Below are 225,642 nucleotides of genomic sequence, written 5' to 3' on the forward strand. Positions count from 1 at the left end.
AGAACTTTCGGACCGCTACGCCCTCGACGTGCGTCCGGACGCCATCATCGAAGACCTTTCGGTCGGCGAGCAGCAGAGAGTGGAAATCCTGAAAGTCCTGTTCCACGGCATCGACCTGCTCATCCTCGACGAGCCGACAGCCGTGCTCACCCCACAGGAGACCGACCGCCTGCTCTCGCTGATGGGAGACCTCGCCAAAGACGGCAAGACGGTCGTCTTCATCTCGCACAAGCTCGACGAGGTGATGCGCGTCAGCAATCGCATCAGCGTCATGCGCGACGGGCGCGTCGTGCACACGGTCAATGTTGGCGAGACGAATGCACGCGAGCTTGCCCGCATGATGGTCGGCCGCGACGTGCGCATGGAGCTGCCGCGCAGCCCTGAACCGCCCGGCCACATCGTGCTGTCGGTCGACAACCTCACCTGCCGCGCCGAGACCGGCCTGCCGGCCGTGCGCGGCGTGAGCCTCAACGTGCGCGCCGGCGAGATCGTCGGTATTGCCGGCGTGTCCGGCAACGGTCAGACGGAACTGTCGCTGGCACTTTCCGGTCTGCTGCCGATCGACAGCGGCCGCGTGATTTTGAATGGCAAGGACATTACCGGCCTCGACCCGGCCCGCATCAATGCCAGCAGCCTCTCACACATCCCGGAGGACCGGCACAAACACGGCATCGTGGCTTCGATGTCGCTGAGCGAAAACACAATCCTCCAGCGCTACGATCAGAAGCCTTTCGCCTGCCGCGGTATGTTGAACCGGGGGGTCATCGGCGAGCACACACGCGATCTCATCAAGCGGTTTCGCATAAAAAGCCGCGACGAGGATCAGCCGATCGGCGCGCTCTCCGGCGGCAACCAGCAGAAGCTGGTGGTCGCGCGTGAACTTGCGCGCAACCCGGATTTCATCCTCGTCAACCAGCTCGCCCGGGGCATCGATATCGGCGCCATGGAGTTCGTGATGGAGGAGATGCTTAAACAGCGCGACAACGGCCGCGCCATTCTGCTCATCTCCACCGAACTCGAAGAACTCTTCGCGATCTGCGACCGTATCCTGGTTATGTTCCACGGCGAAATCCTAGGTGAACTGCCGCCTGACCGAACTCGCCTCGACGAACTTGGTCTGCTGATGGCCGGCCAGACCAACCAGCCTGCCCTGGCAAGCTAGGCCGCGCTGGAATCCAGCAAAACCAAGACCAAGGTTCGGGTGCTGCCGTGAGCATGCTGCTGGAGGTGTTTTATCTCGCCGACCGCCACGGTTATCTAGATTGAACTCAAACCGGTCGGGCCGGGTGTGGTATCAGACTGTATCCGGTCCGACGAAGCAGTGTTGCCAATGGCAGGCGAGACCGAACAGCCGGTGCTGCAGGCTGGACAGGCATAGGGACGGCAGGATTTGATGACATTGGAGAACAGGAGGGCCGCGCATCCATGAACATCACCCTGCGGCAACTCAGGGCCTTCATTGCCGTGGCCGACCTTGGCCAGTTCAATCTCGCGGCCCGGAACCTTCACCTCACGCAATCGGCCGTCAGCATAGTCATTCGAGATCTGGAATCGGAGATCGGCGTACGCCTGTTTGACCGCCACACCCGCATGGTTTCGCTCACTCTCGTGGGCCAGGAGTTCCTGCCACAAGCCCGTAAGATACTGAAAGACCTGGAACTCGCAGTTGGCGATATGCGCGACAACGCATCGTTGAAACGCGGCCAGGTGACGATCGCCGCTGCAATCGTGCTCGCAGCGACGATTGTGCCGCCTATCATTGCGGCGTTCGTGAGCATGCATCCCGAAATTCTGGTCAGCATCCGCGACATGCCCGAAGAGGCGATCAGTCCGGCGCTCAAGCGCAATGAGGTCGATATCGCCATCGGCACGCTCTCGGAAGACGATCCCGAAATCACCGCTACGCCTCTCATGCGCGACAAGCTCATGCTTGTCTGCCGGGAAGACCATCGCTTCGCCAGGCAAAAATCCGTTCGCTGGGCCGAGTTGAAGGGCGAGACACTTATCACGCTCGCAGCCACGAATCCGCTTCGCAGCATTGTCGAGCATAACCTCATCCGTGTTGTGCCCAACTTCCAGCCAAAATACGAAGTGCGCTTCTCGACCACCGCCATCAGCATGATCTCCGCCGGCATGGGCGTTGCCGTCTTGCCGGAGAACTCCAGCCAACTGGCGTCAGCAGTTCGTGTAACTACCGTGGATCTCGTCGACCCGACCGTAATGCGCAATGTCTCGCTCTTGCAAAGGCGCCAGCATAGCTTGTCACCGGCAGCTGAACGTTTGAAAGCGGCCTTCGTGGCGGCGATGCGACCTGAAAACGCTGGCGCAAGCGCCCTCGGTCGCACTTAGGTGGTGCGATCTAGTCGTCGGCACCTGGTTTTCGGTGAGCCTAAGGCTAGCCTGGACCTGTCAGGACGCTCCGAACATTACGATTTCGCGACTTTCCAGTGCACAGACAGTCTCTTTGGTGACACCTTCGGGCGGTTGACCAAACCATCGCGCCTCATCCAATTGGCCAGAGGCTGTCACACGCGGTTCACCCGAGAGTATGGAAACCGCATAAGTGATCGAAAGTGTGTGGAGGCCACCAATGTCGTCAAACTGGTCATTTATGAAAACGGCCGAGACTGGCCATGTGAGGATTCCCAGATCGTCGTGAAGGCATCGAACAATCGACATCGCGCAGCTTTCTCCACGCCCGATTTGGCGACCTGGCATCTGCCACAGACAGTTGGCTGAATTCTTGGATCTGACCAACAGGATGCTGCCACGCTCATTTTTGATCAGCGCGCGAGATGTCAGTTCGATGCGATTTGAGAAGGGCGGCTCCGCCCTTTGCGGACAGGTACCTTGAATACTGCCGTTTGCTCGTAGCGTGGAAACGCTCTTCATCGGTTCGCCCTTCAAACGATTGGCTGGCACTGCAGGCAGGGCAGGATAAGGAGCCGGCGACGCGAGGGGGCGTTGTGGGAGCCCCCGAATGCGTCGCCGGCCCACGCCGGACTTTGGGAACACACTGGACAAGCTGGGAGGCCTGCGGCCAGCGAAAAGCCCGGACGTATCGCTAGTTGCCCCCCGCGTTTGTGATGAGTTCACTTGCGTTCATGGGGGCGAAGCACTTGTCGATCGTGTTGAGAGCAAGCGTCCGGGGGACCGTCGGGTCGGCCTTGCCCTTCATGTGGAGCAATCTTGCCTGCGCGACGTCGGCGACCACCGAAAGGGCAAGCGAGTTTGCGTCTGTCGCCTTGTCGAATATGCCGATAGGCGCCTTGATCCTGGCAAGCGTGGTCTCGCTGTGACCGCGTTTGCGCAAGACCTCACAGCGTTTCGCGTGAGTACGGCGGCTTCCCAGAGCGCCAATATAGAAGGCGGATGAGGCGAGCGCAGCCTCGAGCAGCGGCAATTCACGGTTGATGTCATGGAAGAGGAGCACGACCGCCGTGTCAGCGTCCAGCTGTTTCGGCGATGGAGCTTGGCCCCGCTCGATCTTCACGACTTCATAGCCGGATACTTCCGCCAGACGCGTCACCACGCCAGCCTCCAGGGACGTGCCGGCAAGAAGCATGCGCTGCTTCGGGTGGTAGACGCGCACAAATTCCTCTCCCTCCCAGCCACTCACGCCTTCGCCTGGTTCGAAGAAAAGAGCCTGCCTGCCGGGGTTGTACCGGAGGCGCCCGGGAGCACGGCGGTGCAGCGCGGCAAGTATGTGGCGGAGTGCTGTGGCATTTCGCAGGACGTGGATAGCCAGCGTGATGCCGCCGCCACAGGGCAGCACGATGTCGAAGAACGGCGAACCTTCGCCGAGGCGAAGCTTGCGATCGATGCCATTCTGGAGGGCGACCACGGCGTCAGCGGCCACCGCCGCTTCGGTGCAGCCGCCGGAGACGAAACCGCAATAAAGGCCGTCATCGCGCACCGCCATCTGCGCGCCGATGGCGCGGGCAGCGCCGCCGCGGATTTCAACGAGGGTGACGAGGGCGGCGGCCAGGCCCTGTTTGAGCGCTTCGGCGGCGAATGCCAGGATGGCGATCGCATCGTCCGAGAGGAAGGCAGCGCGGGGTTCTGGCGTGAGCGTTTTCGGCTCGCTGGCAATGCAGGCGCCCATATCATTCCCCTCCCTGCGTTCCCGGCCAGCGGCGTACGATGCCGGGGTCGAGATCGAAGAGGTCGAGCACCCGGCCAACGGTGTGGTCGACCATTTCTTCAAGGCTTTGCGGCTTGGCGTAAAAGGCCGGAACGGGCGGATAGATGATGCCGCCCATTTCGGTGACCTGCGCCATGTTGCGGATATGGCCAAGATGGAGCGGCGTCTCGCGCAGCATCAAAACGAGGCGGCGGCGCTCCTTCAGCACCACGTCGGCGGCGCGGGAAAGCAGATTGTCGGTCGTACCAGTCGCAATTTCCGCCATGGTCTTCACCGAACAGGGCGCGACGATCATGCCGAGCGTCTTGTAGGAGCCTGAAGAGCAGACGGCACCGATATCCTTGTTTGAATGGGTGACTGTCGCCAGTGCCTCAAGATCCTGCTTGGTAAAATCCGCCTCGGCCGCGAGCGTGATGCAGGCTGCGCGTGACATGATCAAATGAGTCTCGATCTCGAGGTCGCGCAGCACTTCGAGGATGCGCTTGCCATAGACCATGCCGGAAGCGCCCGAAATGCCGACGATCATGCGACTTGGCCGCGTCGTCATCGCCTATCCCACGCTTTTGAGGAGTGCGGCAGCGCGAGCCGAGGCCTCGTCGCTTATGCGGGCGCGAACGCCGTGGAAATTCGGGCCGCGCGTCGCATCGAGCCCCATACGCGAGGTCGTGCCGATGCCGCTCGCCGACGGGTCGAGCGCATTGCCAGGCAGGCCCTCGATGATGACGACGTCCTTGTGCGGCTGGAAATGGGTGGCAAGCGCCCAGAGCACCTCGCTGTCGCGGGTGATATCCACGTCCGCATCCACCACCACGACGGTCTTGAGGTACTGGTCCCAGCCGAGCAGGCCGAGCATGACCTGCCGTGCCTCGCCCTCGCGCGTCTGGTTCATCGCGATGTAGGCGTGGAAATGGGTGCCGGAGGACGGATAGTGCACTGATGTAATGGAGGGGAAACGAGCTTTCAGCTTCTCCACCACTTCCGCCTCGCGGGGCACGCGGCCGAGGTTGAGGTGTTCGGCCGAATTGCCGCCGGCGACGGAGACGAGGATCGGATCACGGCGCCGCATGATGGTTTCGACGGTGAAAAGATTGTTGGTCGAGCGGTCGGAGGAATAGCCGGTGAACTCACCAAACGGCCCCTCCTCCACATGGGCCTCGGGATCCAGCACGCCCTCCAGCACGACCTCGGCATGTGCAGGCACACGGATGCCGTATTTTGGAGTGCGCACCACCTGAAGGGGTTCGCCCATCAGGCCGCCGGCAACATCGCGCTCGTCCTCGCCGAAGGCAAGGCGGGCGGAGGCGGCGATCATGAACAGCGGATGCCCGCCGATCACCATGGCGACCGGCATCGGCTCGCCCTTCTCCTTCGCCATGTTCATCAGGCGCCAGAGATGGCCGCGCGAATGCAGCGAGGTCGCGAGCGAAGTCTTCGAATGGATCATGGCGCGGTGATAGCTGAGATTGCCGGCCCCGGTTTCAGGGTGCTCACCGATGATGATGCCTGACGTGATGTATTTCGCGCGGTCAGTGTCGAAGTGCTTCAGCATCGGCAACGCGTGCAGGTCGACGGCGTCACCAGAAATGATTTCTTCGGTGATCGGGCCGCTTTCAAACACCTCCGGCGTGAAGGGTTTGTTGGAACGGGACTGGTAGGCCTCGTGCAGCTTGTCGGCAGTCGAGCCGAGCAGGCGGGCGATGCGGTCACGCGAGGCAAAGATGTTGCAGACGACCTCACTGCCTATGCCGCTAACATTCTTGAGATGCAGCATCGGATGCTGGCCCTTGTCCGCCAGGTTCCAGATCAACGCGGTTGCGTCCTGGTCGTCCGAGACCGGCCCATCGATCGTGATGACATCCTCGGGATGTTCCGCCTTATAATCGGCCAGGAAACGGCGGACGTCTTGCTTGTGGTACTGGCTCATGTCTCGGCCTCGGGTCGCTGCGGGTGGCTGGCGACGCCCCGAAAGGCGCCGCCCTTGTCAAATCAGGCGAATTCCAGATGCTTGCCGGTGGCGCGGTCGACGCCGGCGTAGGAATCCCTGAGGCGTGCCTGGGCATCCTCTACGTCGCGCGGCGGCGGGGACGGGTCGATGCCGACAAGCTTGGCGATGTTGTTGCCGAGATAGCCTTCCAGATCGTCCTCGGAGAGGTTGATGCCGTGCGGCGGGTCCTTGCAGAGCACTTCCAGCTCGCGCAGCCACATGCCCGGATCGTTCGGTGGGCTGTCCGTGCCGAAGACGATCTTGTTCTTCGGCAGCTGCTGGGCGAACTCCACGATGCGCGACTGGAAGCACCAGCCGGATTCGCAGTAGACGTTCGGCGTATCCATCGCCATCCAGAAGGATTCGAACGAGTAGTTGCCGCCCGTCTGAATGCCGAAATGGCCGATGATGAAGTTGACCATCGGGAATTCGCGGATGATCGGGTAGAACATCGTCGGGATCGTGTACGGGCCGTCGCCGGTGTGGATCAGCACGACCACGCCAAGCTCGGCGCACTTCTTCATCGCCGGACGCAGCCAGTCGAGCGCGCGGTCGGGACGATAGCCGTGCATGTTGGCGTGCAATTTCAGCATCTTGAAGCCGTATTCCTTGACGTGGAATTCCAGCTCCGCCGCGCCGTTCTCAGGTCCCCAGCGCGGATTGTAGTTGAAGTTGCCGATGAAGCGGTCCGGGTACGTCTGGCAAAGCTCGGCGCAATAGGCCATGTAGTCGCGAATGCCGTCGCGGCCCTTGCGGTTGCCGTCCCGGTAGCCGGTGTTGCCTGGTGGCGGCTGGATGAAGCCCATGTCGATCCGGCGTGGCTTGCCGTTGATCATGTAGGGGCCGTCCATCAGTTTCAGCATGCGCTCACCCGTGAAGGGCGAACCGGTATGACGCCACGCCTCGTCCACGAGGTTCGTCGGGTGAAGATGGGTATCGATGATCATTGCTCACTCCGTTCAGTTTTACGCGGCAAGCGCGACGCCGTGCTGGCGCAGATACGCTTCGGCTTCCTCGACGGTCGCCGGCGGCCTGGTAGGCTCGAGACCGATCATGCGGGCGGTGTTGTTGCCGAGGTAATCCTCCAGCGTATCCTCATCGAGGTTGAGGCCCTGCGGCGGCTCGTGGCAGAGGACTTCCAGAAGGTTGATCCACATGCCTGGTTCGTTCGGCGGCGTATCGGAGCCGAACAGGATCTTGTGCTTGGGTAGGACCTTGGCGAACTCGACGATGCGCGACTGCAGACACCAGCCGGATTCGACGTAGACGCTCGGCGTGTCGAGCGCCATTTGCATCGGCTCGAACACGTAGACACCGCCGGTCTGCACGCCGAAATGCGCGAGGATGAAATTCACTTCCGGGAACTCGCGAATGATCGGATAGAACTCGGTGGGGATTGAGTACGGACCGTCGCCGGTATGCACCTTCACCATGAGGCCGAGCTCGGCGCATTTCTTCATGGCCGGACGCAGCCAGTCGAGCGCGCGGTCAGGGCGGTAGGCATGCATGTTCGCCTGCAACTGCACCATCTTGAAATCGAACTCCTTGGCATAGCGTTCGATTTCTTCGGCGCCGTTCTGCGTGCCATAGCGCGGGTTGTAGACGAAGCAGCCAAGGAAACGGTCCGGGTGCTTCGTCACCATCTTTTCCGTATAGGCCATGTACTGGCGGATGGCGGCCTTGCCTTCCAGGTCCATGACTTCATGGGTGTAGATGGTGTTGCCTTGCGGCGGCTGGATGAAGGCTTTGTCGATCCGGCGCGGCTTGCCGTTCACATAGTACGGGCCGTCCATCATCTTCAAAAGCTTGTCGCCGGTGAACGGCGGTCCGTCGTGGCGCCAAGCCAGGTCCACCAGATCGGTGGGGTAGCAGCTTAGATCAATGATCATCCTTGTTCTCCTGTCGTAGAGGATCCGGTCGATGCGGGGCCGCGCGATGGACCCCAGGCCGGCCAAAAGCCGGCATGGATGCGCGATCTCAGGAAATGCCGATGATGGGGAAGGGTAGTCGGTGCGGACGCCGCAGGGCGGCTGCAACCGACAGGTGTTCCTTTCGCAGTGAGCATCGACATCGCGGCCTCATCGTCCAACAGACGGTGAGCAATTGTCGGCGCTTCTACTCAACGGTGAAGAAACCATGGGGCCGACTTTCTGTCAACGGGGAAAAATCGACTAACCTATTCTTTTTAAACGCTATTTCATGGCGATCGGCAGCGACCTCCCGCGCGGGAAATTGCGCGGGCGTCTTGGATACAGGAATTGAGCAGGCGTATTAGGACGGGAGAAGCGCCGCTAGGCCGCCAGGCATGCACGCAGGTTCCTGTCGATGCCGTCACGGTCGAGATTGCGGCCAATGAAGACGAACTTCGACTTCCTGACATCCTCGCCCCAGCTGTGATCCGGACGGAAATCGACCAGCTTGTGCACCGCCTGGAGCACGAAGAAGCGCTCGTCATTGGCCACCGAAACAATGCCCTTGGTACGGAAGATGTCGTCGCCGCGCTCGCCGAGATAATCCTTCAGGAAGGTGGCGAGCTTCTCGCCGTCGAAGGAGTTGGGATAAACGAAAGAGTGGGATTTCACCGTCGCATCGTGGCTGTGCGGGCGCAGGACCGATGCTCGGCCGTGGCCGTGGTCATGATGGTGCCCATGGTCATGGTCCGGATGGTCGCAGGCCGTATCGTGGCATTCGTGATGGCCATGCGCATCGTGGTCGTCGTCCATGTCGATGTCGAGGATTTCCGCCCGCTCGCGCACATAGGACGGGCGAAAGCCGTTGACACCGAGAATATCGGCCAGGTCCACCTTGCCATAGGTCGAACGCAGGATCGGCGCCGTCTGGTTGAGCTTGCGCAGCGACGCCTCGAGCGAACCGAGGGCGTCCTCTGAGGCAAGATCAACCTTGTTGATGAGGATGCGGTCGGCCGCGACGACCTGGTTGACCGCCTGGTTGTCGCTGCCGTCAAGAACCGGATCATAGAGATGCTGGTCGATATGCATTGCATCCACCAGCGTGACGACGGCATCCAGCTCGACCTCTTCAGCAACGCTGCGATCGACGAAGAAGGCGGTGGCGACAGGCGTCGGATCGGCAAGACCAGAAGTCTCGACGATGATGTGGTCGAACTTGTCCTTGTGGCTCAACAGCTTCTTCATCACGTCGATGAGGTCGTTGCGCACATCGACGAAGCAGCAGATGCAGCCGTTCTGCATCTGAAAGATCTCTTCGTCGGAGGCCAGCACCAGGTCGCTGTCGACGTCGACTTCGCCGAACTCGTTTTCGATCACCGCGATCCGGTGGCCATGGCGTTCGGTGAGGATGTAGTTGAGCAACGTCGTCTTTCCCGATCCAAGGAACCCGGTGAGGATCGTTATCGGGAGCTTCCGGCTCTCAGGTTCGATGTGCATGTTCATGCGGCCTTCTCCCTCAAGGCTTTCAGTACGTCTTCCGGAGTGATCGGATAGTGGCGGAAGCGAACGCCGATGGCGTCGTGGATGGCGTTGGCAATGGCTGGGCCGATGGCAATGATCGGGTCCTCGCCGACGCCCTTGGCGCCCCAGGGGCCACCTGGATCGGGTGCCGCTTCGAGGATGATCGTCTCGATGTCAGGCATGTCCATCGAGAGCGGCATCTTGTAGTCGACGAGGCCGGCGTTGAGCGACCGGCCGGTCTTCTTGTCGATGACGTAGTCCTCGGTCAGCGTGTGACCGATGCCCTGCTGGATGCCGCCCTCGATCTGCCCCTGCGCGGCAATCGGATGGATGACCCGGCCGACGTCGTGCACAGGTATGACGCGCTTGACCTCCACGATGCCGGTTTCCGTATCGACATGCACCTCAGCGAAATGTGCGGCGAAGGAATAGGATTTCGTCGGCTCGTAGGTGCCGTTCGCAACGATGTTGGCGGCGGGAATGCCACGGGAAGGACCCATCGCCTGAGCGACCGTCATGCAGCGTCCTGGATCGGTGATGACGAAGACCTTGCCTTCGGAAAGATCGATCTCGGCCGGCGAGACCTGCAGCTTCATCGCTGCACGTTCGAGAACCGCAGTGCGGACCTTACCGGCTGCCATCTTGGCAGCCGTGCCGACGAGATAAGTAGTGTGGCTGGCAAACGCGCCGATGTCCCAAGGTACTACGTCCGTATCGCCATGGATCGTGCCAACATCCTCGAAGCGCACTCCGAGTTCTTCCGCAACGATCTGTGCAAGTGCTGTGTGCGCGCCGGTGCCCAGGCCGGCGGCACCCGTGAGCAAAGTCACCGTACCGTCCTCGTTGACCTTCACCGTGGCGTTGCCCTGTTCCTTGATGCCGGGATAGGCGGAAGAACCGTGCATTTCGCAGCCGATGCCCCAGCCAGTGCGAATGTGGGGTCGCTTGGGATCCGGCGTGCGGTCGCGGTTGCGCAGCTTCTTCCAATCCAGCACGTCGATGCCGTGCTGGAGGCAGATTTCGAGGCCATGACCAAGGATCGGGTGGCCCGACGGTGCGATGTCGCCGGCGCGAACGACGTTCTTCAGCTTCAGCTCCGCCGGATCCATGCCTAGCCGTTCGGCCGCCTCGTCCATCTGGATATCGAGCGCATAATAGCTTTGCACCACGCCATAGCCGCGGAAGGCACCGTTGATCGGCGTATTGGTGTAGACGCAGCGTCCTTCCAGCCGCACGTTCTCGCAGCGATAAAGCGAGGTGGCAGCCGTCGTGCCGACAATGGTGACACCTGGGCCGTGCGAACCGTAGGCGCCGGAATCGTAGGCCAGCTTCATGTCGCGCGCGACGAGCGTGCCGTCGTTCTTGAAACCCTGTTTCAGCCAGATCTTGCAGGGGTGGCGCGAGCGGCCGGCGACGAAAGTCTCGTGGCGGCTGAATTCCATCTTCACTGGCCGGCGCGTCTGTTTGGCAAGAAGCGCGCATAGGAATTCGTGCTGGAACAGGTCCTGCTTAGCTCCAAAACCGCCACCCATGTGGTCGACGAGCACGCGGACCTTGGTAAGCGGCAGACCGAGCACTTCGGCAAGGATGCCGCGCACCATGAAAGAAGTCTGGGTGGAGGTCCAGAAGGTAAGCTTGTTGGAACCGTCCCAGTCGGCGATGCAGACATTCGGCTCCATGTAAGCCGGATGCGGCCGCCCACCGGAAAAAACACCTTCGAGCACGAAATCCGCCTGGGCGAAGCCGGCGTCCACATCGCCGCGATTGATGCGCACCGGATCGAGCACGAGGTTGCCGCCAGGGCCGACATCGTGAATGAGCGGCGCACCCGGCTGGGCCGCATCCTCCGGTTCGAAGACGGCCGGCAAGGGCTCGTACTCGACCTCGATCAGGTCGAGAGCCTCGTCGGCAATCTCCTCGCTGATGGCCGCGACGGCGGCAACGCCCTCGCCCCAGAACCGTACCTTGTCATCGAGTATATACTGGTCCTTGGTGCAGGAAGCCGAGCGCGGGTGCGGTGAGCCGTAATGCAGCACGCGTGGCACGTTCTCATGCGTCAGCACCGCCTTGACGCCCGGATAGGCGAGCGCCTTGCTGACATCGATGCTCTTGATGCGGGCATGCGCGATCGCCGCGCGCTTGATCTTGCCGTGTAGCATGCCCGACAGTTTGACGTCGCCGGTATACTCGGCCTCGCCCGTCACCTTTTCGAGCACGTCGTCGCGGCGAACACTCTTGCCGACGATCTTGAAATCGCGCTGTTCGATAGGGGTCGTCATGTTCATGATCTTGCAGCCTCCATCTCGATCGCGGCTGCTTTGATCGCGTCGAAAATCTTGGTGTAGCCGGTGCAGCGGCAGATATTGCCGCTGAGGCCGAAGCGGATGTCCTCGTCCGTCGGGCGCGGATTGTCGTCGAGCAGCTTCTTGGCCATCATCAGGATACCCGGGGTGCAGAAGCCGCATTGCGAAGCGCCGTAGCGCATGAAGGCATCCTGCAGCGGATGCAGCACATCGACGCCTGGCTGAAGTCCCTCGATCGTCTCGACCGAGCGGCCTTCGGCTTCCACTGCAAGCATCAGACAGGCATTGACCGGCTCGCCATCAACGATGACGGTGCAGGCGCCGCAATCGCCGACGTCGCAGCCCTTCTTGGTGCCGGTGAGGCCGAGATCGTCGCGCAGCGCATCGAGCAGCGAGCGGCAGCTATCCACCACCATGTCGCGCGGCTCGCCATTGATGGTGAGTTCAACGATCCGTTTCATGCGAAAGCCTCCAATGCCTGTTTGATGGCGCGGCCGGTCAGCACACCCACCATATCGCGGCGGTAATCGGCGCTGGCGCGCACGTTGCTGATCGGCGTGCACTCTTCCATCGCCTTGTTGGCGGCGTTTTTGACGGTTGCCGCGTCGAGCGACGTGCCGCGCAGCATGGCCTCGGCTTGGGGTGCGCGCAGCACGGTTGCTCCGACCGCGCCGAGCGTGATGCGGATGTCATCGCAGAGACCACCTTCCATGGTGAGGCTGACGGCGACGCCGACGGTGGAGAGTTCCATTGCCTTACGGCGGCCGTGCTTGAGATAGGCCTTGCCGGAGTTGTCGCCGGCTGGCGGCACGGTGATACCGGTAACAATCTCGCCCTTGGCAAGCACAGTCTTGCCGGGGCCGGTGAAGAATTCGGCAAGTGGCACGACGCGCATGTTGGTGCGGCTGTAGATGTGGATGAACGCGCCATCGGCAATCAGCGGTGGGATCGTATCGGCTGACGGCGAGGCACGACAGACATTGCCTGCCACCGTCGCACGATTGCGCACCTGGATGGAGCCTAGCGAGGCGAAGGCCGCATACAGGTTCGGGTAACGCTGGCGCACCAATGCCAGGCGCTCCAGGCCGCCCACGGTCACCAGCGCGCCGAAAGTCAGGCCGCGCGTTTCGTCATAGATGATGTCGGACAATCCGGGGATCTGCTTGATGTCGACGACGTTGCGAACCCGGCGCAGCCTTTCACGGATTTCGACGAGAAGGTCCGTACCACCGTTGAACACGAAGGTGTCTTCGCCGAGGTCGGTGAGAAGGCGGGAGGCCTGTTCCAGCGTGTCCGCCCGGTGGTATTCAAAGCGCCTCATGGCATTCCTCTTGGATCTGGCCACTTGGCCTCTTGGGCTACGCGGCTCGGGCACCGGCGGCGCGAAGGCCGCCGGACTAAACGGTTGTTGCTGTTCAGGCGAGGTCGGCCGCCGGCGTACGGTTCTGCAGTTCGCTGTCCTCAGGCTCTTTCGCGGGCACGCCGTTGAAGAGGATGTTGAGCAGAGCTGCCGCGAAGGTGCCGACGAGCACGCCGCTGTGCAGGAATTTTTCGACTGCTGACGGCAGTTGGGCGAAGATGTTGTCGGCCACGACCGGCACCATGGCGAGGCCGACGCTGACTGCGACGATGTAGAGGTTGCGGCGGTTGGCGACGAAATCCACTCTCGACAGGATCTTCACACCCGTCGCCGAGACCATGCCGAACATGACGATGGCGGCACCGCCGACGACGTAGCTCGGGATCGAGGCGCTGATAAAGGCTACCTTCGGCAGCGAACCGAGCAGGACCAGGATGACGCCGCCCGTCGCGACCACAAAGCGGCTCAGGACGCCGGTGATCTGGAGCAGACCGACATTCTGCGCATAGGTCGTGTAGGTGAAAGTGTTGAGCAGGCCACCGATGATGTTGCCGACGCCGTCGGTTCTGAGGCCGCGGGTAAGCTCAGCCTGGGTGATCTTGCGCCCGGCCATGTCGCCGACCGCCAGGAATTGCCCGGTCGATTCGATCATCATGACCGTCATGACCGCGCAGAGAGAAAGGATCGACCAGAACTCAAAAACGGGCCAACCGAAGGCGAGCGGGTGGATGATGCGCACCCAGCCGGCGTCGGCGACGCCATGGAAATCAACCTTGCCGGATGCGATCGCGATGGCAAAGCCGATGCCGATGCCCATCAGCACCGCAAGGTTGGAAAGAAAGCCTTTGAGAACCCGTGTGAGCAGCAGGATCGACAGCAGCACGATGGCTGCGACGGCGAGCGCGAAGGGTGCGCCATAGGCGGAGTTCGGGATCATGCCTTCCGGTCCCCGGATCATCGGCTGGCCGCCAGCGGCCCAGTTCACGCCGACGCGCATCAACGAAAGGCCGATGACCAGCATGACAGTGCCGGTGACGACCGGCGGGAAAAACCGCACCCACCGTCCGAAGAAAGGCGCGGCGATGACGGTGAAGACACCGGAGGCGATGACCGCCCCAATGACGCCGGGCATGCCGAGGTCCGGATTGTTGCCCGTCGCGATGATCGAGGGAACGGCAGTAAACGAAATGCCCATCATGATCGGCAGCCGGATGCCGACGTGGCGGCCGACACCAAGTGCCTGGATGAGGGTGACGATGCCGCAGCAAAACAGATCCGCGCTGACCAGCATGGCGATCTGGTCCTTGGGCAACTGCAGCGCGCTGCCGACGATGAGCGGGACGGCGACTGCGCCGGCATACATGACGAGAACGTGTTGCAGGCCGAGAGCGAAAAGGCTTGGAATCGGGTACTTCTTCTCGACGGGATCCGTCGTATCAAGTTTGGACATTCGCTATCCTCCCAGCGAATAGTGCTCCGGCGCGGTGGGGGGCATCTTGGCCTCATGTTTTTACACCGCACGCCGTACAAGGGGGATCATGCGGCTGGCCAAATCAGCAAACAATCGGCACAATCATATTTATTCATCTGGTAACTGAATGAATGGGTCGGCATGGACGTCACGCTGAAACAGCTCCGCGCCTTCGTCACCGTGGCCAACCTCGGACAGTTCACGCTGGCCGCCGACAAGCTCGGATCGTCACAATCGGCCGTCAGCACTCTGGTGCGGCAGCTGGAGCAAAATCTCAATCTTCGTCTCTTCGATCGGCACACCCGCCTGCTGCGCCTCACCCAGGCGGGCATCGACATCCTTCCGATCGCAACCCGTGCCGTTGCCGATATCGAGGGCATGGTGGAGAGCTCGCGGGAACTGAATGCGCTGCGTCGCGGCAAGGTCACGATGGCCGCCGGAACGGTTCAGGCCGCCCTGATGCTGCCGCAACTCGTCAACGCCTTCACCAAGCTCTACAACGAGATCACGGTCGAATTGCACGATGTCGCGGAGAAGACCGTCCTGGAGCAGGTCGCCAGTGGCTTGGTTGACCTTGGACTTGGCACGGTGCCGGAAGACGATCCGGAACTCGTCGGCACACGGCTCTCCACCGATGAGTTTTTGGTTGTGCTCCATGCCGAGGACCCGCTGGTGAAACGTCCCGAACTGCGCTGGACCGACCTTGCCGACTGCAAGCTGATCGGCCCGCAGCGCGGCAACCCGATCCGTGACCGGCTCGAAAACGAACTGGCGCGCAACGGCATCGTTCTGCCGCTCGACAAGTCGATGCAAGAGGTGGCGTTGCCGCTGACGATCATCGGCATGGTTGAAGGCGGCTTAGGCGTCGCGATTATGACCTCGGCGGTCACGCGCCTTGCGACCTCCATGGGCCTCGTCGTTCGCACACCGACCGAGCCGCACATCAAGCGCGAGGTCAGCCTGATTCAGAAGCGGACGCGTTCTCTTTCGCCTGCGGCGCGGTGCTTCCGCGATTTTCTGCTGAAGTCAGTTCATTGATCGCGCGACCAGCTGGCATCCGCTTGGATACGCAGGCGAGTGGCCAACGTTGTTCGCAGGTTCCGGCTAAGCTGCGGTGGAACCGGTTGCTGGACCTGGCCGGGCGCTAGCGCCTTACCACTCAGCCATGACCAGTGAGCTGTTGAAGCTCACGCAAAAGGGTTTGCGCCGGTCTGCGGGACATTCCAGGTCGCAAGCTCTTCGTAAATGTGGGCGATGATTTCTGAGCGCTGCTGGCGGTGTCGCCCGTATGTCTGAACACCTCCCATGGAGGCCAGCATCATCTGCATCGGCTACCGGTGCCGACCCCACTTGCGGACACCGCATCCTCAAATAGGTGGCCGACGCTTGCGGTGTTATTGCTGCTTAGCGTCTGGATGGTGGGTTTAGTGCGTCGTCAGCAGTCGCTGGACCAATTCAGTTCTGTTGTGGGCGTGAAGTCGCTGGCAAAGTTTGCCGACATGATCCTTGACCGTATATGCGGAAATCCCCAGCGCCCGCGCGATCTGTTTGTTGGACTGGCCGCGGCAGAGCAAAAGCGCCACTTCGCGCGATCGCGCCGGCAACTGGTTCAAGGCATATGCCCCGCCGATCGTCCGCTCATGGCGTGACGCAACGCTGGACTGCGCTATCCAGCCGATCGGCGCACCGCCGAGCCGGCCAGTCTCCACCATGGTGGCGAGTGCGAGTGAACCGGCCCGGCAAAGAATATCCATGCTGTCGACTGCCTCAGCGCGATAGGGTCCCCTCTCACCGCCATTGGCGGTGTAGACGACGCCAACCACGCGACCCTCTACCAGAAGCGGCCCGGCCATGCAGTGCTTGAAGCCCCAGCGCCTCAACAACTGGAAATTGTTGCAGTGCTGCCAGCCAGACGTACCGACCACCGTCGACCCGTCGACAGGCCGGCCTTTCTCGAAAATATAGGCGAGCAGCGGATCGTATTTGTCGAATTCATCGCTGTACTCCCGGATGAAGCCCTCAGGCGCCTGTTTGCTGTAGACAAGGCTCGGCTTGTGATCATCCAACAGGTAAAGCCCGACCGTGGGCGATCCCATCAGCTTGCCCATTTCGCGGTGGCATGACTCGCCAAGAGCTTCGAGAGAGCGGCTTTCAGCAACGGCCAGCGCGGCATGGCCGACCTCTCCCGTCGAATAGTTCGATCGTCCAGCCGATGTCCCCGACATCATTTTTCCCTCCTCAGCCCTGCTGCTCATTGTTCGAGCTTGTCAGGAACATGTGGCAAAGGCTCGCCAGTGCGTGAGCGCTTCTGCCGAGGCGGGATTTTCAAGCAACCTCGGCAAAAATCAAGCTGACTGCGGCGGCGAAGACAGCCGTTTGCGCGACTATCTAGCCATCCACACCAAAGACTCCCCATTTTGCGTCGGCTTTGACCGCGCCGAGATAGACGCGGCCGCATTCCTGTACGATTTCGTCAGCCATCAGGATGTGCTGGGTACCCGAATGGATATCGCGATAGAAACGCTGCATGGTTCCGTTGTGAAGTGACGCGCCGCGCGCCGCGCGGTGGGCGAAGGTGCCGACATCGGAGATGACGTCATGGACATGACGCATCGCAAGCTTCACATCGGCGATCTGCTCGACAGAAGCGTTGCGGCCGGCATCGAAGGTTTCGGCCATGCTCGCCCAGGCCTGATAGGCAAAGGCACGTGCCGAACGGAAGCGCGCCTCAGCCCGGGCGAACTCATATTTGAAGGTCGCGCTCTCATTCATCTTGCCAAACGCGTCGACGCGAACCTTAGCCAGTTTGGCAAGTTCGTCGAGCATGCGCCGCCCGACGCCAAGCGCCCATGTCGTGTGACCCCAGGCCGTGTAGCCCACCAGCCCGAGACTACCCTGCGGGCCGCCACGCTTGGCATCACCGTCGTTGAAGCCATAACACAGATGCTTGGGCACAAAGAGCTCGTCGGCATCCTTGAGCGTGTAATCAAAACTGCCTGTGGCGCGCAGACCGAGCACATCCCAATTGCCTTTCAACTCTATGGTCTCGCGCGGGTGATGGGTGATGACGATTTCCGGCTGACCATTGGCTTGCTTGACCATGGTCTTGCCGTCCGCCTCGGTAACGAAACAGCCAGAATGGATCCAGGCGGCGTGATGAATGCCGCTGCCATAGGCCCAGTTGCCGCGGATCATGTAGCCGCCGTCGACCGGCCGCGCATAGCCTCGCGGCACACCGTTTCCGGCAACCATGACATCGGGACCCTCGGCGAAAATATCGGCGGCGCCCTTCTCCGAGACAAACAGCGACATCACACCGCCGACAGCGTTGTTCACGATCACGCACCAGCCGGCAGAACCATGCGCCCATGCCACGCGTTCGCCGAGCCGCATCGCGTCGACGTGAGAAAGTTCAGCTCCGCCAACCTCCTTCGGCATCATCATGCTGAAGAGACCGGCATCACGCAAAAGCATGTATGTCGCATCGGACAGCCTGTTCAGCTGTTCGCTCTCTTCCGCAGCCGACTCGATCGCCGGCAGGATGTTTTCGACATGGGCGGCCATCTCGGCCAGCGACGGATTTCCGGTTTTCTTGAACTCGACGACTGACATGTTCACAGGCTCCACCCTTGTTGGTCTGCGCCTTGCCGATCGTGCCAGGCGCTTTCTCCCGGCACTGTTCCAACCGGGCGTTGCGACAGCAACCCCCTCAACTGGGGGGCTTGCCCAAGCAGCTTACCGTTCTGAAACTGAGCGCTTATGGGAGTTGGCGAACCGCCGAACAGGTCGATGAATACCTGGTGGTTCCATACGGGAGTGAGATCTGGATGACCGGTGTCAAAGTCATCGGCTTCTGCGGCAACGCGCAGAGGCCGTCGAAAACACGTGCGCTTGTCGAAGCCGTTTCCGAAAAGATCCGCCAGCGCCATGGCTTTTCCGTCGAGATATTCGACTTGGTGGACGCCGGAGAAGGGTTGGCCGCCTGTTCACCGGCCGGATTGAACGATCAGGCCCGATCGATTGTGGAGGCGATCGAAAACGCCGACGCGCTGATCGTCGGCAGCCCGGTCTACAAGGGTTCTTATGCCGGGATGTTCAAGCACGTGTTTGACCTTGTCCACCCGTCAGCGCTGATCAACCGACCTGTGCTTCTGACTGCGACGGGCGGCGGCATGCGCCACTCCCTCGTCGTTGAACATCAGCTTCGACCGCTTTTCGGGTTTTTTGAAGCCTGCACCATCCCAACGGCGATCTATGCCAGCGAAACCGACTTCACCGATGGCGTTCCAAGCAATCCCATGGTGCTCAAGCGCATTATCGACGCGGTCGACCAGTTTGCCGGCCTCGCCGGGCGGCCGTGCTGTGTCGCCGCCGAATAAACAGGGAGTTTTCAGATCATGACACTGCAACCCGGACCCTTTCCGGCCTTGGAAGGTTTTGAGCGCGCCGAGTACGAGATCCGCGGCATTCGCACAATCGTGCACAGTATCGGCGAGGGCTTTCCTCTGGTCTTCCTGCATGGCGCAGGAACGTTTACCGGCTTCGAATTCGCCCGCACGTTGGCTACGGGCGCGAAAGTCATTATTCCCTATCATCCAGGGTTCGGCGACTCGGCAGACGACGATCGCATCACCTCAATCGACGACTATGTGCTGCATTATGCCGATCTGTTTGACCGGCTCGGGCTTGAAGCGTTCGACCTTGCCGGCTTCTCGCTTGGAGGTTGGATCGCTGCCGAGTACGCGGCTCGGCAAAGCAGCCGTCTGCGTCGGCTGGCACTGATTTCACCGGCGGGTCTGGTCGTGCGCGAACACCCCGCGCCCGACCTGTCCACCGTCAGCCCGCCAGAACTTCCCGGCTATTTGACCCATGACCCGCGCGTCGCGCTGGGATATTTTCCAACGACCCAAGACCCTACATTCGGCGCGTCGCTTGGGCGCGAGATGGCGGCGCTCGGTCGCCTGCTTGCCATCGAACCGCAAGGCAATCCGAAACTGGGCGCCTGGCTTCATCGCATTGCTGCTCCCACCTTGCTGCTTTGGGGCAGCGAGGACCGAATGCGGCCGGCTGCGCAGGCACACGCCTGGCTGAAGTGCATCCCCGTTTCTCGCCTCGAGCTGGTCCCAGGCGCCGGGCATCTCCTGTTCGAGGAAGCGCCCCAGGCGACCACCCTGCTCCGCGATTTTCTCGCCGCCTGACGGCACCCTTAACGACGAACACCAACTCACAAGGACAACCACATCATGATTGTAATGCAGGCCGGCGTGACAAAAAGCGACGAAGCCTATGACGGAACCGTCTGGAGTATTCTTGGCCAGACATACACTCTGAAGCAACAATCGGATGCCTCCATGGCGTGGCACGCGATCTTGCCCCCCGGCACCTTCGTTCCGCCTCACACGCACCCGACCCAGGACGAGTTTGTCTCGGTCTTCGAGGGCCGCCTCGACCTCTGGCTCGACGGCAAGGAAGTGAATGCAACCGCAGGCGACCTGATCCGCATGCCGATGGGAGAGCCGCACGGCATCTTCAACAAGTCTTCCGGCACTGTGCGCTGCCTGTTCTGGGTCTCGCCGACGCGGGTCCTGCGCGGACTGTTCGACCGCATCCACAATGTTGGCGATCCGGCTGAAGTCGTGCGTATCGCAGCCGAACACGAGGTCAATTTCCTGCCGCCGCAGTCCTGACGGCGACACATCCTTCCGCCTGTGTCAGTCGCCGCAGGCGGAATACCCGCGGAAAGTGGGCCGCAGCTCAAACGAAGCTGCAAAAATAGGCGACCACACTCACGCAAAAACCAGGTTTTCCAACGGGGGACGGACGATGAACTGGGACACAATTACCGAAAACGACCGGTCGCGCATCCGGCGATGGCAAATCGGCATGCTTGCACTCGCCTTGGTGTGCGAGGTCTTTCTTGCGGCGGATTGGTATGCCTTTGCAGCTGTCATTCCATTCATCTCCGAAACCCTGCAACTCGACCCGGCTCAGGCCGGCTTCGCGCAGGGTATCTTCGCGCTGACCTACGGCATCGGCATGGTCGTGTGGTCGCATTTCAGCCGGCACATGACGGCGCGCATGATGCTTTTGATCGGACTTGCAGGCACCGGCCTGGGCATGGTCCTGCAGATCTATGTGCAGAGTTATGGTCAGCTGGTCGCGTTGCGTCTCTTGATTGGTTTCTTCGACGCGGCGATCTTTCTCGGCAACATGAAGCTGGTCATCGGCTGGTTTCCGCAGTCTCGGCGCGGCAGCATCATCGGCCTCATCCTGGCGGCATACAGCCTGGCGATCACGCTTGATTTCGCGCTTGGAATTCCGCTGACCATGGCCTTTGGCTGGCGTACATTCTTCGCTGTTCTGGCCGGCGGGACGTTGATCGTCGCTCTCATCAACTGCCTCTTCGCCCGCAATGGGCCGGCCGAGATAGGTATCAACGGCTTTGCCTGGGAGCCGCCGCTGCCGCGTGGTGCATCGATCCCGATCAGCGTAATCTTCCGCTCGAAGTGGATCATCGTTGGGGGTCTGAGCATCGCGGCCTGCACTTTCGCCATTGCCGGAACGGCGACCTGGGTCGTACCGGCCTTCATCGCAGTGCAGAACATGCCGGTCGAAAGCGCGGCTGTTGTCGGCACGCTGATGGGTCTGTCGCAGGTGTTGTTCCTGGTCGTCGGTGGCTACGCGGCCGACCGCGTAGGCAAGGCCTTCATGATCAAGTTCGGCACTGCAATGGCGCTGATGATCGCCTTCGTCTTCACCGCTGCGGCAATCTATCCGATGCCGTTTGGCTGGCTGCTGGTCCTTGCTGGCCTGAGCGGCATCGCGGTACTTGGTGGCGGCGCCATCTTCGCCCTGCTCACCGAGAAATACGCCGACGAACTGGCGACCGTCGCAGTTGGCTATGCGGAAGTCCTCGGCGTGGCGGCGAGTTTCGTTTCTCCGTGGATGATGGGCCTGGTAATCAGGGCTTCGGGCGGCTCGTTTTCTGAAGCCTTCATGGCCTTCGCTGTGGTCGAAGCGGTCTTCCTGGTGATCCTGCTTGTCTTGGCTCGGGAGAATGTTGCTCGCCCACGCGTGATGGCGGTCACGATCAACTAGCAGGATCGGGAGGTTCGCTATCCTGCCGGACCTCCCCCGGCGCACAGCACCGCATCATCTTGCAAAACTGCTGTCCCTCTGTGTTCAGGCCGCCGAACCCTCGGTCATCCTTGCCAGAGTTTTGTTCCTATGGCGCTGATGCGTTCCAGCTGAGCTTTCGTCTGTTCCACGGGTCCTGCTAAGATGACCCGCCGTGCGAGCCCCACGAGATCTATCTCAGCGCGTTCCGCGCATGGCATCAACTACTCAGGGCTGCTGACCTCGACTTGGTGGTACGCTGTCATCCGGCGGAATTTGAAACGGCCGACGAGGTTTTAGCAGACCGGCTCGACCGAAATCGCGTATCCGTCCGAACAGCCGACTTCTCCGCGTTCAAACACAAAGGTGACCGCACCGGAATTGGGAGTTCAGTTGACGACCGGCCCAAGGTTTACGGGGTTTGCAGGCGCTTCACAGCGCCTATCTGCGGCCTGCCTGCGTCGCGCTGAAGCATCATCTGCGCAACTCAGACCGCGGGACGTTCTTCAGCGGATGCTCTGACGAGGCATATCAACACGCTTGGTCGCCCGCTTCACGGAAACGGTCGCGGCACTTCAGCTGTCCGGCAGGGCTGCTCAACGCCACCGTGACGGCTGGCTGTTCCCAGGCCAACACGCAATGAAGCAGATCAGCACGCGGCAGCTCTACCGCATCGTCGTCGAGGCGGCGCAGGCCGCCGACATTACCAAGCGGGTCGGGCCGCACACGCTGCGTCACAGCTTCGCCACTCACCTGCTGGAAGACGGCGTCGACATCCGGATCATCCAGGTCCTGCTCGGGCATGCCAAGCTGAACAGCACCGCCCTCTACACCAAGGTCGCGACCCGGACGGTGCGCACGGTCACGAGCCCGCTCGACAAGCTCGGCCTGTTCAGGCCAGCAGAGATCTCGCCCGACGGCTGACCTCGTGACGAACGACCGTCCTCATGCGCGAGGCATTTTTCGATCCAGTCGCTGTTGAAACCCAGTTCATTGAGCAGCGTCGAACCAGTCCGCCTCAGATCGTGCACGGTGAAAGGCTCAAGGGGCAGACCGTCCTTCTTCGCCTGCTCGACGACCAGGTACGTAACCCACTCTAAAATTTTTCTCGTCATAAGGAATTGATTTTCCTACAGAAAATTTCCTTATGAGAACCCAGCGCCGGGACCAGACCCGTCAAAAAGTTAGCCTCTTGATTTTGCTAGGGTTTTTGGAATTTTTGTACAGGAAAAATTCTGTGAACTGTCGACATCTATCGGACATTTCGCGGGTGTCGTAAACGGCGACAATCGAAGCTAGCTATTCTAATAAAGTACCGTCAGCGTCTACGAAATCAATACGCTGATTGCGCCTCCTGTCATTCGAGGGGCGAGACAGCTACGGGGGGCTTCAGGAGCCAACCGGCAAGGGATCGGTCCCCTCGCTGAGGATTGCAAGATAGCGACGGTAGCTGAACACCCTTCCCCGCTTGCGACCGGTAATCTCTTCTAGGATGCCCATCTTCTCTAGGTCAGCCAAGGCCGCATTCACCGTCGGTGCCGACAAGCCCGTGTGCCGCACAAGCTGATTGGAGCTCAGGAACGGGTTCTGCTGGAAGAGATCGTGGATGCGGAGCGCGGATCCGGCACGATCACTTTCGGTCGTGATCCGCTCGCGGTCCTCTTTGAATAGGTCGACAATTCGGGAGGCGGCTTCAAATGCTTGGTTCGCCGTTTCGGCCACCCCGATGAGGAAGAAGTCGAGCCAGGCCTCCCAGCTGCCGTTTTCCCACATCTCTTGGAGCAAACGATAATAGTCGGCACGATGCATCTTCAGATAGAGGCTGAGATAGAGCAGCGGCTTGCGCAGCACTCCATTGACGCAAAGAGACAGCGTCACCAGCAGCCGACCGATGCGGCCGTTGCCGTCGAGGAACGGGTGGATGGTTTCGAACTGGACATGCAGCAGGCCAGCCTTGATCAATGCCGGAAGACGCGAAGTATCCTCATGCATAAAGCGCTCCAGCGCATCGAGGCTAGCGTCGAGTTCGGTGACGGGCGGCGGCACGTAGAGCGCATTGCCGAGCCGCGAACCACCGATCCAGTTCTGTGTGCGGCGAAACTCGCCCGGGCTTTTCGTGCCGCCGCGGCCGCTTTGCAGGAGCCGCGCGTGCATCTCGCGGATCAGGCGCAATGACAGCGGCAGCTCTTCCAGCCGCTCCAGCCCATCCATCATGGGCGCAATGGCCAGTCTATGTTCTTGATATTCCATCATTTTTTTAGTAGTCTCAATTAGTTAGGTCGCACCGAGTGCACACGAATTTACGCCACATTGCGACGCTTTTCGCCACCATTCGACGGCTGAGTGCACACGGAGCGCACACGAAAAATGGCCAGTTTCACAAAACTCCATTCCGGCTCCTGGCGCGTTCAAGTTCGTCGCAAGGGCCGTTACGTCAGCGAGACCTTCTTGCGGCGAGACGATGCCCGACGCTGGGCCCTTGAGGCGGAGCGCCAGATTGATCGTGGCGAAACGCCAAATCAGTCGCGCATCGCCCGCCTCAAAACCTTCGGCGATCTCATCGACCTTCATATCGACGACATGTGTGACGTCGGCAAGCCCCCTCGACGCTCGAAAGCTGCGACTCTGGATATGCTGAAGCGTCAGCTTGGAAAGTGCAACATGGCGGCGCTCGATCGCGAGCGGCTCATTCGGTTCGGCCGCGATCGAGCGACAAAAGGTGCAGGCCCTGCTACCCTCGGCATCGACATTGGCACTATCAAGCTCATTCTGTCTCACGCGGCCGCAGTTCACGGCCTACCCGTTACAATCGAGGCCGTAGACCTCGCCCGCATCGCTTTGAAACAGCTAGGTCTGGTTGGCAAAGGGCAGGAGCGCGACCGTCGTCCGACCCAAGATGAACTCGACCGGTTGATCTCGCATTTCGACGCAAACCCGCGTCAGATCGCCCCAATTGGCCGGATCATCCGCTTCGCTGTTGCTACCGCAATGCGCCAAGAGGAAATCTGCACAGTGCGTTGGTCGGACCTGGAATGTCGCACCCGGATGCTTCTCATCCGTGACCGGAAGGATCCCCGAAACAAGCAGGGAAACAACCAGCGCATTCCTCTTTTCGCTGCATGCGGATACGACGCATGGGCCATCGTGGAGGAGCAGCGCGCCTGCCGAAGTAACAACGATGATCGGATTTTCCCATACAATGGCAGATCAGTCGGCACAGCTTTTCGTCGCGGATGCGCCGACCTGAGTATCCACGACCTACACTTCCACGACTTGCGACACGAAGGCACAAGCCGACTTTTCGAGGCCGGATTCACAATCGAGCAAGTTGCACTCGTTACCGGGCACAAGGACTGGAAGATGCTCAAGCGGTATACGCACCTAAAGCCAGAAGCCCTCCACGCTCTACTTGCAGCCCGCGCCGCATGAGTTTCGGATCCGTTCAGGCGTGGGTGTGCGGTAGTTTCGCTCATCCGAGGGTCGATGACACAGCAGCAAGTCCAGGCAATTCGCGTGCGGGGCTTGGAGAAGTCGTACGAACTGCATGTGTTGCGCGGCGTGGACTTCGAAGTGGCACGCGACAGTATCTTTGCACTGCTCGGTTCGAACGGGGCGGGCAAGACAACGGCGGAGAAAATCCTGTCCACTCGGCTCAGGGCGGACGATGGCGCGGCCAGTATCGACGGCTTCGATGTCGCCCCGCAACCGCCGAACGTGCGAGAGGCCATCAGTACGGTGCTGCTTTCGACGATCCCGATCTCGTCGTCGCCTGCGTCATAGGCGACTGCGAGGCAGAAGCCGGCAAGCTCGCTGCCTCCTGGCATTCGAACAAGTTCATGCACCCGGCAGATGACGGCGTCGTGCTGGCAACCGCAGAAACGGGACAGCCGGCCGTGATCGCGCCTGGTCGGTCCTGAAGCGGAGCTACAGGGTGGGGAACGTCCACTTTTTGTTCCTGCACGGGGCAAAAGACCTGATCAGTTCAAGGCTGCTTGCCCGCATCGATCCGGTTGGGTATTGCCAAGGAACCAGCAGCGATCGTAGCCGAGGCAGTCGCTGCGCTCGGCCCGTAGCTTGTAGCTCGCTCCGAAGCCTTACCATCTTAGGGCGTCGCTAGTATTCCCCTAGGCCGTCCACCCGAAAGCGTCTTCGACTTCGTGCAGAGCATCACTGTCGTCGCGCGTGACAAAACCCACTCGATTGCTTATCAAACCCATTTAGGTCATTGATCTAGCTTGATTTTTTCTTGTCCGCAGCGCCGAATGCCGACCTATGGGTGACTTCCGGGACCTGGCGGCGCGGGCAGCGGTTAACCAAGTCCTTTCTCGTCTGGTGAGAAACGGTAGACTCCGCAACCTGGCGCGTGATCTGTATGATTTCCCTAAGGTCCATCCCAAGCTCGGCCCACTTCAGCCGCTGATCGGACCGCTCTCTTTGGCGAGACGGGCGCGGGCCGTGGGTCGCCAACGCGATCATCGAAAACGACTTCTGGGTCTGCTGGACCTTGAGGCGGCTTTTTCGGCCTGCAGGGGAACGACGCTGACATTGGACTTCAAGGGTGGCACGTCCCTTTCTAAAGACATTCGGCGCAATCCGGCGGTCGTTGCGGACTTGTGAAACATGCGGCCAGCCCCGCCAACTGCGTGGAACGCGCTGGCTGTACGTGGCCTGCGACGCTCATCCTGGAGGCGAACCTCCCCTGCCAACAGAATGCTCGTGTTTACAGTGGCGGGTTCGCGGTACTTTACGACTAAGAAGCCGACGATTTGCTCCGCACTTTCATCAGCTAAGGCAAGCGAAATCCGTTTGCTTTCCGAGGACTAGCCGACAGGCCTAATCGCAGCAGGGCTGGCCAACTATTTTTTGCCGGGCCGCAGTAGGAAACTGTGGCGTTAGCCTGCTCGACCACCAAAGGTATCGCTGCTTGCAACTCGCCGCCTGGGCAAAGGGGGCAAAACGCACTTCACTGACCTAAATGAGGCGCACCAATACGTTGTCGTCATAGCTGAAAATCAACGGCTTCTCCATGTGCTCGCTAGGCGCCGGAAACGTCAACGAGGAAATCCTGACGCGCCAGGGCGATGTCTGCTAGCGTGTAGCGATCGAGCGTGCACTGGAACGATGAGAGTGCGTCGCGCAGCATGCCGGAAAGCTTGCAGCACCGCGTGATCGTGCATTGGTTGCCCGTAGTAAAGCACTCGACTAGAGCAAAGTCCGGCTCGGTCAGCCGGATCACGTCGCCGATGCGGATATCTTCCGGTCGGCGACCGAGTGTCAGTCCCCCCGACCTGCCGCGGACCGCAACAAGATAGCCGGCCCGGGTGAGCGTATTAGCCACCTTGTTGAGGTGCGTCTTCGACACACCGAAGGCGCGCGCCGTCTCTTCGATCGTGAACAACTGATCACCGGCGGACGCCGCGAACATCAGCATGCGCAGCGTATAGTCGGAAAAATTCGTCAGCCTCATTTTTCGCTCCAAACTTCGCCGCATGCCCGCCCTGCCGACCGCCTCGGCACATCACAGGCTGTCGGGCGTGATCGGTTCAACCGTCAACGTGTTTTCACCGCGGTTATAGGCGAGCGCAAGCCGGAAGGAATGCGCGATGCGCAATGCCCGTTCCATGAATAGCGCCGCAATCTCCGGCGGGCAGAGCTTGTCGACGGTGGCGCGAAACAAACCCAGCCATCGCCGGAAATGCTGCTCGCCCAGACCCGGAATCGCAAGATGCGGCGGCAGCGGGCGACCCTCATAGCTCGCGGTTCGCAGCATGAGCGACGACCAGAAGTCGCACATCTTCGCAAGATGCCGTGGCCAGTCTTGCGGAGCAATGGCGCCGTTGAACACTGGTCCGAGCAGGGTATCCTTGCGGATTTCGTCGTAGAACCCATGAACCACGGCGTGGATCATCTGCTCGTCCAATTGCCCGGGCAGCACTCGGCCGTCGATGACGATGGTCGGTTTTTCCTTTGTGCCTGCACTCATATCCATGTGTCACCCCTGCCGGGTTGATGCGGCTTTCTGTCGTCCGAATTTGATGTGATGCGAATATGCTGCAACATGCGAAATAAAACATATATCATAGATCTATCTTTATGCTAGACACTGGCGGCGCGCGGCGATGAGGAAGACCACATGAAGCTCGATCTTGACCAGACCGGTTCCAACATCTTGGAACCCCAGAGGCATTCGGTGGAAGCGAACGAACTGCGCCGCCGCATGCGCCTCGGCCTCGTGACCAGCATGGTCGAGCACGGCGTCGACGGCGACGAAAGTCGCATTCGCCTGACTGTACGCAATGGCGACTCGGTTTGCTGCGGCATTGTCGACGCAGACAACCGCCTTGTCAGCGAAGTGTCCCTCGACCTCAGGTATTCTTCATTCCGGCAGGCTAGCCAGGCTCGGAAATTGCGGCAGTGCGCACTTGGCAGTGCCTGATCAAAATCAGTTCAGGAAGAACCCCGCCAACAGGGAATGGCACCATGAACGATAATCACTCGGGAAGTACCCTCGTGCCGATGCTAGTCGGTGGCTTAGTGCTTGTGACCGTAGGTTACATGGTGATCATGATGTTCGTGTGAGCAGAGTCACTCGACGATGCGGAGTTCCGCATAGCTCGAGCGATTAGCACCTCGCCTGCAAGCAGCCCCAGCCGCGTGCGGCGGATCCATGCTCCTCAGGCGTCATGAATCAATCGACGTGGCTAATCGCGGCGCTGCTTGCCTACGCGACTACACAGCCTCGATCGACATCGAATATCTCGTAGGCCTCCGCGGTACAAATCTGCGCTCGACCAAAAGTGCCTTGGCCCGGCACGCCAAATCATCCAACTTCAGCAATGCACCGTCTCCCATTGCGCCTCTATGAGGTTGGCTTCGGAAGCCACGTCTTTCCAACGTCTGTAACGTGCCATGTTGCCTCGGAAGTTGATTTAGAAAGCTCGCTAAAGCGCCAGGAAGGAATCCAACAAGAAGATGTCTTCGAACCTTCTGAGGCACCTGACCTCCTCGTGTTCAGTAAGCCGGCAGATATGAGAGCTAGGGCATTGGCTAGATGATTTCGCGTCAGGCTGAGCCGTGTGCGAAAGCGCTGTAAGATGCCGGATCGCCACGTCGCATGATCGTCGCGCGTCGCGCGAGTCAGAAGACGACGCACCCAGACCTACCCGACCGATCCAAGCTGTGCGGTCCACTGCAAAATGGAGAACTCTACAGCTTGGACTGTTAGTCGCCGAATTCTCAACCTATCAACGATCACTGCTTTTCTAACCGAAGCGCGACGGCTTCACGGGATAGTATGAATTTTACAACCAATGCCGTTGGCATCGCACGCGTTGGTATAAGTGCCGCGTGACTCCAACTGGGTCATGCCAAACTCGGTAATCGAGAAGCAGGCACTCTTCCCTCTAGCTGATCGGACAACCAGTCCGGCCGTCAATGCCAATGTCAGAACGCGGGCAAGGTTGGCATGTTCAAGTCGCAATCTAGATCCGATAGATTTCCTGTCCAAACGTCCACCATGCACACTCTTTAGAATCTGGAGCAGCTCCTTGACGTGCTTCTTGTTCAGCACGTTTGATACCGGGAATGGCGTTGCAACCGCGATAGACTCGTACACAAGGTCCCGAAGAACCCCTAGCTTCTCGGAAGCGGTCGTCCCACGGAAATGAGAAACGAGCTGGCGAAGCAGGTTGTGCCACTGCTTCAATTCGTCATCGCGCCGTCTGGCATCCAACGCTTTCCAAGCCCAAGATCTGAACACATCAACGACGTCGCCACAATCCGCCTCGGACCAATTGGGAGCGCACCTTTCCACGATCGCACAAGCCTCAGCGGCACTCAGGAGTCCCGTCGCAATTTCCTCGAACTGGCTGGTCTCCGCAGTCACTGCATCACTCCGAACGTTCACATTGTTTTCTAGCGTGTGGCCTGGGCACGGAACTGCCTTTGATGGCGCGTGTTTGACGGCGCGATCAAAGACCAATCGCGACTTTACCCACGGCGTTCACAGCGAAGACATCAGCGCATGCGTCTGGGTAGGTCGTCAGCGGCAGAAATATCCAGATCTTCATTGTGCGCCTCCTTGAGACATCACGCGGCAGTTCCACGGTTGATCCATCTTAGCTGAGACGGCCCAGGGCTAACTTGATCTGGAACAAATCCCTCACGTGTTCTCGCAATCCTCGCGTGACGACTCCATGCCAACTCCCCAATGATTGGGGCTTCGGCACAGGAGCTGAGCGGCTGGCAGCGGCGTCAGCAGCTCCTTCGAATACTCTTGAGCACTGTCGGGCAGCCTGCATTTCGAAGACCATCCGGCCCCATCGGGCAGCGCGCTCCATCGGTCCAAACATCTTCCTTGGCGGAACTGCTTGATATCTGACAGAAATACCTGAAACTGAGCCACGTCGAATCCGCGGAGGAGGAAAGACGATGATCCGGCAACTTACGTCTTCGGAACGTCAGAACGCCGCCGTGATAGCGATTGCGGTGGCGATCGTTGGATTGGCGATGGCTGCCGTGGGTCGCACAGATGTGCTCGGCGTCCATGGCGTCATGGTCATGCTGTTCGCAGGCGCCGTCCTGTTTTATGTGCTGTCTGGCCTGTACCAGCCCGAACCGACGGAAGACCGGGAAACATCCTATTACGACGACCCAATCAAGGTCGGCATTGTCCTATCGATGGCTTGGGCAGTGTTCGGGATGTTCATGGGCGTCTGGGTCGCCGCGCAGCTTGCATGGCCCAACCTTGCCTTCGACGCTGGCTGGTCGAGTTTCGGCCGTCTCCGCCCGACCCACACCACCGGAGTGATCTTTGGTTTTGGCGGCAATGCCTTGATCGCGACTTCGTTTCATGTGGTGCAGCGGACTTCGCGCGCGCGGCTCGCCGGACAACTCAGCCCTTGGTTTGTGCTCCTCGGCTACAACCTATTCTGCTTGCTTGCCGTGTCGGGCTATCTGATTGGGGTGACGCAATCCAAGGAATACGCCGAGGCTGAGTGGTACGCCGATATCTGGCTGGTGATTGTCTGGGTGACCTACTTCATCCTCTATCTGAGGACGATCGCCAGGCGGAAGGAACCGCACATCTACGTGGCCAACTGGTACTTCATGGCGTTCATTCTGGTCGTCGCAATTCTCCACATCGTCAACAACCTGGCACTCCCCATTTCGTGGGGGCATGCGAAGAGCTACACGGTCTGGCCTGGCGTCCAGGATGCGATGGTGCAGTGGTGGTACGGACACAACGCGGTCGCCTTCTTCCTTACGGCCGGCTTCCTTGGCATGCTGTATTATTACCTTCCAGTAAGGGCTCAGCGGCCAATCTTCTCCTACCGCCTTTCGATCCTGAGCTTCTGGGGCATCACCTTCTTTTACATGTGGGCGGGTTCGCACCACCTCCACTATACCGCGCTGCCGCATTGGGTTCAGACGCTTGGCATGACCTTCTCGGTGATGTTGCTGGTTCCGTCCTGGGCTTCCGCGGGAAATGCGTTGCTTACCCTGAACGGCGCGTGGCACCGGGTGCGGGACGATGCGACTTTGCGGTTCATGATGGCTGCCGCCGTGTTTTACGGCATATCGACTTTCGAAGGCTCGTTCCTTGCTATCCGGCCTGTGAATTCGCTGTCCCACTATACAGATTGGACCGTCGGGCATGTCCACGCTGGCGCGCTGGGCTGGGTGGCGCTGATCACTTTTGGATCGCTCTACACGCTGGTGCCAAGCCTCTGGAAACGCGAGCGGATGTACTCAGCAGCCCTCGTGGAAGTGCATTTCTGGCTCGCGATTGCCGGGACGCTGATCTACGTCTTCGCGATGTGGAATTCGGGCATCATCCAGGGACTGATGTGGCGGACTTATACGGAAGAAGGCGCCCTCGCTTATTCCTTCGTCGATTCACTGGTGGCGATGTACCCGTATTACATCGCGCGGGCCTTTGGAGGGCTGCTTTTCTTGATTGGTGCAGTAGTCGGCTGCTACAACATCTGGATGACGGTTCGGTCTGCGCCGTTGGCGGCCCCGCTCAATGCGGACGTCCCGATCGCTCCTGCCGTGGCGGGAGAATGATGAATGCCTGAGATCTTTCACCGCAAACTCGAGCGTTCAGCGATTGGCTTGGTGATCGCAATCATCGCAGCCGCGAGCGTGGGCGGCATCGTCGAAATCGCCCCACTCTTCACAATCGACGAGACTGTCGAAGAAGCCCCGGACATGCGGATGTACACGCCGCTTGAGCTTGCCGGGCGCAACATCTACGTCCGCGAGGGCTGCTATGCCTGCCACAGCCAGATGATCCGTACGCTGCGCGACGAGGTGGAACGCTACGGCCCATATTCGCTTGCCGTCGAGTCAAAGTACGATCGCCCGATGCTCTGGGGCTCCAAGCGGACTGGGCCCGATCTTGCTCGCGTCGGCGGCAAGTATTCCGACTTCTGGCATGTCGCCCACCTGACAAACCCACGCGACGTCGTTCCAGAATCCAACATGCCTGCTTATCGCTGGCTCGCGCGCACCTCTCTCAAAATGGAGGACCTCCCGCTTCACCTCGCGGCGCAGAAGGCGCTGGGCGTTCCTTATACTGACGAAATGGTGGAGAACGCGGCGCGCGATGCTTACGGTCAAGCGACGCCGGACACCGACTTCGCTGCCGGGGTTGCCACACGATATGGCGACGAAACTCAAGTCAGTGCTTTTGATGGCGTGAAGACCGACGTCACCGAGATGGACGCGCTCGTGGCGTATCTGCAGATCCTAGGAAGACTGACCGGAGCCGCATACGAAAACACCGCGGCTCCAGAGGGAAAACCTAACCCGGAAGGGTAAGCGGAGGGTTTCGGAATGGACCTGGATCACAACTCGGTTGTCGCCTTTTCCAAGAGCTGGGGCCTCTTCTACCTGATTGCGCTGGCCGTCGGCGTGGTGGTCTACACATTCTGGCCGTCAAACCGGAAGCGTTTCAATCAGGCCAAGAACAGCATCCTCGGCGAGGACGACAAGCCATGGAAGTGAACGAACGCGATCCCGTCAGCGGCCGTGAGACCACAGGCCACGAATGGAACGGCATCAAGGAACTGGACACCCCGGTCCCGCGGGGGGTGCTGCTGTTCCTGATCGTGACGCACCTGTGGGCGATCGCCTGGTGGTTCCTGGTGCCGGCCTGGCCACTCGGGACGACCTATACACGAGGCCTCTTAGGGGTCGACCAGAGGCAGACTGTCGAAGCGCGTGTCGTCGACGGCCAGCGCGAACGCGCTGCCTGGATGGCACGCCTCGAAAAGGAGCCGTACGACGCCATCCAGGCGGACGAGGCGCTGATGCAGACGGTCCGCAACACGGGGCGGCAGTTGTTCGGGGATAACTGCGCCGCATGCCACGGTCGGGACGGCAAAGGCCGGGCAAACTACCCGGACCTCACCGATGACGACTGGCTATGGGGTGGTGGACCCCAGCTTATCGAGCAGACAATGCGTGTCGGCATCAATACCCGGCATCCGGAAAGCCGCGTCGGGCAGATGCCAGCCTTTGGGCGGGACGAGGTGCTCGACCGGGATCAGGTGCGGAGCGTGGCCGCCTACGTCTATTCACTTTCCCATCCGGACTACTCGACCGCGGACAATCTCAAACGGATAGAAGCGGGGCGAGAAGTCTTTTTGACAACGTGCGCTGCCTGCCACGGAGAAGACGGGAAGGGAAACAGGGATGTCGGCGCGCCAAACCTAACGGATACGCACTGGATCTACGGAAGCGACCTCGACACCATCATTGCGTCGGTGCACGGCGGACGCCAAGGCCATATGCCCACCTGGGATGAAAGGCTGACGACGGCTGAGATCCGCACGATTGCGCTCTACGTGCATGACCTGGGGACGCAACAGCCATGACCGTACAGTCGAAAAGACGGTACCACAGCATCATGCTCTGGATGCTGGTCCCGGCAGGGCTGCTGCTTTTCGCCGGAGCCAATGCTCACCTGATCTATGTTGCAGTCGATTCTCAGCCGGACTGCGTCAAGCACTTTAAGGCCGCGGGCGAAGGTGGCTATCGCGCTGCCAAGTCGGCATGTTGAGGAGGCGAAGAGATGAGCGACACCGAAAAGTCGTACTGGCTGCTCAGCGAAACCTCTGGCATCGGCGAGACGCGCGACCCGCGGCTCAACCGCGGTCTGTCGCCCTTCATCGGCCTCAGGTGGCTGTCAGCGGGCTGGCGGGATTTCTGGACACGCCCGGCGTCTAGCTTGGGATACGGAATTGGTGTTTTCGTCCTGTCGGCCTGCTTCGTTTGGACGCTCGTTGCTTTCGGCCGGGACTACATTCTCTTTCCGGCGCTGGCGGGATTCATGATCGTGGCTCCTTTTCTGGCGGTCGGCCTCTATGAAAAAAGTCGGGCCATCGAGGAAGGACGCGAGATCAGCTTCGGATCCATGCTCCTCGTGCGTCCAAGGGCAGGCGCGCAGGTCTTCTTTGCCGGGCTGTTGCTGTGCTGCCTCCTTCTGCTCTGGATGCGTGCCGCGGTTCTGCTCTACGCGCTCTTTTTTGGAGTTACGGCGTTTCCGGGGCTAGACCACATCGTCGGCCTGCTGTTTGGGACTGCGTACGGGTGGACAATGATCGTCGTCGGGACAGCGATCGGCGGCCTTTTTGCTGCCTTTGCCTATGCCATCAGCGTCTTTGCAGTGCCCCTACTCCTTGATCGGCGCGTCGATGCGCTGACCGCGATGGGCACAAGCATGAAACTCGTCTGGAACAATCTGCCTGCAATGCTGGGCTGGGCTGCAATCCTGCTGGTTCTTTTCGCCGTCTGTGTCGTCACGGGGCTCGTGGGGATGATCTTGATCTTTCCCCTGCTCGGCCATGCCACCTGGCACGCCTATAGGGCCGTGGCGCTCCCGGAGACCTGACGGTGAGCTGCTGCGCCCACGGAGCGGAGGCAGCGCTGCAACTGGCGCGTTGCGGCAGCGCGACCGCTGGCGAAATCTTGCTGGCGCGACGCGATCTGGGAGATGGCATCTTTCAGACTGACCTTTCGGTACCCCAAGCCAGGTGTGGCACCTGCATCACCTCAATCGAAGGGGCCCTGCAAAACCTTGAGGGAGTTCTCGCCGCCCGCGTGAACCTTACGTCCCGCCGCGTATCCGTAAGGTGGCGTGGCGACCATGCCCCTCCTGTAACTGAGGCACTGGCTGCCATCGGATACGACTCCAGCCTCGCGGAAGCGGGAGATGATCTTCGTGACCCCGAGATGTCGAGATTGCTGCGCGCCACCGCAGTGGCGGGCTTTGCGGCAATGAACATCATGCTGTTGTCAGTGTCGGTGTGGTCGGGTGCAGACGCGCAGACTCGAAGTGCTTTTCACCTGGTTTCCGGCCTGCTGGCAGTACCTGCGGTCGCCTATTCCGGAAGAATATTCTTCATTTCGGCATGGAGGTCGGTATGGCGTCGCACAAGCAGCATGGATCTTCCTATTTCGGTTGGGGTCCTGCTGACGTTGGCGCTGAGCCTGTACGATACATTTGCCGGAGGGCCGCACGCATATTTCGACGCCGTAACTTCCCTTATCTTTTTCCTGCTTGCCGGACGCACGCTTGACTATGCAATGAGGCGCAAGGCGCGGAAGGCGGTCTCCGGCCTCAGCCGCTTGATACCGCGAGGCGTCACGGTGATACGCGCTGACGGGAGCCGCGAGTTTTGCGATCTCATGGAAGTTGAGCCGGGCGACATCATCCCGGTCGGCCCAGGCGACCGGGTTCCGGTAGACGGCACGATAGTGGCCGGGCGCGGCAGTCTCGACCAGTCGGTAGTCAGCGGAGAAGCGACGCCAACGCGTGCCCAGCCTGGGACCGCCGTTTTGTCTGGCGCGCTCAGCCTCGATGGCGCGCTGACGGTTCGTGCCGATAGACGTGCCAAGGATTCCTTCCTCGCTGACATGGCGAAATTGATGGATGCGGCGGAGGACGGGCGGGCACAGTATCGCCGCATCGCGGATCGAGCCGCGGCGTTGTATTCCCCCGTCGTCCATTTGTTGGCCCTCGCCACCTGCGCGGCCTGGATCGCAATCACGGGCGATTGGCATGCATCGGTCACGGCCGCCGTTTCGGTGCTAATAATCACCTGCCCATGTGCATTGGGTTTGGCTGTGCCCATGGTTCAGGTTGTGGCCGCACGAAGGCTGTTTGACCTCGGTATCACGCTCAAGGACGGCGGCGCCCTGGAACGGCTCGCCGAAGCTGACACGGTCGTGTTCGACAAGACCGGAACTCTGACGACGGGTGTCACGCGTGTAGAACGTCACACGGCTGCCCTGCACGACGTGCCCGCCGCTGCCGCTCTCGCAGCCCTGTCCAGACACCCGGCTTCATGCGCGGTCGCCGCTCTCGCCTCGACCGGGCCCGAAGTCGCGGATTTTCGCGAGGTGTCTGGGTACGGAATTGAAGGCCGGATCGATGGGAATGTCTTTCGGCTCGGCAGGCGGGAATGGGTTTCAGGCCTGCCAGGCAATGCAAGCCGCGAATCCATGGCTTGGCTGTCGAAGAACGGCACGCTCGCTGGTTCGTTCACGATCGCCCACAATCTTCGTCCCGATGCAGCGGAAGCCGTTGGAACGCTGGAAAGTTGGGGATTGGCAACAGAGGTCCTATCGGGCGACTCTGCGATCGCAGTCAGGAAGGTCGCGGATGCGCTTGGAATTTCTGAGGGCCGCCACGGCGTTTTGCCTGAGGGCAAGGTCAACCGACTCAGAGATCTGGTCGCCTCCGGCCGCCGCGTACTGATGGTTGGCGACGGCCTGAATGACGCTCCGGCACTGGCAGCGGCACATGTTTCCATGGCGCCCTCTTCGGCGGCGGATATCGGACGCACCGCTGCCGATCTCGTCTTTCTGCGGAACAGCCTCGAAGGTGTCCCGCAGGCAATCGGCATCGCCCGCAATGCCGCCCGGCTGGTGCGGCAGAACTTCGCGCTCGCTGTGGCCTACAACGTCTTGGCCTTGCCCCTCGCAATGTCGGGTCAAATAACTCCGCTCATTGCAGCCGTGGCCATGTCGACGTCGTCAATCCTGGTCGTTGGCAACGCCTTGCGGCTCCCGCGCGAAACGGCTTCGTCCACGCGGTCTGCAGGCTTTCGCCGCCTAGTCCCAGCGGAGGCTGCATGAGCTATCTCTCTTTGTTGATTCCAATTGCCTTAGGCATGGGCTTGGTTGGTTTGGCGGCTTTCCTATGGTCGTTGCGGAGTGGCCAGTACGAGGATCTGGATGGGGCTGCGGCGCGGGTCTTGCCTTCAGGTGCCGACGCTCCTCTTAGTCTGCAGGCACGCAAAAATGATGCAGCGGCCCTTCCCACTCGGGGGAACGCCACGGCTGCCAACGGCGTTTGTTCAAGAACTGAAACGGAAGGCTTCGAAGATGTCTCGAGCAAGTGACAGGCCGTTCGGCTGGGTGGCGGCGCTAGCCGTAGCTTCAGGAGCTGCAGTGCTGGTTCCAAGCCTTGCAGTGCTGGCTATCAGCCTTCTCGCGGTTGCTGCGTTGGTGTTCTGATACGACCTGGAAACGGTCGACGGAGGAAGCGATGACCATGACACGCGAAGATGTCGTCTCGGTCCTCGGCCGCGTGGACGACGAAATGATTGCGGAACTCATTTTGACAGAAGCTTCGCTGACAGAGTTGAAAGAGGCTTGGGCGTGGGTCTTCGGGGACGACGCGTTGATGGGCGAAGGCCGGCCGCTGCCAGGAAGCCGGGTGGCAGCCTTGATCGATCTGATTGCACCCGACGAGGACGACGTCGGTCCAGCTCAGGACACCCCCTAGTCTATTCGACTTGCTTATTTCCAGGCGAACTTGCGAGGCGCCATGGTCAGCTCCTCGCTGAGGACTTGGCCGTCATCGGCAACGATAAGAAGCAGTTCGCGATCGCGATATCTGAAGGACAGGCGGTGCCGCCCTTCATCGTCGCCAACTCCCCGTTCGACCAGGCACTTGATGTGCCCTTGCTGGATCTTCCTTAGGAAGTACTCGACAGCCAGTTTCATTCCGCGGGCAGCCACGGTCGCATCGATCTCGGGACCGTCGGGGGCCCAGCGAACCATCGCCATAGTCGTTCTCCGTCTCGTTCAGCGAATGGCAGCCTAGTCACGCGTCAGCCGATGTCGTTGCGAAGGCGCAAAGATGCACGAATCGTCACCCGCTTTTCCGACGCCGAACTTCCGCGTTGATTGACGGAGCGCAACGAAAGGATGGCCGGATCGGCGATGCTAAGACGAAATGCATGGGAAAAATGAGATGGCTTCAAGCAAGCGCTTTGACCCGGACCTTGCGGTCGACGACGTGATGAAACTCTGGCCCAACACAATCCGGGTGTTTCTCGCAAATCGGATGCTGTGTGTAGGTTGCCCTATCGGGTCGTTTCATACCGTATCCGACGCTTGTCGAGAACACGAGTTGGATGAAACTTCTTTTCTGAATCAGCTGGCGGCTGCAATTGATCGACAGGGAAACGCAGGCTAGCTCCGTTCGCTCCGACCATTGGCAACCAACATCAGCTTATGCGGGTCGACCACTGTGACCTTCTGACGTCCGCTCCGTATCAGCCCTTTGTCTTCCCACGCGCTCAGCAGCCGGCTCACGGTATGCAGCGTCGTGCCCGTCATCTCTGCTATGTCCTGCCGCGAGATCGGAAAGTCGATAAGGATTCCTTCGTCTGTCTTCTTCCCTGTCTGCTCCAGGAGCCTCAGCAGGGCATGAGCCACGCGCTGTTCGACTTGTTCCGTGGCCATTTCCACGACGCGCGTGTGCGTGTCCTGAAGTCGGGTGCCAACTGTCTTGTACGTATTTGCGCCAAAGCTCGGAAACTGAGCGGACAGCTCTGACCACATAGAGGTGGGCCACGAAAGCGCGACACAGTCCACTACTGCGAACGCAGTGGCCGGGTAAGTCGTGCGTCCGAGCGCCGACGCTATTCCGAATATCTCGCCAGCACTGATGTATCTAACTATGACCTGCTGTCCCTCAGGAGTGCTTCGCACAACTCGGATATGCCCATCCAGCAGAAGGAAGAACGCGTGGGCCTCTTCTTCTTGTTCGAAGATGGCCGAATCCTTCGCATATCGCGTGGATCGCGCTCCCGCCAGTATTCTGTCGAGTCCTTCTGGCGCAATTCCTGCGAACAGCGGGAGCCCGGCAATCAGCGAACGGTCGACTCGGCCCAAGACATTCCCTCAGTTACTCGCAGATTTTTTCACAGTCGGCGTCGCGTCGCAACCGCGCTGCAGTGAGCGATATTGCCGCGTGAGCGGTCCGAGGCAGGGCGCAACCGTCGACCGGGCACGGCTCAAACTCCAACATCGTGTTTGCGCCAGCGCAAACGGAAAAGTGCGGCCCAAGTGTAGATATCAATCGCCCGGGCACAATTCGTTGCTCGGTTGCCGATTTACGACGCATAGCGATCGAAGGAGCAGAGATGACTGCCTGGGTTCAGAAGCTCACCCTGGGAAGCGGCATCAGCGCTGCTATTCTCTTGGCGGCAGCAGTCGGCTTGCCGACCGCCGGGACTATGGGACAGCCCGCAAAACACCATGCCGTGGAAATTCCCCGCACTGTGGAAGAAGCAAGCGCCATGATGCGGAGGGCACTGTCTAAGGTCGAGCAGGCTCTGGCGACGGACGACTACGCGAGCATTCACAAAGCAAGCTACGAGTTGGAGGCTGCGGCCAGCCGAATTGCAGGTCGCCCCAACGATCAGTCTGAAACCCTGGTTCATACTGTCGAGATTCTCCACCGTGCTTCAGAGGCGACCGACCGGGAGGTCCTTCAGGCGACCTTTCCCCAATTGAAGGAAGCGGTGGCGCGGGCTGCTTTGCTTCCGCGCCCAGCTCCGGTCGGCAAAGGCGGCAGATAGAACTCCAACGAACATGCGAAGGTAGCTGACAAATGAGTTACAACGCACTCGGTGGCGTCGATCGCCATGCAGATGGCTCGGTGGTGCGCCGCATAAAGACTGTCATTGCTGGCGTAGACTTGGACTGCGAATGTCGTGCCCGGCTCGATGATGCTTTGACGCGCTTTACCGCGCTCGAGCAAAGGCGCGTCCAGCGCGAACACCTCGTACGGGCGAGGCAGCACCGAGAGCGGATAGAGGCCATCGTAGATCTGCTCCGCGAAGTCGATGAACTGGCTGCGGCAGAGCCCGACCGCAGCGTCTATACGGAGCTGGCGCTGCTCTTCGACGAAGTGGCTGCCACATCGGGAGAAGGCGCGCTGTGCATGAGGAGCCTGGCGATCCTGCCTGCTGACGGAGCGGAGCCTTCGCAGTCGTGACACTTCATCGTATCCGCCAGCTGATTTGGCTGGCGGCTGGCACTTCCGCCCTCTTCGCGGGATTGATAGGCGCCATTCTTCCGCTGATTCCGACTACTCCTTTCCTGGTTCTCGCCGCGTTCTGTTACTCAAGGAGTTCTCGGCAACTCCACTCGCGGCTTTTGGCACATCCGCAAGTTGGCCGAGCTATCAGGGATTGGCGGGCTTACGGCGCGATCTCACGCCGCGCGAAGAGACTTGCTCTGTTTTCCATGGTGCTGGCGCTGTCTCTATCGGTGCTGGCTGGCGTGCCTCTGGTGGCGATCACCATGCAGGCCACGGCTATGTTGGCCGCGGCTGCGTTCATCTTGACGAGGCCAGTTCCGCCTGCACGGCAGGTTGAAGAACGGGTACGCTAAGGCCGGCGCGTATCAACAGCCCCCTGGCAGTTTCAGATGTCCAGTTCGCGTGAAGGCAGCCGACCTTGTGGCAGGTCGCTCCATCGGGTCATCGCGCTGCCTGGATCAACGCCCACCCAGTTCAGCAGCCGCGCTGCGATCTCCCTGAGCATCTCGTCGATGCTGTGCATGCCCACGTAGAACGGTGGCATCGGAGGCGCAATCGTCGCTCCCAGCCTTGCCAGCGTCAGCATCGACCGCAAGTGACCTTCGTGCAGGGGCGCCTCACGCGGAACGACCACCAGTCGGCGTTTTTCCTTGAGGGCGACGTCGGCTGCCCTGGTCAGCAGGTTATCGCCTAATCCATGCGCTATCGCGGACAACGTGCGCATGGAGCAGGGAACGACGATCATGCCGTCGTTTGGGAAAGACCCGCTGGCGATCGGAGCTGTCATGTCGTGAGGCGAGTGAACTCGGCTTGCCAGTTCGGTGATGCGGGCAAGGCCCTCATCACCGAGTTCATGCTGGATGGTTGCTCTGGCGCCCATCGAAACCACCAGGTGCGTTTCAGCTCCAGCCTTGGCCAACTGCCGGAGGGTTTCGAGGGCCAGGCCAGAACCCGAGGCCCCCGCTATTCCCAAAATGATGCGCTTGGTCATGGCGTTATCCGAACTCCGGGAAGATTTCATTCCATCGCTGCGACACTTGCCGATCGATCTCTGGACACATGCGCAATTCGCTTCCCCAGTCCCGTATGGTCTCTGATCCGACTTTTCGCGTTGCGTCGATGCCGAGTTTCCCTCCCAACCCTTCAAGCGGAGACACGAAATCGAGGTGATCGATCGGAGTGCGGTCCACGGTCATCAGGTCACGGGAGGGGTCCATGCGCGTTCCGATTGCCCACATCACGTCCGGCCACGAACGTATGTCGATGTCGTCGTCGACCACGATGAGCATTTTCGTCATGGAAAACTGCGGCAGCAGAGACCAGAAGCCCATCATCACACGACGCGCCTGCCCCGGGTACTTCTTGGCGATGGACAGAACGGCGATCCTGTAGGAGCTGGCTTCCGGCGGAAGCCAGACGTCACGGATTTCTGGGATCTGTTGCCGAAGAAGTGGCTTGAACACGTCAGTAAGAGCGTCGCCCAATACCGAGGGCTCGTCAGGAGCCCTTCCGGTGTAGGTGGTCAGATAACAGGCCTGGTCACGGACCCGGATTCTGTTGAGGCGAAACACCGGATATTGCTCAGCGCCATTGTAGTATCCGGTATGGTCGCCAAACGGGCCCTCCAGAGCAGTTTCCTTGGCGGATACGGTGCCTTCCAGCACAATCTCGGCTGTTGCAGGAACGTGTAGCGGGATACTGCCGCACGCGGTCAGCCGTGGTCGCTTGTTTCCGATCATGCCGGACAACGCAAGTTCGGTCACGCCCTCGGGCACCGGCATTACGGCAGCGAGCAGCGTTGCTGGATCGGCGCCGATAACCACTGCGACAGGCATGTCGATGCAGCGGGCCGCCCACATACGGTGGTGCGCCGCACCGCCGCGCATCGGCAACCAACGGACTATTGCGCGATCCTTATCGATCACCTGCATTCGGTAAATGCCCAGGTTGTACGTTCCTGGATCGTCAGCTCCAGGTGCGCGGGTCACGACTACGGGCCAGGTAATCAGCGGGCCCGCGTCACCTGGCCAGCATGTCTGGACTGGAAGGAGGGACAGGTCGGGCGGGATTTCGCTCCAACTGGGAGGCGCTTTTACGATCCTTGGCCGTGCCAGGAGCGCGCTGCGAGCCGCCGGGAGTAAGTCTCGCGCTTCGCCCAGTGTCCTTGGCGCCTGCGGGGACCTCATCCAGGCGAGAAGCTTCCCGAACGAGTCCAGGCCATTGAGGTCGGTGCCCAACCCGGCGGCGACGCGCGCTCGCGTCCCAAACAAGTTCGTCACGACAGGAAAGGTCGATACCCTTCCCTGCGCATCGATCGGCTTCTCCAACCTCAGCACTGGCCCGCCCTTGGCGATCGTGCGCCGATGCACCTCGGTTGCTTCGAGGTGCATCGAAACAGGTGCCTGGACATGCCGTACGTCTCCTCGCTCGTCCAGGTGCGACAGGAACGAGGAGAGGTCATTGAAAAGCGGCAGCGATCTATGATGCATAAGTACAAATCCCGTCGCGCGACGCGGGCGACGGCGCACGTTTGCCACGGTGACTGGCTCCCGTCTTTGACCTTTCACAAACATCCGGCGACGCTCTTTGCGTTGGCACAAAGCGCGCGCGGTCGAGGGGCGGTATCCATGCCTTCCTGCAACGGAGCATGGGTGGCGAATGCACATTGGAGCGCACTGCGCACGACTGTTGGAAGCGGCAATCGTCTCCCTGCGGTCGACTTGCTTTCAAGGAAGCATTCAGCGAGGACGACTGCCGTTCGAGAAGCCGCGGCTTGATCGGGCGGGCGAGAGGGATTTTGCACGGGCCGAACTGCTTTGTGCCTTGCAGCACCCTTTGGCGGCCTCCGACCTCCTTCCGGCGGCGATTGCGGGAACTGGTTTCGATCTTCAGTTCATTCCGAGAGACGAGGCGGATGTCCGCAGCCTAGCTCCAGACTGCATCGAAGACGGCTTCCTTGCGCGTCCTCGCTTGGGAGACTTCTAAGCTCGATCGCGCGGACCAAGGAGGAATCTGTTTGTTCTTTGAGATTCGACAAACAGCGCCGTGGCTTTCGTCCCTAAGACCGCCAGCAAAGCGGATTCACCGAGGGAGACAGCATGGCCGACGAACAAAGGGACGGCTCCTTGCCGCTCGCCCGAATCCTGTTTCCCAAAATCGGCGCTCTGCCGCTCGGAACCCTTCTAACGAAGGCCCTCCGCGACCTTGCCAAAAGGCAGCCAAACCTCTTCGATCGACTAGGCGAGCATAAGTCCGCGTGCTTCTTCGTCGATCCAACCGATCTTTCCTTTGCCTTTCTTGTCGTGCCGGACGGGGAGCGCTCTCTTGTCCGTGTCGTCGGCAAGTCGGAGACATCGTCCGCAGCCGTCTTTATCAGTGGCCCCATCTTGATGCTGTTGGGGTTGCTCGATGGCAGTCTTGATGGCGACGCTCTTTTCTTCAGGCGCATCGTCTCAATCGGCGGCCGTACGGAAGCTGTGCTGGCGCTTAGAAATGCCATTGACGATGCCGAGTTGCGGCCAGCGGACCTGCTGGGTCTCCACGGTGCCCTGGGGCGCCTCGCGGACAACGCCATACTCGGCAGCCTTCGTGCCGCCAGGCGGCTTGCGTGTCGGGGATTGGACCAAGGGGAGCGTTCCTGACCATGAGCAATCAGCCAATGGAATTGATCTGTCCAGCCGGCACGCCAGCCACCTTGCGTGCAGCAGTCGTCGCAGGCGCCGATGCCGTGTACTGCGGGTTCCGCAACGAGACCAATGCCCGGAATTTTCCCGGCTTGAACTTCTCGACCGCCGAGTTGGCAGAAGGCGTGCGATTTGCCCACGATCACGGGAAAAAGGTACTCGTCGCGATAAACACATTCGCTCAGCCTGGCCGCGTGGACCTATGGCACAAGGCCGTGGACGAGGCCGCTCAATGCGGAGCGGACGCAGTCATCGCGGCGGATTTGGCTGTCCTGGACCATGCCGCGAATTGCCATCCAGGGCTACGCCTTCACCTGTCCGTGCAGGCGGCCGCATCGACCCCAGAGGCCGTCAAGTTCTATGTCGACGCGTTCCGTGTCAGGCGCGTTGTCCTTCCGCGAGTGCTTTCAGTCCAGGAGATAGCCGCGCTCAATCGCATGATCGACGTGGAGACCGAGGCGTTCGTGTTCGGAGGCCTTTGCGTCATGGTCGAAGGCCGCTGCTACCTGTCTTCCTACGCCACCGGAAAGTCCCCCAATCTGAGCGGCGTCTGTTCGCCGCCGGAACACGTCACCTATGAGGATGACGCCGAGGGGACTGCGGCGCGGCTCGCCGGCTTTACTATCGATCGCTATGCCCAGAGTCAGCCGACCGGATATCCAACCCTGTGCAAGGGCCGCTTCACGGCCGGCGGCAAGACATCCTACCTGTTCGAAGACCCAGTCAGCCTGAACGCTGGCGGAGTGCTTGCGGGACTGAAAGCGGCCGGAGTCACAGCCTTGAAGATCGAGGGTCGCCAGCGCGGCAAAGCATACGTCACCGAGGTGGTCCGTGCTTTCCGGAGGGCCGTCGACGCGGTCGAGGCAGGGGGCGATGCGGCCGAGATCGACCGGATCCTGGCTGGCATGTCCGAGGGAGGACGGCAGACCGAAGGCGCCTACAAGAAGACGTGGAGATGAGCGTAATGCCAAGAATTGCATTGACCCTTGGCCCGGTCTTTTTCCACTGGCCAGCCGATCGGTTGGCGGATTTCTACAGGCGGATCGCGGATCAGGCTGCCGTCGACAGGGTGCATGTCGGCGAAGTCGTCTGCGGAAAGAGAATGCCGTTCTCCGATTCGATTTGGCCCGAAGTAATCGAGCGGCTCGAGCGCGGCGGCAAGGAAGTCGTGCTCTCCACGCTTGCCGCACCTGCCACGGTTCGGGAGCGCAGGGCCGTAAACGATTGGTGCAGCGAGGGGCGGCTAGTCGAAATCAACGACGTGACGGCCATCCCAGCCCGTTCCGGACAGGCCTTCGTGATTGGGCCGTTCGTGAATGTCTACAACGAATCCACTGCCCGGTTTTTCGCTGCGCGTGGCGCACGCACCATTTGCCCCCCGGTCGAACTTTCGTTGGATGCCATCGGCAGCATTGCCCGCAACTGTTCCGACGTCGATTTTGAGATCTTCGCATTCGGGAGACTGCCGCTGGCCCTTTCTGGTCGCTGCTATCACGCGAGGCTGAACAATCTTCACAAGGATTCCTGCCAGTTTACGTGTGAACAGGACCCTGACGGCCTTGCGGTCGATACGATCGGCGGACAGGAATTTCTTGCCGTCAACGGCGTTCAGACACTCTCCAACCAGGTGCAGGCTTTCTGTCCTACACCTGAGGACTTGCGCGCGCAGGGCATCCGGCGCTTGCGCCTATCTCCCCATACTGCCGACATGGTGGCGGTCGCCGAAGCCTATCGCGGCCTGCTTGACGGCGCCCAATCGCCGGCCTCGACGAGATTTGCCTTGTCGTGCCTCGATCTTCCGGGAGGGATGGTAGACGGGTACCTCAGCGGCAAGCCGGGTTTTCACAGTGAAGGCCAAAGCACCTGATGACGTTGAATTCAGAAAACGCCCTTGCGCGGATCGCGATCGTCACTGTCTCCGACCGGGCAAGCCGCGGCGAGTACGAAGATTTGAGCGGTCCGGCCGTGGAGCAATGGCTGTGGCGTTCGATGGCACGTCCATGTGAGTTCGTCCGAAGGATCGTTCCGGATGGGGTCGAAAGTGTCAGAAATGTGCTTCTCGAACTATGCGACACAGACGGCGTCGACCTCGTCCTGACTACTGGCGGCACGGGCCCTGCCCCGCGCGACCTGACAGTGGAAGCTACTCAGCAGGTCTTGACGAAAGAGTTGCCCGGCTTCGGCGAATTGATGCGACGGGTAAGTCTGGAGCAAGTGCCGACCGCCATCTTGTCGCGTCAAACGGCGGGCGTTCGAGGGCGTTCCCTGATCATAAATCTGCCGGGCAAGCCTGCCTCGATCAGCATCTGCCTTGCCGCCGTATTTCCGGCGGTTCCCTACTGTCTTGAACTGATCGGGGCCAAGAAGATAGCGGAAACTCTGCCAGATTCGGGCGCTTGAGCGGCCGCCTCCGGATCAAGCAGCAGCCGACAAGCCACCTCCATGGATAAAGGTTCGGCATTAGGTAATCCGCGGCCCTAGTCAATGAATCTGGATTTTTGACACGTGTGAGTGCATTGTGACGCGATTTCTGTTCGAGCCTCAAAACTGCAGGTGCAGTGCCAAACCCGCATAGTCCGCATAACAAACCTGGGCCAGGGATAGGCGTTGGCCCAAATCACCGGAAAAGAAGCCAGGAGTGCACCGATGCAAAGCATCTGAAGCTTGGGAAGGGCGACGAGGGGCTGCCCGAGGCCGCCGATCCGGCGCTCGGGGCGCATCTCTGAATCTTCTCGAAGCAGATATTCAAGCGCACCCGGAGCGGCTGAAGGCGTTCGACGGGGCGCTGCATGATCGGATGCAAGCACTGGTCGGGGATGTCGATGTTGATCTTGAGGCAACCCTGGCTGCCGACGACGAATGAGACGAGACGAGACGAGCGATCTAAGGCTCCTCTCGCTATCAACGGATAGTCGAATTACGCGCAGCCCCATTTGCTCGACCAGTTCCAAGCTCTGATCGAGGAAGTTGAGGCCCGCAAGGTGCTCGATCCGCAAACTTGGTGGTTTTTGCTACCGAATGCCGCAAAGCTCCAGAGCTTTTCGGAACGTCAGCTCGTCGACAAAATGAGGGCGGCCTCCCTGCTCGTGGAGCTTCCTCGCCTCGATGATTTTCGTTCCTTGGTGGCTGTGAAGCCAGTCACGCGAAGCGACAGCAGCGACGATCAAATAGTCAGTGCTGCGGGAGATGCTCTTGGTGACGACTCCTCCCCTGCTGGCGATCCAACTCTCGATGACCTTGCGTGGGGCCATGCTGAACGCCCCGGTCACCACGAATGCTGCGTTCTCGAACACAACCGTGGCCGGGTCCCTGAGAACTCCGTCAATCGATGGACTGTTTCCATAGGTTGGCAGCCCCGTGTCGGCGCAACTGTCGCCGACCAGCCGGGCAATCCATTCGCTGATGTCTTCTTCTTCCTCCGCCGACAGCTGCCTGTCGGAGATTGCTTCGGCAGCAACTTTCCGCAAACCCGCTATCCTGGCGTCGTCCAAGAACTCGGTGTCCTGGTCAATCATGCCAATCAGCTTCTCGACCTCGTTGACCTTGAGGCGGCCGTCGCAGGCAATACCCGCGCAGAAGCCAAAGAAGCGGTTACAGTGGTCCTTAGGCTCTGGTGCTTGGTCGAAAGGCCTCGAGCGATAGTCGACAATGCCGGAGATCACGCCGTAGATTTCGCCGTGGTAGTCGTTGTAGGCGGTGTCCAGATCCTGAATGAGATCAGCGGCATCTTCGTCACCGAACAGGCAGAGCAGTTGCGCCGCTTCGGCTCGAATGGAGTCGATTTCCAGGTTCTCGATCGACTCGCTTGCCAAGACACCTTCTAAGAAGCCTAGCCAATAGGCCTCGGCCTTGCGGTGATTGCGTTTCGCGTTGATACGGCCCAGCGAAAATCCACCGTACTTTAGCTCCGTCATTGTCCCCTCCCCTGACAGCAGTATCTGAGTTTTAGTTGCGCTCCTCTCGAGGCGCAATTTCTGATGAACTTGAAATGAGATGTCGTTGGGAGATGCCTGATGGATACTGAACGCCAGCAAGTCACGCATTGTTCCGATTTGGTCCGGCACGCTCGGCCAACATTGTAGGTGTCGATAGGCTCCGACTTTGCCAATCCGCGAGGCAGATCCGCGCATCGTCTGGGCGCATCTCGTAAAGGCGTTCGGCATATCCGCTCCGGATGGGCGCCATGCGGCGCCGCTCTATCATGATGGCAGCTTGGCGGAACTGGCCCCGCGCCAATAGATCCACCATCTTGCAGTTTTGCTCCGCCTGCACTCGGTAATCGGCATCAGGGCGAGCCAAGGATCTGACAATCTCCATCCGGCGAAAAAGCCGGGCGTGAATGGATCGAGCGACCTCATTTCCCGTCCATTCAATGAGCAGCGAATGAAAATCCTGGTCACATGACGGCTCACTCGTGCCCGGTTCCTCGGGTCGCCGAGCTTCGGCAACCCGGCGCTTGATCTCGGACCATTCGGCCTCGCCCAGATGCCTGACAAGATAGGCTGCTGCCGCCTGTTCGATCATGACCAAGGACTCGCAGACTTCCAACGCCTCGTTGAAGTCGGGCTTGGAAACGAACGCGCCTCGGTAACGTTCAATCACGACGAGTCCTTCGGTCCCGAGCAGAATGATGGCCTGGCGGACGACCGTTCGGCTGACACCGAATACTTCCGCCAGCGCTTGTTCGCAGAGCTTGGTGCCTGGCTTCAGAGAATGGTCCAGGATGGCATTGGTGACGGCCAAGGCTACTTCGCGCGCGAGACTGCCTGGCTTTTGACAGGGGCCATTGGCCGATATCCGAGACATCGACACAGATCGATCGCCTCGAACCGCTTGTGTCACTGATCCGTCCTGGGATGTCTGCATGGGCGCCGCGGTTGTTTCCAAGGCAACACGAGGCCACAGAACCCGGCCAATTACTTTGCGCTATATCAACTCCCTAGGAGAGATCGCGCCTCTCATTCCCCGTCGGTGCTGTTTGCGCCAGCACAACGAACCGTTCCCGCCAACGTGATTTGCCTGCTTCGATGGGCGATACCGTGCCTCCGGTTCTGGGAAACGGTGAAAATCAACAGAGCCCGGGTACGAAGCGATGGATGAAGGAGCCGAACCGCACAAGCTCTACGAAGATGCGCTGGCGATGATCCTGGGCACGCTCTTTGTCGCATTGGGCATGATGATCTACGGCAAGACCATGCTGCTTGTCGGTGGAATGGCAGGCATGGCGCTGCTTTTGCAGTACGTCACCAACACGGGCTTTTGGCTCATTTTCTTCCTCATCAACGTACCGTTCTATGCGCTCGCGCTCAGGCGCATGGGCTGGCGATTCACGCTACGAACTTTCGTTGCTGTGCTGCTTGTTTCCGTGTTTTCACGCTTTACGACGTCATGGGTCGACTTCTCCCTCCTCGATCCGGTGTATGCAACGGTTATCGGAAGCGCGCTTTCCGGCACCGGACTTCTCATGCTGTTTCGTCACAAAACTGGACTTGGCGGGGTCAACATCCTGGCGATCTTTCTTCAGGAGACTTGGGGCGTGAGGGCTGGCTATGTCCAACTAGCCATCGATCTGGCGATTCTGACGGCAGCATGCTTTGTCCTAACGACAACCCATCTTGCGCTCTCGGTTCTCGGCGCCACGATCGTCAACATGATCTTGGCTATCAATCACAAGCCTGGCCGATACCGCGGCGTGTCCGCTGCCTGAGCACCCGTGTGCAGCTCAATTCGCTCACCAATTTGACCGGGGACAAACATCGCGAACGGGAGACGGGCTATATCAGCCGCATGTTCGATCGATGGCCACGAGCCACTCGAAGATCCTGAAGGAAACAGCGTGAAGCATCGGGGCAGAAAAACGAGCTGCAGGGTCGCGATAGCAGCGGCCTGCGTGCTCATTCTGCAGTCGATAGGCAGCGCGTTCGCGATCGGCTCCGCTGGGCCGCATCCTCAGCTCGACGCATTCGGAAACTCGATTTGCGTCACAAGCGATGGCGGAATTCATTCGGGCGGCTCAGACGGAGAGAATTCGCAGCGGCCGGAATGCTGCACGATCAGCTGCAACATGTCGGTGCAGCCAACGGGTGTGCCGACGGACAGCGGTTGGATTTTCTTCGAGCCACATGTCAGCGTTTCCACAGGTACCCGACCTTGGCTGTACCGCCCGGCGCGGCTGTCGGCTGACGGAGCCGTTCATCCACGCGCGCCCCCGCTGCGGACCTGATCGCCGCGGACAATCCTCTCGATTTGCGATGTCGCCTCCACGCCTGACAACCTTGGCGTGGCCATGGATCCGCGTGTTCGTGTCCGAGGAGACGCCCATGAACAAGCCATTCCGTTCCATCAAGAGTTCGCCGGTCAACCTCCCTCGAGCCTCACGACTCCGTAGCCTGGAAGAGCGGATCGGCATCATCGGCTTTGCAGCCGCGCTGATTTTCGCGATGGCGCATTCGCTTTGCGTGTCGGAGGGCCGAGGGATCGGTACCAACCGTTGGGAAGCGGCAATCATTACCGCAAAGAGCGTCGGCAACGACAACGGCACGCCGTTGCAGGCAAGTCTACGAAACAAGCAATCTTTCGTAGAGGCGATGGCCAAAGGGGTTGGCGAGCACCGCAACTGACGCGGCAACGGAGCCTACGTCCCTGTCAATCCTTCGTGCGGCCGACGCACGCAGACCGAGGCGGATAGCTCCTCCGAGGTCAGCCCGCTCGCACGACCCCCATACGTCACAACACAACACCTTTACTGAAACTCGGCCGGAAACCCGGCAATCTGGAGAAAACCGATGTTGAAACAAATTCTGGTCGCCGCTGCGGTGGCATCGATTGGTGCATGCAATGCTCTTGCTCACGTGAGCCTCGAAACCAAGGAGGCCGCTGTCGGCTCGACGTACAAGGCCGTGCTTCGCGTACCCCACGGCTGCGAAGGAAAGCCAACGAATGTCGTACGGGTGAAGATCCCCGAGGGGGTCATTGCGGTCAAGCCGATGCCGAAGGCCGGCTGGACGCTGGAGAAAGTGAAAAGTTCCTACGCAAAGTCGTATGACCTTCACGGGACAGCGACCAGCGAAGGAATCACGGAAGTCGTCTGGACAGACGGCAGCCTGGCTGACGACGAGTACGATGAATTCACGTTGCGGGCCTTCCTCACGACGGACCTCGCGGCCGGCGAGCCACTCTATTTCCCTGTCGTCCAAGAGTGCCCTGAGGGCGCCGCTGAACGCTGGATCGAGATTCCTGCGGCAGGGCAGAAAGCCGACGACCTCGAGCGGCCGGCTCCCGCCATTAAGCTGCTGCACGAAGTCGGCGGACATTGATGACGCAAAGCGAGGCGCGCTCGGCGCGCCTCGCTTCGTCGGGAAACCGATCATGACCCGACACACACTCAGCGCTTGGAAGGCCATATCAAGCGGCCGGCTTCGTTCTCTGACGCTGGCCGTCCTGATCGGGTTCATGTCCGCAGTCCCTGCATTCGCTCACGCGTCCCTGGTAGGGACGAATCCGTCCGACGGCGCCGTGATCGAGCGGCCGCCCGAGCTCCTGACGTTGAGGTTCAGCGAACCAGTCTCGCCGCTCTTGCTCAACCTCATCAAGCCAGATCGCACTTCGCTCAACCTTGCGGATTTCGAGGTTACTGACCGAAGCTTGAGAATCTTCTTTCCTTCATCGCCTATTGACGGCACCTACGTCTTGTCGTGGCGTGTCGTCTCCTCCGACGGGCACCCGATAGGAGGCTCGGTTGTCTTTTCGGTAGGCATTCCAAGCACTGCCTCAATGCCCAATTTCGAAGACAGTGGCCGTTCCGTCCGTATATCCATCTGGATTGGGAAGGTGGTGATGTACCTAGCCCTGTTTCTCGGGGCTGGAGGTGCGTTCGCAATATCGTGGATCACGAGAGGCGATCCGTCAGGCCGCATTCCTGTCGTTATGCTGGCGGCCTTCGGCATCGCGGGGTGCGGGCTATCCGCTGGCTCACAGGGGCTCGATGCCCTCGGCGCCCCGATGTTTCGCGTGCTGGAGGCGGACACGTGGCATGCTGCGATGAACACGGCTTTTGGACCGACAATCATCATCGCGGTCATTGTTTTGGCTATGGCCCTCGGCAGCGTACTGTCAATTGGACTGCAGGCGCGGGTGCTTTCACTCGCTGCGTTAATTAGCGTGGGAATTGCGCTTTCGCAAAGCGGCCACGCCGCATCGGCGGAGCCCCGATGGCTCATGCGGTCGATGGTGTTCACGCACGGCGTCGGCATCGCGTATTGGACGGGCGCGCTCATGCCGCTCGGGCTTGTGCTGGCCCGTCGCCGCCCGGAGGCAGCCAATGCGCTCCTGCGGTTCTCAAGGACAATTCCGTACCTGGTTGCGGCCATTCTCGTGTCTGGCATCGTCATGGCCAGCGTGCAGCTGGAGCAACTTGCAGCACTGGTCAACACGGCCTATGGGCGCGTGCTCTTGGTCAAATTGTCGTTGCTTACGGCCCTCTTCGGCCTTGCCATCCTAAATCGCTGGAAACTGACTGTCCCGCCAGCCACGCGCCAACTGGTACGGTCCATTGCGGCAGAGACGCTTGTTGTCGTTCTGATCTTTGCCGTGGCCGCCGTCTGGCGCTTTACGCCGCCACCGCGAACACTGTCGATGGCCGCGGCGGACATCGCGATGGTGCACGTCCACACAGGGACGGCCATGGCCGATGTCACCGTTTCGCCCGGCCACGCGGGTCAGGTCAGCGTATCGATCGCTCTTGCGGCAGGTCCGGTTGAACCGCGGCAAGTCGAGCTCGTAGCCACACATTCGGAAGCCGGAATCGGACCTATGCGCCGCCGGGCGAGAAGGTGCCAGGACCAGTGGTGCGTAGACGGGCTGGTCTTGCCCGTTCCTGGAATCTGGGTCGTGCAGGTCGAAGTGCTGATCTCGGACTTCGAGCTCGAGAAGCTCGAAGGGAGCATCGAGATTACGCCTTAGGTACTGCGGTCGTTAGCCTGCAATGCCGAGCCGACTCATTGTGCCGGCGGTCATCATCGACGGACTCCACTCCGGTTCGTATGTCAGAGACACTTCGACCGACCCAATGCCGGGGACGCTTTTGGCGCTGTCTCGAGCCCCGTTCTTGAGGTAGGCGGCCGCCGGACATCCGCGCGTGGTGGTCGTCATCACGATGTAAGCCGCACCTCCTTCGTGAACCGCCACGTAATAGACAAGCCCCAGATCGACGATATTGTCACCGAGCTCCGGATCTATCACCAAACGAAGCGCCTGCTTCACCCGGCCGGCAAGCGCGTCGGTCGCTTCGACCGTCATCCAACCCGCTCCTTCGCATTGATCCAAACCAGGAGACGATAGGTAGTACCGCCGGAATCGAAGCCTCCCTTCCAACGATGCCCCCGCTTCTCCAACTCGGGAAACAGGAAGACTGGCTCACGTCCGAGCAGGGCCGACATGACCTCTCCTGGCGCCATTTGCTCAACCTCGGCCAGGATGCGCACCATCGGCTCTGGCGGCTCCAGATCGCGATTGTCCAAGTGACGAACTGGCTCCGGCCACCTTTCCGACGACACCTCCTCGGCGGAACCGACAGGCCCGTGTTCGCCAGACGGCCTGAACAGGACCTCCCAGTCCCCGTCGCCGATCTCTCTTGCTTCGTAGTCGAACCCTCTTGAAGCAAGCACCTGTAACAGCGGAATGGGCTTGAAGGGCGCGACAAGCCTGAGGCCAACGTCGGGCCCGAGCGATGCCACCGTCTCCATTATCTTGCCGAATGGTTCGTCGCCCGCCGCAAGCAGCGGCCGTACATCGAGGTCTACGAATGTCGTGGTCATAAATGTCAACCTTCTCTCATTGTGCCGCGGACCACAGCATGGGCGGCCTGCGAACACCTGATGGCATTCCAGCTTTGGGCACGTCGGCCAAATACCTGACGCGCACGAGCTCGCCTACAATGCCAAGGGTCGCGACGAGCATGGCCGCCGCAGCCGCTTGAAATGCCCCAGGGTACCCAAATACAAGCGCCGCAGCGCCCAACCATACCGCAATAAAGTACAGCAGAAACCACTTCCCGGCCCGTGGTTCAACGACGAGATCCTGCACACGAGGCGTCGGCATCTTGCCTAGAACGGGGCCGTAGCATTCGAGCCACGTCAGAAATGCTACGATCTTGTAAAGCTTGGCCAGCCCCAGCCCCGAAAGCCAGCCGAATGCGAAAAGAAAAGCGATCGGGGCGGAATACCTCTGCATCTCCGACAGGAGCGTGGCGATCACAGCGAGCAGGACTGCGGCCGCCAAGGAAACGAAGGCAAGGGTGGCCATGCGAGCGTTCAATTCGATTGTTCGACGCTTGCGCGCACGATAGACGTGGAGAATATCCCGGCCGTAGAACGCCATGGCACCCAGGCCTGGGGCACCGGCTGCGAGTAGCACCAGATCGCGACTCCCGCCAAACCAGACGGCAACGACAGCTCCAGGCATGCCAATCAGGAGGGCGCATGTCCCGAGATAAAGCGCCGCGCGGCTGCCGCGCCTGTCGAGCTCGGGCGCCAGCATGAACATGGCCAGCAACTTGTAGCTCACGCCCATCGCGCAGAATCCAAGCCAGCCTCCAAGTCCGGTTATAGCGTGAATGGGAATGCCTGCCGAAGCGAGTTCGACGAGATGCTCCTCGTCCGCAATGCCTCCCCGCACGAGGGCGAACGTAACGCCTAAGGCCGCAGTCAGAGCGAGGCTTGCCAGTCCGACAACCACGAAGCGTGCTGGGATGGGTAGTGGGCGACCTTTCAACAGCGTGACAAGCAGGTTCCCAAGCACCAGCCCAAATCCCATCACCAGAAGCAGGCTCGCAGCAGCCAAAAACGATGGCGTCGCGGCTATTCTTCCCTCCAGCGCCAGAAAGCCGAGCAAGAGCGCCACCAAGCCTGACACCAAGCAAACGAGAGCCGACAAGGGTGCAGCATCGCTGTAAAGAGGACGAGCTATCAGCACGGGCACGAACTGAAAAAGCGCGCCGCACATCAGAAGGCTCAACCACCCGAGCACGGCCAGATGCACGACCACAAGCGTCTGCGGCGATTCGACTGGAACGTGAGGGAAACCGTAACCGACAGCCATCAGCGCCAGCGCCAGAAGCAATGCCAACAAGGCGGCGGCGAAGTACGACACTGTCCATCGCGACAGGGATGCGCCGATCATTGAACTCCCCTCAGGACCGGGCTGCGATCCGACGCGGCCACGCCATAACCGTCCTCACGATCCCCGAAATTTCCGCGCGACCTCCGCAACAGCGGTTGACCTTCAGCGATGTCGCTGCAAGTTCCGATACGCATCTCGGGCACTGGGCGGGCCCATGCTCGAATATCCGCTCCGTCATGTTTGCATCACCAGTTCGGGACCGCCGACTTGCGCGATGCGGACGTCGATCCTTCCAATCTTCTTGGCAGCCGCAGCGATGGAGGCTGTGTCCATCAGGCTGAAAGCCGTTGACAGGGCATCTGCGTCGGCGGCTTCCACGGCGACCACCGTCAGGCTCCTGTAGCGATGAGCCGGCAGGCCAGTTCGCGGGTCCAGGAGATGGTTGAAGCGGCCATTGCTGTCGAAATGGAACCCAGAGGGACTCGTCGTCGCTACCGCTCGGTCGACGACATCCAAGACCGCGAGTTGGCGGCCCGCGTCATCCGGGTCGGCGATCGCGACCTGCCAGCCGTTGCCATCCGGGCGCATGCCGACGGCACGGCACTCGCCCATGTCCACGAGGCAGGAACCTATGCCTCCAGCCCGCAGTAGCGTCACGATGCGGTCTGTGATGTAGCCTTGGGCAACGCCATTGAGGGTGAGCGCCATGCCAGCGGCGAGTTCAATGCGGTCGCGGCTGAAAACGACTCGGTCAAACCCGACCTTGCTCCGCGCCTCTCGGAGAACGCGGTCCGATGGGCCTGTCGCATCGGCATCGGGAACTGAGAAGTGTCTTTGGTAGGCTGACCAGAGCGGCTGGATCGTCGGATCGAAAGCGCCCTCGCTCAACGTCCAATAACCGCGGCATTTGGCAAGCAGGTCGACCAGTTCCTCAGGCGGAGCTACCAGCGAGTGCTGCCGATTCAGCGAAACCAGGATCGAGTCCTCGCGATAGAGGCTGAAGATTCGTTCGAGGCGCCGGACCTCTGCAGCGACCTGTTCTACCAACGCCTGCGCATGCGCGCGGTCGTGGTGGTGAATTCTCAATTCAGCGGGCGCACCCAGCGCCTGCCCGCGCCAATCCACGGCGTGGGCCGGGACTGCGACAGCGGAACCGAACGGCACTAGACTCAAGCCCGAGGCGGCAGCCAATATCCCGATTGCGCGACGACGGTTCACGAACGAGGCCATGTCAGCCACCCGCCTGGCTTTTGCCAAGCACGTATTCGGGTGGAATCCTGGCGAAATCTACGATCTCACCGCCGTGCATCGACACGAAAACCCGGGCTGCGGTTTCAGACGAAAAAGGAATCGTTTCTTCGGCACCCATGCCGCCCCGTTTGGAGCTGCGGATAACAAAGAATGCCTTCCTGGCGTCAATCCAGTTCTCTGGGCCCGGCTCTTCCCAGGTCGGAGCTGCTGCCATGTCAGAGACGAAGATAGCAGCGACGTTCTTTGGCTCTTCTGGCAGCATGGTGAACGCAACGGCATCGCGCGCAGACGAGAACCAGATCGGTTCAGCTATGCGACCCAGCACGATCTGTCCCTTGGGTCCTGGGTGCTCCAGGACGTTCATGCCGCAATAGTGGCCGATGGCGCTTTCCGTCAGGGCAAAAGGCTGCGGCGTCTCCGCCTGTTCTTCGGCACCGCAGCCTGCCAGAAAAAGGACCGCAGCGAACGTGCAGGCAACAGCGGCGAGTCTCATAGTTCTCTCCTCGAAAACACGACCGTGGCCATCGCCAAGGGGATGATCGTCCATCCGGCAAGGGCCGCGACCAAAATGGCGGGCGTGAGTGCGCTGCTCTGTGCAATGCCACCCATCCCAGACAGCAATCCTGCGCTGCCGGATCCGAGATTCAGCAGGCGGTAGACATCGGTTGGATTGAGCAGGAGCAGCGTATCCAACAGACCGCCACTCAGGTTGCGGCCTTGATCCACCACCAGCACCCCCAGCAGCCCCATGTCGTAGATGAGGACGAAAAGCAGCCAGGCGCCGATCGCTATTCCTCCGGCTGTCCCGCGCTCCCGCACCAGCGCGCTCACCAGGTAGCCGATCGCGATGAACCCAGCGCCAAGCATTACCGAGGCGCCGATCATGGACAGGAACGCCCACCAGCTTGCTGCGTCGATGGCCGCACCAGTTGCCGCCAGCGCCGCGGCGGCCGCGCCATAGCCGAGAAGGGTAGCGAACGACAGTATCGCCACATGCCCGACAAACTTCCCGATAATCACCTGCCAGCGGCCAACCGGATAGCTCAACAGCAGCAGCATGGTGCCCCGTTCCATCTCGCCGACGATGGCATCGTGGGAGATCAGGAGAGCGATTAGCGGCACGAGGAAGATGGTCAGGCTGGAAAGGCTGACGATGACCACGTCAAGTGCGCCGACGGCGACAATGCCCGTCGGTGCGCTGCCAAGGAACGTCAATGTCAGCGCAAGCGCGGCCAGCAACAGCGTTGTCGCCAGGACCCATCGGTTGCGAAGGGCCTCCTGCACCTCTTTCCGGGCGAGGATCAGTATGTTTTTCATGGCAGTGCGTCCTGCGTGCTCAAGAAATGCGCGTAGAGCTCGTCAAGGGTCGGCGGGATCAGGTCGAGATCGGCAACGGGCGCGCCTTCTGCGGCAGCTCTGCGCAGGAGCTGGATCTTGTCTTCCGGGGCCGCGTCGATTTCCAGCATGTGGCCGTTGACCCGTTGCCACCTGCCCGTGTCGCTGATCCAGCGCTCGACCGTGCCGGGTTCGCGGTCTGCGAGCTTCAGGCGGATGCGCGTGGGCAGCCGCGCGATATGGCGCAGTTCGTCTATCGTGCCGTCCGCGATCTTGATGCCGCGGTTGACGATGATTACGCGGTCGGCCTTTCCCTCGAGTTCCGTGAGGGCGTGCGACGACAGCAGGACGGTGGTTCCTTGGGATTTCAGCTCATCGATGATTGCGTAGAAACTGCGCCGCAGCGACGGATCGAGCCCCGTCGTCGGCTCGTCGAGCAGCAGAACTTGCGGACTTCCGAGAAGCGCCTGCGCCAACCCCAGCCGCTGGCGCATGCCCTTGGAGTAGGTCCCTACCCGTCGGTCCATCGCCGCGCTCAGCCCCACCCGATCCAGCAGTTCCGGGACCTGGCAGAGGGCCGCGCGCTTGAGCCGAGCGTAAAACGCCAGCGTCTCGCGCCCTGTCAGCGCCATGTTGAACGAAACGTTCTCCGGCAGGTAACCCAAGCTCTTGCGCGCGGCAAATTCGCCTGCCGCCGGGTTTTCCCCCAACACGCGGACATTGCCGGCGCTCGGCCGGATAAGGCCCAGCATGAGCTTGATAAGGGTGGTTTTGCCGGCGCCGTTGTGCCCCACCAGCGCTATGGTCTCGCCTGCGTTCAACGCGAGCGATACAGATTTCACGGCCTCATGGCGGCCATAGGACTTTGCCACGCGTTCTACACTTACGGTTTCGCTGCTCATCGCGCTGCTCCCCGCAGTTCTGGAGGCGCCATCAGCGGTCGGCTGTCCACCACGCCGCCCGGAAGCAGCGCCGGAAACTGCGCCTGAGCCCATCGGATAACTTGAATCGCCGGGCTGTTGACGAGAACTTTCGCCTGGGGAGCCGTCCACAGGACCTTGTCGATCAAATCGTTGGGACGATAGAGAGCGTCGCCGATGCCGTCGGAGTCGAGGTCGAAGGCCGGATTGTCGCTCCAATAGTTGCCGCGTCCGTCAACCTGCCAGTCGAGATCCCGGGTCCCGACATACTTGACCTGATTGCGGTTCCTGACGAAGGCGTTGCCGGACATGGTGTTGCCTTCGGACCCGGCCGTGAAATGGATGCCGATCTCGCAGCCCTCGAACCAGTTCTCGCGGAAGACGTTCTTGTTGGCATTGTAGATGAAGACGCATTTCTCCGGGCCGATTCGCATGGCGGAAGACGACGGCGCGTCGGCGGCAGCGGCCGGCAGGCCATGCTCGCTAGTCTGCTGTCCAGCCGTCCTCCATCGTTCCTCCGATTGGGGACGCCCACGCACGACGTTGCCCGATATCTGCGAGCCGTTGGCGTAGTTGAGCAGCAGGCCCCGGTCTCGGTCGCCGTCCGACAGATTGTAGGTGACCTTGAGCCTGCTGGAATACATGATCGCGTAGCCGACGGCGTTGCCCAGCGAGACGTTCCCGCTGATCTCGCTGTCGTTGGTGTACATGTAGTGGATCGCGAAACGCACGCTGCGGAAGCGGTTGCCGCTGAAGACGTTTCGCTTGCTTGTCACTGAGAATATGCCGTCGCGGCCAAAGCTGATGTCATTGTCGATGACTTTGGCTCCAGGCGCGTTCCAGACCGAGACGCCGTTCCCGGCCTCATTCGTGCGGCCCTCGCGCATCCCGACGATACGGTTGCCCTTGGCGACCGCGTCCGGGGAACCGTGGAGATAGATTCCGTAGAGATTTCCGACGATCGTATTGCGCTCGACGATGGCCGCGCTCGCCGTCTTGGTGACGAACACTCCGGCATCCATCGCTTCCATGTCCGTGCCCGAACCTTTTATCTCGAGACCGCGCACAGCCGAATTCGGCGCCCGCAAGGTCACGACGCTGCCGTGGCCGCTTCCCATCAAGACAGCTCCGGGAACGCCCTCCAGCGTCACCGCCTTCCGGATCTCGATCGGTCCCTTGTGCTCGCCACTCAAGAGCGTCACGACGTCGCCCGGCGACGCCGCGTCGACAATGGCCTGTACGTTTCCGTTCCCCGCCGGGACCACGATGCTGGCCGACCAGGCTGGGCCAGAGAGGACGGCGACAATCGCCGCCGCCCCCATCGCTGTGAATGCTCCCGAACGGGTCATGGCCGTCAAGCGCCCTGCGGCTCGACGAACATGCGGCCCTTCATCTCCATGTGCATGGCATGGCAGAACCACGAACAGTAATACCAGTACACGCCTGGCTGGCTCGCGGTGAAGGTGACCGACGCGGTCGCCTGCGGCGCGACCTCCATATTGATGCCGTAGTTGATGATGCTGAACCCGTGGGTGAGATCCTCCACTTCGTCGATGTTGGTTACGTAGACTGTGACCTCGTCGCCCTGCTTTACCGAGAAGCTCTCGAGGCTGAACGCCGGCGCCGCCGACGTCATGTAGACGCGCACCTTGTTGCCATCGCGGATGACTTCCGCCGCCGACATCAGGTCGATCCCGTCAGCCTTCGCCTGTTTGACCGCATCGGCGAAGAACGGATCTTCACGGTTCCATACATGAACGGGATTGACCTTGGAGCGGTGCACCAGGGTTGCGTCATGCGGTTCCGCGAAGGTCGGGTTGTCATGCACCAGGACCATCTGGTCGCCGGAGATGTCGATGAGCTGGTCGTTCTCCGGCTTCAGCGGCCCGACGTTGAGGTAGCGATCCTTCGAGAACTTGTTCAGCGAAATCAGCCACTTGCCATCGGCCTCTTTGGTCTGTCCCATCGAGGTGTGGTTGTGGCCGGGCTGGTAGTGGACGTCCAGCTTCTGGCGGATGGGGTCGACCGCCTCCCCCTTGAAGGCCCGCTTGGCGTCGTCGATGTTCCACTTGCAAACCTGGCTGTCGATGAAGAGCGTCGTGTAGGCGTTGCCCTTGCCGTCGTAGGCAGTGTGCAACGGCCCGAGTCCGAGTTCTGGCTCGGCGACGACGGTGTCACGGGGCTGGATCTTATCGTCGAACAGCTCGTCGAACTTGCGCACGTCGAAGACCGTCACAGTCGGCGACAGCTTTCCGTTGGCGACGACATGGATTCCATCGGGCGCGGTATTGATGCCATGCGGGCTGTTCGGCACTGGAACATAGCGGGTGTAAGGCGAGCCCTTGCGACCGTCGATCACCGGAACGCCGTTGATCTCCTTGTAGTCGCCCTTGGCGACGGCATCCTCGATGCGCTTGAGATTGAAGATGACGACCCAGTCCTGCTCCTTTTCCATCATCTCGGCGAGGTTCACGCCCTCTTCCGAGTTGTAGCAAGTGGCGAAGCAGTACTTGCCCTGATAGTCGGCATCAACGTTGTCGAGGTTGCCGTCGACCATCACCTGCCAGGCCACCTTCATCGTCTCGCCGTCAACGGCTGTGAAGATCGCGTGATACTGCTTGTGGTCGTCGAGCACTTTGCCGTCGTTGGGGATCGGCACCCGGTCTTCGCCGTTGCAGAAGACGTATCCGGTCTTCGGATACTTCTGCACGCGGAGGCCGTGGACGGTGTGCTGGTTCGGGAGTTGGATGATCTTGTCGCATTTCATCACGTCGAGACGAATGCGGCAGACGCGGGTGTTGGCCTTGTCGTTGGCGAACAGATAGCGGCCGTCGTAGGTTCCGTCAGTGAAGGAGGGGTGAGGATGGTGCAGGTCGCCGTTGAGGTAGATCCCGCCCTTGTCCTTCAGGAACTCCTTCGTGTTGGGAAGCAGTCCTTCGGTCAGCACCTTGCGGCTCTCGTTCGTCTGGCCCCATCCGGTGGCGCTGCAGCGGTTGAAGACCGGAATGCGCATCATTTCGCGCATCGAGGGTGCGCCGACGATACGGACCTCGCCCGATTGGCCGCTGGAAAAGAAGACGTAGTATTCGTCGAGTTCGCCGGGCTTCACCTCATAACTTCCGCCTTCGCCGCTCGGCGCAGCAGAAGAGGACTGAGCGGCGGCGGGCGATACGGCTCCGCCTGCCAGCGTCAGGGCTCCGCTCACGGCGGTTGCGCCCGCGGCTACGCTAGTGCCCAGCAGCTGTCGCCTATTCAGTCTGTTGATTTGCTCGTCTGACATTTGAGCCTCCTTTTTTCGCTCATGGCTGTTTCGTCGGCTCGGCTTTCCCCGGCGCTGGGGGAATTGGAGCGCCCCGATGGGTGATTACAGGCTTTGCAGGTCCGCGATCGTTGTCGCTGCGCAAGGAAGGCGACGAAAGCGCCTGGAACTTTTCGCGCTTCAGCCGCACCTGGATCATGTGCGGGCAGCGATGGTCGTCGTGGTAGAGTTCCTGGCAATGCATGCAGTAGATGCATTCGTTGACGTTGATCTGGCCTTCCGGATGAATTGCCTGCACCGGACATTCCTTGGCACAGCGCTGGCACGGCGAGCCGCAATCCGGATAGCGCTTGAGCCATTCGAACATCCTGATCCGGCCAGGGATGGCGAGCGCTGCGCCCAGCGGGCAGAGGTAGCGGCAGTAAAACCGCTCGACGAAAAGTCCGAGTGACACGATCGTCAGCGCAAAGATCACGAATGGCCATTCCCGCGCGAATTTAAGGATGATGGCCGTCTTGAACGGCTCGACCTCCGCGAACATTTCTGCCAGCGCGACGGAGTAGAAGGAGAGCCCGAACAGCCCTAGGAAGATAATGTACTTGATAGGCCACAGCCGCTCATGCAGCCCGAAAGGCACCTTCAGCTGAGGCACTTTCAGCCATTGGGCCAGATTGTTGGTTAGCTCCTGCAAGGCGCCGAAGGGACAAAGCCAGCCGCAGAACGGCCCGCGCCCCCAAAACAGCAGGCCTGCCGCGACCGACGCCCACAAGACGAAAACGAGGGGCGCGGAAAGGAAGAACTCCCAATTGAAGTTGGTAATCAGGGAGTTTGTGAAGGTCAGCACATTGACTACGGACAGCTGCGCATTGGCGTACCAGCCGAGCCAAACGAGCGTGAACAACAGAAAGCCGCGACGCACCCAGCCAAAAAGCTTCGGCCGCCGCACAAGCCAATCCTGGAAAAAGAAAATGGCGGTAAGGACAAGAAGCCCTAACACCGTGATGCCGATAGACACGGTGTTCATCTTCCACATCCTGACCCAGAGCGGCTCTTCGTCTGGAAATGTTCCGGCGCTGGCGTCAGGCTGGGCTGCGGGCGATGCGGCTGTCGAAGGCTGTGACTGAGCCACCGGCGGTGCCGGCGGCTCATTCACGGTCAGGTATTGTTTCGGCAGCGTATAGCCGACGTTGAAGGGAAGCGTCGCCTTCTCGCGTGCGCCAAAGCTGCGCTGCACCAGCAACTGCAGTTCCCAAGGCTCGGTCAGGTCCAGCGAAAACTCCGGCGGCACGACGAACAATGCGATCTCTCGCAGCCGCGGTGCGCCGGCCGCTGCCAGATCGCCGAGGCGGGAGTGATTGCGGTCGCGGAAGCGTACTCCTTGTCCATCCTGGAGGAGTTCGATCCGGTCGAAAATGCCTCCCCGGACGTATCCGGATCCCTTGAACGAATAGAGCCCGTCCCCGGCAACAACGATCGCCTGCTGGCCAGGCTTTAGCATCGACTGCATCCGCTCGAACCCGCTCTTGCCGAGCAGGCTGAGGCCTATCGACGGTACACTGACTGGAGCGATGTAAAGTTCGATGAAACGGTCGCCTGGAGTGTTCGATTCAGGCCGTGCGGCGGCCTGCGCCAAGCCAGCCTGCTTGAACGCCTCGGTAACTTCGCCCACCGACAGCTGCAGTTTTCGGACCGAGCCGTCCCCGACGAGAGCCTCCCAATCGTGGACTTCGCGTTTGGACAGGTCGAGCTTCGTCGTCGCAGCGTGGGCGGGAGCGGACGCCAGTCCTGCTTCCCCCAGTCTGTTGCTTCGGATCAGCTTAACCGCCGACCGCACGATGCTGTCGCCCATCACGAGCACGGTAACCGTTGCGCCGCTGACGATGTCCACCTGGGGCGGTCGCTCAGCGCCCGCTGCTACCCGCCCCATGTCCTTGCCTATGAGCGCGTTCAGCGCGGCGACCACCTTTTTCTCGGGGATGCCAATGAGGACGATGGGCTCCTTGTGGTCAACGAGCTTGAACCCACGGACAACGCCGTGCTTGTCAATGCCGACCAGGATATGGATCGGCTTGCCGGAATAGCCGACCGCGCTGGTGAAATCCGAATTGAGGTAGACGTACCCCAGGATGTCGTCGCCTCGATATACAGGGGCGAGCGGCGGCTCTCCTGCAAGTTCGCCGAACCGTTCGGCGCCCTGGAAGAACTCGCCGGGCTGCGCCTTGGGCAAGAATTCGGCAACCCGGCTCGCCGCTGAAGCGTCAGCCCGTTGCCCAAAAATAACGAAGGCGATTGCAGTAACTGCCAAGGCGGCCATCAAGGTTCTGGCGGCTGCCTTCTTGGCTTGGGGGAGAAATGCGCTTGTCACGATCGAATTCCGGTTCGGCCTAGCGACTTCGCCAAGGCTCGTCTTTTGCCCACGGGGTGGTTGCCCACGCGACGAGACTGCAACCGCATGCAGGTCGCTGGCTCGAGAGCGATAAAGACGGCTTAAGCCCGCGCGTCTTTGATCCAGCGCAAACTGAAGGTCAGCATCCCGTTCTAGGTTGTTCCAAAGTTCGTGCTGGGAGGAAGTTCATGTCGGTTCTGAAATGGGAGCCCTATGTGTCCGTCGATACGATGGACGAGCTAATCGCCCTCGCCTATGCGATGGAGCAGGAGGCCGCCTCGGGCTATTCAGAACTGTCTTCCAGAATGCGCAAGGAAGGCCGGACCGATCTCGCCGGCGTTTTTGACAGATTGGCCGCGGAGGAAAGGCAACACATCGACAACGTCACGCACTGGTCCCACCAGGTCAGCGGCAAGCAGCCAGAACAATCACGGATCAGTTGGCAGCTCTCCGACGTTTTCGACGATGAGGGAGCGGGAACCATCGCACCCGAGCTGCTGAACGGCTATCGGGCGTTCTCGATGGCGGTGCGCAACGAAGAGCGCGCCTTTGTCTTCTGGACCTACATGGCCGCGCGCGCACCGACAAACGAGTTGCGGGAGGCAGCGGAGACGATGGCGAGGGAGGAGCTGGGGCACGTAGCCACGTTGCGCCGGGAGCGAAGGCTGGCGTTTCACAAGCAGCGGACCGCATCCAGAAGGACGGCTTTCGCTTGGGACGAGATGGAGCTTCGGCTTTCCGAACAGCTTGAAGTCGCAGCTGCCCGCGGAACTGCCGCCGAGGGAACACGGCTGCGGGAGCTTGCGCGCCAAGCACGGATGCGCGCGGATAGCCTGGCGAGATCGCCGCTTGGCCATTCGCCCCTGCTGCAAAACACACCAAGCGCAGGCTCGCTGGGGATGGCGGCACTTTGCGAGCTGCTCCTGGACTGCTATCTCGATTTCGGCGAACGGCTTCCGACTGAATCGGAACGCAATCGCGCCCAGAAGTTCGCGGCTGCTACGGTTCACTGCCTTAGCGCGATCCGCTGACAGGACCAAAGATGGACAAATATGAGAAAGAGGCCCTCGATGCGGTCGACCGTTATCTCGACCTCATCAGTCCACCGAATGTAATTTCTGTCGTTGCGGCCGTTGCTGACATAATCGCCCAACTTCCGGCGAGCGGGATGGACGAAGCCCAGCTGCGACAGCTAATTGTTGCCCGCGCCGAAGCTCGAAACTTGGCGACAAATCAATAGCGCTTGGACGCGTCTCCTCAGAGAGGCGATAGCTATCTTTCGGCGCTCCGTGCAATGGCAGACCGCGCTGGCGCTTGGCGTCGGCGCGGCACTGCAGGCCTGGGTAGTTCGCACGGCTCTACCGTACGACAAGCACCGGAATCTTGGAGAGGTGGACAACTTCCGCGGTTTGGCTTCCGAGCAAAAGCCTGCTCACACCACGTCGGCCGTGGGATGCGATAACGATGAGGTTGCATCCCCGATCTTGTGCTGTTTTGACGATCGCTTCCGCGGGCGATGTATGCGACGCCAGCACTACTTCGATGGTCACGCCCATCTTAGCGGCCGCTTCTTTTGCCAAATTCAAGGCAGCATCAGCATGATGTTGCTGAGCTTCAGTCCATGACCCGATTGTAGCGGGGCTGTGCAGTGGGTAGGGCTCCGCCACCGTTATCACAGTCGCTTTGCTGCCAAGGCTCTTCGCTAACGTCAGGCCGTGGTCGACACCCTTCTGCGCAAGTTCCGAGCCATCCGTGGTTATGAGAATGTTCGTGTACAAAACTACCTCCACTGCTGCGGTTTTGTGGCTATCGTGCGTACGGCACTGTGTACCCCAAGAAGAAAAAATAGATTGATCTGTGTCAATCGTCTTGCGGGAGTCTTGCCCGTTACCCTCTGGGGGAAAGACGGTTCGCGTCGCGCGAACTACCATCCGCGAATTCCTTCTCCGAGGGGCCAAACCTCCCACAAACATCGAACTTCAACCGTCTTCGGTAGTTAGCCATCCCGAGGTCGCGCCACTTCCAAGGTTTTCTTGCCGAATTTGCGCAATCGCAAATTCCCTCGACGGCAATCGGAGTAGTGAGAGGCAACTGCTGACGCAGCCACAGATCGCTAGAAAGGCATATGATGAAATTCCTCCTCCACCTCACGACTGCCGTTTCGCTCTTCGTATTCGCTGGCGGCGCCAATGCTGCGGAACACGTGGTCCAAATGCTCAACAAGGGCGAAAAGGGCGCAATGGTCTTTCAGCCGAACTTCGTTCAGGCAGCGCCTGGCGACACAGTGAAGTTCGTGCCGACCGATAAGTCGCACAACGCCGAGTCCATCAAGGGCATGATCCCTGAAGGCGCCGCCGATTTCAAAAGTAAGATGAACGAGGAGATCACGGTGACCCTCGACAAGGAAGGCGTCTACGGGGTGAAGTGCACTCCCCACTACGGCATGGGCATGGTCGCCCTCGTGGTTGTCGGCCAGCCAGTCAACGCCGATGCGGCCAAGGCCGTCAAGCAGACCGGGAAGGCCAAGGCAGCGTTCGCCGAACTCTTCGGCCAGGCGGTAGCCGCCAAGTAATTACGCTCTCCTCCTGGCCTCAATTACCCTCGCTGAGGCCGACCGGGCGGACATTTCTTGACCGCCCGGTTCTTTTTTTGAAAGTCGCAAGAATGGGAATTCCAAGACTACGGTCCTACAAAGGACCAGCAATACTGTCGTACGGGTTCAGGCCATTCTTTCTGCTCGGGTCGTTGTACGCGGGACTCTCGATCCTGTTCTGGCTCCCGCTTTATGCTGGCCACCTTGAGACCTACAGCCTTCTGGCGCCACTGGACTGGCATGTTCATGAGATGCTGTTCGGCTATCTGGCGGCGATCGTCACTGGTTTCCTGCTCACTGCCATTCCGAACTGGACGGGCCGCCTGCCCGTTCAGGGATTTCCCCTCTTGGGTCTCGTGGTGATCTGGATCGCAGGCCGCCTCGCGGTGTTTTTCTCGTCTGCCATTGGCTGGCAAGTGGCGGCGATGGTGGACGCGGCATTCCTTGGCGCAGTGGCTCTGGCGGCCACCATTGAAATCGTTGCGGGCCGAAACTGGCGCAATCTGAAAGTGCTGCTGCCGCTGGCTATGCTTCTGGCAGCAAACGTATGTTTCCACCTTGAAGCTCATTATCTCGGCCTTTCCGACACGAGCCGACGGCTTGGCATGAGCGCCGCGGTGCTGCTGGTCATGATCATCGGCGGAAGGATCATACCGAGCTTTACGCGGAACTGGCTTGTCCGGCAGAATCCGGGACGCCTTCCCGTGCCTTTCAATCGCTTCGACGTGGTCTCTCTTGCAGTCGGCGCGCTTGCGCTCGCCTCATGGTGCTTCGCTCCAACCAGCGTAGTTACGGCCGTTGCGCTAGGGATGGCGGCCGCTTTGCAGTCGGTACGCCTGGCGCGATGGGCCGGTGACCGGACCATCAAGGATCCACTGGTCCTGGTCCTCCACCTCGCCTATGGATTCATTCCGGTGGGTTTCACTCTCCTGGCGGCTTCTATCGTGCTTCCCGAGAGCCTGCCTGTCGCAGCGGGGATACATGCCCTTGGCGGCGGAGCCATCGGCGCCATGACACTTTCCGTCATGGTACGCGCCACGCTGGGTCACACCGGGCGGCCGCTAAAGGCAGGACACGGAGCAGCTTTCCTGTTTGCGGCCATCATCGCGGCTGCAGGTTTGCGCATTGCGGCCGTCTTTCTCCCGGAACTCCATCTGATCGAGATCGCAGGAGCGGCATGGTCGGTCGCGTTCCTGGGATTCGCAGCGCTCTTCGGGAAGGCTTTGTTGCAACCCAAACTAACGTAACAGGTGCAGAGTTCCGCTACAGCAGCGTGACGCGGGTGTCGTCACCGAAATGGAGCACCCGCTTCAGACACTGGCTAAAGTAGTACTCCTCCATGAAGCGCCCTGAACGGTGGTTCCGGTCGATCAGCAGATCGATGAAATCGGCCTGGAGCTCGTTCCATCTGGCGAGAGCGTTCTCTCCTTGGTCGAGCTTCCGAGCGAATCCTTGATGGTTTATCGGCCGCAGGTACACGGATCGGATAGGGTAAGAACTGGTGGTTTTGCTACCGAATGCCGGAAATTTCATCCACAAGAATTCGAAAGAAGAGGTGCGAGGAGTGATCCGCGACCGGGACGTTACTCTCGGACGACGACCATTTCCTTGCTGGGTGGCCGGATCGACAGACTGATCTCAGCAACGAGTTTTCGGCGGAGCGCTGCCGCGTAGTCGGTTGTCGTGGATGGCGCGATGACAAATGCTCTCGGACCACCAATGACATTGTTGTCGAAATATTCGGTGAGATCGTAAACAACGCTGAGTATCATCTCGGGAATGGCGATTGCGTTGATTGTGTAACCCTTGGCAATCGCCCGCCGTCGGCTCACTGCAACGGGCAAGCCGTCATTGTTGGTGCCATTGGCCGAGATATCGATGACCTTGCTGGCGGCTGATCCAACGTAACTGTCGAGCAGCATACAGCCGAGATCGATGGCGAAGGAAATGGAGGTCGCGCACGTCTGTTCACATCCGAGGCCTCTATCGCCTTCCTTCAGGATGATCGACGCCACGGCTTGCGCATCCTTAAGGCCACAGACACTTGTCCACGGCACCACCGAACGCGCATGCCCAGAACTTGCCCATTCGACATAGGTTACTGCGATGCAACCGGTGCTGTTGCGGGTAATGGCTGCGACGACCTCGGGCGAAGAGATTGCTGCGGCATGGCCTTCGCGTTGCAGGTTGGCGGTGGCGGGATCGATGGATGCCGAGACGTCGACCGCGAACACAATCGCCGCATCAACGTCAGCAGCATTTGCCTGCGGTGTATAAAGCGCCGATGCAGCAAGCATCGCTCCCAGCGGGGCAGCGAGGTTCGCGCTCATTGTCAGGCACCGTCTGGAGGTGCGAAGAAGCAGTTTGCGTCTCTCTTGGTGGGATGAAGGCAGATGTGATAATCGCGTTCTCCCGACGCAATTTCGTTTCCATATGGGATCAGAAACGTCTGCCTTCGTGTAATCTGGCAATGATCGCCAGGGTAGAGGGTCACAACGAAGCCGTTCAGCCTTGTCTTGACCGCAGCGTAGGGTATTCGCTGGCAATCTCCCTCAATGGGGTCACCCCCGCAGCATGCCGGAGGATAGGTCCAACCGGTGTCGGCTCCGTGGGCTTGCGCCTGGTCGTGATTGATCGCCAGAACGAGGGCTGTCGCAACCGCAACTGAGCCTAAAAGGTTCCCGATTGCGTCTCTGGTACGAAACCGCACCACGCCCATCTGGCCCCCCAAATCCCTGAGGTGAACAGGACTAATGCTACGCCTCGCTTCGAGCTTATGACAGGTAGCCGAAAGAGCTAGGCGATCCGAGGAGTTCAACATCTAGATGTGCTATAAGACGCATCGTGTTGAGGACGAGGATGCATTCATAGCGGCAATGACGGTCGAAATCCCCCCACCTCCGCCCAACGCCACTCAGACGCGGGCTGCGAACTCCGGGATTGCGCAGTGATCCAATCATCTCCGCGGATCGCCCTCGGGCTCAAGCAAAACTGGCGGCAGTTTGCCCTGCTTGTGGTGATCAATGCCTTTGTCGGCGGCATGGTGGGCATTGAGCGCACTGTGGTGCCACTCATAGGTTCCGAAGTATTTGGCATTGCCTCGACGACATTAGTCGTCTCATTCATTGTCAGCTTCGGCGTGGTAAAAGCCTTCGCTAATCTACTCTCCGGCCAACTCGCTGACAGATGGGGGCGCAAGCGCGTGCTCATCCTCGGCTGGCTCTTTGGCCTTCCGGTGCCCTTCATGATCCTTTGGGCACCCAGTTGGAGCTGGATTATCGCCGCCAATGCATTGCTGGGAGTCAGCCAGGGACTGGCTTGGTCGATGACCGTGATAATGAAGGTCGACCTCGTCGGTCCCAAGGGTCGCGGCCTCGCCGTCGGCCTCAATGAGTTCGCAGGCTACTTCGCGGTTGGCCTGACCGCATTCCTCTCCGGGTACCTCGCGGGGCGATATGGTCTACGACCAATTCCGATCTATGTTGGCGTGGTGTACGCGGTTCTCGGGTTGGCCTTGTCGGTTCTGCTGGTGCGCGACACCCGCCCCCATGTCCAACTGGAAATGGCGAACCATCCAAAGGAAGAATCCCCTCTCAGCTTTCGGGAAGTGTTCGCCCTGACGACCTTCCGCGACCGCAATCTCTTTGCGGCCTCGCAGGCGGGGCTCGTCAACAACCTCAATGATGGTATGAGTTGGGGCATCTTTCCGCTCTTTTTCGCCGCCAACGGACTCGGCGTGGAGAAGATAGGCATCCTGAAGGCCGTGTACCCTGGGGTGTGGGGACTGTTTCAAGTGCTGACTGGACCGCTTAGCGACCGTTGGGGGCGGAAGGGTCTGATCGTTGCTGGAATGTGGGTGCAGGCAGTGGCACTCATGATGACAGCTCTCACCAGGGACTTCGGCTGGTGGCTGGTGGCTGGTGGCAAGCCTGTTGCTCGGCTTGGGAACGGCAATGGTCTACCCCAGCCTGATTGCGGCTGTTTCGGATGCCTCACACCCTTCGTGGCGCGCCAGGTCACTGAGCGTGTACCGCTTCTGGCGTGATCTGGGGTACGCCATCGGAGCGCTGTCGGCCGGACTTATCGCCGATACCTTCGGACTTCCTTGGGCCATAGGGTCGATTGCAGCGCTCACTTTTCTTTCAGGGGCGATTACGGCGCTGGTAATGCGGGAAAGGCTGACGGCAGTGGCCGATCATGTATCGGCCAACCATTCCACGGGATAGTTCAGGCCGCTTTTCGTTGCACCTCCGCTGCATAGCCTCCAAGAATGCCATTCCAGCCGTGCTCAGACTCGAAGGTCTGACGGGCAGCCTCGGCGGTGTCTCCCATATTCTCAAGTAGCCGATGCACAAGTTCCACTCTCGTGTATTGCTCGCTCTCTTTGAGGAAGCACGCCCCCAACGCCAAAACCCCCAAATCCCGCCGGAGTATAGAAAAACTGACTGGCTGCATTGTCAATGAACCACCCTGCGTGCGCCGGATCACGTGTTCGGCATGGGAAGTCAGGCGCCGAACATTTCGCGCCGTAGCCTCCGGATCTGCGCCTGGAAATCGGCTATGGTCATGGCAGCAGGCCGTTCCCGCACCAGCCGGAAGCCCAGATTGTCGGGCGGCAAGCCGACAGCACATCCACCGCTCTTTCCATCACGGATGAAGTTCGACATGTATGTCCGGTGGAATCCCTCGACGACATGAACACCGCAATTCTCAATAGACGTTTCGGCGGCCTTGCCGTCTGCGGCCATGGTGACACGAGCATAACATGTCGACGTCCATTCCCAGACGTTGCCCGCGATGTCTGCCACGCCCTTGGAGTTCACCCCAAAAGAGCCGCGGCTCCTCGGCACAGGGTCTGCTTTCCGCTCCAAGTCCACCTCCCGCTGGTAGCTCGACAGCCAGGCGCGAGCGGGATTCTGCGCGTCTTGTTCCAACGGTTCGATGTCGCTCCGAAACCGTTCGCTGGCGGCATGCGCCCATTCCTCATCAGTTGGCAACCGCCATGTCTCTCCGGTCGCCTCGGAATACCAGCGAGCATATGCCTCGGCGTCGAGGTAGCTCACTCCAGTGACCGGAACGTCGCCGCTTCCTTCAGCATCGGCTGCCTCGCAGGCGCCGAGGCTGACACAGCGCTCGTACTCGTCCAGGCTCACTTGATACTTCATGATTTCTAGTGGCTGACTGATGGCGACCCGCTTTCGCGGTGCTGGAACAGGGCGCTCGTTCATCAGAAATTCGCCAGGCTCGGCGTGCGAGAAGAGTCCAGGCGCGGCCGCGACGGTGATCGCTGCCGGAGTGCGAGCTTGGCTATGTTTCGGACCGTCAGTCCAATTCAGCAGGGCAACGGCTCCGGCCGTCATGATGGCAGCAGCGCTGCCGATTAATGTTAGCGTATTGACTGGCATGGTGGTGGCCTTCAACGAAACGCGACCCGCCGGGGGCAATCCGACGGGTCGCGCTCGCTTCCATTGTTCAGGTCCTGTTGTCAGTTCATCGGGATCGGTCTGGGCGCGTCGACCTGTTTCATCAGGTCGTCGTTCCACTCGCCTTCGACAGTGAAGTGAGCAGTCGCACCCAGTTCGACAGCTTCGATGAGATTGTGATTCACGTACGCGTAGACGCCGGGCTGAAGGAAAGTATACAGCGCAGCACCTGCGGATCCGCCACGGATGAACCAGGTCTCAAGGTCCTTTGCCGGAGGGTTGGCAAACTTGCCTTCTTCCCAGACATAGTCCCCATGCCCGCCGATCAAGTGCGGCCGGGTATCGCGATTGGCCTGCGAGTGGACGATCATGACGGTTTCGCCGACCTTCGCCGTCATGGCGTTCTTGCCCGTGAGGGAGCCGACCTTGCCGTTGAAGACCACGTGGGTCGGGATCAGGCCGCGCATGACCTTGAGCGTGTCGTCATAGCTTTCGCCGAGGGACTCATACTTCTTGTATTTGCCATTCTCGTCCCGCGGAATGTAGAACTCGTTCTCTCCGACGTAGAAGATCTTGTCGTAGCGAACGGGCTCGCCCTTTTCATTCTTCAGTCCTTCACGCGGCAGGACCATCACGGTCCCGCTCATGCCCGAAACCACGTGCCACGGGATCATGCCTTCCGGCGCGCAGTGGTAGACGAACGTCCCGGTGCGCGTGGCCTTGAACCGCAGCGTTACCTGCTCGCCTGGATTGACGTGCGTAAGCGCCCCGCCGCCAAGCGCGCCCGTCGCGGCATGGAAGTCGATGTTGTGGGGCATTTCGTTCGTCTCCGGATTGACCAGAGTGAGTTCCAGGTAGTCGCCCTCGTGCACGACCATCATCGGTCCGGGGATCGAGCCGTTGAACGTCATGCCCCTGAGCGTGGTGCCTTCGTCATCGATCACGATCGGCTTTTCTTCGATCTTCATCGTGAACTCGACGACCTTTGGGCCGCCGTTGGCCACCTGGTCGTGTTCATGGACGAAGGGCGGTGCAACGAGCGATACCTTCTGGCGAGGAAGGGCCGCGATGTCCGCGGTCTGTGCCTGGGCCGCAAAGGCAGGTATCGCGGCCGCCGCGGCAGCCGCTACGACTGCTCCGATGAGGGCTTCGCGTCGCGTGAACATTTAAATCTCCTTGTGAATGTCGTTTCGACAAGGAGAACGATATGACTGGTCCCGATCCTGCTCTTTGTTCTGGCGCAATCATCGCCGCCGCAACCATAGGGTGCGACAATTTCGACCGAAATCACGTTACGCCAGGGTCTGGTCGTCACTTCGCGAAGCTATGCGAAGCCGGGTGATAGCTCGTCATCAGGCGTTCAAGTTCATCGATCGCCGTGGATTGCGGCAGCTGTTGTCCCTCCAGCTCGGGCGGCACCTTCCAGCCCGGGTCGACGCCTTCCATGTTCGGAAGCTCGTGAGCGATGCCTTTGTGGCAGTCGATGCACGTCGCCTCGCCTGAAAGGAGGTAACGGGTGTGAATTTCGGCCGCGCGCGTGGTTTGTTTCGACAGGTCCATTGCCACGGAAGAATGGCAGTTGCGGCATTCAAGACTGTCGTTGGACTTCAGCCGCGCCCACTCATGCTGGGCGAGCTCGAGACGCATATCCAGGAACTTGCGCCTGGTGTCGATGGTCCCGAATATCTTGCCCCACACCTCCTTGGAGGCCTGCATTTTGCGTGCGATCTTGTCAGTCCATTTGTGAGGCACATGGCAGTCTGGACAGGAGGCGCGCACGCCGGAGCGGTTGGAGAAGTGCACTGTCCGCGTCAGCTCTTCGTACACGTTGTTCTTCATCTCGTGGCACGACGTGCAGAACTGCTCGGTGTTGGTTACCTCAAGCGCCGTGTTGAAGGCGCCCCAAAAAATGACGCCGCCAACGAAGCCTCCGAGGGTCAGAAAGCCCAGTCCGAGCGTTGCCGCCGGAGTGGTAAGAATGCCCCACGCCCAGAGAACGAGTTTCTTGATCCATTGCATCGTTTACTCGCTCCCGGCGGGTTCGACGCCCATCTCGCTCATGTCCTTGAACAAGTTTTCCACCAGTGGCTTCATGTCTGCCTGCGGCACGTGGCACGCCGTGCAGAAGTACCGCCGCGGTGACACGTCGGCGATCATCTGGCCTTCGCGCGTCAGGTAGTGGGTGACGCTAATCATCGGCGCACCCGACCCTTGGGTGAACTCGCGCTTGTGGCACGACAGGCAGCGGTTGGTGTTGACCGAGAGCTGATAGCCTTCGATCGAATGCGGGATGACCGGAGGCTGGTCAGGATAGGCTCGCATCTTGCGGATGTCGTCAACGACCCACTTTGGCAGGGGGTCGGCGGGCAGCGACTCCATGGGCGAAGTCGCTCCTGTCAGTTCCGAGGCCATCTGAGCGATCGCCGCAGTTCCCGTGAGTAAAACAACGGCAACAAGCGCCGCCGCCAGCTTATGCCGCTTGATCAAGCGGCCGATACGATCTTGACCGCGCATTTCTTGAAATCCGTCTGTTTGGAGATGGGATCGGTAGCGTCGAGCGTAACCTTGTTGATCAACTGGCTAGCGTCGAACCATGGCACGAAGATCACTCCGCTGGGCATGCGGTTGCGGCCTCGCGTTTCCAGCCGCGACCGAATTTCGCCCCGGCGCGAGATGATGCGAATCTCGGCGCCCTGGTTGAGGCCGCGCTTTCGCGCATCGTCGGCGTTCATGAAACACCGCGCCCCGGGGAACGCTCTGAATAGCTCTGGCACGCGCATGGTCATTGAGCCCGAATGCCAGTGCTCGAGAACGCGGCCAGTCACAAGCCACAGGTCGAATTCGTCGTCAGGCGATTCCGCTGGCGGCTCGTACGGCACGGCCAGGATGACCGCCTTGCCGTCCGGACGGCCGTAGAACCGTACCCCCTCGCCCGGCTTGACATAAGGGTCGTAGCCCTCGCGGTACCGCCACTTCGTTTCTTTGCCGTCCACCACGGGCCAACGCAGGCCTCGCTCTTCGTGGTAGCGATCGTAGGGCGCCAGGTCGTGACCGTGGCCTCTGCCGAACGCGGCGTACTCCTCAAACAGGCCCTTCTGCAGGTAGAAGCCGAAGTCCTTGGCCTCGGCGTTTTCGTATTCAGGGTTGATTTCGGCTGCCGGGAACTTGTCGACATTGCCGTTGCGGAACAGGACGTCGAAGAGCGTCTTGCCGCGATATTCCGGGTTAGCGTCGAGGATCTCCGCAGTCCAGACCTCGTCCGTCGTGAAACGCTTCGAGAACTCCACCAGCTGCCAGAGGTCGGAGCGGGCCTCCCCCTTTGCCTGCACCAATTGGTGCCAGACGTGGGTTCGGCGCTCGGCATTGCCGTACGCGCCTTCCTTCTCCACCCACATGGCAGCCGGCAGGATCAGGTCCGCGCTCAAGGCGGTCACGGTCGGGTAGACATCCGACACGACGATGAAGTTGTCGGGATTGCGGTAGCCGGGATAGGTCTCCTGGCTGTTGTTTGGCCCCGCCTGAACGTTGTTGTTAACCTGCACCCAGTAAAAATTGAGCTTGCCGTCCTTGAGCATCCGGTCCTGCTGCACGGCGTGGTATCCGGGTTTGTCGGGCAGCAGACCGTGCGGCAGCTTCCATATTTCCTCGGCATGCGCCCGATGCTCGGGATTGGTAACCACCATGTCGGCGGGCAGGCGATGCGCGAAGGTCCCGACCTCGCGGGCGGTTCCGCACGCCGATGGCTGGCCAGTCAGCGAAAACGGGCTGTTGCCCGGCTCCGAGATTTTGCCCGTCAACAGGTGGATGTTGTAGATCATCTGGTTGGCCCACACGCCGCGGACGTGCTGATTGAACCCCATCGTCCAGAGCGACATGACTTTCCGGGCCGGATCCGCGTAAAGCTCGGCAAGTTCCTCCAAAAACTCGCGTTCAACGCCAGTCAGTTCGACAGTCTTTTCCAGCGTGTATTCCGCCACGAAAGCCTTGAACTCGTCGAAGCCGATCGGCTCCATCTTGCCCGCATCGGCCGCGCCCGTCGCCGCGATTTCCAGCGGGTGTTCAGGCCTGAGACCGTACCCGATGTCCGTGGCGCCCTTCATGAAGGTCGTGTGTTCGCGCACGAACGCCTCGTTGACCCGCCCCGTCGCGATGATGTGGTTCGCGATGTAATTCAGGATCGCCAGATCGGTCCCTGGCTTGAAGATCACCGGAATGTCGGCCAGATCCATGCTGCGGTGGGTGAAGGTCGACAGAACTGCAACCTTCACATGCGGATGCCCAAGCCTGCGGTCCGCCAGGCGCGTCCACAGGATCGGATGCATCTCGGCCATGTTCGAACCCCACAGCACGAAGGCGTCGGCGGCCTCGAAGTCATCGTAGCAGCCCATCGGCTCGTCCATGCCGAACGTCCGCATAAATCCGTAGGCTGCTGACGCCATGCAATGCCGCGCATTGGGGTCGAGGTTGTTGGAGCGGAACCCTGCTCGCATCAGCTTGGTCGCTGCATATCCTTCGAAGATCGTCCACTGGCCGGAGCCGAACATCCCTACGGCGGTAGGCCCCTTCTCCTTCAGCACCTGCTTGCACTTCTCGGCCATCACGTCGAAGGCTTCATCCCAGGAGACTGGCTCGAATTCCCCCTCCTTGTCGAAGACCCCGTTCCGCTTGCGAAGCAGCGGCGTGGTCAGCCTGTCGGCCCCGTACATGATCTTGGAAAGGAAATATCCTTTCACGCAGTTCAGGCCACGGTTGACCTCCGCCTGCATGTCGCCATGCGTGGCAACGACCTGGCCTTCCTTGACTCCGACCATGACCCCGCACCCGGTGCCGCAGAATCGGCATGGCGCTTTCGACCATTTGATCTCGAGGGCACTCACTCCACCGGGGACCGGCTGCGCGGCAGCCGGCAAGGAGATTCCGGCTGCGGCAGCCGCGATGCCAGCCGCATGGGCCTTCAGAACCTCGCGCCGTGTCAGTTCGGTCGTCATTGTCCCGTGACCTCCGCTTCTTCAATGTGTTCAAAAACCATGTTCGCCGCGACCACCCCGTCAAGCAACGCCATCCGCGTCAGGCAGTCGCCCATTGCTCCGGTACTGTCGCCATCAATCACGACGACAATTTTACCTTGGTGCCTGGCCCTGACCTCGACCCCTTCCATTGCCGCAAGCAGGACAGCAACGCTGTCCGCCTTATGGGGAAGCGTAGTCACGACCGCGCTGGAGATATGGCGAATGCGCAGTTCAGGCATGGACTTACCCCTTGCTTCGTTCCGAGATCGTGATTGCCCCGGCGGGGCAGACGCCGATACATCCTCCGCAGCCGCTGCAAGCGGTTTCATTCAGGACAGGCAGGAACGGGCCGCCGACGCGGGGCTGAAACCGGATGGCTTCTTCCGGGCATGCGTCCCTGCAAGATTGGCACGCGATCCCATTGCTCGCAAAACACGACGACCCGATCGAGACCACATGAGCAAACCGCCGGGGAACTTCGCTGCCGAACACGGGTTCAGGGCAGGCTGCAGCGCACCTTCCGCAGAAGGTGCATTCACCGCTGGCGAAATCCAGAAACGGAACGTTTCCTGCGAGCGAAATGATGGTCGTCGGACAGGCATCGACGCATGCTCCGCACCCCGTGCATAGGGCAAGCTCCACCACCCCTGGCGGACGAGCCATAATTTCAGGAGGAGACGACTTCCGTCCGGCGAGAAACGAACGTCTGGTGATGTCGGCGGCGCTCATTTGTGCACCTCAGCCGCCATGCGGCCCGGGTGGGCCAAAGATAATCTGAAACATCCAGACGAGAAATCCGTAGCCGCCAACCACGCCGACGGCCACAACGGGCCAGATTCCAAAGGCCAAAACAAGAAAGGCGAAAAGCTCATTGCGTCGCTTGCGCCGCATATCGGGCACGAGCGCTTCATCGGGTGTGTTTTGAGCCATGAAACCTCTCCCTAGACGTCGAGCGTGTCCGACATCCTTGGTACCTCTCCGAAGATCTTTAGATCGTCTTTATGTCTGGAACGTAACTGCCGATCACGACTGCGTGCTCCCACACGGCCCTTTCTTGTCATCGCACCAGACTAGCCATAAAAGTGGTATTCGCAATACCATTATGAGGGCTTTAGAAGGCGCTGCATTAGGGTGGACTCAACCGTCCTCGACCAAGCCCAGCCGTCGCGGAACAACCGTAGCTGCGGAGGCGCGTCTGCGGGCGCGGTGAAGTGTGACCATGCAGGCATACGCGACTTCCTGCCCACGTTCCCAGATGGGGCAGCGGACGAAAGAGCAACCACACCATGCGCATGACACTTCATACTGACTACGCGCTACGGATGCTGATTTACCTGGCCGTGCATTCCGACCGGACCAGCACGGTAAACGACATTGCTGAAAGCTACGGCATTTCGCGCAACCACTTGCTTAAAGTCACCCTAAACCTCCGGAGATTGGGGCTGGTGTCGACCGCGCGCGGCCGATCCGGCGGCGTTCGCCTGGCGCTCGCGCCCACCGAAATCAATGTCGGCACTGTGGTTCGCGCCATGGGAGACGGCTTCCCTGTGGTCGCGTGCATGGCGGACGGCGAAGGCTGCGTGCTGACACCCGAGTGCAAGTTGCGAAACGTCGTTCGCGCAGCGGTTGGAGCCTATCTTTCTGTCTTCGACAGCTACTCTCTCGCCGATCTAGTTCACAACGGGGACGTGCTCAGGACAATTCTCGATCTTTCCGCAGTCAGCAACGCTCAAGGCACCGTCGCCGCGTGATCATTGCTGCGCATTTTGGGGGCAGGCAAGACATAGGGGGCAATCATGAACTATCGCGAAGCCCAGGAACGCCTTCGCGCCATGGGGATACTCATGAGCAAGCGGGACGGACGAATCCGCCTCAACTATTCCGGAGGTAGCGAAGAGACAGCCTACTATACCCAGGATCTTGAGGATGCGATCGATGCAGGGGGTCGAATGGGACGTTCGCGGCAACCAATGCCAAACTGGTTCACGGTCAAGCCCCCAAGAGTTCCACAGGAACTTGACGAAGCAGCGTCTAGCGGCCCGGTGGGCATCCGCGGACGAGTAATGGCTGATGGAACGCTGCGATAAATAGCAGAAACGCAACGAGCCAAAGCCCGCCTGACAACACCAGGAGGACTGAACCTTGGCTGGCGATGAGTTCGCCCCCGACGCGAGCGACCGCCGCGCCCGTCATCGCCGCGTAGGCTACCGTGGCGCGAATTGACCGGGCGAAAGCGAGTCCGCTGTGCTTCCGGATCATGCTCCCCATGATGGCCAGCGACATCGTTCCGAACGCCCCTACGGTCCAGGCATGCACCGCGGCCGCCGTGCTGACATGCAACGGCACCAATATGTGCAGGGCCAGCAAGGCGAAGCCCAGCCCGATCCAGCAGTATCCCACATGGAGCGCCGCGACCGCTGCGGGCAAACGAACCTGCCAGCCTCGCCATTGCGTCGCCCGCGCCAGCTGGAGCGAGGCACATGCCGCGCAGGCGACGGCGGTGACTTGCGCGTCGGGCATTGCGATCCAAAAAGACAGCGCCAATGCCGCAGCTGCCGCCGATCCCTTCTCCATCACAGCCAAGGGAGCAGGCACTGACGGAGCACCGGAATTGCAGAGATACGCGGCGGTCAACGCAGGAATGACCCGACCGCCCACGACCATCAGCAGACCTGTCATCGTCGCGAGCGACAGACGCAGCGTGAGATCAACTGGATATGATGCCGCGGTCATGGCTGCGCTGGCAGAGAAGCCGAACAGCAGCAGGACTATCTTGTAGTTCCGACGATCCCTCGAGGAGATAACATACCCCGCCGTCGTCAGGGTGAGCGCAGACAGGAAAACTGCCGCGATAGCTGGCCCGGTGCCGTGCGGCCCAAGGACGTAAGATCCGCGCGCGGCGAACCACAGCGCCAGAAGGAATTTCGTCACCGCGTTCCGCGGCCCTGCCTTCCCAGTCCAACGCGGAAGGGCAGTCAAGAGGAAGCCCGCGAGCATGGCAGGAAACGTGCCGTACAGCAGAGCTTGGCGATGCCAGTCGCCGGCAGACGGGCCCGCAAGCCAAGGCTGTGCCCATGACAACGCGGGGGTCCAAATCGCGGCTCCGAAAAGCGCATCCAGCGAAGCGACGGCGAAAAAGGGACGAAATGGCTGGCTGCCGAAAAACAAGGGTCAGCTGCGCTGCGTATCGGTGGCGCGTTTACCGATCTGAATATGCCAATGGGGTGGCCCGGACTGCAAGCACACCCAACTATGCTCGTCGTCGAAGAAAGCCTTGAACTGACTTTCGAGCCGGGAAGTGTCGAAATCGCAGATGACCACACACGATTGGCCGGGATACAGCCCGTCGAAGGCCGACAAGACTGCTGCCTTTTTCAGAGCAGCTGGCAACTTCCGGACATCGTACGTCAAGCCCATGGTGATTTCCCATTTGTCGTCGCCACCGCATCAGGATTCGATGTGCGTTTCCTTGCGCTGCATCAAAGAGCTTGGAGGCTGTTCCCGTAGGATGGGAAAAAAGGAGATCCATCTTGTCCAGCCTGCCCATTCAGACATCTCGCGAGCAATTTAGATGTTGAACGCCTCCTCACAGGCGGTCTTGAAACTCCGGAGGACCAGGCGGCGCTCCAGCAGGATCCGATTCCTCGTCGCCCGCTGGTGGCTTCGAGAAGTCTGGCGCTGGACCAGATAGGCGATGCTTCCCCTTGTGCCTTCGCCGACCGGAATCATGAGTGTTTGTTTCATCACAAGGAAAGGATGTCTGGGACGCGCTAGGAACGGCAATTCGAGTTGCCATGGTGACCCAAGGAGGAGAAGGCTTCCATGACTGTTCCGATTGTTAAAGCGTATGCGATCTGGAGTTCGGCCGTTGAGCGCTACCAGGATTGGCGGGAGCGTCGAAGGGCCTTGCGCGAAGTGGAAGGTCTAGATCAACGCGAGCGCAGCAGATTGCTTCTCGAGGTCGGCCTGACAACCACAGATTTCTCAACCGCAATGCGGTATGCCTTTGCTTCACGTATTCTACTGCCGGAGGCGTTCAGGTCAGTGGGTGTGGATTACGACAAGTTCGAGGCCCGCCACCCGGAATGGAACCAGGACATGCGCAGGACGTGCATGCTCTGCCCGGAGCGGCGGCGCTGCAGTGCCCGCCTGAAGGACTCGTCGTTCGCGGCGACCTATGCTGAGTTTTGTCCCAATGGCCGTAGTCTGGAAGAACTGGTCTCGGTGCAGTAGGCAGTGGAGCGGTGCGGGGCCAATTGCGCGCCCGCACCGCAATCTGTCAGTCGTCGCCGCAGCAGCACCCGCAGCCCGACTGAACGCGTCGTCCGATTTGGACGCGCCAGGTTTCTGGGCCCTGCTCCAGATATTCCCAATCGAAAAGTCCGGGATATCTCACCTCCAGCTGATAGTGCAGCGGACGCGGGTCATGATCGTTCATGAGCACGAAACAGCTGCCTTCGGCCAAGGATTCGATCTGTCCAAAAATCCGGGGATGCCGCTCGGGACGGGGGATGGCCCGAACGTCGATGACGGGGATGGAATCGTTGTCTGCAACTGCCATGTAGCTTTGTCCTGCGGCCTTCCAACTAAACCCATGCCGAGAGGGGCCCAGTTCCATTCTCGACAGGCGCGGGCAACTTAATGCGGCATGCGCGGCCGCAGATTGTCCAAGCGCAAACAACCGGAAGAAACAGCAGTCCAGGCGACGCTTATTGCGTTGGAACAACGATGGCAGATCGACGAGGCGGGTAAGACAATCGGCGAAACAATAGGTGCCCGATGTCCCAGTCTATCCTGCAAAAGTACGGCGAGGCTCGCCTCCCCCGCTACACCAGCTATCCAACCGCGCCCCGCTTCTCGCCAATGATCGGCGTTGACTCCTATGGTGACTGGCTCGAGCAGCTTGCCAAGAAGGACCCCGTCTCGCTCTACCTGCACATCCCGTTCTGCCGATCGATGTGCTGGTATTGCGGCTGTCACACGACAATCACCCGGCAGGACCGCCCCATCCTCGACTACCTCGCCGTGCTGCGTGACGAGATCCGAATGGTTGCCGAACGCATCCCGCACCGCCTGCCAGTCGGCGAGGTGCATTTCGGCGGTGGCACGCCCACCATCATCTCGCCCGCGGAATTCCTGGCACTCATCGGGCTCTTGAGGGAGCGCTACGCCTTCTCCGACACGACCGGGATCGCTGTCGAAATCGATCCGCGTCGGCTGACGCCCGAAATGGCACACACGCTGGGGCACGCAGGCGTCACCCGCGCCAGTCTCGGCGTACAAAGCTTCGATCCGGTGGTGCAGAAGGCAATCAACCGAATCCAGACCCGGAAGGAAACGGCGGAATCCACTGACAACCTCCGGCGCGCCGGCGTTGAGGGGATCAATTTCGACCTGATCTACGGGCTTCCCCATCAAACGGTGCAGTCCTGCATCGATACGGCCAATGCAGCAATTGAAATGCTGCCGGACCGCTTCGCCGTTTTCGGCTATGCGCATATCCCCTCCTTCAAGAAGCATCAGCGCATGATCGACGAAAATGCCCTGCCCGACGGGGCAGCGCGCAACGAACAGGCGGAAGCGATTGCCGCGACGCTGGTCGCCGCCGGCTATCGGCAAATCGGCCTCGACCATTTCGCCCTGCCCGGAGACGACCTGGTACAGGCGCAGGAGTCGGGCAATCTGAGGCGCAATTTCCAAGGCTATACCACGGACAATTGCGAGACGCTCATCGGCTTCGGCGCTTCTGCCATCGGCCGCATGAAGCACGGCTATGTTCAAAACGAAGTGGCGCCAGGACTATATGCCCAGCATATAGCCGACGGAAAGCTGGCTACGGCCAAGGGCTATCGGCTTACCCACGAGGACAAAGTGAGAGCCGAGATCATAGAGCGGTTGATGTGCGACTTCGAGGTCGACATCGCGGCGGTCAGCCGAACCCACGGTTTCAATGCGTCAGCGTTGCTTACCACCAACGAAAGGCTGGCGCATCTGGCCGACGATGCTGTGGTTCACTATACGGGCAGCATGCTCCGCGTCAGTCAAGAACATCGTTTTGTCATCCGTGCAGTCGCTGCGGCCTTCGACGCATATATCGACCAGTCGACGCGGACGCACAGCCAGGCAGCCTGAAGCTGCTACCGATTAGAACGGATAGAGCCGAGAGAGAGATGCCAGTACCGCAGAACAAGGGTGAGCTTCTCAAGGCTATTGAGCACAATTTTGGCAATCTTATTGGCGATTTAAACGCAGTTCCGGAGGACCTGGTTGATCAGCGATCGCTCGACGGTCACGTGACCGGGTCGCTGATGAGCGTGTCCAACCTGTTAGCGTATCTAGTCGGCTGGAACGAGCTTGTGCTCAAATGGCTCGCCAAAGACGCAGCCGGACAACCGATCGATTTTCCCGATTCGGGCTACAAGTGGAACGAACTTGGGAAGCTCGCGCAAAAATTCTATCGCGACTATGACGACATTCCATATCAGCAGCTCCTTGACCGTCTGGATTCTGCCAAGCGCCAGATCGTTGCCCTTATCGAAACGCGCAGCGACGAACAGCTTTATGGAGGCGTTTGGTATGAGAAATGGTCCATGGGGCGCATGATCCAGTTCAACACTTCGTCTCCCTATGACAATGCCCGCAGGCGGCTCCGGAAATGGAACAAGGCGCAGGCGATTCTGCGCAATTCCCAGGCTTCCTGACCAAGCGACTGTGCCGGGACAGCTGGCTCCGCGGGGCATGCCATCGCGATCCAGTTGGCTGACGACCGCTGTCATCCAACTGGAGGACCCAACAAAAAGGCCCGGCGTGGGAGCGCCGGGCCTTTCAGTATCGCGGCCTTGTCCCCCTAGCCTGCAAGGCTGCGATAAATGGCGGGAAGCGCTGCCGGCAGCCGCCCGATGTTAGAGACCAGCGCATAACCGTTCTGGCCGAACATCGCCGGAACGTAGGATTTCGCCTCGCGGTCGACCGTCACGCCGAACACGCCGAGCCCCATGCGTCGCGCCTCCATCACCGCGCGGCGGCTGTCCTCAAGTGCGAACCGCCCCTCATAGTGATCGATGTCGTTGGGCTTGCCGTCGGTCAGCACCAGAAGCAGCTTCTTCCGGTTGGGCTGCTTGTCGAGCTCGGCGCTCGCGTGCCTGATGGCCGCGCCGATGCGGGTGTAATAGCCCGGCTTCAAGGCCGCAATGCGAGCCTCTACCGTCGCCCCCATCGGCTCATCAAAAGCCTTCACCGACTCGATCCGGACCCAATCTCGGCGGCGCGACGTAAAGGTGAGGATCGAGTGATTGTCGCCACAGGCGGTGAGCCCGTTGGCCAGGATCAGCAAGGCTTCCTTCTCGACGTCGAGCACGCGTCGGTTGTCGAACCAGGCGTCAGTCGACAGCGAAACGTCGACGAGGATGGTGACGGCAAGGTCGTGCACCTGCGGCCGGCTCATCAGATGGATGCGGTCGCTGCCCTGCCCGCCGGCGGCCAGGTCGGTGCGGGCGCGTACCACCGCATCGAGGTCGAGGTCGGCACCGTCGAGTTGAGCGCGCAGCACTTCGCGGCGTGGCCGCAACACTTCAAACTGGCGACGCACGCGTCGAATGAGGCGTCTCGTTTCGATGTCCGGCTCGGCTGTGCTACCTAGCGCCGAAGCAGGTGCTGCCAGCACCCGGCAATGGTCGGGTAGGTAGGTGCCCGAGCGGAAATCCCATTCCGGATAGGTCCGTTCCGCCGTCAGCGGCGTCCGGTCCAGCGCTTCCGGCGGCAAATCGAGGTCGAAGCGAAAGCGCGATGCCGGACGGCCCTTCCGCTCGCCAAACGTCATGTCGTCAAGGTCTTCGGCCGCCTTGGCGTCGTCGTCGCTGTCGTCGGACGGACGGTCAATATTGACCATCTCGGCCATCGCAAGGATCTTCTCGAAGCGATTGAGGATGAAAGGGCTGCGCTCGTCGGTCCGTGCATCCGCGTTTTCGCGGACGGCGACCTTTCGTTCGGTTTCGGCGCCATCAGCCTCGCGGCCGCCAGCGACGGGTTCGTCTTCGCCACGGCGCGGCGCGGTCTCGGCGCGCAGCAAGGCGTCGGGCCATAACGGTATGGGCAGCATCGGCAAGTAACCCGCCGGTGCACGGTGGGGAAAGATCACGGGCAGCGTATCGTCGAGCAGTCCTGCCTGATGTCTCAGCAGGCCCGTCACGCGCCCTTCGACCTGCGCTTCAACCGTGGGAAGCGGACCGCGCTGGCGGGCAGCAAGCGTTGCCGCCGCAAGTCGGCTATAGCGCCGTCCAAGTCCCGGAAGAGCTGCCACCACTCTGGCCGTCGTCTCTTCCGCACGCCGAAGCACTGCAAGGTCGCGCAGCAAGGGGTCCGTTTCCACGATGGAGTCCAGCGGCATCACCGCCATATAGGCAGCCAGCCAGATATAGAGGTCGCGGTTGAGTGCCCTGTCCGGAAACAGGTCGATCGATGCAGGCAGCATAAGGGACGAGCGGTCGCGCGCTGGCTGGGCGAGCTTTTCCTCGCCGAGCCCCATGCGCTGCCACCAACCGAGGCGGTGGCCAGAAGTCTTGCCGCGAACTGCAGCGACCTGGACCGCCCCTTCGCCGCCGAAACCACGGAAGCAGATCGCCAGCACAGGCTGCACTGCAGCCAGCTTCACCGCATGTTCCGGGTGGCGCGGCCAGGTCTGGACGTGGCCGATCAGGCGGTGCCAGGCGCGGCCGACCGTTTCCTCCAGCTCAAGGAAATCCAGCATGACATGCGCCTCAGCGGATCAGGGAATCGGCCAGTTCGGTCAGGGCTGTCTTGACGTCAGGCTCGTCGGTCAGCGGCGCGATCATCGCGGCAAGCACCGCCTCGCGCACTGGCACGCCGGCGTCGATCAGGCTGGCGCAATAGACAAGCAGACGGGTCGACGCGCCCTCCTCGAGGTCATGTCCTTTCAGCGCGCGAATGCGCCGGGCCAATTCGACAAGCGGCGCCACCTGGGCGTCAGCGAGGCCGCTTTCGGCCGACACCACGGCGATTTCGTCAGACTTGGGCAGGAAATCGAACTCGATGGCGACAAAACGCTGACGAGTGCTCGGCTTCAGGCTTTTCAGGAGGTTCTGGTATCCGGGATTGTAGGACACGACGAGCATGAAACTCGCCGGAGCCGCCAATTGCTCACCCGTGCGTTCCAGCGGCAGGATGCGGCGATCGTCGGTCAGGGGATGCAGCACCACGGCGACATCCTTGCGTGCCTCGACGATCTCATCGAGATAGCAGATGCCGCCCTCGCGCACTGCGCGGGTGAGCGGCCCGTCTACCCAGACGGTATCGCCGCCCATCAACAGGTAGCGCCCGGTGAGGTCGGCAGCGGCCAGGTCGTCGTGGCAGGATACGGTCGAGAGTGGCAGCCCAAGCTTCGCCGCCATGTGGCTGACGAAACGAGTCTTCCCGCAGCCAGTTGGCCCCTTGAGCAGTAGCGGCAAGCGCCGTGCCCAGGCGCGTTCGAACAAGCTGCATTCATTGGCCGAGGGGCTGTAGTAGGCGGGCGCGTCGGCGGCGGGACGGATAGGTAATGCGATTGTCATGGGAGGAACTCCGGAGGAGGCAGGCAGGCATGGGGTGCATGGCCCCGGAATGCTCCGGGGCCATGTACGGAAAGTCATTCGGCTGGCTGCAGGATGCGGGCCGGCTTCTCGCTGCGCTGGCGGCCGGGCACGAGCACGGCCCACATGAACATCAGCGCGGAGACGACCACGACAACGCCGGAACCGAGGCGCACCCAGTAGAACAGCGCGAGCTGGTCCTGCACGTCCATGAAGCTCTCGCCCAGCACACGCTGGAGATGCACTTGGACGACACCCGCGAAGGTCAGCGCAAAGGTCATCACCGACATGGCCGTGACCATCATCCAGAAGCTGACGATCGAGAGCCACTGGTTGTAAGGTGCGCGTCCCTTAATCTCGGGGATGGCGTAAGCCATCATGGCGAGATTAAGCATCACGTAAGCGCCGAAGAAGGCGAGGTGTCCATGCGCGGCAGTCACCTGCGTGCCGTGGGTGTAGTAGTTCACCGACGAAAGTGTGTGCAGGAAGCCCCAGACGCCGGCGCCGAAGAATGCCATCACCGAACAGCCGATGGACCAAAGCAATGCCGCCTTGTTGGGATGGTTCCGGCCCGCCTTCCAGGTCATATGGACGGTGAACGCGACCATGGAGAAGAAGGGCGCGACTTCAAGCGTCGAAAACAGCGAACCGATCCACTGCCAGTAGCCTGGCGCGCCAATCCAGTAGTAGTGGTGGCCGGTGCCAAGAATGCCGGAGAACAGCGCCAGGCCGACGATGATGTAGAGCCATTTCTCCACGACCTCACGGTCCACGCCGTTGAGTTTGATCATCAGGAACGCCAGCACCGACGCCATGATCAGTTCCCACACCCCCTCGACCCAGAGATGGATGACATACCACCAGTACATCTTGTCGAGTGCGAGGTTGGAGGGGTTGTAGAACGAGAACAGGAAGAAGATCGCCAGCGCCCAAAGGCCGAACAGCAGGATGTTGGTGATCGTCGTCTTGCGGCCCTTCAGCGCCGTCATGGTGATGTTGAACAGGAACATCAGGACCACGACGACTATGCCGACCTTGATGACGAAGGGCTGCTCGAGAAACTCGCGGCCCTCGTGAATGCGGAACAGGTAGCCGACCACGGCGACGCCGGCCGCGATGAAGAACATCCAGAATTGGATGATCGCCAGCTTCGGGCTGAAGAGCTCGGTCTCGGTTTCCTCTGGCAGCAGATAGTAGGTCGCGCCCATGAAGCCCATCAAAAGCCAGACCACCAGCGCGTTGGTGTGAATCATCCTGATGATGTTGAACGGCAGAAGCTCGGACAGCGTATTGGGCAGCACATAGATGGTCCCGGCGAGAACGCCGAAGGCGACCTGAGCCAAAAACAGGACCAGCGCGCCGTAGAAATAGGTCATCGCGACCTTTTGCGTTTGGTATTTCATATCTCTCTCCTTGGCGCCTCAGCCTGCCTCGTTCGGGGGCCACTTCTGGGTCTTGATGCGGCTGGTCCATTCGAGAAAATCGGCAAGATCGTTCAGCTCCTCGTCGCTGAGGTGGAACTGCGGCATCTGGCGGCGGCCCTCGATCCCCGAAGGCTGCGCCGCCATCCAGGCCTTGAGCGTGTCGCGCGCGCCGTCGGGGTCGCTTTCGCCGCCATAGCGCTTCCACACATTGCCCAGCTCGGGCGCGAAATAGGCGCCCTCGCCCAGGATCGTGTGGCAGTTGATGCAGGAGTTCTTTTCCCAGACGTGCTTGCCGCGCGCCACGGAGTCCGTCAGCGTCTTCTCGTCCGTCGAGGTCGTGCGGATGTAATAATGGCTGTGGGCCGTTAACCCGACGAAGATTGCGAAGAAGAAGATCGAGCCGCCGTAAAAGACGTTTCGAGCCCCCGTTTTTGTGAGGCGTTCTGCCATCACGCGTTCCTTTCCCAGTCAGAATTCCGCGGGCGCGGTATGGTTCGAACGGTTTCATCCCGGCGGGCCAGCCACCGCTCTCCGGATGCCGTCCGGTCCGAACCCTTCTATGAGTTTGGGGAAGACGTTCTTTGCGTTTTGGCAAACAAAAGCGGACTGCTTCAGCCTGCCGCGACGGAGACGACGAGCGTTCTCGCCAGTGCACCAAGCGCAAGGACCAGACACCAGCAGAGCAACGCACGCAGCATTGTTGGGTTGCTGCCGCGCAGGCCCATGAAATCCCTCGCTACAAGACGCACCTTCAAGAAGGCGAGCCCCAAAACGAACACAAGACCGATGACGGGCCAGGACAGCTGTGCTGCAAATGCACTCGCGCCACTCAGGGCAAGCAACGCAAGCCATGCGAACGTCAGTCGCCTCGGGTTGCTGGGGTCCACGCTGCTCATACCAGATACACGATCGGAAACATGACGATCCATATCAGGTCGAAAGTGTGCCAGAGCGTTGCGATGAGATGCGTGTTCGCCGGCGCAAACCGCACACTCACCACCAGCAACACGAAAGCCCCAAACACAACGTGCATCAGGTGGAAGCCTGTCAGCAGGAAATAGAGTTCGAAGAACACGCCATAGGCATCGTCTCCGGCAAAGCCGATCTCGCCGCTGTATTCGGCAATCTTGATGGCCGCGAACAAGAAGCCCAAGAGGGCGGCGCGTATGAGTGCCCACCTCGCCCGGTCCCGGGATGCATTGGCCGACGTTGCCAGGGCAGCCTGCCAGCCGCTCGTAAGGAGCACGCCGGTGTTAATGGCGGCGAGCGACGTGTTGAGGTGTACCCGCGCGGCCGCGAACTGGTCAATTTGCATGGCGCCCGCGACAAGGAATGCGCCGAGCAGTAGGCCAAAGGCGGCCAACTCGCTCCAGACTAATATCCAAAGGAGAAAATCATCGCTGCCGTCCGCTTCCTCAGCGGCGTGCGTTACAAGTGTGGCTGCTTCCATCCTGCGACCTAGTGCTGAACCGCGAGCAGCTTCTTTGTCATGGCGCAAATGTCTTTGTGATCGCGCAAAGACGCGGTCACGCGGCAGGATATGCTCGCAACCGCTTAAACTCCGGCACCTGAGCTGGCCGGACTCGCGACAATTCGTCGAAAGGGGCCGATATGTCGGACGCACAAATTGGTCTAGCCGTTGCAACTCCAATCATCGTTGGTTTCGCTGGCCTCATGTACCGGATGGGGGTACTTCAAAAGACTGGCACGATTGCTGCCGTCATGTGCACTCTGGTAGTCTTTGCCATACTGTTGATGGGCCAGTAGATGTCCAAGTCGAAGTCGGACTGCCCCAGATGGCTGGCTGAACTCAATCGCCGGCACACCCGGCTGCTGATGCTCTGCGACATGCTGGAGAACATCGCCGACTCCCTTCCGCGCCATGTCACGCCCGCCCTGTGCAGGACAGTTGCGACATCTCTTAAGCCAGAACTCGACCGTGTATGCGAGATCGAAGAACTGTTCTGCTTTCCGTATCCCACAGGACTCGCGGAGGCACACGCATCGAGCGAAACCTTGTGCCGGATGTGTCGAGAGCATGAGGGCGACAGGGCCGCGGCCGAAGAAATAGTCAGGACGCTGACCAAGCTTGCGCACGGGCGAAAGGACGTGAACTGGGACGCCACAGGTTACATGCTACGGTCGTTCTTTGTCGGGGTCCGACGTCACGTCGCAAACGAACAATGCATGCTCGGTTTCAGTGGGACCCAGGCCTCGCGGCATTGAGCAACGTTGGCGGACCTTGTCCGCAGCGGCCTATCTGTACAGCCCGCGTGGACGGAATATTTCGCTGGAAGAACACCGCGCCATCGGCCTAGTCGCGACGGCATCCGCGCGTCACCTACCTGCAGCAGCGCTAATATTTCTTCCCACCGTATCCCAATTTTCAACCCTTTTGGGTCATCGTGTCGCCTTAGCTGGGAGGCAGAGGCGCAATGGTCGACGTGAAGGGAATATCCAAGCACGGATGGCGGCAGTTGGCTGCCTGGACCGGTTTCGGAACACTAGGTTGCGTTGCCGTGTCGGCCGCCATCAACTTCATGGTATTCATGAGAATGGGGGGCGAATCTCTTCACCTCAGCATGGTTTCGGCGACAATAATTCCGGTTATCCTGGCCGTCCCGCTATTTTCCTATCTTACGCTGAAGTTGCGAGAGCTCGCGGTCGCTAACCACAAGCTTGAAGACGCTGCCACAACTGATCGCCTGACCATGTGCCTGAACCGCACTGCTTTTGCCGCCATGGTCGAAGCGCGGATGGGCCGCGACGGCCGGGCAGCTTGTTCCCGCGGGTCCTTTCTCGTCATTGATGCGGATCACTTCAAGGCGGTCAATGACCGTTACGGACATGATCAGGGTGACGAGGCGCTCCAGTTGATTTCCGCCGCAATAAAATCGGCACTCCGCTCAGATGATCTTTTTGGGCGTCTCGGCGGCGAAGAATTTGGCGTGTTTCTACCGGGCACGTCGGAAACGGATGCTGCAGGAGTCGCTGAGAGGATTCGTGCCAAGATAAAAGCAACGTCTTTTCGCCCAGACGGAAACGAACACGTGTTGACTGTGAGCGTGGGCGGCGCAGCCTTTTCGCCTCTTCCCGGTTTCGCGGAAATGTTCAAAATCGCTGACCGGAGCCTGTACGAAGCTAAGCATGGCGGGCGTGATCGAGTGGCTTTTATGTCCTTCGACGAAATCCAGAACGGCAACACTTCGTATCTGAACAAACGCGTGCACCTTCACTGAGGTCGGAGCCGAATGTCAGGCGCTGTTACGGCTGGTTGCAACTAGCAGCCGTCGCGCCAGCGCTCGTTGCTTGACGTAGCGTCAGGGTGAGCTGATGTTGGGCCAAGCTCATTCGCAAGCATCCCCTCGCAAGCGGCCCTCCGAGCCCAGCGCCCGCCCTTGACCCCACTCGCGGCGGGCGCGATCTATCCCCGGCAAAAGTGCGGAATTAGGTAGCAAAGACCACCAGCTTCAACCATTTAATGCATCTTTCATGCAAGAATGGTTGTCTCCGCAAAAGACTGTTTCAGTTCGGGAATATACGATTTCGATTTATGCAACATGACTGCGATCAGCGATGTGCGGGCCCGCCGACGTTGGCCATTACCTCGTGGTATCGTTTAACAGTGTCGGGCTCCACGCCATATGCCACACAGTTCACTTCGCTGATCGACTCGATGATGTCCGAGAACGACTGAACGATAATATCGAAGTCTTCTCCCTCGATATCCGCGAACGCTTCCGTCGCGAAGTCGTTCGGCATCATTGCCGGCGCATCGACCACTCTGCTGAGAAATTCACCGTCTGCGTCATCAAGGCGTCGCCGCATCCTGATTTCGATAGATCGCGGTACTCTCTTGGTGGTCGCTGCCACAAGATAGGACGGCGCTGTGATCGCATAGCCTTCGGAGATGGCTTTGCTGGGGTATTTTGTATCCGCCAGTTCGTACAATGTCGTCATGCCGATGCAGCCGCCCGGTCCGCTTGTTGCCATCGATAAATGGCTGCAGATACGCGATGCCTGCGATATCAGCTACAAGTTCTAAGCTGAACAATCCTCACAAAGCTAGCGTGCGGAGTGCCGCTGCCGGCCCATTTGGCCTGATTTCGGCTGCTTGGGCCGCGCCGGGCGGCAGCAAGAGCCTTCATTGAGACATTCGAGCGCTAGATGTCGTTTCCAAGAAGGTTGTTCAGTCTTTGGAACGGGCTGATGCCTCCAAGGGCCGAGTGTGGGCGTGCCAGGTTGTAGTTGGCTGCCCATTGGTGAATGGCCTTGGCGCGTTCGTTCGATGAGGCGTATGGCCTGGCATAGGCCCATTCGCGCAGCGAAGTCTGGATGAAGCGCTCGGCCTTGCCGTTGGTGCGCGGGGTGTAGGGCCTTGTGCGGATGTGTCGGGCACCGGCACCTTGGAGTGCCTGGGCGAACAGTTTGGAGCGATACGCCGAGCCGTTGTCGGTCATCACCCGCTCAACCCTGGCGCCCAGCCTGGCGTACCAGGCCAGTGCCCGGTTGAGGAACCCGGTGGCATCATCCCGGCCCAGGCTGGGCAGCAGTTCGACATAGGCGAGGCGCGAGGCATCGTCGATGGCGACATGCAGGTGTTCGTAGCCGATGCCTCGGGCGCGATGATGGCCTTGGTGCTGACCCGTGATCCGATGGCCAACGCCGTCGATACGGCCCAGGGTCTTGATGTCGATATGGATCAGTTCGCCCGGCCGCTGCCGCTCGTAGCGTAACACCGGGGGCCGGGGATCGAGCCAGGCCAGCCGGTTCAGTCCTAGCCGGCGCAGCACCAAGCCTACCGTCGAGCGCGCCAGGCCCAAGGACCGGGCAATTGCCGGCCCGGTCATGCGCTGGCGCCGCAACTGCTCGATCCGCGACACCTGCATGGCTGCCAGCCGATGCCGGCAGCGGTGCGGAGCCGAACTGCGATCGTGCAGAACCCGGTCGCCGGCCCGGTAGCGGTCGAGCCAGCGATAAGCCGTTCGTTCCGAAACCCCGGCCGAACCGGCAGCACGCCGCACGCTCCAGCCCTGTTCAATTCGTTGCACCAAAAGCACTCGACCTGACGGCGTCAGACGCGCATTCTTATGGACGTTCATTCGGGGAGCTCCACTGAAGGTTGGTTGGCTTCGCAACCCCAGCTTCTCAGTCCCTCCTCGAATGAACAACCTTCATAGCTTCGACAGCTAGAGCTCGAATGTCTTAGGTTCCTGCGGTGAAGTGCTTGGCGCGCGAGGCTACCGAGAAGCCGCTAGGTAGTCATCCGCAACGAAGCCGGAATAGTCGTCGAGAACCTTGTCGATCCTGCCTTGAGACTTTAGAAATTCGGCAGTCAGCCTCAGCGTCTTGGCTGCGCCGCCTTCGGCGCCACAGCCCAGCCAAGCACAGGAAGCCTGCTCCTTCAGCGACGGATATTTGTATTGTGATAGGTCTTCTGTAACGGTGCTGGCATCGGCGCCAAAGAGATCTGAAATAAGCTTGATGTTGGCAGAGTCGATCGCCCACGCGGCAGGGTTGTTTCTGTAATCGCGGTTGGCCTGGTCGATTACGCTCGTAAACTGCTGCATGAATTCAGCGTTATCCCGGGCAAATTCAGTACTGACGGCCATCCCTTCGAATGTGCAGCGCCCCATCTCACAGATTTGGCCGGCCGTAACGAGGGGGGTGCCATTCCGTTTAAGACGCGCCATCGCCGCGCCCCAAATGAAGGCACCGTCAATGTCTTTGCGTTCCCATGCAGCTGCCGCCTTGTTCGGATCCAGGTTCAGCACGGTGACCTGATCATCGACGCCCCATTTCTTCAGCGCGTACATGAGTTGGTAGTGGCTCGTGCTCGCAAAAGGCACTGCCAGCCGCTTGCCGACCAGATCCTGTGGCGAACTGATGCCGCTGTCGTTTCGGACATAAAGCGCTTCGGCGCTGGCTATATCCTCCAGCACCCAGAACAGTTTGATGTCCAGCCCTGCGGTAGACGCAACCGCCAACGGGCTCGAGCCAAGCACACTTAGGTCGATGGAACCCGACGCCATGGCGCTTATTATTTCGGCGCCCGTGTTGAACTGGTGCCAGTTGATCGTGTACCCGGTCTCTGTCTCGAAGGCCCCGTCCGCCAGACGGGCGATCCAGGGGCTGGTGGTCAATTGATATGCCACATCAACGATTTTCTGCTCGGCTGACGCTGGACCCGCAAACGACAACGCGGACAAGGCCATTGCACCGACTGCCGCTAGATTTCTGGCGAAATTCATCAGTTCCTCCTCAAATGTTTATCTTTTTTTTCGGTGTGGTCGGGTCGGTTTAGCTGTTGGCTTTTGAGACAGTGCCAGCGGCCACGCAGAGGATCTCAAACATCAGCGTGGCCGCCGCGAGAGCTGTGTTGCCGCTGGTATCGAATGGCGGTGAAACCTCGACAACGTCGGCGCCGACGCAGGTAATGCCTTCAAGGCCACGGACGAGGCACTGGGCCTCGTAAGTCGTCATACCGCCGATTTCCGGCGTTCCAGTCCCGGGTGCGTAGGCTGGGTCAAGCACGTCAATGTCGAAACTGACATAGGTCGCTTGCGAGCCCACGCGAGCGCGGGTTTCGCGCAGTACCTGTTCGACTCCTAACCTCTTGTATTCGTCGAAGTCGATCACGCGGATGCCCTGATCGCGTCCCCAGCAATCGTCCCCGTCAGCATAAAGAGCGCCACGGATTCCGATTTGCACAGTGCGGTTCGGGTCGAGAATCCCCTCCTCGATTGCCCGGCGAAACGGGGTCCCGTGCGTGTATTTCTGGCCGTCGAAATACGAATCCCATGTGTCCGTATGGGCGTCGATGTGGACCATTCCCAAGGGACCTACGTGCTTACTGATCGCGCGCATGACCGGAAGCGTGCTCAGATGATCACCTCCGACAAAAAGGGGAACTATGCCCGAGGAGCAGACGTCGTCGACGAAACGCTCAATTCGCTGCATCGAATCTGCGAGATCAGCAGGATTAACAGGTGTATCGCCCATATCGGCGCAACGGCAGAGAGCGAAAGGATTCACACCAGTCGCGCGATTGACGTTGCGAACCATAGTTGACGCGTCTCGCACCTGCCGCGGTCCCTGCCTCGCTCCTGGTCGATTGGTCGTCCCGCCGTCCCACGGGATTCCAAACAACCCAATCTGGATGTCGTCCCAATCGGATGAACCGGGAAGAATTAGCGGGAGCCGCATCAATGTCGCTGCCCCCGCATATCGGGGCATTTGTGTTCCGGTCACAGGCGTAAATCGGCGGTCCGCCATTGCAATACCTTTCTGGAATATTCGGTCGACCCGGCATTGATGTCAGGCTGACCCAAGCGGACAAATGCCTATCTCCTCAAGTTGACTTCTGGCCAAACCGAAGTGAGCATCCCGGGCCGCTTTAAGTTTCGATGCCGCCGGCCGGCCGAAAACAGCGTTTCGGGGGGTAATGCACATGAGGGCCGTGTCCGACTTCGATCTTCGCCTTTTGACGGTCTTCAAGACGGTGGTGGAGTGTGGGGGGCTCTCCACCTCCCAGTCGGCTCTCGACATGAGCCTCTCCAACATCAGTACGCACATGGCGAACCTCGAGAAGAGGGTCGGATTCAAGATCTGCAATCGCGGAAGATCAGGTTTTAAGCTCACGCCTGGCGGAACAGAGCTCTACGCTTCAGTGGAGGAACTTTTCCAATCAATAGATCAATTCCAAAACAAGGCCTGGTGCACCAAAACCCATATCGGCAAGGAATTGTGTTTGGGTATCATCGACGGGTTAATTTCAGAACGTCAATTCTCAATACAGAAAGCGATTCAATCTCTGTCTTTGCAAGAACGTAACGTCTTAATTCGGATGGATATTATGCCTCCGAACAAATTGAAAAGCAGTCTAGCTGAGGGAGACATAGATCTAGCGATTGGCCCAACGTCTATCGTATCAAAGGCTGTCGTTTGCCAAGAGATTTTTCGCGAAAAGATTACGCTTTATTGTGCAAAGAATCATGAGTTATCTGAGCCGGAAACCCAACAAGAGAGGCTTATTCGCTCGGGGGCGACCTTTGATTTTGTATCTAGGGGCTATCTGAGAGAGTCCCAGCAGCCAAGTTACATTGACAACTTGAGGACAGCTGCAATCGTGCATTCAATGGAGGCAGCAGCGATGTTAATTCTCAGTGGAAAGTACATTGGCTTCCTCCCTGACCATTTTGCGAGAAGATGGGAAGACACAAAGGAACTGACTCGCGTTCTCCCAAGCATGACAAGCCACACCGTGCCGTTTGGCGTCATGTATCGTCGCGACCACAAGCTCTCTCGGGGGGCAAAGGTAGTTATTGAGCAATTGCGGCCAATGGTGTCCGGGGGCGGCGCATCGGATTGAAGGCGACAGGTCGAATAGGCCGTCGTCAAGAGGATGCCGCCCACGGAAATAGTGTTGGCTACCGGAGCCAGGACAGCAACAGTCAGAGCACGTTTTAAGGCGGCAAATCCGTCGTGGCCGCGACGCATAATCTCGACATGGCAGCGCGGATGAACTGTCGTATCAAACTTGTCGGTGGCAAGATCACTGAGGCGGTTCCAGGCTAACGGTGTATAATAGCGGTCACCGTGGCTGACAGATTCAAGTCGGCCCACGCCCACTTTGCCCGCTATCGCCGACACATCCGACCGGACACTATGTCAGGGTCCCCAATAAGCACACGAACATGAAGAACAGACCTTTTCTCAATCGACTTGGTTTTGCCATACAGGGCTTGCGAGAGGGGTGGCAACGTGAATACAGCTTCCGGGCCCAGGTGATGATCGGCCTAATCATTGCCTTGAGTGTAGTGCTCCTCGGTGCTTCCAGTATTTGGCTGGCCATCGTGGGGCTAGCAATTGCACTTGTCTTGGGTGCGGAACTGTTCAATTCCGCCCTTGAAACACTCGTCGATCGCCTGCACCCGGAAATACACCCCGAAATTCGCGTAGTGAAGGATATGGCTGCTGCCGGGGTGCTGCTGATCTGCCTTGGTGCGTCGGCAAGATCATTCCTGTCCATGCCATCTCCTGACCCGGGCAAATGGATCGGCGATCATGTACCAGCACCGCGGGGATCGACAGAGTCCGCACGCCGCCTCCTTGCCATGACGCGGCCTGTCGGGCGAACCCTCGTTGAGCAATACTTGCGTAATCGCGGCATTACTGCCCTCAGCGAAACCAGTGCCCTACGCTACCACCCACGCTGCTATTACCGCGCAGACGAATACGCTCCCACCGAAACCTGGCCGGCGATGATCGCTGCCGTCACCGACCTTTCCGGCAAGCTGACAGGCGCGCACCGCACATGGCTCGATCCCGGAGGTTTCAGCGAAGCCAATCTCGGCCGTGCACCTCTCTCCACGCCACGGCGCGCCATGGGCAACCTGCTCGGGCACGCAGTCCGCTTCGGCGCAGGCAGCGATGTCATGGTGGCCGGCGAAGGGATCGAAACGACATTGTCCGTCAGATCCGCCATGCCTCATGTAGCATCGATGGCGGCGCTTTCAGCCGCACACCTATCCGCGATCATCTTTCCGGACACGCTGCGCCGGCTCTACATCGCACGCGACAACGATCCGGCAGGCTACAAGGCGATCGCAACACTGCTCGCGCGCATCCGTGCGGTAGGGATCGAGGCGATCATGCTCACGCCACGGCTTAGCGATTTCAACGAAGACCTCAGGCTGCTCGGTCTCGACGCATTGACCGCGAGGTTGAAGTTGCAGGTCGCTCCACAGGACGTCCCACGCTTCATGTCCTCGGCCGACTGACGGTAGGGGATCGAGGGCGGTGCCGCAGCATCGTGCGCTGTCGCGTGACGTAGGCCAGCCTTCAACGCTGCGCGGCCACATCCACGGCCTTTGAGAGGGCGATCGGGCGTCAGCCATGCCGGACAGGCAATGGCGTCGTCCGACGATTTTCCGGCGCGCCTCGATGAGGCGCTTTCCATCGCGAAACAAAATCGCCGGTCGTCGCCATCCTCCACTGCGTTCCGGCCTTCCGCTGCGCTCCAGGTGCAGGTCCATCCCGGCCGACGCCTTCGTCGCCAAGAAGGCCGCGCTGGGTGTGGCCACGAGCGAAGGAAGACCTCCATGACCGAAGAGCACGACACAGCCAACGAACCGCACCACACGTCCCCGACCGAACACGTCCTCCAGGAACTTCAGCTCTACGGCTACCGCCCTTTCGAGGATGAACCTGATCCACGCCCCCTTCCCGAAGCCCACGTCGTCTCTGGGAGCGTCGCCGACATCTTCGACGCCCTTGTGGTGGCACTCTCTGAAACGCGCCTCGAACCCGACCTCGAAGAACTGCTTTGGGGCACGGTCAATCTCTTTCACCGCGCAGTCGGTCGAATTGAACGCGAGCTCGACGACAACGAAGTCGCCCAGCGCCGCCTCCAGGGCGAACAGGACGGGTCCGAGGTGAAATCGGTCGAACTCGAACGCCTCACGGCACAGGGTCAAACCATTCTCGAGCGGCGCAATGCTTTCGAACTGATGCGCGACCAGGCAGCAGAACAGTTCGAACGCTCCACCCACTCGATCTGGCGGCCACGCACCGGCTCGATGGTCAACCATCGCAACCTTACCGCAGCTCTGATCGACAGCCGTGACTTCCTTGCCGCCAAGCGACGCGCCGAGAACGAGACACTCCTGCCGGCCGGACCCAAAATTGCCTTCACTGGCGGGGTCGACTTCAACGACCACCGCTTGATCTGGGCCAAGCTTGACCAGGTCCATGCCAAACACCCTGACATGGTGCTATTGCACGGCGGCAGCCCTAAAGGCGCCGAGCTCATTGCCGCCAAATGGGCAAGCCATCGCAAGGTTCCGCAGATCGCCTTCAAGCCCGACCGGACCAAACATGCCAAGGCCGCGCCGTTTAGACGCAACGACGCAATGCTCGAGCCGATGCCGATCGGCGTGATCTGGTTCCCCGGCACGGGAATTCAGGACAATCTCGCTGACAAGGCGCGCAAGCTCGGCATCCCGGTCATGAGATCCGGCGGCACATGAGCCGCCGGGTCTTGGCTTCCCGGCTACAAGACAAGTCCCATCTTTTTAGCCGCTTGCGTGGCCAGCTTCTTGGCGCCGCCATCATTTGGATGAATCTCATCATGCCAAAGTCGGCCGATGGTGTTGCGGAAATCCACGACCAGCGCGCGCCCTCCACTGCCTTTGGCGACGCTTAGTAGCGCATCGTAGAAGCGGTCAACGAGGACTTTGACTATTTCGCGGGGCAAACGAGTGCCGGTGTCAAACCCCAACTGTTCAAACCTTCGCCCCAGATACTGCCCCCCAGGTTTTGGGATGGAGTAATCGTATCCATGCATGACAAGCTTGGTACGCTTCGGCGCACTCCACGTTATCGTCTCGCGAAGAACGGTGCGAAAATCGCGGGCTACTCCTCGGAGAAAGTAATCGAACTCATCCTTCACATACGTCTTGGCGTCCTTTGAGCCGTCTCCTTCGTTAAACGGGCGCACAAAATTCTTCATGGCGTCACCGCCGAAGAAGTCGACACCGCCACCCGAAAAGACAAAGAAATCGAACGTTCCCGCGCTCAACGGCTGCTTGTACTGCTTAGCCCCAAACGTCTCGCGGAACGTGTCTCCAGGCCAGCCAATATTGTTCACATAGTACTTTTTGGCGATCACATCGACGAAAGTGTCAGGCTGCCCTGGGATATCTGTGAATATGTTCACCCATGAATCTCCCTCAGCCAAGATCTTCTTCTTGGTCGAATACGCGCGATCAGGTTTTTCGCTGAACGCCCGTTCGAAAATGGCTTGATCAGAGGCGTCTTGATGCTCTTTTCTAACATCCTTCTTGCGTCGGATGGTCAACATGAATGCGCGATCTGGATCTGGAACTACCTCGATCCCTGATGCGATTATCTTCGCACGCTCTTCGTCGTAAGCAGCCATTGTGTATCCCCCAAATTGTGAAATTCACGGCAAGTATATTGTCTCCAAATATTTGAGATGTGAAGCACCCACCAGGAGCCAGACTGCACGTTGCTGAGCAGCATCACCGGTTCATCGGCACGAAGTCCAAAACGCTCTCGATGAGAAGTCACATCCTTCATCGTCACCGGTTTACGCAAGGAGCAACACAGAATTCCTGCCATCAGCAACGGCTCCAGGCGGGGTCGCATCCCACCAGGCGTTATCGGCCATTTTCGAGCGATGAAGCAGCGGCAGGCACAATTCCCGCAGACTCTAGTAATGTTGGCACGTGGCGCGAAAGCGTTTGACGAGGTTTGATACGGCCAGACTTGCAGAATTTCGGGCGATGCGCACGGCGCGCAGTGTTGGCGGCGAGAGATCAGGATGGCACGAGGCTTCCAGAGGTACCCTCTTGATCCGTCACACTGACGCACACCAAAGCGGTCTCATCGATGAGTGCTTTTTGCCTGGGGTCGGCTTCGCCTGATCGCCTTCGGCGCAATGGCTTATCGCCACTTTCTTCCCCTACCGCTGCGCGCCATTCCTCGCGGGCAACAAAGTCGCGCCAGCGCCATCCTCCGCTTACGCTTCAGCCCATGGGTGCGCCGTCGATCACCTCCAGACTGTCGATCACCATCGAGACCGCAATGGTGCGGGCTCGAAACAGACTGGATCAAGGAGAACTACCATGGCTACCATCGGCACCTTCAAGAAGTCCGCCAACAACGAGTTCACCGGCGAAATCGTCACCCTCAGCGTTCAGGCCCGTAGCGTCCGTATCGTCCCCGAAACCCGCGCCACCGGCGACAACGCTCCCAGCCACCGGGTATTCGTCGGCCGCGCCGACATCGGCGCCGCCTGGACCAAGCGCTCCAATGAGGGTCGCGACTACCTGAGCCTCAAGCTCGATGACCCGAGCTTCAATGCTCCCATCTTCGCCAACCTCTTCGACGATGAGGACGGTGACGGATACAGCCTCATCTGGTCTCGCCCAGGTCGCCGTAAAGGCGAATAACGCCCCCTCTCAAGCCCGCCCGGATAATCCGGGCGGGTACTTTCCGCTTAAAACAGCCAATGGCCAAACATTCGCCTGGCCTCGAAGAAGCGAGTGCCGGCAAATTCCCCGCTACGGATCAGCAACATACTTTTTCAGAAGTTCGGACACGCCACAGGATAGGACGATTTCCGCCCCCAACCGCCCGGCGAAAGAGCAACCAGAACTTTGAAAACCGCAGCGGCGGTAAAGCCGGAGCGCGCTGGAATTTTCCTCGTTTACGCTCAACGTCAAGGCGGAGCTCCCTGGACGATGCACAGCGATCCAAACCGCCGCTAGCGCCAGAGCCGCGGTGCCAAAGCCCCTCCCCTGTGCCTTTCGGCTGATGCGGAAGTTGTGCAGGCTGATTGAACCAGGGTTTGCCCAGTACGGCAGCGCTGATCCCTCTCGCAGCATCAGGAACCCCACTGTCGCGCAGTCCACCGTCACGAGGAATGGATGGCACAAACTTGGTTCGGGCCGCCGCCTCAGGCTCTTGTAGATCGTTGCCATGCTGCCGCCAGCGAGATCTTCGTCGTGCTCATCCAGTTCGATGCCCGTCACCGAAGCAACCTCATCGATCTGGAGCAGTTTGAGAGCGATCTTCATGCGCCTGCACCGGCCAGCGCGCTCGTGTTCCCAAGCCCGTAGGCAACGCGAGTGGACTGCAGTGCGCCTCCGTCGACATCGATCAGAAGAGCAACGATCCTGCCGTGAGGATGATCAAGGACCTCGCCAAGGCGGGTAACCGACCAGCCAAGCTGCTCCAGTCGTGCCGGCCAAAAGTCCTCACACACGACACTCAGCTTGCCTATCCCTAACCTCAGGCATGCTTCGAGAAGCCCGCACAATACGAGGCCAGCTGCTTGTGACGATCCACCCGTCATTCGCAAGGATGGAACGACAAAAAATCTAGTCCACTCATAGAGATCGGCGTCTCTCGGCGGCGCACCTCTGGCAAGCATTGGGAAAACATCCGAAAGCAAATGCGGTTTCGTCGTCGGCACCAGACGAGACCCAGCGACTATGTTTCCACTGCCGGCAATTCCAAGCAGATAGATCGCGTCCCTGGTATCGAACGCGTCGATCTCCAATGGAACCGGCCTGTCGATTTCCTGCCAGTTTCGGCCAATGACGTAGATTTCATATCGAATGCGAAAATAGCGTTCGAGATGATCTTGATACGTCTGACGGTTTGACCAATCGACGATATGCAGTTTGAACGGGGTACGCACATGACGACGCGTAGCCTAGGCTGGCAAGGCCCGACTATTCCGGTTTTCTGGTATTGTCAGGGATAGATTTCCCCTCGCCGCACGGCTTCCATTGCCGCCTGGATCGTATTCACCGCGTCGCACTTATCTCTGACGTTGCTCAGATGTCGCTCGACCGTGAACCGCGAAATCCCAAGAATGCAAGCTACGTCCTCAGCTGCCTTGCCGGCTGCGATCCATGTCAGAACTTCTCGCTCTCGATCGGTCAGGGTGATCTGACGTGATTGCTCAACTTGGTCACGCAGCCGGCGAAGCGCTCGGTAGGCATGCACGCACACCGTTTCAAGGATTGGAATGTCTTCGGGCAAAACCTCGATATGTTCGCCCGCAGCGGTCACGACCGAAGGAGCTCTTCGAGGCTCATGGACAGGAACACACAAGCCATTCCTCAGTCCGAATTCTGCGGCCTCGCCCATGACCCGCAGTTGTCCAGCGGTCATCTCTTTGGGCAACAGGTCATGCCAGACAAAGGGCTGGCCGACCAAGCGGCTGCGTGAGGCGCACGGATCCTGGGTGAAATGCTCGCTGGCAAGGTAATGCTTGAGCCATTCTATTGGCCAGCCGTCATAGAGGATTTCGCGCTGCCACGGCCCACGCTGCGGCGGAGGCAGGCCTGTTATGAGCAGATGACGAAAGCCGAAAGGCCGCAAGATGCTGAGCAGTTCTTTCAAAACGTCCGCTGGCGTAACTGCGGCATCAATTCTCGCGAGCGCGCCTGTAAGCATTGCGAACATACTGGGGTTCATCACCCGCGCTCCAAAACCGCCGACTATGCGACCAGCCCGCATCGATGATGGCAGGGCCGGTCAGCCTAGTCAGGCGGATTCGGCGTTTCGCATGCAGATTGCTAACTGTAGTTTTCATTTGTCAGCGCTTTGAAAGCATTTCGCCTAAATGCCCGCCTGAGGACCGCGCTATCTCGGTTCCGACCTGGTTTCCGGATCCTTCAGAAGCTCCGCAGGCTCCACCTCCAGCACCGTGGCCAGCGCCTCCAACATGTCGAGCGTCGCATTGCGGCGCCCCGCTTCAGCACCGCTGAGGTAGGCACGGGCGCATCCGGCGAGGTGAGCCAGTTGCTCTTGCGACAACCGCCGTTCCCGGCGTAGCCGTTGCAGATTCAGACCGAATATCTTGCGAAGGTTCATCGCGTGATCTTGCCGAATGCGCACTATAATGCAACGCACTATAGTGCACATTTTCATTGACACGCGCGGTATATGCTGTTTGATCGGCTGCGGAAACCAGACCCGAGACAAGGACCCGAAGGCGTCCGGATAGTCGCTAGCAGCCTGATGCCACAAGCAGCATTCGGAAGGCCTTCTCTACAATCATGCCGTTCGACAGACCAATATTGCGTAGACGGAGCTTTCGACCACATGGCGACTATTTCCGGATACAGCTGCATCCGATGTGGCTCCGAACATGCAAGCGACATCAGGATAGATTCCAGAGGCTGTCCCAGGTGCGTTGAACAAGCCCCGGCAAACCTCCAGCCGATCTATACGCGCGGTGCAGATGCGGTTGACGACCAGGCCGATGGGGGCGTTCTCCGCAGTTCCCTTTGGCGTTACGGATCATTTCTGCCGCGCCCGAGTGGTCCGGTGGTGTCCTTGGGAGAAGGTTTGACCCCACTGCTGCCAGCAGAGCGCCTTGGGGAAGTTTTGGGCGTCCCTCAGCTCTTTATCAAGGATGAGGGGCGCAATCCGACCGGATCTCACAAGGATCGATTTTCCACAGTCGCGGTGTCGATGGCGCGCGGTCAAGGGGCTCGGGTGCTGGCGACAGCGTCATCAGGCAATGCAGGCGCATCGCTGGCAGCCTACGCGGCCAAGTCTGGGCTCGGCTGTGTTGTCGCGACATTTGCCGGAGCCGCTGGTCCGATGTTGTCGCAGATTCATGCCTATGGGGCTTCCGTTATCCCGATGGCCGACAAGAGCGACAGGTGGAAACTTCTTGAGAAGGCTGCCGATCGTCTCGGTTGGTTTGTTACCTCCCCCTATCAGCACCCCGTCGTCGGCAGTCACCCGCTTGGCATCGAAGGTTACAAAACGATCGCCTATGAGATTGCGGAGCAGGCGGACGGTCATCTGCCTGACTGGTGTGTGCTTCCAGTCTGCTATGGGGACGCCCTCGCAGGAGTAGCGGCAGGCTTCCACGACCTGCATAGGAGGGGAACGATCGCACGAGTACCAAGGCTGGTTGCTGCCGAAGTGCATGGCTCGCTTTCAAAAGCCCTCGAGAATGGCTTTGACCGTATCGAGGAGCAGGAACCTTCCTTCGAAACAATTGCTCTCTCGATCGGCACGACGCGCAGCACATACCAGGCGGTGAAGGCACTGCGCGACACCGGGGGCCATGCTGTCTGCGTATCCAACGAGAAGCTCATCCGCATGCAAAAGGCGTTGGCTGCCAGAGAAGGTCTCTTCGTAGAACTGGCTTCGGTCGCGCCTCTGGTCGCAATCCAGGATTTGCGCGATCGGCAGATCATAGCGCCGGGGGATCGGGTGGTGGCAGTTGTGACTGCCACCGGCCTGAAGGACCTCGACATTTCAGCAAATCCGGCCGCCACCCCAGCTCCATTTGAGAGTGTCGAGGCCGCATGGCAGTGGGCAACCAGGAGACATGCCACAGAACCGGCTGCTGCCTGAGACTTGATAGACTTCCGATTGCAGATGTTCAGCAGTGCTCGAGCGGCGGCAAAGCGTCGTCCAGCAATCTTCTTGACCAGCGTGTCTAACCCATTCCGCGGGAGGTTCAATTATCATCGACCCAACAACTATCTCGTTTCCCGTCCCGCTGCCGGATGCTTCAGCAAGTCCGCAGGTTCTACCTCCAGCACCGTTGCCAGCGCCTCCACCATATCGAGAGTTGCATTGCGGCGCCCAGCTTCTGCCCCGCTGAGATAGGCTCGAGCGCATCCGGCAAGATGAGCCAGTTGCTCTTGAGACAACCCGCGTTTGCGACGCAGTCGCTGCAGGTTCAGACCAAATGCATTACGAAGGTTCATCGCGGGAACTTGCCGAACTTGCATTGAGCGGGGATGGCAACAAATAGTTCGCCGGCAATATTCTCCAGCAGCCACGACATACGGCTTCCGGGCAGCTTCAAATGCCCCCTCGGCGAATGTTCCATTCAACAAGACAGCCCACCACGTGGAAGTTGGATGGCAGTGGGTAAGTGGAACAGTTCCTACCGAGCGGAGCACAGCCTGAGGCTTGCCCGCTATCAGTGGGGCTGATTTAGCTTGTCGCTACTGGCTGCGGAACTTCGGCCAGCAACCTCCTCGACCACTCGAACCTGGTCCACTCCCATTCGTCACGCGGCTCGATTGCAACAAGGGTTTCGGGTTCGCGAACGGGTGCACACGGCCAACCTGGGAGCGCTGCCAACCATTTGTCGTCATAGACCGTGTTGGCATGACGATGCCCTTCGTCGGGCATAATGACCGCGACTGCTGAACCCGGGTTGCTTCGGCCGATCCATTCGCCGACGAGAGCCGCGGCTCCGCTCGTCGGCCCCATAAATATCCCCTTATTGCGAAAGAGCGAATGGGCGGAATGATAGGCCGCATAGGCACCAACCCAGTGTACTTCGTCGACCAGATGATGCCGGACATTTGCCGGAATGACACTGTTGCCAAGCCCGCGCAGCATTCGCTTGCCCAAGGGCTGCCCGAAAAGCACGCTACGATGGGTGTCGACAGCGGCAATCTTCAGATGCGGATAAACCTGGCGCAGGAAAGTACCGGTTCCGCACAGCGAGCCGCCGGTGCCAATGCAGCCGACAAGCCAATCAACCTGGCCCATTGAACGAACGAACAGTTCTGCAAGGCGGGCATAGGATTGCCAGTTGCCCGGACTGTCGTACTGGCGCGTCCAGAAAGTGTCCGGCTCATTGTCCATGACCGCCCTGAGATATGCCAATCTGCCAGTCTGGTTCCCATCGCCCCGCTCGTCCGCAAGTGCGACCACCTTCGCGCCCAATCGTTCCAGCCTTTCCTGATAAGCTTGGTCGATCAACGTCGCCGCGGTTACCAAAGTGAGCTGGAATCCACGCGCTGCGGCGAGAAGGGCTACGGCCATGCCGAACGTGCCCGAGGTTGTCTCGACAACGTGGGCGCCGGCCTTCAGCTCTCCCGACTTCTCGGCCAGATCGAGGATGAAGCGAGCTGGCATCAGCTTCATCAAAGGGAACGCCGCCGCAACGACGTTTGGGCCAAGCCGGGCAAGACGCGGCGTTTCCAGCGCCCTGAAGTAGTCGACCTCAAAGGACATGAGTGCCCTCCTCCACATTGATTGGGAAGATGCCGATGTCCTGGAATCCGCGGTTCTCCAATGCTGCGATGATTGTATGAATACTCTCGCGACTGGCTGATTGGGCATCGAGCATAAGCCCGAAAAGGGATCCGCTATGCGCCACCTGGATCCCGCAAGCATGATGGTGAGCTGCGATATCGACGACGACGTCGAAATATGGCTTGGGGAGGTGTCGCTGGCTGATGCGGGCGCTCATTGTCGCCGCCTGGCCAAGCAGGCGCGCATCCTGATAGCGCACGGAGCGTCCAACCATTCCTCGAAGAACGCGGAAGAGCTGGATTTCCTCGGGGCTGTACCGTGCCGGAACCAGTTCGAGCGTATCGACACCAGCAGCAGCGTCTCCCTTGAAACCTACGAGGACAAATGGCGGCAACGAACCGCCGAAGTACTCGAGCACCACCCCTTCCCGTTGCGCGAATAGCAACGCCTCAGTTTCAAACGCGATCGCATCTGATGCGACTTCCGCGGCGACCGCCAACCGACTGCTCGTCGAAGGCAGCAATCTCGCGCCCAAGGCAGCTGCCACCGCTCGCATTGAGGCAATGACATCGGCCGTGGACGAGCCATAGCCATGCCCCACCGGAATATCGCTCTCGATCTTGAGACGCCCCCCAAGGAATGGATACCCGAGATGCGCCAACGCCAGTTGCGCAGCACGTAACGCCTTTTCCCGGCTGGGCGGCTCGACACCGAGATTGCCGCTCTCATCGAGCACGATCCAGGCAGTGGACCGAAGGCTATCAATTGGAAGAGTCACCAGGCCACGGTGCAAGCGCCCATGATCGTCCTCAAATACCCCCTGCAGGAGCTCGCCGTGATGCGCGATCGCATGCCCATCGGCCAGCGTTCCCAGTCCCAATCGGCGATCGTCGGCGGCGTCTGCCATAGCCCTGTCTCCGAACAACCAGACTCTGTTCGAATGATGGGACTGCTGCTCCAGTACGTCACTTCCAGGATACTGGTATTGACTTTGACACCTGCGGCCTTACGCCGGGACTCTCAGTAAATGTGAAGGCCTTGCTGATGCCAGCTGACCATTCGTCGGAGGCGATCAGTCCCGGTTCCTCCTACGGGGCGCTATGCTGAACCTCCTTAGGTCGCCTTGCTAACCGATCGAAGTGGCCGCGAATTTGCTCCGACATCATCCCGGCATTGTTGTCCTGTCAGACGTGCCAATGTCTTCGCTTTATGCGCTGCTTCCTTTTGCGCCAGCACTGTACAGGCGTACCGGCCGTTGGTCCTCCAATCCGCGACGCTTCGCGGACTGGGACGTCCGTCTAGGGGTGCCGACATCGGACTGTCCGGTTCTGGGGAGCGGCAAGCGGTAAGCTGCCGGTCTGCGTCCGACCCCATTGCCGCCGCCTCTGCATCAAAATTAAGAACCCGAAAGCTGTCATGTGGAATGCATTCGATACACGCCAGATGGTTGGCTATAGGCTTGGACTTCTTGCCTCCCGAAAATTAAGCGCGTGCCGGATGATGCAGGTCTTCTGACGAAGCCCGGGCCTGTTCACTAGGCCGGCGAGACGAGACGACCCTGATCTATCCAACCTTCGAGTACGACAGCCGCGGGTTCACCCGCGAAACGATCCTGGACCGCCTTATGGGCATCCAAGCTGGCCAGACGTAATACGGCGACCTGAGCCAGTGTTTCGGGGGAGGCGTTAAGCCGCCTGAAGGTGTCTTCGATCTCCGACCAAGTACCGTGGATGCGCGGTGGTTCAAGACTAATTTCGGCAAGCAGCTTGGCACACATGCCGCCGAAGATCAGCCGAGAGCGCTCCTGCATGACTCCGGCAAGTTCGCCGACCTGCTCTTGCATGGCTTGATTTACGGAAGCGAGGTCACGCAACTTCATCAAAGCATTCACGTCGTCCGGCAGCATGCTGAGGACGCGGGCGGACAAGTCGCCCTTGCCCAACCAGGGTCGGATGTCACTAACCCATTCCAGGATTCCTTCCAACACCGGTTCGATCTCGGCGAGGAAGCGATCCAGCAAGCCCAGCTGCTTGGCACGTACGAACAATGTCGCCCATGCTCGGGAACGCCAGTCACCGACCCGTGCTATCTTGAAGTCCAGCAGCCGCCGGAAGGCCTTTTCCAGTTGATCGTCCGGTAATCCCGCGATCACGTCGGCCAACTCCTCCGAGTCGAAGTTCGCTACCTCGTAGAACGCCGCCGCATGGAGCGGATGGTTCGGGGATCTAGCCAGAAGCCTTATCAGGCGCTTCCAATCACCGTTGCTCGAGTGATGCGTCGCATACCACCACAAAGGCTGCGGCCAGCCCATGAACATGTGGGCGCAAGCAGCGAATAGGTCAGAGCCGAGTGCTCTCTCCACGTCCGCCGGCTCGCCCTGCAGCGTCCTGGGTGCTCCGGTAAGGTGCTCGACGAGCTCGCCGGGCGGTGCGGCGAGGGTCAGGACGGTTGCCCGAAGCCAGCGGACATCATTTCGGGGTTCGGACAAGGCGTCCCTGAGCAAATCCCGCTCTTCCTCGGCCAGCTCGTCCCACCGCGCCGATAGCCACTTCGTCATCACGACCCTGGCGCCGGTATCCTGCACGGCAAACAGGTCCCGCAGGATAGGGAGCCTCTCGTTCTCGGGCGCCACGTCCAGTAGCGGGTCCACGATAGCAAGTTCGAATTCACTGAGGATAAAGCGATCTAGCCTAGCCAACACTCGTTTGGCCCATGACTTCAAGGTCGGCAAGACCTCCGTAGGGCTCAAGGCGGCAATCGCCTGTTCGACAGAAAGCGGGAGCCGACCGTCTGAAAACGAGACACTGATGGGCAAGTTGTCGATAACGGCGGGCATGATGGCACCGAAAACCATCCAGGGAGGCTCGCCCCCGTAGTCGTCTTCCCTGCCGAAGCGCACGAGGCGTGTGAAAAGCGTGCTTGCGGTACCCGCCGAACGGGCGTGATCCCTGACAATGGAAATCATTATGTCCCGCCGGTTCGGCGGCAGCTCCCGCCAGCCATCCACCAATGCCTGGAGAACGGCTGCACCGACTGCCGGTGCCCCGTCGCTCCGGATCCGATCGAGGATGTCGCCGTCGTCATGGCGGTCGATCTGACTCCAGGTTCGGGCGGCCGCCGCCCGGATTACTGCTTCGTCCGCGCGCAGGAACCGACGTACTGTCGCGGCACCCAAGGCTGCCGGCTCGGTTGCCAACGCGAGTAGCAGCCGCTTGGACAGGGAGATATCGAGGGCTATGATCTCCCCCCGTTCGATGGCATCGAGGTATGGCTGTACCTCCGCCAGAGGGGCAGGCTCGTGGAACCAGTCGGGTTGACTGGATATGAATGCGACGCCGCTCCGGACGTCTATGTCACCCAGGTCAATTGAGACCCGACGTGACCAGATCGGGACCCTATCGCGCGTTTTCTGGGGAAGCTGATCGATTAGTTCCAGAAGAAACTCGAAGCAGCTGTCCCGGGTGGCCGGGAACAATGAGCGGAGACCCGTTTCTGCAATTTCGAAGACGCGGCTCTGGTAGCCTGCTCCCAGCGCAAGGCGCAGCCAACGCAGGTTCCGGGAAGCGGCCAGGGACGTTGCGGGTGATACGCACGCTATGGCCCGTTCGGTCTGCTCGACGATCAGCTCGCTGTCTGTTTCGATCTCAGGCGTAGTCAGGGTCTGCGCGCCCGCCCGTAGGTACGGATGAGTAAAATTGAATCGGCTGTCGATGCGCTCCACAACCCGGCGGCGCCACAGGGTGTCGAGGGCTTGACCCCTGACTTCCCCGATCGTGCGGGGCGTGTCGTAGACCGGCGGCGGCTTGGGGTCATCGTCGCCTACAGTATAGACCGAGAATTCGCCCGCAAGTCCGGGTCTATCGGAGCCGCCGTCGATAATGAAAGCCAGTTCGCCATCGGCTACGCCGATCGATGCCGACGTGGCGAGAGCCGATGCGGTGAGCACCTCACGAGCACCGCGGACCTGCGTGGCGAGTGCCCTCGCGAAGTCCGAAGCGTCTCGACTAGCCTGCAACCGGATTTCCTCGTCCAGCGGCAGCGCATGGAGTTCGATCCAGGTTTGGGCGAGATAGCTCAGTGCACCGGGGTCCCGCATGTTCGGGTCGGTTTCGATCAGACCGTTAACCCGGGCGATGACTTCTGCAGCCAGACCCTGGTCGTTCGCCGCCGCTTCCCACACACCTTTGGCCCGCTCGGCCGACAGTGGCTCCAGGCGGGTCCACGGCTTGCCGCCGAGCCTGTGGTTTGCAAGGGACTGCATCCCCGTCGTCTGGAGAAGTACGTGCTCGGACTGCGCAACGATCAGACGGCGGTTGCCCGGGATCTTGGCCGCCAGCGCACTTAACGCAGCCAACCGCGCGTTGGCATCCGGGACCGGCTCGCGCGAGCCTAGCGGGTCATCCAGAACGTAGAGACGCTCGGCGCCTACCGCGTCGGTCAGGAAGCGTTCCGCTTCATCCACTTGCCCGCCCTGGCGGACCTCAAAACCGACCTCCTGCAGCCTTCCGGCGATAGCCTTTGCCGTCCAGCTCTTGCCGGCTCTCGGAGGCCCCACGAGAGCAAGCAGGCTCGACTGCAAAAGTGCTTTCTCCAGTGCGGGCTCTATTCCACGGTCCAGATACCCTATCGGCTTCAGCGTGGTAGGGGCGCGAAGCGTCAACTCGGCCAGCATAGGGCCGAAGGCATCCATCTGGGACCGTTTGGCCTCTGCCAAAAGATCCGTCAGCCTGGCAAGGATCCCGCGTATGGCGAGTGTGTCGAACCGCTCCGCCCGCAACGCCGAGTGCAGCCGTACTTCGATCGTCTCCGCCGTTTCCTTCTCGACGAGCCCGATCTTCGCAAGAGCGCTCTCGAAGTCGGACAAAGGCCTGCGGGAAAGTGCTCCCATGTCATTCAACCGTTCCAGGGCAAGGTTGCTGGCTTTTTTGGGCGGCTTCGCTGCGGACTGTCGGCTCACCTCGTTTCGCAAGGCAGACACGAGCGTTCCCGCCACCGGTCGAGTAGCAGGCTTGCCCAAGACCGGCCCTTCGACGAGAAGCTCGGACATTTCATCCTTGCAACGGGCCGAAAGTACGAAGAGTGCGTGGCATCCGGGATCGTCCATCAATCGTTCGATCAATGAGCCTTTCGCTCTGCGGCTGGGGTAGTGGGTGAGATACGCGACAAGTTCGGCAACTCCCACAGTGCCCGCCGCGCCTTTCACCTGGACTTCCAGGGTTTGGCCGGATCCGTCGGTCCACTCCAGATTGGCGTCCTCACCGCCACTTTTTTCCGGGATAAGGGAAAACGGACCGAAAGCTCGGTAGCGCAGTGCCACGTCGATGGTCGCCATGTCCTGGAAGGCGAATTTCTCAGGCCCGATAACCGCAATATCCAAGGGATGGCTCCGGACTGACGAAGTGAACTGACCAGCGCGCGCCTACCACATTCGAGCGTCGGATCACAGTTTAACCCACTGGAATGGAAGCGCCGTATCGTGAATCGGAGTAGCTAGAGCACGTCCCGCAATCGATGAATCGATTGTGAAGTGACGGGCGCGTTCGGTGCTGATTCAACATCTATCTCGATGGAGGTGGAGTATGGGGAAGGCACTGAGCGGAGATCTTCGGTTGCGGGTCTTGAAGGCTTCAGACGAAGGCATGTCGGCGCGCAAGGCGGCGGCGCGGTTCGGGGTGGGCGTATCGAGTGCGATCCGCTGGATTGCGCGGGCGAAGATCGGCGAACTGGCGCCGCGGCCGCAGGGCCGCCGCCGCGCTTCCAGTCTCGACGCGCATGAAGGCTTCATCGTCGGGATGATCGAGGAGCACAAGGACATCACGCTCAACGAGATGGTGGCTCGCCTGGAGGGGGAACAGTCGGTGCGGATCAGCCGCAGCGCGCTGAGCGCCTGGCTTGGCCGGCGCGGCTGGACGTATAAAAAAAGTCCGCGCACGCATTGGAGCAGGACCGCCCCGACATCCTGATGCGCCGCCGTGCCTGGTTCGACGGCCAACTCGACCTCGAGCCGGCGCAGTTGGTGTTCATTGATGAAACCGGACTATCGACCAAGATGGCCCGCCTGCGCGGAAGAGCGCCACGCGGCGAGCGTTGCCGTGCCGGTGTGCCGCATGGCCACTGGAAGACCACCACCTTCACCGGAGCGCTGCGGCTGACAGGCATGACCGCGCCCTTCGTCTACGACGGCGCCATGAACGGCAACGTGTTCCTCGCCTATGTCGAGCAAGTACTGGTCCCGACGCTCAAGCCCGGCGATGTCGTCATCATGGACAATCTGCCCGCTCACAAGGCTGCCGGCATTGGCGATGCGATCGAGGCTGCCGGCGCGAGACTGCTCTACCTGCCGCCCTACAGTCCCGACTTCAACCCCATCGAGAACGCATTCTCGAAGCTCAAGGCTCTGCTGCGCGCAAAGGCCGAGAGAACGATCGCGGCACTGTGGGACGCGGTCGGATCGGTCATCGAACTCTTCACCCCCGCAGAATGCGCCAACTACTTCAAGGCAGCCGGCTATGACCCAGATTAAACAGGATGCGCTCTAGGCGCATGTGTCCGTTTCGTTTGGAGATCGTGCACGTTAGCAAGGTCTCGCTCGACACCTCACAGGCTACTGTCCCGAAATCGCTAACATCGACCCAAAAGCTGCCAGCCCGCAAACAACCCCACCCCTGGCATTGACGTTCGCCCCCAAGCTGCAACTCGGAAATCAATCGAGCGGCAGTTCCGGGGCCGACGGCGGACCGTCAGCTTTCGGGACGAGTGCATCACAAACTGTCATTGCTTCCGTCACCATCTTAATGGGGCAACAAAAGTAGCTTGCTGATCACTTCAACAGTGAAGCGTGCCGCGATGTGGCAGCCGTATTCATGCAATTCGTCGCCTTTGCTCACGTCGGCGCGATCAACGACAGCTTTCGCGCTAAAAGTATGTATATCCTGACCGGATAACTCAACGGATCTCATAAATCCGTATACTTCCATGTCCAATCCTGAGACTTTTCGATGCTGTCGTTTAACACTATTGATGCGTTTGGTGCTTGCGATTACGGCGGAGCCGCTCGTGAACGTGGCTAATTTGGGTGATGTAATGTCACTTGGGCGCTTCTTGCCGTTAAACCCCAACTCTAATTTGTTCGTCAGAGCGCTATCTTCGATTAGCTTCGCAATTAGTGTCCGAGTAGAAGGCTTCATGTTCACCTGATAAGGCTCAGCCTGAAAAGCCTCATTGAGCCATTTTCCTGATTGGTACTCAAAACAAGTATCAGGAATCAACAGTTGACCGAGTTTCGTACTATCTCCTATGCCAGCACATATTCCCGACATTGCAATTGCCTTAGGGGAGTATTGTTCAAGAAGTCGCGATGTAACGACCGACGCATTGACGAGGCCCATTTTGGGAAGAAGCACAATCGTGCCGCTGGCGCCTCCGATAGTGACGTCCCAATGATCTATTCCATGCCTGTCGACGCTCTCTAAATTGGACAATCCGCACGCTAGGAAAGCGTCGCGTTCGGGCTGAATAGCAGTCACAATGAGAAAGTCGTAACGGCCCTTGTCACGAGCTTGGTTTAGATACACGTCCAGCGCGTCGGACCACTGCTCGGGTTTATAGAAATCAAATATCAGGCATCCCCGGGACCAATACCGATCGCGAACGCATTCAGCGTCGTCGCTGAATGCGGTAATCGCCATTGCAAGTGTTTTTGAATGTCCACTGTTCGCAAGCATCTCGATAACCTCGATGCCGGTCGATGCGGACGGGCCATTGGATACCAGCGGCATTTTAATATCAATGATGCACAGATCGATGTGGAGAGCATCAATTTTCGGGAATTGAGAAAGGTACTCAATCCGAACGACGCCAGTATCTTTTACCCCTTTTGAACGAAGTACTGCAACGATTTGGTCAAATTTAGCAGTATTGTCCTCGAAAACAGCAATTTTCACAATACTCTCCTGATCAGATGGTCGAAGTCCTGCTGCCACCCCGGTTGTTTATATGCATATAAGATCGCACCAAGCAGATTTTGCTGATAGTGTCGAGCGATTACCTTCGGCAGGTGATTGAGGCGAACGCTAACCCCATTTATGAGAACTTCTGGGTATTGGGTTACAATCACAATCGGACATCGTTCGCCCTTTGACTTTAGCGCACGGAGTACCTCGATCCCGCCCACAGGCTGCGCAATTCCGCCGCTACCGCCGGCCGCACTGGATTTTGTGAATGTAGGTAAAGCCATATCGAGTACGATTAGGTCGAATGTCCGCGACATGACCTGAAGAACTGCGTCTCGAACGCTGCTCACTGTGCAAACGGCGGAGTCAGCTACTCCATGAGCACGTAGGCGACCAATCAGGTCATTTACCTTGTGAGCTTCATCCTCGACCAGGAGGACCGCATCAAGGGGCATTATTCGCGATCTCCACCGTTAAAGCGAACGATATCGTTAGCTTGTCGCCGTCCACCTTATGGCTAACTGTCGAGGTCAATTCGCTAGTTGTAGTTATGAACCTGAGCTTCTTGATGCCTGAAAAGCCCTCTCTTATCATGAAGCCACCCACATCATCCGCTTCCAGGCAATCCCTAAGGCGCCGCAAGTGCAGTTCGCGCTCGTCGGCGGGGAGTTCGGAACAAACCGACACAGTGAGGCGACCGATTTTTTGCTGCTCTACGACAACGCCGTCAACCGTGATGGAAATCGGCGTGTCGGACCGTCGATATCTTGCCGCGTTTCTGATCAGCACAGACAAACAGTCGTATAACCGATGAACAGACGGTCCATCCAATTCTAGCCCAGCAAACGATCCACCCCACTCGATTTGAAAGCCTTTTTCGATCCGACTATTTGAAGCTTCAAGGAGAATGAGGTCCCCCAGCTGCTGCGTGCTCGCTGCGACAAAGCCACTCTCTGGCTCGCGAAACCAGCTCCCCAGTTTCATGTACACATCGTGCACGGCGCTTCTAAGTTCGGTACGGTATTGTCGAAATGGCTGTTCATTAAAGCGACCCAAATGTCGCTCGATGGAGTCATTTGCCTTGTTAAGTTCATTCACCGTGAGCTCGCGCGCTGCCGCTTCTAGCTGAGGGCGAATTTCGGCCCAACAATATCGAAGCGTTAGTTCATTGAAAATCTCTCCACTACGCGCCGCCGCAGAAAGCCGACGTAATTGAGACAAATTTGAAGCAGGCGACAAGTCATCTCGGATATCAGTTGAGAAGAGTCCTTTTGACTTTGCCTGTGACCGAAACTGTAACAAGTCCTTCCTAATATATTCGATCCCAGACTGATACTCGGCTAGCCAGTCTCGATACGCGGCTTCAAAGTCTGAATTGAATCGCATCACCGAGTAGCTAGGCTTTTCGCGGACGCTTTCGACCGCATCACGCATCATTCCAGCAAGAGTATTGTGGCGTATTCGACGACCCAAATATGACTCGATACCAAACTGCGCGTTCTTACAGAATTCGTTAAACGCGATTTTCGCCGCTTCTACAAGAATGTAATCATATGTAGAATTCACCTGTATTTCAGAAAGAACTTCACCAATCTTGCTCAGCTCCACACCGCCGCTAAAAATCCGAAGTACATTTGGCTCAGCTCCATGTTCAATGTGTCGAACGTATTGCTGAGAATATGACGACGGGTTCTCCTGTAGCCATTTCTTCATGGCGGAACCATCGACATAAACGCGGCTGTCATCGAAATATTGTCGAAGCTTCGAGACTTGACGCTGCGCCTCTATTTGATCGGCTTCGACGAAGTAGTTAATAGCCTGCTTCGCTTGTCCGACAGATCGCAATATCTCCTGACGTATTCTATCTGCCTCATCTGCAGACTCAATGATCCAATAAAGCTTCTGAAGCGTGTGCCTATCAAGAGTCGAAAGTAAAAAGTTCGCTATCTCCGGCGTTGAAATCAACAGAGAATTGATAAATGCAACCACATCACCTCGATAATGCTGGTTGATTGTATCTCCTAGGTTGAATCGAAACTTAAAATCGACGTCGTCGTCCTGAGATCGAGATTTATGTAGAGCAAGTGCTAGGACTGATATCAATGATCGTGAACTTGTATCTGCTGTCGCGTAAAGTCGTTCGAGCTCCTGTTCAGTCATCAATGAGTCAAGGGCTGCTGTATTCTCAAATATATACCGAATCTGTTGATAATTAAATCTTGAGAACGGCGATATCTCGATCAAATGAAGGAAGTGTACGGTGCGCAGGAACGTCCCGGCTTTTTGAAAAGAGCGATAGTCTGTCGGGTTTCGAAAACCGTGAAGCGCCTTTGTTAGGTCTTGAATCGTGGGAGTAGGCAGATCGAAGTATGGACCGCTATCATCCACCCACTCCGGGAGTAGGCGGCGACCCACGATACGATCAACTGATGCGCGATATATGGCCGGCTCACGAAATTCCACAAACGCCATACTGCGGCGGTAGAACGCCAAATCTGCCTCCGCAGGAGGAGTGTCGCGGTATAGGGAACACGCGTTGAACGAGAAGCTGCAAGCCTTCTTGAGCGCAGAAGCAATTTCTGGAGTTGCTGACGAAAAAACCAACGTTGCAAGGCTTGGCCAATACGCCCGAAGATGAAGCACCTGTAAGATGCTAGCCACCTGATCAATCAAGGACATGGAATGAGATTTCCGCAGAAATGCGGCTACGTCGCCTGCCGAAACAGGGGATGCAAGAATATTGTGAAGAGGCGTCAGCTGCCGAAAGTCATCAGAAACATACTTCCTGTATAGCTGAATGCGTCCCTTCATTCCCGAGAAATATGGGAAATTTGAATCCACGCACTCTATTGCCGAGAAGTAAGGAGCAGAGTAGCTATTCTGCTCCAGGTATTCGGCGATGCGCTCAAATGTTGCGTCCGTCGCAACATCTGTTTCGGAAGTAGCCACGACATAGGCGATCTTCTTGGCGAGAAAATTCGAGGCTCCCCACCGTTGCGCGAAAGCATAAAGTGCTCCCAAAGCATCTGAAGCTTCGGCTTCCGGCAGCGATGCAAGGACGCCCATGGAGCCAAGAGCCTGTATTGTCTCTTCAGGCCACCCATTCAGATGGCCCATGACGAAGCGTATCTCGTTCTCTGCGCTCATCGGTCTGAGCTGATGAGGACGCAATAGGTCGCGGTATTTCGCACCGATGTTGCTGAAGGGAAATGCCCCAGCTTTCCCAAGCAACAACTCTGTAATGCGCCCTAGGTCCTCCGGTGACGCGCTTTTCCTTACGAGATTGATCGCCTTGGCTACAGCGTCAGGAGCGTCGCTTTGAGCGAAAATGCCCCTCAAGATATTGCGTGTGTTCGTGTCGGATAGATTGCGAACACGTGTGAGGACATGTGTTCGGTTAGCAATCTTGATTGGATGCTTTCGCTGGCTTTGATTCGTCAAATCGATTCCCCCCAAGCAATAGCCTTGCACAGCGCCAGGGAACCGCAAAGAGGAGTTATGGATCCAGTCGTCGTCTGCTTTAATGCGGTCATGATGGTCGTTTGAACGACTGGGATGAGGGCGCGTCGCGGCTCAACTGCTTCACTGCTCAACAGCCCCACGAATGGTGCGGCTGCGCGAGGTGCCAAGGATGTGGCCTCGACGCAGCCTATACGATGGCAATCTTCCTCAGCTGATCACATGCTCGGTCCTCGCTTACAACCAGTAGGCATAGACCAGGCTTGCAAGAAGCACCGCGCTTCCGAAGGATTGAACGTCAGCCGCCCAGCCGATCCACCCCGTGGCCGCAAACCAACTTACAAAGCGCTCAAGCCAAGCGAGAATATTGAATTGGCCAATGCCGAACCGCACTGAGGCTATCGCCGTAAAAGAGCAAGCCCAGAGCGCGCGTCCAAGGCGAGTGGGAGGCGCGAGCGGCACCACCATGCTTTCAGTCGTGTAGCGCTCTCCTGTCGGCCCGGATTGCAGTGTTTTTTCCGGAATAATCCGTACGATCCCCGAGGGGCGATCGATGGCTGGGCTGAAGCCGTATCGGTAGTACAACGGCATGAACGCGGCGTTCCACAAGACGAGCACCAGGAAGCCCTGGCCAAGGGCGAGCCCATAATCCGTGAGCCACCCGATCGGAGCTCGAATGGCAGCCCAAAGCGCCTTCACGGGTTGTTTCCAATTTCTAAGGTCCACACCTACGGTGGCGCGCTCGAGTGCATGCGCGGCTTCTTTGGCTTGGCTGTCCAACCCGGCGTCACGCAGTTCCTTGACTAGGCGGCTCAAGCCACCGCGATCGACCTGCTCGAAATCAAACTTCAAGGTTTTTATGTTTCTTGCGGTCCCCATGCTGCCGACTTCCGGCAGGTCGATAGGCTGCCACACCGCTTCAGCCAGGTTCACGTCTGCGAATGCTGCCCTCTCGAGGCGGGTGTTGCGCAGGCGCGCGCGTTGCAGATCCGCCCGCCGCAAGTCGACATCGGTGAGATTGGCGTTGGTGAGGTTAACACCGGAGAGATTGGCGCCGCCGAGTTTCCCGCCGGCGAAATCAGTGCCCACGAGGGACGCGTTGGCGAGCGTTGCCAGAAAGAGGTCCGCGTTCGCAAAGGATGCCCCTTCCGCTTCGACGCAGGTGAGATCGCTCTCGTCCAGCCTGGCTTTATCAAACGTCGCGCCCTGTAGTCTCGATCCGGCAAACTTTGCACGCCGGAGGTCGAGCTCAGCAAACTTTTCCCCGCTCAGATCGATATGGCTGAGGTCGGCTTGCCGACCCTTTGGGTTGGGTTTGTCCCATGTGGCCAGCCACCGGCTGTGCTCCTTGAGGATACTGGTGAGGTTCGCCGGTTTTGCGCCAAGAGGCCCCCGCGCGCAATCGCTGGGGGCGGCCTGCACCGCTGCTGCAAGCCCCATCGCAAGGCAAAGACCAAGACCCGTGGCTTTCACGGGGCAACGGCCCAGGAGCCGAGATCGCCGACTTGGCCGTCAGGATTGAAGGCTGACGTCACCTTGGAACTCACCACGTAGGTGGCATGGTCGTCGACCATCGGGACGACGACACCGCTGTTGACTAGCAGACTTTGTAACTTGAAAAGGAACTCGCTGCTGGGTTGCATCACAGCAGTCTCGAACATCTTGTCGAATTCGGGATTGGCGTTCCACCGAAGGCCCGACGCCGTGGTGAAAAAGCTGAACGTCTGGAGAGCCCCGAAGGTCTGCGGCGCGGTCAATGTGACGAGGATATCTGCGGTCTTGTTGCCGATCGCCAGCCAGGCCCCATTATCCGGCGGTGGCGGAATGACCTCGCTCCGCAATCCGATCCGAGTCAGATCCTGTTGCACCTGGAGCGCCATGCTCATCAAAGTCTGATCCGCGAAGGTAGCAATCCGCAAGGTATCCGACGGCGGGTTGGCGGCCACAATTCGCGCAGCCTCATCAGGGTCGAAAGCCACAAGCGGCTCGTTGCTCCAGCCGGTCCAACCCTCAGGAATGAGCCCGGTCGCGACCTGTGCTCCCTCATCCTGGTAAGCCGCAAGGCCAACGGCGCGCCGATTTACGGCGAGTTGTATCGCCCGGCGCAGCTCGAAGTTGGCGAGCGGGCCGTCCTGGTTGAGGACAAGGATGCTGGTGCGAGAGGTTGCGGCGCGGGTCACCTGCTGCCCCTCCGCGACAACAACCTTCAGGACATCGAGATCGGGGCGGTAGACGTCGATCTGTCCGGCTAGAAACATCTCCTTTGCCGCTTTATCGTCCCTTATGACCCGAAAGATTGCACTTTCGACCTCGACCCCGTCCCCTTTCCAGTCTCGGTCCTTGATCAGCTTCGCGTAGTCCCCGGGGACAACATCACAAAGATCGTAGCGGCCAGAGGTGGGGCCTGGGTCAAACGTGAACCGGCCGGAAGAAAGCCCACTCACATAGCTTTTGTTGACGACGCAGCCTGCAACCCCGGGCAACGTTGTCGTGAGCAGGTCGGGACGTTCGGATTCCAAAACGATCGCAGCCGATCTTTGACCGGAAATGTCGACCGACTTCAGGCCAGCCCAGCTCTGCCGGTTGTTGGCGTCTCTCAGGCCACCATTGAGACCGGCAATGCGCGCGAAGGAGAACGCCACGTCTTCAGCGGAAACCGAGGATGCGTTGCGCCAGCCTTCATCTCTCAAGGTAAACGTATAGCGCTTGGGGTCGGAGTCGGAGATGCTGTCTACGAGATGCCGCTCCCACCGCCACTGATCGCTGCCCTGACGCTTGGCGAAACGCACCAAAGGTGCAAGCAGGTTTCGGGTGATAATCCCGTCCTCGCCGCGGGCATCTGCCGGATCGAATGATCGGAATTCCCGTCGCACACGTAATCGTAAAGTCGGGTTTGAACAGTCTGCTCGTGCCGCATGAATGGCCGGCATGCAAAGCGCACCAACCAAGAAGCCTCTTCGAGTCAAGCTCCCGCGTGTCATCGTCTCCCCTCGCTATTGCCCAAGTATTCTTAGCAGATAAACCGGAGTACGTGACGTTGCCATGCGAAAAAGCTGCACAAGACAACCGCATGGAATCCGGCTGGGCATTGCCACAGCGACGTTCGACGTGCTGGCGAAACGAATCCCGCTCTGGGCCTATCTTCGTGGCGAGCAGCCACGACCCTTCTGAAGGCGACGCCCTGGCCAACGACCGGCAGCTTATGGGAAATCGCCAGCGCGGCCCGAATGTCCGTGATGCGGGCGCATTGCTGACTGACCACTTTGAGCGCGCTGGTGGCCAGAGAGTGCTGACTATGCGCCAACTCTTCCAACCCGAAGCGGGGTTAAAGGAGTCACCGCTTCAGCGCTAAGTTCTAAAACGAACACCCACGCCGCCGCCGTTTTTAGAAACGAACTCAACGCCGGCGGCTTCCAATGCCTGTCGAATGGCCCTCACGTTCGCCGTAGTGAGGGATGTGGTGCCATCTTCAACTTCCGCTCGACTCACAGTTGCAACGCCAATACCAGCAGTCTTCGCAAGCTCTTTTGCGCTCCAATTCACCAGCGCCCGGGCCGCACGGATTTGGGCTCCCGTGATTTCGTTGGCATCATCTGATTTCGAATTGATCAATCTAAACTCGTGTGCTACCTAGCTGTTACTTGAGACTGCAGTTCACTCTCGCGGTATCAAAGGAACTGCGGCTGTATCCGGTGCAGGAACACCGAATACAGCCTGACCAAACCTAAGCTGGTTGGAGCTCGGATCATGGCTGATTCCGACAATACCACAGCTTTGCCTTTCGTCATCCAAGGGGGACGAAGGAAGAGCTGTGCTGTGGATGACGATGGGGCAGTTAGCGATATTGTACATGCTGTGCGCTTACGGGCGCCCATCGACCCCTGTGTTGTCCTGCTGCAGGAATGGGAACAAGCACACCACATGGCCGTGGTTTTGTGCCGGCTGCAGCAGCGTCTGGAGATAAGGATCAGGAATGCCCTGAGGTCTTCTGAACCCAGTGGTGGACCTGAGAACGACCGGCAGATCGCACCGCAGCCAGCGGATCACCAGACACGTTGGGACGAGCTCGACCAGGAGGTCGGATACTCACGAGCCCGTGCCGCCGAGGCACAGGCCGTTGAGGCTGAAGAAGAGATCCTCGACGCTGTTGCAGCCACTTCCGCCCAGTCACTTGCCGGGGTGATCGCCAAACTGAAGATCATTGCCGGCGGTGGCGAGAACATGGGCGACACATCGGCATTCCCCTGGCCGCAAATTCAGTCGGTCCTGGCGGATCTCCAGGCATTGGGCGACCGCGGCGCGGACGCGCTGCCGGCGGAGAGCCGGCGCCAGCCCGCTGAGGATCGCGGCCTGGACGGCGAGACGAACCACCTTCGCGCATCCATGTCAGACGGCACCATAGCCAGCGAAAGCCATCCACGGCGAAGCTGAACGCATAGCAGGATCGCAGGGCGAGCAGGCGATGCCACGCGGCCACGCATCAGGCGTGTCTGGATCGGCGGTTGGGCAGGCACCTTTTACAACAATGGGAGAGAGAGAAATGACCTTCAGAAGTTCTGAACGCCTGCGGCTTGCACTCATGTGGTGCGCATTGCTTGTGCTGATCTTCGTCATGCCTGGCGGCACGGCTTGGGCCGAGACGACGAAGGAGCGTGTCCTGCGCGAAGGCAAGATCGTCATCGGCATTCACAACCGGACGCCTTGGGGCTTTCGTGATGAAGCCACCGGCGAGGCAAAGGGATGGCATCCTGATCTGCTCAAGGCCGCGTTTGCCGAACTTGGCGTCAAGGAGATCGACATCAGGGTCACCGAATTTGGCGCCCTGATCCCGGGGCTGCTGGCCGGCCGCTTCGATGCGGTTGCGTCGGGTCTTTCCATCACGCCGGAGCGCTGCCGGCAGGTCGCCTTCGGTGCTCCCGATCTCAAGGTCCATGACGCAGCCATCGTGCTCACTGGTAATCCAAAACAGATCCATGGTTTTGAGGATATTGTCAGCCAAGAGATCATCATGGGTGCCGGGCGCGGCAGTGTATCGGTCAGGAATGCGACGGCAGCTGGCGTGCCGGAGAGCAACATGCTGCTGTTTCCCGACATTGAGTCCAACATCTCGGCCCTGCGCTCCGGCCGCATCGATGTGACGGTGCTGTCCTCTCCCACCGCGATCGGGCTGTTTTCGAGCGGGAAGCTTCAGGGACTGGAGAGTGCCACACCCTTCGTGACGACAGACGAACAGGCCACATATGCCGCTGTCGCCTTTCGCACCGAGGACCAGGATCTGAGGGCGTTGTGGGATGAACGGCTTGTCGCCCTGACGAAGGATGGTACGGTCACCAAGGTCATGGCCAGATATGGCTTCGGTGAGACCGAGATCGTGCCCGATACCGTCACCGTCGAGAAGCTCTGTGGCACGGCTGGTGCTGGCAAATGAGCATCCTCGAGATATGGCTTGGCATCCTTCAGGGATTTCGCATCACCGCCTTGGTGACGCTCTACGGCCTTGTCTTTGCCATCCCCTTCGGCCTCGTCTTTGGCGTCGCCCAATATATGACCACGGGCCCGGCACGGTTTGTGGTGACGTCGATCATCGAGTTCTGGCGCAGCTCTGCCGTCATCATCCTGCTGTTCGTGTTCTATTACGCCCTGCCCCTGGCCGGACTGGCACTGTCGGCAATGACCGTCAGCGCCATGGTGCTGGGTCTCAACATTGGCGGTTATGCCAGCCAGGCCGTCAGAGCTGGCCTGCAGGCCCTGGACCGTGGCCAGAAGGAAGCTGGCCACGCATTGGGACTGTCGCGTGCCACCATCCTGTTGCGCATCGAACTGCCCCAGGCGCTGGTGGCGATGAGCCCGACCTTCATCAACCAGCTCATCCAGCTGGTGAAGGCGACATCGCTTGTCTCACTGGTCACGCTCACAGACATGACCTTCCGCGCCAAGGAGATCTCGCAGATCGAGTACGACCCGGTACCGATCTACACCTCACTGCTGCTTGCCTACTTCATCGTCTGCTATCCGGTCGCCCTGTTCGGGCGCTGGGTGGAGCGGCGCATCAATCCGGCAAGGGAAGCGCGTCGTGCAGTTTGATGTCGCCTTTGCGCTTTCGACCGCGCCAACCATTCTTGGCGCCATCGGCATGACGTTGCTGGTGGCAGCAGTCAGCTGCGTTGGCGCCTCCGCAATCGGCTTCGGCTTTGAGCTCGTCCGCCGCTCTGGCGGCTGGGGCGGTCTCTTCGTCAGCTTCGTGATCGACTTCATCCGGGCGACGCCGGTGCTGGTCTGGCTCTATTGCCTGTATTTCATTCTGCCCTTCTACGGCGTTCGCCTTGGCGCGCTTGCCACAGGCATGATCGGGCTCAGCCTCTATTACAGCGGCTATCTCGCCGAGGTGTTCAAGGCTGGCATCGATGCCATCCCCAATGGCCAGGCAGAGGCCGCAAGGGCACTGGGTCTCGGCAGGATGGATATGACCATCTTTGTCATCGCCCCACAGATGCTGCGCAACATCGCAGCACCCATGGGCAACTATTTTGTCTCGATCCTGAAGGCGACACCCTATCTGGCCGTGCTTGCAGTGCCGGAGATGCTCGGACGTGCCTTCGACGTCGCATCCGACACCTACCGCTACGCCGAGCCGCTGACAGTAGCCGGCCTGATCTTCCTCGGTCTCGCACTCCTCCTCTCGCAAGCCATCAAACGGCTTGAGATCAGGCTGCTTGGGCCGACAGCCAGGTAGCCGAGCGACCGGTAGCCCGACGGCCGATGACGTCCTCACAAAACCAGACACCTAGCTCGCTGCTTTCAAGCGAACTGTAGAGAGACCCCATGACCCATTCAGACGACAAACCTGCCGTCCAGATATCCTCGCTCAACAAGTGGTACAGCGCCTTCCATGTGTTGAAGGAGGTCAACCTCACTATCCCAAGCGGTTCCCGCTTTGTGATCTGCGGACCCTCCGGTTCGGGAAAGTCCACCCTGATCCGCTGCCTCAATGGGCTTGAAGCATATCAGCAGGGAACCGTGACGCTTGAAACAACCCGGCTGGGCGATAATGCCAGGGAGACAGCCCTGGCCCGCCGGCAGACCGGAATGGTGTTCCAGAGCTTCAACCTGTTTCCGCATCTGACTGTGTTGTCGAACTGCACGCTTGCGCTGCGCCGGGTTCTCTCCATGCCACGCAACGAAGCCGAGAGCCTGGCGCGGCATTTCCTGGAAAAGGTCCGCATTCCCGAACAGGCCGACAAATACCCTGCACAGCTCTCAGGTGGACAGCAGCAGCGGGTGGCGATTGCGCGTGCGCTTTGCATGAACCCGCGGCTGATGCTGTTCGACGAGCCGACCTCCGCGCTCGATCCCGAAATGGTCAAGGAGGTGCTCGACGTCATGACCGGGCTGGCTCACGAAGGCATGACGATGATCTGCGTCACCCATGAGATGGGCTTTGCCCGTGAAGTTGCCGACCAGGTGGTGTTCATGGATCAGGGCAGCATTGTCGAACAGGCCTCGCCGGTGGCGTTCTTTTCGACACCCAGCCATCCCCGCGCCCGCAGCTTCCTCAACACGCTGTTGCACTGACATGGAGATACTGCCGGCGGGCGAGACGCGCATATGGACAACTCTTGACTTCAACAGGGATGGCAAGCAGCACGACTGGCTGCGACTGCCGTTCTCGACCGACCAGTCCGCCTATGGCGTCATTCCCATCCCGATCACCTGCATCAGGAACGGTGGCGGGCCGACCGCACTTTTGATCGCCGGCAATCATGGCGATGAGTATGAGGGCCAGGTGGCACTGGGCAAGCTGGCTCGTCAGGTCGAACCCCGCGACGTGCGCGGCCGTATCCTCATCCTGCCTGCGCTGAACTATCCCGCCGCCGTTGCGGGGCGACGCCTCTCCCCGCTCGACGAAGGCAATCTCAACCGCCTGTTCCCGGGCGAGGCGAACGGCACCCCAACCCAGATGATCGCCCACTATGTCAGCTCGGTTCTGCTTTCGATGGCCGACATCGTCATTGACCTGCATTCAGGCGGCAGATCCCTGTCGTATCTTTCCTGCTGCCTGATACGCGTTGGCAAAACGGGAGCCGACACCGCAAGGCTCATGGAACTCATGCAGGTCTTCGGCGCTCCCATCGGATCCATTAGCGACGGCAGCGGTGGCGGAGGGGCAACCACTCTTTCTGCAGTTGCCCAGGCTCTTGGCGTTCCAACCCTCACAACCGAGTTGGGAGGAGGCGGCACCTTCTCAAGTGCTGGCGAGGCCATCGCCAGCCAGGGCATATACCGCGTCCTCAAGCACATCGGCGTCTTGCCCAATGCCGAAACCAAACCGGCGTCGCCTGTCCGGCTGATGCGGGTCGCCGGGAGGGGCGCGTTCACCTATGCCCCCATTCATGGCATCTTCGAACCTGCTGTCGAACTCGGCGACTCTGTCGAAGCCGGCCAATCCGGAGGCTTCCTTTTTCCAGTCGAAGGTCTCCCCAGACAGCCTGAAGAAATCCGTTTCGCGCAGTCCGGCCTCGTCGCCTGCCGCCGCGCACCGGCCCTCGCCGCTCCCGGTGACTGCCTGTTCAAGCTTGTGACCGACGTCGGGGCTAATTGACTGGCCAGCACATTACAAAGCCTCAAGAAAAAACTTGGTGGTCGGGCGCCGACCTCATTCGACAGCCTGAGGTAGGCGCACATCCCATCAATCACTTCCGGTCAATCCCGGTTTTCCGGGATTCTCTCTGCTTTTCCACTGCATTACGGGGATGGTCCGCAATTTTGCAGGAGGATGCATGAAGCCGGATTCGTCTGAGTGGCGTAGCTCGCAGGCCTACGATTTCATAAGCAACGTCACTCCGGATGCCCTCGCCTGGGAATTCCTGCGCCGCAATCCAGCCTATCAGCGCGAATTCGCAGACATGCAGCAAATAAACTCCACGCCGAATTCCATGTCCCCGAACGAACTGCGGTCGCAGTGGGGGCTTCGATTTTCCAGCCAATCCTGATCGCCCGGCAACCAAGCAGCCGGTTTACTGGACACCCGATGTTGATCCGGGTGTTATCCTGCTCGTCAACACGCCGCCGCTGCTGGCAGACGACGCGGACGTCGTCGCCACTTTGCCGCCAGCTGTTTCAAAACGTGACGAGCTCGGTGAACACCTGCGTACCCTCTCGACAGCAAACAGCTACCAGATCGCGCTGCTTTACGGCACTGACTGTACCCATCCCCTGGCTGCGATAGTACCCCTCGACGCCAAGGCCTCCGAACGACTTTCATCCCTGGATAGGTTCATCAGATCGTCCAAGGGAAGCAGAGTGCCTGATAAACGCCTGACGTCATCGCAACGCACTCGCCTCGGCCATATGCTTCGCGCTCTCGACGGCCGAATCGAAGGGGCTTCCCATTTCGATATAGCCCACGCCCTGTTCGGTCCCCGCTTCATCATCGCTGAGGAATGGCAAGATTCGCCATTTCGTTACACAACGCTGCGCCTCATACGCGATGGCTACAGAATGATTGAAGGCGGCTACCGCAAGCTACTGCGGTTCCGACGGCGCGACGCCTGAAGCCGGTGCCAAAGTCCGGCGACAATATGCCTGTCCGTGCGAAATAGGCTCCATCCATTCCGCACCTGAACAACGCTGGAGCCCTTCTCCATCATCGCCCATGTCCGCCGCTTGATCCCAGCGGCTTTCACAATGTGATGGAGATATCCCGATGAACGGTCGAAACGCCGGGCTGCCACCGCGCTTTCTGCGCACCAAGGAAGCGGCCACGTTTCTGAGCCTGTCGGCCAGGACACTCGAAAAGCACCGCACCTACGGAACGGGCCCAGGCTATCGCAAACTCGGCGGCCGGGTCGTCTACTCAATCGACGATCTCCAGGCCTGGGCAAATCGCGGAGCCATGACCTCGACCTCCGACCCGCGAGGTACCGTCCTGCCCGCCAAACGCCATTCTCTCATCCCCGCGGCACATGCCGGCCGATTGGCCCGCTGATCGCTCGGCTCTTCCCCTTGACGGCGCGTACTTGTCCACCTTCGGAGCGCGGACAGCTTGATCTGTTCCATGCGCTCCCAGGCGACTTCGCTCCCCGCGATGCACAGGATCTCATGGCCTATCCATTCTTTTCCCTCGCAAAGTCCAAACGGACAGCACCCATCGACTTCAAGGCCGGCAGCATCACCATCAGGGTCGAAGCCGTGCCGGATCATGGCATGGCAACGATCTGGGACGCAGACATCCTGATCTGGGCCGCCAGCCAGATCGTCAATGCCCGTGACGCCGGACTTCGGACATCACGACTGATGGCTGCGACGCCCTACGAGATCCTGACCTTTACCGGGCGCGGCGTCAGCTCACGTGACTATCAGCGCCTGAAAGCAGCGCTTGATCGTCTCCAGTCTACCACGATCGCGACCTCCATCCGTCAGCCAGCCGAGGGCCGGCGCCATCGCTTCTCCTGGCTGAATGAATGGCAAGAGCGGACCGACCGGGATGGACGCCCAGTCGGCGTCGAACTGATCTTGCCGGATTGGTTCTATCGCGCCGTCCTTGACGACGCGCTCGTGCTCACCATCGACCGGGCTTATTTCGATCTGACAGGAGGCCTCGAGCGTTGGCTATACCGCATCGTGCGCAAGCATGGCGGACACCAGCGCTTCGGCTGGAGATTCGACTTCGCCCATCTGCACCACAAGTCCGGCAGCCTCTCACCGCTCAAGCACTTCGCATACGACCTGCGCGACATTGCCCGACGACAACCGCTGCCTGGCTACCGCCTCGGCATCGAACTCCAGGTCGACGGACCGGATGTCCTCACCTTCGTCGCCACCAATCCTGCCGCCTCACCGCGCCCGGCTCGGAAATCATCAGCGCGCTTCGGGGATAAGCTGTGAATACGCTCGTGCTATTGGGGACTGCCCCTATCGTGCCATCGGGGACCCGATCCTCGTGCTATCAGGGACTGGAACTGACGATTCCTCGCCGTCTTTCAGTGCCTTGCGGTCGGCGTAACGTCACTAACCCAGATTCTTTCAGAATCTTTCTAACGCTCCCCTGCTGTCGCAAGGATGAGGACGACCACTCCACGCTGGTGGAGGGCGCGTCATGAACGTCGCGCTCCTCACCCATGTCGAGCTGACCTTTGTCGAGAAGAAGATCGAGTACTGGATCCGCTTCGGTCAGGCAGCACACGAACAACGTATAGATCGCCGCCGTCGCCTCCTCTTTTTCCAGCCCGGCACGATCTTCGCCTTCGTCCGTTGGGCTTCCAATGACTTCGGCACAGTGATCTCAAGGATCGATATTGTTCGGGCGGTCGCACGCGGCGAAGCCTATCAGACGCTGCCATTCGTGCGTCCAGGCGGCGACATCCTGCTCAAGGTCGATAGCTGGCCCAAGGTCGAGCGCGTGCTTCAGGCGATAGATGCAATTGAACGTCTGGGCATCGATCCCGAAGCCGTATCGCCCGATCACTGGCGACACATTCATAACCGAATGACAGCGGGCCTAGAGCCGCGGTCGTACACGCTCGAGCAGCATCGGGGCTTCCTTCAACGCTTGAGGGTGAAGCCATGAGCCGTTTCGGTATCCTCCTCACGACCGCACTCGCGACGGCAAGCGTCGGCTATCCGGCGCTCGCGCCGATGCCGATCAGGCTGATCTGGAACGTCTCGGCCAGCGCACCGATCGGCCTCTACGCCCTCGATTTCAATAGCTCCCTCGAAGTCACGGATCTAGTCGCCGTCGATGCGCCGGAGCCTCTCGCGACCTTCCTCGCCGCGCGTGGCTATCTGCCGAAAGGCCTGCCGCTACTCAAGCGTGTTCGCGCGGTCTCCGGGCAAACCGTCTGCCGCACAAACGTCCTCATCACCGTCGACGGCATCGAGGCTGGAACCGCGCTTGAGCACGATCGTGCGGGCCGTCCACTGCCGGCCTGGCGCGGATGCCTGAGCATCTCCAGCGGCGAAATCTTCCTCATGAACTGGGAGGTCCGCGACAGCCTGGACGGCCGCTACTTCGGCCCGACTTCCCTCGACCGCATCTTCGGCCGCGCCATCCCTCTTTGGACCGACGAGGAAGGTGACGGCCGCTTCGAATGGCGCGCGTCAACGCGGTGAGCGCGCCAGCGGCGGCTTACGTTTCGCCGCCACTCCCACCACCGCCAAACCAGCAAGGAAGTTATCCATGCCACAGATCGGACAGTTCATGCGCGAAGGAGGCAGCTTCTCAGGCCGCATCCACACATTCACGCTCGACCTCGAACTCACCATCGTTCCGAGCGAGCCAGGCGACGGTGACAACACACCCGACTATCGCGTGCTGCGCGGCACCGATGACGGACCGGAGATCGGCGCAGGCTGGACACGCGCCAGCGAGAAGGCAGGGGAGTATGTCTCGTTGCAGTTCGACGACCCGACCTTCCACGAACCGATCCGCGCACGCCTTTTCCGGAATAGTGACGACGCAACCGCATGGTCGTTGCACTGGAGCCGTCCACGCGACCGCAGCGAGACGGCTTGAGTCATGCCCTGCCGCAACGTTTCTATCGCTTCTCGGCTGCGCCCAACGCGCAGCCGATCGGTCGCCGGACAGCGACATCCGGTTCGCCGGTTCGCGCTTCGTCTTCTTTCCGGCCTCCTTTTGTCAGCCTGCTCGGTCGGCCCGTGCATCGCCCAAGCCAACGCGGTACCCACTGATCCTTACGCCGCCCACATCGCCGAAGCTTCTCGACGCTTCGCAGTTCCGGCTGCTTGGATACACGCCGTCTTAGGCAAGGAAAGCGCAGGCGACGAGCGCGCCGTGTCCAGCGCCGGCGCGCTTGGCCTGATGCAGATCATGCCTGGTACCTGGGACGAGCTACGCGCCCGATGGCTTCTCGGACAGGACCCGTTCGATCCGCGCGACAACATCCTGGCGGGCACCGCCTATCTGCGTGAGATGCACGATCGCTTCGGCTCTCCTGGTTTCCTCGCCGCATATAATGCGGGGCCGGCACGCTACGAAGCCTATCTCAACGGACACCCTTTACCGGCCGAAACCCTGGCCTATGTCGAAACACTTTCCCCTCTGATCGACGGCGGTTCATTCACCGAGTGGGCGTCGACGCCGGTGGCATCTGGCGGTGCGGCAACGCTGCCGTGGCCCAGCTCGCCGCTTTTCGTTCGAGCCGCCGCCGGCACTGAGCCGACGCCGTTCGAGCGCGAGAATAGTGCAGCCGCGGAGCGCTCCGTTATGCCCGATGCCATTGCCATCAAGCCGCGCTCGAACTGCCTCTTCGCCGCGCGCACCGGTATGGGAGACCCGTTTTGACTGTCGTCGCAGAATGGCGGTGTGTGGCGGGCATCCGGCAGCGCTGGGCAATGTACGGCGTTGGTGCTGGAGAAACGACGTATGCGTCCGGGGGCTGCACGTGATGTCAGCTATTGACGGGATTTTGCGCTTTCCACGCCCATGGCAGGAGTTCGTCGAGGCCGCTGGCGGGATGCCCGTCAAGCATGCGCTGCAGTACGTCGGCGAGATAGGCGTAGGGCTCAACGTCATTGAGCTTGGCAGTTTCGATGAGAGAACGGACGATCGCCCAGCGGTCACCGCCACCATCACTGCCGGCGAACAAGTGGTTCTTGCGGCCGAGCGCAACGGGACGGATGGCCCGCTCGACCGGGTTGGTGTCGAGCTCGACACGACCATCGGTGAGGAAGCGGGTCAGTCCGGTCCAACGCGACAGCGCATAGCGGACCGCTTCTGCAAGCGTGCTGCGTCCGGAGATGTGCTGGAGCTGCGCTTCCAGCCAGGCATGGAAGGCGGCAACAACGGGTTTCGATCGCTGCAGCCGCGCCGCAAGCCTAAGGGCCGGCGCCTGTCCGCGCACATCCGCCTCGACGGCATAGATTTCACCGATCCGGCGCAAGGCTTCAGTCGCTACGGGCGATCCGGTCGCTTCGACCACGTCATAGAACTTGCGCCTCGTATGCGCCCAGCAGGCGGCAAGAACGATATCGCCACGGGCAGCGAGCTGTTCGAAGCCGGCATAACCATCGACATGCAGCACGCCTTTGAAGTGCTGAAGATGCGATACCGGGCGCTCGGCCTTTCGGTCCGGCGCAAACAGGTAGACTGCTGCCGGCGGCTCGGGTCCGGCCCAGGGTCGCTGCTCACGGGCATAGACCCACAACCGCCCCGTCTTGGTGCGCCCACGGCCCGGATCGAGCACCGGCACCGGTGTGTCGTCGGCGAACAGATGGTTGGAGGCGAACACGTTCTTCACCAGCCGCTCGTGCAGAGCTTCCAGCCACCAGCATGCGCCGCCGACCCATCCAGCCAGCGTCGAGCGCGCCAGATCGACACCATGCCGGGCGAAGATCTGCGATTGCCGGTAGAGCGGCGTGTGATCGCAGTATTTGGAGACCAGAACCTGCGCCAGAAGTGCCGGCGTTGCCAATCCGCCGGCGATCAACCGCTCCGGCGCAGCCACTTGCGCTACCGTCTCGCAGGCACGGCAGGCGTATTTCGGGCGCGTGATGCGGACCACGCGAAGCTGGGCCGGGATCCAGTCGAGCATCTCGCTGACGCTCTCGCCGATCGCATGAAGTGCGCCGCCACAGCACACACAATACGCTTCTTCGATGTCGAGCCGTACGTCCTCACGCGGCAGATGATCGGGCAGCGCCTTGCGGTGGGATGGCCGCTCCAACGGTGGATGGATGCTCGGTGTGCTCTCCCGGATGCGGGCGATGTCGGCATCGAGGTCTTCCAGTGCGAGCGCCAGTTGGTCGGGATCGAGGCGCTCGGAACGCCGGCCGAACTGCGCCCGCTGGAGCTTCTTGATGATCGATTGGAGGCGCTCGATCTCGCCATCACGGCTCTCGACGGCAGCTGCCATATCGCGCAGCAGACGCTGCAAAAGTGCTGGATCGGACGGCAGATTGTCGAGGTCGATCAACATGATCGAATCTACCATGAACCGCTCAAAAACCCAAGGATTCCAGCGGTTTCCGTGTCGATCGGCGGACCGTTTTCAGCCGGCCAGCGCCGGTCTCCAGACACGCTCCGGGGCGCGCCAATCGATGCCCTCGATCAGCATGGCAAGCTGTGCCGGCGTCAATGTGATCGAGCCGTCATAACCTGCCATACGTGGCCACACGAAGCTGCCCTGGTCGAGCCGCTTGGTGAACAGACACAGCCCGTTGCCGTCCCAGAACAGGATCTTGAGCAGCGACGCCTTCTTTCCCCTGAAGGCAAACAGATGACCCGAGAACGGGTCCTGCTTCAGCGTTGCCTGGACCAGCATGGCGAGCCCGTCGAGGCCTTTCCTCATGTCGGTGTGACCCAGCGCCAGATGCACCTTCACCCCCGCCGGAACGATCATCATGATGCAGTCCCTCCGCTGTCGACGAACGCTCGTACTGCAACAGGATCACTGCCTGCAGGTGCAAAGACACGCCGCCCATCCGGCAGTTCGATTGCCATCATCCCGTCAGGGGGCTGCACAAGGTTCTGCAGCGCGAGTGCCGCTGCCGCGTCCGTTGCCAGCGTCACAGATGCCAGTTTCGCTTGCTTCTTCTGCGTCACGCCGAATTCCGCGCGCCAGCGAAACAGGATGCCGGTCGCGATCCCATGCCGGCGCGCGACAGCCGAGACCGTTGCACCTGCAGCTTCACTCTCTTGCACGATGGTGAGCTTCTGTGCGTCCGTGAAGAACCGGCGGCCGCGCGCGGCGGGAGTGTCATCTGGACGCCCTGTCAAGCTGTTTTCGGACGTCGCGCCGTTAGTGATATCACTAACGGTCGGGCGGGCGGAGGGATGAAGATGTGCCCGCCAGTCGATATCCAGTTCGCCATCCTCCAAGCGGTCACGCCAACGGCGCAGCGCGTAGGGCGAAAGCTGCAGTGCCGCGGCGTATTCGCGAACGCCCATGCCGCTCCAGTTCATCGCCTCGACATGCATTGCCCAGAACGCCCGGAGCGCACGATTGCGCACATCCGTGCTCACGCCAAAACGTTGGCGTTGACGCCGGCGCGGCCCTTTCTGGCGTTGTTGCGGACACCCTTCTCGGCGCAATTGTGCCTGCGATTCCGCATGTTTGCGCGCTGCTTCCTTGCCCATCAGGTGGTCAAGCCAGCGCTCGAACGTACGCCGGTTGAGATGGTGATGGCGGCAATAGGTCGTGCGCGCCAACCCGCTCTGACGCCACGCTTCGACATGAATCACCCAGAAGGACTTACGCGCCGTGTTCTCGAAATGTCTCAAATTCACCGGAGACCCTCCATGCTACGAAGGAACTCCACATGCAGCGATTTTGCACTACGCCAACGAGGTGTCGGGACCGGACGCTTACGAAACGACAGAGGACGGCGAGATAAAAGCGCATGCCCGAAATGCGTTAAGCCATTGGCATGGCTTGCGTTTTCCGGTGCATGCCGGGCGGTCGCGGGCATGCTGCCCGAATTGTTCCAATGTTTTCAATGCTTCGAGATGCACGACCAGCCTCCGCTCACAACCGCGGGCATAGTCATGAGCGAGGGTGACCGCGACTTCCGCATCCAGCCAGGGAGCATTCGTTCGACGAAGGCGCCGAGGACCAAGAGCTTCGTCAATCAGGTCCTCACCGCGGCCAAGCGCGCCGGCCACATCTCCGGCGGCGCCCCCTTAAGCAAGGCGGGAAACCGGCTCGGCCGCTCGACCTTCGGACGCGGGCGCAATGTCTTCGGACGCTCCCGCATCTTCTCCTCGCGTCGCCGCGTCGTCATCAAGGCGCGTATCGCCCGCCATCAGGGGCGGGCATTCCGTTCAGCACCGTTCTCCGCCCATGTCTCGTATCTCAAGCGCGAGGGCGTCAGCCGAGATGGAGAGAAGGGCATGATGTTCGACGCCAACACCGATCGTGCCGACGATCTCGCCTTCGCCAATCGCTGCAAGGACGACCGGCATCATTTCCGCTTCATCGTCTCGCCGGAGGACGCAGCCGAAATGACCGACCTCAAGGCCTTCACCCGAGATCTGGCGCGCCAGATGGAAGCCGATCTTGGTACCCGCCTCGACTGGATCGCCGTCGACCACTGGAACACCGACAACCCGCATGTGCATCTGCTCGTGCGCGGCGTCGACGAGGTCGGCGCCGACCTCGTCGTCTCTCGCGACTATATTAGCCGCGGTCTGCGCTCCCGCGCCGACGATCTCGTCGATATCGAGCTCGGCCCGAAGCCGGAGCACGAAATCCACAGCGCACTTGAAAAGGAAATCACCGCCGAGCGTTGGACGCGGATCGACCGAGAGATCCAGCGCGCAGCCGATGAGACCGGCTACGTCGATCTCAGGCCAGACCGATCCGCAACAGTTGATCCGGAGCTCCGGCGCCTCATGGTCGGCCGGCTCCAGCATATCGAGAAGTTAGGGCTCGCCATTCAGGGCAATTCTGGAGAATGGGTCGTTGGTCTCGAAGCCGAACGCACTCTGCGCGATCTCGGCATGCGCGGCGATATCATCAAGACGATGCACCGCGCCTTCACCGAGCGCGGCCAGGATCGCGGCGTTGGCGATTATGCGGTCGACGGCGGAACCTCCGGCTTGCCGATCATTGGGCGACTTGTCGATCGCGGCCTTCACGACGAGCTGACCGGCGAGGCCTACGCCGTCATCGATGGGGTCGACGGTCGTGCTCACCATGTCCGCCTCCGGGGCGTCGAAGCCTTCGATCTGGCTCCCGCAAATGGCGGCATTGTTGAAGTCCGTCACTTCAGTGGCACGCACGACCAACGCCCGACATTGGTGCTTGCGTTGCGGTCCGATCTCGACCTTCAAGCGCAGGTCACAGCACCCGGTGCTACCTGGATCGATCATCGCCTAGTCGAGCGCGATGCCATGCCGCTGTCGGAGGCCGGTTTTGGCCGCGAGGTACGCGAGGCCATGCAGGCGCGGGCCGAACTTCTCGCCGATCAAGGACGCGCCCGGCGCGACGGCCAGCGTATCATCATGCAAAGAGATCTCCTCGCCACGCTCCGCCGCCGCGAGCTCGATGCCGTCGGCGAGAAGCTTTCGGCCGAGACCGGTCTGCCGCATGTGAAAACGATAGCCGGCCAGCACGTCGAGGGCGTCGTGCGCCAGCGGCTTGCTCTCTCGTCCGGCCGCTTCGCGATGATTGATAGCGGTCTCGGCTTCCAGCTCGTGCCGTGGTCGCGCGACCTCGATCGCAAGCTCGGTCAGCATGTCGCCGGCATGACCAAGGTCAGCGGCGGCATAGAACTCACTGTCGGCCGCAAGCGCGACCTCGGCCTCTGACAACCACGGAAAGAGATCACGCATGTCAGCGACCAAAATCCTCTGGGGGCCAATCGCAGTGGTCCTTCTGATCGTGATCGCCACGACCTGGGCTGCGACCCAATATGTTGCCTGGCAGCTTGGGTATCAGGCGCAGCTCGGCACGCCCTGGTTCAAGCTCGGTGGTGTCGCGATCTACTATCCGCCCGCGTTATTCTGGTGGTGGTACTTCTTCGAAGCCTACGCACCCGAGATCTTCAACAGGGCCGCCTTCATTGCGGCCTCAGGCGGCTTCATCGCGATCGCCGTCGCCATCGGCATGTCGGTCTGGCGCGCTCGCGAGGCCAAGAACGTCCAGACCTACGGCTCTGCCAGATGGGCCCAAAGGACGGAGGTGGAGGCCGCAGGGCTTCTCGGCTCGGACGGCGTCGTGCTTGGCCGGCTCGATCACGATTATCTGCGCCATGACGGGCCCGAGCATGTGCTGTGCTTTGCGCCGACACGTTCCGGCAAGGGCGTCGGCCTTGTGGTGCCTACGCTCCTGACCTGGCCGGGCTCTGCAATCGTTCACGACATCAAGGGCGAGAACTGGCAACTCACAGCCGGCTTCCGTAACAGGCATGGTCGCGTACTGCTCTTCGATCCAACCAATCCGAAATCAGCCGCCTACAATCCCCTGCTTGAGGTTCGTCGCGGCGATTGGGAGGTGCGCGACGTGCAGAACGTTGCCGATATTCTGGTCGACCCGGAAGGTTCGCTCGACAAACGCAATCACTGGGAAAAGACCAGCCACTCCCTTCTGGTCGGTGCGATCCTGCATGTCCTCTATGCCGAGGAAGATAAAACCCTTGCCGGCGTCGCCGCCTTTCTCTCCGATCCACGCCGCCCGATCGAAGCAACGCTAGCAGCGATGATGACGACGAAGCATCTCGGCGAGGCCGGCCCGCATCCGGTTGTCGCGTCGACGGCGCGCGAGCTCCTCAACAAATCCGACAACGAACGATCCGGCGTGCTCTCTACTGCCATGTCCTTCCTCGGCCTCTATCGCGATCCGGTCATCGCGGAAGTGACTGGCCGTTGCGACTGGCGCATCGCGGATTTCACAGCCGAGGCAAAGCCGACGACGCTCTACATGGTCGTCCCGCCATCGGACATATCCCGAACAAAGCCACTGATCCGCCTCGTCCTCAACCAGATCGGCCGACGGCTCACCGAGGACCTGCACACCACGAAACGCAAGCATCGCATCCTCATGATGCTCGACGAGTTCCCAGCTCTCGGTCGCCTCGATTTCTTTGAGTCCGCGCTTGCCTTCATGGCCGGCTACGGCATCAAGAGCTTTCTCATCGCTCAGTCGCTGAATCAGATCGAAAAGGCCTACGGCGCCAACAACTCGATCCTCGACAATTGCCATGTGCGGGTGAGTTTCGCGACCAATGACGAGCGGACCGCCAAACGCGTCTCCGATGCTCTCGGCACAGCCACAGAAATGAAGGCGATGAAGAACTATGCCGGCCACAGGCTCTCGCCATGGCTCGGGCACCTGATGGTCTCGCGTTCAGAAACGGCACGGCCCCTTCTCACCCCCGGTGAAGTCATGCAACTACCACCGGCCGAAGAAATCGTCATGATCGCAGGTACGCCGCCGATACGGGCAACAAAGGCGCGCTACTATGAGGATGTGCGCTTCCGCGAACGCGTCATGGAGCCGCCGGATCCATCCGAATTGGACAGGACCAGCCGACGCGACAACTGGTCGACAGTCCTACCGCAGGATCCCCATCCCGTATCAGCAACCGCTGAAGTGCCAGACAGCGCCAATGCGGGGCTGCGCCGCGAACCGGAGCTCCCCGAACACGTGGCCATCGCAAAAGAAACCACGGATCATACGCCTGCTCAGGAGTTCGCGCATATCCTCGACGACGAGCCGGAGGACGCCGTTCGGCGTCGTCAGGCGCTGCGCCGTCAGATGAGCGGCATCGCACGCCAGGTCGCACTCGACCCAGGCGACGGTATGGAGCTCTAGGGCATGCGTGATCGGCTCAATCTCACCCTGCCGGTGGAGCTCATCGGGCGCATCAACGAGCTTTCCGATCGCAAGAAATTGCCCAGGTCGGCCATCGTGGAGGCGGCTGTCAGTTCGTTCCTGTCGCCTGACCATGCCGATGCACGCGAAGCAGCCTTCGCACGCCGGCTCGACCGACTGTCCAGGCAGATCCAGCGAATGGAGCGTGATCTTGGTGTGACCGCGGAAACCCTCGCCCTTTTCGTGCGCTTCTGGCTTTCGATTACCCCACCACTGCCGCCTGAGGCGCAAGCTGCGGCTCAGGCCAAGGGACGAGAGCGTTTCGAAGGCTTCGTCGAAACACTCGGCAAGCGACTGCAGAAGGGCCAGAGTTTTCTGCGAGAGATTCCAGATGATGTTGATCAGCATCACACGACCGAAGGCGGCCTTTAGGAGCGACCACGATGGTTGAGGCTCACTCGGATTTCGCGGAGAGAATCCAGCGAGTATCGGTCGCGTCTCGGCAATGTCCGTGCCAGGCACCAATGTACCCGAGGCCGCCCGCACCGTGCTCGACTTGATAGAAGGCAGGAAGCGCAATGCTGGAGCGGGCGTTCGCTTGGATGGTCTTGTGGCGGTTATTCGATCGGCAGCGGCTGCGCGTGCTTCACCTGCCCCAACGCGAAGCTCGATTCAATCGAGGCAACGCCTTCGAGCCGGGTGAGCGTTCGCTTGAGGAAAGCTTCGTAAGCCTCGAGGTCCTTCACGACGATCCGAAGCAGGTAGTCGCGCTGACCTGTCATCAGGTAGCATTCGACGATCTCCGGCCAGCGCTGGACGGCCCTGGCGAACCGGTCAAGTTCTTCCTCCCGCTGCCGCTCCAGCTTAATCGAGGCGAAGACGCTGATCGGCAGGCCGACCTTCACCTGGTCGACAACGGCCACGTAACTTTTGATCACGCCCATCTCTTCCAGATTCCGAACCCGGCGGGCGCAGGGCGACGGGGAGAGCCCGACTTCCCGGCTAATCTCGTCGCTCGTCGCATGCGCGTTAGATTGCAGGATTGTCAGGATTTTGCGGTCGATCGCATCGATGATTGGTTTTGCCATAGTTCGTCATATATCGGGACACTTTTCGCAAAACCAGCCAATACTTCCGCTCTCTGCAGTCAAAATTGACTGAAATCGCTGCGATCATCCAGTTATGGTCGTCACAAATTCGAGGGAGGATTTCGTGGAAAAAGATCGACTGGAGTTGCTGGCAGCACTGGAGAAAAAAGTACTGTGGCTCGCCACCTGGATGATCCACAATGCCAACCATATCCGTCCCAGCGACGATGGGCTTAAAGTTGGCGGCCACCAGTCGTCGTCGGCGTCCCTGGCGACGATCATGACGGCGCTTTATTTCGAAATCCTCCGGCCCGAGGACCGGGTGGCGGTCAAGCCGCATGCGAGTCCGGTGTTCCACGCAATCCAGTATCTGTTTGGCAACCAGACCTTGGAAAAGCTGCAGAATTTTCGCGGCTACAAGGGCGCACAATCCTATCCATCCCGCACCAAGGATGTGGACGACGTCGACTTCTCGACCGGTTCGGTCGGCCTCGGCGTTGCGCAGACGCTGTTTGCCTCGCTGGTCCAAGACTATCTGCACACCAAAGGGATGGCCAAGCAGCTGCCCGACGGAAAGATGATCGCGCTAATCGGCGACGCCGAGATGGACGAAGGCAACATCTTCGAGGCGCTTCTGGAAGGGTGGAAGCATGGCCTGCGTAACACCTGGTGGATCGTCGACTACAACAGGCAAAGCCTCGACGCGGTCGTGCGCGAGGGCCTGTGGGAACGGTTCGAATCCCTGTTTCAAAACTTCGGTTGGGATGTCGTTCTGCTCAAATACGGACAGTTGCAGGAGCAGGCTTTTGCCGAACCAGGGGGCGAAGCCCTTCGGCAATGGATCGACCGCTGCCCGAACCAGCTCTATTCGGCCTTGACGTTCCAAGGCGGCGCTGCCTGGAGGAAGCGCCTGCTCGACGATATGGGTGACCAAGGCGCGGTTTCACGGCTGATCGAGAGCCGCAGTGACGAGGAACTGTCGCAACTGATGACCAATCTCGGCGGCCACGACCTGCCGACGCTGATAGAAGCATTCGAAAAGGCCCGTACGCATGACCGCCCGGTCTGCTTCATCGCCTATACGATCAAGGGGTTCGGTCTTCCGCTCGCCGGCCACAAGGACAATCACGCCGGCCTCATGAACCCAGCGCAAGTCGACAGCCTGCGCGCCGCGCATGGTGTGCGGCCTGGCCACGAATGGGAGCCATTCGAAGGCCTTGTCCAACCGGCGGTGCAGGTAGCCAATTTTGTTCGCAAGGCGCCTTTCATAGCCAAGGGCAAGAGGCGCTATGCGTCGGCGCAAATCGACGTGCCCGAGGTATTGCAGGCGCCCGCCCAGCCTCAAATTTCGACCCAGCAGGGTTTTGGCCTGCTGATGCACGAGATCGGCAAACAGGACAGCGAGTTCGCACGGCGCATCGTCACAACCTCACCCGACGTCACTGTGTCTACAAATCTCGGCGCCTGGGTTAACCGCCGCGGCCTGTTCGCGCGAAACGAAATGGCCGACCTGTTTCGTAAGGAACGCATCCCGTCGACCTTCAACTGGGAATTCTCGCCCAAGGGCCAGCACATCGAGCTCGGCATCGCCGAGATGAATCTGTTCATCATGTTGTCGGCGCTGGGTCTTTCGCATTCGATCTTCGGCGAGCGCCTGTTGCCGGTTGGAACCCTCTACGACCCGTTCATCGAACGCGGTCTCGATGCGCTGAATTATGCCTGCTACCAGGACGCCCGCTTCATTGTCGCCGCGACGCCATCCGGCGTCACGCTGGCGCCGGAAGGTGGCGCTCACCAGTCGATAGCGACCCCACTGATCGGCATGGCGCAAGACGGGTTGGCGGCCTTCGAGCCCGCTTTTGTCGACGAACTGGCGACCATACTGCGCTTCTCCTTCGACTACATCCAACGCTCCGGCGAGGCCGTGCCGGACGAGGCAACCTGGCTCAGGGATGCCGTCGGCGGTTCGGTCTACCTCAGGCTTTCAACCCGATCCATCGACCAGGTGAACCGCCAGATCGGCCCCAGACTTTCGGAAGAGATCGTCAACGGCGGCTACTGGATGCGCAAGCCCGGCCCCAATGCCGAGGTGGTGGTCGTCTATATGGGCGCCGTCGCTCCCGAAGCGATCGAGGCGGTCGGGCTGATGGGGGAAGACAGGCGAGATGTCGGCCTGCTCGCCATTACCTCGGCCGACCGGCTCAACGCCGGATGGACTGCGGCCCAGCGGGCACGCGAACGCGGCCTGATACACGCCAGAAGCCATATCGAGCGCCTGCTCGAGGAGATACCGCCCCACTGCAGGCTGATCACAGTGGTCGATGGTCACCCCGCCACGCTGGCGTGGATCGGGTCTGTCCATGGCCACCGCATTCGGCCGCTCGGCGTCGAGCATTTCGGCCAGACGGGCACCATTGCCGATCTATACCGGCACTATGGCATCGACGCGCAGGGCATTGTACGCGCAGCGGAGGCGGTTTCCGGAGCCAAGCCGATACGGCATCTCGGCGTCGTTGCGATGTAAGTTCTACGCATCTAAGGCGGCCCGGCAGCACATGGTAATACGCCGCGAGCAGGCGACGGACGAGCGTTCCCTCATAGGCCGCTACCCATGTGCCATCCGCCAAAACAGCAATGTCGTTTCTGTTTCCGACAGATGCTTCCGCAAGTCATGAGATCGCATCATGCTGGTATCGATCACCAGATGCCTGGTCATAAGACGTAGCTCCCCGCCATTCGCCTGTATTTTCACGCTACTCTACTACGCCCCCTGAAACCTGTTGAACCTGCCTGATTTCTGGCTCTCTTAATCATCCCCGATCAGGGTCGCGCGGCGCGCCACCGGAACGAGAACGGGGACTACGTGGCGACTTCTCAACGACACTCAGAAGCATCCTCGCGCGGTGCGCGCATGCTGCGCACCGCACTGGGACCCGCGATCGCCGGGTTTCTGGAAGATCCGTCCATCGTCGAGGTGATGCTGAACCCCGATGGGCGGCTCTGGATCGATCGCCTCTCCGGCGGGCTTGAAGATACAGGTTGCACGCTCCTGGCCGCAGACGGCGAACGCATCATTCGCCTCGTCGCCCACCATGTCGGCGCCGAAGTACATTCCGGCAATCCGCGTGTTTCGGCGGAGTTGCCCGAAACGGGAGAGAGGTTCGAAGGGCTTCTGCCGCCTGTCGTCGCAGCACCCGCCTTCGCGATCCGAAAGCCGGCTGTCGCCGTCTTCACCCTCGACGACTATGTTGCAGCCGGCGTCATGACCGCGCAGCAGGCGACTGCGCTGCGTCAGGCAGTTGCGGCGCGCGCCAACATTCTGGTTGCTGGTGGCACGTCGACTGGCAAGACCACGCTCACCAATGCCCTTCTTGCGGAAGTCGCCAAGACCTCAGATCGCGTCGTCCTGATCGAGGACACGCGCGAACTGCAATGCGCCGCGCCCAATCTCGTGGCCCTTCGTACCAAAGAAGGCGTGATCTCCCTATCCGATCTCGTTCGATCGTCGCTTCGCCTGCGACCCGACCGCATTCCAATCGGCGAAGTGCGCGGCTCCGAAGCGCTAGATCTCCTCAAAGCCTGGGGCACCGGCCATCCCGGCGGCATCGGCACCCTCCATGCCGGCACTGGAATCGGCGCCCTGCGGCGCCTCGAGCAGCTCATTCAGGAAGCCGTCGTCACCGTCCCGCGCGCACTGATCGCGGAAACCATCGACCTCGTCGCGGTCCTTTCCGGGCGCGGTTCCGCCCGACGACTTGCTGAACTTGCTCGCGTCGAGGGGCTCGACCCCGGCGGCGACTATCGCATCGCCCCCATCAACTCCAACAACGAAGGAACCTCCTGATGACCCCACCCTTTTCCCAAGCCGGACGCCGTATCGCGGCATTTTGCTCGGTCACCGCCCTCGCACTCGCGGTCGCCCCTGTCGCACACGCCGCGGGCTCGTCCATGCCCTGGGAACAGCCACTGCAGCAGATCCTGCAGTCAATCGAGGGCCCGGTCGCCAAGATCATCGCCGTGATCATCATCATCGTGACCGGTCTGACGCTCGCTTTCGGCGACACCTCGGGCGGCTTCCGACGTCTGATCCAGATCGTCTTCGGCCTCTCGATCGCCTTCGCCGCATCGAGCTTCTTCCTCAGCTTCTTTAGCTTCGGCGGCGGAGCGCTTGTCTGATGGAGGAACCAGTCCCAGGCTTCAGCGCACCTGTTCATCGGGCGCTCACGGAACACATCCTGCTCGGCGGCGCCCCACGCTCGATCGCCATCCTGAACGCCACATTGGCTGCGGCCCTCGGGCTCGGCCTGCGGCTCTGGATCATTGGGATCGCGCTGGGGTTGATCGGGCACCTTGCTGCCGCCTGGGCCGCCAAGCGAGATCCGATGTTCGCCGAGGTTGTGCGCAGGCATCTGCGCATCCCCGGCCACCTCAGGGCGTGAGGTAATCGCCATGATGAACCTTGCCGAATACCGAAACCGAAATGCCCGCCTCTCGGACTTCCTGCCCTGGGCAGCGCTCGTGCGCGAGGGCGTTGTCCTCAACAAGGATGGCAGTCTCCAGCGCAGCGCCCGATTCCGCGGCCCGGATCTCGACAGTTCGGTCGCAGCTGAGTTGGTCAGCATCGCAAGCCGTCTTAACAACGCTTTCCGCCGCCTCGGCTCGGGCTGGGCGATCTTCGTCGAAGCCCAGCGTCATGCAGCCGGTGCCTATCCGGAAAGCACATTCGCAGACCCCGCCTCCGCCCTGGTCGATGCCGAACGCAAGGCCGGCTTCGAAGAGGCCGGAGCCCACTACGAGTCCTGCTATTTCCTGACCTTCACTTATCTGCCCCCAGCCGAGGACACCGCGCGCGCGGAAAGCTGGCTCTATGAAGGCAAAGCCGAAAGCGGCGTCGATCCGCACGAGATCGTCGCCGGCTTCATCGACCGCACCGACCGTGTGCTGCAACTCGTCGAAGGTTTCATGCCGGATTGCGCATGGCTCGACGATGTCGAGACTCTGTCTTATCTCCATGCCTGCATTTCGACCGAACGTCATCGAGTGCGCGTTCCCGAGACGCCGATGCATCTTGACGCGCTGCTCGCGGACCGGCCCCTCGCTGGCGGGCTCGAGCCACGTCTTGGCGACCAACATCTTCGTATTCTCACCATCGTCGGCTTTCCGACCGCGACCACGCCTGGAATCCTCGACGAGCTCAATCGTCTCGCATTCCCCTATCGTTGGTCGACCCGCGCAATCCTCCTCGACAAGGCTGACGCGACGAAGCTGCTGACCAAGATCAGGCGGCAATGGTTCGCCAAGCGCAAGTCGATCGCAGCAATCCTCAAGGAGGTGATGACCAACGAGGCTGCTGCTTTGGTCGACACAGACGCGGCCAACAAGGCTGCCGACGCCGATCTCGCCCTGCAGGAACTGGGCGCCGACTATGCCGCACAGGCTTATGTCACTGCGACGCTCACCGTCTGGGATGCCGATCCGCGTGTCGCCGACGAAAAGCTGCGGCTCGCCGAGAAGGTCATCCAGGGGCGCGACTTCACATGCACGCCCGAGACCATAAATGCCGTCGACGCCTGGCTAGGTTCGTTGCCCGGTCACGTCTACGCCAATGTGCGGCAACCGCCGCTCTCCACGGTCAATCTAGCCCACATGATCCCGCTTTCGGCTGTTTGGGCAGGACCACAAAAAGATGAGCATTTCGCAGCGCCCCCTCTGCTATACGGTAAGACCGAAGGCTCAACCCCGTTCCGTTTTTGCCTTCATGTCGGCGATGTCGGTCACACGCTGATCGTAGGCCCAACAGGTGCTGGCAAATCAGTGCTGCTCGCCCTGATGGCACTGCAGTTCCGCCGCTATCGCCATTCGCAGGTCTTCGCCTTCGATTTCGGCGGCTCGATCCGCGCCGCTACGCTCGCCATGGGCGGCGACTGGCACGATCTTGGTGGCGACCTGACTGGTGATACTGGCGAGCCGGTACAACTCCAGCCACTCGCGCGCATCCATCACGTACCGGAGCGTGCCTGGGCAGCTGACTGGATTGTCTCGATCCTGGTACGTGAAAGCGTCACGATCACGCCAGAGATCAAGGAGCATCTGTGGTCGGCACTGACCTCTCTCGCCAGTGCTCCGGTCCACGAGCGCACAATCACCGGCCTCAACGTCCTGCTCCAGTCAAATGACCTGAAACAGGCACTACGCCCCTACTGCGTCGGAGGTCCTTATGGCCGGCTACTTGACGCCGAGTTCGAGCGGATCGGCGAGACATCTATCCAGGCCTTCGAAACCGAGGGGCTGGTCGGTACGGCTGCCGCGCCTGCGGTGCTTTCTTATCTCTTTCACCGCATCGAGGACCGGCTCGACGGGTCGCCTACGCTCATCATCATCGACGAGGGTTGGCTCGCACTCGACGACGATGGCTTCTCCGGCCAGATCCGGGAGTGGCTGAAGACGTTGCGCAAAAAGAACGCCAGCGTCGTCTTCGCCACGCAATCGCTGTCCGACATCGACCGCTCCGCGATCGCGCCCGCTATCATCGAGAGCTGCCAGACCCGGTTCTTGCTGCCGAACGAACGCGCAATCGAACCGCAGATCACCGCTATCTACCGACGTTTCGGCCTCAACGATCGCCAGATCGAGATCCTGGCGCGCGCGACGCCTAAGCGCGACTACTATTGCCAGTCTAGGCAGGGCAACCGGCTCTTTGAACTCGGGCTTTCCGAGGTCGCTCTCGCGCTTTGCGCCGCATCCTCAAAAACCGACCAGACGCTGATTGCGCAGATCCTCGGTGAACATGGCCGCGACGGCTTCCTCGCCGCCTGGCTGCGCGCCCGCGGCGTCGATTGGGCGGTCGACCTCATCCCCAACCTCACCAATCTCGTCCCCCAGTATGAGAAGGAACCCACGCCATGACCACCCAACCCTCAACGCTTCGCGCCGCCTTGATTGCGGCAACGGTTCTTTCTGTGACCGGAGCGCTTTCGCCCGCGCTGACGAGCCCGGCGCACGCCTTCTTTGGTCGGATTGTCTACGATCCGACCAACTACGCACAGAACGTGCTCACCGCTGCCCGCACGCTTGAGCAGATCAACAACCAGATCAAAAGTCTCCAGAATGAAGCGCAGATGCTCATCAACCAGGCGAGGAACCTGGCGAGCCTACCGTACTCGTCTCTCCAGCAGCTTCAGCAGTCGGTCCAGAAGACGCAGCAGCTTCTCAGCCAGGCGCAGAACATCGCCTTTGACGTGCAGCAGATCGACCAGATGTTCGAACAGAAATATGGCAGCGTCTCCTTGTCGGCCTCCGATCAAGAGCTCGTCGCCAACGCGCGGACACGCTGGAAAAACACCGTGGGTGGCTTGCAGGACGCCATGCGAGTGCAGGCAGGTGCAGTGGAAAACATCGAGACCAATCGTGCCCAGATGTCGGCTCTGATCGGCCAGAGCCAGAATGCCGCCGGCGCGCTTCAGGCAACACAAGCCGGCAACCAGCTACTGGCGCTCCAGGCTCAGCAACTCGCCGATCTCACTGCAGTCATCGCTGCCAATGGCCGGGCGCAGGCACTCACCGACGCCGAACGTGCAGCCGCTGCCGAACAGGGCCGGGAGCAGCGCCGCCGCTTCCTGACCCCGGGTTCCGGCTATGAGCCCGGCAATGCCCGCATGTTCAACAATGGCAACTGACGGCCAGAGGAGAACATCGATGGATGGCAAGATGCTTGCGCGCCTCGGCGCAGTCGTGTTCGTCGCTGTCGCCGTCACGGCGACAGCGATTGAACTGACCCGGAAGCAACCAGTGCCCGCGACGGCGCCGGTGCTGGTTCTACGGCCCGAGGCCAATCAACTGCACGAGAGACAGCGCCGGTGCCAGCAGCTTGGACTGAAGGCGGCTGAAGACGTCGAATGCCTGCGCGTTTGGGCAGAAACACGCGACCTGTTCCTTGGTCGCACGCCCGTGCCTCCTGCTCCGCGAATTCAGGAAGAGCGGTGAAGCATGGGAGGCGCCGGCGTTATCGACAACTTCCTCGGAGTCTTCGCCCGTTACATCGACAGTGGGTTTGGCCTTTTGGGCGGAGAAGTCGCCTTCATCGCCACCACGCTGATCGTCATTGACGTGACGCTGGCAGCTCTGTTCTGGAGCTGGGGCGCTGACGACGACATCATGGCGCGGCTGGTCAAGAAGACACTGTTTGTCGGCGTCTTCGCCTATCTCATCTCCAACTGGAACAATCTCGCAAACATCGTCTTCGACAGTTTCGCGGGCCTCGGCCTCAAGGGCTCCGGCACGGGGTTCTCGACGGCGGACCTGATGCGCCCCGGCAAGGTGGCACAAACCGGCCTCGATGCAGCCAGGACGCTGCTTGCGTCCATCTCCGACTTGATGGGATGGGTGGCATTCTTCGAGAACTTCATCCAGATCGCCTGCCTGCTCTTCGCCTGGGCGCTCGTCATCCTCGCCTTCTTCATTCTGGCGATTCAGCTCTTCGTCACACTGATAGAATTCAAGCTGACCACCTTGGCCGGCTTCGTGCTGATCCCCTTCGGACTGTTCGGCAAGACGGCCTTCATGGCCGAACGTGTGCTCGGAAACGTTGTCTCCTCCGGCATCAAGGTGCTGGTGCTCGCCGTGATCATCGGCATCGGCTCGACATTGTTCAGCCAGTTCACGCAAGGTTTCGGCGGCCAGACCCCGAGCATCGACGACGCGATGGCTGTCGTGCTCGCTGCCCTGTCGCTGCTGGGTCTCGGCATCTTCGGTCCCGGCATTGCGTCGGGGCTTGTCAGCGGTGGACCCCAGCTTGGCGCCGGAGCGGCGGTGGGCACGGGTCTTGCGGCAGGTGGTATGACGCTGGCCGCTGCTGGTGCTGCTGGTCTTGCGGCCAAGGGCGGCGCTGCCGCCGTCTCGGCTGGCGCGGCAGCCGTCCGTGGCGGTGCACTCGCTTCTGGCGCGGCGTCATCTGCCTATTCGCTCGCCTCCCTCGGTCAGTCCGGCGCGGCCGGTAGCGCCTCCGGACTGGGGGGCGTTGCACATGTCGCAGGCAACGCGGCGACATCGCCGCTTCGCAGGGCTGCCGCTAGCGTCAGGTCAAGCTTCGCCGACGGCGTCAAGGCCGGCTTCAGCGCGACCGGCGGCTCCTCGACCATGGGCTCGGTCGGAGGCACGGCTGAGGCTGCGCCAGCTTCCACCATCCATGCGCCCGGCTGGGCGCAGCGTATGCGTCGGTCCGGCCACATGAGCCATGCTGTCCAGACAACCGCCCACGCCATCCGCTCCGGCGACAGCCATGCCTCCGCCTCTTCCGTCAACCTTCAGACAAGTGATCGTTCATGAACCTCTTCAGGCGACCCGCCGCGCATTACGGCAAGACACCTCAACCCGAGACCCCCTATCAAAAGGCCGCGCAGGTCTGGGACGAACGCATCGGCTCGGCCCGCGTTCAGGCCAAGAATTGGCGCTACATGGCGTTTGGATCGTTGATCCTTTCCGGCGTGTTCGCCGCGGCACTCGTCTGGCAGTCGACGCGCGGGACCGTCGTGCCCTGGATCGTGCAAGTCGACAATCTCGGTCAGGCGCAAGCTGTCGTGCCGGCAAGCGCCGACTATCGGCCAACCGATCCGCAGATCGCATGGCATCTCGCCCGCTTCATCGAACAGGTCCGCTCGATCCCGGCGGACCCGATCATCGTCCGCCAGAATTGGCTGCGTGCCTATGACTGGACCACGGATCGCGGTGCTGCGGCGCTCAACGACTATGCTCGCACCAACGACCCATTCACCAAGGTCGGCAAGCAACAAATCGCGGTTGAAGTCTCCTCGGTGATCCGCGCCTCGCCAGATTCGTTCCGCGTCGCCTGGACCGAACGCCATTACGAGAGCGGGAAGCTCTCCACGACCCAGCGCTGGACTGCAATCCTGACCAACGTGATCCAGCCGCCACGCGATGCCGAAAGGCTCCGCGCCAATCCGCTCGGCATCTATGTCAATGCCATCAACTGGTCACAGGAGATGAGCCAATGAACCGGCCGACGATCCGCAGAGGCGGCAACCCGTCCTTCCGCAAATCCGTAACTCCAGTCCTTTTGCTTTCCGCCATGCTCGCGGGCTGCGCCACCAGCAAACCGCCTGTGATCAGCTACGACGCCGACGTGCCGCCCCTCCCTGCGATCCCCATGGCTGCGGCAGATGTCAAACAGAAGGCTCTCCATATCCCGCCTGCCTGGACCCCGGCACGTGGCGGTAGTGCCGCCTTGACCCCGACAGCGCGTGTCGAGAATGCCAATGCCGCCGCGCGCGTCCAGCCACGCCGCGAAGGCTATTACAATGCCATCCAGATCTATCCCTGGAGCGAAGGCGCCCTCTACCAGGTCTATGCCGCGCCCGGGCAGATCACCAACATCGCGCTCGAACTCGGCGAGAGTCTGACCGGCGCAGGCCCGATCGCCGCCGGTGACACCGCTCGCTGGATCATCGGAGACACCGAGAGCGGTAGCGGGATCACCCGGCGTACACATGTGCTGGTAAAGCCTACACGCGCCGACATCTCGACCAACCTGGTCATCACCACCGACCGGCGCACCTACATGATCGAGCTGCGTTCCGGCGAAAAGCCATATATGCCGGCGGTGGCCTGGGCCTATCCAAAGCAGCCAGCCGGACAGCGCCAAGCCATTCCGGCAACACCACTCATTCCGGCTGTCGCAGCGCGGAACTATCGCTACGGGCTTAAGGGCGACAATCCACCTTGGCGGCCTGTCGCTGTCTATGATGACGGCCGGCGCGTCTTTGTCGAGTTTCCACGCGGCATCGTGCAGGGCGAGATGCCGCCACTGTTGATCATCGGGCCGGACGGCGAAGCCCAGATCGCCAACAGCCGCATCTACCAACACGTCCTGATCGTCGATCGCCTGTTCGGCGCAGCCGAACTTCGTCTTGGCGGCGGGGATCGGCAGCAGACCGTAAGGATTGTGCGCACTGATGGAAGGCCCTCGTCATGAGTGAGACAGACAATGTCGCTCCGATGCGCCTTCGCGCCGAAACACCGCGCATCACCCGCCTGTCGCCAAAGGTCATCGTCGGCGTCGGCGTCGTCGCCTTGCTCGGCATCGGCGGTGCACTGATTTATGCGCTTCAGACGCGCGTGCCCGGCGCCGACGACCAAGAGCTCTACTCGACCGCCAATCGGCAACCCGCCGACGGTCTCGCCGGCTTGCCGCGCGACTATGCCGGCCCGATCCTCGGGCCGGCGCTACCCGGCGATCTCGGCCGGCCTATCCTCGATGCACAGAACAGGGGGCAGCCCGTGGTACCACCCACGATCATGGCACCGCCTGTCGATGAGGCGGAACAGCGCCGGCGCGCCGAGGAAGAGGCCGCACGGACGAGCACAGTCTTTTTCCAATCACGGGGAGGATCAGCCGGGACGGTCGGGAGAGGCGAACAGGAAGCGGCTTTTCCGGGCCTTGATCTGAGCGGCCAGCTTGGGCAACAGACCATGCAAGACAAACAACTGGCTTTCCTCAACGCCGCCGCCGACAGAAATACAGTGGCGCGCGACCGCGTCATGCCACCGGCATCGCCCTTCGTCCTCCAGGCTGGCGCTGTCATCCCGGCCGCACTCATAACTGGCATCAGGTCCGATCTGCCTGGACAGGTCACCGCGCAGGTGACGGAGAACGTTTACGACAGCCCAACCGGCCGCGCCCTGCTCGTGCCGCAGGGCACCCGGATCATCGGGCAGTATGACAGCAACGTCCAATTCGGTCAGCGCCGCGCACTTCTTGTCTGGAACCGGCTCATTTTTCCGAGTGGCCGTTCCATAGTTCTCGAGCGTCTGCCGGGCGCCGATACGCAAGGCTATGCCGGCCTCGAGGATGGGGTGGACTATCACTGGTGGGATCTGGCCAAGGCCGCCGGTCTCTCCACGCTGCTCGCCGCCGGCGCGGAGTTGGCGATCAACGACGAGCACCGGCTGTTGCGCGCAATTCGCGACGGAGCGCAGGATACGATCAACGATGCCGGCCAACAGATAATTCGCAGGCAGCTCACCGTCGCGCCGACGCTGACCATCCGGCCGGGTTTCCCGGTACGCGTCATCGTCACGCGTGATCTCGTGCTGGAGCCCTATGGAGCAACGCAATGACCAAGCTGAAACTACACCCCATCGCCGATGACAGGCCCGTCAAGGTAACGTTGGAGCTTCCAGCGTCGCTGCATCGCGATCTCAAGACTTATGCCGACATCCTCAGCCGCGAGAGCGGTCAGTCGGCAACCGAGCCCATCCGTCTGATCGTACCGATGCTCCAGCGCTTTATCGCGACAGATCGCGGGTTTGCGAAGGCTCGGCGGACGCCTCATCTGAATCCGTAGCGCAGGCGCAGCCTGTTGACGGCTGTTCCAGTCCGGAGACGCCACCTAGTCCTGTATGTGCGAGATTCCCGCCGCCTGTACGACGCATTGATTTTGGTCCTTCTCCTCTCGATCACAATCGCCTTCAGTCACCTCCAACGAAAAATCGAAGGAGAGATCGATGGCCCAGGAGAGGGATTTCGCGATCAAGCGGACGATTCGACGCAAGGAGCTGCGGCAGATCATACCGCTGGCCGACAGCACCATCTACGAAATGGAGCAGCGAGGGCAATTCCCCCGCCGCTTCGCCCTCACACCGAGATGCGTGGTCTGGGATCTCAGTGAGGTTCACACCTGGCTCGCAGCCCGTAGAGCCACTCCAATCCAGCGCACACCAGCGCCGGACCTCAGCAAACGGCGACCTAGATCGTCGAAATAGACAGAGCAGGCTCGTTGACACAATCGCCTGGGGCGCAGGCCCGGTCCTCGTCAACTCATGTGCCATCCACCAGCCTTGCTGATAAACGCATCCCGCTCCCTGGCCGCGTCGGGTATTTCTATCTCCAAAGCGCCGAGCAAAGCTCTGATGTTGGACGCAATCAAGTCTGCGAAGCGCTTCTCATTTTTTTCGAGAGCCTTCAGATGGCTGGCCAGCGCAAACGCAATATCTCTCGCGTATCGCTGAGCCAGGCGCCTCCGTCCCGCAGCGTTTTCGATCCCTAGCGCTTGGAAAAACGCGTCGAGCGCGCTCGGCGTAACTTCGTCGAGCGTCTTTGCCTCACCGATGCTGTAAGGCAGTTCGTCAGTCAGGCTGTCGTCCAGTCGCGTGGGCAGAATGTCGTAGCGCGGCGCCAGGCGGACACGGCCGCCCGGCTCGTAAAGGAGAGCGAAATTCTTGGCATGGCCATCGGCATTACCCACCAAGAGATCAAATATCGTGGCTTGAATGAAGGCTTCCTTGGCCCGGGCAGGGTCAACGGTCTGTTCAAGTATCTTGCGAATGCCGGAAACATCAAAACGACGGCCTTCCCTCCCTCGCCGCTCATACTTCATCGAGGCAGGCAGCCCGAGAGCCTGGGCGAAATCCTCTTGATGCAGGCGTACGACCCTGCCCAGCCTATCTCGCCCGCGGTCGAAACGGGTGACGAGAAGGGCTTCGATTCCCCCAACCGGAAGCGCTGTAGCTTCCGCCGTCTCCATACCCAATTTCCGCGACAGATCCATCGCCTCTGCCTCATACCGCGCATCACGCTTATGCCCCTGATCCGGCACCTTCAGAATGTGCGTTGTTGGCGCACCTGATCCCGGGTTCGGTTCGGCAAACCTTCCGTCCGGAAGAACTGTCAATGCGATCTTGCTTTGCACACCAGCCAGCGGAGATGGATCCTCCATTCCGGTGGGCAAACGCGTGCGATTGTGGAGTGCCTCGACAATCGCAGCGAGCCGGTCTGGTGGTATAGGGACATAGTCCCGTTCGTAGTCGCCCGGAACCTTGGCAGGCGGCGATCCCATTGGGAGGACAGAGAGAGCCCCTGCACAGTCCTTCCCGAGATGAAACAGCAGGCCAGCGATGTCGTCTCGGGCAAGCCCCTCTCGCTCCATCACTTCCGTTAGCGCGCCGTCTCGCTCCTGAAGGAGATTGTCGAAAAAGGCCCGCGCGGCAACATCGGGGTAAGGCCCCCCAACGAGCGGAAGAGACAAAGATAAGGGGGCGGCATCGGGGTTCGCGAGATAGCGTCTGTTGTATCCGAAAGCGACGGCACCCCTTTCGTCACGTACGAAGACGCCAACAGGATCATCAAAACCATCCAGCCTTACATCAAGGGCAAGAAGATCCACGTCAGTCACCTCTGCCGAGCAAAGAGCGATATGCCGGCCGTGCGGGCGACCTTCAGAACTTTGCCCAGTTCGAGAGTCGGCTTGCCGTTTTCCAGCTCGGACAGAAACCTGCGCCCGACACCCGCCAGGTCAGCGAAGCTCTGCTGCGATAGATGGCGGGTTTCGCGTGCGCGACGCACCAGCAGTCCGAGATCTGAAGGAGAGACCACCTCCAACCCTTCCGCTTCCGTGTCACGAATAGCCCGCGACGCGATCGCATTATCGTCTCCCGTCGCCCTATTCTGCTGTTTATACGAATCCTGAACCGAATGCGGCAGGGAGACCCGTACACCTTGCGGCATGTCCGGAAGCTGAAGGTCGATCTTCGGCGCCACTTCGGAGCCCCCCCCAAACAGGGTATCTGCACCCTCAGACTGCAAGAGCGCCTTGGCGAGATCTGTTGCGTTTAGTTTGAGGCCATGGTCCGATGGCAACAATCCCTCCCCGAGGTTTGTGAGCGCATCTTTGGGAACGGTGAAATCAGCAAGGTGTTTCGCCAGGTCTTTAGTTGACTCAGGAAACGGGCGTGGCAGCGTGACCTGAACTGGTTCCAGCAAATCCGGGATCTGGAGGTCGATCTTGGGCGGTAGAGTTGGCAAATGCTTGTCAAAGTCGCTGGCAATCCCCAATCGCGAAAACGCCTTGACGAGATCTGTCGCGCTTAGAAATGGCGCGTTGATATCGGCAGCGTGCTTCGCCAGGTCTTGAGAGACAACCTGCCCAGCAAGCTTCGCAAGCTCCGTAGCGCTTTTGTCACTCAGAGTGGATTGAGGTTTCTTACTCGCCATATGTTTGCTCCCGATCGGGAACATAGCGACATGCCATCGATGTTTCAAGGGGAGGCTGATCCCGATCGGTATCATAGATCGAAATCAGCTCCCGAACGGGATCAGTTGGACGAAAAACGTTCACTTGAAACCACACCGCTACCGCTCGGGAGCAGGACACTCTGAAGGCGCGCATAAGACCGCACCCAGGGCTTACGGTGTTGCTGTCTAGTGGCTTTCCGCGGGGAAAAGCGGGCCCTTCACGTGGACCAGAGCAGCGAGAGCGGCGCCTCCTGAAGCTGTCGCCCCCCGAAAGTCATCCGCTTTATCGTTGCCAACGCCTTGAATGCCAACGGCCACGCCGATCTTCGATAATCACGTCGACTTCATCGCGGTCCTTTGTATCCGGCCAATTTAAAGCGAGATTACGTCCATTCTTAAGCAAGAGACCGTCAATCTTTCGCCTGCACAGAGCTGCCGGAACTGTCGGCACGAGACTTCGGCGCATTTGCTGCATCTGGTGCATCGGTGCCGGCGATAGGCGCCGATCACCGCGCGTTCAAAGAGATGGATCAGGCTCAAAGATCGGCAGCGAGGGCGGGATGAGAACAACCGCATGTCGCCGACCTTCGATCCAGGCGTCCACCATATCAGACCATTCCTGCATCATATGGCGGCGCTGCAGTTCGTACTCGGCCTTATTGTAGACGCCTCGTGACGAGCGACCATCTTCATGTGCGAGGCATTTTTCGATCCAATCGCTGTTGAAGCCCAGTTCATTGAGTAGCGTCGACCCCGTCCGCCTCAGATCGTGCACGGTGAAGGCCTCAAGGGGCAGACCGTCCTTCTTCGCCTGCTCGACGACAAGGTAGGTGACCCGATTAAATGTGGCCCGCGACATTGGCGCATCGGCATCATAGCGTGAAGGCAGCACGTAACGAGAGTTACCGGCGCAGGTCTTCAGCGCGATGAAGATGTCGAGCATCTGACGCGACAGATACACATTGTGCGCCTTGGACCGCTTCATGCGCTCCTTCGGGATCGACCAGACTGCGTTTCCGAAATCCACCTCATCCCAGGTCGCATCCTGAAGCTCGCTCTTTCGAACCATGGTCAACAGAAAGAGCTTCATTCCCAACCGAATGGTCGGAAGGGTTGCGATCTTCTCCAGGGTCTTCAACATCACACGGATTTCGGCCGGCGACAGCGAACGATCGCGTGGCACGAAATGCGCGATAGACGCGGGCCCCACTTCATCTGCGGGATTAGCGACCTTCTCCCCGTGCAGGATGGCAAAGCCATAAATCTGCTTCAGGATATCGCGCACATGGATTGCGGTCGCGGGTGCCCCTCGCTGGACAATCTTTGCGCAATGGGCACGCAGATCGTCAGGCGTGATTTCTGTGAGCAGGCGGTTTCGCCAGACAGGCAATAAATCGCGCTCGAAGATTGATCGGCGCATCGCGCGCGTGCTCTCGGCCATAGGCGCTCCTTCAAGCCACTTCACGCCCAACTCGCCGAAGCTCCTGGCCTCCTTCAGGCGCCGCTTATCGCGCTGCTTTTCCAGCGCAGGAGACCGCCCCTCGCGAACCGCCCGCCGGGCATCGAGACAAAGCTCGCGCGCTTTGGCAAGTGAAATACCATCCCGGCCGTACCTGCCGAGATAGACCGTCTCGCGCCGACCATTGATCCTGTAATCCAGGCGAAATGAGATCGCGCCGCTAGGCATGACGCGAACGTACATGCCGTCGCGGTCCGCCACCTTGTACATTTTTTGCTTTGGCCTCAATGACTTAAGGGCAACATCCGTCAACATGCGAGCACTTCCTCCGGAAAGTACCGTCAGGGGTATTTCAGAGGCTCGTGGCGAATAAATCTGTTTTAATTCAATGAGTTATTCGCCAAAAAGTACCGTCACGACCCTCGTTTCCTGTGACGGTACTTTCGAAAGTCGCGGAGCGCAATATGGGGGAGGCCCGTCAGAACGCACGACAGGTCCGTCTGCTGCCTGCCGATTGTCCTCGACAGGCCTAAACAGAATTTATCTTTTATTACAGGCAGTTAGATCGCAGCGTAGCGTACTTTTGGATACGGCCGGATGGGCCTGAATCATTCCCACTCGATCGTGCCGGGCGGCTTCGAAGTGACGTCGTAAACGACACGGTTGATGCCGCGGACCTCGTTGATGATGCGGGTGGCGGCCTGGCCGAGGAAGTTCATGTCGTAATGGTAGAAGTCGGCGGTCATGCCGTCGACCGAGGTCACCGCGCGGAGCGCGCAGACGAACTCGTAGGTACGACCGTCGCCCATGACGCCGACGGTCTGGACCGGCAGCAGCACGGCAAAGGCTTGCCAGATCGCGTCGTAGAGGCCGGCCTTGCGGATCTCGTCAAGGTAGATCGCATCGGCTTCGCGCAGGATTTCGAGCTTCTCGCGGCTGATGCCGCCCGGGCAACGGATGGCGAGGCCCGGTCCGGGGAACGGATGGCGGCCGATGAAGCTGTCCGGCAGGCCGAGTTCCTTGCCAAGCACGCGGACCTCGTCCTTGAACAGCTCGCGCAGCGGCTCGACCAGCTTCATGTTCATGCGCTCGGGCAGGCCACCGACATTGTGGTGCGACTTGATGGTGACCGAGGGACCGCCGGTGAAGGAAACGCTCTCGATGACGTCGGGATATAGCGTACCCTGGGCGAGAAAGTCGGCGCCGCCGAGTTTCTTGGCCTCTTCTTCGAACACTTCGATGAACAGGCGGCCGATGGTCTTGCGCTTCTTCTCCGGATCGGACTCGCCTTCAAGCGCCGAAATGAAGCGGTCGGAGGCATCGACCAGGATCAGCGGCAGGTTGTAGTGCTCGCGGAACATGGCGACCACATCGGCCGCCTCATTCTTGCGCATCAGGCCATGGTCGACGAGGATGCAGGTCAGTTGGTCGCCGACGGCCTCGTGGATCAGCAGTGCCGCGACAGACGAGTCGACGCCGCCCGAAAGGGCGCAGATGACCTTCTTGTCGCCGACCTGCTTACGGATCGCCTCGACGGCATGCGCGCGATAGGCGTGCATGGTCCAGTCGCTCTCGATGCCGGCGATGTTGTGCACGAAGTTGCGCAAGAGCTTCGCGCCATCAGGCGTGTGCACGACCTCGGGGTGGAACTGCACGGCGTAGAAATTGCGGCTCTCGTCGGCGATGGCTGCAAAGGGCGCGCCGTTCGAGGTGCCGATGACGCGGAAGCCCTCGGGGATCTCGGTGACGCGGTCGCCGTGGCTCATCCACACCTGGTGACGGGTGCCCTTGGCCCAGACGCCCTCGAACAGCGGGCTGTCGTCCTGAATCTCGAGAAAGGCGCGGCCGAACTCGCGGTGGTGGCCAGCCTCGACCTTGCCGCCGAGCTGGGCGCACATGGTCTGCTCGCCGTAGCAGATGCCGAGCACCGGGATGCCGGCGGAAAAGACGGCTTCAGGGGCGCGGGGGCTGCCGATGTCGACGGTGGAATGCGGGCTGCCCGAGAGGATCACCGCCTTGGGGTTGATCCGCTTGAAGGCTTCTGCGGCCGACTGGAAGGGCACGATCTCGGAATAGACCCCGGCCTCTCGCACGCGACGCGCAATGAGCTGCGTCACCTGGCTGCCGAAGTCGATGATGAGGACGGTTTCGGGGTGCTCGGAGTTCTTCATGGCGGGCGTTTAAAGAAAGAATCACGTCTGTGCAATGGGCTCGATTGCATGGGTGACAAGTGCGCTGTGCAATGCCCGGCCCAGCCCGCCGAGCCTATCATCGGGCTTGCGGTTCAGCGAGGGCGCGCAACGCTGCCATCAAGGCATCGAAGCCGCCCTCACCCAGATGCTGCCGGTAACGCTTTTCGATGTCGAGCTTGATGGCGTCGCCGTCGTCGAGCGCGGCAAGGCCTTTTGCGGTGTAGAGAACCAGCTTGCCGCGCTTGTCCTCAAGATCGGGCGCGCGCTCGATGACGCCCTCCGCCTCCAGCCCGTCGAGCAGTTGCTGCACCGCCTGCTTGGAGATGCCAGCGCGTTCGATGAGCGCCGCCTGCCTGGTGCCGCGGCGCGCGATGTGGCCGAGCAGGCCGGCGCGGCTTTCGCTGAACCAGCCATGGCCGGCCGCGCGCATCGCCTCCGCGAACTCGGCCTGCCAGGCGCGGCTCGCCTGCCACAGGCGCCAGCCGACATGGTCGGGCAACGGCTTCGCCGCATTTTTGTCAAGCTGCTTGACCATTTTTCCAATCACGCATATCGTCAAGAACCTTGACCAACTGGATAGCAAGAGGAAACGACGATGGCAATTCTCGATCAGGCCGCGCTGAAGGTGCTGATGCCAGGCACGACCCACGTGCTCGACCGCAATGGCAAGGAGGCCTATGTCTATTTCGAGACCGGCGATGTGGCACACATGCTGCTCGACGACGGCGAGACACGCACGGGAACATGGGCGCTCGCCGAGGGCGGCTATGTCGTCGACTGGGACAATGGCGTGACCGGCCACTGGGCGCTCGACCACGAGGCCGGCGAAATCACCTATGTGAACAGGGACCGCGACGTCAAAGTGCGGCTTGCCGGCATCCTGTTCGGCAACGCCAAGGACTTGCCGCGCCTTGCCTAGAGCCTCAGCTCGCCACTCTGGATGGCGCGGCCGAGCAGGTTGACGGCATGCGCCAGCTTTTCGTCGACGACGTGGAGATACTCGGTCCAGTCGTCGATATGACTGATGTCGGCGGCGCCGTCCGAGATGCCGCGCAGGCCGATCAGCGGCACGCCGAAGAACTGACAGGCGCGCAGCACGGCGAAGGTCTCCATGTCGACCATGTCCTCGGGGATCGCGTCGTAGGCGCTGCCCGAAATGATGGTGCCGCCGGTGGAGAGGCTCGCCTCCCTGACGCCGGGAATGCGCAGCGGCAAGTCCACCGTCGCCGGCAGATCGAGGAAGGGCGTGGTGCCCTTCGCAAAGCCGAGTGCGGAGGCATCCATGTCGCGATAGGCAAGCGACACGGCCTGGTAGACTTCGGTCTGTTCCAGCCTGCGGCTGCCGGCCGACCCAAGGCAGACAACGAGATCGGGCAATCCGTTGCAGGCGGCGAGCCGGGACAATTCGGCACCGACAACGACGCCTGATTCGACCGGGCCGACGCCGGTCATCAGCGGTTCGAACAGTGCGCGCAGATGCGGGCCATATTCGGCGTCGACGGCCATGACGAACAAGACGTTGCGGCCGGCGAACTGGGTGATCGGCATGGTCTCAGCCCTCGATGCCGTCGCGGCCGGCAACGGCCATCATCGTTCCGGTCATGGTGGCGATCAGCTTGGCCTCGCCGTCGGCCGCTATGGCATAGGCCTGACCGTCGGCGACGACGATGGTGCGGCCCGGCTTGGTGACGGAGCCGCGGAACAGGAAGCGCTCGCCCTTGCCGGGTGCCAGCAGATTGACCTTGAACTCGATGGTCAGCACGCTCGAATTCTCGGGCATCAGCGAAAAGGCCGCGTATCCGCAGGCGGAATCGAGAGCGGTGGAAATAACGCCGGCATGCAGGAAGCCATGCTGCTGGGTCAGCTCTCCGGAATAAGGCATCTCGATCTCGACGATGCCTGGAGTGACCAGCGTCAGTTCGGCGCCGATGGTGCGCATCGCGCTCTGGCGCGCGAAGGACGACCTGACGCGCTCGTCATAGTCGGCCGCGGGTACGATCTTGGCTGCCATATCGGATGTCCTCTTGGCTTCGCTTATCGCAAAGCCGGCAAAAGCTGGCAACCGGAAATGCTGCAGTGCAAAAGGCAATCAGTTGAGCCACCACAGCGACGCGTTGAGCAAGGTGGCGAAGGCGACCCAGACGGCATAAGGCGCAAACAGCCAGGCAGCGACACGGTCCGATTTCGCCGTAGTCGCCATGAAGCCGAGGATGGCGGCAAGCAAGGCCAGGATGACCAGCAGGGCCAGGCCCATCTGCTGCAGTCCGAAGAAGGTCGGCGACCACAGGAAATTGAGCACCAATTGAGCAACCCACAGGCGCATCGCAGCGCCATGAGGATCGCTGGACCAGACGCGCCAGCCGGCGAGCGCAATCAGGACATACAGCACCGACCAGACCGGGCCGAAAATCCAGTTTGGCGGATTGAAGAACGGCTTGGCGAGCCCGGCATACCATTCGCCCGGCAGCGTCAGATAGCCGATGAGCAAGCCGCCGCCGAAGACGACGACGATGAAACCGAGCAAGGCGACGTATCTGTTCATGCGACCTCCTGCACTGCGCACCCGAGGCGCAGAACGCCAAAGGCCGGATCTGGTTGCACATTTCGCTCCGCCACAGCGCAGAACGACCTGTGCTACCCGAGATCAGGCGCGACGCATCGCGGCGAAATAGAAGCCGTCGGTGCCGCTGCGGGCCGGGGTCAACGACAGGCCCTGTTCCCCGAAGCGTACGGCATCGCTGCGACCAGGAAAATGCTGCGACCAGAGGGCCTGGTGGTCGACGGTTTTGAAGCGTTCGTTGCGTTCGATGAACGCTGCGACCTGGTCGGCATTCTCTTCGTCGAAGACCGAACAGGTGATGTAGACGACGAGCCCGCCCGGCTTCACATAGGCGCTGGCGGTGTCGAGAATAGCCGACTGCTCGGCCTTGCGCACGTCAAGCTGGCGCTGTGTCAGTCGCCACTTGGCGTCGGGCCGGCGGCGCCAGGTGCCGCTCCCGGTGCAAGGCGCGTCGATCAGCACGAGGTCCATGTGGCCGGTCAGGGCCGAGAGTTCGGACGGCTTGGACACCACCTGGACATTGCGGTTGTCGGAGCGACGCAGCCGGTCGAACATCGGCGCGAGCCGCGACTTCTCGGAATCATGGGCGAAAATCTGGCCGCGGTTTTCCATTGCCGCCGAGAGCGCGAGCGTCTTGCCGCCGGCACCGGCGCAGTAATCGAGAACCTGCATGCCGGGCAAGGCGCCGGCCAGTTCCGCGGCCAGCTGCGAGCCCTCGTCCTGGATCTCGAACCAACCCTTCTGGAATGCCGGCTCGGCCTGGACATTGGGATGGCGGCCGCTGCCGTCGATGGGCGGAATGCGGACGCCGTGCGGAGCAAGGGCCGTGGGTGCTGCCTGGGTGCCTTCGAGTTCGGCAACGACGCGGTCGCGGTCGGCCTTCAGCGTGTTGGCGCGGATGTCGAGCGGCGGACGCGCGGCCAGGGCCGCCCCCTCGGCCACCCACGCCGCGCCGAAGGCGCGTTCGAGCAGCGGCGCGCACCAGTCGGGGCAATCGGCACGGACGGCGTCGGGCGCCTCGTCGAGCTTGTGGCTGGCAATCGTCGCCAGTTCGGCAGCGCTCAGCGGCTCGGGCGCGAACTTGTCGCCGTCGAGCGTCTGGTTGAGCGCTTCGGCGGATTGGTCCCATTCGAGCAGCAGGGCGCCGAAGCCGAGCGCGCGCGAGGTCTCGTCGCCGACCAGCCAGCCGGCGGAACGCTTGCGGCGCAGGGCGTCGTAAACGATGTTGCCGATCGCGGCGCGGTCGCCGGCGCCGGCAAAGCGATGGGACAGGCCCCAATCCTTCAGAGCATCCGCAGCGGGCCTGTGCCGCCTTTCGATATCGTCGAGCACTTCAATGGCCGCAGCCAGTCGTCCGCCAAGTCGCATGTTCGGTTTTCCGCTTTCGGTTGACCCGTATCAGGCCTAGCTAAACAGCAGCGGCGGAATGCACAAGCGCTGGCCCGCCTTGTCGGGGCAAAAACTTCCGGCAATGACCGGCGGCGCAAAATGAAACAGGCGCGGATCGCTCCGCGCCTGCCTCGTTCAATCGAATCGGCCTCTTTATGCGAAGCGGTCGGCGTTCATCACCTTGTTCCAGGCAGCGACGAAGTCCCTGGTGAACTTCGCACCGGCATCGGCCGAACCATAGACCTCGGCCAGGGCGCGCAGCTGCGAGTGCGAGCCGAACAAAAGGTCGACGCGGGTCGCCAGCCACCTGGCTTCACCGCTGTTGCGGTCGCGGCCCTCGAACACGTCCTTGGCAGGCGATGTCGCCGTCCACACCGTGCCCATGTCGAGCAGGTTGACGAAGAAGTCGTTGGAGAGCGTGCCGGGACGGGCGGTGAAAACGCCGTGGGCCGTGTCGCCTGTATTGGCGCCGAGCACGCGCAGGCCGCCGACGAGCACGGTCAGCTCCGGTGCGGTCAGCTTCAGCAGTTGCGCACGGTCGACGAGGTTCTCCTCGGCGCTCAGGCGCTGGCGGCCGCTGGTGTAGTTGCGGAAGCCGTCGGCGGTGGGTTCGAGCGGAGCGAAGGACTCGACGTCGGTCTGCTCCTGCGAGGCGTCCATGCGGCCAGGCGTGAAAGCCACCGTGACGTCGTTGCCGGCATCCTTGGCTGCCTTCTCGATGGCGGCGGCGCCGCCGAGCACGATCAGGTCGGCGAGCGACACCTTCTTGCCGCCCGACTGCTCGGCGTTGAACTCGCTCTGGATCGCCGAAAGCTTGTCCAGCACCGAGGCCAGCTGCGCCGGCTGGTTGACGGCCCAGTCCTTCTGCGGGGCAAGGCGGATGCGCGCGCCATTGGCGCCGCCGCGCATGTCCGAACCGCGGAAGGTCGAGGCCGAAGCCCAGGCGGTCGAGACCAGTTGCGACACTGAAAGCCCCGAACCGAGGATCTTGGCCTTGAGGGCCGCGACATCGGCATCGTCGATCAGCACGTGGTCGACAGCCGGGATCGGATCCTGCCAGATCAGCTCTTCCTTGGGCACCAGCGGGCCGCGATAGCGGGCAAGCGGGCCCATGTCGCGGTGGGTGAGCTTGAACCAGGCGCGGGCGAAGGCATCGGCGAACTGATCCGGGTTTTCCAGGAAGCGGCGCGAGATCTTCTCGTATGCGGGATCGAAGCGCAGCGCGAGGTCGGTGGTCAGCATCGCCGGCGCGTGACGCTTGGACTTGTCATGCGCGTCCGGCACGGTGCCGGCACCCATATTGTGCTTGGGCGTCCATTGGTGTGCGCCGGCCGGGCTCTTGGTCAGCTCCCACTCATAGCCGAACAGGTTCCAGAAGAAGTTGTTCGTCCACTTGGTCGGCGTCGTCGTCCAGGTCACTTCCAGGCCGGAACCGATGGTATCGCCGCCCTTGCCGGTGCCGAAGCTGTTGTGCCAGCCAAGGCCCTGCTGCTCGATGTCGGCGGCTTCAGGCTCGACGCCGACATTGGCGGCGTCGCCGGCGCCGTGGGTCTTGCCGAAGGTGTGGCCGCCGGCGATCAGCGCCACGGTCTCCTCGTCATTCATCGCCATGCGGGCGAAGGTGTCGCGGATGTCACGCGCCGCTGCCAGCGGATCGGGATTGCCGTTGGGGCCTTCCGGGTTGACGTAGATCAGGCCCATCTGGACGGCGGCCAGCGGTCCTTCGAGCTCGCGGTCGCCGCTGTAGCGCTCGTCGGCCAGCCACTTGCCCTCCTTGCCCCAGTAGATGTCCTGCTCGGGCTCCCAGACGTCGGCGCGGCCGCCGGCGAAGCCGAAGGTCTTGAAACCCATAGATTCCAGCGCGACGTTGCCGGTCAAGATCATCAGGTCGGCCCAGGAAATCTTGCGGCCATATTTCTGCTTGATCGGCCACAGCAGGCGGCGGGCCTTGTCGAGGTTGACGTTGTCAGGCCAGCTGTTGAGCGGAGCGAAACGCTGCTGGCCAGCACCTGCGCCGCCACGACCGTCGCCGATGCGGTAGGTGCCGGCGCTGTGCCAGGCCATGCGGATGAACAGCGGGCCGTAATGACCGAAGTCGGCCGGCCACCAGTCCTGCGAATCCGTCATCAGCGCGGTCAGGTCCTTGATCACCGCGTCGAGGTCGAGGCTCTCGAACTCCTTGGCGTAGTCGAACGCCTCCCCCATCGGGTCGGACAGGCTGGAATGCTGGTGCAGGACGCTGAGGTCCAGCATGTTCGGCCACCAGTCACGATTGCCGGTGCCGGTGGGCTTGTGGGCGACAGGGCATTTGCCCGCGCTCGTCTCGGTCTTGGTATCCATGTTGATCTCTTTCCGAACGTCTTTGCGTGGTTATTTTCGACCTGGTCGGGCGACGCCAGGCCAGAAGCGGTCAGGCCGATGCGGCCATGGCGGGGTCGGGCACCGCGGCGTTCCTGAAAATCGTCAATTGCGTCATGGCTTGCGCCCTCCCTCTGGATAGAACTTGCTAGACCGTTTTAGGCGCGAAACTGAATACTGTATACCGCCTTGATTGGAATAGTTCCAGTCTAGGATGCGATGTCGATAAAGCCAAATTGCCTTTTCTAAGAAGTTTGATAGCTTTTGATTATGATCCGCCTCACGATCCGACAGATGGAATATTTCGCCGCACTGGCCCAGACGCTGCATTTCGGCCGCGCCGCCGAATATGCCGGCGTCAGCCAGCCGGCGCTGTCGACGCAGATCGCCGAGATGGAGGAACGGCTCGGCTGCACGCTGTTTGAACGCGGCGGCAAGGCGGTGCGCCTGACCGAGGATGCGCTGGAACTGCTGCCGCGCATCGACAGGATTCTCGCCGAAATCCGCGAGGTCGAGGCAACGGCACGGCGCGGCCGGCTGGCGATGGAAGGGCGGATGCGGCTCGGCATCATCCCGACGGTGGCGCCCTACCTCTTGCCACATGTGCTGCCGGCGCTGAAGGAGGAATACCCGAATCTCAGGCTTGAACTGCGCGAGGCGATCACCGGATCGCTCGCCGAGGACGCGCTCAACGGGCGCATCGACGCCTTCGTCGCCGCCTTGCCGCTCGACCATGCCGGGCTGACGACACAGGAGCTGTTTTCCGACCGCTTCTATCTCGCTGTGCCGGCCAACGACCCCGACTTCGTGTCACCGCCGGTACCGCCGGAAAGCCCGGCGCTCGAACGGCTGATGCTGCTCGAGGAAGGACACTGCCTGCGCGAGCAGGCGCTTGCCGTGTGCGGCAGCGTCAAGCCGGTGGCGATGGCCAATTATGGCGCGACCAGCCTGACGACACTCTTGCAGATGGTGGCGCACGGCTTGGGGGTGACGCTGATGCCGGAGATGGCGGCAGGCCCGGCGGGCGACCAGCGCGACTTGAAGATCGTGCCCTTTGCCGAACCGGTGCCGGAGCGGCGCATCTGCCTGGCCTGGCGTCGCAACAGCCCGCGGCACAATGAGTGCCTGGAGTTGGCGCGGATCGTCAGCGGCTTGCGGCCGCTACTGCGGCATTGAATGCGGCGAGCGTCGCCTCGTCGGCCGCATTGCGGGCCTTCAGCGACTGCACCAGACAGGCCTGCGAGCGCAGGATGACGCCGTCCGACAGGATCTTCAAATGATTGGCGCGCAGCGTCGAGCCGGTCGAGGTGATGTCGACGATGACGTCGGCAGAGCCTGCGGCCGGTGCACCTTCGGTGGCGCCGAGGCTTTCCACGATGCGATAGACCTGGATGCCGTGCATCTGGGAGAAGAACTGCTGCGTCAGCCGCCAGTATTTGGTGGCGATGCGCAGACGGCGGCCATGACGCTGGCGGAAATCGGCGGCGACATCGTCGAGGTCGGCCATGGTGTCGACGTCGAGCCAGATATCGGGCACGGCAACGACAACATCGGCATGGCCGAAGCCGAGACGTGCCATGATCGCGGCCTTGCGTTCCCAGTCGGCGAGGTTTTCGCGGATCAGGTCCTCGCCCGTAATGCCGAGGTCGACATTGCCCTGGCCGATCTCACCCGAGATCTCCGACGCCGAGAGAAATGCGATTTCGATATCCGCCCTGCCTTCGATGGTGGCGCGGTAGCGGCGGTCGTCGTCGGGCAGGTTGACGGTGAAACCGGCCTTCGCCAGCACCTCGAGCGCCTGTTCCTTGAGGCGGCCCTTGGAGGGAAGTGCGATCGTAATGGCCATCAGCGCGCCTCCCTCAAGGCTTCGATACGGTCGAGCCAGACGGAGAAGCCGACGCCGGGAATGGGCTTGCCGGCGCCGAGCAGGGTCAGCAGGCGGTCATAACGACCGCCGCCGGCCAGCGGTCGGTCCGCGTCGGGACCTGATATCTCGAACACCAGACCGGTATAATAATCGAGCGGGCGGCCGAAGGCGGCATCGTAACGGACGGAACCGGCGGTGAGACCGTGGTTCGCAATGACCTTGGCGCGGGCGGCGAAATTGTCGAGTGCGGCCCCCAAAGTCAGGCCGGCACCGGCGGCAAATTCCTTGAGCGCTGCCGGTGCCTCGTCGAGCACCACGTCGATGGCAAGGAAGCGTTCGAGCGCTTCGAAGGCATCGCTCGACAGCCGCACGCTGCGCAGTTCGGCCTTTTCGATCAGGCGGCGGGCAATATCGTTGGGCGTGCGGCCGGCGGAAGGCGAAAGACCGGCCTGCTCCATGCCGGCGGCGATGTGGGCGGCCAGCGCGTCGTGGTCGGCATCGGCGACGAGCGAGGCCGCGGGCTCGGCCAGAGCCGAGCTGCGGGTGGGCGCTGCGAGATCGCCAAGCGCTGCCAGAAGCTCGGCCGAGCCGAAGGCACGGGCCAGGCGCATGCGCCAGCCGCGCGGCAGGCCGAGTGCGGCCAGCACCGCCTCGAAGATCGCCTGGTCGCCGAGCGTGACGGTGAGCTCGCGCCCGGGCAGGCACAACGACAGCAGTGCATGCGCATCGGCCACCGAACGCGCGTCGGCCGCGGCGATGTCCTTGTCGCCAAGGTCCTCGACGCCGGCCTGGAAGAATTCGTTGCCGCCTTCGCGGCGCTGGCGAAACACCTCGCCGAGATAGGAATAGCGGCGCGGCGTGCCCGACTGGGTGTGGATGTGGTCGAGGCAGACCGGAATGGTGAATTCCGGCCGCAGGCAGAGCGACGCACCGGTCTCGCTTTCGGTCAGGAAGATACGGCGGCGCAGGTCTTCGCCGGCCATGTCGAGAAACGGATCGGCCGGCTGCAGCACCGGCACATCGACGGCATCGGCCCCGCGCGCGGCGAAGAGCTTCAGGATATCGGATGCGATAGCGGGGTAGCGCGCGTTCATGGCCTGCGGACCTCTAGGTAAGCGAGGCGCTGCCCCTCACCCTTACCCTCTCCCCGTAAACGGGGCGAGGGGGACGTCAGCGTTGCGGCCATCCTCCTTCTCCCCGTTCCACGGGGAGAAGGTCCCGGCAGGGGGATGAGGGGCAGCGCAAACAGCTGCATGCATTCACTAGCCACGGCTGCGATCTTCCGCCTGTGCGGCCAGGACCTTCTTCACCTCGGCAACGAGATCGCCTTCCGGCACGGTGATCTGTGCGGGCCGCGCAGCACGCCATTCGGCATTGTCGGTGATCTCGGCCGACAAACGAGCACCCTCGATCAGGTCCTTGATCTGGATTTCTCCGCGCGCACGCTCGTCGCCGCCCTGGATGATCACGACGCCCGAGCCCCTGCGGTCGGCGTATTTGATCTGCGCCTTCATGCCGGCGCCGCCGAGATACATTTCGGCGCGCACGCCGGCGCGGCGCAGCTCGGCGACCATTCTCTGGTAGCGGCCGAGGCTTTCGGTGTCCTTGTCCATGACCAGCACGACAACGGGGGCGACCACGTCAGAGGTGTCGAGCTTGCCGAGATTCTTGAGCGCGGTCATCAGCCGCGACACCCCGATGGAGAAGCCGGTCGCCGGCACCGGCTCGCCGCGGAAGCGCGAGACGAGGCCGTCATAGCGGCCGCCGCCGCCGACCGAACCGAAGCGCACCACCTGGCCGTCGTCATTGGGGATCTCGGCCAGAAGCTCGGCCTCGAAGACCGGACCCGTGTAATATTCAAGACCGCGCACGACGGACGGATCGACCTTGACGCGGCCGTCGTCATAGCCGGCTGCGGCGGCAAGAGCACCGATCTGAGCGAGCTCCTCGACGCCCTCGGTTCCCCTGGCATTGCCGGCGACGATGGCGCGCAAATTCTCGGCGGTGGTCGCCGCATCGGCAGAGCCGGCCTCGGTGAAGGCGATGACGGTTGCAATCGCGGCTTCATCCAGGCCGGCACCCTTGGTGAAGTCGCCCTCGCCTTCGGCACCGCCGTCCCAGCGCCCCTTGCCGAGCAGCAGGCGCACGCCTTCGGGGCCGAACTTGTCGAGCTTGTCGATGGCGCGCAGCACGGTGAGGCGGCGGTTGACGTTGTCGTCGCCGCCGAGGCCGATGGCCTCGAGCACGCCGTCGAGCACCTTGCGGTTGTTGACGCGGATGACATAGTCGCCGCGCTTGATGCCGAGCGCTTCCATCACGTCGGCCATCATCATCGTCATCTCGGCGTCGGCCGCGACACCAGGCGTGCCGACCGTGTCGGCGTCGAACTGCATGAACTGGCGGAAGCGGCCGGGGCCGGGCTTCTCGTTGCGGAACACCCAGCCGGAGCGGTAGCTGCGGTAGGGTTTGGGCAGCTTCTCATAGTTTTCGGCGACGAAGCGCGCCATCGGTGCGGTCAGGTCGTAGCGCAGCGACAGCCACTGCTCGTCATCGTCCTGGAAGGAAAAGACGCCTTCGTTGGGCCGGTCCTGGTCGGGCAGGAATTTTCCAAGCGCGTCGGTGTATTCGATCAGCGGCTGGTCGACCGGCTCGAAGCCGTAGAGCTCGTAGACTTCGCGAATCCTGGCCATCATCTTCTCGACGATCCGGATGTCGTCCGCGCTGCGGTCGACGAAGCCGCGCGGCAGTCGCGCTTTCATCTTTTCCGATTTGTCGGCCATGGCGAGAATTCCGCTGTTTTCCAGAAATTTTGGCCGCGATCACGGCGCGGCGTGTCGTAACCGAAATGGGATGGAGCGGCAAGCGGTTGGCTTGCCACCGGCAAGCCGAAACATTTCCACAATTTGACCGACATCGTGCCGATACAGCTTGAAGCGACAAGGCGCAGCATTGAATGCCAGGACGAACACCATGCCCACGATTGCAGCAGAACTCGACAAGACCGCAACGCAGCCACTGCCGGCGCGGCGCGAACAAGCCGCCCCGAAGCGGGCGTCGTCGTTCGGGGATACGCTGCTTGCAGTGGGGCTCGTGCTCTATCCGGCGCTTACCGCCGTCGGTGCCATCGCAGCCGGCATGATGTTTTCCGCATAGGACCCTTAGCGGTCCCGAAAGGCACTGCCATGCCACGGATCGTCTCAACCGCAGCGCTCTGCGCGCTGTCGCTTGCCGCAGGTCTTGCAACGGCCGCGGCCTGTTCACCCGGCGACCCCAGGCTCGCCGGACATTACTATCTCAACGGCGTCATGGAGGTCGGCTCCGAACTACTGCTCCGGCCGAACGGAAGCTTCGAATTCATGCTCGCCTATGGCGCCAACGACCAATATGGCAAGGGCTGCTGGGTCAAGCGCGGCGCGACCGTCGAGGTCATCCCGGCCGGCCGGAGTGCGGCCTCGCGCCGCCACACACCCGACGACCGCAGTTTCGGCGGTCTGGTGCTGACGGTTTCCGGCCGGTCGCTGGTCTGGAACATCGCCGGCAGCGGCTACAAGGGCCGTTACGAGCGTTAGGTTCCTTCCCCCTTTTTGAAGAAGGAACAGTGCCCCCTTACGCCGGCCGCTTGAACGCCTTGCGCTCGGCTTCGATCTTGCCGCGGCACATGCAGCCTTCGATATGATCGTTGACCATGCCCATCGCCTGCATGAAGGCATAGACGGTGGTCGGGCCGACGAAGCTCCAACCGCGCTTCTTCAACTCCTTGGAAATGCGCGTCGAGGTGGGCGTCGTCGGGTTGGCGATCAGCGTGGGATAGTCGACGACCTTCGGCCGCTCGTCCGGGCCGGGCTCGAACTTCCAGAACCACGCCGCGAGCGATCCGGCCTCATCGGCCAGCTCGCGAGCCCGTTTGGCATTATTGATGGTCGAGACGATCTTGCCGCGATGGCGGACGATGCCGGGATTGCCAAGCAGCCGCTCGATGTCGGTTTCGCCGTACTCGGCGACCGTGTCGAAGTCGAAGCCGGAGAAGGCCTCGCGAAAGCTCTCGCGCTTGCGCAGGATGGTCAGCCAGGACAGGCCGGACTGGAACCCTTCGAGGCAGATCTTTTCGAACAGCCTGACGTCGTTGACGACCGGCCGGCCCCATTCATTGTCATGGTAGTGCAGATAATCGGGCAGCGTGCCCGGCCAGAAGCAGCGTGTCACCCCATCCGCGCCGACCATCAGGCCCGTCTTTTTCTCGTCCATGTCCATTCCGTTCGTTAACAGTCCAGTGCATGACCCCGAAAATCGAAAGCCGATTTTCGGAAAACAATCATGCACCAACCCAAAGTGTTACAGCGTCCTTTGCGCGTCCAAGAGGACGCGCGGCGCTCTAATCGCACACTGATTTACCGGTGGTTTACCAGACTCCTGAACCGGCCGGTAACCACACTGAAAGCTTTCCTGACAATCTCGCATTTTAAGCAACCCGATTCATGTTTCGGTGGGAAGGCCCGGACAACATGGCCCCGAAAAGGGAATGGGCCGTGCCCTGCCCCGCTGACGATCGAGTTGAGAGCACGTCATGAGAAAACCTCTGATCCTTCTGGCATCGGCCGCCATGCTGGCCGAGCTTGTTTCGCCCGCACTGGCCTATGACCGCTACGCCGAGCGGCCGCCTGTCGTGGTGAGCCCCGACCTGTCGGCGCCCTGGGTACTGCAGCTCGGACGCAATCCCGGCGAGGTGATGCCCAGACAGCAGCGGCGCCAGCAGCGCGCCCGGGTCCAGGTCAGGCCGGCGGCACCGCGCGAGGCACCCCGCGCCGCCCAGCGCCAGAAGGTCCGTCCCGACGGCGTGCAGACGGCCGCCTTGCGCGCGCCGGAGAAGCGCAGCGTCAAGCCGCAGATCAACCCGATCTACCTGCCGCAGACTGTCGCCTATGACGGTGCCGAGAAAGCCGGCACCATCATCATCGATACGACGGAGAACTTCCTCTATCTCGTCGGAACCGACGGGCAGGCGCGGCGCTACGGCGTCGGCACCGGCAAGCCGGGCTTCGAGTGGTCGGGCACGCACAAGGTGACGTCGAAGCGCGAATGGCCGGAATGGCGGCCGCCGGCCGAGATGATCGCGCGCGAACGCGCCAAGGGCCGCGTGCTGCCGGCGATGATGACCGGCGGCCCGGAAAACCCGCTCGGCGCGCGCGCGCTCTATCTCGGCTCGACGCTCTACCGCATCCACGGCACCAACCAGCCATGGACGATCGGCGGGGCTGTGTCGTCGGGCTGCATCCGCATGCGCAACGAAGACGTCATGGATCTCTACGAGCGCGTCGCAGTCGGCACCACTGTTATCGTCAGGTAATCATCCAGTTACGGGGGCGGAGCCGGTCGCAAGGCCAGGCTCCCATGCAAAAGGGCAGCTCGGCGGAAGACCGGGCTGCCCTTTTCGCATTTGCGCGGCAGCGGCTGAATCTCATTCAGCGGTATTTTCAGGAAAAATTGTTTAACATGGATAAAAATTGATCGGACCGGCCCTTTCCTTCACGGGCGCGCCGAAGTATCCCGTTTCAAGCCGATGATGACCTGCGAAGGAAGACATATGCCGCCGCTCGACGACAACCGCTATCTCAAAGGCGGCCCCGTGGCCGCCCGCATCATCGCCGAAGTCCGCGCCGCCGCGCAGCAGGCGACAGACGAGGGTTTCCGCCCCAAGCTCGTTTCGATCACCGTCGGCGACGTCGCCGCTGTCGACGTCTATGTCCGCAACCAGCGCGCCAAGGCGGAGCTGGCCGGCATCGACTTCGAGGAACGGCGGTTCCCGGCGGAGTTGACAGCAGGCGAGCTGGAAGCGGCGATCCATGGCATGAACGCCGACCCGCGCATCACCGGCATCATCATCCAGCGGCCGGTTCCGGCGCACATCCCGATCAAGGCGATCCAGGCAGCGGTGCATCCGCTGAAGGACGTCGAGGGCATGCACCCGGCTTCGATCGGCAACATCGTCTACAACCAGCTCGACCTGGCGCCCTGCACGGCCGCTGCCTCTGTAGAACTGCTGAAGGCCACCGGTCTCGACCTCAAGGGCCTCGAGGTGGTGGTCGTCGGGCACTCGGAGATCGTCGGCAAGCCGATCGCCTTCCTGTTGATGAGCGAAGGCGCCACTGTGACCGTGTGCCATCACATGACACGCTCGCTGGCGGCCCACGCGCGCCGCGCCGACGCGCTGTTTGTTGCCGTCGGCAAGCCCAGGCTGATCAAGGCCGACATGGTGAAGCCCGGGGCCGCAGTGATCGACATCGGCATCAATGCCGAGACGCTGCCCGATGGTTCGAGCCGCATCGTCGGCGACGTCGACACCGAAAGTGTCAAGGAAGTGGCGTCGTGGATCACGCCGGTGCCGGGCGGCGTCGGGCCGGTGACGGTGGCGATCCTGCTGCGCAACACCATGGTGGCGCTCAACCGCCAGCGCGCCGTCTATCGCGCCACGTTCGGAAGCGCCGAGGCAACGCTGGCCGCCGAATAGTGTGTGTGCCGGCTCAGGCCGGCGCCCCCCACCCTGCGGGCGCTATAGCCGCCAGCTGTCCTGCTGGATCGGCTGCTGCGCCACCGGATTGGCGACCATCTGCAGCCCATTGGTGACGACGATCGGCGTACCGTCAGGCACGCGGCCGTAGAGGTCGATGACGTCCTGGTTGATCAGGCGGACGCAGCCCGACGATACCGACTTGCCGATCGATGCCCATTCGGGCGAGCCGTGCAGGCGATAGAGCGTGTCCTTGCCATCCTGGAAGATGTAGAGCGCGCGCGCGCCGAGCGGGTTCTGCACGCCTGGCTGCATGCCGCCTTCCCACTCGTTCTTGCCGGGGATCTGGCGGGCGCGGTACTTTTCCAGCTCGGGCTGGCGGTCGATCATCTCGTTCGGCGGGAACCAGCGCGGCCAGGTCTGCTTCCATTCGATGACGCCGCGGCCAGCCCATTCGAAACCGGCACGGCCAAGGCCGACGCCGTAGCGGATCGCCTCGCCATTGTCGGCGACGACATAGAGGAAATGGCCGGCCGTATCGATGACCACCGTTCCCGGCGCTTCGCCGGTCGGATCGGTGACGACCTGGCGGTAGTAGCGCGGATCGATCTTCCTGAACGGCACGCCCGGAATGTCATAGCCGTTGTCGTTGACCGGCGCGTACATCATCTCGGGGTCGGCGAATGACGGGTCGTTGCGCATTGTCGGCGGCGGCGGCGCGGCAGGGAAAGCCGGCACCGATGCCGCCCGCTGGCTGCTCGTGGTCGAACAGGCCGAAAGCACGGCCGAAGCTGCGCCGGTTGCGGCCAAGGCCAGCAATCGGCGGCGGGTGAATGTCGACATAGAAGCTTCCAATGCGATTTCGATCTGCTGCAACGCACGGAGCATTCGCATGTTCCACCCGCTGAGTTCAATCCCGGGCGACGCCTGGTCTGGTCAACTCTGGTTGTAGTCGCTGCGCATTGGCTGCCACATCGAGATGTCGCGCGGCGCCGCCAGCAGTTCGTCCAGTGCCGCGTGCCATTCCTCGCGATAGGGCCGCTTGAGCTGCACATCCAGCACATCCTGATGATCGGCCCATGTTTCGTGCAGCAGGAACCGGTTTTCGTCGGCTGGATCGCCATGCAGCGTCGCGCTGACGAACATCGGCTCATGGCGCATGGAGTCGAGCACGCCATTGATCAGCCTGAGATAGCGGCTGCGCTGTTCGGGGCGGACGTTGAAGCCGATGATGTAGGTGACGCTCATTTCCAGTTTCCTCTGAATTGTCCGGCAGGGCGCCGTTCGCATGACGAGGAAAATGCCAGAGCGGCGCGCAGCTTCAATGACCTCAGAGGTAATAGCTTCGATTTCCTGCGTGGCGGACCGGCCACTGCTCACTCGAGCCCGGTGCTCACCCAGCCGCTGCCAGGCTCGGCTCGGGCAGCCCGGCGGGCTTTTCGCCGCCATAGGCCCAGTCGAGCAGCTTCACCGTGTGGACGACGGGCATGCTCGCGGCGGAGGCGATCTGGGTGATGCAGCCGATATTGCCGGTGGCGACGAGCGCCGCCCCCGTTGCCTCGATGTTCCTGACCTTGCGCTCGCGCAGCTTTGCCGAAATCTCCGGCTGCATGATGTTGTAGGTGCCGGCCGAGCCGCAGCACAGGTGGCCTTCGCGCGGTTCCTTGACGACGAAGCCTGCGCGGGCAAGCAAATCCTTCGGCTGGCGGGTGATCTTCTGGCCGTGCTGCATCGAGCAGGCCGAATGATAGGCGACCGTCAGGCCGGGTTTGCGGGCCGGTTCGGGAAGATCGAGGGTAACAAGATATTCGGTGACGTCCTTGGCCAGTGCCGACACCCGCGCCGCCTTGTCGGCATAGGCCGGATCGAGGCGGAGCATGAAGCCGTAGTCCTTGATCGTGGTGCCGCAGCCGGAGGCGGTGATGACGATGGCGTCGAGCCCGCCATTCTCGATCTCGCGGGTCCAGGCATCGACATTCTGCCTGGCCTGATCGAGCGCTGCCTGCTCGCGGCCCATGTGATGGACGAGCGCGCCGCAGCAGCCCTCGCCCCTGGGCACCACGACCTCGATGCCGAGCCGGTTGAGCAGCGATACTGTCGCCTCGTTGATGCCGGGTTCGAGCACCGGCTGGGCGCAGCCGGTGAGGATGGCGACGCGTCCGCGCCTTGTCGTCTTCGGCGCGTGCACACCCGGTTTTTCCAGCGCCGACGTCGCCGGCACTGCGGCAGGCGCGAGGCGGAGCATGGCGGCCACGGGTTTCAGCGCCGCCACTTTGTCGAAGGCACCGGCGAAGGGCCGGCCGAGCTTAGCCAGCCTGAGTGCTGCGCGGAAGCGGCCGCGATGCGGCAGTACGAACGCCAGCAGTGACCGCGTCAGCCGGTTGGCCAGCGGGCGCCTGTAGGTCTTTTCGATATGGGCGCGGGCGTGGTCGACAAGATGCATGTAGTTCACGCCGGAGGGGCATGTGGTCATGCAGGCAAGGCAGGACAGGCAGCGGTCGATATGGGTGACGATCTCCTTGTCGGCCGCGCGCCCATTCTCCAGCATGTCCTTGATCAGGTAGATTCTTCCCCGCGGGCTGTCCAACTCGTTGCCCAGGGTGACGTAGGTCGGGCAGGTCGCCGTGCAGAAGCCGCAATGCACGCATTTTCGCAGGATCTTTTCCGATTCCTGGACATGCGGATCGGCAAGCTGGGCTGCGGTGAAATTGGTCTGCACGGCGTTATCGCACTCTTCTCAATTGGCTAGATCAGCCAGCTTTCGGGGTTCTTGATCGGCTCGCCGCGTCCCAGCGCCTGCAGTCCCATGATGCAGCGGACGATGAACCAGACGGCGACCGCAAACATCAGGATGAAGCCGATGAAGACCATCATCAGCACGAAGGATACGAGCGCATAGAGCAGGCCGATCCAGAAGGTGCGGATCAGCCAGGTGTAGTGGCTCTCGACAAAACCGCCTGCCTTGCCCCGGTTCATGTAGGCCAGGACGATGCCGACGATGCCACTGATGCCGATGACCAGGCCGGCAAGATAGAGGATGTAGATGACCTGGACATTGGTCGGGCCCGGATCGAGCCAGCGGTCGGTCTGGCGCGGGGTGAAGTTGGGCTGTGGATCGCTCATGGCATGGCTCCCTCTGTGGCAGCCGCCAAACTAGCAGAGTCTGGGGAATGCACCATGCGGCCCGGATTGAGGATCGCCTTCGGGTCGAACTCGGCCTTGAGGCGGGCTGAGAGTGCCGCCAGCGCAGCCGGCTGTGGCTCGAAGACTGCCACGGAGGCGCGCCAGGCGGGCGTGGCACGGACCAAAGTGGCATGACCGCCGCCGAACTGCCTGATCAGGCCGCGCAGCAGATCCGCCTCCGGCTCGCCTTCCATGCTGAGCCAGACGAGGCCGCCCTGCCAGTCATAGAAGGCATCACACGCCGCCTGCATGCGCAGCGCCAGCACCATGTGGTGGGCGTTGGCGGGCGGCATCGAGACGCGCCAGACAGGTTTGTCGCTGCCGTCGACGAAGGGCCTGACATCGCGGACATCACGCCAGAGTGCGCGCGAGGCATCCTCTGCGACCTCCTCCAGTGGGCCGGCATTGCCGAGCATCTGCCTGAGCCGGCCGAGGCGATAGGCAACCGAAGGGCCGAAACCCTCGACCCGCAACAAGGTTGCCGGGTCGCCGCCGAGCTTGCCGTCAAGCACGCGTGCCGCCATGCGCTCGGGCAAGTGCGCCGCAGACGAAACCTCGGCACTGGAGCCCATGGCGATCGACATGGCGGCAGCGGCGTTGTCGTCGAGCAGGCCACGAACAATCAGCGTGGTCTCGGTCTCGGCCGCAGGCAGCACCTTGAAGGTAACGTCGGTCGCGACCGCCAGCGTGCCCCAGGAGCCGGCCATGGCCTTGGACAGATCGTAGCCGGTGACGTTCTTGACCACGCGGCCACCCGACTTGAAGGCCTCGCCGCGTCCTGAGACGGCGTGGATACCGAGAATATGGTCGCGGGCAGCCCCCGCCTTGAGCCGGCGCGGCCCGGCGAGATTGGCTGCCAGCACGCCACCGATGGTGCCCCGTCCCGGCACCTGCCCCAGCAGCGGGCCATAGTCCATGGGCTCGAAATCGAAGCGCTGGCCGTTGTCGGCGAGCAGCTTCTCGATCTCGGCCAGGGGCGTGCCCGCCCTGGCCGACAGCACCAGTTCGGCCGGCTCGTAGAGTGTGACGCCGGTGAGCTTCGAGAGATCCAAAGTGTGCTCGGCCTGCTGCGGCCTGCCGATGGCTCGCTTGGAGCCATGGCCAACGATTTCGAGCGGCGCCGCTTCGGCGGCGGCCCATTGGATGGCGGAAAGGACATCGGTTGGTGTGGTGGGGGTGAAGGTGGTCATGGTGTGCGTGTCGCCCCTCTCCGCCTCGCTGCGCTCGGCACCTTTCCCCAGAGGGGCGAGGAAACTAGATACTGCAATGTCGCGCCACGTATCGGCTCGACAGCTTGAACCGGCGTCGAAACTGGCGATGCTGCAAGTCTTGGCTTCCTCGCCCCTTTGGGGAGAGGTGCCGAGCGCAGCGAGGCGGAGAGGGGTCCGATCATAGAACGTCTCCCGCTTCCGGTCGCGCCAGGACGAGCCTGAGATCCGCTACCGCAACGCCCTCATTCAACTGTCCGGCAAGGGCTGCAAGGATCGTTGAGCAGACGCTCGCCCTTGCCTTCACCGCATCCGCGCTGGAGAAGCGCAGAACCGAATAGCCCTGCCCTCGCATGAACTCATCACGCTGGCGATCGTAATCGCTGTCTGTGTGCTGCGAACCGTCGAGTTCTACGACGAGTTTTGCGGTTCGACAGGCGAAGTCGGCGAAGTACGGCCCCAGCGGCATCTGGCGAACAAAGTTGTGGCCGCCCGGGCGCTTGGCCATGAGCTCGTCCCATAGCAACGCCTCGGCCATGTTGTCGCCATGCCTGAGAGCGCGGGCACGGCGATTTGTCTCGTCTAGTCGGCGACGGGTCGCGTGCGTCATCGCCCCTCTCCGCCTCGCTGCGCTCGGCACCTCTCCCCAGAGGGGCGAGGAAGCCATGCTGGAAAAGCCCTCACCGCGATCACAACCGATGCTCCCGAAGCTTTTCGAGTGTTGCCGCGCCACGCGGGGACAGGCGGTAGCCGATGTCGAGGCTCTCGGTCAGGCCGAGTTCCTTGAGCTTGCGCACGTCCTGCTTGAATTTCAGCTTCTCGACGCCGAGGCGTTCGGCAAGAGTGGCGGCTGCCACCTCGGGGCATTGGCCGATGAGGCGGAGGATCGAGGGGAAATAGCCTGGTAAAGTGCTGTCCCATTTGGCGAAGCGGGCAGCGAGTGCGTGCCAGTCGGCATCGCTGAGGTCGGCCGCCTTGCGCAGCGCCAGTCTGTTGTCCGGCTCGATGCCGTCAAAGGCGATGCGATAGAGGGTGCCATCAGCGCGCAGGTCGTCGATCAGGGCAGCACGATCGGCGTAGCCGGCGGCGCGGGCGTGGCCGTCGGAGATGGTCGCTTCGTCAACATGCTCGACCGCGCCGATGCGGACGACGCCGATCGCTGTGCGCAATCCGGTGCCTGCCCTGACGGTGGGCTTCTGCCAGCGGCGGAAGGCGAGTGTGATGTCGCCGCGCCTGATGCCTTCGAGGGTCGCCTGCTTCAAGAGCATCAGAACCTCGGAATGTCGGGAAAGGCCACCTGCCCCCGGTGGACATGCATGCGGCCAAGCTCGGCGCAGCGGCGCAGTTGCGGGAACACCTTTCCCGGGTTGAGCAGGTGGTTGGGGTCGAAGGCGCATTTGACCCGCATCTGCTGGTCGAGGTCGATGTCGTTGAACATCTCCGGCATCAGGTCGCGCTTTTCGACGCCGACGCCATGCTCGCCGGTCAGCACGCCGCCGACCTTGACGCAGAGGCGCAGGATGTCGGCGCCGAAGGCCTCGGCCTTTTCGAGCTCGCCCGGCTTGTTGGCATCGTAGAGAATAAGCGGGTGCAGATTGCCGTCGCCGGCGTGAAAGACGTTGGCGACGCCGAGGCCATAGTGCTCCGACAGCTCGCGCATGCCGGCCAGCACGCGCGGCAGTTCCTTGCGCGGGATGGTGCCATCCATGCAGTAATAGTCGGGCGAAATGCGGCCGACAGCGGGGAATGCCGCCTTGCGACCGGCCCAGAAGGTCAGCCGCTCCTGCTCCGACTGCGAGATGCGGCAGGTGGTGGCGCCGTTGCGGTTGGCGATCGCCTCGACTAGGCCGATCAGGTGGTCGACCTCGACGGCGGGTCCGTCCAGTTCGACGATCAAAAGCGCCTCGGATTCGAGCGGATAGCCGGCATGAACAAAATCTTCGGCGGCGCGGATTGCCGGGCCATCCATCATTTCCATGCCGCCGGGGATGATGCCGGCGCCGATGATGTCGGCGACGCATTGGCCGCCCTCTTCGCTTGAGGGAAAACCGATCAGCAGCGCGCGTGCCGTCTCGGGCTTCTTGAGGATGCGGACGGTGACCTCGGTGACGACGCCGAGCAGTCCCTCCGAACCGGTCATGACGCCGAGCAGGTCGTAGCCCTCGGCGTCAAGATGCTTGCCGCCGAGGCGCACGACCTCGCCGTTCATCAGCACCATCTCGATGCCGAGCACATTGTTGGCGGTAAGCCCGTATTTCAGGCAGTGCACGCCGCCGGAATTTTCGGCGACATTGCCACCGATGGAACAGGCGATCTGCGAGGAAGGATCGGGCGCGTAATAGAAACCGTCCAGTTCCACTGCCGTGGTGATGCCGAGATTGGTGACGCCGGGCTGGGCGGTGACGGTGCGGTTGGGATAGTCGATCTCGAGGATGCGGTTGAAGCGGCTCATCACCAGCAGAACCGCATCTTCCAGCGGCAGCGCGCCGCCCGACAGCGAGGTGCCGGAACCGCGCGGCACGACGCGGATGTTGCGCTCGTTGCAGTATTTGAGCAGGCGCGACACCTGGGCGACCGTCTCGGGCAGCACCACGACCAGCGGCAATTGGCGATAGGCGGTCAGCCCGTCGCTTTCGAAGGCGCGCATCTCGTTGATCGTCTCGACCACACCCTCGCCCGGCACGATGATGCGCATGTCGGCGACGATCTCGGCGCGGCGGGCAAGCGTTGCCGCATCGGGCTTGGGCATCAAAATGCCGGACATCGGTCACCTCGGTCGACAACTGGTAAAAAGCTTTTACCAGTTGGTGCCGATGCATGCAAATCGGAAGAAAGTCGTTAGCCGGGAGGCACAGGCGCGCGGCGTTCGCAGCGTCAATCTGCCGCTGGCCTTACCTTCCGCTATGGCTCTGGGCGCTTGCCGCCGGGCGCGGCTACTCGCCCGCGTGCAGCTTGGATTCGCTGTGGGCGCGGCGGACGCGGCGGACACCCCACCAGACCAGCAGCACGGCGAGCGGCACCGCGGCGGCCGTAACGATTTCCGGCGCAAAGGCGTGGTCGATGGCCGAGGCGCCCTTGGCGATGTAGCCGACGAGGCCGACGACATAATAGGAGACGGCGGCGACCGACAGGCCCTCGACCGTCTGCTGCAGGCGCAGTTGCAGGCGGGCGCGATTGTTCATCGACGCCAGCAGGTCGCGATTCTGCTTCTCGACCTCGACATCGACCCAGGTGCGCAACAGCGTGGTGGCGCGGGTGAGCTTACGCGACAGGTTGGCCTGGCGCTCCTCGACCGAACGGCAGGTGCGCATGGCGGGTGCGACGCGGCGCTTGAGGAAACCGGCCCAGGTGTCGTAGCCGGTGACGACCTCCTCCTCGAGCGCTTCGAGGCGCTCGCGGACGATGCCGTCATAGGCCTTGCTGGCGCCGAAGCGGTAGAGGCTCGAAGCGGCATCCGCCTCGAGCTCGGCGGCGAGTTCGGTGAGGTCGGCGAGCAGCGCCTGGCTGTCGCGCGTCTCGGTCGCCTTCATTTCACGGGTTGCCTGGGCAAGCCGGTCCTCGATGCGACGGACGCGTCCGGACAGCGACAGCGCCATCGGCAGGCCGAGCATCGCCAGCGTGCGGTAGGTCTCGATGTCGATCAGGCGCTGCGACAGCGCACCGGTCCGCGCCGGCGTCAGGCCACGGTCGAGGATGAGGATGCGGGTCATGCCGTCGCCGTCCTGGCGGAAATCGGTGACGATGCCGGCGGCGCCTCCTTCGACAAGCGAGTAGCACAGGCTGGTCGGATCGAAGGTGGCGATCAGCTTTCCGTTGGCCGGCGTCCACTTGCGGATCTCCAGCCGGATGCCCGAGATGACCGTGCCGGGCGGGCTGAAACCGTTGCCGAAGGGAGACTCTTCGTGTGAGCGGTCGCCTTCGTCGAGCGGACCTTCCCACAGATAGGTCGAGAACTCGGTGTGGCGCTCCCAGCGCAACGTGCCCTGCCCCCACTTCATGGCGTGGTGGCGCGCCTGGCGGTCGGGTGCGGCGATGCCGAGGCGCCGGGACAGTTCAGACAGCACGGCATGGTCGACAGCGGATCCGCCCTCGGTCATGAAGGACAGCTGGACCAGCACGCGCGGGCTTTCGACAAGTGGATGCGGCCGCGAATGGACCTCGCCAAGCGCACCGGGACGCCCCTCATGGGCGGGAAAGCCCAGGACGCTGCCGGTCGAACGCGGCAGGAACTCCAGTGATGACGGCTCGGCTGTCACTTCAGGCTCCCTTGATGCCAGACCTCCTGCCTCTAGGTAAGTTTGCCGCCAGTGGCAAACGCCAACTTCAGGGGTAGCTGATACTGTGCCTCACAGGGCACCAAGCTGGGAACCGCTGGACTGGATAAATAATTTGACCAGTCGGGGGGCGCGCTCCTATCCTTGCGGACAGGACAGAGCTTCCGGACAGCAGCATTGAGCGACATTTTTTCCAGGATCGAGCATTCGCGCACGGCCGACGAGGTGGTGCAGCAGATCGAAAGCCTGATCCTCGAAGGTGTGCTGCGCGCCGGCGACAGGCTGCCGGGCGAGCGCGAGATGGCCAAGCAGTTCGACGTCTCCAGGCCGATCCTGCGCGATGCGCTGAAGACGCTCGAAGCGCGCGGGCTGATGGTGACGCGTCATGGCGGCGGCACCTATGTCGCCGACGTGATCGGCGAAGTGTTTTCCAAGCCTGTCATGGAACTGATTGTCAACCACCGCAAGGCAGCAGCCGACTATCTCGAATATCGCCGCGAGATCGAGGGGCTGGCCGCCGAATATGCGGCGCAGCGGGCGACGGCGGAGGACCTCGCCTTGCTCGACGGCATCGTGGCGCGGATGGAGGCGGCGCATAGGCGCGCCGACCCGGCGGAAGAAGGCGCGATCGACGTCGAGTTCCATCATGCTGTCGGCGAATGCGCCCACAACATCATTCTGCTGCACACATTGCGCTCGTGCTACAGGCTGCTGTCGGATGGCGTGTTCACCAACCGCCTGGTGGTGTTCACCGTCAGCGGCACGCGCGACGTGCTGCTTGAGCAGCACAAGGCGATCCATCGCGCGGTCGTCGCAGGCGATCCCGCTGCGGCGCGCAAGGCGGCGATGGACCACATCACCTATCTGGAGCGTGCCATGGCCGAGGCCGAGCGCAGCGGGGACTGGCAGCGCATCTCACGGCTCAGGCTCCGGCAGCGCACCGACAGCACCGAAACGAGCAGAAAGTCGTGACTGGAATACATTACCTCGACGCCCGCGGCCCGGACGGTATCCGCATCTACGCCATCGGCGACATTCACGGCCATCTCGACCTGCTGCGCGACATGCATGAGCGCATTGCCGGCGAGATCGCGCGCGACAAGCCGGCGGACTGGCGCATCGTCCATCTCGGTGACCTCGTTGACCGTGGGCCAGACAGCGCTGGCGTGATCGGGTTCCTGATGGCAGCTGTTGAGCGCGACCCGCGCAACATCGTGCTGGCAGGAAATCACGACGTCGGTTTCCTCGATTTCCTCACCGAGCCGGACCCGGCCGGCCTGTTCGCCTGCCATGGTGGTCGCGACACCGCCCGGTCATATGGCGTGGATCTGCATGTCGACTACGCCTCCTCGCTCGCGCGAGGCCATCGCGAACTGGCGGCGGCTGTGCCGGACGGCCACCAACGCTTCCTGCGCGCCCTGCCCCGGTCGGCGTCGTTCGGCGATTTCTTCTTCTGCCACGCCGGCATTCGCCCTGATGTCGCCTTGGATCGGCAGGATCCGGAGGACCTCATCTGGATCCGCAACGAATTCCTGCGTCATCCCGGGCTGCACCCGAAGGTCGTCGTGCACGGGCACACACCGCAGGAGGAGCCCGAAGTGCTGGCCAACCGTGTCAATGTCGACACCGGCGTGTTCCACTCAGGCGTGTTGACCGCGCTCGTCATCGACGGCTCGGAAAAACGACTGATGTCGGTGCGAATAGCCTGACTTAGCGGGCGGCTGCGGTGACGCCGTAGCCGTCGACCGCATGATGGTCGGCCGCGGCATCCGCGGCATAAATCCCGAAGCCGCCGAGCACGATTGCCGACAGCATGGCGAAGGACAGAAGCGCTGCTTTCAAGGGAGTCATCTCAGGTTGAGCTTCCTGCATCCTGCACGAACGGAGTTACGAATAAGTTTCCGAAAAGTTTATGCTTCACCGCAGTCGCGCAGCATCACGGCCGTGCTTCTAGGGTGGTTCTGTATCGGGCTTGTGTCGCGCTGCACTCGGAGATGGTTCATTCGCGATACCATCGCCAGCTGGCGCCGGGCTGTCTTTAGAAAGGCTTCCGGGCACAATCCAGCAGGCATATGACTATGCACAGCGGTTTTTGTCCGACGTGCCAAAAATGTCACTGGACCGGCGTTGCCGCCGTCAGATGGCGGCGACCCAGGCGCGGGCCAGCGTCAGGCCGACCGCATCGGCTTCGGGACCGTCGCGGGCGGCTTCGACCTCGTGCCGTTCGGGCCAGTCGGGGTGGCGGCTGGCGATGGTCTCGGCAAAAGCCTCGTTCCATTCACGCACCAGCGACCGGTCGGCCTCGAAATGGAACTGGATGCCATAACCGGCGCGACCGATGCGGAAAGCCTGGTTGCCGGTGACCGAACTGCCGGCGAGCCGCACCGCATCCTCCGGCAAGGTGAAGGTGTCGTCGTGCCACTGGAAGATCGGGAAACGCAGGGGCAGGTCGCTGAAGACGAGATCGTCCTGGGCCTCGTCGGTCAAGGTAATGCCGTGCCAGCCGAATTCGGTCGAGCCGCCGATCCGGTTGTGACCGCCGAAGGCACGCGCCAGGAGTTGGCCGCCGAGGCAGATGCCGAGCACGGCCTTGTCCCGTTCGACGAAGTCGCGCGCCAGTTCGAGCAGTTCGGGAAAATAAGGCGAATGCGCATCGTCACGGGCATTCTGGCCGCCGCCGAGCATGATCATCGCGTCATGGCCGTCGGCGTTCGCGGGCAAAGCATCGCCAAGATGGGCGTTGCACTGGTCGATCGTGGCCTCGACTTCGGCAAGGGCATCGCCAACCTGACCAAGGCCGGTGCCTGCATAATTCTGGACAACGAGGACGCGCATCTCGGCCTTTCCGGCGGTGACAAAGTTGCGGCGAGCCCTATCATGCGGCTTGCCACGCAGCCAAGAAGGATCGGCTATGCCACTGCAGAACCGCGTCGACCCTTTCGGCGAGATCCACGCCACGCCGGAGCGCGGCATGTTCACCGGCAATCGCGGCATCATCCACGACCCCGAAACAAGGAGCTTGCTCAGCCGGCGCTGGGCGACCAAGGCGTGGCTCACCTGCGCGCTCGACTTCAAGAACGTGCGCCGGGTGCCGATGGGGCGCAATCGTCCCGGCGGCAAGACCGGCTGGACCGAGCTGTTCTTTCTCGACGAGGTGACGGCGCTGGCCGCCGGGCACAGGCCCTGCTTCTATTGCCGGCGCCAGCGCGCCAAGGCCTTTGCCGCAGCCTATTCCAGCGCCTTTGGCACCGACGATCCGAAGGTCGGCGAGATGGATGGGCGGCTGCACCGGGAGCGACTGGCTTCAGGCGGTCAGCCGGTCGAACTGGATCGGCACGGACTGCACCTGCTGCCAAACGGGGCGATGTTTTCGGACGGCGCTTCCGATTTTGCCGTGCGCGGCGGCAAGGCGCTGCGCTGGAGCTTTGGCGGCTACGATGCGGCACTCGGCTTCGACGAGATCGCCGACACCGACATGTGCATCGTCACGCCGGCGACGACGCTCGACGTGCTGCGCCAGGGCTATGCGCCGGAATGGCACCCAAGCGCCGAACAGTTTTCGGCGGAAGCTGTCCCTTGACCGATGCTGCCGCCTGCCGCATTGCTCGGCCATGCGCGCAAACTACAAGATGCAACGGCTGTTCGTGGCTGATGACCTCGCTTCCGGCGCGGCCTTCAATGCCGATCCGCAGCAGAGTCACTATCTTGCCCATGTGCTTCGCCTCGGCGAAGGTGCTGAGGTGTTGCTGTTCAATGGCCGCGACGGCGAGTGGTCGGCACGGATAGCCGGCAAGACCAAGAAGGCGGTGCGGCTCGAGGTTCTCGAATTGCAGCGGCCGCAGCCCCCGCACCCCGACCTGGTCTATTGCTTTGCGCCGCTCAAGGTCGGACGGCTCGACTATCTCGTGCAGAAGGCCGTCGAGATGGGCGCCGGCACGATGGTGCCCGTCATCACCCAGCACACACAGATGAAACCGGGCATCGACCGCCTGCGCGCGAACGCCGTGGAAGCGGCCGAACAATGCGGCATCCTGGCCATTCCCGAGGTGCGCGAGGCGGTGAAGCTGGAGCAACTGCTCGCCGGCTGGGACAAGGAACGGCGGCTGATCTTCTGCGACGAGGATGCCTCGACCAACAATCCGATGGCGGCACTGCAGAGCATCAAGGAGCGCAAGCTGGCCCTGCTGGTCGGGCCGGAGGGCGGTTTCTCCGACGACGAACGCCGCATGCTGCGCGCCCTGCCCTTCGTGACCGCCATTCCGCTGGGATCGCGCATTTTGCGCGCCGATACTGCGGCGGTGGCGGCCCTCGCCGTCATCCAGGCAACGATCGGCGACTGGTAGTCGTCAGAGAACCTTGCCCGGCCATGGGTTGATGCCGTCGCGCAGCCACAACAGCGTGTCGAGCCAGAAATCAGGCGCGTGGCGGCTATGGAACAGGCCGAAATGGCCGATCGCCGGCCGGTCGAAATCTCCAGGCGACAGCACTAGCTGGGTCGGCTTCGCCCCGGTGTAATAGCCGAGCGCACGTCTGATGGCCTGCGGCGTGCCTATCTCGTCGTCGGTAAGGCCAACGGCCAGGATGGGTGCGGTAACCGAAGCAAAGCGACGGAGGACTTCGCCTCGTTCCGCCTCGGGGTGGCTCAGCTCGATGCGCGCACCACGAAAGCTCCACTCGTTGGCGACCCCTTTGGGCAGATCCTCCAGCCAGCCGAGCCGCTTGCCAGGGAAGTAACCGCAGAGGGCCGTGATGACGGGCATGGCCGCGTGCCATTTGAGAAACAGCCGCAGGCGGCGGTCCGCAGCGTAGTCGCGCCAATAGGCATATTGCGCACCGACGGTGAGCATGCGGGTGATGCCGGTTGCGGACTCGGCCAGACCCGGCAAGGCGCCACCGATGCTGTGTCCCACCACCATCAAGGGCGCGCCTGGATCGAAGCGCCTGGCCAGACGCAGCACCGCTTCGAAATCGCGTTCGCCCCAGTCACGCCAGCGATGGCCGCAACCGCGCAGGCGCGTCATGCGCGAAGCACCGATGCCGCGATAGTCATAGGTGACGACGTCGAAGCCGCGACCGGCGAGAAACATGGCATAGCGATGATAGTAGCTGGCAAGCACGCCGGTCGCTGGATTGACGATGACGGTCCCCGCCTTGTCGCCTCGCGCGTGCGGCCAGATGTGGCCGCGCAGCACGACGCCATCGGCGCAGACGACCTCGATCGCTCTGGGCTCACTCACCAAAACCGCAATCGACATGGTGGACCTCGCTTTCCGCCCTTCAGCGCTAGCGAATTCGTCTTTCCAATTACACTCACTAGTCGGTATACTTCCATGATGAAAACCTCAGGGAAGCCAACGCGCGAGCGCATCGTCGATGCCGCATCGAAGCTGTTTTATGGCGAGGGCATCCGTGCCGTCAGCGTCGATGCCGTGGCCGAGAAGGCGGGCCTCACCAAGCGCACGCTCTATTATCACTTCCAGAGCAAGGACGAGTTGATCGCTGCCTATCTCGACGGCCGCGACCAGCCCAATCTGGCGCTGTTCCAGCGCTGGTTCGGCGAGGCCGAGGGCGGGATCGATCAGAAAATTCGGGCGATCTTCCAAAACCTCGCCAAGGCCGCGCGGCATCCCAGATGGAAGGGCTGCGGCTATCTGCGCACGGCGGCAGAACTGGCCGACATGCCCGGACACCCGGCGATCCAGACCGGGATCGCGCACAAGAAGCGCGTCGAGGCCTGGCTGGCCAGCGCCTTCGCCGCCGAGGGCGTCCGCTCGCCGGAGCTTTTGGCGCGCCAGATCATTCTGTTGCTGGACGGCTGTTTTGCCGTCGTCCTGCTCAACCGCGACGCCTCCTATATGGAAACAGCCGGGGAGGCAGCGGCGACGCTGGTGAAATCAGCGCTAGCCCAAACCGGTCGCGAAAACCGCTGATTTGGGACGTGCAGTCCGCAACGGAACAAATCCAAGCATCAACATTTCACTATCGCCACCCGAAACGATCAATTCCTGTTGACGAAGGCTCAGGATTTTTCGCTTGATCGGCGAGCGCTGGATCGTCCATCAAGCGCCCGCGGTCCTTCCGCCTTCAGGAGAAGCATACATGGCGCGCGACACCACCGATTTCCGGCCTATCGAGGGGATGGACGAACTCGTCGACTATCTCGCAGCCGGCAACAAGCCGCGCGACAAATGGCGGATCGGCACCGAGCACGAAAAATTCCCGTTCTATATCGACGGCAACGCACCTGTTCCCTATGGCGGCGACCGCGGCATCCGCGCGCTGCTCGAAGGCATGCAGAAGACGCTCGGCTGGGATCCGATCATCGACGCCGGCCGCATCATCGGCCTCGTCGAGCCGACCGGCCAGGGCGCGATCTCGCTCGAGCCGGGCGGACAGTTCGAGCTTTCCGGCGCGCCGCTGGAGACGATCCACCAGACCTGTCGCGAGGGCAACGCCCATCTGGCGCAATTGCGCGAAATCGCCGAGCCGCTCGGCATCCGCTTCCTCGGCCTCGGCGGCAGCCCGAAATGGACGCTGGCCGAAACGCCGCGCATGCCGAAATCGCGCTACGACATCATGACCGCCTACATGCCGAAGGTCGGCACCAAGGGCCTCGACATGATGTACCGCACCTGCACCATCCAGGTGAATCTCGACTTCGAGAGCGAAGCCGACATGCGTCGCAAGATGCAGGTGTCGCTCAAGCTGCAGCCGCTGTCGACGGCGCTGTTCGCCAACTCGCCCTTCACCGACGGCCGTCCCAACGGCATGCAGAGCTGGCGCGGCGACATCTGGCGCGACACCGACAATCAGCGCTCCGGCCTGCTCGAATTCTGCTTCTCGCCCGAGTTCGGCTTTGCCGACTATGTCGAATGGGCGCTCGACGTGCCGATGTATTTCGTCATTCGTGACGAGCAGTACCGCGACATGACCCACATCACCTTCCGCCAGTTCATGAAAGGTGCTGCGCGCAACGAGATTCCCCAGGGGATGCCGACGATGGGCGACTGGGCCAACCATTTGTCGACCTTGTTCCCTGACGTGCGCCTCAAGCGCTTCCTCGAAATGCGCGGCGCCGATGGCGGCCCGTGGCGCCGCATCTGCGCCCTTCCCGCTTTCTGGGTCGGGCTGCTTTACGATCCGGCAACGCTCGATGCCGCCGAAGAACTCACCCGCAACTGGACCTACGCCGAAGTTCTGGCGATGCGCGACGCCGTGCCCGAGCAAGGCATTGCGGCACCGTTCCGCAACGCCACCTTGCGCGAGATCGGCCGTGAAGTGCTGGCGCTGTCGCGCCAGGGGCTGGTCAATCGTGGCCGCAAGAACCGCGAAGGTGTCGACGAATCCGGCTTCATCAACACGCTCGACGAGGTGATCGCGCGTGGCACGACGAGTGCGGAGGAAATGCTCAACGCCTACAACACGCGCTGGGGCGGTTCGATCGAGCCTGCATTCCTGGAATACGCCTACTAGGGGGTCCGATAACCCCTTCAATAGACGCTGGAAACGCTCTACGTTTCTCCTCGGCTCAAGCTCCTGAGGAGGAAAAAATGCTGCCACTGTTCGAGATGCTGGCCAATGCCCAGAACGGCAACGGCATGGAGGCGCTGTCGCGCCAGTTCGGGCTGAGCCAGCAGCAGACACAATCGGCGATCGAAGCGCTGATGCCGGCATTCAGCCAGGGACTGAAGCGCAATGCCTCCGACCCCTATGGCTTGGGTTCCTTCCTGCAGGCGATAGCGAGCGGCCAGCATGCCAAATATTTCGAGGACGCATCCCGCGCCTTCTCGCCCCAGGGCGTCGATGAAGGCAACGGCATCCTCGGTCACCTGTTCGGCTCCAAGGAGCTGTCGCGTGCGGTCGCCGGCCAGGCGGCGCAGGCGACGGGAATCGGCCAGGAAGTGCTCAAGCAGATGCTGCCTGTCATCGCCTCGATGATCATGGGCGGACTGTTCAAGCAGTCGACCGGGCAGATGCAGGCGGCGAGCGGCATGGGCGGCAGCAACAACCCGCTCGGCGAGATCATCGAGCAGATGATGAGGCAGGGTGGCGGCATGATGGGCGGCGGGCAGCAGCCTCGCCAGGCGCCGCAGCAGACCCAGGCGCCCGATCCCTTCGACAACCCGTTCGGCAAGGTGCTGCAAGACATGTTCGGCGGCGGCCAGGCCCAGCCCCAACCATCGGCGCGCCAACAGGCGCCGCAGCAGAGCCCCTATGGCGACAACCCGCTCGGCAAGATCTTCGAGGAGATGCTGGGCGGAGGCCGCGCCCAGCCGGACCCGCAACCACAGGCGCGACAGCCGCAGCCGCAGGCCAATCCGAGCGGCCGGCCGCGCAATCCCTATGACGACCTGTTCGGCAAGATGTTCGAAACCGGCAGCCAGCAGCGCGACGACTACCAGAAGGGCGTCGAGTCGATCTTCGACCAGTTCTCGCGCGGCATGGACAGGTATCGCTGACACGACAAGGGCTCGATGTGCATGCGGACCTCGCCTGAAACGGCAGCAGGTGGCGGCGCGAACAGGTCGGCGGCGCCGGCGCTTGCCAATTGCCTCGGGCATTATGACGAGCAGGCTCCGATGCCGGACCTCGACGCGCATTTCCAATGCGTATGGACCAACGCCATCCCTGACGATTATGTCGGCCCGGTCGCGGTCGTGCCGGATGGCTGCGTCGACCTGTTGTGGAAAGACGGGCGGCTGATGGTGGTCGGGCCCGACATCGTTGCCGCGAGGCCAGTGCTGCGTGGCGGAACGACCGTTGTCGGCATCCGCTTCCGGCCGGGGGCGGCCCTGCGCTGGCTGCGCACGCCGTTGAGTGCAATGGTCGGCCAGGCGGTCGATCTCGCCGACGTCTGGAATCCTGGTGTAACCCGAGAGCTGTGTCTGCGGATCGGCGAGGCGCCAACCATCGAACGGCAGGCTGCCGTGCTGCAGCAACAGCTGCTCAAGCAGTTGCCGGATCTGGAGCGCCCGGCACCGGACGCAGGCGCGATCTTTGCGGCAATGGCATCGGGGTCGGATGAAATCGGCGGCAGGATTTCGTCGCTGGTGGACCGGCTTGACATCAGCGAGCGCACGCTGAGACGGCGCAGCCACGACTATTTCGGCTATGGACCGAAGACGCTCGACCGCATCCTGCGTTTCCAGAATTTCCTGTCCCTGGTGCGCGCGCAAGGCAAGCAGGCCATGGCAGGCCTTGCCTATGAGGCCGGCTATGCCGACCAGGCGCATCTCGGCCGCGAAATCCAGGCGCTGTGCGGCATGACCGCCGGGAGCTTCGTGCGCCAGATCACTGGTTGACTGGGGCCAACTGGCCGTTTCGTTCAAGATTCCCGCCGCCCCGTCAGCTATCGGCGGCTATCCCACGAAACGCAGGAGAATTGCCATGGGCACGAGCGGAAACGATCGCCGGATCGACAACATCGAGTTCAACGTCAGCGACCTTGCGCGGTCGCGTGAGTTCTACGGCAAGGCCTTCGGCTGGAGCTTCACCGACTACGGTCCGACCTATTGCGAGTTTACCGACGGCCGCCTGACCGGGGGACTGACGACAGGCGGTCCGGTCAGGTCGGGCGGGCCGCTGGTCATCCTCTATGCCGACGACCTCGCCGCAACCCAAAGCCGACTGGAGGCCGCCGGCGCCAGGATCGTCAAGCCTGTGTTCGAATTCCCCGGCGGGCGGCGCTTCCACTTTGCCGATCCCGACGACTACGAACTGGCGGTGTGGTCGGCGAACTGAGGTGGCGATAATGGTCGCAAGCCTCGGCTTCATTCTGTTGGGCGGCGTCTTCGTCTGGGCCGGCACTGAGCATTTCTGGAATTTCCGCATGGTCTCCGGCATGCTCGCAGACAAGGGCCTGCCTGCGGCGCAAGGTCTGCTTGCCCTGGGTTCGGTCGTCGAGATCGTTGCCGGCCTGTGCCTGGCGATGGGCGTCATGCGCCCCTACACGGCCGTGGCGCTGATCCTGTTCACCATCGCCGCGTCACTGATGGCGCTCAATTTCTGGCGCTAGTCGGGCATGGAAAGACAAGGCTTGCGCTCGGCCTTCATCATCAACGTCGCCGTCGTCGGCGCCCTCCTGCTTGCCGCGAGAGCTTAGAAGGGCGGCACAGATCTGATCTGGATGCCGGAGGAGCGTCCCAAAATACGAAAAAGCCCGGTCCTTGGGAGGACCGGGCAGCGTGCAGGCGAGGCCGGCGGGGACCGGCTGGGAGTGGGGAGCCTGCAAAAGCAGCATTCGCTCAGGCGACGCGACGCGCCATCACTTCGATGTTTTCGCTGCGCGCCTGCCTGATCGAGCGAAGACGCACGGTCGGGTCGGAGGCGAATGGCAGGTCGACGGCCACACACAGGTCGCCGCGGGTCAGGCCGACATCGGCAAGCTCGGTGTCGCTCAACTCGCCGAGGCGATAGAAGGCGCGGCGATTTTTCCAGGCACGGAAGAGATCGGCGGTGTAGTTGACGATACGCATCGCATTCACCGGCTGCGTCGCGGAAAGCGTCGTCTCAGTGGAATGGTCGAGCGTGGTCATGACGATCTCCTCTCAGATCAGGGACAAACGGGTCCCGTTCCGGTCGACGCTCCTTCAGCCGCCGCCCCGGTTCCGATTCACATGCCTCATGTGGACAATGCGAGATTGCCATCGCCGTATTGATTAATCCAACGAATGTTTCTAATCTTTACCATCAATGTTCATGATGGAAACGTCGATGGCCGCTCCTCTCGATCTTGACCAGCTCCACACCTTCATCTCCATCGTCGACACCGGTAGCTTCACGCGCGCCGCCGACGAAGTGCATCGCACGCAGTCAGCTGTGTCGATGCAGATGCGCCGTCTCGAGGACCGCATCGGCAAAGCGCTCTTCGAAAAGGAAGGGCGCATGAACAAGCTGACCGAGGAAGGCGAGCGCCTGCTCACCTATGCCAGGCGGCTGCTGCACCTCAACCGCGAGACGCTGGCTGCCTTCGACGACAAGGCGCTGGAGGGCACGGTCCGCATCGGCGTGCCGGACGATTATGCCGACCGTTTCCTGCCCGAGATCATGGCGCGCTTCTCGCGCTCCAACCCGCGCGTCGAGCTGTCGGTGCTGTGCGAGCCCACCGTCAATCTCGCCGACCAGATTCGCCGCGGCAATCTCGACATCGCACTTGTGACCGAGTGCGTGGACACCCGGCCGAGCGAGATCGTGCGCAACGAACCGCTGCTGTGGGTCTCGTCGGCCAGCCATATGGTGCATGAGGAGACGATCCTGCCGATGGCTTTCGGCCGCCCGACCTGCCAGTGGCGGCAGATGGCGACGGACCTGCTCCAGGCCAGCGGCCGCGAATACCGCGTGCTGTTCACCAGTTGGTCGGCCAATGTCATCACCGCCGCCGTTCTGGCTGGCCTCGCCGTATCAGTGCTGCCCGAATGCGCGCTGCGGCCGGGCATGCGCGTGCTTGGCGAAGCCGACGGCTTCGGCGCCCTGCCCGACTGCAAGATCGGAATCCTGCGCGGCCATTCCAGTCGGCCCGAGATCGTTGATGCGCTTGCGCGGCATATCTCGGAGAGCCTCGACAACATCTCTGTGCCGCTGACCGAGGAGAGCGGCACGTTCGATTTCGCTGCCCTTGCCGCCGCGCGTGGCCGGCGGCTCAAGCCGAGCCACATCATGCCGGGATGGTAGGCTGCGATTGCCCGGCAAGCTTGACGAGGAGGGCCACGCGGCCCTCAATCGCCCGATGAACGAACTTGCTACCGAATCACGGACCAATGCTGCCGAATACACCGTCAGCGAGATTTCCGGCGCGCTGAAGCGCACCGTCGAGGACGCCTTCGGCAATGTGCGCGTGCGCGGCGAAATCTCGGGTTATCGCGGCCCACATTCGTCGGGCCATGCCTATTTCTCGCTGAAGGACGATCGTTCACGCATCGAGGCGGTGGTGTGGAAAGGCACGATGAGCCGGCTGAAATTCCGTCCCGAGGAAGGGATGGAGGTGATCGCCACCGGCAGGCTGACCACCTATCCCGGCTCGTCGAAATACCAGATCGTCATCGACAATCTCGAGCCCGCCGGCGCCGGGGCGCTGATGGCGCTGCTGGAAGAGCGCAAGCGCAGGCTGGCCGCCGAGGGCCTGTTCGACGACCGTCGCAAGCAGCTGTTGCCGTTCATGCCGCTGGTGATCGGCGTCGTCACCTCGCCGACCGGTGCGGTCATCCGCGACATCATCCACCGCATCAAGGACCGCTTCCCGCTGCATGTTCTGGTCTGGCCGGTGCGGGTTCAGGGCGAGACGTCGGGTGCGGAAGTGGCCGCCGCGGTCAACGGCTTCAACGAACTGTCCGAGCTCGGTGCGATCAGGCGCCCCGACCTTTTGATCGTGGCGCGCGGCGGCGGCAGCCTCGAAGACCTCTGGGGCTTCAACGACGAAGGGCTTGTCCGCGCCGTTGCCGCTTCGCACATCCCGGTCATCTCGGCCGTCGGCCACGAAACCGACTGGACGCTGATCGACCTCGCCGCCGACAGGCGGGCGCCGACGCCGACGGGTGCCGCCGAGCTTGCCGTGCCAGTCAAAGCCGAACTCGAGGCCGTGCTCGCCAATCTCGGCGCGCGGCTGCGCGGCGCGGTATCGCGCATGATCGACCGGCGCAGCCAGGCTGTTCGCGCAGCCGCACGCGCCTTGCCCACTCCGGACCAGTTGCTGGCGCTACCCCGCCGCCGCTTCGACGAGGCGACAAGCCGGCTCGGCCGGGCGCTGACCGTCACCACCGAGCGCAAGCGCGCCCGGCTGTCGGCGGTGCGCCTGTCGCCGGCGACGTTGGCGCGCCGCATCAGCGAAACCCGCCGCCATCTCGACCGTGACATGCTGCGCGCCGATGCAGCGTTGCGAGCGATGGTGCGCGAAAAGCGCATCCGGTTCGACCGCACCAAAGGCCGGCTGTCGCCGGAACCACTGGTCCGCCGCCAGGAGGCATTTGGCCAGCAGCTCACGGCGCTGGAACGCCGCGCCGTGCTTGCGGTCGGGCGTAGACTCGAACGCGCGCGGACGAGCCTGTCACAGGCGGACCGGCTGATGGCGACGCTGTCGCACAAGGCGGTGCTGGCACGCGGCTTCGCGCTTGTTCGCGATGCAGACGGCACGGTGCTCAAGCGCGCCGCCGAAGTGGCCGCGGGTGCGGCGCTGTCGATCGAATTCGCCGACGGCACGACCAATGCGATCGCCACCAGCGGCAGCGCGATTGCGGCAAGCGGCGAGGCCAAGCCAAAGCCTGTGGCCAGACCAGCAGCCAAGGTCAAGGAACCCGGCAATCAGGGCAGCCTGTTCTAAGGCTTGTTGAGATTCAGGATTCCCATATTGAGCGGATTGTGATTCACACTTTGGATGGATCGCTTTGTTTTGACGGACGCCCAATGGGCAAAGATGGAACCTCATTGTTTGGGCAAGCCGACGGACCCTGGGCGCAGTGGGAGCGACAACCGCCGCTTCATCGAAGCGGTGCTGTGGATCGCGCGAACGGGTAGCCCCTGGCGCGATCTTCCGGCCTTTTTCGGAAACTGGAACACGGCCTTCAAACGCTATCGGGATTGGTTGAAAGCTGATGTTTTCATCAGGCTCTTCGAGGTCTGCTCGGACGAACCGGATATGGAATATGCGATGGTCGATGCCACCATTGTGAAGGTCCATCGTCACGGCCAGGGTGCAAAAGGGGGACTACGCGGCAGGCCATAGGTCGATCCAAGGGGGGCATGACGACCAAGATCCTCGCCCTTACAGACGCGCTTGGCAATCTGGTCCGCTTCGAACTCATGCCCGGCCATCGCTTCGATACGGTCGGCGTGGCGCCGCTGATCGAGGGCATCAACTTTGGCGGGCTGATCGCCGACAAGGCCTTCGACAGCAATCACATAATCACCGATCTCAATGAGCGCGGCGCCAAGATCGTCGTCTCCCAGCACCCAAGGCGCACAAAGCCGCTGCCGCTCGACAAGGAACTCTACAAGTGGCGCCACCTCATCGAAAACTTCTTCTGCAAGCTCAAGGAATTCAAGCGCATCGCCATGCGCGCAGACAAAACCGACCAGAGCTTCGCCGCTATGATCTATCTCGTTGCCGCCGTCATCAACTCTCGATGAATCTCAACAAGCCTTAAAGCGACAGGGGTCAGTCGCCCGTAGGCGACGAGATAACGGGCGCCACCAGCGGCGAAATGAACGGTGCGCTCCACGAGCCGCCGACGAAGAATGCCGTTGGCCGCACCGCCGGTGCAACAGGGGTTGTCGTCGTCGAGGTGGAGGCGGTGATCTCCTTGGCCTCGATCGCACCCGAGAGCGCGAGCCCACGACCGACATAAGGCACGATGCCGGTCAGCCAGATGCGGCTCGTCGGCGTGCGTGCCTCCGCCTTGTCGATCTTGGCAACACCGTTGGAGATGGTCGCCTTGAGCTCGACACCATCGACCGGCAGCGTACCGCCCGAGACTTCGTCGAGCGAGAAGAAACCGCGATCGGCGGTACGCTTGAGGAAGGCCGGCATGTCGAGCCCGGCAATCGCGCCGACGCCGAAGGTGGCGGCGACCGAGCCGTTGGCATTCTCCAGCAGCGTGTTCCAGTTCAGGCCCGGGCCATGGAGGATTACCGACACGGTGCCGCGGCCGATCGGCACGATGTGGCTCATGCCCGCCGCGGTGCCGAAGGCGCCGCCGTCGATGTCGGACGCAAGCAACCGCATCTCCGCCTGTGTGCCGGCCGGCTTACGGTCGAAACGGATGCTGGCCTGGACATTGCCGCCAAAGGCTTCCGCATCGGAAATGTCGAATGCCGCCAGCCCACCCTTGACCTGTGCCGTTGCCGCGACCTCGGCGAGCGCGATGGAACCGGCCGTCGCCTTCGTCGCCGACAGCCTGAGATCGAGATTGATGCGGTCGGAAAAGCTGGTGTCGATCTCGGCCGCCGTGGGCCCGTTTGCCGGGGTCATGGGCGCGAAGGACGAGGCAAACGTCATCAGGTCGAGCGTGTCGAAAGCCAGTGTGCCCGAAAGCGCCGGCACGGGCCCATCGAGCGACAGATCGAGGATGCCCATGCCGGGATTGCCGTCGAGCGTGACTTGCGCGTTCTCGATCTTGAGGCGGGACAGATCGCCCGTAATCTTGGAGGCGAGCGAAATCGATCCGACAGGGCTTCCCGGCAGGATGCCCGGCCTGGACCATTCCAGCATGCGCCGGAAGGACGGCGATACGATCTTGGCCTGGCCGTCGACATGCGCATCGGGGCCCATGTCGATGGTGCCGTCGAACGAGGCTTCGACAGGCGCCGATTTCAGCGAAGCGACGATCGGTGCCTCGCCACCGGCAAACAGCATCAGCGGACGCGGCGACGACAATTCGATCGCCACCTGCTCGCCATGCCAGACACCGGTTGCCGTGAGCTTCCCGGCCTTGTTTAGCGCCGGCAGGCTGGCCTTGCCGGTGAGGTCGCTCAGGAGTTCGTCCTCGCCCTCGTCGGAAACGGCCACGACGCGGCCATCGATGAACTCGACGGCGCCGAATTCGTCATCAGGCAGCGCACTGAGGTCAGGTTCGGCAGGATTCGACGCGACGGTGGCGCGGGCACGCTCGATGGCGCGGCTGAGGCGACCGCCGGTCGAATGCGGCATCTCCACGCCGCCGTCGGCAAGCCGCTTCAGGCGCAAAGTCGGCCGGATGAAATGCGCGTCGGAGAAATCGACATTGCCGCTGAGCGCCGAAAGCGCCGACAGCTCGATTTCAACGCGTTCGGCCTCGATGACCGGCGAACCCTTCTCGTCATCCCAGTCGGTCAGGGTGACGTCGGTCAGGGTGGCGCGGAACACCGGCCAGATCTCGATATCGGGCGTGCCTTCGATCGACACGCGGAAGCCGCTCCACGCGCTCATCTCGAAGGCGATGCGGTCCTTGACGATCTGGGTGGAAGCGATGAACGGCACGGCGGCAACGGTGGCGGCGATCAGGATGATGAGTCCTGTGATCGTCCAGATGCTGCGCCTGAACAGTGGTGATGGCATGTTGCCCTTGTGCCGCCCGTGCTGCGCCGTTGTGGCTAACGGGTGTAACCGAGTAACGCGGCATTTCAAGTCTTTGTGGCCATGCGATGACGTTTGCGCACAGCGCAATGGCGCTAATCGACATTTCCTTGATCTGCTGCAGTGCGACATGCATAACCATGCGCGTTCTGGGAGAGATGCCGATGACTGTCGAAAAGCCGCTTTGGACGCCCTCGTCAACGCAGGTGGCGCAAGCGCCCCTTACGGCGTTCATGGCTGCGGCGGGTGCGCGCGCCGGCCAGTCGTTCACCAACTATGCCGAACTGCATGCCTGGTCGATCAGCGAGCGCGAGGCGTTCTGGGATCTTGTCTGGGACTTCTGCGGCGTTATCGGCGACAAGGGCGGCCGCGTGCTCGTTGATGGCGACAGCATGCCGGGAGCACAGTTCTACCCCGATGCCAGCCTGAACTTCGCGCAGAACTTGTTGCGCGGCTCGGGCAGCGGCGAGGCCATCGTCTTCCGCGGCGAGGACAAGGTCGAGCGCCGGCTCACCTGGGACGAACTTGCGGCACTGGTATCGAGGCTGCAGCAGTTGTTCGTGTCGCTTGGCGTTGCCAAGGGCGACCGCATCGCCGCGATGATGCCGAACATGCCGGAGACGGTGGCCGCAATGCTGGCAACCGCCTCGCTGGGCGCCGTCTGGTCGTCATGCTCGCCCGACTTCGGCGAACAGGGCGTGCTCGACCGCTTCGGCCAGATCGAGCCAAAGCTGTTCATCGCACCCGACGGCTACTGGTATGCCGGCAAGCATATCGAGGTCGGATCGAAGATCGCAGCCGTCGCCGGCAAGCTCGGAAGTGTGACCAAGGTGCTGGTCGTCGACTATCTCGGCACTGCGACAGACGTTGCCGCGACCATCGGCAAGGCCGAGGCGCTCGACGATGCGCTGGCGCCATTCGCGGCAAAGGCTGTGACGTTCGAGCCCCTGCCCTTTTCGCATCCGCTCTATATCCTGTTCTCGTCGGGCACGACGGGCATCCCGAAATGCATCGTGCACTCGGCCGGCGGTACGCTGATCCAGCACGTCAAGGAACTGCGCCTGCATGCCGGGCTCAAGCCGGGCGACCGCTTCTTCTATTTCACCACCTGCGGCTGGATGATGTGGAACTGGCTGGTCTCGGGCCTGGCCGCGGAGGCGACGCTGCTGCTCTATGACGGCTCGCCGTTCCATCCCGACGGCAATGTGCTGTTCGACTTCGCCGATGCCGAGAAGATGACCTATTTCGGCACCTCGGCGAAATTTATCGATTCCGTGCGCAAGGCGGGTCTCAGGCCCATCGACAGCCACGATCTCGGCAGCGTGCGCACCATTTCGTCGACCGGCTCGCCGCTGTCGCCGGAAGGTTTCGATTTCGTCTATGACGGCATCAAGAAAGACATCCACCTCGCCTCGATCTCGGGCGGCACCGACATCGTCTCGTGCTTCGTGCTCGGCGTGCCGACCGAGCCGGTCTGGACCGGCGAGATCCAGGGCGCCGGTCTCGGTCTCGCCGTCGACGTCTGGAACGACGACGGCAAGCCGGTGCGCCAGGAGAAGGGCGAACTGGTCTGTGCCAAGGCGTTCCCGGCGATGCCGATCGGCTTCTGGAACGACCCCGACGGCAAGAAGTATCACGCCGCCTATTTCGAGCGTTTCGACAATGTCTGGTGCCATGGCGACTTCGCCGAATGGACCGCGCATGGCGGCATGATCATCCATGGCCGCTCGGATGCGACGCTGAACCCCGGCGGGGTGCGCATCGGCACCGCCGAGATCTACAACCAGGTCGAGCAGATGCCGGAGATCACTGAAGCCATCTGCATCGGACAGGACTGGGACGGCGACGTGCGCGTCGTGCTGTTCGTTCGCCTCGCGCCCGGGGTCACCCTCGACGAGGACCTGGAGAAGCGCATTCGGACCAAGATTCGCACCGGCGCCAGCCCGCGCCACGTGCCGGCCAAAATCGTGGCGGTCACCGATATACCGCGCACCAAGTCGGGCAAGATCACCGAACTCGCCGTCCGCGACATCGTCCATGGCCGCCCCGTCAAGAACAAGGAGGCGCTGGCCAATCCCGAAGCGCTGGATCTCTACAGCGACATCGCGCAGCTCAGGAGCTGAGACGCGGCATGCTTAACAAGACGTAACCGCCAAATTTACCTAGACTTCAGGAGTGGTACACTTTCGTAAATTTTCCATCACTGGGGTAAGGTGCTGTTAAGGTTCGACCCTGATAGTCGTTTTTAACTTGAGGGAGAAATCCCTTTCCTCATCTCTGAGGATAGCCAGTTCAGCTCAAGTCCCCGTTGAAACAGCATCTACCTCAAGGGCGCCCCAGTGGCGCCTTTTTCTTTAGCCTGGTCTAAAAAGAACTTAGAGCGATGCCTCGGCGTCGCGCACCAGCGCGCCCGAAAGCAACACCACCGGTACCATGGCGGTAATGATGATGACGATTGCCGCCACCGCCCCTTCTTCCGGGACGCCGCGTGAGGCGTTTTCATAGACATGCGTCGCCAGCGTGCTGAAGCCGAAGGGCCTGAGCAGGATGGTCGCCGACAGTTCCTTGACGGTGTCGACGAAGACGAGAACCGCAGCTGTCAGGATCGCCGGCTTGAGCAATGGCAGAAGCACGCTGGCAGCACTTTGCGCCGGCGTCTTGCCGAGGCTGCGCGCAGCTTCGTCGAGGCTGCCAGGCAGCTTCTCCATGCCGGAGCGGACCGCGCCCTCGGCCAGGGCAACGAAGCGGATGGTGCAGGCAATGATCACCGCCGCGGCCGAGCCGGTGAGCAGCAGCCCGGTCGAGAATCCGAGCCAGGCGCGCGCAAAGGTATCGAGCGAATTGTCGAAGCGTGCCAGCACGAACAGCAGCCCGAGCCCGAGAATGCCTCCGGGAAGGGCGTAGCCGACCGAGGCGAGACGCACGGTGGCGGCCATGGCCCGGCCTTTCGACAGGCGCTGGGCATTAAGCAGGAACAGCGCAATGACGACGGTGAAGATGGCCGTCAGCGACGCCGTCATCAGGCTGTTGAGGAAGGCGCTGGCCACGTCGGGCGAGACGAACTGCTCGAGCCGGCGCGAGGCATATTGGCCGAAAATGGTGATCGGCACGCCGAAGCCGCTGAGGATCGGCAACGACACGGCGGCAGGCAGGGCAAAGCGCCTCCAGCCCTTGAGGGCTGTGCGAGGCGGATGAACCTTGAGATGGGTGCCGCGCCCGGAATGGAAGCGCTGACGCCGGCGCGCCCATTGCTCGGCGACGAGCAGGAGCAGCACAAGCACCAGCATCAGGATGGCGATCTGCGCGCCACCCTCCAGGCTGCCGCGGTTGAGCCAGGTGGTGTAGACGGCGACCGTCAGCGTGCGGACGCCGAAATATTCGGCGGCGCCGATGTCGTTGATCGTCTCCATCAGCACCAGGGCGACACCGGCAACGATGGCCGGCCGCGCCACGGGCAGAAGCACGCGCCAGAACACGCGTGCCGGCGATGCGCCGAGCGTGCGGGCGACGTCGGCGATGTTGCGGCCCTGCATCAGGAAGACGATGCGGGTGGTGAGATAGACGTAAGGATAGAGCACAGAGGCGAGTACGAAGGCCGTGCCCCAGGTCGAGCGGATATCGGGAAACCAGTAGTCGCGGATCGTCTCAAAACCGAAAATTGCGCGGACCAGGCTCTGCACCGGCCCCTGGTAATGGAAGAACTCGCCAAAGGCATAGGCCGCGAGATAGGGCGGCACGGCCAGCGGCAGCACCAGCGCCCAGGACAGGATGCGGCGGAAGGGAAAATCATAAGCGACGACCGCCCAGGCGCAGGCGACGCCGGCAATCGATGTGAGTGCGGCCACCATCGCCAGCAGCGCCAGCGTCGTGCGCGTGGCGCCGGGCAGCACGTTGGCGATCAGATGCGGCCAGTCCTCGCCCGTACCGGAAAGCGCGACGAAAGCGAGCGACAGAACCGGCAGGATGACGACGATGCCGACGGCGAGCGCCAGCGTGCCGATAAGCGGATGGCGCAGGCGCTTGACGGGCAACGGCCTGACGCCCGCGGCCGACGCCACGCCTGATGCTCCCGCCTCTGCTCCGCCTGTCGTCGGCAAAGATCAATCCTCTCTGCGGCGTCGCGCGTTCCCGTTGGACGCACATGACGCTCCATCGAATCTGCGCTTCGTCTTCAATCGATGCCGTTTTCGGGCCGCTGCGCCAATGCAGAAAAGCCGGACCGATCATCGCCCGGCCCGGCTTTTCCTCAGTTCATGTCGCTGCCTATCAGCTGCTCGGGCCGTCGTCGAGGCCGACGCGATCGACCATCTCGGACGCTGGCTTGCGGCCCTTGGCGACATCGACCAGCGGCAGGGTGTCGGCATTGAGCGTGCCGAACGCCTTGACCGTCTCGGATGGCTCGAGGCCCGGCTCGACCGGATATTCGTAGTTCTTCTCGGCGTAGACCTGCTGGGCCTTGTGGCTGGCCAGGAAACGGATCAGCTTGACCGCGTTGTCACGGTTCGGCGCGTTCTTGGCGAGCGCTGCGCCCGAGATGTTGACGTGAGTCAGGCCGTTCTCGAAGGTCGGGAACAGCACGTTGATGGCGTTGCCCCATTCCTTTTCCTTCGGGTCCTTCTCGTTGTTGCGCATCAGGCCGACATAATAGGTGTTGCCGATGGCGATGTCGCACTCGCCGGCGGCAATCGCGCCGGCCTGCGGACGGTCGCCGCCGTCAGGCTTCTTGGCGAGGTTGGCCTTGAGGCCCTTCATCCACTCTTCGGTCTTTTCCGGACCCCAGTGGGCAATGGCTGCCGAGAACAAAGCGAGGTTGTAGTCGTGCTGGCCCGAACGCATGCAGATCTTGCCCTTCCACTTGGGATCGGCAAGCTCGGCATAGGTGATGGCGGTGTCCTTGACGCGCTCCTTCGAGGCGTAGATGACGCGGGCGCGCTTGGTGACGCCGAACCAGTTGCCATCCGGATCGCGATACTCGGCCGGCAGCAGCTTGTTGACTTCCTCGTCGACCAGCGGCTGGGTGACGCCTTTTTCCTTGGCCGAGGTGAGACGGGCGATGTCGACGGTCATGATGACGTCGGCGGGCGAGTTGGCGCCCTCTGCCAGGACGCGTTCCTCAAGCCCCTTGTCGAGGAACAGCACTTCGGTCTTGATGCCCGTCTCGGCCGTGAAGGCCTCGAGAACCGGCTTGATCAGATCGGGCTGGCGATAGGTGTAGATGTTCACGACGCCATCGGCGAGCGCCGACGTGGTGAAGAGTGCGGCAATGGCAAGCGCACCGCCTGCGACGGTCGACCTGGCGTTTCCAATCTTCATTTTTCTCTCCTGGCCAAAGGGGGCAAATTCCCTCAGGGAACATATGGCAGCCTCGATTTCGAGACTGCTTCCCCTATGGTCATCGTGACACTTCCGGTCAAGTTTAAAGGTCAGCCATATCAATAGTTTAGAAAATTTCTAAACTGGAGCATTTCATACCGGATTCAAGGACTTGTTCGACAATTTCTAACAATCGCATGGCTTGTTCACGAAAATGTGCGGAAATGTCGCACCTCGCTAACAAGCCACTACTCGGCAAGGACGCGCGTCGAGGGGAAAGTCACCTCGACAAGCGTGCCCTCGCCGGGCGTCGACGCGATGGCAAAACGGGCGCGATTGGCCTCGACCATCGCCTTGGTCAGCGGCAGTCCGAGACCGGTGCCGTCGCCGCGCGAGCGCTTCAGCGAGTTGATCTGCTTGAACGGCTTCAGCGCCTGCTCGATCTCGGCCTGGCTCATGCCGATGCCGGTGTCGCGCACCCGCATGACGATGTCGCCCGAGGTCTCGTAGGAGGTCGAGACGATGACCTGACCGCCGGCCTGGGTATAGCGCACGGCGTTGGACAGCACATTGAGCGCGATCTGGCGGATCGAGCGTCGGTCGGCGACGATCTCGGGCAGGCGCGAGGCAAAGCTGGAGCGGATGATGACGCGCTCGCGATTGGCCTGCGGCTGCATCATCGCCACGGTCTCGGCAAGGGTGTCGTTGAGCGACACCGCCTCGTAATCCATCTCCTGCTGGCCGGCCTCGATCTTGGAAATGTCGAGCAAGTCGTTGACCAGCGACAGCACATGGTTGCCGGAGCGGTTGATGTCGCGGAGATAGTCGCGATAGCGGTCATTGGCGACCGGGCCGAACTTCTCGTCGACCATCAGTTCGGAAAAACCGATGATGGCGTTGAGCGGAGTGCGGATCTCGTGGCTGATGCGGGCGAGAAAATCGGTCTTCTGGGACGACGACCGCTCGGCCACGGCGCGCGCCTGGGTCAGTTCTTCCTCGGCGCGCTTCCACTGGGTGATGTCGCGGACCACGGCGCAGAAGCCGCTGTCGTTGGGCAGGCGTCCGATGGTCATGAACAACGGGATGAACCGGCCTTGCGCCTCGCGGCCGATGACCTCGCGGCCATCGTTGAGCACGCTTGCCACGCCATGTTCGGACAGCCCGACGAGATAGTCGCGCGCGGCGCGCTGGCTCTCGATGGCGAACAGCGAATAGAACGGCTTGCCGGTAACCTCCTCGCTGTCGAAACCGAACAGGGCCTCGGCCGGACGGCTGATCGAGCGGATGGCACCGTCGCGGTCGATCAGCACAACGCCGTCCGTGGCGGTGTCGATGATCGTGCGCATCTCGGCGAGACGCTCTTCGAGTTCGGCGACCTGTTCGACGGCATCCTCGACCTCGTCGTCGGCACTGATGCGGCGGACGACCAGCATCAGCGCCTTGCCGTCCTGCCACGGCACCGAGCGCAACACAGCTTCGATTGGGAACTCGTCGCCGTCGCGGGTCTTCAGTTTCAGGTCGTGGTCGGAACCGGGCTGGTCGCCGTAGCTCTCGGCGAACAGGGCATCGAGACCGCCTGCCCGCGACAGTTCGTCGACCGAGCCGTAGCCGGTCAGGTCGAGGAACTCGGCATTGGCGTAGTGCAGCACGTCACCGGCATGGATCAGCACCGGCACCGGCAGTTGCTCGAGGATAGGTGCATCGACGGGTGTGTCGCGCCCAGCGGCCAGGGACGGGATGATTTCTTCGGCGCGCAGCGGCGGCTTTTCCGGCTCATTGCGCGTGACATCGACGGCTTCGATGACAGGCTCGACCGGCCGCATCGAAGCCAGCGAGACGATTTCCGCACTCTCGACGGCAAGCTGTTCGACGGGTGCGGGCAGAGCCGCGTCTGAAGTCGCCGGCTCCTCGGCATCAGCCGCTCCATTTGGCTCCGGCTTTTCGCCGACAGCATGCTCGGGGGATTCATCTGCCACCAGCACATGCCCGGCCGTTTCAGCGGCCGCGGCTTCAGCATAGGCCGCGATCTCGGCCGAGGCGGCTTCGCCGTTCGTTTCCGAAACTGGCTTTTCCGCCGCGGACGTCGCCTCAGGCTTCTCAGCTGTTGGAATCTCGACCGCCTCAGTGGCTGCCGCCTGCTGCCTTGTCGCGACGATCTCGTGCGCGCGCTTCAGCTTCTCGCCGATCTCGCGGAATGCGCTGCGCTCGGTGCTGGAGAGGCCCTTGCCATTGGCGGGTTCTTCAGCCGCCGTCGGCCGGTGCTCGGCCAGGCGGATCACCTTGTCGGAATAGCGCCGATCATGCTTGCGATCGATCTCGAGAGCCGGAACTTCGCCGGCGAAAGGGTCATCAGCGTTGTTCGGCTCGGCGGCTTGCCGGGGTTCAACGGAAGGTGTTTCAGCAACCTCCGGTGCCAGCTGCCTGGCTTCGGTCGGACTGGCTTCAGGCGCCAGTACAGCAGGCTCGACAGCTAAGTGATTCGCCGGTTCAACGGCGATGGTGTCGGCTGCAGGCGGCACTTCGACTGCGCCCGGCTGTGGCTCGGCCTGCTGCGGATGCTTGCCGTTGGGAACCAGCGCCAGTCCGATGCGCTCGTGGTCGATGACCGCTTCGCCGGGGCGTGCCACGCCAAATCCGCGAAAACCTTCGAAGCTGCGGTCGCGGCCATAGACCGGCAATGCGGCGAGATCGACAGGGATACGCCTGTCGGTGCCGGCAACCGGCCAGAGCACCGAGCGGCCGGACCAGGTGTCACGGCGCTGCAGCAGGCCCGCGATCTCGCCCGAGGGGTCGAGCTCGAAGGTGGTCGAGACATCCTGGAACCGGCGGCCGACGACATCGGCCGCATGGTCGCCGACAACGGCCGCGAATTCCGGCGAGATGGCGCTGAAACGGCCATCGGCGTCGGTGCGCCAGACGAAGCGGACGGGGGCTGCCGAGCGATCCAGAGCCGGCCTGGGCGGCGCCGGCTGCGATGGCGCGGGCTGAGCGGCCACAACGGGCTCTGCCGCGATGACAGGTCCTTCCAAGGGCTGCGAAATGTCAGCCGCTTCGGCAACAGTGGCCGGCGAAGACGCCGGCTCGGCGGCCCGCTCCAGCGGGGTGGCCGACCGGGCGACCGGCTCCGGCGCTGAGACCCGCTCGCTGGTTGGACCGTCTGCGGCAGGTTCGATGACAGCGGCCCCGGTGACTTCAGCATCGACAGGCGCTGCAACCGCCCTGTCGGCCATTGCCGCCCGAACGGTGACGCCGGCCCGGCTCTCGCGTTCCTCGGGGCTGAAATACCAATGGTCGTGGTCGGTATGGTCCTGCGACTGCGCCGTCGCCGGTGCGGGAACCGGCGCGGGCGCCGGATCGCCTGTCGGCGGTGCCGCGACGCGCGCGGTGCCGGCAGGGGTTGCTTCCTGTTGTTCGCCGGCCACAGCGTCTTCCATCACCTCCAGGCGCTCGTCGACAACGACGAGCAGGTGGCGCGCCGGCTCATCGGTCAGCCTTGCCAGGCCAGCCGGCAGATAGCCGCCGGTCGCGGGAATGGCCCGCTTGATGATGCGGTCGCGCTCACGGCCGACCGCCGATACCAACCCGGCCAGCGTCGACGCTGCGATGCCGAGCTTGGCAAAGCCATCGGTTGCGGCCTCGACCTCCCCTTGGGCGTCGAGGAAAGCCAGGAAATGGCCCTGCTCGGTGAAACCGCTGATGGCGTTGGCGGCGATGGCTTTGGCGCCCCGCGCGCTGGCGGGAACGGCGAGCATGATTGCGGCCGCGCCACCCGGCAGCCGGACCGAACTGGCGACAAAGGCAACGGCGGCGCTCGTCAGGCCTGACGCCACGCGCACCATGATGGAGCGGTCGCGGCCGATGTCGGGAAAGCCTGACGTCGCTGCGATCTGGCGGCGGGCAATCGGCCCCAGCCGCGACGGCGCGCCGATCACCGCATCGATGTCGTCATAGCCGAGCACGGCAGCGCCCGGACCATTGGCCCAAAGCACGTCCTCGAGATCGACCGACAGCACGACGATGGCGTCGCCGGCAGCAAAACGCTGCCTGACACGATCAACGACCGCGACGTCGATAAAGGAATAGGCTGCTGACGGCATTCACATGTCCCGCAAGGCGCGCATTCTCACAATTAACGCTTTGTTAATAAAAGCCGTCATCGCCAAGGTCTAGCAAACAGCTGTCATAGAGCGAGATTATTCTCGTCACGTGGTTAACCTGCGCCAAGCCGAAATGGTGCACCGCAACATAGATATTGCAATGCACAATGAGATACCCTATATGAAAGATGCGAATAAACGAGACGGGTGACACCACCCCGTCCAGTCCACAGGGTGAGACAATGTCCAAGACCAAGACCGCAGAATTCGCAGATACCGTTGAACTGCCGAGCTTCGACGTTTCCAAGGCCTCCGACCAGTTCCGCGCCTTCGCCGAAAAGGGCGTCGAGCAGTCCAAGGACGCTTACACCAAGCTCAAGACCGGTGCTGAAGAAGCCCAGAAGACCATCGAGTCGAGCTACGAGACCGCCCGCAGCGTGACCAACGAGCTGTCGCTCAAGGCGATTGCCGCGCTCCGCACCAATGCCGAGGCTGGTTTCTCGCATCTCGAAGCTCTCGCCGGCGCCAAGACGCTGTCGGAGATCGTCGAGCTGCAGACCTCCTATCTGCGCAGCCGCGTCGAGCAGACCGTCGAGCAGGCCAAGGAATTCCAGGCCGTTGCCTCGAAGGCCGCCGAAGACGTCTCGAAGCCGGTCAAGACCGCTTTCGAAAAGGCGCTGAAAGACCTCAAGGCCGCCTGATAGCGACCAACAAGATACCCGGCGGGCGGTTCCTCCTCCCTCTGCCTGCCGGGCGAAGCGGCCAGCACCTCCTCCCGCTGGTCACATAAAGGAAAAGGCCGGCACCTCCTCCCGCCGGCCTTTTTCTTTTTTGCAGGCGCCGGAAGGCCTGATTTCAACGACTTCCCACAGGCAGCGCAAATCGCCGCAGTGGAATATGCGCAAAGCTCTTGAAATGCGTCCGAAGAGTCCGTATTGACGCCGCACCAACAGGTACGCGGTTGTAGCTCAGTTGGTTAGAGCGCCGGATTGTGGATCCGGAGGTCGGTGGTTCGAGCCCACCCAACCGTACCATTTTCCTCCCCCAAGACAGCTTCAAGCATTGATGACAGGCAGCGCGGCCTTGCATAGCGCAGCCGCATTCCGGCCCGATCATCTGCTGAAACTGCGAATCAAAGGAACATTCCGATGATCGACCTGCGCGTTGCCGCCGGCATTGCCACGACGATGATCATCCTCGCCGGATGCCAGAAAGAGCCTGTGGCAGCACAGCCGACGTCGGGGATCTGCGATCGCGCTGCGGCAGAATCACTCGCCGGCAAGGACCGGATCGCCGACGACGAGGTCAAGCGGCTGACCGGTGCAACCATCGTTCGCCAGCACAAGCCGGGCGATCCGGCGACGATGGATTTCCGCCAGGAACGCGTCACGGTCGAAACCGATCCCGCGACCGGCAAGATCGTCCGCGCATTCTGCGGCTGACCTGTCCCCGAATGCCGGCGCCCTGTCATGCCCGATCCGAGGCCCCTGGATCTTTCGAGGCTGCGCGACATCGGCTGGTCGACCAGGGATCCCATCGGCCTGCTCGCACCCGGCAGGGACTGGCGTAACGAGCGCTTTGCCGACTGATATGACAGCAACCTGATCGAGGCAGCATCCGGTCTGCTGGACGGCCGGTGGAGCGGGCAACGGACTATCTGCTGTCGATCGCCAGCGACCACATGGCGCTGCCGGAGGTTTCGCGCGCCGCTGCGGCGGCAACGGCCAAGGCCGTCGCCGACTAGCTGGGCGAATAGAAACGCAAGCGCGACGCGTTCGGCAATTGGCCTTCAACACCACACCGAGACGTCATGCACAGTCGAAAGCGATCGTTTCGACACGGCATGCTGGACGAATCCGAATGATGTGAACTCGATGTTGAACTCTTGCCCCTTGGTGGCGCGGCGAAAATTCTCAGGCACCAAAAGAAAGCTATGCGAGGGCTGTTTAGCTAGAACGCCAAACTCATCGTACCACACCTCGCTCGAGCGGTTTGCAACCGCCTGAGACAGCACCTCCTGGTTCTTGACCACAGCGCCTAGGTAGGTGATTTCCGTTCGCCAATAGCCGACTTGCAGATCGCCGGTAATGAGCGACAGCCTCAATTCCCGTGCTGCGCTGTTGAAGACAACGCAATCCAACAGGGCCTCATTCAAACTGATCGATGTTGCAAGTTGTCGGACGGGTTCGGCCAGGTCAGCCGCACTTAGGAATTGCGCATAATCCGTGACCGGATCACGTTCGCTGTCCTCGCCCGTCGCCCACTCGAAAGTAAAAAATCGCATCTGCTTGCTTGCGCCCCCGAGGTCAGCAAGGCCACGCATAGCCGGCAACATTCTCGACAGACAAAGCTCGTTGTCGAGCAGTGCATTAAAAACAAAAAACGGCGCGTTTCATCCGGAGCGCGCCGTTTTGCTGTCCCGAGGGACGAAATTATCCGCGATGGCGGGGTGCTTACTGGCAGGGCGCCAGATAGGTCACCGGCTTGCCGTAGCGGTCGTACATCGGCCGGCCACGGTTGTCGTACTGGTGGTAGCGGCATTCGCCGGGCGCCGTGCCCGCGCCGATCATCGCGCCGGCAAGGCCGCCGATGACGGCGCCCGCGACGGTCGCGCCGGTGTTGCCGCCGATGGCCTGGCCGACCAGGGCACCGCCCACGGCACCGACGGCGCCGCCGCCGACCGCGCGCTCCTGCGGGGTGTTACAGGCCGTAGCGGCCAATGCGACGAAAGACAAAGCTGCTGCTGTGGCTAGAAAACGCGTCATCGACCCTACTCCTTGAAACAATCGCCAGACGCTATCATGGCGACTTTTGCTTATCCAGTAGCATACCCTTGGAAACTCTCGCCTTTTCGGCTGCTCCAAGCCCTCTTTCCTGGTGCCCCATGGATCCCGTTGTGGCAGTTGCTGGCAACGACACGGGACGCCAGATCACCCCCGCTGTGCTGCCTGTTCGTCGCGCAGGCGCTGGACCTCGCGCCGCTTGTTGACCAGCGAAGCGGCGATGACGCCGCAGGCGACGATGCCGATCAGGATTGTACAGGCGGCATTGATCTCGGGTGTCACGCCGAGGCGCACCTGGCTGTAGATCTTCATCGGCAGCGTCGTCGCACCCGGCCCCGAGGTGAAGCTCGAAATCACCAGGTCGTCGATGGAGAGCGTGAAGGCCAGCATCCAGCCCGAGACGATCGCCGGCAGGATGACCGGCAAGGTGATCTGAAAGAAGGTTTTGACAGGCGGGGCGCCAAGATCCATCGCCGCTTCCTCGAGCGAGCGGTCGAATGTGACGAGCCGCGACTGCACCACGACGGCGACGAAGCACATCGAGAAGGTGATGTGGGCGAGCGTCAGGGTGAAGAAGCCGCGATCGAGCCCGACGGCGACGAACAGCAGCAGCAGCGACAGGCCGGTGATGACCTCGGGCATGACCAGCGGCGCAAACACCATGCCCGAAAACAGCACCCTGCCCCGGAACCTGGTGTAGCGGGTCAGCGCAAGTGCTGCGAGCGTCCCGAGAACTGTGGCCATCGTCGCCGAGATCAGGCCGACGCGGATGGTCACCCAGGCCGCGTCCATCAGGCCCTGATTGTGGAACAAGGAGACGTACCATTTGGTCGAGAACCCGCCCCAGACAGTGACGAGCTTGGACTCGTTGAAGGAGAAGACGACCAAAAGCACGATGGGCAGATACAGGAAGGCAAAGCCCAGTACGATGGCCGTGATGTTGAAGCGGCTCCAGCTCGCGTTCATCTCAGCGCCCCTGTTCCTGGGCGCGTGCCTGCGCCTGCTGGAAGAACATGATCGGCACGACAAGCAGCAGAAGCAGGATCACCGCCACTGCTGAGGAAACCGGCCAGTCACGGTTGGCGAAGAATTCGTTCCACAGCGTCTTGCCGATCATCAGCGTCTGCGAGCCGCCGAGCAGGTCGGGGATGACGAACTCGCCGACGGCAGGGATAAACACCAGCAGGCAGCCGGCGATCACGCCGGGCAGCGACAGCGGGAAGGTGATCTTCCAGAACGCCGTCATCGGCGGGCAGCCGAGGTCCTGCGCCGCCTCGATCAGCGAATAGTCCATCTTCTCCAGCGCCGAATAGAGCGGCAGGATCATGAACGGCAGGTAGGAATAGACGATGCCGATGAAGATCGCCGTATGCGTGTTGAGGATCACCAGCGGCTGGTCGATGATGCCGGTGGCGAGCAGCAGCTGGTTGAGCAGACCCTCGGGCTTGAGGATGCCGATCCAGGCATAGACGCGGATCAGGAAGCTGGTCCAGAACGGCAGGATCACCAGCATCAGCAGCGTCGGCCGGATCGTCGCCGGCGCACGCGCCATGCCATAGGCAATGGGATAGCCGACGATCAGCGCCAGCAAAGTCGAGATCCCGGCGATGATCACGCTTGAGACATAGGCGTTGAAGTAGAGCGCGTCCTGCGTCAACCAGAGGTAATTGTCGAAGCTGAACTCGCCGATCTGCGTTATCAGGCCGGACACGCCGTCTGAAAGCCCGAGCACAGGCGTGTAGGGCGGCATGGCGATCGCCGTCGTCGACAGGGAGATCTTGAAGACGATGAAGAACGGAATGAGGAAGAAGAACAGCAGCCAGAAATAGGGAATGAGGATGACGAGGCGGTCGGTTATGGCCGAGAGCGGATGTTTCATCACCCCACCTATCGCGTCAGAACGACGCCGGCGTCGTTGCGGAAGGAGATCCAGGCCTTGTCGTCCCAGCTCAGCGGGTCCTCGGTGGCGCGCGTCGCATTGAGCGAGCTCGCCTTGACCACCTGGCCGTTGCCGATCTGGACGTGGAAGATGGTCATGTCGCCGAGATAGGCGATGTCGTAGATCTCGCCTTCCATGACATTGTCGCCGCCTTCCGGCTTCTTCGACGAAACCTTGATCTTTTCCGGCCGGATGGCGAAGGCGACTTCGCTGCCTGCGGCGGCGTCGCCGGCATTGGCCGTGCGGATGGTGACGCCATTGGCGCTGGTGATTGTCGCGCCGGCGCCGTCGCGGTCGGCGACCTTGCCTTCGAACATATTGATGTTGCCGACGAAGTCGGCGACGAAACGCGAGCCCGGTGCTTCATAGACCTCGGCGGGCGTCGCCACCTGCATCACCTCGCCCTTGTCGAGGATGGCGATGCGGTCGGCCATGGTCATGGCCTCTTCCTGATCGTGGGTGACGACGACAAATGTCAGGCCAAGCGTCTGCTGCAGGTCCATCAGCTCGAACTGGGTTTCCTCGCGCAGCTTCTTGTCGAGCGCACCGAGGGGCTCGTCCAGCAGCAGAACCTTGGGCCGCTTGGCCACCGCCCGGGCCAGCGCGACGCGCTGGCGCTGGCCGCCTGAAAGCTGGTGCGGCTTGCGCTTGGCAAACTGGCTGAGCTTGACCAGCTTGAGCATTTCGGCGACGCGGGTGTCGATGTCGACCTTGGGCATGCCGTCCTGCTTGAGGCCGAAGGCAATGTTCTGCTCGACCGACATATGCGGGAACAGTGCATAGGACTGGAACATCATGTTGACCGGCCGACGATAGGGCGGGATGCCCCTGAGGTCCTGACCGTCGAGCAGGATCTGGCCGGAGGTCGGCTCCTCGAAGCCGGCGAGCATGCGCAACAGCGTCGACTTTCCGCAGCCCGAGGCGCCGAGCAGCGCGAAGAACTCACGCTCATAGATCGACAGCGACAGATTGTTGACGGCGGTGAAGTCACCGAACCGCTTGGTGACGTCCTTGAACTGAATGTAGGGCTTGGCGTCTGGCTTGTTCCAGGGCGCAAAGTCCCTGCGGATATTGCCGAGCGATTTCATTTCCCTCTCCCACCTGCCCCTGATGCGAAGCCCGGCGCCGATGGCGCCGGGCCGCATGCCTTGGTTATTGTCCGGTGACGATCTTGGTCCAGCTGCGGGTCACCACGCGCTGGGTCTTGGGATCGTAGGGCGGCACGGTGAAGAGCTTGGCGAGCGTCGCTTCATCGGGATAGATCGCCGGATCGCTGGAGATCTCCTTGTCGATGAACTGCTGCGACGCCTTGTTGCCGTTGGCGTAGAAGATGTAGTTCGAGGCCTTCGCCGCAACTTCCGGCTTCAGCATGTAGTTGATGAACTCATGCGCCTCGGCGACATGCTGGGCATCGGCCGGGATCGCCATCTGGTCGAACCACATCTCGGCGCCCTCCTTGGGGATGACGTAGTCGATGACGACCCCCTGGTCGGCTTCTGCGGCACGATCGCGCGCCTGGAAGACGTCACCCGACCAGCCGACGGCCAGGCAGATGTCGCCATTGGCAAGCGCGTTGATGTATTCCGAGGAATGGAACTTGCGGATCGACGGACGGACCGCGAGCAAGGTCTCTTCCGCCTTGGACAGGTCGCCCAGTTCGGTCGACTGCGGCTTGAGGCCAAGATAGTTCAGCGTCGTCGGCAGGATGTCGGTCGGCGAATCCAGCACATAGACGCCGCATTCGGCGAGCTTCGCCAGCTGTTCCGGCTTGAAGACCACGTCCCAGCTGTCGATCTTGTCGATGCCGAGCGCTTCCTTGACCTTCTTCTGATTGTAGCCGATGCCGACCGTGCCCCACATGTAGTTGACCGAATACTCGTTGCCCGGGTCGTAGGCGGCGGTGCGCGAACTCACCACATCCCAGACATTCGTCAGGTTGGGCAGCTTGGACTTGTCGAGCTTCTGGTAGACGCCGGCCTGGATCTGGCGCGCCAGGAAGGGGCTGGCAGTCGGCACGACGACATCGTAGCCGCTGCCGCCGGCAAGTAGCTTGGTCTCGAGGATCTCGTTCGAATCGTAGACGTCATAGACGACCTTGATGCCGGTCTCCTTGGTGAAGTCCTCGATGATCGTCGAATCGATGTAGTCAGACCAGTTGTAGACGTTGACGACGCGCTCCTGGGCGTTGGCGGGCATCGTGAAAACGGCGATAAGGGCTGACGCGGCGGTCAGCCAAAGCGCTCTACGGTTCATGGCAGTCTCCCGTTGCGGACGCACCCGTCCCGGCGCATCCTGATCCTGTACAAAAATCGAGTGATGAAGGTAGCGCGCTCCCGCCGGCTCGCGACCCGGCGCAAACGTTACGGCGATTTACATCTGCGGACACCGAAGCCCCGGCAGTGGAACCTGGCAAGATACGCCTGTGTTGTTGTTACCCTCGACGCTCAGCCTGCCCGCCCGACGGTAGTATTGTCAATGGTAAACGACCAATTGATCAATCGGGCATCGGCATGCCGGTGACACCGGGTCTTTGCGGTTGCGCCTGGCGCCTGAACTCGAGCCCGAGATGCACGAGCAAGGCGACGAAAATGACCGCACCGCCTGATATGGTACGGAGCGACGGCACTTCGGAATGGACGAGCCAGACCCAGATCGGCCCGAGCATCGGCTCGAAGGTGCCGATCAGCGCGGCGACGGCCGCCGGGATCAACCGCGCCCCGGTGGCGAAGAAGGCGAGGCCCAGACCGAGATTGACGACGCCGAAGGCAAACAGAAAACCCATCTCGCGCGGCGAGACGGCAAAGGCCGAGGCTTGCGAGGCGGCAAAAGCCGCCGCGATCATGGTGCCGAGGCAGGTGGCCGGCGTCATGCGCACATGGGAGAAGCGGCGGGTGATGACGGTAGCGATCGAAAACACCACTGCTATCAGCAAGGCGAGGCCGTCACCAATCGGCGAAACCTTGCCGGTGAGCGACTCCGAAACCATGATCGCCACGCCGACGATCACCGCCAGGATCGCCGCCCATGTCGCCAGCGCCACCCGCTCGCGAAACAGCACCCAGGCAAACAGCGCCGCAAGCAACGGCACGCCAGCCTGCATCAAAAGGACATTGGCGACGGTGGTGTAGGCAAGGGCGATGACGAAAGACGTCGAGGCGGTGGCAAAGCAGATTGCCACCAGCAGACCGGGCAGCCCCATGCCGCGGAACAATTGCAGCGTTCCGCGGAAGCCGTCACGCCAAACCATGAATGCCAGCAGAAAGGCTGCCGCCCAGAACGAGCGCCAGAACACCACGGTCCAGATGTCGTCGATCTCGATGAAGCGGCCGATGGCGCCACCCAGGCTCCACATCAGCGCCGACAGGAACACCAGGGCGATGCCCAAGCGCTCGTCGCGCCGAGAAACCTGCGGCGCAGTGGCGTCGGATAGCGGAACTGCCGGGTCTGTCATGGCCTCAGTATCGATGACGTTGGGGTGGCTGGATATGCTCACAACGACTTGAAACGGTCCAATTCGCTACCTCATCGCTCAAGCTACTGCGTGGTCCAGCCCATGACGATGGTTGTGGCAAACCGCGCTGCATTCGAACAATCCCCCAGCGATGTCGAAGCGAACAATCCGACGGCGCTCAATTTTCTTCTTGACCTCAATATTAGTTGAGCTTTTACAGAAGCGGCTCCAACACCGATACCGAAATGGAGCCACCCCTGAAATGCCCCAGAAAATAAAGCTCGCCATCATCTATGGCAGCGCCCGTGAGGGCCGTTTCTGCGATACCGTGGTCAACTGGGTTGCCGCCGAAATTGCGGGCCACCAGCAGTTTGCCATCGACTTTATCGACCCGCGCGACCTCGGCCGAAACCGTGCCGATGTCGCCCGCCGCCTTGGCGATGCCGACGCCTTCCTGGTGGTGACGCCGGAGTACAATCACGGCTACACCGCCGACCTCAAGGCACTGATCGACGCCCACAGCATCCAGTGGCAGGCAAAGCCGCTGGCCTTCGTCTCCTATGGCGGCATTTCGGGCGGGTTGCGGGCGATCGAACAGTTGCGCCTGGTGTTTGCCGAACTGCATGTCGTGGCAATCCGCGACACGGTGAGTTTTGCCAGCGCCTGGAGCAAGTTCGACCGCAACGGCACGCTGATGGACCCGCGCGATGCGCGCAAGGCGATGTCGGCGTTGCTCGCCCGCCTGCAATGGTGGGCAATCAACCTGCGCGAGGCACGTGCCAACACGCCCTATCTCGAGGTGGCCGCATGAGCGCGCTGCAACCGGTTCGGGTCGCGGAAGCGGCGGCTCTGCCCGACCGGCATGCCGGCCGCAACTTGACACTTCTTTTGATCAGCACATTGACGATCATGTCGGGCGCGACCATTTCGCCGTCGCTGCCGGCCATCGAAAGCCATTTCGTCGGCAGTCCCAACGTCGAGATCCTGACGAGGATGGTGCTGACACTGCCGGCGCTGTCCATCGTCATCTGCGCCCCATTCGCCGGCGGACTGGCCGACCGCTTCGGTCGCCAGCCGCTGCTGATCGCCGCGGCCCTGCTCTATGGTCTCGGTGGCATGTCGGGGCTGGTGGCCGATAGCCTGCCCGCGCTTCTGGTCGGACGCGCGCTGCTCGGCGTCGCCGTTGCCGGCGTGATGACGACGGCAACGGCACTTGTCGGCGACTATTTCAGCGGCCCGGCGCGTGATCGTTTCATGGGCTGTCAATCGGCATTTGTCGGCTTTGGCGGGCTGATCTTCCTGACCGGCGGCGGCATGCTCGCCGAAGTGCACTGGCGTGCACCCTTCGCTGTCTACGGCCTGTCGCTGCTGCTGATCCCGGCTGTCATTGCGTTCATCGACGAACCGGTCCGCAACCGCATTGCGTCGGCGACCGTTGCCGCCAAAGCCTCTGCCGGCACGGCATGGCTCGCGGTCTTCGCCGTCTACAGCGCGGCGGTGCTCAACAGCGTCGCCTTCTACCTGTTGCCGGTCCAGCTGCCGTTCCATCTCAACGCCATGGGCATCGGCTCACCGACACTGGCCGGCCTCGCCATCGGGCTCAGCAGCCTGATCGGAGCGGTTGCCGCTTTGGCCTATGCGCGCCTGCGCGCCAGACTCGGCGTGGTCGGCGTGTTCAGTCTCGCCTTCGGCCTGATGGGTACAGGCTACGTCCTGCTGGGGTTTGCCAGTGCGCTTGTCATGGTCCTGCTGGCAGCAATAGTTGTCGGCCTGGGCCTTGGCATGATGATGCCCAACATCGCAGCGGCGGCGATGACGGCGGCGGCACCCGAAATGCGGGGACGCGTTGCCGGCGGCATGACCGCCAGCATCTTCGCGGGACACTTCATCTCGCCCTTCGCCAGCCAACCGATGATCGCGGCCTTCGGCTTCGCCGACACCTACTTCTACACCGGGCTCGTTGTCGGCGGCGGCGCCATGCTTGCCGCAGCAGCGGCCGCCTTCCGCGCAAGCACCGACCGGACAAACAGGGCAGGCCACCGCAGCTAACGGAAGCCTGCTCGGCTTCTTATTTGGCCTGTTTCGCCAGCTTCCGCACTTCCGACAGGACGGCGTCGTCGCCGGAAACGTAGCTGGCGAAGGTCTGGGCGACGGGGACCGTGGGCCGCAGGGAACCCGCGGCGGTGCCGTAGACATAGTTCGGCAGGAAACAGGTGGCCAGCTGCGATAGCCGGCAGCCGTTCTCCCAGTCGTGATAGGCGGTGGTGTAGCGAAACGCGATTCTGGAATTGGGCATGATCGTCGTGCCGCCCTCGCCCCACATCTGGCCGGCGTCACCCATCTCCTCGCCGACCAGCGCAGCACGCTCGCCGGCATAATATTTCAGCCGTGACGCGATGCTGATCGCCGCCGAAAACGTGTTGCCGCTGGTCAGGATGAAGATGCGGCCATTGGGCACGGCCTCGGGCAGCAGGCGCGAGAAGTCGGTGCCGAGCATGTAGTTGCCGCCCGGGCTGAACCTGAGGTCGACGACGGCATGCCTGACGTCGCGCTTGCCAGCCTCCTCCAGCACGCCAGCCAGATAGTCGGCCATCGACGCCCCGTCCGCATCGCGGAAACGGTTGATCTGGACGTAGAGGATACCGTCTTCTTCGAGATAGCTGTGCCACGCGTTCTGATCGGGACGCGAAAGATAGGGCGGCGTGACGCCGTCCAGAACATGGACCCAACCGGGGCCACCCTTGTCAAGCGCAACCGGACTGAGGTCGCGCTTCGGCCAGACGGTTCTCGTCGAAGGCTCGCCTTTCTCCGGCGCGACGCCAAGCGTGCGCACGATCTCGGAACCGTCGGCCTTGCGGAAACGAAACGCGCTCTCGTCCGCTTTGGCGGCCAGTTGGGCCGCGTGGAGCAGCTCCGGCGAAATCATGAAATTCGGCGACAGCTCGCGCACGTATGTTTCGGTGCCGCCGACATAGGGCCGCAATGCCGCGACCAGCTCGTCCGGGGTCCTTCCGTTCGCCATGAGCACTTGCGCCCCGAGAAGATCGCGATGCTCCACTGTGGCGCGAACAACGAAAAGCCCGTCGGCAAACCAGCCCAGCCGCAGCGGGATGGCGTTAAAGCCCTGCCCGCCGGCAAGACCGAGAACGTTGGTGTGGCCGTTATGGGCAAGGGCGACCGCCTTTGCCGCGCCCATCGCCAGCGCAGGCCGGTCGAGTTCTGATGCGCGGGCCGTCAGTTCATCGACTTCCTTAACAAATGCGGCACTGGTTTCAGCCGTCAAGCTGCGCTCGACCAGCTGCATGTTGCGAAGATGAGCCAAATCCTGCGCGTTCTCGTCAGCCTGCGAACTGCCGGCAGATGAAGCCGCGGCCGGTTAGGACTTGAATACCGGATACAAGATGACGCCGAGCGGCAGCACAACGACGATCAGCAATGCCAGAACAGCAAGCGACACACGCTTCGGCCACCGCCTCGACTTGGGTCGGACATCAGAATTACTCATGTGAACGCCTCCAAATACTGGGTCACCGCCCAGTTTCGGACAGCACATGGGTGCGGCGCACGCGACCTTCAATTACCTGCCAAGTCAACCACGCGCCGTGGCCCAATGGGGTGAAACGGATCGGCAAGGTTTGTCTCGGATAAAGCCGGCCAAACTCTGGAACTGCGCGTCGCGCTTTCCGAAAACGTCCCGAGTTTCGGCCGACGCGCAAGGAACCGTTCATGCTGACCGTACTCAACTGCCTCGTCACCGCCCACGACTATCGTTTTGTTGCCGCTGCCCTGGCCATCTGCGCGCTCGGCTGCGTGGTGTCGATGCGCTTGTACGCCCGTGCCCGCAACGTCCGGCGCGCCAAGCACGTGGCCTTCCTCGTCATGGCCGGCCTGGCCGGCGGCATGACGATCTGGACGACGCATTTCTTGGCGATGCTTGGCTTCATTCCCAATGTCGAGCACGGCTTCGAGCCCAATTTCACCGTGCTGTCGTTGGCCTTTGCCATCGCCACCTCGATGGCTGGCTTCATGATCGCCGCCAGCCGCGAACGTGACTGGATGATCGAGGCCGGTGGCGGCGTGATCGGTTCCGGCATCGCGCTGATGCATTTCGCCGGAATGCGCGGTTTCGTCGTCGCCGGCACGATCAGCTACGATCCCTCCTTCGTTGCCTTTTCCGTCGCCGCGGGCGCGGCACTCGGCATGCTTGCCACCAACCGTGTGGCGCGCGGCACCACCCGCACCAGCCACTATGCCGGCATGGCAGCCCTGATCCTGGGCATCGGCATCATGCACTTCACCGCCATGGGCGCGGTGCAGATCACGCCCGACCCACGCGTCGCAGTCCCCAGCCAGCTGATGTCCGACAGCGTGCTGGCGATCCTGGTCGTCCTGGTGACCGTACTTGTGGTGATGCTCGGCGCGGTGACCCACCTGGCCGAAGAGCAGGGTCAGCAGGACGCCGTCGCGCATTTCCGGCACCTGGCCATGCACGATCCGCTGACCGGCCTGCCCAACCGCGCCGCGGTTCGCGACGAGCTGCCGATGCGGCTGAAGCAGGCAGCGGGCACCTCGTTGGCGATCATTGCCGTCGACCTCAACCGCTTCAAGGAAATCAATGACGTCTACGGCCATGCCGCCGGCGACGCAGTGCTGGTCCAGACCACGGCAAGGATGCGTGCAGCGCTGATCGAGGGCGAGTTTTTTGCCCGGATCGGCGGCGACGAGTTCATCGCAGTCAAGCCGTTCACCCGCGAGAACGAGGTGGAGGAGTTCGCCGCCCGCATCAGCGACGCCTTCTCGCGCCCCAACGAACTGGGCAAGGGCCGCTTCTCGATCAGCGCCAGTATCGGCATTTCGGTCTGTCCCAAGGACGGCGACAGCGTCGACGAACTGACGACTCGCGCCGACCTTGCCATGTACCGGTCCAAGAAGCTGCAGGACGGCAGTTGGTGCTGGTATGATGCCGACGCCGACGAGGACGGCCGCCGCCGCGGCCAGATCGCCATCGGCCTGCGCAGCGCCATCGCCGACAACGCACTGCGTCTCGTGTTCCAGCCGCAGATCTCGATGAAGAAACGCCAACTGCTCGGCTTCGAGGCGCTGCTGCGCTGGTCCAGCCCGCAGCTTGGCGAGGTCTCGCCTGCCGACTTCATTCCGGTTGCCGAGCAGACCGGCATCATCGTCGAGATCGGCGACTGGGTGCTGATGCAGGCCTGCCGCGAGGCGACGTTGTGGCCAACACCCATGGGCGTTGCGGTCAACGTGTCGCCGGTGCAGCTGATGCGTCCCAACTTCGCCGAGCGGCTGACCGAGATCCTAACCGAGACTGGCCTGGAGCCGACGCGGCTCGAGATCGAGATCACCGAGACCATGCTGATCGACAATCCGGGCCAGGCTCTGCTTGTGCTGCGCAAGATCAAGGCTCTTGGTGTCCGCGTCGCCATGGACGATTTCGGCACCGGCTATTCGTCGCTGTCGACGCTGTTTTCCTTCCCCTTCGACAAGATCAAGGTCGACCGCAGCTTCCTCAACGCGCTCGGCCGCCAGGCCCAGGCGACCAGTGTCATCGAAACGGTCATCGAGCTCGGCCACAAGCTGTCGATCCCGGTCCTAGCCGAGGGCGTCGAGACCGACTTCCAGGCCGCCTTCCTGAAGGACCGGCGCTGCGACGAGGCGCAAGGTTTTCTCTACGGCCGGCCGGTGGATTCCTCCACCGCACATGCGCTCGCCCAGTCGGGCACATGGCAGGACGAAAACGCCGGCAAGCTGAGCGCCTGATCCGGCGCTTACTGGAAATCGAAGGCTGACAGGCCAGTCACCATCTCGTCGAGACCGAGCGGCCGGGTGATCGGCGGCTCGGCGCGCGACAGGCAGCCGGACCGCTCGCAAAGCCGGCAGGCCGGGCCGACTGGTGTCGCTGCCACCAGGCCGGGCTTGGCGCCAACGGCAAGCGCCGGAAGGGCGGCGCCATAGACGATCTCGTCGCGGAAGGCGATGTCGCAGCCGAGCAGGATCGCCGTGCGCCGGGGGCGTTCGCTGAAGGCGCCCTGCGGCCCCTCGAGGGTGCGCGCAACGCAGAGAAATTCGGCGCCATCGGGCATTTCCACCGCCTCGACGAAGATCTGCCCCGGCTGGGTGAAGGCGGCATGGACCGGAAGTTTGGGGCAGCCGCCGCCGAAACGGCTCTGCGGAAAGCCTTGCGCGCCTGCCTTGCGGAAGCGGTTGCCGGCGTTGTCGACCTCGAGCATGAAGAACGGAACCGCAGCACTGCCTGAGCGCTGCAGCATGGTCAGACGGTTCGCCGCCTGTTCGAACGACACGCCGAAGCGCGAGCGCAGAACGTCAACGTCGTAGCGCGCCCGCTGGGCGGCCGAATGAAACGCCTGATAAGGCATCATCAGCGCATGGGCGGCGTAGCGGCCGAGCTCGAAGCGGGCGAGACGCTTGGCTTCGTCGGAGGAGAGTTTCAGCGCCTGGATTTCGGCGGCGACGGCGACCTGCATGCGGATCAGGCTCGCCTCCATCGCCACTTCGCGCAGCTGGTCGAAGGGCGACAGGCGCTCGGACAGGAACAAGCGCTGCGAATGGCGGTCGTAGCGACGGCGCCAGTTGGGCATGGTGGCGACCGGCAGCACCTTGACGACGATGCCATGCTCACGCCGCAACCAGCCCTTCAGCGCGCCCAACAGGTCGTCGCCGGGATCGAGCAGCGAGGTGAACGCTTCAGCTTCTTCTTCCAGCGAAGTGAAGTGGTTGGGTCGGCGCTCGAACACCTCGTGCACTTCGTCGATCGGCAACCGGGCACCCGACAGGGCCGTGGTATGCCCCTCGCGCGCCAGCAGCTCGGTCAGGTCGGACAGGCGCTCGGCCTGCTCGCGATAGGCGCGGAACAGCTTGATCACCGCAGCCGCAGCGTTGGGCGCGGCCTCGGCGATCTCGACCAGTTCCTGGTCGCCGGGCAATTCGCCCGACAGAAGCGGGTCGGCGAAAACCTCTCGAAGTGCTGCGATCGAGCCCCTCGCCTCACCCTGCAGCTCATCCGGATCGACCTTGTAGACCGAGGCCAGCTTGAGGATGAGCTGCACCGTCAGCGGGCGCTGATTGCGCTCGATGAGATTGAGATAGGACGGCGAGATGCCTAGGCCCTCGGCCATCGCCGTCTGGGTCAGGCCCTTCTGGTTACGGATGCGCCGGATGCGCGGTCCGGCGAAGATTTTCTGCTCGGCCATGGTTTTTACACCGAATTTACAACGAAAGTAGGGGGATTAGCCTACCCGACCTTTTACATTCTTTACAAATTTACAGCGGCGTTCTGTCAAACACAACACAGGTTTTCCCTATTATTTGCTGCATTTCGTTGAATTTTCTGGCTGCTTCGGCGCTGCAATGTCAAACAAGTCACATAGAAATCGCCGCAAACAAACCCAAGACGCGGTGGCCGCCCCCAGACCTAAGTGACCAGACGGAGTCGACAATGACCGATTTTTACAACCTCGTCCCTTCAGCCCCGGAAGGCCGTTTCGACGGCATCGAGCGCCCCTACTCGCCGGAGGACGTGAAGCGGCTGCGCGGCTCCGTCCAGATCAAGCAGACCCTGGCCGAAATGGGCGCCAACCGCTTGTGGAAGCTGATCCACGAGGAGAACTTCGTCAACGCGCTCGGCGCCATGTCCGGCAACCAGGCGATGCAGCAGGTCCGCGCCGGCCTGAAGGCGATTTACCTCTCGGGCTGGCAGGTCGCCGCCGACGCCAACACTGCTTCGGCAATGTATCCCGACCAGTCGCTCTACCCGGCCAACGCTGCGCCCGAACTGGTCAAGCGCATCAACCGCACGCTGCAGCGCGCCGACCAGATCGAGACCTCGGAAGGCAAGGGTCTTTCGGTCGACACCTGGTTCGCCCCGATCGTGGCTGACGCGGAAGCCGGCTTCGGCGGCCCGCTCAACGCCTTCGAGATCATGAAGGCCTTCATCGAGGCAGGTGCTGCCGGCGTCCACTTCGAGGACCAGCTGGCTTCGGAAAAGAAGTGCGGCCACCTCGGCGGCAAGGTGCTGATCCCGACTGCGGCGCACATCCGCAACCTCAACGCCGCGCGTCTCGCCGCCGACGTGATGGGCACTTCGACGCTGATCGTCGCCCGCACCGACGCCGAAGCCGCAAAGCTGCTGACCTCCGACATCGACGAGCGTGACCAGCCCTTCGTCGACTACGACGCCGGCCGGACCGTGGAAGGCTTCTACCAGGTGCGCAACGGCATCGAGCCCTGCATTGCCCGTGCCATCGCCTACGCTCCGTTCTGCGACCTGATCTGGATGGAAACCGGCAAGCCGGACCTCGAGCAGGCGAGGAAGTTCGCCGAGGCCGTGCACAAGGCGCATCCGGGCAAGAAGCTGGCCTACAACTGCTCGCCGTCGTTCAACTGGAAGAAGAACCTCGACGACGCGACGATCGCCAAGTTCCAGCGCGAGCTGGGCGCGATGGGCTACAAGTTCCAGTTCATCACGCTGGCTGGTTTCCACCAGCTCAACTTCGGCATGTTCGAGCTGGCCCGCGGCTACAAGGATCGCCAGATGGCGGCCTATTCGGAGCTGCAGGAAGCGGAATTCGCAGCCGAAGTGAACGGCTACACCGCGACCAAGCACCAGCGCGAAGTCGGCACCGGCTACTTCGACGCCGTCTCGATGGCGATCACCGGCGGCAAGTCGTCGACGACCGCGATGCACGAATCGACCGAACACGAACAGTTCCGCCCGGCCGCCGAATAGGCCTGGCTCCAGCTACCCCGGAGGCACAAGGCCTCCGGGCACCGCCCGAGGCAACGCCCGCAAGGGCAAAGGCAACCACCGAGGAGAACCACAATGGCACCGCGTACCCGTGTCAAGGAACGAGCCGAAGAACAGGCGACCACCATGAGCGCCGACCAGCAGGCCGTGATCCGCATCGTCGCCAACGACCTGCACCGCCTGAACCAGTCGGTCATGAAGGCAGTCGAGGCCGGCGTGTCGGTGGAACTGGTCCGCTCGGCCCGTCACCATGGCGGCGACGGAAACTGGGGTGACCTGCTGATACCCGTCATCGTCACCCAGCAGCCACACGGCTGACAAGCATTCCCTCTGCCCCCACGGATCCCGTCCGCAGCCCCTGCTGCGGGCGGGATTTGTCTTTTAGCCACGGCTCATTTGACTACGACCCACCTGTCGAGTTTCTATCGCCTGCGACTAAAGTCGAATGTCGTTTCCAGCGTATTACTTGACACTTCCCGCAGTTGACGCGAACGTAAGGCACCGAACGCAACCCGATTGAACAGACGCCCTCAGCTGTCGGCTAAGCCAATGAAATGGAATGACCCAGATTCGGGCGGCAGTCCGGATGAGAGTGCGCGCACCCTTGAAGGCTGTGTCGCTGACCTGAGCAAGGTGCTCGTCGTCGGACGCTCCCCGATCAACCGCGTCGTCGTTGCCAAGATCGTCGAACGCTCCGGGCTGAAGACGGTCTCGGAAGCGCCTGATACGGCAGCTGAGATGCTGCACGCGCTGGCTCCGGGCACGATCATCCTCGACGGCGGCAGCGACAACCGGGATTGCGACGGGCTGATGCAGTCGATCCTGTCGCTGAGGCTGGCGTCCGGCAGCAACCTGCCGTCGGTGATCCTTTTGTCCAACCGCGCCGGCACGCCCGAAAGCCTATCGCTGTCGAGTGCCGTCGACATCGTCGTCGCCAAACCAATCACCCCGGAGCGGCTGCAGCCCGTCGTCGAAAAGCTGCTCGGCCGCTGCTGAACCTCAGTCGAGGTTTTTCAACAGCTTCGACAGCTCGCCGAGATGCTGCAGCTTGCGGAAACGTGCGGCCGCTGTCGGTTCGTCGACATGCTCGTAGGCCCAGGTCAGGTCGTGGGGGATGTAGACGCCCCAGCTGCCGGCCTCGATCGCCGGCACGACGTCGGACTTGAGCGAATTGCCGATCATCATGCTGCGTGCCGGCCCATCGCCGTGGCTGCTGAAAATGCGCTCGTAGGTCGGCCGCGACTTGTCGCTGACGATCTCGACGGCATTGAAGAAATCGCCGAGGCCCGACTGCGCCAGCTTGCGCTCCTGGTCGAACAGGTCGCCCTTGGTGATCAGCACCAGCCGGTAGCGGCCGGCCAGCGCCTCGAGCGTGTCATGGACATGCGGCAGCGTCTCGATAGGATGGCTGAGCATCTCGCGGCCGGCGGCCAGGATCTTCTCGATCACAGAAGCCGGAACCCGGCCTTCCGTCACCTCGATCGCGGTCTCGATCATCGACAGGGTAAAACCCTTGATGCCGAAGCCATAGGTGCCGAGGTTGCGCTTTTCGGCCTCCAGCAGGCGTGACTTCAACTGCTCTGCCTCGCCATGATCGGCGAGCAATTCGGCGAAGTGTTCTTCCGTCATGCGGAAGAACTGCTCGTTCTGCCAGAGCGTGTCGTCGGCATCGAATCCGATGGTGGTGAGGGCGGGCAAAGCAGATGTCATGGCGGCTCTCTAGGCCGAAAATCGGACTG

The 225,642-nt window shown here is 61.6% G+C and carries 222 protein-coding genes, 1 tRNA gene and 5 pseudogenes (1 of these 228 running past the window's edge); 111 read left to right on the forward strand and 117 right to left on the reverse strand.

The window, feature by feature from the left end; genetic code table 11:
- Together N7E70_RS24625 and N7E70_RS24630 are read left to right on the forward strand one after the other, a co-directional pair.
- Nucleotides 1–1,162, forward strand: the 3' portion of a protein-coding gene (locus N7E70_RS24625) for an ABC transporter ATP-binding protein (protein ID WP_263007939.1). The gene continues 371 nt to the left of window position 1, outside the view; 1,162 of the gene's 1,533 nt are visible here — the last part of the coding sequence; the start codon falls outside the window, past its left edge; the stop codon is at nt 1,160–1,162.
- Between the two features lie 263 nt (nt 1,163–1,425).
- Nucleotides 1,426–2,349, forward strand: a complete 924-nt coding sequence (locus N7E70_RS24630) for a LysR family transcriptional regulator (protein ID WP_182575468.1) — start codon at nt 1,426–1,428, stop codon at nt 2,347–2,349.
- A 60-nt stretch (nt 2,350–2,409) separates the two neighbouring features.
- On the opposite strand, the gene N7E70_RS24635 is transcribed toward N7E70_RS24630, so the two are convergent.
- The 11 genes from N7E70_RS24635 to N7E70_RS24685 all read right to left on the reverse strand — a co-directional run bounded on the left by N7E70_RS24635 (nt 2,410) and on the right by N7E70_RS24685 (nt 14,672).
- Nucleotides 2,410–2,892 (reverse strand): NUDIX domain-containing protein, encoded by a 483-nt coding sequence (locus tag N7E70_RS24635; protein ID WP_263007940.1) that lies wholly within the window; start codon nt 2,890–2,892, stop codon nt 2,410–2,412.
- Between the two features lie 172 nt (nt 2,893–3,064).
- Entirely contained in the window at nt 3,065–4,105 is a 1,041-nt protein-coding gene (locus tag N7E70_RS24640; RefSeq protein ID WP_263007941.1) for an XdhC family protein, read from the reverse strand.
- Between the two features lies 1 nt (nt 4,106).
- Entirely contained in the window at nt 4,107–4,691 is a 585-nt protein-coding gene (locus N7E70_RS24645; RefSeq protein ID WP_067964800.1) for a UbiX family flavin prenyltransferase, read from the reverse strand.
- Nucleotides 4,692–4,694: 3 nt separating this feature from the next.
- Entirely contained in the window at nt 4,695–6,068 is a 1,374-nt protein-coding gene (locus N7E70_RS24650) for a UbiD family decarboxylase (RefSeq protein WP_192318204.1), read from the reverse strand.
- A 62-nt stretch (nt 6,069–6,130) separates the two neighbouring features.
- A complete protein-coding gene (locus N7E70_RS24655; RefSeq protein ID WP_263007942.1) occupies nt 6,131–7,075 on the reverse strand; it encodes an amidohydrolase family protein in 945 nt (314 codons plus the stop codon).
- Between the two features lie 18 nt (nt 7,076–7,093).
- Complete coding sequence (locus tag N7E70_RS24660) at nt 7,094–8,017, reverse strand: amidohydrolase family protein (protein ID WP_263007943.1); 924 nt, start codon at nt 8,015–8,017, stop codon at nt 7,094–7,096.
- A 402-nt stretch (nt 8,018–8,419) separates the two neighbouring features.
- Complete coding sequence (locus tag N7E70_RS24665; protein WP_263007944.1) at nt 8,420–9,541, reverse strand: CobW family GTP-binding protein; 1,122 nt, start codon at nt 9,539–9,541, stop codon at nt 8,420–8,422.
- Nucleotides 9,538–11,844, reverse strand: coding sequence for a xanthine dehydrogenase family protein molybdopterin-binding subunit (locus N7E70_RS24670; RefSeq protein WP_182575471.1), 2,307 nt, complete (start codon nt 11,842–11,844; stop codon nt 9,538–9,540). Before N7E70_RS24670 ends, N7E70_RS24665 begins: the two co-directional genes overlap by 4 nt.
- The gene (locus N7E70_RS24675; protein ID WP_182575472.1) at nt 11,841–12,323 is read right to left on the reverse strand and encodes a (2Fe-2S)-binding protein; all 483 of its coding nucleotides are present in this window, start codon (nt 12,321–12,323) and stop codon (nt 11,841–11,843) included. The genes N7E70_RS24670 and N7E70_RS24675 overlap by 4 nt, the downstream gene beginning before the upstream one ends.
- Nucleotides 12,320–13,183, reverse strand: a complete 864-nt coding sequence (locus N7E70_RS24680) for an FAD binding domain-containing protein (protein WP_263007945.1) — start codon at nt 13,181–13,183, stop codon at nt 12,320–12,322. The genes N7E70_RS24675 and N7E70_RS24680 overlap by 4 nt, the downstream gene beginning before the upstream one ends.
- A 94-nt stretch (nt 13,184–13,277) precedes the next feature.
- Entirely contained in the window at nt 13,278–14,672 is a 1,395-nt protein-coding gene (locus N7E70_RS24685; RefSeq protein ID WP_263007946.1) for a nucleobase:cation symporter-2 family protein, read from the reverse strand.
- Between the two features lie 162 nt (nt 14,673–14,834).
- On the opposite strand from N7E70_RS24685, the gene N7E70_RS24690 reads away from it, so the two are divergent.
- Nucleotides 14,835–15,731 carry a LysR family transcriptional regulator gene (locus tag N7E70_RS24690; protein ID WP_067964818.1) on the forward strand — a complete coding sequence of 299 codons (897 nt, stop codon included), beginning with the start codon at nt 14,835–14,837 and terminating at the stop codon, nt 15,729–15,731.
- A gap of 386 nt (nt 15,732–16,117) precedes the next feature.
- Here the strand turns inward: N7E70_RS24690 and N7E70_RS24695 are convergent, their stop codons facing one another.
- The gene (locus N7E70_RS24695; protein ID WP_169808358.1) at nt 16,118–16,801 is read right to left on the reverse strand and encodes a LuxR C-terminal-related transcriptional regulator; all 684 of its coding nucleotides are present in this window, start codon (nt 16,799–16,801) and stop codon (nt 16,118–16,120) included.
- A 280-nt stretch (nt 16,802–17,081) separates the two neighbouring features.
- On the reverse strand, nt 17,082–18,305 hold the full coding sequence (locus N7E70_RS24700; RefSeq protein WP_210301683.1) for an acyl-CoA dehydrogenase family protein: 1,224 nt from the start codon (nt 18,303–18,305) through the stop codon (nt 17,082–17,084).
- A gap of 110 nt (nt 18,306–18,415) precedes the next feature.
- On the opposite strand from N7E70_RS24700, the gene msuE reads away from it, so the two are divergent.
- From msuE to N7E70_RS24725, 5 genes and pseudogenes are all read left to right on the forward strand, one after another.
- Nucleotides 18,416–19,072 (forward strand): FMN reductase, encoded by a 657-nt coding sequence (msuE, locus tag N7E70_RS24705; protein WP_371746519.1) that lies wholly within the window; start codon nt 18,416–18,418, stop codon nt 19,070–19,072.
- 18 nt (nt 19,073–19,090) lie between these two features.
- The gene (locus N7E70_RS24710; protein ID WP_067964825.1) at nt 19,091–19,891 is read left to right on the forward strand and encodes an alpha/beta fold hydrolase; all 801 of its coding nucleotides are present in this window, start codon (nt 19,091–19,093) and stop codon (nt 19,889–19,891) included.
- Nucleotides 19,892–19,936: 45 nt separating this feature from the next.
- Nucleotides 19,937–20,380 carry a cupin domain-containing protein gene (locus N7E70_RS24715; RefSeq protein WP_067964827.1) on the forward strand — a complete coding sequence of 148 codons (444 nt, stop codon included), beginning with the start codon at nt 19,937–19,939 and terminating at the stop codon, nt 20,378–20,380.
- Nucleotides 20,307–21,791 carry an MFS transporter gene (locus N7E70_RS24720; protein ID WP_263007947.1) on the forward strand — a complete coding sequence of 495 codons (1,485 nt, stop codon included), beginning with the start codon at nt 20,307–20,309 and terminating at the stop codon, nt 21,789–21,791. Before N7E70_RS24715 ends, N7E70_RS24720 begins: the two co-directional genes overlap by 74 nt.
- A gap of 621 nt (nt 21,792–22,412) precedes the next feature.
- Nucleotides 22,413–22,733, forward strand: a pseudogene (locus N7E70_RS24725) (tyrosine-type recombinase/integrase); the annotation flags it as partial.
- Here N7E70_RS24725 and N7E70_RS24730 read toward each other — a convergent pair.
- Nucleotides 22,733–22,903: pseudogene (locus N7E70_RS24730) on the reverse strand (tyrosine-type recombinase/integrase); the annotation flags it as partial. The pseudogenes N7E70_RS24725 and N7E70_RS24730 sit on opposite strands and share 1 nt — an antisense overlap.
- 295 nt (nt 22,904–23,198) lie before the next feature.
- A pseudogene (locus tag N7E70_RS24735) lies at nt 23,199–24,023 on the reverse strand (Fic family protein); the annotation flags it as partial.
- Nucleotides 24,024–24,176: 153 nt separating this feature from the next.
- On the opposite strand from N7E70_RS24735, the gene N7E70_RS24740 reads away from it, so the two are divergent.
- The 3 genes and pseudogenes from N7E70_RS24740 to N7E70_RS24750 all read left to right on the forward strand — a co-directional run.
- The gene (locus N7E70_RS24740) at nt 24,177–25,238 is read left to right on the forward strand and encodes a tyrosine-type recombinase/integrase (RefSeq protein WP_154387576.1); all 1,062 of its coding nucleotides are present in this window, start codon (nt 24,177–24,179) and stop codon (nt 25,236–25,238) included.
- A 54-nt stretch (nt 25,239–25,292) separates the two neighbouring features.
- Nucleotides 25,293–25,589: an ATP-binding cassette domain-containing protein gene (locus N7E70_RS24745; RefSeq protein ID WP_184767499.1), complete on the forward strand. Its 297-nt coding sequence runs from the start codon at nt 25,293–25,295 to the stop codon at nt 25,587–25,589.
- Nucleotides 25,535–25,675 (forward strand): annotated as a pseudogene (locus N7E70_RS24750) (hypothetical protein); the annotation flags it as partial. The gene N7E70_RS24745 and the pseudogene N7E70_RS24750, both read left to right, overlap by 55 nt.
- Before the next feature lie 1,169 nt (nt 25,676–26,844).
- On the opposite strand, the gene N7E70_RS24755 reads toward N7E70_RS24750, so the two are convergent.
- Nucleotides 26,845–27,276 carry an RrF2 family transcriptional regulator gene (locus tag N7E70_RS24755; RefSeq protein ID WP_067964843.1) on the reverse strand — a complete coding sequence of 144 codons (432 nt, stop codon included), beginning with the start codon at nt 27,274–27,276 and terminating at the stop codon, nt 26,845–26,847.
- Nucleotides 27,277–27,327: 51 nt separating this feature from the next.
- The gene (locus N7E70_RS24760) at nt 27,328–27,798 is read right to left on the reverse strand and encodes a group III truncated hemoglobin (protein WP_246470527.1); all 471 of its coding nucleotides are present in this window, start codon (nt 27,796–27,798) and stop codon (nt 27,328–27,330) included.
- A gap of 144 nt (nt 27,799–27,942) precedes the next feature.
- Here N7E70_RS24760 and N7E70_RS24765 point away from each other — a divergent pair, with 144 nt between their 5' ends.
- The gene (locus tag N7E70_RS24765) at nt 27,943–28,245 is read left to right on the forward strand and encodes a DUF6522 family protein (RefSeq protein WP_067964845.1); all 303 of its coding nucleotides are present in this window, start codon (nt 27,943–27,945) and stop codon (nt 28,243–28,245) included.
- 846 nt (nt 28,246–29,091) lie between these two features.
- Here the strand turns inward: N7E70_RS24765 and N7E70_RS24770 are convergent.
- On the reverse strand, nt 29,092–29,694 hold the full coding sequence (locus tag N7E70_RS24770; protein ID WP_067964850.1) for a hypothetical protein: 603 nt from the start codon (nt 29,692–29,694) through the stop codon (nt 29,092–29,094).
- Between the two features lie 548 nt (nt 29,695–30,242).
- Here N7E70_RS24770 and ccoN point away from each other — a divergent pair.
- From ccoN to N7E70_RS24815, 9 genes are all read left to right on the forward strand, one after another.
- Nucleotides 30,243–31,877 (forward strand): cytochrome-c oxidase, cbb3-type subunit I, encoded by a 1,635-nt coding sequence (gene ccoN / locus N7E70_RS24775; RefSeq protein ID WP_157097233.1) that lies wholly within the window; start codon nt 30,243–30,245, stop codon nt 31,875–31,877.
- 3 nt (nt 31,878–31,880) lie between these two features.
- The gene (gene ccoO, locus N7E70_RS24780) at nt 31,881–32,633 is read left to right on the forward strand and encodes a cytochrome-c oxidase, cbb3-type subunit II (protein WP_067964855.1); all 753 of its coding nucleotides are present in this window, start codon (nt 31,881–31,883) and stop codon (nt 32,631–32,633) included.
- 15 nt (nt 32,634–32,648) lie between these two features.
- Nucleotides 32,649–32,819 carry a CcoQ/FixQ family Cbb3-type cytochrome c oxidase assembly chaperone gene (locus N7E70_RS24785; RefSeq protein WP_067964857.1) on the forward strand — a complete coding sequence of 57 codons (171 nt, stop codon included), beginning with the start codon at nt 32,649–32,651 and terminating at the stop codon, nt 32,817–32,819.
- Nucleotides 32,810–33,691 (forward strand): cytochrome-c oxidase, cbb3-type subunit III, encoded by an 882-nt coding sequence (gene ccoP, locus N7E70_RS24790; RefSeq protein WP_067964859.1) that lies wholly within the window; start codon nt 32,810–32,812, stop codon nt 33,689–33,691. Before N7E70_RS24785 ends, ccoP begins: the two co-directional genes overlap by 10 nt.
- Nucleotides 33,688–33,876 carry a hypothetical protein gene (locus N7E70_RS24795; protein ID WP_182575664.1) on the forward strand — a complete coding sequence of 63 codons (189 nt, stop codon included), beginning with the start codon at nt 33,688–33,690 and terminating at the stop codon, nt 33,874–33,876. Before ccoP ends, N7E70_RS24795 begins: the two co-directional genes overlap by 4 nt.
- Nucleotides 33,877–33,888: 12 nt before the next feature.
- Nucleotides 33,889–34,707 carry a DUF2189 domain-containing protein gene (locus tag N7E70_RS24800; RefSeq protein ID WP_067964863.1) on the forward strand — a complete coding sequence of 273 codons (819 nt, stop codon included), beginning with the start codon at nt 33,889–33,891 and terminating at the stop codon, nt 34,705–34,707.
- Nucleotides 34,708–34,709: 2 nt separating this feature from the next.
- On the forward strand, nt 34,710–36,956 hold the full coding sequence (locus tag N7E70_RS24805; RefSeq protein ID WP_182575665.1) for a heavy metal translocating P-type ATPase: 2,247 nt from the start codon (nt 34,710–34,712) through the stop codon (nt 36,954–36,956).
- A complete protein-coding gene (gene ccoS / locus N7E70_RS24810; RefSeq protein ID WP_182575666.1) occupies nt 36,953–37,222 on the forward strand; it encodes a cbb3-type cytochrome oxidase assembly protein CcoS in 270 nt (89 codons plus the stop codon). The genes N7E70_RS24805 and ccoS overlap by 4 nt, the downstream gene beginning before the upstream one ends.
- 146 nt (nt 37,223–37,368) lie before the next feature.
- Nucleotides 37,369–37,608: a hypothetical protein gene (locus tag N7E70_RS24815; protein WP_182575667.1), complete on the forward strand. Its 240-nt coding sequence runs from the start codon at nt 37,369–37,371 to the stop codon at nt 37,606–37,608.
- Between the two features lie 14 nt (nt 37,609–37,622).
- Here the strand turns inward: N7E70_RS24815 and N7E70_RS24820 are convergent, their stop codons facing one another.
- Nucleotides 37,623–37,892 (reverse strand): DUF6522 family protein, encoded by a 270-nt coding sequence (locus tag N7E70_RS24820; protein WP_182575668.1) that lies wholly within the window; start codon nt 37,890–37,892, stop codon nt 37,623–37,625.
- A gap of 235 nt (nt 37,893–38,127) precedes the next feature.
- Between N7E70_RS24820 and N7E70_RS24825 the strand changes: the two genes are divergently transcribed.
- On the forward strand, nt 38,128–38,304 hold the full coding sequence (locus N7E70_RS24825) for a DUF1858 domain-containing protein (RefSeq protein ID WP_442866529.1): 177 nt from the start codon (nt 38,128–38,130) through the stop codon (nt 38,302–38,304).
- Here the strand turns inward: N7E70_RS24825 and N7E70_RS24830 are convergent.
- Entirely contained in the window at nt 38,301–39,005 is a 705-nt protein-coding gene (locus tag N7E70_RS24830; RefSeq protein WP_182575670.1) for a Crp/Fnr family transcriptional regulator, read from the reverse strand. The two genes, N7E70_RS24825 and N7E70_RS24830, sit on opposite strands and share 4 nt — an antisense overlap.
- Before the next feature lie 251 nt (nt 39,006–39,256).
- Between N7E70_RS24830 and N7E70_RS24835 the strand changes: the two genes are divergently transcribed.
- The 3 genes from N7E70_RS24835 to N7E70_RS30945 are packed head-to-tail and all read left to right on the forward strand — an operon-like array spanning nt 39,257 to nt 40,511.
- Nucleotides 39,257–39,694 (forward strand): DUF6746 family protein, encoded by a 438-nt coding sequence (locus N7E70_RS24835; RefSeq protein WP_182575671.1) that lies wholly within the window; start codon nt 39,257–39,259, stop codon nt 39,692–39,694.
- A gap of 32 nt (nt 39,695–39,726) precedes the next feature.
- Nucleotides 39,727–40,113: a hypothetical protein gene (locus N7E70_RS24840; protein ID WP_067964911.1), complete on the forward strand. Its 387-nt coding sequence runs from the start codon at nt 39,727–39,729 to the stop codon at nt 40,111–40,113.
- Entirely contained in the window at nt 40,110–40,511 is a 402-nt protein-coding gene (locus N7E70_RS30945; protein WP_210283865.1) for a YbaN family protein, read from the forward strand. Before N7E70_RS24840 ends, N7E70_RS30945 begins: the two co-directional genes overlap by 4 nt.
- A gap of 32 nt (nt 40,512–40,543) precedes the next feature.
- On the opposite strand, the gene N7E70_RS24845 is transcribed toward N7E70_RS30945, so the two are convergent.
- Together N7E70_RS24845 and N7E70_RS24850 are read right to left on the reverse strand one after the other, a co-directional pair.
- The gene (locus tag N7E70_RS24845) at nt 40,544–41,149 is read right to left on the reverse strand and encodes a UbiX family flavin prenyltransferase (protein WP_182575672.1); all 606 of its coding nucleotides are present in this window, start codon (nt 41,147–41,149) and stop codon (nt 40,544–40,546) included.
- A gap of 4 nt (nt 41,150–41,153) precedes the next feature.
- Nucleotides 41,154–42,824, reverse strand: a complete 1,671-nt coding sequence (locus N7E70_RS24850) for a UbiD family decarboxylase (protein ID WP_312871016.1) — start codon at nt 42,822–42,824, stop codon at nt 41,154–41,156.
- Nucleotides 42,825–43,256: 432 nt separating this feature from the next.
- Between N7E70_RS24850 and ubiT the strand changes: the two genes are divergently transcribed.
- From ubiT to N7E70_RS24875, 5 genes are all read left to right on the forward strand, one after another.
- Nucleotides 43,257–43,799 carry a ubiquinone anaerobic biosynthesis accessory factor UbiT gene (gene ubiT, locus N7E70_RS24855; protein ID WP_067964920.1) on the forward strand — a complete coding sequence of 181 codons (543 nt, stop codon included), beginning with the start codon at nt 43,257–43,259 and terminating at the stop codon, nt 43,797–43,799.
- A 17-nt stretch (nt 43,800–43,816) separates the two neighbouring features.
- The gene (ubiU, locus tag N7E70_RS24860; protein WP_208993701.1) at nt 43,817–44,800 is read left to right on the forward strand and encodes a ubiquinone anaerobic biosynthesis protein UbiU; all 984 of its coding nucleotides are present in this window, start codon (nt 43,817–43,819) and stop codon (nt 44,798–44,800) included.
- 5 nt (nt 44,801–44,805) lie between these two features.
- Nucleotides 44,806–45,708, forward strand: coding sequence for a ubiquinone anaerobic biosynthesis protein UbiV (gene ubiV / locus N7E70_RS24865; protein ID WP_154386990.1), 903 nt, complete (start codon nt 44,806–44,808; stop codon nt 45,706–45,708).
- Nucleotides 45,708–46,241 (forward strand): molybdopterin adenylyltransferase, encoded by a 534-nt coding sequence (gene mog, locus N7E70_RS24870; protein ID WP_067964925.1) that lies wholly within the window; start codon nt 45,708–45,710, stop codon nt 46,239–46,241. The genes ubiV and mog overlap by 1 nt, the downstream gene beginning before the upstream one ends.
- Nucleotides 46,242–46,479: 238 nt before the next feature.
- Nucleotides 46,480–46,704 carry a type II toxin-antitoxin system PrlF family antitoxin gene (locus N7E70_RS24875; RefSeq protein WP_246787002.1) on the forward strand — a complete coding sequence of 75 codons (225 nt, stop codon included), beginning with the start codon at nt 46,480–46,482 and terminating at the stop codon, nt 46,702–46,704.
- A 148-nt stretch (nt 46,705–46,852) separates the two neighbouring features.
- Here N7E70_RS24875 and N7E70_RS24880 read toward each other — a convergent pair whose 3' ends face one another.
- Together N7E70_RS24880 and N7E70_RS24885 are read right to left on the reverse strand one after the other, a co-directional pair.
- On the reverse strand, nt 46,853–47,755 hold the full coding sequence (locus tag N7E70_RS24880; RefSeq protein WP_169808361.1) for a BRCT domain-containing protein: 903 nt from the start codon (nt 47,753–47,755) through the stop codon (nt 46,853–46,855).
- Nucleotides 47,756–47,876: 121 nt separating this feature from the next.
- Nucleotides 47,877–48,584: a GntR family transcriptional regulator gene (locus tag N7E70_RS24885; RefSeq protein ID WP_067964931.1), complete on the reverse strand. Its 708-nt coding sequence runs from the start codon at nt 48,582–48,584 to the stop codon at nt 47,877–47,879.
- Between the two features lie 349 nt (nt 48,585–48,933).
- Between N7E70_RS24885 and N7E70_RS24890 the strand changes: the two genes are divergently transcribed.
- The 4 genes from N7E70_RS24890 to N7E70_RS24905 all read left to right on the forward strand — a co-directional run bounded on the left by N7E70_RS24890 (nt 48,934) and on the right by N7E70_RS24905 (nt 52,802).
- Nucleotides 48,934–49,548: a YitT family protein gene (locus N7E70_RS24890; RefSeq protein ID WP_067964934.1), complete on the forward strand. Its 615-nt coding sequence runs from the start codon at nt 48,934–48,936 to the stop codon at nt 49,546–49,548.
- 613 nt (nt 49,549–50,161) lie between these two features.
- Nucleotides 50,162–50,461: a hypothetical protein gene (locus tag N7E70_RS24895; RefSeq protein ID WP_154386985.1), complete on the forward strand. Its 300-nt coding sequence runs from the start codon at nt 50,162–50,164 to the stop codon at nt 50,459–50,461.
- A gap of 165 nt (nt 50,462–50,626) precedes the next feature.
- Entirely contained in the window at nt 50,627–51,157 is a 531-nt protein-coding gene (locus N7E70_RS24900) for a YcnI family copper-binding membrane protein (RefSeq protein ID WP_067964939.1), read from the forward strand.
- A 52-nt stretch (nt 51,158–51,209) separates the two neighbouring features.
- Nucleotides 51,210–52,802, forward strand: coding sequence for a copper resistance CopC/CopD family protein (locus tag N7E70_RS24905; protein WP_083948675.1), 1,593 nt, complete (start codon nt 51,210–51,212; stop codon nt 52,800–52,802).
- A 12-nt stretch (nt 52,803–52,814) separates the two neighbouring features.
- Here N7E70_RS24905 and N7E70_RS24910 read toward each other — a convergent pair whose 3' ends face one another.
- The 10 genes from N7E70_RS24910 to N7E70_RS24955 form a co-directional block, all read right to left on the reverse strand.
- On the reverse strand, nt 52,815–53,138 hold the full coding sequence (locus N7E70_RS24910; RefSeq protein ID WP_067964940.1) for a metal-sulfur cluster assembly factor: 324 nt from the start codon (nt 53,136–53,138) through the stop codon (nt 52,815–52,817).
- Nucleotides 53,135–53,656 carry a DUF2249 domain-containing protein gene (locus tag N7E70_RS24915; RefSeq protein WP_067964942.1) on the reverse strand — a complete coding sequence of 174 codons (522 nt, stop codon included), beginning with the start codon at nt 53,654–53,656 and terminating at the stop codon, nt 53,135–53,137. Before N7E70_RS24915 ends, N7E70_RS24910 begins: the two co-directional genes overlap by 4 nt.
- A gap of 16 nt (nt 53,657–53,672) precedes the next feature.
- Nucleotides 53,673–55,019: a hypothetical protein gene (locus tag N7E70_RS24920; protein ID WP_067964944.1), complete on the reverse strand. Its 1,347-nt coding sequence runs from the start codon at nt 55,017–55,019 to the stop codon at nt 53,673–53,675.
- A 174-nt stretch (nt 55,020–55,193) separates the two neighbouring features.
- On the reverse strand, nt 55,194–56,189 hold the full coding sequence (locus tag N7E70_RS24925; RefSeq protein WP_067964947.1) for an FAD:protein FMN transferase: 996 nt from the start codon (nt 56,187–56,189) through the stop codon (nt 55,194–55,196).
- 1 nt (nt 56,190) lies between these two features.
- Nucleotides 56,191–56,703 carry a nitrous oxide reductase accessory protein NosL gene (locus N7E70_RS24930; RefSeq protein WP_067964949.1) on the reverse strand — a complete coding sequence of 171 codons (513 nt, stop codon included), beginning with the start codon at nt 56,701–56,703 and terminating at the stop codon, nt 56,191–56,193.
- On the reverse strand, nt 56,700–57,527 hold the full coding sequence (locus tag N7E70_RS24935; RefSeq protein WP_067964951.1) for an ABC transporter permease: 828 nt from the start codon (nt 57,525–57,527) through the stop codon (nt 56,700–56,702). Before N7E70_RS24935 ends, N7E70_RS24930 begins: the two co-directional genes overlap by 4 nt.
- Nucleotides 57,524–58,447 (reverse strand): ABC transporter ATP-binding protein, encoded by a 924-nt coding sequence (locus N7E70_RS24940; protein ID WP_067964953.1) that lies wholly within the window; start codon nt 58,445–58,447, stop codon nt 57,524–57,526. Before N7E70_RS24940 ends, N7E70_RS24935 begins: the two co-directional genes overlap by 4 nt.
- Nucleotides 58,444–59,787, reverse strand: a complete 1,344-nt coding sequence (locus tag N7E70_RS24945; protein WP_067964954.1) for a nitrous oxide reductase family maturation protein NosD — start codon at nt 59,785–59,787, stop codon at nt 58,444–58,446. The genes N7E70_RS24940 and N7E70_RS24945 overlap by 4 nt, the downstream gene beginning before the upstream one ends.
- 32 nt (nt 59,788–59,819) lie before the next feature.
- Nucleotides 59,820–61,745, reverse strand: coding sequence for a TAT-dependent nitrous-oxide reductase (gene nosZ / locus N7E70_RS24950; protein ID WP_067964956.1), 1,926 nt, complete (start codon nt 61,743–61,745; stop codon nt 59,820–59,822).
- Nucleotides 61,746–61,764: 19 nt separating this feature from the next.
- The gene (locus tag N7E70_RS24955) at nt 61,765–64,038 is read right to left on the reverse strand and encodes a NosR/NirI family protein (RefSeq protein ID WP_067967006.1); all 2,274 of its coding nucleotides are present in this window, start codon (nt 64,036–64,038) and stop codon (nt 61,765–61,767) included.
- Between the two features lie 260 nt (nt 64,039–64,298).
- Between N7E70_RS24955 and N7E70_RS24960 the strand changes: the two genes are divergently transcribed.
- Complete coding sequence (locus N7E70_RS24960; protein ID WP_067964959.1) at nt 64,299–65,141, forward strand: ferritin-like domain-containing protein; 843 nt, start codon at nt 64,299–64,301, stop codon at nt 65,139–65,141.
- An 11-nt stretch (nt 65,142–65,152) separates the two neighbouring features.
- Entirely contained in the window at nt 65,153–65,350 is a 198-nt protein-coding gene (locus tag N7E70_RS24965) for a hypothetical protein (protein ID WP_067964961.1), read from the forward strand.
- Between the two features lie 118 nt (nt 65,351–65,468).
- Here the strand turns inward: N7E70_RS24965 and N7E70_RS24970 are convergent, their stop codons facing one another.
- Complete coding sequence (locus N7E70_RS24970) at nt 65,469–65,888, reverse strand: universal stress protein (RefSeq protein WP_067967008.1); 420 nt, start codon at nt 65,886–65,888, stop codon at nt 65,469–65,471.
- A 350-nt stretch (nt 65,889–66,238) separates the two neighbouring features.
- Between N7E70_RS24970 and N7E70_RS24975 the strand changes: the two genes are divergently transcribed.
- Entirely contained in the window at nt 66,239–66,682 is a 444-nt protein-coding gene (locus N7E70_RS24975; RefSeq protein WP_067967011.1) for a pseudoazurin, read from the forward strand.
- A gap of 92 nt (nt 66,683–66,774) precedes the next feature.
- Nucleotides 66,775–67,950, forward strand: coding sequence for an NnrS family protein (locus tag N7E70_RS24980; protein ID WP_067964963.1), 1,176 nt, complete (start codon nt 66,775–66,777; stop codon nt 67,948–67,950).
- Between the two features lie 16 nt (nt 67,951–67,966).
- Here N7E70_RS24980 and N7E70_RS24985 read toward each other — a convergent pair whose 3' ends face one another.
- Nucleotides 67,967–68,236: a hypothetical protein gene (locus N7E70_RS24985; protein ID WP_067964965.1), complete on the reverse strand. Its 270-nt coding sequence runs from the start codon at nt 68,234–68,236 to the stop codon at nt 67,967–67,969.
- A 50-nt stretch (nt 68,237–68,286) separates the two neighbouring features.
- Complete coding sequence (locus N7E70_RS24990) at nt 68,287–69,033, reverse strand: DUF1194 domain-containing protein (RefSeq protein WP_067964967.1); 747 nt, start codon at nt 69,031–69,033, stop codon at nt 68,287–68,289.
- Nucleotides 69,034–69,650: 617 nt separating this feature from the next.
- Between N7E70_RS24990 and N7E70_RS24995 the strand changes: the two genes are divergently transcribed.
- Both N7E70_RS24995 and N7E70_RS30950 read left to right on the forward strand, forming a co-directional pair.
- The gene (locus N7E70_RS24995; protein ID WP_246787003.1) at nt 69,651–70,748 is read left to right on the forward strand and encodes an MFS transporter; all 1,098 of its coding nucleotides are present in this window, start codon (nt 69,651–69,653) and stop codon (nt 70,746–70,748) included.
- The gene (locus N7E70_RS30950; RefSeq protein ID WP_246340997.1) at nt 70,657–70,929 is read left to right on the forward strand and encodes an MFS transporter; all 273 of its coding nucleotides are present in this window, start codon (nt 70,657–70,659) and stop codon (nt 70,927–70,929) included. The genes N7E70_RS24995 and N7E70_RS30950 overlap by 92 nt, the downstream gene beginning before the upstream one ends.
- Before the next feature lie 279 nt (nt 70,930–71,208).
- Here the strand turns inward: N7E70_RS30950 and N7E70_RS25005 are convergent, their stop codons facing one another.
- From N7E70_RS25005 to napE, 8 genes are all read right to left on the reverse strand, one after another.
- Nucleotides 71,209–72,123 carry a formylglycine-generating enzyme family protein gene (locus N7E70_RS25005; RefSeq protein WP_310327998.1) on the reverse strand — a complete coding sequence of 305 codons (915 nt, stop codon included), beginning with the start codon at nt 72,121–72,123 and terminating at the stop codon, nt 71,209–71,211.
- A 65-nt stretch (nt 72,124–72,188) separates the two neighbouring features.
- The gene (gene nirK, locus N7E70_RS25010) at nt 72,189–73,292 is read right to left on the reverse strand and encodes a copper-containing nitrite reductase (protein ID WP_067964971.1); all 1,104 of its coding nucleotides are present in this window, start codon (nt 73,290–73,292) and stop codon (nt 72,189–72,191) included.
- A gap of 145 nt (nt 73,293–73,437) precedes the next feature.
- A complete protein-coding gene (locus tag N7E70_RS25015; protein ID WP_067964973.1) occupies nt 73,438–74,145 on the reverse strand; it encodes a NapC/NirT family cytochrome c in 708 nt (235 codons plus the stop codon).
- A 3-nt stretch (nt 74,146–74,148) separates the two neighbouring features.
- The gene (locus N7E70_RS25020; protein WP_067964975.1) at nt 74,149–74,640 is read right to left on the reverse strand and encodes a nitrate reductase cytochrome c-type subunit; all 492 of its coding nucleotides are present in this window, start codon (nt 74,638–74,640) and stop codon (nt 74,149–74,151) included.
- Complete coding sequence (gene napA, locus N7E70_RS25025; protein WP_263007948.1) at nt 74,610–77,114, reverse strand: periplasmic nitrate reductase subunit alpha; 2,505 nt, start codon at nt 77,112–77,114, stop codon at nt 74,610–74,612. The genes N7E70_RS25020 and napA overlap by 31 nt, the downstream gene beginning before the upstream one ends.
- Nucleotides 77,111–77,374, reverse strand: coding sequence for a chaperone NapD (locus N7E70_RS25030; RefSeq protein WP_067964980.1), 264 nt, complete (start codon nt 77,372–77,374; stop codon nt 77,111–77,113). The genes napA and N7E70_RS25030 overlap by 4 nt, the downstream gene beginning before the upstream one ends.
- A 4-nt stretch (nt 77,375–77,378) precedes the next feature.
- Nucleotides 77,379–77,864: a ferredoxin-type protein NapF gene (locus tag N7E70_RS25035; RefSeq protein WP_083948676.1), complete on the reverse strand. Its 486-nt coding sequence runs from the start codon at nt 77,862–77,864 to the stop codon at nt 77,379–77,381.
- Between the two features lie 9 nt (nt 77,865–77,873).
- Nucleotides 77,874–78,026, reverse strand: coding sequence for a periplasmic nitrate reductase, NapE protein (napE, locus tag N7E70_RS25040; protein ID WP_154386989.1), 153 nt, complete (start codon nt 78,024–78,026; stop codon nt 77,874–77,876).
- A gap of 395 nt (nt 78,027–78,421) precedes the next feature.
- Here napE and N7E70_RS25045 point away from each other — a divergent pair, with 395 nt between their 5' ends.
- A complete protein-coding gene (locus tag N7E70_RS25045) occupies nt 78,422–78,886 on the forward strand; it encodes an RrF2 family transcriptional regulator (RefSeq protein ID WP_067964985.1) in 465 nt (154 codons plus the stop codon).
- A gap of 280 nt (nt 78,887–79,166) precedes the next feature.
- Here N7E70_RS25045 and N7E70_RS25050 read toward each other — a convergent pair whose 3' ends face one another.
- Nucleotides 79,167–80,303, reverse strand: a complete 1,137-nt coding sequence (locus N7E70_RS25050) for an NnrS family protein (protein ID WP_083948677.1) — start codon at nt 80,301–80,303, stop codon at nt 79,167–79,169.
- Nucleotides 80,304–80,306: 3 nt separating this feature from the next.
- On the reverse strand, nt 80,307–80,552 hold the full coding sequence (locus tag N7E70_RS25055; protein WP_067964988.1) for a DUF2249 domain-containing protein: 246 nt from the start codon (nt 80,550–80,552) through the stop codon (nt 80,307–80,309).
- A 405-nt stretch (nt 80,553–80,957) separates the two neighbouring features.
- Between N7E70_RS25055 and N7E70_RS25060 the strand changes: the two genes are divergently transcribed.
- On the forward strand, nt 80,958–81,368 hold the full coding sequence (locus tag N7E70_RS25060; protein WP_067964990.1) for a hypothetical protein: 411 nt from the start codon (nt 80,958–80,960) through the stop codon (nt 81,366–81,368).
- Between the two features lie 46 nt (nt 81,369–81,414).
- On the opposite strand, the gene N7E70_RS25065 is transcribed toward N7E70_RS25060, so the two are convergent.
- Entirely contained in the window at nt 81,415–81,696 is a 282-nt protein-coding gene (locus tag N7E70_RS25065; RefSeq protein WP_067964992.1) for a DUF2249 domain-containing protein, read from the reverse strand.
- Nucleotides 81,697–81,914: 218 nt separating this feature from the next.
- On the opposite strand from N7E70_RS25065, the gene hemN reads away from it, so the two are divergent.
- The gene (gene hemN / locus N7E70_RS25070) at nt 81,915–83,267 is read left to right on the forward strand and encodes an oxygen-independent coproporphyrinogen III oxidase (protein WP_067964994.1); all 1,353 of its coding nucleotides are present in this window, start codon (nt 81,915–81,917) and stop codon (nt 83,265–83,267) included.
- A 38-nt stretch (nt 83,268–83,305) separates the two neighbouring features.
- Nucleotides 83,306–83,836 carry a ClbS/DfsB family four-helix bundle protein gene (locus tag N7E70_RS25075; protein ID WP_067964996.1) on the forward strand — a complete coding sequence of 177 codons (531 nt, stop codon included), beginning with the start codon at nt 83,306–83,308 and terminating at the stop codon, nt 83,834–83,836.
- Between the two features lie 146 nt (nt 83,837–83,982).
- Here N7E70_RS25075 and N7E70_RS25080 read toward each other — a convergent pair whose 3' ends face one another.
- The 6 genes from N7E70_RS25080 to N7E70_RS25105 all read right to left on the reverse strand — a co-directional run bounded on the left by N7E70_RS25080 (nt 83,983) and on the right by N7E70_RS25105 (nt 89,593).
- Nucleotides 83,983–85,881, reverse strand: coding sequence for a nitric oxide reductase activation protein NorD (locus N7E70_RS25080; protein WP_067964998.1), 1,899 nt, complete (start codon nt 85,879–85,881; stop codon nt 83,983–83,985).
- A gap of 10 nt (nt 85,882–85,891) precedes the next feature.
- Nucleotides 85,892–86,701, reverse strand: coding sequence for a CbbQ/NirQ/NorQ/GpvN family protein (locus N7E70_RS25085; protein ID WP_067965000.1), 810 nt, complete (start codon nt 86,699–86,701; stop codon nt 85,892–85,894).
- Between the two features lie 74 nt (nt 86,702–86,775).
- On the reverse strand, nt 86,776–88,122 hold the full coding sequence (locus N7E70_RS25090) for a cbb3-type cytochrome c oxidase subunit I (protein WP_067965002.1): 1,347 nt from the start codon (nt 88,120–88,122) through the stop codon (nt 86,776–86,778).
- A gap of 18 nt (nt 88,123–88,140) precedes the next feature.
- Nucleotides 88,141–88,593: a c-type cytochrome gene (locus N7E70_RS25095; RefSeq protein WP_067965004.1), complete on the reverse strand. Its 453-nt coding sequence runs from the start codon at nt 88,591–88,593 to the stop codon at nt 88,141–88,143.
- 161 nt (nt 88,594–88,754) lie between these two features.
- Entirely contained in the window at nt 88,755–89,039 is a 285-nt protein-coding gene (locus N7E70_RS25100; protein WP_067965006.1) for a cytochrome C oxidase subunit IV family protein, read from the reverse strand.
- Complete coding sequence (locus N7E70_RS25105; RefSeq protein ID WP_067965007.1) at nt 89,036–89,593, reverse strand: cytochrome c oxidase subunit 3; 558 nt, start codon at nt 89,591–89,593, stop codon at nt 89,036–89,038. Before N7E70_RS25105 ends, N7E70_RS25100 begins: the two co-directional genes overlap by 4 nt.
- Before the next feature lie 317 nt (nt 89,594–89,910).
- Between N7E70_RS25105 and N7E70_RS25110 the strand changes: the two genes are divergently transcribed.
- On the forward strand, nt 89,911–90,369 hold the full coding sequence (locus N7E70_RS25110) for a hemerythrin domain-containing protein (protein WP_067965009.1): 459 nt from the start codon (nt 89,911–89,913) through the stop codon (nt 90,367–90,369).
- Between the two features lie 209 nt (nt 90,370–90,578).
- The gene (locus N7E70_RS25115; protein ID WP_154386980.1) at nt 90,579–91,382 is read left to right on the forward strand and encodes a GGDEF domain-containing protein; all 804 of its coding nucleotides are present in this window, start codon (nt 90,579–90,581) and stop codon (nt 91,380–91,382) included.
- A 331-nt stretch (nt 91,383–91,713) separates the two neighbouring features.
- On the opposite strand, the gene N7E70_RS25120 is transcribed toward N7E70_RS25115, so the two are convergent.
- The 4 genes from N7E70_RS25120 to speB all read right to left on the reverse strand — a co-directional run bounded on the left by N7E70_RS25120 (nt 91,714) and on the right by speB (nt 95,418).
- Nucleotides 91,714–92,103: a hypothetical protein gene (locus N7E70_RS25120; RefSeq protein WP_067965012.1), complete on the reverse strand. Its 390-nt coding sequence runs from the start codon at nt 92,101–92,103 to the stop codon at nt 91,714–91,716.
- A gap of 203 nt (nt 92,104–92,306) precedes the next feature.
- Nucleotides 92,307–93,245, reverse strand: a complete 939-nt coding sequence (locus N7E70_RS25125) for an IS481 family transposase (protein WP_185910102.1) — start codon at nt 93,243–93,245, stop codon at nt 92,307–92,309.
- 138 nt (nt 93,246–93,383) lie between these two features.
- A complete protein-coding gene (gene tauA, locus N7E70_RS25130; RefSeq protein ID WP_083948678.1) occupies nt 93,384–94,394 on the reverse strand; it encodes a taurine ABC transporter substrate-binding protein in 1,011 nt (336 codons plus the stop codon).
- Nucleotides 94,395–94,443: 49 nt separating this feature from the next.
- Nucleotides 94,444–95,418 (reverse strand): agmatinase, encoded by a 975-nt coding sequence (speB, locus tag N7E70_RS25135; protein WP_067965016.1) that lies wholly within the window; start codon nt 95,416–95,418, stop codon nt 94,444–94,446.
- 184 nt (nt 95,419–95,602) lie between these two features.
- Between speB and N7E70_RS25140 the strand changes: the two genes are divergently transcribed.
- The 3 genes from N7E70_RS25140 (at nt 95,603) to N7E70_RS25150 (ending at nt 99,173) form a co-directional block, all read left to right on the forward strand.
- Nucleotides 95,603–96,514, forward strand: a complete 912-nt coding sequence (locus N7E70_RS25140; RefSeq protein ID WP_169808362.1) for a LysR family transcriptional regulator — start codon at nt 95,603–95,605, stop codon at nt 96,512–96,514.
- Between the two features lie 325 nt (nt 96,515–96,839).
- Entirely contained in the window at nt 96,840–97,925 is a 1,086-nt protein-coding gene (locus N7E70_RS25145) for a diacylglycerol kinase (RefSeq protein ID WP_083948679.1), read from the forward strand.
- Nucleotides 97,926–98,246: 321 nt separating this feature from the next.
- Complete coding sequence (locus N7E70_RS25150) at nt 98,247–99,173, forward strand: DUF2493 domain-containing protein (protein WP_263007978.1); 927 nt, start codon at nt 98,247–98,249, stop codon at nt 99,171–99,173.
- 23 nt (nt 99,174–99,196) lie between these two features.
- On the opposite strand, the gene N7E70_RS25155 is transcribed toward N7E70_RS25150, so the two are convergent.
- A complete protein-coding gene (locus N7E70_RS25155; protein WP_263007949.1) occupies nt 99,197–100,084 on the reverse strand; it encodes a hypothetical protein in 888 nt (295 codons plus the stop codon).
- A 709-nt stretch (nt 100,085–100,793) separates the two neighbouring features.
- Here N7E70_RS25155 and N7E70_RS25160 point away from each other — a divergent pair.
- Nucleotides 100,794–101,120, forward strand: a complete 327-nt coding sequence (locus N7E70_RS25160; RefSeq protein ID WP_067965029.1) for a DUF736 domain-containing protein — start codon at nt 100,794–100,796, stop codon at nt 101,118–101,120.
- Between the two features lie 111 nt (nt 101,121–101,231).
- On the opposite strand, the gene N7E70_RS25165 is transcribed toward N7E70_RS25160, so the two are convergent.
- The 4 genes from N7E70_RS25165 to N7E70_RS25180 form a co-directional block, all read right to left on the reverse strand.
- Nucleotides 101,232–101,747, reverse strand: a complete 516-nt coding sequence (locus tag N7E70_RS25165) for a GNAT family N-acetyltransferase (RefSeq protein WP_263007950.1) — start codon at nt 101,745–101,747, stop codon at nt 101,232–101,234.
- Nucleotides 101,744–102,373, reverse strand: a complete 630-nt coding sequence (locus tag N7E70_RS25170; RefSeq protein WP_182575709.1) for an acyl-homoserine-lactone synthase — start codon at nt 102,371–102,373, stop codon at nt 101,744–101,746. Before N7E70_RS25170 ends, N7E70_RS25165 begins: the two co-directional genes overlap by 4 nt.
- 56 nt (nt 102,374–102,429) lie before the next feature.
- A complete protein-coding gene (locus tag N7E70_RS25175; RefSeq protein WP_182575710.1) occupies nt 102,430–103,158 on the reverse strand; it encodes a helix-turn-helix transcriptional regulator in 729 nt (242 codons plus the stop codon).
- Nucleotides 103,159–103,326: 168 nt separating this feature from the next.
- Complete coding sequence (locus N7E70_RS25180) at nt 103,327–103,557, reverse strand: helix-turn-helix domain-containing protein (protein ID WP_182575711.1); 231 nt, start codon at nt 103,555–103,557, stop codon at nt 103,327–103,329.
- Nucleotides 103,558–104,034: 477 nt separating this feature from the next.
- On the opposite strand from N7E70_RS25180, the gene N7E70_RS25185 reads away from it, so the two are divergent.
- A complete protein-coding gene (locus N7E70_RS25185) occupies nt 104,035–105,060 on the forward strand; it encodes a pyridoxal-phosphate dependent enzyme (protein WP_331461848.1) in 1,026 nt (341 codons plus the stop codon).
- A gap of 128 nt (nt 105,061–105,188) precedes the next feature.
- Here N7E70_RS25185 and N7E70_RS25190 read toward each other — a convergent pair whose 3' ends face one another.
- From N7E70_RS25190 to N7E70_RS25205, 4 genes are all read right to left on the reverse strand, one after another.
- Nucleotides 105,189–105,443, reverse strand: coding sequence for a helix-turn-helix domain-containing protein (locus N7E70_RS25190; RefSeq protein ID WP_331461948.1), 255 nt, complete (start codon nt 105,441–105,443; stop codon nt 105,189–105,191).
- Nucleotides 105,444–105,651: 208 nt separating this feature from the next.
- The gene (locus tag N7E70_RS25195) at nt 105,652–106,686 is read right to left on the reverse strand and encodes a PLP-dependent cysteine synthase family protein (RefSeq protein WP_263007952.1); all 1,035 of its coding nucleotides are present in this window, start codon (nt 106,684–106,686) and stop codon (nt 105,652–105,654) included.
- Nucleotides 106,676–107,614, reverse strand: coding sequence for a GHMP family kinase ATP-binding protein (locus tag N7E70_RS25200; protein WP_263007953.1), 939 nt, complete (start codon nt 107,612–107,614; stop codon nt 106,676–106,678). The genes N7E70_RS25195 and N7E70_RS25200 overlap by 11 nt, the downstream gene beginning before the upstream one ends.
- Before the next feature lie 627 nt (nt 107,615–108,241).
- A complete protein-coding gene (locus N7E70_RS25205) occupies nt 108,242–112,084 on the reverse strand; it encodes a hypothetical protein (protein ID WP_263007954.1) in 3,843 nt (1,280 codons plus the stop codon).
- A gap of 202 nt (nt 112,085–112,286) precedes the next feature.
- On the opposite strand from N7E70_RS25205, the gene N7E70_RS25210 reads away from it, so the two are divergent.
- Nucleotides 112,287–113,230, forward strand: a protein-coding gene (locus tag N7E70_RS25210; protein WP_263005224.1) for an IS630 family transposase whose coding sequence is annotated in 2 segments (ribosomal slippage) — nt 112,287–112,623 and nt 112,623–113,230 — 945 coding nt in all. Because the reading frame shifts where the segments join, the coding sequence is not laid out codon by codon here.
- 268 nt (nt 113,231–113,498) lie between these two features.
- Here the strand turns inward: N7E70_RS25210 and N7E70_RS25215 are convergent.
- From N7E70_RS25215 to N7E70_RS25235, 5 genes are all read right to left on the reverse strand, one after another.
- Entirely contained in the window at nt 113,499–114,650 is a 1,152-nt protein-coding gene (locus tag N7E70_RS25215) for a phosphorylase family protein (RefSeq protein WP_263007955.1), read from the reverse strand.
- A 453-nt stretch (nt 114,651–115,103) separates the two neighbouring features.
- Nucleotides 115,104–117,806 (reverse strand): hypothetical protein, encoded by a 2,703-nt coding sequence (locus N7E70_RS25220; protein WP_263007956.1) that lies wholly within the window; start codon nt 117,804–117,806, stop codon nt 115,104–115,106.
- Between the two features lie 549 nt (nt 117,807–118,355).
- Complete coding sequence (locus tag N7E70_RS25225) at nt 118,356–119,591, reverse strand: pentapeptide repeat-containing protein (RefSeq protein ID WP_263007957.1); 1,236 nt, start codon at nt 119,589–119,591, stop codon at nt 118,356–118,358.
- On the reverse strand, nt 119,588–121,048 hold the full coding sequence (locus N7E70_RS25230) for an ABC transporter substrate-binding protein (RefSeq protein WP_263007958.1): 1,461 nt from the start codon (nt 121,046–121,048) through the stop codon (nt 119,588–119,590). Before N7E70_RS25230 ends, N7E70_RS25225 begins: the two co-directional genes overlap by 4 nt.
- Nucleotides 121,049–121,466: 418 nt before the next feature.
- Nucleotides 121,467–121,730 (reverse strand): helix-turn-helix domain-containing protein, encoded by a 264-nt coding sequence (locus N7E70_RS25235; RefSeq protein ID WP_263007959.1) that lies wholly within the window; start codon nt 121,728–121,730, stop codon nt 121,467–121,469.
- 135 nt (nt 121,731–121,865) lie between these two features.
- Between N7E70_RS25235 and N7E70_RS25240 the strand changes: the two genes are divergently transcribed.
- From N7E70_RS25240 to N7E70_RS25305, 14 genes are all read left to right on the forward strand, one after another.
- Complete coding sequence (locus tag N7E70_RS25240) at nt 121,866–122,549, forward strand: hypothetical protein (protein WP_263007960.1); 684 nt, start codon at nt 121,866–121,868, stop codon at nt 122,547–122,549.
- A 109-nt stretch (nt 122,550–122,658) separates the two neighbouring features.
- A complete protein-coding gene (gene ehuB, locus N7E70_RS25245; RefSeq protein WP_263007961.1) occupies nt 122,659–123,546 on the forward strand; it encodes an ectoine/hydroxyectoine ABC transporter substrate-binding protein EhuB in 888 nt (295 codons plus the stop codon).
- Complete coding sequence (locus N7E70_RS25250) at nt 123,543–124,202, forward strand: amino acid ABC transporter permease (RefSeq protein WP_263007962.1); 660 nt, start codon at nt 123,543–123,545, stop codon at nt 124,200–124,202. Before ehuB ends, N7E70_RS25250 begins: the two co-directional genes overlap by 4 nt.
- Nucleotides 124,192–124,851: an amino acid ABC transporter permease gene (locus N7E70_RS25255; RefSeq protein WP_263007963.1), complete on the forward strand. Its 660-nt coding sequence runs from the start codon at nt 124,192–124,194 to the stop codon at nt 124,849–124,851. The genes N7E70_RS25250 and N7E70_RS25255 overlap by 11 nt, the downstream gene beginning before the upstream one ends.
- 89 nt (nt 124,852–124,940) lie before the next feature.
- Complete coding sequence (locus N7E70_RS25260) at nt 124,941–125,690, forward strand: amino acid ABC transporter ATP-binding protein (protein WP_263007964.1); 750 nt, start codon at nt 124,941–124,943, stop codon at nt 125,688–125,690.
- A gap of 211 nt (nt 125,691–125,901) precedes the next feature.
- Nucleotides 125,902–126,717: a succinylglutamate desuccinylase/aspartoacylase family protein gene (locus N7E70_RS25265; protein ID WP_269441427.1), complete on the forward strand. Its 816-nt coding sequence runs from the start codon at nt 125,902–125,904 to the stop codon at nt 126,715–126,717.
- A 178-nt stretch (nt 126,718–126,895) separates the two neighbouring features.
- On the forward strand, nt 126,896–127,108 hold the full coding sequence (locus N7E70_RS25270) for a transcriptional regulator domain-containing protein (RefSeq protein WP_263007966.1): 213 nt from the start codon (nt 126,896–126,898) through the stop codon (nt 127,106–127,108).
- 112 nt (nt 127,109–127,220) lie between these two features.
- Nucleotides 127,221–127,670, forward strand: a complete 450-nt coding sequence (locus N7E70_RS25275) for a DUF2285 domain-containing protein (protein ID WP_263007967.1) — start codon at nt 127,221–127,223, stop codon at nt 127,668–127,670.
- A 151-nt stretch (nt 127,671–127,821) separates the two neighbouring features.
- Nucleotides 127,822–128,103 (forward strand): helix-turn-helix transcriptional regulator, encoded by a 282-nt coding sequence (locus N7E70_RS25280; RefSeq protein WP_067965069.1) that lies wholly within the window; start codon nt 127,822–127,824, stop codon nt 128,101–128,103.
- A gap of 113 nt (nt 128,104–128,216) precedes the next feature.
- The gene (locus tag N7E70_RS25285) at nt 128,217–129,002 is read left to right on the forward strand and encodes a replication initiator protein A (RefSeq protein WP_263007968.1); all 786 of its coding nucleotides are present in this window, start codon (nt 128,217–128,219) and stop codon (nt 129,000–129,002) included.
- A 211-nt stretch (nt 129,003–129,213) separates the two neighbouring features.
- On the forward strand, nt 129,214–129,684 hold the full coding sequence (locus N7E70_RS25290; protein ID WP_263007969.1) for a DUF2840 domain-containing protein: 471 nt from the start codon (nt 129,214–129,216) through the stop codon (nt 129,682–129,684).
- Nucleotides 129,681–130,226: a S26 family signal peptidase gene (locus tag N7E70_RS25295; protein WP_154385366.1), complete on the forward strand. Its 546-nt coding sequence runs from the start codon at nt 129,681–129,683 to the stop codon at nt 130,224–130,226. The genes N7E70_RS25290 and N7E70_RS25295 overlap by 4 nt, the downstream gene beginning before the upstream one ends.
- Before the next feature lie 67 nt (nt 130,227–130,293).
- Entirely contained in the window at nt 130,294–130,629 is a 336-nt protein-coding gene (locus tag N7E70_RS25300; RefSeq protein WP_154385365.1) for a DUF736 domain-containing protein, read from the forward strand.
- A gap of 3 nt (nt 130,630–130,632) precedes the next feature.
- Nucleotides 130,633–131,418 (forward strand): lytic transglycosylase domain-containing protein, encoded by a 786-nt coding sequence (locus N7E70_RS25305; protein WP_154385364.1) that lies wholly within the window; start codon nt 130,633–130,635, stop codon nt 131,416–131,418.
- A gap of 106 nt (nt 131,419–131,524) precedes the next feature.
- On the opposite strand, the gene tnpC is transcribed toward N7E70_RS25305, so the two are convergent.
- The 3 genes from tnpC to tnpA all read right to left on the reverse strand — a co-directional run bounded on the left by tnpC (nt 131,525) and on the right by tnpA (nt 134,361).
- A complete protein-coding gene (tnpC, locus tag N7E70_RS25310; RefSeq protein WP_263006165.1) occupies nt 131,525–133,051 on the reverse strand; it encodes an IS66 family transposase in 1,527 nt (508 codons plus the stop codon).
- 72 nt (nt 133,052–133,123) lie between these two features.
- Entirely contained in the window at nt 133,124–133,477 is a 354-nt protein-coding gene (gene tnpB / locus N7E70_RS25315) for an IS66 family insertion sequence element accessory protein TnpB (RefSeq protein WP_214393463.1), read from the reverse strand.
- Complete coding sequence (gene tnpA, locus N7E70_RS25320; protein WP_263006072.1) at nt 133,474–134,361, reverse strand: IS66-like element accessory protein TnpA; 888 nt, start codon at nt 134,359–134,361, stop codon at nt 133,474–133,476. The genes tnpB and tnpA overlap by 4 nt, the downstream gene beginning before the upstream one ends.
- Before the next feature lie 258 nt (nt 134,362–134,619).
- On the opposite strand from tnpA, the gene N7E70_RS25325 reads away from it, so the two are divergent.
- Genes N7E70_RS25325 through N7E70_RS25335 form a run of 3 tightly spaced genes read left to right on the forward strand, consistent with a single transcriptional unit; the run spans nt 134,620 to nt 138,820 of the window.
- The gene (locus N7E70_RS25325; RefSeq protein WP_263007970.1) at nt 134,620–136,383 is read left to right on the forward strand and encodes a relaxase/mobilization nuclease domain-containing protein; all 1,764 of its coding nucleotides are present in this window, start codon (nt 134,620–134,622) and stop codon (nt 136,381–136,383) included.
- A 22-nt stretch (nt 136,384–136,405) separates the two neighbouring features.
- Nucleotides 136,406–138,388, forward strand: a complete 1,983-nt coding sequence (locus tag N7E70_RS25330) for a conjugal transfer protein TraG (protein ID WP_154385362.1) — start codon at nt 136,406–136,408, stop codon at nt 138,386–138,388.
- Nucleotides 138,389–138,391: 3 nt separating this feature from the next.
- The gene (locus N7E70_RS25335; protein ID WP_067965086.1) at nt 138,392–138,820 is read left to right on the forward strand and encodes a ribbon-helix-helix protein, CopG family; all 429 of its coding nucleotides are present in this window, start codon (nt 138,392–138,394) and stop codon (nt 138,818–138,820) included.
- Between the two features lie 185 nt (nt 138,821–139,005).
- On the opposite strand, the gene N7E70_RS25340 is transcribed toward N7E70_RS25335, so the two are convergent.
- The gene (locus N7E70_RS25340; protein ID WP_067965088.1) at nt 139,006–139,476 is read right to left on the reverse strand and encodes an Lrp/AsnC family transcriptional regulator; all 471 of its coding nucleotides are present in this window, start codon (nt 139,474–139,476) and stop codon (nt 139,006–139,008) included.
- Nucleotides 139,477–139,666: 190 nt separating this feature from the next.
- On the opposite strand from N7E70_RS25340, the gene N7E70_RS25345 reads away from it, so the two are divergent.
- From N7E70_RS25345 to N7E70_RS25405, 13 genes are all read left to right on the forward strand, one after another.
- On the forward strand, nt 139,667–142,000 hold the full coding sequence (locus N7E70_RS25345; RefSeq protein WP_246670782.1) for a transketolase: 2,334 nt from the start codon (nt 139,667–139,669) through the stop codon (nt 141,998–142,000).
- A gap of 387 nt (nt 142,001–142,387) precedes the next feature.
- Nucleotides 142,388–143,320 carry a P-type conjugative transfer ATPase TrbB gene (gene trbB / locus N7E70_RS25350; RefSeq protein ID WP_154385359.1) on the forward strand — a complete coding sequence of 311 codons (933 nt, stop codon included), beginning with the start codon at nt 142,388–142,390 and terminating at the stop codon, nt 143,318–143,320.
- Nucleotides 143,320–143,652 carry a TrbC/VirB2 family protein gene (locus N7E70_RS25355; RefSeq protein ID WP_067965093.1) on the forward strand — a complete coding sequence of 111 codons (333 nt, stop codon included), beginning with the start codon at nt 143,320–143,322 and terminating at the stop codon, nt 143,650–143,652. Before trbB ends, N7E70_RS25355 begins: the two co-directional genes overlap by 1 nt.
- A complete protein-coding gene (locus N7E70_RS25360) occupies nt 143,652–143,915 on the forward strand; it encodes a VirB3 family type IV secretion system protein (protein ID WP_067965095.1) in 264 nt (87 codons plus the stop codon). The genes N7E70_RS25355 and N7E70_RS25360 overlap by 1 nt, the downstream gene beginning before the upstream one ends.
- A gap of 10 nt (nt 143,916–143,925) precedes the next feature.
- Complete coding sequence (trbE, locus tag N7E70_RS25365; protein WP_067965097.1) at nt 143,926–146,382, forward strand: conjugal transfer protein TrbE; 2,457 nt, start codon at nt 143,926–143,928, stop codon at nt 146,380–146,382.
- Nucleotides 146,379–147,152: a P-type conjugative transfer protein TrbJ gene (gene trbJ / locus N7E70_RS25370; RefSeq protein ID WP_067965099.1), complete on the forward strand. Its 774-nt coding sequence runs from the start codon at nt 146,379–146,381 to the stop codon at nt 147,150–147,152. Before trbE ends, trbJ begins: the two co-directional genes overlap by 4 nt.
- A 19-nt stretch (nt 147,153–147,171) precedes the next feature.
- Entirely contained in the window at nt 147,172–147,459 is a 288-nt protein-coding gene (gene trbK-alt / locus N7E70_RS25375; protein WP_067967030.1) for a putative entry exclusion protein TrbK-alt, read from the forward strand.
- 3 nt (nt 147,460–147,462) lie between these two features.
- The gene (gene trbL, locus N7E70_RS25380) at nt 147,463–148,800 is read left to right on the forward strand and encodes a P-type conjugative transfer protein TrbL (protein WP_182574756.1); all 1,338 of its coding nucleotides are present in this window, start codon (nt 147,463–147,465) and stop codon (nt 148,798–148,800) included.
- Nucleotides 148,797–149,486, forward strand: a complete 690-nt coding sequence (gene trbF, locus N7E70_RS25385; protein ID WP_154385358.1) for a conjugal transfer protein TrbF — start codon at nt 148,797–148,799, stop codon at nt 149,484–149,486. The genes trbL and trbF overlap by 4 nt, the downstream gene beginning before the upstream one ends.
- Entirely contained in the window at nt 149,483–150,463 is a 981-nt protein-coding gene (gene trbG / locus N7E70_RS25390) for a P-type conjugative transfer protein TrbG (RefSeq protein WP_067965104.1), read from the forward strand. The genes trbF and trbG overlap by 4 nt, the downstream gene beginning before the upstream one ends.
- Nucleotides 150,460–151,608, forward strand: a complete 1,149-nt coding sequence (locus N7E70_RS25395; protein WP_154385357.1) for a TrbI/VirB10 family protein — start codon at nt 150,460–150,462, stop codon at nt 151,606–151,608. Before trbG ends, N7E70_RS25395 begins: the two co-directional genes overlap by 4 nt.
- Complete coding sequence (locus N7E70_RS25400; protein ID WP_067965108.1) at nt 151,605–151,835, forward strand: DUF2274 domain-containing protein; 231 nt, start codon at nt 151,605–151,607, stop codon at nt 151,833–151,835. Before N7E70_RS25395 ends, N7E70_RS25400 begins: the two co-directional genes overlap by 4 nt.
- A gap of 160 nt (nt 151,836–151,995) precedes the next feature.
- The gene (locus tag N7E70_RS25405; RefSeq protein WP_083948686.1) at nt 151,996–152,253 is read left to right on the forward strand and encodes a helix-turn-helix transcriptional regulator; all 258 of its coding nucleotides are present in this window, start codon (nt 151,996–151,998) and stop codon (nt 152,251–152,253) included.
- Nucleotides 152,254–152,303: 50 nt separating this feature from the next.
- Here N7E70_RS25405 and N7E70_RS25410 read toward each other — a convergent pair whose 3' ends face one another.
- From N7E70_RS25410 to N7E70_RS25430, 5 genes are all read right to left on the reverse strand, one after another.
- A complete protein-coding gene (locus tag N7E70_RS25410) occupies nt 152,304–153,653 on the reverse strand; it encodes a HipA domain-containing protein (protein WP_154385356.1) in 1,350 nt (449 codons plus the stop codon).
- A gap of 5 nt (nt 153,654–153,658) precedes the next feature.
- Entirely contained in the window at nt 153,659–154,480 is an 822-nt protein-coding gene (locus N7E70_RS25415) for a helix-turn-helix transcriptional regulator (protein WP_246340840.1), read from the reverse strand.
- A 538-nt stretch (nt 154,481–155,018) separates the two neighbouring features.
- On the reverse strand, nt 155,019–156,275 hold the full coding sequence (locus tag N7E70_RS25420) for a tyrosine-type recombinase/integrase (protein WP_067965111.1): 1,257 nt from the start codon (nt 156,273–156,275) through the stop codon (nt 155,019–155,021).
- A 293-nt stretch (nt 156,276–156,568) separates the two neighbouring features.
- Nucleotides 156,569–158,131, reverse strand: coding sequence for a glutamine-hydrolyzing GMP synthase (guaA, locus tag N7E70_RS25425; protein WP_263007971.1), 1,563 nt, complete (start codon nt 158,129–158,131; stop codon nt 156,569–156,571).
- A gap of 97 nt (nt 158,132–158,228) precedes the next feature.
- Nucleotides 158,229–158,687: a MarR family winged helix-turn-helix transcriptional regulator gene (locus N7E70_RS25430; protein ID WP_263007972.1), complete on the reverse strand. Its 459-nt coding sequence runs from the start codon at nt 158,685–158,687 to the stop codon at nt 158,229–158,231.
- Between the two features lie 60 nt (nt 158,688–158,747).
- Between N7E70_RS25430 and N7E70_RS25435 the strand changes: the two genes are divergently transcribed.
- Nucleotides 158,748–159,071, forward strand: a complete 324-nt coding sequence (locus N7E70_RS25435; protein WP_263007973.1) for a hypothetical protein — start codon at nt 158,748–158,750, stop codon at nt 159,069–159,071.
- Here N7E70_RS25435 and N7E70_RS25440 read toward each other — a convergent pair.
- The 5 genes from N7E70_RS25440 to katG all read right to left on the reverse strand — a co-directional run bounded on the left by N7E70_RS25440 (nt 159,068) and on the right by katG (nt 164,441).
- Nucleotides 159,068–159,700 carry a 5'-methylthioadenosine/S-adenosylhomocysteine nucleosidase gene (locus N7E70_RS25440; RefSeq protein ID WP_263007974.1) on the reverse strand — a complete coding sequence of 211 codons (633 nt, stop codon included), beginning with the start codon at nt 159,698–159,700 and terminating at the stop codon, nt 159,068–159,070. The two genes, N7E70_RS25435 and N7E70_RS25440, sit on opposite strands and share 4 nt — an antisense overlap.
- 4 nt (nt 159,701–159,704) lie before the next feature.
- Nucleotides 159,705–160,163, reverse strand: a complete 459-nt coding sequence (locus N7E70_RS25445; protein ID WP_184771279.1) for a PaaI family thioesterase — start codon at nt 160,161–160,163, stop codon at nt 159,705–159,707.
- A 78-nt stretch (nt 160,164–160,241) separates the two neighbouring features.
- The gene (locus tag N7E70_RS25450; RefSeq protein WP_192318222.1) at nt 160,242–160,694 is read right to left on the reverse strand and encodes a TspO/MBR family protein; all 453 of its coding nucleotides are present in this window, start codon (nt 160,692–160,694) and stop codon (nt 160,242–160,244) included.
- 102 nt (nt 160,695–160,796) lie between these two features.
- Nucleotides 160,797–162,080: an RsmB/NOP family class I SAM-dependent RNA methyltransferase gene (locus N7E70_RS25455; protein WP_263007975.1), complete on the reverse strand. Its 1,284-nt coding sequence runs from the start codon at nt 162,078–162,080 to the stop codon at nt 160,797–160,799.
- A gap of 174 nt (nt 162,081–162,254) precedes the next feature.
- Nucleotides 162,255–164,441: a catalase/peroxidase HPI gene (katG, locus tag N7E70_RS25460; protein ID WP_269441428.1), complete on the reverse strand. Its 2,187-nt coding sequence runs from the start codon at nt 164,439–164,441 to the stop codon at nt 162,255–162,257.
- Between the two features lie 288 nt (nt 164,442–164,729).
- On the opposite strand from katG, the gene N7E70_RS25465 reads away from it, so the two are divergent.
- Nucleotides 164,730–165,635 (forward strand): hydrogen peroxide-inducible genes activator, encoded by a 906-nt coding sequence (locus N7E70_RS25465; RefSeq protein WP_263007979.1) that lies wholly within the window; start codon nt 164,730–164,732, stop codon nt 165,633–165,635.
- On the opposite strand, the gene hisG is transcribed toward N7E70_RS25465, so the two are convergent.
- The 3 genes from hisG to hisS all read right to left on the reverse strand — a co-directional run bounded on the left by hisG (nt 165,604) and on the right by hisS (nt 169,106).
- On the reverse strand, nt 165,604–166,305 hold the full coding sequence (gene hisG, locus N7E70_RS25470) for an ATP phosphoribosyltransferase (RefSeq protein ID WP_263007980.1): 702 nt from the start codon (nt 166,303–166,305) through the stop codon (nt 165,604–165,606). The two genes, N7E70_RS25465 and hisG, sit on opposite strands and share 32 nt — an antisense overlap.
- The gene (locus N7E70_RS25475) at nt 166,305–167,420 is read right to left on the reverse strand and encodes an ATP phosphoribosyltransferase regulatory subunit (protein ID WP_263007981.1); all 1,116 of its coding nucleotides are present in this window, start codon (nt 167,418–167,420) and stop codon (nt 166,305–166,307) included. Before N7E70_RS25475 ends, hisG begins: the two co-directional genes overlap by 1 nt.
- A gap of 168 nt (nt 167,421–167,588) precedes the next feature.
- Complete coding sequence (gene hisS / locus N7E70_RS25480) at nt 167,589–169,106, reverse strand: histidine--tRNA ligase (RefSeq protein ID WP_263007982.1); 1,518 nt, start codon at nt 169,104–169,106, stop codon at nt 167,589–167,591.
- A gap of 190 nt (nt 169,107–169,296) precedes the next feature.
- On the opposite strand from hisS, the gene N7E70_RS25485 reads away from it, so the two are divergent.
- Both N7E70_RS25485 and N7E70_RS25490 read left to right on the forward strand, forming a co-directional pair.
- A complete protein-coding gene (locus N7E70_RS25485) occupies nt 169,297–169,479 on the forward strand; it encodes a hypothetical protein (RefSeq protein ID WP_182574770.1) in 183 nt (60 codons plus the stop codon).
- A 29-nt stretch (nt 169,480–169,508) separates the two neighbouring features.
- On the forward strand, nt 169,509–169,895 hold the full coding sequence (locus tag N7E70_RS25490) for a hypothetical protein (protein ID WP_263007983.1): 387 nt from the start codon (nt 169,509–169,511) through the stop codon (nt 169,893–169,895).
- A 37-nt stretch (nt 169,896–169,932) separates the two neighbouring features.
- Here N7E70_RS25490 and N7E70_RS25495 read toward each other — a convergent pair whose 3' ends face one another.
- Nucleotides 169,933–170,571, reverse strand: a complete 639-nt coding sequence (locus N7E70_RS25495) for a DNA-3-methyladenine glycosylase I (RefSeq protein ID WP_263007984.1) — start codon at nt 170,569–170,571, stop codon at nt 169,933–169,935.
- 319 nt (nt 170,572–170,890) lie between these two features.
- Here N7E70_RS25495 and N7E70_RS25500 point away from each other — a divergent pair, with 319 nt between their 5' ends.
- Nucleotides 170,891–171,670 carry a L,D-transpeptidase gene (locus tag N7E70_RS25500; RefSeq protein ID WP_263007985.1) on the forward strand — a complete coding sequence of 260 codons (780 nt, stop codon included), beginning with the start codon at nt 170,891–170,893 and terminating at the stop codon, nt 171,668–171,670.
- Nucleotides 171,671–171,907: 237 nt separating this feature from the next.
- Entirely contained in the window at nt 171,908–172,831 is a 924-nt protein-coding gene (locus N7E70_RS25505) for a bifunctional 5,10-methylenetetrahydrofolate dehydrogenase/5,10-methenyltetrahydrofolate cyclohydrolase (RefSeq protein ID WP_263007986.1), read from the forward strand.
- A gap of 42 nt (nt 172,832–172,873) precedes the next feature.
- On the opposite strand, the gene N7E70_RS25510 is transcribed toward N7E70_RS25505, so the two are convergent.
- The 9 genes from N7E70_RS25510 to N7E70_RS25550 all read right to left on the reverse strand — a co-directional run bounded on the left by N7E70_RS25510 (nt 172,874) and on the right by N7E70_RS25550 (nt 181,478).
- The gene (locus tag N7E70_RS25510; protein WP_263007987.1) at nt 172,874–173,674 is read right to left on the reverse strand and encodes a L,D-transpeptidase; all 801 of its coding nucleotides are present in this window, start codon (nt 173,672–173,674) and stop codon (nt 172,874–172,876) included.
- A gap of 93 nt (nt 173,675–173,767) precedes the next feature.
- On the reverse strand, nt 173,768–174,079 hold the full coding sequence (locus N7E70_RS25515; protein ID WP_263007988.1) for a putative quinol monooxygenase: 312 nt from the start codon (nt 174,077–174,079) through the stop codon (nt 173,768–173,770).
- Between the two features lie 145 nt (nt 174,080–174,224).
- On the reverse strand, nt 174,225–175,550 hold the full coding sequence (glcF, locus tag N7E70_RS25520; protein ID WP_263007989.1) for a glycolate oxidase subunit GlcF: 1,326 nt from the start codon (nt 175,548–175,550) through the stop codon (nt 174,225–174,227).
- Nucleotides 175,551–175,576: 26 nt separating this feature from the next.
- Nucleotides 175,577–175,954: a DUF4870 family protein gene (locus tag N7E70_RS25525; RefSeq protein WP_067965150.1), complete on the reverse strand. Its 378-nt coding sequence runs from the start codon at nt 175,952–175,954 to the stop codon at nt 175,577–175,579.
- Nucleotides 175,951–177,204, reverse strand: a complete 1,254-nt coding sequence (gene glcE, locus N7E70_RS25530; protein ID WP_263007990.1) for a glycolate oxidase subunit GlcE — start codon at nt 177,202–177,204, stop codon at nt 175,951–175,953. Before glcE ends, N7E70_RS25525 begins: the two co-directional genes overlap by 4 nt.
- 199 nt (nt 177,205–177,403) lie before the next feature.
- Nucleotides 177,404–177,832 (reverse strand): endonuclease domain-containing protein, encoded by a 429-nt coding sequence (locus tag N7E70_RS25535; protein WP_263007991.1) that lies wholly within the window; start codon nt 177,830–177,832, stop codon nt 177,404–177,406.
- A gap of 79 nt (nt 177,833–177,911) precedes the next feature.
- A complete protein-coding gene (locus N7E70_RS25540) occupies nt 177,912–178,490 on the reverse strand; it encodes an ASCH domain-containing protein (protein WP_263007992.1) in 579 nt (192 codons plus the stop codon).
- On the reverse strand, nt 178,490–179,986 hold the full coding sequence (locus N7E70_RS25545) for an FAD-linked oxidase C-terminal domain-containing protein (RefSeq protein ID WP_263007993.1): 1,497 nt from the start codon (nt 179,984–179,986) through the stop codon (nt 178,490–178,492). The genes N7E70_RS25540 and N7E70_RS25545 overlap by 1 nt, the downstream gene beginning before the upstream one ends.
- 169 nt (nt 179,987–180,155) lie before the next feature.
- Nucleotides 180,156–181,478, reverse strand: coding sequence for a DUF3422 family protein (locus tag N7E70_RS25550; RefSeq protein ID WP_067965160.1), 1,323 nt, complete (start codon nt 181,476–181,478; stop codon nt 180,156–180,158).
- A gap of 195 nt (nt 181,479–181,673) precedes the next feature.
- Between N7E70_RS25550 and N7E70_RS25555 the strand changes: the two genes are divergently transcribed.
- Entirely contained in the window at nt 181,674–182,468 is a 795-nt protein-coding gene (locus N7E70_RS25555) for an FCD domain-containing protein (protein WP_067965161.1), read from the forward strand.
- Complete coding sequence (locus tag N7E70_RS25560) at nt 182,465–183,205, forward strand: metallophosphoesterase family protein (protein WP_263007994.1); 741 nt, start codon at nt 182,465–182,467, stop codon at nt 183,203–183,205. The genes N7E70_RS25555 and N7E70_RS25560 overlap by 4 nt, the downstream gene beginning before the upstream one ends.
- 1 nt (nt 183,206) lies before the next feature.
- Here the strand turns inward: N7E70_RS25560 and N7E70_RS25565 are convergent, their stop codons facing one another.
- Nucleotides 183,207–183,347 (reverse strand): hypothetical protein, encoded by a 141-nt coding sequence (locus N7E70_RS25565; protein ID WP_165915765.1) that lies wholly within the window; start codon nt 183,345–183,347, stop codon nt 183,207–183,209.
- A gap of 285 nt (nt 183,348–183,632) precedes the next feature.
- A complete protein-coding gene (locus N7E70_RS25570; protein WP_067965163.1) occupies nt 183,633–184,331 on the reverse strand; it encodes a type 1 glutamine amidotransferase in 699 nt (232 codons plus the stop codon).
- 76 nt (nt 184,332–184,407) lie between these two features.
- Between N7E70_RS25570 and N7E70_RS25575 the strand changes: the two genes are divergently transcribed.
- Nucleotides 184,408–185,076 carry a hypothetical protein gene (locus N7E70_RS25575; RefSeq protein ID WP_263007995.1) on the forward strand — a complete coding sequence of 223 codons (669 nt, stop codon included), beginning with the start codon at nt 184,408–184,410 and terminating at the stop codon, nt 185,074–185,076.
- A gap of 31 nt (nt 185,077–185,107) precedes the next feature.
- The gene (locus tag N7E70_RS25580; RefSeq protein WP_263007996.1) at nt 185,108–185,839 is read left to right on the forward strand and encodes a 16S rRNA (uracil(1498)-N(3))-methyltransferase; all 732 of its coding nucleotides are present in this window, start codon (nt 185,108–185,110) and stop codon (nt 185,837–185,839) included.
- A 3-nt stretch (nt 185,840–185,842) separates the two neighbouring features.
- On the opposite strand, the gene N7E70_RS25585 is transcribed toward N7E70_RS25580, so the two are convergent.
- The gene (locus N7E70_RS25585) at nt 185,843–186,751 is read right to left on the reverse strand and encodes an alpha/beta hydrolase family protein (protein ID WP_263007997.1); all 909 of its coding nucleotides are present in this window, start codon (nt 186,749–186,751) and stop codon (nt 185,843–185,845) included.
- A 78-nt stretch (nt 186,752–186,829) separates the two neighbouring features.
- Between N7E70_RS25585 and N7E70_RS25590 the strand changes: the two genes are divergently transcribed.
- From N7E70_RS25590 to N7E70_RS25615, 6 genes are all read left to right on the forward strand, one after another.
- Nucleotides 186,830–187,426 carry a TetR/AcrR family transcriptional regulator gene (locus N7E70_RS25590; RefSeq protein WP_263008067.1) on the forward strand — a complete coding sequence of 199 codons (597 nt, stop codon included), beginning with the start codon at nt 186,830–186,832 and terminating at the stop codon, nt 187,424–187,426.
- A 169-nt stretch (nt 187,427–187,595) separates the two neighbouring features.
- Nucleotides 187,596–188,969 (forward strand): glutamate--cysteine ligase, encoded by a 1,374-nt coding sequence (locus tag N7E70_RS25595; RefSeq protein WP_263007998.1) that lies wholly within the window; start codon nt 187,596–187,598, stop codon nt 188,967–188,969.
- A 77-nt stretch (nt 188,970–189,046) separates the two neighbouring features.
- On the forward strand, nt 189,047–189,955 hold the full coding sequence (locus tag N7E70_RS25600) for a DUF937 domain-containing protein (RefSeq protein WP_263007999.1): 909 nt from the start codon (nt 189,047–189,049) through the stop codon (nt 189,953–189,955).
- A 21-nt stretch (nt 189,956–189,976) separates the two neighbouring features.
- Complete coding sequence (locus tag N7E70_RS25605) at nt 189,977–190,798, forward strand: helix-turn-helix domain-containing protein (RefSeq protein ID WP_263008000.1); 822 nt, start codon at nt 189,977–189,979, stop codon at nt 190,796–190,798.
- A gap of 85 nt (nt 190,799–190,883) precedes the next feature.
- Nucleotides 190,884–191,237: a VOC family protein gene (locus tag N7E70_RS25610; protein ID WP_263008001.1), complete on the forward strand. Its 354-nt coding sequence runs from the start codon at nt 190,884–190,886 to the stop codon at nt 191,235–191,237.
- A 10-nt stretch (nt 191,238–191,247) separates the two neighbouring features.
- Nucleotides 191,248–191,511, forward strand: coding sequence for a DoxX family protein (locus tag N7E70_RS25615; RefSeq protein ID WP_263008002.1), 264 nt, complete (start codon nt 191,248–191,250; stop codon nt 191,509–191,511).
- Between the two features lie 229 nt (nt 191,512–191,740).
- Here the strand turns inward: N7E70_RS25615 and N7E70_RS25620 are convergent, their stop codons facing one another.
- Nucleotides 191,741–192,031, reverse strand: a complete 291-nt coding sequence (locus tag N7E70_RS25620) for a DUF1127 domain-containing protein (RefSeq protein WP_263008003.1) — start codon at nt 192,029–192,031, stop codon at nt 191,741–191,743.
- Nucleotides 192,032–192,209: 178 nt separating this feature from the next.
- Here N7E70_RS25620 and N7E70_RS25625 point away from each other — a divergent pair, with 178 nt between their 5' ends.
- The 3 genes and pseudogenes from N7E70_RS25625 (at nt 192,210) to N7E70_RS25635 (ending at nt 195,614) form a co-directional block, all read left to right on the forward strand.
- Nucleotides 192,210–193,166: a LysR substrate-binding domain-containing protein gene (locus tag N7E70_RS25625; RefSeq protein ID WP_067967050.1), complete on the forward strand. Its 957-nt coding sequence runs from the start codon at nt 192,210–192,212 to the stop codon at nt 193,164–193,166.
- A gap of 55 nt (nt 193,167–193,221) precedes the next feature.
- Nucleotides 193,222–194,808 carry an exodeoxyribonuclease VII large subunit gene (gene xseA, locus N7E70_RS25630; protein WP_067965181.1) on the forward strand — a complete coding sequence of 529 codons (1,587 nt, stop codon included), beginning with the start codon at nt 193,222–193,224 and terminating at the stop codon, nt 194,806–194,808.
- A gap of 93 nt (nt 194,809–194,901) precedes the next feature.
- Nucleotides 194,902–195,614, forward strand: a pseudogene (locus N7E70_RS25635) (IS5 family transposase).
- A 28-nt stretch (nt 195,615–195,642) separates the two neighbouring features.
- Here N7E70_RS25635 and N7E70_RS25640 read toward each other — a convergent pair.
- The gene (locus tag N7E70_RS25640; RefSeq protein WP_263008004.1) at nt 195,643–197,520 is read right to left on the reverse strand and encodes an AsmA family protein; all 1,878 of its coding nucleotides are present in this window, start codon (nt 197,518–197,520) and stop codon (nt 195,643–195,645) included.
- Nucleotides 197,521–197,702: 182 nt separating this feature from the next.
- Between N7E70_RS25640 and N7E70_RS25645 the strand changes: the two genes are divergently transcribed.
- Nucleotides 197,703–199,661: an acetoacetate--CoA ligase gene (locus tag N7E70_RS25645; protein WP_263008005.1), complete on the forward strand. Its 1,959-nt coding sequence runs from the start codon at nt 197,703–197,705 to the stop codon at nt 199,659–199,661.
- 252 nt (nt 199,662–199,913) lie between these two features.
- Here the strand turns inward: N7E70_RS25645 and N7E70_RS25650 are convergent, their stop codons facing one another.
- The 3 genes from N7E70_RS25650 to N7E70_RS25660 form a co-directional block, all read right to left on the reverse strand.
- Nucleotides 199,914–201,386 (reverse strand): ABC transporter permease, encoded by a 1,473-nt coding sequence (locus N7E70_RS25650; protein ID WP_246340853.1) that lies wholly within the window; start codon nt 201,384–201,386, stop codon nt 199,914–199,916.
- Between the two features lie 418 nt (nt 201,387–201,804).
- Nucleotides 201,805–202,851: a Fe(3+) ABC transporter substrate-binding protein gene (locus N7E70_RS25655; RefSeq protein WP_263008006.1), complete on the reverse strand. Its 1,047-nt coding sequence runs from the start codon at nt 202,849–202,851 to the stop codon at nt 201,805–201,807.
- Between the two features lie 248 nt (nt 202,852–203,099).
- A complete protein-coding gene (locus N7E70_RS25660) occupies nt 203,100–206,948 on the reverse strand; it encodes a PAS domain S-box protein (protein WP_263008007.1) in 3,849 nt (1,282 codons plus the stop codon).
- Between the two features lie 242 nt (nt 206,949–207,190).
- Between N7E70_RS25660 and N7E70_RS25665 the strand changes: the two genes are divergently transcribed.
- The 3 genes from N7E70_RS25665 to N7E70_RS25675 all read left to right on the forward strand — a co-directional run bounded on the left by N7E70_RS25665 (nt 207,191) and on the right by N7E70_RS25675 (nt 208,390).
- Nucleotides 207,191–207,649, forward strand: coding sequence for a phasin (locus tag N7E70_RS25665; protein ID WP_067965195.1), 459 nt, complete (start codon nt 207,191–207,193; stop codon nt 207,647–207,649).
- A gap of 256 nt (nt 207,650–207,905) precedes the next feature.
- Nucleotides 207,906–207,982, forward strand: a tRNA-His gene (locus tag N7E70_RS25670).
- A 114-nt stretch (nt 207,983–208,096) separates the two neighbouring features.
- Nucleotides 208,097–208,390, forward strand: coding sequence for an I78 family peptidase inhibitor (locus N7E70_RS25675; protein WP_192318258.1), 294 nt, complete (start codon nt 208,097–208,099; stop codon nt 208,388–208,390).
- Nucleotides 208,391–208,737: 347 nt separating this feature from the next.
- Here the strand turns inward: N7E70_RS25675 and N7E70_RS25680 are convergent, their stop codons facing one another.
- From N7E70_RS25680 to N7E70_RS25710, 7 genes are all read right to left on the reverse strand, one after another.
- Complete coding sequence (locus N7E70_RS25680; protein ID WP_263008008.1) at nt 208,738–209,271, reverse strand: hypothetical protein; 534 nt, start codon at nt 209,269–209,271, stop codon at nt 208,738–208,740.
- Between the two features lie 130 nt (nt 209,272–209,401).
- Nucleotides 209,402–209,713 carry a hypothetical protein gene (locus N7E70_RS25685; RefSeq protein WP_067965203.1) on the reverse strand — a complete coding sequence of 104 codons (312 nt, stop codon included), beginning with the start codon at nt 209,711–209,713 and terminating at the stop codon, nt 209,402–209,404.
- Between the two features lie 165 nt (nt 209,714–209,878).
- Nucleotides 209,879–210,697, reverse strand: coding sequence for an ABC transporter permease (locus N7E70_RS25690; protein ID WP_067965207.1), 819 nt, complete (start codon nt 210,695–210,697; stop codon nt 209,879–209,881).
- 1 nt (nt 210,698) lies between these two features.
- Nucleotides 210,699–211,610, reverse strand: coding sequence for an ABC transporter permease subunit (locus N7E70_RS25695; RefSeq protein WP_263008009.1), 912 nt, complete (start codon nt 211,608–211,610; stop codon nt 210,699–210,701).
- 8 nt (nt 211,611–211,618) lie between these two features.
- Entirely contained in the window at nt 211,619–212,758 is a 1,140-nt protein-coding gene (locus N7E70_RS25700) for an ABC transporter ATP-binding protein (protein WP_154385333.1), read from the reverse strand.
- Between the two features lie 64 nt (nt 212,759–212,822).
- On the reverse strand, nt 212,823–213,923 hold the full coding sequence (locus tag N7E70_RS25705) for a polyamine ABC transporter substrate-binding protein (RefSeq protein ID WP_067965212.1): 1,101 nt from the start codon (nt 213,921–213,923) through the stop codon (nt 212,823–212,825).
- 241 nt (nt 213,924–214,164) lie between these two features.
- Nucleotides 214,165–215,121, reverse strand: a complete 957-nt coding sequence (locus N7E70_RS25710) for a DMT family transporter (protein WP_067967053.1) — start codon at nt 215,119–215,121, stop codon at nt 214,165–214,167.
- A gap of 262 nt (nt 215,122–215,383) precedes the next feature.
- On the opposite strand from N7E70_RS25710, the gene N7E70_RS25715 reads away from it, so the two are divergent.
- The gene (locus N7E70_RS25715; protein WP_154385332.1) at nt 215,384–215,932 is read left to right on the forward strand and encodes an NADPH-dependent FMN reductase; all 549 of its coding nucleotides are present in this window, start codon (nt 215,384–215,386) and stop codon (nt 215,930–215,932) included.
- Nucleotides 215,929–217,170, forward strand: coding sequence for an MFS transporter (locus N7E70_RS25720; protein ID WP_263008010.1), 1,242 nt, complete (start codon nt 215,929–215,931; stop codon nt 217,168–217,170). The genes N7E70_RS25715 and N7E70_RS25720 overlap by 4 nt, the downstream gene beginning before the upstream one ends.
- 19 nt (nt 217,171–217,189) lie before the next feature.
- Here the strand turns inward: N7E70_RS25720 and N7E70_RS25725 are convergent, their stop codons facing one another.
- A complete protein-coding gene (locus N7E70_RS25725) occupies nt 217,190–218,443 on the reverse strand; it encodes a S41 family peptidase (protein WP_263008011.1) in 1,254 nt (417 codons plus the stop codon).
- A gap of 404 nt (nt 218,444–218,847) precedes the next feature.
- Here N7E70_RS25725 and N7E70_RS25730 point away from each other — a divergent pair, with 404 nt between their 5' ends.
- A complete protein-coding gene (locus tag N7E70_RS25730; protein ID WP_154385329.1) occupies nt 218,848–220,899 on the forward strand; it encodes a putative bifunctional diguanylate cyclase/phosphodiesterase in 2,052 nt (683 codons plus the stop codon).
- 8 nt (nt 220,900–220,907) lie between these two features.
- Here N7E70_RS25730 and N7E70_RS25735 read toward each other — a convergent pair whose 3' ends face one another.
- Nucleotides 220,908–222,350 (reverse strand): helix-turn-helix domain-containing protein, encoded by a 1,443-nt coding sequence (locus N7E70_RS25735; RefSeq protein WP_154385328.1) that lies wholly within the window; start codon nt 222,348–222,350, stop codon nt 220,908–220,910.
- 245 nt (nt 222,351–222,595) lie between these two features.
- On the opposite strand from N7E70_RS25735, the gene aceA reads away from it, so the two are divergent.
- The 3 genes from aceA to N7E70_RS25750 all read left to right on the forward strand — a co-directional run bounded on the left by aceA (nt 222,596) and on the right by N7E70_RS25750 (nt 224,899).
- On the forward strand, nt 222,596–223,885 hold the full coding sequence (gene aceA, locus N7E70_RS25740) for an isocitrate lyase (RefSeq protein WP_067965225.1): 1,290 nt from the start codon (nt 222,596–222,598) through the stop codon (nt 223,883–223,885).
- Between the two features lie 93 nt (nt 223,886–223,978).
- Complete coding sequence (locus N7E70_RS25745; protein ID WP_067965227.1) at nt 223,979–224,221, forward strand: SMc00767 family acetate metabolism repressor; 243 nt, start codon at nt 223,979–223,981, stop codon at nt 224,219–224,221.
- A gap of 231 nt (nt 224,222–224,452) precedes the next feature.
- The gene (locus N7E70_RS25750; RefSeq protein WP_263008012.1) at nt 224,453–224,899 is read left to right on the forward strand and encodes a response regulator; all 447 of its coding nucleotides are present in this window, start codon (nt 224,453–224,455) and stop codon (nt 224,897–224,899) included.
- A 3-nt stretch (nt 224,900–224,902) separates the two neighbouring features.
- On the opposite strand, the gene N7E70_RS25755 is transcribed toward N7E70_RS25750, so the two are convergent.
- On the reverse strand, nt 224,903–225,613 hold the full coding sequence (locus N7E70_RS25755; protein WP_154385326.1) for an HAD family hydrolase: 711 nt from the start codon (nt 225,611–225,613) through the stop codon (nt 224,903–224,905).
- Between the last annotated feature and the right edge of the window lie 29 nt (nt 225,614–225,642).

Origin of the sequence: Aminobacter sp. NyZ550 (genome assembly GCF_025628925.2) — a bacterium.
GTDB lineage: Bacteria > Pseudomonadota > Alphaproteobacteria > Rhizobiales > Rhizobiaceae > Aminobacter > Aminobacter ciceronei.

Bases quoted from the DNA above. Each gene is read 5' to 3' on its own strand.
- N7E70_RS24630 (WP_182575468.1), top strand. From the start codon at position 1,426: ATGAACATCACCCTGCGGCAACTCAGGGCCTTCATTGCCGTGGCCGAC.
- N7E70_RS24635 (WP_263007940.1), bottom strand. From the start codon at position 2,892: ATGAAGAGCGTTTCCACGCTACGAGCAAACGGCAGTATTCAAGGTACC.
- N7E70_RS24640 (WP_263007941.1), bottom strand. From the start codon at position 4,105: ATGGGCGCCTGCATTGCCAGCGAGCCGAAAACGCTCACGCCAGAACCC.
- N7E70_RS24645 (WP_067964800.1), bottom strand. From the start codon at position 4,691: ATGACGACGCGGCCAAGTCGCATGATCGTCGGCATTTCGGGCGCTTCC.
- N7E70_RS24650 (WP_192318204.1), bottom strand. From the start codon at position 6,068: ATGAGCCAGTACCACAAGCAAGACGTCCGCCGTTTCCTGGCCGATTAT.
- N7E70_RS24655 (WP_263007942.1), bottom strand. From the start codon at position 7,075: ATGATCATCGATACCCATCTTCACCCGACGAACCTCGTGGACGAGGCG.
- N7E70_RS24660 (WP_263007943.1), bottom strand. From the start codon at position 8,017: ATGATCATTGATCTAAGCTGCTACCCCACCGATCTGGTGGACCTGGCT.
- N7E70_RS24665 (WP_263007944.1), bottom strand. From the start codon at position 9,541: ATGAACATGCACATCGAACCTGAGAGCCGGAAGCTCCCGATAACGATC.
- N7E70_RS24670 (WP_182575471.1), bottom strand. From the start codon at position 11,844: ATGAACATGACGACCCCTATCGAACAGCGCGATTTCAAGATCGTCGGC.
- N7E70_RS24675 (WP_182575472.1), bottom strand. From the start codon at position 12,323: ATGAAACGGATCGTTGAACTCACCATCAATGGCGAGCCGCGCGACATG.
- N7E70_RS24680 (WP_263007945.1), bottom strand. From the start codon at position 13,183: ATGAGGCGCTTTGAATACCACCGGGCGGACACGCTGGAACAGGCCTCC.
- N7E70_RS24685 (WP_263007946.1), bottom strand. From the start codon at position 14,672: ATGTCCAAACTTGATACGACGGATCCCGTCGAGAAGAAGTACCCGATT.
- N7E70_RS24690 (WP_067964818.1), top strand. From the start codon at position 14,835: ATGGACGTCACGCTGAAACAGCTCCGCGCCTTCGTCACCGTGGCCAAC.
- N7E70_RS24695 (WP_169808358.1), bottom strand. From the start codon at position 16,801: ATGGGCAAGCTGATGGGATCGCCCACGGTCGGGCTTTACCTGTTGGAT.
- N7E70_RS24700 (WP_210301683.1), bottom strand. From the start codon at position 18,305: ATGTCAGTCGTCGAGTTCAAGAAAACCGGAAATCCGTCGCTGGCCGAG.
- N7E70_RS24710 (WP_067964825.1), top strand. From the start codon at position 19,091: ATGACACTGCAACCCGGACCCTTTCCGGCCTTGGAAGGTTTTGAGCGC.
- N7E70_RS24715 (WP_067964827.1), top strand. From the start codon at position 19,937: ATGATTGTAATGCAGGCCGGCGTGACAAAAAGCGACGAAGCCTATGAC.
- N7E70_RS24720 (WP_263007947.1), top strand. From the start codon at position 20,307: ATGTTGGCGATCCGGCTGAAGTCGTGCGTATCGCAGCCGAACACGAGG.
- N7E70_RS24740 (WP_154387576.1), top strand. From the start codon at position 24,177: ATGGCCAGTTTCACAAAACTCCATTCCGGCTCCTGGCGCGTTCAAGTT.
- N7E70_RS24745 (WP_184767499.1), top strand. From the start codon at position 25,293: ATGACACAGCAGCAAGTCCAGGCAATTCGCGTGCGGGGCTTGGAGAAG.
- N7E70_RS24755 (WP_067964843.1), bottom strand. From the start codon at position 27,276: ATGAGGCTGACGAATTTTTCCGACTATACGCTGCGCATGCTGATGTTC.
- N7E70_RS24760 (WP_246470527.1), bottom strand. From the start codon at position 27,798: ATGGATATGAGTGCAGGCACAAAGGAAAAACCGACCATCGTCATCGAC.
- N7E70_RS24765 (WP_067964845.1), top strand. From the start codon at position 27,943: ATGAAGCTCGATCTTGACCAGACCGGTTCCAACATCTTGGAACCCCAG.
- ccoO (WP_067964855.1), top strand. From the start codon at position 31,881: ATGCCTGAGATCTTTCACCGCAAACTCGAGCGTTCAGCGATTGGCTTG.
- N7E70_RS24785 (WP_067964857.1), top strand. From the start codon at position 32,649: ATGGACCTGGATCACAACTCGGTTGTCGCCTTTTCCAAGAGCTGGGGC.
- ccoP (WP_067964859.1), top strand. From the start codon at position 32,810: ATGGAAGTGAACGAACGCGATCCCGTCAGCGGCCGTGAGACCACAGGC.
- N7E70_RS24795 (WP_182575664.1), top strand. From the start codon at position 33,688: ATGACCGTACAGTCGAAAAGACGGTACCACAGCATCATGCTCTGGATG.
- N7E70_RS24800 (WP_067964863.1), top strand. From the start codon at position 33,889: ATGAGCGACACCGAAAAGTCGTACTGGCTGCTCAGCGAAACCTCTGGC.
- ccoS (WP_182575666.1), top strand. From the start codon at position 36,953: ATGAGCTATCTCTCTTTGTTGATTCCAATTGCCTTAGGCATGGGCTTG.
- N7E70_RS24815 (WP_182575667.1), top strand. From the start codon at position 37,369: ATGACCATGACACGCGAAGATGTCGTCTCGGTCCTCGGCCGCGTGGAC.
- N7E70_RS24820 (WP_182575668.1), bottom strand. From the start codon at position 37,892: ATGGCGATGGTTCGCTGGGCCCCCGACGGTCCCGAGATCGATGCGACC.
- N7E70_RS24825 (WP_442866529.1), top strand. From the start codon at position 38,128: ATGAAACTCTGGCCCAACACAATCCGGGTGTTTCTCGCAAATCGGATG.
- N7E70_RS24835 (WP_182575671.1), top strand. From the start codon at position 39,257: ATGACTGCCTGGGTTCAGAAGCTCACCCTGGGAAGCGGCATCAGCGCT.
- N7E70_RS24840 (WP_067964911.1), top strand. From the start codon at position 39,727: ATGAGTTACAACGCACTCGGTGGCGTCGATCGCCATGCAGATGGCTCG.
- N7E70_RS24845 (WP_182575672.1), bottom strand. From the start codon at position 41,149: ATGACCAAGCGCATCATTTTGGGAATAGCGGGGGCCTCGGGTTCTGGC.
- N7E70_RS24850 (WP_312871016.1), bottom strand. From the start codon at position 42,824: ATGTGCATTCGCCACCCATGCTCCGTTGCAGGAAGGCATGGATACCGC.
- ubiT (WP_067964920.1), top strand. From the start codon at position 43,257: ATGGCCGACGAACAAAGGGACGGCTCCTTGCCGCTCGCCCGAATCCTG.
- ubiU (WP_208993701.1), top strand. From the start codon at position 43,817: ATGGAATTGATCTGTCCAGCCGGCACGCCAGCCACCTTGCGTGCAGCA.
- ubiV (WP_154386990.1), top strand. From the start codon at position 44,806: ATGCCAAGAATTGCATTGACCCTTGGCCCGGTCTTTTTCCACTGGCCA.
- mog (WP_067964925.1), top strand. From the start codon at position 45,708: ATGACGTTGAATTCAGAAAACGCCCTTGCGCGGATCGCGATCGTCACT.
- N7E70_RS24880 (WP_169808361.1), bottom strand. From the start codon at position 47,755: ATGACGGAGCTAAAGTACGGTGGATTTTCGCTGGGCCGTATCAACGCG.
- N7E70_RS24890 (WP_067964934.1), top strand. From the start codon at position 48,934: ATGGATGAAGGAGCCGAACCGCACAAGCTCTACGAAGATGCGCTGGCG.
- N7E70_RS24895 (WP_154386985.1), top strand. From the start codon at position 50,162: ATGAACAAGCCATTCCGTTCCATCAAGAGTTCGCCGGTCAACCTCCCT.
- N7E70_RS24900 (WP_067964939.1), top strand. From the start codon at position 50,627: ATGTTGAAACAAATTCTGGTCGCCGCTGCGGTGGCATCGATTGGTGCA.
- N7E70_RS24905 (WP_083948675.1), top strand. From the start codon at position 51,210: ATGACCCGACACACACTCAGCGCTTGGAAGGCCATATCAAGCGGCCGG.
- N7E70_RS24910 (WP_067964940.1), bottom strand. From the start codon at position 53,138: ATGACGGTCGAAGCGACCGACGCGCTTGCCGGCCGGGTGAAGCAGGCG.
- N7E70_RS24915 (WP_067964942.1), bottom strand. From the start codon at position 53,656: ATGACCACGACATTCGTAGACCTCGATGTACGGCCGCTGCTTGCGGCG.
- N7E70_RS24920 (WP_067964944.1), bottom strand. From the start codon at position 55,019: ATGATCGGCGCATCCCTGTCGCGATGGACAGTGTCGTACTTCGCCGCC.
- N7E70_RS24925 (WP_067964947.1), bottom strand. From the start codon at position 56,189: ATGGCCTCGTTCGTGAACCGTCGTCGCGCAATCGGGATATTGGCTGCC.
- N7E70_RS24930 (WP_067964949.1), bottom strand. From the start codon at position 56,703: ATGAGACTCGCCGCTGTTGCCTGCACGTTCGCTGCGGTCCTTTTTCTG.
- N7E70_RS24935 (WP_067964951.1), bottom strand. From the start codon at position 57,527: ATGAAAAACATACTGATCCTCGCCCGGAAAGAGGTGCAGGAGGCCCTT.
- N7E70_RS24940 (WP_067964953.1), bottom strand. From the start codon at position 58,447: ATGAGCAGCGAAACCGTAAGTGTAGAACGCGTGGCAAAGTCCTATGGC.
- N7E70_RS24945 (WP_067964954.1), bottom strand. From the start codon at position 59,787: ATGGGGGCGGCGGCGATTGTCGCCGTCCTCTCTGGCCCAGCCTGGTCG.
- nosZ (WP_067964956.1), bottom strand. From the start codon at position 61,745: ATGTCAGACGAGCAAATCAACAGACTGAATAGGCGACAGCTGCTGGGC.
- N7E70_RS24955 (WP_067967006.1), bottom strand. From the start codon at position 64,038: ATGGCCGCCTTGGCAGTTACTGCAATCGCCTTCGTTATTTTTGGGCAA.
- N7E70_RS24960 (WP_067964959.1), top strand. From the start codon at position 64,299: ATGTCGGTTCTGAAATGGGAGCCCTATGTGTCCGTCGATACGATGGAC.
- N7E70_RS24965 (WP_067964961.1), top strand. From the start codon at position 65,153: ATGGACAAATATGAGAAAGAGGCCCTCGATGCGGTCGACCGTTATCTC.
- N7E70_RS24975 (WP_067967011.1), top strand. From the start codon at position 66,239: ATGAAATTCCTCCTCCACCTCACGACTGCCGTTTCGCTCTTCGTATTC.
- N7E70_RS24980 (WP_067964963.1), top strand. From the start codon at position 66,775: ATGGGAATTCCAAGACTACGGTCCTACAAAGGACCAGCAATACTGTCG.
- N7E70_RS24985 (WP_067964965.1), bottom strand. From the start codon at position 68,236: ATGAAATTTCCGGCATTCGGTAGCAAAACCACCAGTTCTTACCCTATC.
- N7E70_RS24990 (WP_067964967.1), bottom strand. From the start codon at position 69,033: ATGAGCGCGAACCTCGCTGCCCCGCTGGGAGCGATGCTTGCTGCATCG.
- N7E70_RS30950 (WP_246340997.1), top strand. From the start codon at position 70,657: ATGGTCTACCCCAGCCTGATTGCGGCTGTTTCGGATGCCTCACACCCT.
- nirK (WP_067964971.1), bottom strand. From the start codon at position 73,292: ATGTTCACGCGACGCGAAGCCCTCATCGGAGCAGTCGTAGCGGCTGCC.
- N7E70_RS25015 (WP_067964973.1), bottom strand. From the start codon at position 74,145: ATGCAATGGATCAAGAAACTCGTTCTCTGGGCGTGGGGCATTCTTACC.
- N7E70_RS25020 (WP_067964975.1), bottom strand. From the start codon at position 74,640: ATGCGCGGTCAAGATCGTATCGGCCGCTTGATCAAGCGGCATAAGCTG.
- napA (WP_263007948.1), bottom strand. From the start codon at position 77,114: ATGACGACCGAACTGACACGGCGCGAGGTTCTGAAGGCCCATGCGGCT.
- N7E70_RS25030 (WP_067964980.1), bottom strand. From the start codon at position 77,374: ATGCCTGAACTGCGCATTCGCCATATCTCCAGCGCGGTCGTGACTACG.
- N7E70_RS25035 (WP_083948676.1), bottom strand. From the start codon at position 77,864: ATGAGCGCCGCCGACATCACCAGACGTTCGTTTCTCGCCGGACGGAAG.
- napE (WP_154386989.1), bottom strand. From the start codon at position 78,026: ATGCGGCGCAAGCGACGCAATGAGCTTTTCGCCTTTCTTGTTTTGGCC.
- N7E70_RS25045 (WP_067964985.1), top strand. From the start codon at position 78,422: ATGCGCATGACACTTCATACTGACTACGCGCTACGGATGCTGATTTAC.
- N7E70_RS25055 (WP_067964988.1), bottom strand. From the start codon at position 80,552: ATGGGCTTGACGTACGATGTCCGGAAGTTGCCAGCTGCTCTGAAAAAG.
- N7E70_RS25060 (WP_067964990.1), top strand. From the start codon at position 80,958: ATGACTGTTCCGATTGTTAAAGCGTATGCGATCTGGAGTTCGGCCGTT.
- N7E70_RS25065 (WP_067964992.1), bottom strand. From the start codon at position 81,696: ATGGCAGTTGCAGACAACGATTCCATCCCCGTCATCGACGTTCGGGCC.
- hemN (WP_067964994.1), top strand. From the start codon at position 81,915: ATGTCCCAGTCTATCCTGCAAAAGTACGGCGAGGCTCGCCTCCCCCGC.
- N7E70_RS25075 (WP_067964996.1), top strand. From the start codon at position 83,306: ATGCCAGTACCGCAGAACAAGGGTGAGCTTCTCAAGGCTATTGAGCAC.
- N7E70_RS25080 (WP_067964998.1), bottom strand. From the start codon at position 85,881: ATGCTGGATTTCCTTGAGCTGGAGGAAACGGTCGGCCGCGCCTGGCAC.
- N7E70_RS25085 (WP_067965000.1), bottom strand. From the start codon at position 86,701: ATGACAATCGCATTACCTATCCGTCCCGCCGCCGACGCGCCCGCCTAC.
- N7E70_RS25090 (WP_067965002.1), bottom strand. From the start codon at position 88,122: ATGAAATACCAAACGCAAAAGGTCGCGATGACCTATTTCTACGGCGCG.
- N7E70_RS25095 (WP_067965004.1), bottom strand. From the start codon at position 88,593: ATGGCAGAACGCCTCACAAAAACGGGGGCTCGAAACGTCTTTTACGGC.
- N7E70_RS25100 (WP_067965006.1), bottom strand. From the start codon at position 89,039: ATGAGCAGCGTGGACCCCAGCAACCCGAGGCGACTGACGTTCGCATGG.
- N7E70_RS25105 (WP_067965007.1), bottom strand. From the start codon at position 89,593: ATGGAAGCAGCCACACTTGTAACGCACGCCGCTGAGGAAGCGGACGGC.
- N7E70_RS25110 (WP_067965009.1), top strand. From the start codon at position 89,911: ATGTCCAAGTCGAAGTCGGACTGCCCCAGATGGCTGGCTGAACTCAAT.
- N7E70_RS25115 (WP_154386980.1), top strand. From the start codon at position 90,579: ATGGTCGACGTGAAGGGAATATCCAAGCACGGATGGCGGCAGTTGGCT.
- N7E70_RS25120 (WP_067965012.1), bottom strand. From the start codon at position 92,103: ATGACGACATTGTACGAACTGGCGGATACAAAATACCCCAGCAAAGCC.
- N7E70_RS25125 (WP_185910102.1), bottom strand. From the start codon at position 93,245: ATGAACGTCCATAAGAATGCGCGTCTGACGCCGTCAGGTCGAGTGCTT.
- tauA (WP_083948678.1), bottom strand. From the start codon at position 94,394: ATGAATTTCGCCAGAAATCTAGCGGCAGTCGGTGCAATGGCCTTGTCC.
- speB (WP_067965016.1), bottom strand. From the start codon at position 95,418: ATGGCGGACCGCCGATTTACGCCTGTGACCGGAACACAAATGCCCCGA.
- N7E70_RS25145 (WP_083948679.1), top strand. From the start codon at position 96,840: ATGAAGAACAGACCTTTTCTCAATCGACTTGGTTTTGCCATACAGGGC.
- N7E70_RS25150 (WP_263007978.1), top strand. From the start codon at position 98,247: ATGACCGAAGAGCACGACACAGCCAACGAACCGCACCACACGTCCCCG.
- N7E70_RS25155 (WP_263007949.1), bottom strand. From the start codon at position 100,084: ATGGCTGCTTACGACGAAGAGCGTGCGAAGATAATCGCATCAGGGATC.
- N7E70_RS25160 (WP_067965029.1), top strand. From the start codon at position 100,794: ATGGCTACCATCGGCACCTTCAAGAAGTCCGCCAACAACGAGTTCACC.
- N7E70_RS25165 (WP_263007950.1), bottom strand. From the start codon at position 101,747: ATGAAGATCGCTCTCAAACTGCTCCAGATCGATGAGGTTGCTTCGGTG.
- N7E70_RS25175 (WP_182575710.1), bottom strand. From the start codon at position 103,158: ATGAACCCCAGTATGTTCGCAATGCTTACAGGCGCGCTCGCGAGAATT.
- N7E70_RS25180 (WP_182575711.1), bottom strand. From the start codon at position 103,557: ATGAACCTTCGCAAGATATTCGGTCTGAATCTGCAACGGCTACGCCGG.
- N7E70_RS25190 (WP_331461948.1), bottom strand. From the start codon at position 105,443: ATGCAAGTTCGGCAAGTTCCCGCGATGAACCTTCGTAATGCATTTGGT.
- N7E70_RS25195 (WP_263007952.1), bottom strand. From the start codon at position 106,686: ATGTCCTTTGAGGTCGACTACTTCAGGGCGCTGGAAACGCCGCGTCTT.
- N7E70_RS25200 (WP_263007953.1), bottom strand. From the start codon at position 107,614: ATGGCAGACGCCGCCGACGATCGCCGATTGGGACTGGGAACGCTGGCC.
- N7E70_RS25220 (WP_263007956.1), bottom strand. From the start codon at position 117,806: ATGAGCGCAGAGAACGAGATACGCTTCGTCATGGGCCATCTGAATGGG.
- N7E70_RS25230 (WP_263007958.1), bottom strand. From the start codon at position 121,048: ATGCCGGCCATTCATGCGGCACGAGCAGACTGTTCAAACCCGACTTTA.
- N7E70_RS25240 (WP_263007960.1), top strand. From the start codon at position 121,866: ATGGCTGATTCCGACAATACCACAGCTTTGCCTTTCGTCATCCAAGGG.
- ehuB (WP_263007961.1), top strand. From the start codon at position 122,659: ATGACCTTCAGAAGTTCTGAACGCCTGCGGCTTGCACTCATGTGGTGC.
- N7E70_RS25250 (WP_263007962.1), top strand. From the start codon at position 123,543: ATGAGCATCCTCGAGATATGGCTTGGCATCCTTCAGGGATTTCGCATC.
- N7E70_RS25260 (WP_263007964.1), top strand. From the start codon at position 124,941: ATGACCCATTCAGACGACAAACCTGCCGTCCAGATATCCTCGCTCAAC.
- N7E70_RS25270 (WP_263007966.1), top strand. From the start codon at position 126,896: ATGAAGCCGGATTCGTCTGAGTGGCGTAGCTCGCAGGCCTACGATTTC.
- N7E70_RS25280 (WP_067965069.1), top strand. From the start codon at position 127,822: ATGAACGGTCGAAACGCCGGGCTGCCACCGCGCTTTCTGCGCACCAAG.
- N7E70_RS25285 (WP_263007968.1), top strand. From the start codon at position 128,217: ATGGCCTATCCATTCTTTTCCCTCGCAAAGTCCAAACGGACAGCACCC.
- N7E70_RS25290 (WP_263007969.1), top strand. From the start codon at position 129,214: ATGAACGTCGCGCTCCTCACCCATGTCGAGCTGACCTTTGTCGAGAAG.
- N7E70_RS25295 (WP_154385366.1), top strand. From the start codon at position 129,681: ATGAGCCGTTTCGGTATCCTCCTCACGACCGCACTCGCGACGGCAAGC.
- N7E70_RS25300 (WP_154385365.1), top strand. From the start codon at position 130,294: ATGCCACAGATCGGACAGTTCATGCGCGAAGGAGGCAGCTTCTCAGGC.
- N7E70_RS25305 (WP_154385364.1), top strand. From the start codon at position 130,633: ATGCCCTGCCGCAACGTTTCTATCGCTTCTCGGCTGCGCCCAACGCGC.
- tnpC (WP_263006165.1), bottom strand. From the start codon at position 133,051: ATGTTGATCGACCTCGACAATCTGCCGTCCGATCCAGCACTTTTGCAG.
- tnpB (WP_214393463.1), bottom strand. From the start codon at position 133,477: ATGATGATCGTTCCGGCGGGGGTGAAGGTGCATCTGGCGCTGGGTCAC.
- N7E70_RS25325 (WP_263007970.1), top strand. From the start codon at position 134,620: ATGAGCGAGGGTGACCGCGACTTCCGCATCCAGCCAGGGAGCATTCGT.
- N7E70_RS25330 (WP_154385362.1), top strand. From the start codon at position 136,406: ATGTCAGCGACCAAAATCCTCTGGGGGCCAATCGCAGTGGTCCTTCTG.
- N7E70_RS25335 (WP_067965086.1), top strand. From the start codon at position 138,392: ATGCGTGATCGGCTCAATCTCACCCTGCCGGTGGAGCTCATCGGGCGC.
- N7E70_RS25340 (WP_067965088.1), bottom strand. From the start codon at position 139,476: ATGGCAAAACCAATCATCGATGCGATCGACCGCAAAATCCTGACAATC.
- N7E70_RS25345 (WP_246670782.1), top strand. From the start codon at position 139,667: ATGATCCACAATGCCAACCATATCCGTCCCAGCGACGATGGGCTTAAA.
- trbB (WP_154385359.1), top strand. From the start codon at position 142,388: ATGCTGCGCACCGCACTGGGACCCGCGATCGCCGGGTTTCTGGAAGAT.
- N7E70_RS25355 (WP_067965093.1), top strand. From the start codon at position 143,320: ATGACCCCACCCTTTTCCCAAGCCGGACGCCGTATCGCGGCATTTTGC.
- N7E70_RS25360 (WP_067965095.1), top strand. From the start codon at position 143,652: ATGGAGGAACCAGTCCCAGGCTTCAGCGCACCTGTTCATCGGGCGCTC.
- trbE (WP_067965097.1), top strand. From the start codon at position 143,926: ATGATGAACCTTGCCGAATACCGAAACCGAAATGCCCGCCTCTCGGAC.
- trbJ (WP_067965099.1), top strand. From the start codon at position 146,379: ATGACCACCCAACCCTCAACGCTTCGCGCCGCCTTGATTGCGGCAACG.
- trbK-alt (WP_067967030.1), top strand. From the start codon at position 147,172: ATGGATGGCAAGATGCTTGCGCGCCTCGGCGCAGTCGTGTTCGTCGCT.
- trbL (WP_182574756.1), top strand. From the start codon at position 147,463: ATGGGAGGCGCCGGCGTTATCGACAACTTCCTCGGAGTCTTCGCCCGT.
- trbF (WP_154385358.1), top strand. From the start codon at position 148,797: ATGAACCTCTTCAGGCGACCCGCCGCGCATTACGGCAAGACACCTCAA.
- trbG (WP_067965104.1), top strand. From the start codon at position 149,483: ATGAACCGGCCGACGATCCGCAGAGGCGGCAACCCGTCCTTCCGCAAA.
- N7E70_RS25395 (WP_154385357.1), top strand. From the start codon at position 150,460: ATGAGTGAGACAGACAATGTCGCTCCGATGCGCCTTCGCGCCGAAACA.
- N7E70_RS25400 (WP_067965108.1), top strand. From the start codon at position 151,605: ATGACCAAGCTGAAACTACACCCCATCGCCGATGACAGGCCCGTCAAG.
- N7E70_RS25405 (WP_083948686.1), top strand. From the start codon at position 151,996: ATGGCCCAGGAGAGGGATTTCGCGATCAAGCGGACGATTCGACGCAAG.
- N7E70_RS25415 (WP_246340840.1), bottom strand. From the start codon at position 154,480: ATGGCGAGTAAGAAACCTCAATCCACTCTGAGTGACAAAAGCGCTACG.
- N7E70_RS25420 (WP_067965111.1), bottom strand. From the start codon at position 156,275: ATGTTGACGGATGTTGCCCTTAAGTCATTGAGGCCAAAGCAAAAAATG.
- guaA (WP_263007971.1), bottom strand. From the start codon at position 158,131: ATGAAGAACTCCGAGCACCCCGAAACCGTCCTCATCATCGACTTCGGC.
- N7E70_RS25430 (WP_263007972.1), bottom strand. From the start codon at position 158,687: ATGGTCAAGCAGCTTGACAAAAATGCGGCGAAGCCGTTGCCCGACCAT.
- N7E70_RS25435 (WP_263007973.1), top strand. From the start codon at position 158,748: ATGGCAATTCTCGATCAGGCCGCGCTGAAGGTGCTGATGCCAGGCACG.
- N7E70_RS25440 (WP_263007974.1), bottom strand. From the start codon at position 159,700: ATGCCGATCACCCAGTTCGCCGGCCGCAACGTCTTGTTCGTCATGGCC.
- N7E70_RS25445 (WP_184771279.1), bottom strand. From the start codon at position 160,163: ATGGCAGCCAAGATCGTACCCGCGGCCGACTATGACGAGCGCGTCAGG.
- N7E70_RS25450 (WP_192318222.1), bottom strand. From the start codon at position 160,694: ATGAACAGATACGTCGCCTTGCTCGGTTTCATCGTCGTCGTCTTCGGC.
- N7E70_RS25455 (WP_263007975.1), bottom strand. From the start codon at position 162,080: ATGCGACTTGGCGGACGACTGGCTGCGGCCATTGAAGTGCTCGACGAT.
- katG (WP_269441428.1), bottom strand. From the start codon at position 164,441: ATGGATACCAAGACCGAGACGAGCGCGGGCAAATGCCCTGTCGCCCAC.
- N7E70_RS25465 (WP_263007979.1), top strand. From the start codon at position 164,730: ATGATCCGCCTCACGATCCGACAGATGGAATATTTCGCCGCACTGGCC.
- hisG (WP_263007980.1), bottom strand. From the start codon at position 166,305: ATGGCCATTACGATCGCACTTCCCTCCAAGGGCCGCCTCAAGGAACAG.
- N7E70_RS25475 (WP_263007981.1), bottom strand. From the start codon at position 167,420: ATGAACGCGCGCTACCCCGCTATCGCATCCGATATCCTGAAGCTCTTC.
- hisS (WP_263007982.1), bottom strand. From the start codon at position 169,106: ATGGCCGACAAATCGGAAAAGATGAAAGCGCGACTGCCGCGCGGCTTC.
- N7E70_RS25485 (WP_182574770.1), top strand. From the start codon at position 169,297: ATGCCCACGATTGCAGCAGAACTCGACAAGACCGCAACGCAGCCACTG.
- N7E70_RS25490 (WP_263007983.1), top strand. From the start codon at position 169,509: ATGCCACGGATCGTCTCAACCGCAGCGCTCTGCGCGCTGTCGCTTGCC.
- N7E70_RS25495 (WP_263007984.1), bottom strand. From the start codon at position 170,571: ATGGACGAGAAAAAGACGGGCCTGATGGTCGGCGCGGATGGGGTGACA.
- N7E70_RS25500 (WP_263007985.1), top strand. From the start codon at position 170,891: ATGAGAAAACCTCTGATCCTTCTGGCATCGGCCGCCATGCTGGCCGAG.
- N7E70_RS25505 (WP_263007986.1), top strand. From the start codon at position 171,908: ATGCCGCCGCTCGACGACAACCGCTATCTCAAAGGCGGCCCCGTGGCC.
- N7E70_RS25510 (WP_263007987.1), bottom strand. From the start codon at position 173,674: ATGTCGACATTCACCCGCCGCCGATTGCTGGCCTTGGCCGCAACCGGC.
- N7E70_RS25515 (WP_263007988.1), bottom strand. From the start codon at position 174,079: ATGAGCGTCACCTACATCATCGGCTTCAACGTCCGCCCCGAACAGCGC.
- N7E70_RS25525 (WP_067965150.1), bottom strand. From the start codon at position 175,954: ATGAGCGATCCACAGCCCAACTTCACCCCGCGCCAGACCGACCGCTGG.
- glcE (WP_263007990.1), bottom strand. From the start codon at position 177,204: ATGACCACCTTCACCCCCACCACACCAACCGATGTCCTTTCCGCCATC.
- N7E70_RS25535 (WP_263007991.1), bottom strand. From the start codon at position 177,832: ATGACGCACGCGACCCGTCGCCGACTAGACGAGACAAATCGCCGTGCC.
- N7E70_RS25540 (WP_263007992.1), bottom strand. From the start codon at position 178,490: ATGCTCTTGAAGCAGGCGACCCTCGAAGGCATCAGGCGCGGCGACATC.
- N7E70_RS25545 (WP_263007993.1), bottom strand. From the start codon at position 179,986: ATGTCCGGCATTTTGATGCCCAAGCCCGATGCGGCAACGCTTGCCCGC.
- N7E70_RS25565 (WP_165915765.1), bottom strand. From the start codon at position 183,347: ATGACTCCCTTGAAAGCAGCGCTTCTGTCCTTCGCCATGCTGTCGGCA.
- N7E70_RS25570 (WP_067965163.1), bottom strand. From the start codon at position 184,331: ATGCGCGTCCTCGTTGTCCAGAATTATGCAGGCACCGGCCTTGGTCAG.
- N7E70_RS25575 (WP_263007995.1), top strand. From the start codon at position 184,408: ATGCCACTGCAGAACCGCGTCGACCCTTTCGGCGAGATCCACGCCACG.
- N7E70_RS25580 (WP_263007996.1), top strand. From the start codon at position 185,108: ATGCGCGCAAACTACAAGATGCAACGGCTGTTCGTGGCTGATGACCTC.
- N7E70_RS25585 (WP_263007997.1), bottom strand. From the start codon at position 186,751: ATGTCGATTGCGGTTTTGGTGAGTGAGCCCAGAGCGATCGAGGTCGTC.
- N7E70_RS25590 (WP_263008067.1), top strand. From the start codon at position 186,830: ATGAAAACCTCAGGGAAGCCAACGCGCGAGCGCATCGTCGATGCCGCA.
- N7E70_RS25595 (WP_263007998.1), top strand. From the start codon at position 187,596: ATGGCGCGCGACACCACCGATTTCCGGCCTATCGAGGGGATGGACGAA.
- N7E70_RS25600 (WP_263007999.1), top strand. From the start codon at position 189,047: ATGCTGCCACTGTTCGAGATGCTGGCCAATGCCCAGAACGGCAACGGC.
- N7E70_RS25605 (WP_263008000.1), top strand. From the start codon at position 189,977: ATGCGGACCTCGCCTGAAACGGCAGCAGGTGGCGGCGCGAACAGGTCG.
- N7E70_RS25610 (WP_263008001.1), top strand. From the start codon at position 190,884: ATGGGCACGAGCGGAAACGATCGCCGGATCGACAACATCGAGTTCAAC.
- N7E70_RS25615 (WP_263008002.1), top strand. From the start codon at position 191,248: ATGGTCGCAAGCCTCGGCTTCATTCTGTTGGGCGGCGTCTTCGTCTGG.
- N7E70_RS25620 (WP_263008003.1), bottom strand. From the start codon at position 192,031: ATGACCACGCTCGACCATTCCACTGAGACGACGCTTTCCGCGACGCAG.
- N7E70_RS25625 (WP_067967050.1), top strand. From the start codon at position 192,210: ATGGCCGCTCCTCTCGATCTTGACCAGCTCCACACCTTCATCTCCATC.
- xseA (WP_067965181.1), top strand. From the start codon at position 193,222: ATGAACGAACTTGCTACCGAATCACGGACCAATGCTGCCGAATACACC.
- N7E70_RS25640 (WP_263008004.1), bottom strand. From the start codon at position 197,520: ATGCCATCACCACTGTTCAGGCGCAGCATCTGGACGATCACAGGACTC.
- N7E70_RS25645 (WP_263008005.1), top strand. From the start codon at position 197,703: ATGACTGTCGAAAAGCCGCTTTGGACGCCCTCGTCAACGCAGGTGGCG.
- N7E70_RS25650 (WP_246340853.1), bottom strand. From the start codon at position 201,386: ATGGTGGCCGCACTCACATCGATTGCCGGCGTCGCCTGCGCCTGGGCG.
- N7E70_RS25655 (WP_263008006.1), bottom strand. From the start codon at position 202,851: ATGAAGATTGGAAACGCCAGGTCGACCGTCGCAGGCGGTGCGCTTGCC.
- N7E70_RS25660 (WP_263008007.1), bottom strand. From the start codon at position 206,948: ATGCCGTCAGCAGCCTATTCCTTTATCGACGTCGCGGTCGTTGATCGT.
- N7E70_RS25665 (WP_067965195.1), top strand. From the start codon at position 207,191: ATGTCCAAGACCAAGACCGCAGAATTCGCAGATACCGTTGAACTGCCG.
- N7E70_RS25675 (WP_192318258.1), top strand. From the start codon at position 208,097: ATGATCGACCTGCGCGTTGCCGCCGGCATTGCCACGACGATGATCATC.
- N7E70_RS25680 (WP_263008008.1), bottom strand. From the start codon at position 209,271: ATGCGTGGCCTTGCTGACCTCGGGGGCGCAAGCAAGCAGATGCGATTT.
- N7E70_RS25685 (WP_067965203.1), bottom strand. From the start codon at position 209,713: ATGACGCGTTTTCTAGCCACAGCAGCAGCTTTGTCTTTCGTCGCATTG.
- N7E70_RS25690 (WP_067965207.1), bottom strand. From the start codon at position 210,697: ATGAACGCGAGCTGGAGCCGCTTCAACATCACGGCCATCGTACTGGGC.
- N7E70_RS25695 (WP_263008009.1), bottom strand. From the start codon at position 211,610: ATGAAACATCCGCTCTCGGCCATAACCGACCGCCTCGTCATCCTCATT.
- N7E70_RS25700 (WP_154385333.1), bottom strand. From the start codon at position 212,758: ATGAAATCGCTCGGCAATATCCGCAGGGACTTTGCGCCCTGGAACAAG.
- N7E70_RS25705 (WP_067965212.1), bottom strand. From the start codon at position 213,923: ATGAACCGTAGAGCGCTTTGGCTGACCGCCGCGTCAGCCCTTATCGCC.
- N7E70_RS25710 (WP_067967053.1), bottom strand. From the start codon at position 215,121: ATGACAGACCCGGCAGTTCCGCTATCCGACGCCACTGCGCCGCAGGTT.
- N7E70_RS25715 (WP_154385332.1), top strand. From the start codon at position 215,384: ATGCCCCAGAAAATAAAGCTCGCCATCATCTATGGCAGCGCCCGTGAG.
- N7E70_RS25720 (WP_263008010.1), top strand. From the start codon at position 215,929: ATGAGCGCGCTGCAACCGGTTCGGGTCGCGGAAGCGGCGGCTCTGCCC.
- N7E70_RS25730 (WP_154385329.1), top strand. From the start codon at position 218,848: ATGCTGACCGTACTCAACTGCCTCGTCACCGCCCACGACTATCGTTTT.
- N7E70_RS25735 (WP_154385328.1), bottom strand. From the start codon at position 222,350: ATGGCCGAGCAGAAAATCTTCGCCGGACCGCGCATCCGGCGCATCCGT.
- aceA (WP_067965225.1), top strand. From the start codon at position 222,596: ATGACCGATTTTTACAACCTCGTCCCTTCAGCCCCGGAAGGCCGTTTC.
- N7E70_RS25745 (WP_067965227.1), top strand. From the start codon at position 223,979: ATGGCACCGCGTACCCGTGTCAAGGAACGAGCCGAAGAACAGGCGACC.
- N7E70_RS25750 (WP_263008012.1), top strand. From the start codon at position 224,453: ATGAAATGGAATGACCCAGATTCGGGCGGCAGTCCGGATGAGAGTGCG.
- N7E70_RS25755 (WP_154385326.1), bottom strand. From the start codon at position 225,613: ATGACATCTGCTTTGCCCGCCCTCACCACCATCGGATTCGATGCCGAC.